The sequence below is a fragment of the Ramlibacter tataouinensis genome (assembly GCF_027941915.1).
Taxonomy (GTDB): Bacteria; Pseudomonadota; Gammaproteobacteria; order Burkholderiales; family Burkholderiaceae_C; genus Ramlibacter; species Ramlibacter tataouinensis_C.
Window position 1 is genome coordinate 3073865 of the sequence record NZ_CP116009.1, and the last position, 226289, is coordinate 3300153.

A 226289-nucleotide genomic window follows, 5' to 3' on the forward strand; every position below is an offset into this window, starting at 1 on the left:
GGCCAGAACGTCTACGTCGGCAACGACGTCACCATCGGCGACAACGTCAAGATCCAGAACAACGTGTCGGTCTATGACGCGGTCACGCTGGAAGACGACGTGTTCTGCGGCCCCAGCATGGTGTTCACCAACGTGTACAACCCGCGCTCGGCGGTCACGCGCAAGGACGAGTATCGCCGCACGCTGGTGAAGCGGGGCGCCACCCTGGGCGCCAACTGCACCATCGTCTGCGGCACCACGATCGGCGAGTACGCCTTCGTCGGCGCCGGCGCCGTGGTCAACCGCGACGTGCCGGCGTTCGCGCTGATGGTCGGCGTGCCGGCCCGCCAGGCGGGCTGGATGAGCCGTTTCGGTGAGCGGCTGGACCTGCCGCTCACGGGCGACGCCGAGACGGTCTGCCCGCATACCGGCGAGCGCTATGTCCTGCGTGCCGGCGTCTGCAGCCTGCAAGCCTGAGGGGAATCGAAAGAATGAATGCCGTGCTGAAACCATCCGCACCCGACAAGATCCAGTTCATCGACCTGAAGGCGCAGTACCAGGCGCTCAAGACCAGCATCGACGCGCGCATCCACAAGGTGCTGGACCACGGCCAGTACATCCTGGGCCCGGAAGTGGCGGAGATGGAAGCCCAGCTTGCCGCCTATACCGGCTCCAAGCACTGCATCAGCTGCGCGTCGGGCACCGAGGCGCTGCTGATGTCGCTGATGGCGCTGGGCATCGGCCCGGGCGACGAGGTGATCACCACCCCGTTCACCTTTGCCGCCACCGCCGAGATGATCGTGCTGGCCGGCGCCACGCCGGTGTACGTCGACATCGAGCCCGACACCTGCCTGATCGACGCCAGCAAGATCGAAGCGAAGATCACCTCGCGCACCAAGGCCATCATGCCGGTGTCGCTGTACGGTCAGGTGGCCGACATGGACGCGATCAACGCCATTGCGGCGAAGCACGGCAACCTGGCCGTGATCGAGGACGCGGCCCAGAGCTTCGGCGCCACCTACAAGGGCCGCAAGAGCTGCAACGTCTCGACCCTCGGCTGCACCAGCTTCTTCCCGAGCAAGCCGCTGGGCTGCTATGGCGACGGCGGCGCCATCTTCACCAACGACGACGCGCTGGCCAAAACCCTGCGCGAGATCCGCACCCACGGTCAGGAGCGGCGCTACTACCACACCCGCATCGGCGTGGGCGGGCGCATGGACACCATCCAGTGCGCCGTCATCCTGGGCAAGCTCGAGCGCTTCGAGTGGGAGATCGAGCGGCGGCTGGCGCTGGGCGAGCAGTACCGGCAGAAGCTGGAGCAAGCCGGCGCCAAGGTCAAGCTGCTGACCGTGCGCCCCGACCGCGACTGCGTCTGGGCCCAGTACACCGTGTTCGTCGAGGACCGCGAGTCGGTGCAGAAGGCGCTGGCCGAGCAGGGCATTCCGACGGCGGTGCACTACCCGCTGTCGCTCAACCGCCAGCCGGCCTACCGCGACGACGCATCGGCGGCGGAAACCGTGCACAGCCATCGGGCCGCGGAGCAGGTGATCAGCCTGCCGATGAGTGCGGATCTGACGGAAGAGCAGATGGACCGCGTGGTGGTGGCGGTCGCTGCAATCTGAGCGACGCCTCGGATGGAAACAAACAATACGGCGCGAAGCTTCCGGGACAAGTGGCACCGGAACACGGATCTGGTCTTCGCTGAAACCCTCCGGGAGGATTCGAGCATCCTGCGTTGGATTCTTGAGCGCAATGGATGGGGCAGCCTGGACGCGTTGCGGCATTCACTGCGTGGCCGAGGGCGAATTCTGGACGCAGGCTGCGGGAATGGGCGGGTGACGGCTCTTCTGCGCCGATGCACTGACCCGCAAAGCACGCAAGTGGTCGGAGTCGACCTCGTCTCACATGAAGTAGCCAGAGGCAATCTCGCCGATGCGCCCAATATGCAGTTCGGTCAGGCCGACCTTACGACTGACCTGACCCGACTCGGCCGTTTCGACTACATCTACTGCCAGGAAGTCCTGCACCACACCAGTGACCCGGCTAAGTCGTTCGGCAACCTGTGTGCCCTGCTGCAGCCGGGCGGCGAGATTGCGATCTACGTCTACAAAGTGAAGGCGCCGGTACGCGAATTGACCGACGACTACGTGCGCAGCAAGATCGCTGCCCTTCCATACGAAGAGGCGATGCGCCTGTGCGCGCAGGTCACGCAACTCGGAAAGGCACTCTCGGACCTGAACGCCAAGATCAGGGTTCCCGATGTCGAAGTCTTGGGGATCGAAGCCGGCGAGTACGACGTGCAACGCCTGATCTATAACGCCTTTGCCAAGTGCTTCTGGAATCCCGAACTCAGCACCGAGGCAAATGACTTGGTGAACTACGACTGGTACCACCCCCAGACAGCCACGCGTCACACGCTGGCCGAGGTGCGCGAGTGGTTCGCGCGCGAGGGCGTGGACATCATCCATGAACACGTGGACCCCTACGGCATCACAGTCCGGGGTGTCCGCGCCAACACCTAACACCATGGACCTGAACGGAAAGAAGCTTCTTGTCATCGGCGGTGCCGGGCTGATCGGCTCGCACACGGTCGACCAGTTGATCAAGGAAGACGTCGCAGAAATCCGCATCTTCGACAACTTCACGCGCGGCCGACTTGAAAACTTGGCGCAGGCAATGAAGGACCCTCGCGTGAAGGTGTTCCCGCTGGGGGGGGACATCCTGCACCGCGACATCCTGGATGCCGCAATGGAAGGCATGGACGGGGTGTTCCACTTTGCGGCACTCTGGCTGCTCCACTGCCACGACTACCCGCGCTCTGCCTTCGAGGTGAACGTGGGTGGCACGTTCAACGTGCTGGAAGCGTGCGTCAAGCACAAGGTCAAGCGCCTGGTCTACTCCTCCTCGGCTTCCGTTTACGGTGATGCCGTCCAGGAGCCCATGGACGAGGATCATCCGTTCAACAACAAGAACTTCTACGGAGCGACCAAGATCTGCGGCGAGGCGATGGCGCGGGCTCTGCACCATCGCTATGGGCTGCCGTACGTCGGCCTTCGGTACATGAATGTGTACGGTCCGCGTGCCGATTACAGGGGTGCCTACATCGCGGTCATCATGAAGATGCTCGACGCGATCGACGCCGGCAAGGGCCCCACCATCCTGGGTGACGGCACCGAGGCGTTCGACTTCGTTGCGGTGCAAGATTGCGGGCGGGCTAACGTGGCGGCGATGAAGGCCGACGTGGTTGACCGCTGCTACAACGTGGGCACGGGCATCCGCACCTCGTTGAAGGAACTCGCCGAGATGCTGGTGGAACTCACCGGCTGCAAGTACGGGATCAACTACGCACCTCGGAGCCAAGCCACTCTGGTGCGCAACCGTATCGGGGATCCGAGGCGCGCCAAGGCGGAGATCGACTTTGAAGCTGGGATGGACCTGAGAACCGGGTTGGAAGAATTGATTGCCTGGCGCAAGGCGCATATTGCCGAAGTGGAAGTGCGGCGTGCGCTTGCCTAGTGGCGCCGAACGGCTGGCTAGCAGCCTCGATGGGTGTGGCAGACACACTGGATTGATATGTGCGGCATTGCGGGTCTACTGAAGCTGGATGGCTCGACGGTTGACCCTATGGCTGTCGACCGGATGGGGCGCGCGTTGGCGCACCGCGGGCCCGATGGTGAGGGCAGATATGTCGAAGGCCCGATCGGGTTTGCCCATCGTCGACTCGCAATCATTGACCTCACCCCGGCAGCCGCGCAGCCGTTCTCGGATCCCAGCGGTCGATTCACGGTCGTCTACAACGGCGAGTTGTACAACTACCGTGAGCTGCGACGGGAACTGATTTCGCTAGGCCGCGTGTTCCGGACAGCGAGTGATACGGAGGTCCTGCTCGAGGCATTCAAGCAATGGGGTCCTGGAGCCGTCCAGCGATTCAACGGGATGTTCGCGTTCGCAATTTGGGACCGCGCGCAACGACGTCTCTTCCTGGCACGGGACAGGTACGGAGTGAAGCCGCTGTACACCTTCCACAAAGGAGGCGAATTCTTGTTTGCCTCCGAGCCCGTGGCGATCACGCAGCATGCCAATGCTGGCTCGGGTTTGGCTGTGGACGGCCTGGTTGAGTATCTGACATTCCAAAATTTCTTTTCGGACAGGACGATCTATAGAGACGTCCGGATGTTCCCTGCCGGCTGCTGGGGAAGCATTTCGCCGGAGCAAGGCGAACTTGTTGTCAACCGGTACTGGGACTTCAACTTTGTTGAGCAACACGAAGTGGGCAGCGAAGCTGAAACGTGCGAGCGTCTGCGCCTACTGCTCAACCAAGCAGTCAGCCGGCAACTGGTCAGTGACGTGGAGGTCGGCGCGTATCTGAGCGGGGGCATCGACTCCGGTTGTGTGACTGCGCTTGCGGCACGGCAACTTCCCTACCTGAAAAGCTTCACGTGTGGATTTGACCTGCACTCGGCAAACGGCATCGAGGTGGCGTTCGATGAGCGAGAGCGCGCGGAGCACATGTCGTACCTTTACAAGACCGAGCACTATGAAATGGTGCTGAAGTCGGGCGACATGGAGCGAGTCATGCCCAAGCTGATGCGTCACATGGGTGAGCCCCGGGTCGGCCAGTCCTATCCAAACTATTACGTGGCAGGCCTCGCGAGCAAGTTCGTGAAGGTCGTGCTGACGGGAACGGGCGGCGACGAGTTGTTCGGAGGCTATCCGTGGCGCTACTACACGCCTGAATCGGACGCCGACTTCGACTCCTACGTCGATGGCTACTATGGATATTGGCAGCGCCTGGTGCCGCCGGAGCTGATGCCGGAACTTCTGGCTCCAGTATGGTCGGAAGCCAAGCACGTCGACACCCGTGACTTGTTCAAGAGCGTCTTCGGTTCGCACCCGGCGCGCCTGCGCACGCGAGCAGACTATGTGAACAGCGCTCTGTACTTCGAGGCCAAGACGTTCCTTCACGGATTGCTGGTGGTCGAGGATAAATTGAGCATGGCGCACGGCCTGGAGTCGCGAGTTCCCTTCCTTGACAACGATCTTGTCGACTACGCCATGACGCTACCGGTTTCCATGAAGCTCGCTGCGCGTCACAACGAGAGAATCGATGAGAACATGGCGGGTCCGAAGACGGAGCAGTTCTTCCAGCAGACTCACGACGGCAAGCTGATCCTGCGTCAGGCGGTGGAAGAGTGGATGCCTAAGGTTGTCACGCAAGCGGCCAAGCAAGGCTTCTCCGCGCCGGATGCCAGTTGGTTCCGCGGCGAGAGCCTTGAGTACGTCAAGCGTTGTCTTCTTCGACCAGCCGCAAAGATCAACGAGGTTCTCAATCCCGCCGTTGTCGCAAGGCTGTTGGATGAACACATGACCGGCCAGCGCAACCGGCGCCTTTTGATCTGGTCGTTGCTCTGCCTGGAGCACAGCGACTTCGAGGCAGCGACCTGATGGCCAAGCTGCTGGTCGTTGGAGGAACCGGACTGATCGGCTCCGAGGTTGTCCGCCAGGCAAGGACACTGGGACATGTGGTCACGATGTTGTCCCGCGACGCAAAGGGCATTGATGGTCGCGTCATCGTCGGTGACTTGAGGCAACCGCATAGCCTAGAGGGTCTGTTGCGTGGAGAGCACTTCGACGCGATCGTGTACCTTGCGCAGGCCGCAAGTCACAACGCTTTTCCAGGCAATGCCACGGATGCGGTGGCAGTCAACATCTCTGCGCCCGTTGCGCTGTGCCAGTGGGCGGTGAACAGCGGTTGCGACCGATTCATCCTCGGCTCATCCGGGGGAATCTGCGGACCCGCGCACGGGCTCGAGCGAATCACCGAGAGTTCGGGCCGGCAGCCGCCAGAGAGGCTGAATTTCTATCTCTCGACCAAGGCGCGCTGTGAGGAGTTGCTCGTGGCGTTCGGTGGCCTGCTGAAAATAGATGTACTGAGGTACTTCTTCGTGTATGGCCGGACACAGAGGCCAGACTTCCTCTTTCCCAGGCTGATCGAAAAGATGAAGTCGGGACAAGCCATAGAACTCGCGGGGGGCGAAGGGCCTTGGCTGAATCCGATCCATGCCAGAGATGCCGCCTCGCTGACCATTCGCGCCCTTGAGTCTTCTGTGGGAGGGGTGACCAACGTGGCCGGCCTGGAGGACATGACGTTGCGTGCGTTGGTCGGCGCGCTCGAGCAAGCTGTCGGGACTCGTGCGAAGGTCGTCCCCACCGATGAGCGGCCTCCTCGCTTCCTTGCGGACACAAGCCTAATGCTGAAGAAGCTGGGTACGCCCGAAATCACGCTGGACAAAGGGATCGCCATGTCATTCGCTCAGGAGCCAAGAGAGTGAGATTTTGTGGACGCGAGCTGACAATTCAGGATAGCTCGGAATCGCTGGCGGTCGAGCAGGTCCGGGAGCGCGGCAGGTGCGGGCAGTTCATGCCTTTTGACGAGCTGCTCCACCTTCTGCGCGATCCAATTACAAAAGGGCCGCTTGTTAGTGGAGGCGACCACCTGACGGCCAATGGTCGCGTGTACCCCATTGTGCGAGGCAATCCGCACTTGTTCCCATGTGAGATGGACCGAGTGAGGGCGGCCCTGTCCCAGCCAGGGTTGCTCGACCGATTCCCAGATCTGCTGCCCATTGAGCAGTACTGTGCCTTCGGCCTCCTGAAATCGTCGGGCGCAACTAACCTCGACTACGCGGACCTGTGGTACGGACGGCATCTCCATCGTGCGAGCAAACTCCTGAGCAACGCGCGCGGGACATTTCTGGATGTGGGCTGCGACGACGCTTTCCTCAGCCGGGGCATGCTTGCAGACCAGGTTCAGTACGTCGGCCTGGAGCCTTCAGCCGGCTCTTCCGAGGGGCTGCGGGTTTGCGGGCTGGGTGAATTCCTGCCCTTCGCGGACCAAAGCTTTGATGGCGTCGGCTTCCAGACGTCGTTAGACCATGTATTCGACTACCAGTTGGCGCTAGCGGAGGCGCGCAGGGTGCTCCGCCCAGGTGGGCGCCTGTATCTCGCTACCTTGTTGTGGACCGACAAGGCGCAACTGTATACGGACACTGCACATTTCCATCATTTCAGGGGCGCGCAAGTCGAGGCAGTCCTGGCCGACGGATTCGAAGTTGAGCAAGTCGATGCGTACGTCTGGAAGGGAAATACCCATCGATTCGGCGTCTACATGACTGCGATTAAGAAGTGAGTAGATGGAAACGCAGAACTTCACGGAAGAGGAATATCGGCGGCTGCTGGAGCTTACCCAGCGGCAATATGCCTTCGCCTCGTACTTGACTGCTCCGGAGCAGCCGCACGTCATACTGCGCCATGACCTCGATACCTCCTTGCAGCGCGCTCTGGCGCTCGCCAAGATCGAAGCTTCTCTCGGCATTCGGGCAACGTATTTCCTGTTTCCAAGAAGCCTTTACTACAACCTGCTCCATCCCGAAAGCAAGGCGGTTGTTCGCCAAATCCTTGATTTTGGCCATGCAATCGGCCTGCATTTCGATGTTTCCATGGAGTACGAGCCAGAAGAGCTGGCGCCGCTTCTCCAGCATGAGAAACGGCTACTGGAGATCGAGTTCGGAAGGTCCGTCGAAGCCGTCAGCTTCCATTTGGCGGGAGACTTTCAGTCCCGACTTCCGTCCGAGCACGTGGTATGTGGGATGGTAAACGCCTACTCCGAGCAGATGCGGCTTGGCTACAAGTACCTTTCGGACTCAAATGGTGTCTGGAGATTCGAGAACTGGGAAGAGATTCTTGATTCGTCGAAGTACCCACGGCTGCAAATCCTCGTGCACCCGGAATGGTGGACCCCGCAATCGCTGACGCCAAAGCAACGCTTGCAACGCGCCATCGATGGGTACGCAAGGCGGATGGGAGGTTGGTACGACGAGGTGACAAGGGCCTATGGACGTCCCAACTATTGAAGAAGGTTCGGTGGTTCTTCGGCCGCTGACCGACGCGGATTCCGATGCGCTTTTCCGTTGGATCAACGACCATGACACCGTCGTTTTCAATGCGCCATTCGCGCCGGTGGAGCGTGAAGCTCACGAACGCTGGTTCGAGCGCGTCCGCGCTTCAACGAGCATTGCGATATTCGGGATCATGGAGCGACACACCAGAGCGCTTGTGGGCAGTTGCCAGCTCCTGAACATCTCGCCTCTGCACCGGAGTGCGGACCTGCAGATCCGGCTTGGCGAGCCGGCGGCACGAGGCCGAGGTCTGGGAACGGACGCAGTACGTGGACTTGTTCACTTCGGCATGACCCAGCTGAAATTGCACCGTATCGCACTCACGGTTCGAGCAGACAACGAGCGAGCGATCCGGGCTTATGTGAAATGTGGCTTCCAGAGAGAAGGGCTGTTGCGAGAAGCCGCCTTTATCGAAGGCCGTTTCGTGGATCTGATCGGCATGGCAGTGCTCGCGTCATGAGCCGCGTCACAGCCATTCACCAGCCGAACTTCTTCCCCTGGCTTGGCTACTTCGACAAGATCGCGCAATGCGATGTCTTTGTCGTGCTGGACGACGTCCAGTACCAGAAAACCGGCAGCAACTGGTCGAATCGGGTGAAGCTGCTTTTGGCGGGCGAGCCGCGCTGGGTCACGGCGCCCGTCCGCAGGCCGGCGCACGGCACGGCGAAGATCGATGAACTCTCCTGGGCGCAGGAGCCCTGGCGCGAGAAGTTGATGCGAAGCCTGACCATGAACTATGGCAGTGCCCGCTTCTTTCGGGAGACCATGGAGCTGATCGAGCCACTGGTGCGCAACGAAGAGCCGATGCTTGCGGCGTACAACCTGCGTGCTATCCGGGCCATCTGCGAAGCGCTCGGCCTGCAGCGGAGTTTCGTGCTTTCCTCCAGCTTCCATGTTGAGACCGCATCGAATGAGCGCCTGATATCGCTGTGTCGGCACGTGGGGTGCGACATTTACCTCACCGGTGGCGGCGCGCAGGACTACCAACAGGACGAGCTGTTCGTGAACGCGGGCATCCAGGTCCGCCACCAGGATTTCCAGCATCCGCGCTATCCGCAGGCAGGCTGCGGCGACTTCGTCCCTGGTCTGTCGGTCATCGACGCGCTCATGAATTGCGGAATCGACGGCACAAGAAAGGTGATGGGAGTTGCATGACGACTGCTGCACGCTCCCGCACGGCGCGAAGGACGCCACTCCAGTCATGAAGCAATGGGCACGCTGGTGCAGCGCAAAGCTGAAGAAGGCCGCTGCTGCGCTGCAAGGCTTGGCGGCCCCGGTGCTGAAATCGGTGGCACAGCCGGCCGTCCGTGTCGTCGAGGCGTCGGCTAGGCGTGCTCTGCGGCGGCTCGAGGCCATGCAGGCCGACCAGATGAAGGCCTTGGAAGGACACGCGGAAGTCCTGATGGACAAGCTGCACCGTACCGTAAGCGGCCAGGTGGCCTTTACGACGGGCCATGCGCACCTGCTGGGCGAACTGCAGCGCGCCAAGGCGCAGAAGGATTCTCGCCTGCTGCCCAATCTTGATCTCTCCGAGCGCGTCCGATCCATCGTGCGCAAGCACGCCGGTTTGCCCCCCGTTGTGACAGGTGACGAGGGCAAGAACGATCTGACGACGGAGTTGCGGTTCCTGTGGGACAACAGCGCCTTGGTCCGCCAGATGCTCGAGCTCTGTGCCGGACGACGCGTGCTGTACTCGGGGCAGTGCTACTACAACCATTGGTATCTCTCGCGCGAATTGCGCAAGCTTGGCTGGAGGGCGGATGTGCTGAACTGGGACCCGAATCCGGCCTCCCAGATCTATTACCACGGGGAGGACTTCCGCTATGTCGGGGTCCCCGAAGAAGATTTGCAGATGCTGCGATTCTTCGTCCAGGCACTCTACGGCTACGACGTTTTCCACTTCAGCAATGCCCACGGAATCAGCTTCGGGTCGGCACTTGCATCCATCGTGACACCGCTGTTTGGCGAGCGCGGCGAGATCTACCTGTTGAAGGAACTCGGGAAGAAGGTCGCCTACACGAACAACGGCTGTCTCGACGGCGTGTCGCAGACTGCGTTCTCGCGGTGGGGGCCGGATTCCGTGTGTGCGATTTGCCGCTGGCGAAATGAACCTGCGGTGTGCAGCGATGAGCTCAATCTGCGATGGGGCCGATTTCGCAACTCAGTGAGCGACTACCAGTGCCTGCTGGGAGGCAATCGGGTCGACTTCAACGACGATCCGCGGGTCCACGAATCGCCCTGGGTGTACTGCCTCGATCCGGATATGTGGAAGCCGGGCCTCGACATCCCCGAACCGTTCCGGATCGAGCGGCGCTCCGAAAAGACCCTGCTGCTCTACCACGCGATCGGGAACAAGCAGGACCGCACCACCGACGAAGGCGTGAACATCAAGTCCTCCCACGTGTACCTTCCGTTGCTACAGAAGCTCAGGGACGAGGGTTGGGACCTGGAGCTGCTGGAGCCGACCGGCGTCCCCAACAAGGACGTTCGTTTCATCCAGGCGCAGGCGGATATCTTCCTGGAGATGTTGACCTTCGGCTGGTTCGGCGCGAATGCGCGTGAAGCCATGATGCTGGGCAAGCCCGTCGTCTGCTTCATCCGGCCTGAATGGCTGGACAGTCTGCGGGAGGAACTGCCCGATTACGCGGATGAGTTGCCAATCGTGAGCGCGACTCCGGAGACCGTCGAGAGCGTGCTGGTCGATCTGATGGGCGACGAAGGCAAGCGCCGCGAGATCGGCCGCCGGAGCCGCGAATTCATGCTGCGCTGGCACTCCGCGCCGGTCGCGGCAGCCAAGTTCGAGGAGATCTACGGCCGGCTGATTGCCGGCGAGCCGCTGCTGCGCAAGACGGCGCATGGGGCTGGGCGGACGGCTCGGCTGGGTGACTAGAATCCGGCTCTTCTTTGCGGTGACGGGAAAGGGGCACCCAGTGCGGTGCGTGCCCGAGCATGCCTTGTACCTGCCTGCATTCACCCCTGACCTCTGACACACGCCCCAGCCGATGCCGCAACTGGCCGTTTCTGTAGAAGGCATTACGAAGCACTTTCCGAAGGCAGGTCGGCTACGGGTCCGGGAACTGCTCACAGGCTTGCCGCCCGAGAGGCGCTTCACCGCCATCGATGGCATCAGCCTGGACGTGCCGAAGGGCGAGGTCGTCGGCGTGCTGGGGCGCAACGGCGCCGGCAAGAGCACGCTGCTGCGGCTGGTCGGCGGGATCTATTCGCCGGATTCAGGCGCGATCGCGCTGAACGGCCATGTCGCGGGCTTGTTCGAGATGGGTGGATTCGGCAACACCCAGTTGACCGGCCGGGAGTTCGCCAACCGCTATCTGCAACTCTTCGGTGTTTCCCGGGCCCAGCGCGAGGCCGTCGTGGCCGAGGTCCGGGAGTTTGCCGAGCTGGGCGACTACTTTGATCAGCTGATTCGGACCTACTCGGCCGGCATGGCGGCCCGGCTGTACTTTGCGACAGCAACGGCGATCCCCCATGAGATATACCTGATCGACGAAATCCTGTCCGTGGGCGACGAGCATTTCCAGGCCAAGTCCTGGGCCCGCATGCGCGAGCGGCTGGCCAGCGGTGCGTCGGGCCTGCTCGTCACCCACGACTGGTCGGCCGTGATCCGGCTGTGTCGCGAGTCGAAGGTGCTCGAGCGCGGCCGGATCCTGCTTCAGGGGCGATCGGACCGCGTGGTCGCCGACTACCTGCAGCTGCCTCGGCCCGCCGCCGACCGCGCACGGCTGGCTGCCGCGCCGGGTGAGCGGCTGCAGGCGTCGAGCGGTCGCGCGTGCGCCCTCGATCTCGAACTCGAGATCCTGGCGCCGGGCCCGGTCGAGCTCGCTGTGTCCATCGAGGCCCTGCAGCTCGGAACGGGTTGGGAGCCCGTCATCCTGACCGAGTTCCAGCCCGTGGCCAGCTCTCCCGGACGCTACCGGGCGACCGTGCGCATCGAGGCACTGCCACTTCGCGCCGGCGAGTACACCCTGAACGTATTCCTGGCGACACCGCCGGATTCGTCCGGCGTGCGAGAGACCCTGGATGTGCGTGGTTGGACCTACGGCAACGCGATGACGTTGGCGGTGGACGGCGAGCCCGGAGGCGGCATTGCGCCTTTCGCGGTGCGCTGGACGGAAGTGGCCCGATGATGGCGCTGCACATCCAGGCTGAGCGGCTTGCCAAGGCCTACGACCTCGGACAGGGCGTTGCCCCCAAGATGGCGCTTGATGGCGTCAGCCTGAACATTGCCGAGGGCGAGCGAGTGGGCCTCATCGGTCGCAATGGAGCGGGCAAGACGACTCTGCTCCAGCTGGTGAGCGGCATCGCGCAGCCCACCGGTGGGCGGCTGGACGTTCAAGGCCAGGTCACCGCCATCTTCACGCTGGGCATGGGGCTGCGCGACGACCTGACGGGCAGGCAGAACATCGAGGTCGAAGGCGAGCTGCTGGGGCGTACCCGTGAGCAGACCGCGGCGCTCGCCGACGACATCATCAACTTCGCTGAGTTGGGTGAGTTCATCGACCGGCCGGTGCGCACCTATTCGACCGGCATGAAGGCCCGCCTGGCGTTCTCGACGATCGTCCACATCGAGCCGGAGATCCTGATCGTGGATGAGGCCTTGTCCGTGGGCGACGCTCGCTTCTCGGAGAAGGCAACCGCCAAGATGCGCGAACTGGCCGCGCGTGGTCGGATCCTGATTCTGGTGTCCCATTCGATGCGCGCCATCCAGGAGATGTGCACGCGCTGCATCTGGATGGACGAGGGCCGGGTGCGGATGGACGGTCCGCCCGCCCAGGTGACGCAGGCCTACCTTGACGAAGTCCATCGAGCCGACGAGGCGCTGCTTCTCGAACGCTTCCGGCGCGAAGTGACCGACGTTTCAGTGCGCGAGGGATTCCGTGTGGAGTCCCTCGACATGCTGGGCCACGAAGGCATTGCCGCGCTGTCACTGCAGACCGGAGAGCCGGCTGCCGTGGCCGTGCGCCTAACCGCCCCTGCAGGATTGCCGGTGCATGTGAGGCTACGGGTGGAGCGCCTGGACGCGCTGGATGTCCTCGACTCGGGCATGGATCTGGAGCCTGGTGCGGCCGGGCAGCGGGAGCTCCGGGTCGACTTAGGGTACCTGCCGCTCAATGCCGGCGTGTTCAAGCTGCGGATCGACCTCGAGTGCGACGGGAGGCCCGCGGCGACCCGCTCGACAGTGTTCGAAGTGCTCAATCCAAACCCGCTGAAGGGAGGCCGACCCATTCTGGTTGTCCCTGCGCGCTGCGACATCACCCCCCTGGCTCCATGACCCTGTTCGGATTCGATCGCCGCGACGCGGCCACCGTCTGGAATTTCTTTCGGATGTTCCTGCGCGACCGCTTCCTCGGCTCGCGCCTGGGCACCGTATGGGCTGTGCTCAACCCGGTGCTGATGCTGACCACTTACACCTTTGTGTTCGGTTTCGTCTTCAAGGCGAAGCTGCCGGGTGCGGACACCACGCTGGCCTATGCCACCTGGCTGATCGCCGGTTACGGTCCCTGGCTGGCTATCAGCGAGTCGCTCAACTCAGCGGCGCAGTCTGTCACCGGCAACAGCGGACTGGTGAAGAACATGGCGTTCAAGACCGAATGCCTGCCGCTGGCATCCAGCATGCTGGGCCTTGTGCCGCTCTCCATCAGCATCGTGTTCGCACTTGTGCTGCTGACGGTTGACGGCAACGCCCCCACCTGGCACGCACTGGCTGCCATACCGGGTGTGCTGCTGAGCTTCGCGTTCCTGGCGGCGCTCGGGGTGGGCCTTGCCGTGTTCACCGTGTTCGTCCGCGACTTCGCGCTGATCCTTCCCAACCTGCTGTTGATCCTGCTGTTTGCCTCACCCATCTTCTACCCGGTCGAGGCAATGCCGAGTTTGCTGAAAAACGTGGCGCAGTGGAATCCATTCTTCTTGATGGCCGAGTTCGTCCGGCAACCGCTGATGTTCCATGTCGTCCCGCACTGGAGCCAGTGGACGTACGTCGCCGCACTGACGGCGCTCATCGGCAGCTTCAACCTCATCCTGTTCCGCCGCCTCAAGGGCAGCCTTTCCTCCTTGCTCTGACACATGAAACAAGCTGAGATCGACGCACAGAACGCCGAGTTCTGGGACACACTGTGTGGAACAAGCCTTGCGCGGATGCTGAACATCGAAGACGGCTCACCGCAGTCGCTGCGCAAGTTCGATGATTGGTACCTGGACTATTACCCCTACTTGCTGAGTCACGTGCCGGTCCACGGGATGGGTGGCAAGGACGTGCTTGAGATCGGCCTTGGCTACGGGACGCTGTCGCAGAAGATCGCCGAGGCCGGCGCCAGGTACAGCGGCCTGGACATTGCGAGCGGCCCGGTCGAGATGGTCAACTCGCGGCTGACACAGAACGCACTGCCGGGGCGGGCCGTCCAGGGCAGCATGCTTCAGTGCCCGTTTCCGGACGAGAGCTTCGATTGCGTGGTCTCGATCGGCTGCTTTCATCACACCGGAGACACGCAGCGCTGCCTGGACGAAACCTACCGGGTGCTGCGCCCAGGCGGCCATGCATACCTGATGCTCTATAACCGGTTCTCCTGGCGCCAGTGGAACGATTACCCGGCCAAGACTCTTTCGGCAATGACTCGTGAGCTACTCGGCATCCGCGAGAACCCCAGCAGCACCGAAGCTCAGCGCGCCGCCTACGACACCGACACCAGCGGCAAGGCCGCACCCGAGACGCAGTTCTATTCCGTGCGGCAGATTCACCGGATGATGTCGCGCTACCAAAGCGTGAGCTGCACCAAGGAGAACTGCGACGACGAGGTGCGCAATGGCGTCGTGGTGCGCAAGCGCTCCGAAATGCTCGCCACTCGCGGCCGCAGGTATGGGTTGGACATCTATATCCACGCTGTGAAGTGAGAGGCCGGATGAACGTCCTTGTCCTGTACCACTCCACGCAGACGTTCACCAACACGGTCTTCGAGCATCTGAACTCGCTCGAGCGATTCTCGAGACATCGCTACTTCTTCTGCCACCACGACGCGGCGACCGCGTTCCACGTCGACTTGACGCGGTTCGACGCGATTGTTGTGCACTACAGCCTGCGGCTGCCGTACGACCAGATCTCCGATTCCCTCGCCAGCGCCATGGCGGGCTATGTGGGCTTGAAAGCCCTGTTCATCCAGGACGAGTACGACAACACCCACCGCACCTGGAACTGGATCCGTCGGCTGGGCTTTCAACTGGTATTCACCGTCGTTCCCCAAGCTCACATCGCCACGGTCTATCCGCCGGCGGAATTTCCCGGCGTGCGCTTCGTGAGCAATCTCACGGGGTACGTGCCCGAGTCCCTGAGCGCGGCCCGGAACGTGCCGCCCCCCTCGACTCGCTCCATCCTGATTGGCTACCGCGGTCGGCCACTGCCACTGCGCTACGGACAACTCGGCTTCGAGAAGGTGAGCATAGGGCGTATGGTGCGCGCGTGGTGCCAGCAACATGCGGTTCCTTGCGACATCGCATGGGATGAGGAGTCCCGCATCTACGGGCCGGCCTGGTACGACTTCATGGTCTCGTGCCGGGCAATGCTCGGCTCCGAAAGCGGCTCCAACGTGTTCGATTGGGAAGGGGACCTGGAGGGCCGGATCGCCGCCTACCGCGACGCTCATCCCGGAGTTGGGGACGAGCAGGTCTACCGCACCGTAGTGGAGCCGCGCGAACTGCCTGGCCTGATGAACCAGGTATCGCCTCGCGTGTTCGAGGCGATCAGTTCGCGCACGGTGCTGGTCCTCTTCGAAGGGTCGTACTCAGGCGTGGTTGAGCCCGGCCGCCACTACATCGCGCTGCGCAAGGACGGGAGCAACCTCGCCGAGGTGGTTGCGCTGCTTCGCGACGACGCCTACGTCGATGCGATGGCCGAGCGTGCGTGGCAGGACGTCATCGGCTCTGGCCGCTATGGATTCCCGCAATGGGTAAGTTGGGTCGACAGCGAGATGGAGTCGGCGCTGCGTTCTCTGCCACCGTCCACCGCTGATGGTGTGATCGTTACGAAACCCGACCATCCCGATGGATGGTTCGACCGGCCGGCACCCATGACCACCCATCCCCTACGTTTCAGGGTCGTCACAGCGCCAGTTCGCTCGCAGAGATGGCGGGGCATGGCCGTAGCCGGCTGGGCCTTCGTGCCGCTGCCGCTGCGTCCGGTTCTGCGGCCGATCGTGCGGGGCGTCCTGCTACCCGGTCTTCGAATGATGCAGCGGATCATGTGGCGGCGCCGACGGCGCACCTGACAGCCTGTCGTACAGCGCGCGCAAGCGGCTCTGCTGCGCGGGCCAGCCGTAGTCGCGCCGGATTGTTGCCAGCACCTCCGGCCCAGGCCGGTACTGTCCCGGGTCCTGCAGCAGCGTGCGGATGGCTTGCGCGATCGAGGCGGGCTCACGCTCGTCCATCAGCACGCCGACTGGGAATCGGTCGAGGAAGCGTTCCAACTCCGCCAGCCGCGCGGCAGCCACCGGCAGCCCGCTCATGACGCTTTCCAGCAGCTTGTTCGGGAAGCAGTAGTAGTAGCTCAGGCAAACGTTCTGAATCGCGATCAAGCTGCAGTCGGCACTGGCCACGTAGCCCGCGACTTCGCTTGAGGGCACCGGGTCGACCAGATGGACGCGGTCCTCGATCGCCAGCAGCCGCGCCAGCGCGCGGAGTTCCTCGGCCACGGTGGCATCCCTTGGCCCCACCAGGGCCAAGTGCAGGCCCGGCACCTGCGCAGCGGCCTGCACGCACTGCGGCAAGCCGCGGTCAATGCTTACCGCGCCCACGTAGACGGCCAACGGTACCGTGGGCGCCAGCCCCAGGTCCGAGCGCACCGAGCGGAAGGGGCTGGCTGCCGCGCCCTGCAAGTCGGGCGAATTGAGCACCACCACCGGACGCTCGATTCCGTAATGCGCGGCCAGCCAGTCGGCGATGCTGTCGCACACCGTCACCACGGCGTCGCACCGGCGGATGAGTGAGCTCTCGTACGTGGCGATCCAGCGATGCGTGGCCGCCGCCAGGCTCCAGTAGTTGGTGTGGGTCTCCAACTCGTGGGCGTCGTAGACCAAGCGGCAGCCGCTCGCCACCGCCGCCGCCCTACCGGTTGACAGCGTCACGAGGTCATGTGCGTGAACCACGTCCGGCGACAGGTCCAGGACACGGCCGAGGCCGTCGACCCCGAATCCGTTCAGGTAGCGAACGTGCTCAGGCAGGATGACACCCAAAGTGCCAGCCATCAGCGCGCGCACGGTGCCCAGTGCCCTGCGCACCAGCATGGCCCGCAACCCGCTCTGCGCTTGCGTGGCCGGCTCACGCCAGCGCGAGCGCCGGTAGCGCCGCCGTGCCAGGAGCAGCAGCGCAGCTGGCGGGGCCAGGAGAGGTAACAGCACCAGCACCAGCAGTGCGATGCCGGCAGCCACGGCTGCCGATGCCCACGCTGCCAGAAATGCGCGTGAACCGTTCGGGTTACGCCGGGCAGCGCCGGCGACCTGTAGATGCAGCCTCCACAACGCCAGTACACCGGCGGGGTGACGCCGAATGGACGCCGCCTGCGCGATCTCGTGCACCTGCACTTCCCCATGCCTCAGTGGTGCGCCGGGGGCTGTTACGCGTGACACGACATGCACCTCGTGGCCGGCGGCCGCCAGCGTCGCGGCCTCCCGCATCACGCGCGAGTCGATGCGCCAGTCGTTGTTGACCAGCATCGCCACGCGCGTGCGGTTGCTCATGCCCCGTGCCTCCAGCTGCCGTCCGCGTGCAGGCCTAGCCATTCGGACAGGCTGATCCAACGCCAGATCGCCCAGGAGCTGTCGGATTCGCTGGCCTGATGCGCGTTCCAGGTGGCCTCCAGTGCGGCACGGTCATAACCCGGCACGCCGGACAGGCGGGTGTCGAACAGGCGATCGCGCCCCCATTCCTTCAGGGGTCCGCGCAACCAAACGTCCAAAGGGGCCGCATAGCCGACCTTGTCGGCCCGCCACTGCACCGCCGGCGGCAGCAAACCTTCCCCCGCGCTGCGCATCACGTACTTCTGCCAGCCGTCGTGGATCCAGGCCCGGTCCGGCAGCCGGATGCACCAGTCGACCAAGTCGTAGTCGAGGAAGGGCAGCCGCCCCTCGCGCCCGAAAGCCATCGCATTACGATCCGCATAGCGCAGCAGCTGCGGCAGCGAGTTGTATTGCAATGCCTCAGCCAGTTGGCGGCGCAGGCGCTGGCCGCGCCGCGGCGGTGGCACCCCCACCTCATACGGGCCAGCGTACAGGCCCGACGGTCGCACAATGGACCGCAGCAACTGCGGCACCGACATGGCGATCTGGTGATTGAAGCGGCGGCGACTATTGGCGTAGCGGTCACTGGCCACGCGCAGGCGGCTGTTGAACAGCTGCGTGGTGCGCAGCAGCTCCCGCAGTTGCAGCCGGTCCGCCAAGTCCAGTTGGTGGGTGCGAAAGTAGTACTGATAGCCGGCCAAGACCTCGTCGGCGCCCTGGCCGTCAAGCAGCACGGTAGTGCGGTGCTCGCGTGCCAGTCGGGCCACGCACCACTGTAGGTAGATCGAGGCGGAAAGGAACGGCTCTTCCTGATGCCAGTGCAGCAGGCGCGATTCGGCCATCAAGGTGGCCGGGTCGGGCGAAACCGCATGGGGATGCACGCCTGTGCGCTCGACCACCATGTCGATGTACTCGCCTTCGGAGAGAGTCGGGTCCTGGTCGAAGCGGGCGGAGAAAGTGTGCTGCTCGAAGGCCGCGCCCTTTGTACGCATGTCGGCCAGCGTGCAGACGATCATCGACGAGTCGAGGCCGCCCGAAAGACTGCTGCCCACCGGCACGTCGGCGCGCAGGCGCTTGCGGATGCTCTCCTGAAGCAGCTCGAGGAAGCGGTCGGAGGCGCTCTCGAGGCCCAGCCCGTCGTCGACCTGAGTGTAGTCGGGCGTCCAGTACCTCCACTGGCGCAACAGGCGCGAGTCGGTGTCCAGCAGCAGGGCAGTGGCAGGGGGTACGCGCCGCACGCCATCGAACAGCGTCGCCTCGCCGTCCTCGTGGTACTGACCGGCGGCATAGCGCTCGAGAGTGCCCGTATCCACTCCCAAGGCAATGCCCGGGTGCGCCAAAAGGGCCTTTATCTCGGAGGCGAACGCGATCCCACCGCCGGCGGGGCGTGCGAAGAACAGCGGCTTCTCGCCAAAGCGGTCCCGCGCGATAAAGACCTGCTGGCGCACCTCGTCCCAGACGGCGAACGCGAACATGCCGTTCAGCCTTTGCAGGCAGTCGGGACCCCAGCGCCGGTAGGCGGCCAGCAATACCTCGGTGTCGCTGCGGGAGCGGAAGGTCTCGCCCTGCGCCTCCAGTTCCTTGCGCAGCTCGACGAAGTTGTAGATCTCGCCGTTGAATGCGATCAGCTGGCGCCCATCAGCGCTGGCCATGGGCTGCGAGGCGGCCTCACTGAGGTCCACGATGGACAGCCGCCGGTGCGCCAGCGCCACGCTCATGGCGGACGTGTGTCGGATCTCGAGGCCATGGCCATCCGGGCCGCGGTGCGCCAGCCGGTCGCGCATGGCAATGACGACGTGATCGGGCAGGTCTGCCCTGGGGGCGATCATGCATACAAATCCGCACATACCGGCGAACGACCTTTCCTTGACTCAATGGCCAGTAATGCGCCGCACGAACTGCCGCGCCCGGCGGGCCGCGATGCGCACCAAGGGATCATCCAGACGCTCGCGCAGCTCGGCGAACTCCTGGCGCAATTGCCGGGCCTGCGCCTGCATCGGGGCGAGCGCGCGTGCGGCGACCTCGTGGTCGTGCGCCATGGCATCGAATTCCTGCGCCGTTGCATGGCCGCAGGGGCGCCCGTCGATATGCAGGCGCTCGGCGTGTCCAAGCACGTCCTGCACTCTACGTGCATATCTGTACGCAGGGCTGGCGATCAGGACCGAATGGCAAGCGTCGGCCACGGCCTGCGCCGTCGCCGTGTCGTGCAAGGCATCGAGCACCACGTCGATGTTCGACCAATCCTTGCGGATCTCGAGGTAGTGGACGCCCGCCTCCATGTCCGGCAGGTACTCGCCCTCCAGCAGGATCTGGCAGGAGCCGAGCGCGGCCGCTTCGAACAGGCGCGGCGAGATCGCGCTGAAGACATGCCGGCCGTCCTGGCCCGGGAACACTGCGGCCTCGACCTCGTCGAATGAAGCGTCTGGGTGCTGGCGCAAGTACGCTTCGGCTGCCTCCCGTAGACCGCCATCGGCGTCAAGCAGACTGCTGCCGCTCTCGCTCCCCAAGGTATAGCGCGAGTCCTGCAGAAACCGGGTCCAGGCCGAGCCGAGCAGGACGTCGCGCGGATCGGTTGACACGTCGATCCCGGCGAGGCCGCGGCCATGTGCAAGCTCGGCGAAGCAGTCTCCGAGCCGGGCCTTTGCCAGCCCCAGCCGGCCGAACCAGGGCGGCAGGTTTCGTGCGCGGTAGCCCACCAGTACCGACCGGTCGGCGATCGCAGGGCGCTCCATCCGAGCCAGCTCTTCGTCGACGTAGCCGGTAAGGGCCACGCTTAGGCGACCCGGCTGGCGCGACAGGCGGGGGTACAACGCCTCGTGGTGTCGCGAACAAACGGTGTAGACATGGTCAACGCGCAGCTCGTCGAGCCAGCGGTCCAGCACATGGGCATGGTCGTAATCGTCTTGAGGAAAGGCGAACTTCACGGCCAAGTGGTGCGCGAGCCAGGCATAGGCGTCCTGCAGCTCTTCCAACAGGGCGCGAGGCCGAACCCAGCGCCAGCAGAGGAAGGTCCCGTCGATCAGCACCAGGTCGAACGGAAACTCGCGCAGCGCCGGCGTGACCGGCGTTGACAGGTCCTGATACAGGTACCGGTGGCCGGGCGCATGGCGCTGGAAGCTTTGCAGGTGGGCAACGCTGGTCCCGCGGGCGAGGGACAGATCGGGGCCCAGCCCGTGCAGCACAAGAATGTTCATTGGAAAGACGGCGCTGCGGTACGCGCTGCGGCGGGAAGGCGTGCCGCAGGCTGGATTCTACCGATGGGCTGAGGGATAGGCTGTGCTGCGCCTCGCCTTTTCCCGGAGTCGCGCCTCGCGCTCCATAGCCTGCGGATCGCCCTTGTCCGGACGCAGTTACCTGCGCACGCGCTCACCTCGACCGGCCGACGGGCTGCTGGAAGTTCGGGTGAGCCGAGAGCCGCTGTTCAGCCGGCTTTCGGCGGAGGTGGGACGGCGTGTTAGGCTCAGCGCCCATCGGGCATTGCACCGGCTCGACGGGGAGATACGGGGTCTGGCTCTCCTGCTTCGATGTGGATGCCGGGGAGTGGATTAGCCCGTCGCCGCATAGGCTCAAACAGTACCGTGAAATCATCGCTAGCAGCTCTCTCCCGCTCTGTCGCGTCATATTGGACGAGCCACAATGTCACCGCGCACAAGACATTCGGTTCACGAGAAGAGTCGCTGGACTACTTCCACTGGCGCTGCGACCAATATCCAGGATATCTCGACCTCATGCCGGTTGCTGGCGTCGATGGAATGGATGTCCTCGATTACGGCTGCGGTCCTGGGCATGACTTGGTTGGGTTCCTCGAATACTCCAAGCCCCGGCGCCTCATCGGTGTCGATGTCTCCAGGTCCAGCCTGGCAGAAGCCAAGGGACGCTTGGAGCTTCATGGGGGCGAATCCACCGACCTGCGGTTGATTGATCCAAATGAATCTGAACTCCCGTTTCCGGACGCTTCGTTCGACTACGTGCATTCGTCCGGTGTCCTGCACCACGTTCCCGATTTGCAGGCCAGTCTGCGGGAGATCCGCCGGGTACTGAGGCCGAGCGGTCGTGCGCGAGTGATGGTCTACAACTTCAACAGCCTGTGGACTCACCTGTACGTAGCCTACACACTGCAGATCCGGAACAAGACCATCACTGCAGATCTGCCCGTCCGCGAGGCCTTCAAACGATCGACGGATGGCCCCGATTGCCCCATTGCTAATTGCTACACGGCCGAAGAATTCGGGCGCGAGGCGGCCGCAGCGGGCTTCGATTGCCGACCAGTGGGCGTGGCTGTCTCGTTGCATGAACTTCAACAGCTCCAGCAATTTCGCTTCGAGGCCTGCATGGACCCCGCGCTAAGGCGTGAGCATCGCGAATTTCTGCTCGCGCTGACGCTTGACGGGCGTGGTACCCCACATTTCGAGGGCGTGCCAGCCGGCATTGACCTTGTGCTCGAACTGCTGCCTCGCGAATGAATCTTCGCTGATCACTATGTGCGGAATATTTGGCGCGCTGGGTGCGGGCAATCGATCCGTCCAGTCCGTAACCAAGGACGTTCATTGCGGGCTGGATGCCATCCGTCATCGCGGGCCGGACGGTCGATCGATCTGGGTGTCCGATGACGGTCTGGTCGGCCTCGGCCATGCGCGTTTGGCAGTCATCGACCTCGCCACCGGCGACCAGCCCATGCACAGTGCCTGCGGACGCTGGAGCATCGTGTACAACGGCGAGGTCTACAACTACCTCGAGTTGCGGCAGGAGCTGGGCGGCGAAGGCTTCCGCACCACCAGCGACACCGAAGTGATCCTGCGCGCCTACATGCGCTGGGGTCCCGGCTGCGTCACGCGGCTTCGCGGAATGTTCGCCTTCGCCATCTGGGATTCGAAGGAGCGCAAGCTCTTCCTGGCACGCGACCGCTTCGGCATCAAGCCGCTGTACTGGGCCCGCACCCGCGCCGGCTTTTTCTTCGCCTCCGAGATGAAGGCGCTGCGGCCCTTCCTGGACGAAGGGCGCGTGAATAAGGCCGCACTCTCCGACTATTTCTCGTTCCAGTTCTGCCTGGGCGACAAGACGCTGCTCGATGGCGTCAGCCAGCTGCCGGCCGCGCACCACGCGCTGGTGGCGCCGGGCGAGGCGCCGCGCCCGCAGCGCTACTGGGAGGTGCAGTACGACATCGACTTCGACCACAGCGAGAAGTGGTTCACCGAGCGGCTGCGCGCGCTGTTGGACGATTCGATCCGGATGCACCTGCGAGCGGACGTCGAGGTGGGCAGCTATGTCAGCGGAGGCATCGACTCCAGCCTGGTGGCGGCACTGGCCCGCGAGCAGCACCCCGAAGGTCGTTTTCAGGGCTTCAACGGCCGTTTCACGGACGGCCCGGAGTTCGACGAGTCTCACTACGCGCGTGCCCTCGCGGACGAACGCGACCTGCAGCTGCACGTAGCCGACATCGGCGAGCAGGACTTCGTGGACAACATTCGCCAGGTGATCTGGCACCTGGACCAGCCCACCGCCGGCCCGGGTTCCTTTCCGCAGTACATGGTGTCGAAGAAGGTGCGCGAGCACGTCAAGGTCGTGCTCGGCGGGCAGGGCGGGGACGAGATCTTCGGCGGTTACGCGCGCTACCTGGTCGCGTACTTCGAGCAGTGCATCAAGGGCGCCATCGAGGGCACGCTGCACAACGGCAATTACGTCGTCACGTACGAATCGATCATCCCGAACCTCGAAAGCCTGCGGCAGTACAAGCCGATGATCAGGGAGTTCTGGGCCGAGGGGCTGTTCGAGGAGCGCGACCGCCGCTACTGGCGCCTGGTCAACCGCGCCAACACCTTTGGCGACGCACTGGCGCCCGGATCCATCGACCGTGATGCCACGTTCGCCGAGTTCCAGCAGATCTTCTGGGGCCAGAACGTGGGCAAGGAGTCGTACTTCGATGCCATGACGCACTTCGACTTCAAGACGCTGTTGCCGGCGCTGCTGCAGGTCGAGGACCGCATGGCGATGGCGCACGGCGTGGAGTCGCGCGTTCCGTTCCTGGATCATCCGCTGGTTGAATTCGCGGCAACGATCCCTGCCGACGTGAAGTTCCAGAACGGGGAGTTGAAGCGCTTGCTGAAGCACGTGTTCGCGGCCAAGCTGCCAGCCTCGATCAAGGAGCGAAAGGACAAGATGGGGTTCCCGGTGCCTCTGACGCTTTGGCTGCGGCGCAAGGGCCCGGCCGCGGAGTTCGTGCGCGATGTGTTCTCCAGCCGGGCGGCCCGTGAGCGCTCGTACCTGGCTCGCCCTGTCGACCTCGACCACATTCTGTCCGGCCAGAGCGTGTACAGCCGGAACCTGTGGGCTTTGCTGAGCCTGGAGCTTTGGCAACAGGCGTTCCTCGACGACCCGGTTGCCTGAAGGCAGCTGGGGCCTGACGCCTGTGCGGCGGCGGTTTGCCGTTGCCAGCCAGATAAAATTCCCCCGTTTACCGCCCCGCGCGGGTCCCAGGCAGTTTGCCTGCCAACTTCCCCTTCGGAAACCGCCCCATGAACATTCTCGTGACCGGTGGCCTCGGCCAGATCGGCTCCCACGTCTCCGAAATGCTGCTCGCCCGCGGCGACAAGGTGGTCGTGATCGACAACCTCGCCACCGGCCAGCGGCACCACCTGGGCGAGCACCCGAATCTGACGGTGGTGATCGATACGATCGCCAACCGCGACAAGGTGTTCGAGCTCTGCGGCGAGCACGGGTTCGGCGCCATCGTCCACACTGCGGCGTCCTACAAGGATCCGAACGACTGGTACAACGACACGCTGACCAACTGCGTGGGCGGCACCAACCTGATCCAGGCAGCGCAGCAGTTCAAGATCGGCCGCTTCGTCTACTTCCAGACCGCCCTGTGCTACGGCGTCAAGCCGCTGCAGCAGCCCATCCGGCTGGACCACCCGAAGTTCCCGGCCAACAGCAGCTACGCCATCTCCAAGACGGTGACCGAGGACTACCTCGAGATCTCCGGCGTCGACTACGTGTCGTTCCGCCTGGCCAACGTGATCGGGCCGCGCAACGTCAGCGGCCCGCTGCCCATCTTCTTCCAGCGCCTGTCGGAGGGGAAGAAGTGCTTCGTCACCAAGGCACGCCGCGACTTCGTCTTCAACCAGGACCTGGCCCGCGCCGTGCTCAAGGCGGTGGACGGGACGGGCAAGGGCGCCTACCACTTCTCCTCGGGCGCCGACGTGGCGATCAAGGAGCTCTACGATGCGGTGGTCAAGGCCATGGAACTGCCTGCCTACCCGGAGCCGGAAGTGCGGGAACTCGGTCCCGATGACGCGGCCAGCATCCTGCTCGATCCGTCGCGCACCTTCCAGGACTTCGGCAAGCCGGAGTTCACGCCGCTGGACGAGATCGCGCGCCAGTCGGTCGCCTACTTCCGCAAGCACGGCGCCAGCGGCGGGTACACGCACCTGAAGCACGAGGAAAAGAAGTGACCCGGATCCTGATCACCGGCGGCGCCGGTTGCCTGGGATCCAACCTCGTCGAGCACTGGCTGCCGCAGGGGCACCAGATCCTGGTACTGGACAACTTCGCGACCGGCAAGCGTGAAGTGGTGCCGGAAGTGCCCGGGTTGCAGGTGCGCGAGGGCCACGTCGCCGACGCCGCCTTCGTGGAGAAGGCGTTCGCCGAGTTCGGGCCCGAGCTGGTCATCCACTCGGCGGCTGCGTACAAGGACCTCGCGGATTGGCAGGAAGACGCGCGCACCAACGTGCTGGGGTCGATCGAGGTGGCGCGTGCGGCCGAGAGGCACGGCGCAAAGCGCCTGGTCAACTTCCAGAGCGCCCTGACCTACGGCCGAACCACGCTGTCGCCGATCCCGAACACGCACCCTTCGGCGCCCATCGCCAGCTATGGCATCTCCAAGACCGCCGGCGAGCAGTACATGCTGCTGTCCACCGTACCGACGGTGTCGCTGCGCATCGCCAACGTGACCGGCCCGCGCCTGGCCATCGGCCCGATCCCGACGTTCTACAAGCGCCTGAAGGCCGGCCAGAAGTGCTTCTGCTCGGACACCGCGCGCGATTTCCTGGACATGTCGGACTTCCTGGCGTTCATGGACCTGGCCATCCGTCCGGATGCGCCCACCGGCGTGTTCAACGTCAGCTCCGGCGAGGCGCACTACATCCGGGAAATCTATGACCTCGTCGCCGACTACCTGAAGGTGGACGGCGGCGACGTGCCGATCCAGCCTCCGGCCCCGGACGACGTGCCCGTGGTGGCGCTGGACCCGGCCGAGACGGTGAAGGCCTTCGGCTGGCGGCCGCAGGTCGGCTTCGCGGACACCATCCGCAAGCAACTGCAGTGGTACGACCGCCACGGCATCAGCGACATCTACAGCCACCTGAGCAGCAGCTCCGGCACCAAGGCATGAGCAACACCTTCAAGAACGCCTCGATCTGCGTGGTCGGCGGCGCCGGCTTCGTCGGCAGCAACCTGGTCAAGCTGCTCCTGGCCGAGCAGCCCCGCGAGATCGTGGTGGTGGACAACCTGCTGTCCTCCGACGTGGCCAACGTGCCGGCCGACGAGCGCGTGAATTTCTGCTTCGCCTCGATCACCAGCGACCAGGGCCTGGCCGCCATTCCGGCCGAAGTGGACTACGTGTTCCACCTGTCCTGCTACCACGGCAACCAGTCGTCCATCGCCGATCCGTTCGCCGATCACGACAACAACACCTTCACCTCGCTGCGGCTGTTCGACCACCTGAAGGACTTCCGCTCGCTCAAGAAGGTGGTCTATGCCGCGGCCGCCTGCGCGGTGGCCGAGAAGACCTACGACCAGCCCACGGCCACCACCGAGGAGCAGCCGGTCTCGCTGGTGCACGACAGCCCCTACTCGATCTCCAAGCTGATCGGCGAGCTGTACGGCAACTACTACCACCAGCGCTACCAGCTGCCCTTCGTGAAGGCGCGCTTTTCCAACGTGTTCGGGCCGGGCGAGATCCTGGGCGCCGGCCGCTGGCGCGGCACGGTGCATACCGTGTGGCGCAACGTCACCCCCACCTTCATCTGGAAAGCCTTGCACCACGAGGCGCTTCCGCTGGACAACGGCGGCAACGCCAGCCGCGACTTCATCTTCGTCGAGGACATGGCCCGCGGGCTGATGGCCTGCGCCCTGCGCGGCGAGCCGGGCGGCATCTACAACCTGGCCACCGGGCGCGAGACGAGCATCCTCGACCTGGCCACCTGGATCAACGAGTTCGCCGGCAACCCGACTGCGCCCGACCTGAAGCCGGCGCGCGACTGGGATCGCTCCGGCAAGCGCTTCGCATCGACCGAGAAGTCGCGGCGCGACCTGGGCTTCGAGGCCCAGGTCGAAGTGCGCGAAGGGCTGCGCCGCACGGTGGAATGGACGCGAGCGAACCGTGAGCTGATCGCCCGCACCATGGCCGCCCACGCCAAGCAGATGCAGCAAGCCGGTGCGCCGCTACGCACCGAGTACCTGCCGGCGGCCTGATGAAGGTCCTGACCGTCGTCGGCGCGCGGCCGCAGTTCGTCAAGGCTGCCACGGTGTCGCGGGCGTTCCGCTCGTGCCAGCCGCAGGTGGACGAGGTCATCGTCCACACCGGCCAGCACTTCGACGCGAACATGTCCGCCGTCTTCTTCGAGGAGATGCAGATCCCCCAGCCGCAGTACCAGCTCGAGCTGGGGGGGCTGGGGCACGGCGCGATGACCGGCCGCATGATGGAGAGCGTCGAGGCCATCCTGCAGAAGGAGCGGCCCGACTGGGTGCTGGTCTACGGCGACACCAACTCCACGATGGCCGGAGCCCTGGCGGCGGTCAAGCTGCACATTCCCGTGGCGCACGTGGAAGCGGGCCTGCGCTCGTTCAACCGCGCCATGCCGGAGGAGATCAACCGCGTCGTTGCCGATCACGTGTCCAGCCTGCTGTTCGCGCCCACCGAGGTGGCCGTGCGCAACCTCGCCAACGAGGGCATCGCGGGCGGCAAGGTGGTGCGCAGCGGCGACGTGATGTACGACGCGGCGCTGTTCTACAGCCAGCGTGCGTCGGGCACGGCCTTGCAGCAGATCGGCCTGGAGCCGCGCAAGTATTTCCTCGCCACCATCCACCGCGCCGAGAACGTCGACGATCCGGCGCGGCTGGAAGTCATCGTCCAGGCCCTGGCACGCTGCGCCGCGACCCTGCCCGTGCTGCTGCCGATCCATCCGCGCACGCGCAAGAAGCTGGCCGAGACCGGCCTGCTCAAGGGCCTCGACACGGGCAAGCTGCGCCTGGTCGACCCGGTCGGCTACCTGGACATGGTGCAGCTCGAACAGCACGCCGCCGTGGTGCTGACCGACTCGGGCGGGGTGCAGAAGGAGGCTTACTTCTTCGGCGTGCCCTGCGTCACGATCCGCGACGAGACCGAGTGGGTGGAACTGGTGGAATGCGGCGCCAACCGGCTGGCGCCGCCGACGTCCGTGCAGGCGGTGGTCGATGCGGCCCTGGCCGCTGCAGCGCAACGCCAGCCGGCACCGCCCGGCCTGTACGGTGATGGTCGATCGGCCCAGTCCATCGCCCATGCACTCGCATGTGCGGCATAGCCGGCACGTTCCGGCAGGGCCGGTTGGGCGATCCGCGGCCGATGGCCGCGGCGCTGGACGCCATGGCCCGGCGCGGCCCCAACGACCGCGGCACCGAGACGATCGCGACACCGGCCGGTGACCTGGTTTTCGGCCATACGCGGCTGTCGGTCATCGACCTGAGCGCGGGCGGGCACCAGCCCATGCATGGTGCCGACGGGCGACTCTCGCTCATCTTCAACGGCGAGATCTACAACTACCGCGAGCTGCGCCGTGAACTGCAGTTGGCCGGTGCCCAGTTCCGGACCGAGTCCGACACCGAGGTGCTGCTGCAGGCCTGGTCGCGCTGGGGCGAAGCCTGCCTGCCGCGGCTGGTCGGCATGTTCGCGTTTGCGCTGTTCGACCGCGCGGAGGGCGTGCTGACCTGCGTGCGCGACCCGTTCGGCATCAAGCCCTTCTTCTACAACTGGGACGCGCAGGGCTTCGCCTTCGCCTCCGAGCTGCCGGCCGTGAAGGCGCTGCTGGGTGGCAAGGTCTCGCTCGACCTGCAGCGCGCCTACGACTACCTGGTCCACGGCGACTACGACACCTCGGAGCGCAGCTTCCTGCAGGGCGTGCGCCACCTCATGCCGGGTCACCTGCTGCGGGTCAGGCTCGGCCAGCCCGCCTCTGCGCCGGTGAGCTGGTGGCAGCCCCGGGTGTCGCCCGTGCAGAAGCTCTCGTTCGAGCAGGCGGCCGAAGCCTTCCGCGAGAAGCTGCTGCACAGCGTGCGCCTGCACCTGCGCAGCGACGTGGCACTGGGCGCGGCGCTGTCGGGCGGACTCGATTCGTCCAGCATCGTCTGCGCGATGCGGCATGTGGAGCCGGGCCTGCCGATCCACACCTTCAGCTATGTGGCGCGGGGATCGGCCGTGTCCGAGGAAGCCTGGGTGGACCGGATCAACGCGCATGTCGGCGCCGTCGGTCACAAGGTGGAACTGGCGCCCGAGGAACTGGCGAACGACCTCGAGGACATGATCGTTGCCCAGGGCGAACCGTTCGGCAGCACCAGCATCTACGCCCAGTACCGGGTGTTCAAGCTCGCGCGCGAGCACGGTGTCACCGTCACCTTGGACGGACAAGGGGCGGACGAGTTGCTGGCCGGGTACAACGGCTATCCCGGCAAGCGGGCGCGCAGCCTGCTGGACGAACACCGCTACGGCGATGCCTGGCGCTTCCTGCAGGGTTGGGCCCAGTGGCCGGACCGGGTGCTGCGCGAAGGGGCGAAGGCGGCGGTCGCCGAGTGGGTGGACGGACCGGTGTACGACGTCCTCCGCAAGCTCAACGGCAACCGTACCCAGCCTGATTGGCTGGATGCCGAGGCCTTGCGGCAGCAGGGCGTTCACTTTCGCTTTCCGCGGCAACGATCGCCGTACGACCAGCCGGGCCGCCGCCTGGTGTCGGAGCTGGCGCACTCGATCACGCGGCGTGGCTTGTCTTCGTTGCTGCGGCACGGGGACCGCAATTCGATGCGGTTCTCGGTGGAAAGCCGCGTGCCGTTCCTGACCACCGAGCTGGCCGATTTCCTCTTGACCCTGCCGGAGGAGTACCTGATTTCCCCCGAGGGCGAGACCAAGCGCATCCTGCGCGCGGCCATGCGCGGCATCGTGCCGGACGAGGTGCTGGATCGCCGCGACAAGATCGGTTTCTCGACGCCCGAGCAGGCCTGGCTGCAGCAGATCGCGCCGCAGGTGCGGCAGTGGCTGGGCGACGACGTGGGCCTCGGCTTCCTGCGCCGGGACCGCATCCTGGCCGAGTTCGATGCCGTGATTGCCGGCCGCGCGCCGTTCAGTTGGCAGGTGTGGCGCTGGATCAACTTCACGCGCTGGTACGCGCGGTTCTTCGCACGATGAAGCGAGCGCTCGTCCTTTCGTTCTCGCCGATCAGGAGCGACCCGCGCGTGATGCGGCAGGTCGAAGCGTTGCGAGGCAGCTTCGAGCTGACCGTGGCCGGTTTCGGCGACAAGCCCGCCGGCGATTTCGCGTTCCACGACATCGGGGCGGCGCCCGCCCATCTGGCGGCCAAGGCATGCAAGGCGGCCTTGCTGTTCACGGGCTTGCACGAGGCCTACTACTGGCGCATGACCTACGTGCGCAACACGCTGGCGGCCTTGCGCGGCGAGCAGTTCGACCTGGTCGTGGCCAACGACGTCGTGGCATTGCCGGTGGCGCTCAAGGTGGCTGCCGGTGCGCCGGTGCTGCTGGATGCGCACGAGTACTCGCCCAAGGAGTTCGAGGACATGTGGCGCTGGCGGGTCTTCTTCGCCCGCTTCTACACCCATCTGTGCCGCCGCTACTTGCCACGTACCTCCGCCATGACCACGGTTTGCGAAGGTATTGCCCAGGAGTACGCGCAGTTCGGGGTCGCTCCGAGGGTCGTGCTGAACTGCCCTGCGCAGCAGGCCTTGCCGGTGCGGCCGGTGGACCCGGCGCGCATCCGGCTGGTCCACCACGGGGTGACGATCCGCTCGCGCAAGCTGGAGCTGATGATCGAGATGATGCAGCACCTGGATTCGCGCTACACGCTGGACCTGATGCTGGTGAACAGCAATGCCGCCTACATGCGGGAGCTGCGGCAGCTGGCGGCCGACGACGCGCGGATCACTTTCCGCGAGCCCGTGCCCATGCAGCAGATCGCGGCGACCATCAACGAGTACGACATCGGCGTCTTCCTGCTGCCGCCGGTGAACTTCAACTACAGGCTGGCCCTGCCGAACAAGTTCTTCGAGTTCGTCCAGGCCCGGCTCGCGGTGGCGATCGGCCCTTCGCCCGAGATGGCGCGGCTGGTCAAGCGTTACGGCTTCGGCATCGTGAGCGAAAGCTTCGACGCACGTGACCTGGCTGCGCGCATCGCCGCCTTGCAGCCGGCCGATATCGAGAGGCTGAAGGAGCGCTCGGACCTCGCCAGCGCCGAGCTGAACGCCGCGCGCGCCGGCGAGATTTTCAACGCGGAAGTCATGCGCCTGGCTGCGGCCTGAGCACCATGCGCATCCTGCTCGTCAGCTACTACTTCCCCCCCTTCAACAGCGTCGGCGCCATGCGCCCCGGCGCACTGGCAGGGTTCTTGGCGCAGCAAGGGCACGATGTGCACGTGCTCACGTGTTCCAACCAGCCGTTCCCGCAGGGGCTGCCGCAGCACTTGCCGGCAGCGCAGGTGACGGCCGTGCCCGGCTGGTCGGTCAACGCCCCCATCGAGTGGCTGCGCGGCGGCCGGGACAAGGTGGCGCGCCAGGGCTTCGGCGCCACCGCATCGGCAGCGACGCCGATGGGCCGCCTCGGTCGGCTGTACAAGACCCTGCTGCACTGGCCCGACGGCCAGCTGGGCTGGGTGCAGGCAGCCACTGCGGCGGGGCGCGCGCTGTTGCGCAGCAAGCCCTTCGACCTGGTCTATGCCAGCGCGCCGCCGTTCTCGGGCCTGCGCGTGGCTGCGAGCCTGTCGCGAGAGTCCGGCGTGCCCTGGGTGGCCGAGTTGCGCGACCTGTGGACGGACAACCATGCCTATGCCTACCCGGCGTGGCGGCGAACGATCGAGCGGCGCTGGGAACGGCGCCTGCTGTCTTCGGCCCGGGCCCTGGTGACCGTCTCGGCGCCCCTGGTGCGGCAGCTGGGCCGCTTCGGCCTGCCGGTGTGGGAGGTCCGCAACGGCTGCGACCCGGCCGACTTCGACGGGCTGGCGCGGCCCGAGGGGTTCGGCGAGGACCGGGCCAGACTCGACCTGGTGTTCACCGGCAATGTCTACGACGGCCACTACGACCTGGATGCGTTCTGCGCCGGCCTGTCGGCTTACCTGGCGCAGGGCGGCCGGGCGCGGGTGCACGTGGCCGGCCGCAACATCGCCGGCTTGCAGCACGCGGCGCTCCGGCATGGCGTTGCGCAGCACTTCACCTTCCGGCCCACGGTGCCGCGCCGGCAAGCCCTGGCCATGCAAGGCCATTCGGACGTGCTGCTGGCGTTTCTCTGGAGCGGCGGCGGCGAGGAGGGCGTGTATTCGGCCAAGCTGTTCGAGTACGCCGCCGCCGGGCGCCCGATCCTGGCCGTGGGCCGGCGCAACGACGTGGGCGCGTTGATCGAAGCGGCCCGCATCGGCTCGGTCCATCCGGATGCAGCGTCGGTGGCTGCGGCGCTGGCTTTGCTGCAGGCGCGCAAGCTGGCGACCGGCGTGCTGTCGGTGGCGCCCGCGCCGGGGCACGACTTCTCGCGGCGTTCGCAATTCCTGCTGCTGGAGCAGCGGCTGGCAGCGCTGATGGCGGGCCGGAGCTGAAGCGCCATGCGGGTCTGCTTCGTCACATCCAACACCTTCGCGCTCAATGCGTTTCTGGCCATGCCGATCCAGGCCCTGGCGCAGCGCGGCTGGGAAGTCCATGTCGTGGTGAATACGGCCGACGGCGCCGTCGCGCCGGCGATCTGCAGCTCGGCAAGAGTCCACCCGGTGGACCACGCCCGCGACATCTCGCCGCTGAAGGACCTCGTGTCCCTGTGGCGGCTCTGGCGGTTGTTCCGGCGGATCCGGCCCGATGTCGTGCACAGCGTCACGCCCAAGGCGGGCTTGCTGGCCATGACGGCGGCGCGCCTGGCCGGCGTTCCTTGCCGCATGCATACGTTCACCGGGCAGGTCTGGGCCACGCGCGAGGGCGCCATGCGCTGGCTGCTTCGCGGGGTGGACCGGTTCTTCGCTGCCTGCGCCACCCGGGTCCTGGCCGACAGCCCGTCGCAACGCGAGTTCATGGCCGGTGAAGGCGTGGCGGCGGCTGGCCGGATCGGCGTGCTGGGCGAGGGCTCGATCTGCGGCGTCGACACGCAGCGGTTCCGCCCGGATGCGCAGGCTCGCGGGCAGGTTCGTTCCCGGCTGGGCATCGGGCCGGACGCGCCGGTGCTGCTGTACGTGGGCCGGTTGCATCCGGACAAGGGGCTGGCCGAACTGGGCGCGGCCTTCGGCCAGCTCGCCAGCCGGCACCCGGACCTGCATCTGGTGCTGGCCGGGCCGGACGAGGGCGGGCTGGCCCTGGCGCAACGGGGCGCCGGCGCTGCTTCGTCCAGGTTGCACGCGGTGGGCATGACAAGAGAGCCCGAGCGCCATATGGCGGCCGCCGACGTGTTCTGCCTGCCCAGCTACCGGGAAGGCTTCGGCCTGTCGCTGCTGGAGGCCGCTTCGGCGGGGTTGCCCTGCGTGGCCAGCCGCATCTACGGAATCACCGATGCGGTGCAGGACGGCGCGACGGGGTTGCTGGTGCCGGTGCGGGATGCTCCGGCGCTGGCCGCCGCGATCGAGCGATTGCTTCAGGATGAGGCCTTGCGCTCGCGGTTGGCCGCGGCGGCGCGTGAGCGCGCCCTTGGCCGGTTCTCGCGCGAGGCGATGATGCAGCACTGGATGAGGTTGTACGAAGAGGTGCGCCAGTCGGTTTGAGGCCGGCACGAGGCCGGCTTTCCCGGCACCTGCAGAGGGGCCGGGTGTTTCGGGCCATGCGAGAATCGCGCCCGCCCAAGCGATCTCCCCCAAGGCATGCTGTTCCTGCTGATTCTCTGTGGAGTGGCCTCCACCTTGGCGTCCGGGGTGCTGGTTCGCTCCGGCCGCCGCAGCGCCGAGCGTTATGGCATGGACATGCCCCAGCGCTTCCATGCCGGCCACGTGCCGCGCCTCGGGGGCGTGGCCATGATGGCCGGCTGCTCCCTGGGCTGGCTCTGGATGGTGGTCGCGCAGCCCTGGTTCGGGGTTGCCAACGGCATCTGGCTCAGCCCCCGCGAGGGCGTTTCCTGGTGCCTGGCCGCCATGATCGCCGCCTGGGGCGGCACGGCGGAGGACGTCTGGCATCAGCTTCGCGCCCGCTGGCGACTGGTCTTCACCCTGGCCGCCGCCCTCGCCGGCGTGCTGCTGCTCGACCTGCGCATCGGCGGCTTCGACCTGCCCTGGATCGACCGCTACTGGAACCACTGGCCCTGGGTCGGCATCGCCTTCGCCGTGCTGGCCATCGCCGGCCTGCCGCACGCCTTCAACCTGATCGACGGCTACAACGGCCTGGCCGGCACGGTGGCCATGGTCTGCTGCCTGTCCATCGCCTACGTGGCGATGCAGGTGGGCGATCGGCAGATCGCCGCCCTGGTGCTGGTGCTGGCCGGCGCCACGGCCGGTTTCCTGCTGTGGAACTACCCGCGCGGGCTGATCTTCGCGGGCGATGGCGGGGCCTACCTGTGGGGGGCGGTGATCGCCATGGCCAGCATCCTGCTGGTGCAGCGGCACGCGCTGGTATCGCCCTGGTTCCCCATGCTGCTGCTCGCCTACCCGGTGCTGGAGACCGGGTTTTCGGTGTACCGAAAAGTGGTACGCGGCCAGTCGCCCAGCATGGCCGATGCGCTGCACCTGCACCAGCTGGTGTACCGGCGCATCGTGCGCGAGGTGTTCGACGACGACGAGGCCCGGCGCATGTTGATGCGCAACAACCGCACCTCACCCTACCTGTGGGCGTTCTGCCTGCTGACCGTGGTGCCCGCGACGCTGTTCTGGAAACAGACCGAGGTCCTGATGGCGCTGTGCATCGCCTTCGTGGTGCTGTACGTCTGGGCGTACACCAGCATCGTGCGTTTCCGCGTGCCCCGATGGATCCGCCGCGGCGCCCAGACGCGCTCCGGGTCGGGTCGCGACTGAATCTTCCTGCCCTCCAGACCCAAGCGGGACTGCAAATTCCTCCCGCAAGCACCCGGCGTCCGGTACGCTGTCGGCTCCATACGCAGCTGGGGCGCCGGATGCCGATGGGGTCGATCGTTTGCGTCACCGGAGGGACCGGATTCATCGGCCGGCGCCTGGTCTCGCGGCTGGTCGAGCAAGGGCACGTCGTTCGCGTGCTGTCGCGCGGCGGCAAGCCGGTGCCCGCTGGCGTCCACCGGGTCCAGGGCGACCTTCTGGCGCAAGTCCCGGAAGCCTTCCTGCACGATGCCGCCATCGTGTACCACTGCGCCGGCGAGCTGGCCGACAAGTCCGTGATGCATGAGCTGCACGTGGAGGGCACCCGGCGGCTGCTGGCGCGTGTCAGTGATGAGGTGGCTGCATCGGGACGCCCCTTGCGCTGGGTTCAGCTCAGCAGCGTGGGTGCCTATGGCCCGCTGGCGCAGTGCCGCGGCCGCGCCTGCTGCGTGACCGAGGACTGGCCGGACGATCCGGTCGGCGAGTACGAAGTCAGCAAGGCGATGGCCGATCGCCTCGTCCTGGATTGGAGCCGCAACGAGCAGCGGATCGGGGCCACGGTGCTGCGGCCCTCGACCGTCTTCGGCCCCGGGATGCCGAACCAGTCGCTGCGTGCGCTGCTCGACGCGATCGGGCGCGGCCGGTTCTTCCACATCGGCCGGCACCCGGCCGTGGCCACGTACGTCCACGTGGATGACGTGGCAAGGGCGTTGCTCCTGTGCGGCACGGACCCGCGCGTCCTGGCGAACACCTACATCCTTTCGAACGACTGCACGTTTGCCGAGATCGTGGCGGCGGTAGCGACCGCTGCCCACCGCCGCCCCCCGGCGCTGCGTGTTCCGGAGCGGCTGGCGCGTGCGCTTGCCCGCGCAGCAGCTGTCTTCGTTCGCCACCCGCTGACGCCCGAGCGGATCGACGCGCTCACGCGCCGGGTGCGCTATTCGAGCGACCGGCTGGCCGGCCTGGGCTTTTCCCCCGCCCGGCCTGTGCCGCAGGCGATGGTCGATTACTGGAGGGGCGCCAGCGCGAACCTGTCCTGACCCGCGCCACCCCCCGCTCTTACGCTTCTCGAAGTCAGCTCGCGGCCGCCTGGTGCCGGGCCCGCGCAATCACTTCCCGCGCCTGCTGCTCCGCCCGCACCGCCGCCTCCAGCGGCGACCGGCACAGCCCCGCCACTTCGTAATTCAGGTTTTCGTACAGCTCGGCCAGCTCCGGCACGGCGGCCAGCAGCGCCTCCAGGCCGGCGTCGCGCGGGTGGGCGCGCAGCTCGTCCTGGATGTGGGTGACCAGCGAGCGGTACTGCTCGGGGTCGGCCGGCACGCGGCTGCGCTCCAGCTTGCGGAGCACCTGCACCAGCGTGACCAGGTTGCGGTGGGCGGTCAGTGGCGTGTTCATGGAGAGGCAGTTCAGGCCGGCTGCCCATTTTTCAAGCAGCCCCGCTGCGACAATGGGCCCATGTCCGTCCCCGTTTTGCCGCCGTCCGCGCCATGAAGGCCCGATCGCTGCACGACCTGCAGGAGATCCAGCGCAAGCTCGCCGAGCAGCAGCAGCGCGCCGCCCAGGAGGCCGCGGCTCGCGAGGCGGCCGAGCGCAAGGCTGCCGCCGAGAAGAGCCTGTTCGTGCGGGCCGCCGGCCAGGTGCAGCCGCTGCGCCATGGGCCGCGGGTGCTGCTGGCGGGCGAGCCGCCGCCGCCGATTCCCGTGCAGCAGCAGCTGGACGAGCAGCGCGTGCTGGCCGAGTCCCTCAGCGACGATTTCGACGCCAGCACGCTGCTGGACGTGGACGACGCGCTGAGCTTCCGCCGGCCCGGCATCGGGCTGGATGTCACCCGCAAGCTGCGCAAGGGGCACTGGAGCATCCAGCGGGAGATCGACTTGCACGGCCTGCGCCGGGAGGACGCGCGCGAGGCGCTGTCGGCCTTCATCCGCGAGGCGCACCGCCACGGCGTGCGCTGCCTGCGCGTGGTGCACGGCAAGGGCCTGGGATCGCCCGGCAAGACGCCGGTGCTCAAGGCCAAGGTGCAGGGCTGGCTGGTGCAGAAGAAGGAAGTGCTGGCCTTCGTGCAGGCGCGCGGCGACGAGGGCGGCGCCGGGGCGCTGGTGGTGCTGCTCAAGCCGCTGGGGCCTGGGGTCTAGGCGCGGCGGTCGCTTCGCTCACAGCAGCCCGCGCTCCGCCATCGACAGCGCATCCCCCGGCGCCACGATCACGTGGTCGAGCACGCGCACGTCCACCAGCGCCAGTGCCGCCTTCAGGGTCTGGGTCAGGGCTTCGTCGGCGCGCGAGGGGTAGACGGTGCCGCTGGGGTGGTTGTGCGACAGCACCACGGAGGCGGCTTCGTGCGCCAGGGCGCGCACGACGATCTCGCGTGGGTAGACCGAGGTCTGCGTGAGCGTGCCGCGGAACATCACCTCCAGCTCGATCAGGCGGTTCTGGGCGTCCAGGAACATGACCGCGAATTCCTCGTGCGGCTGGCGCGCCAGGTGCAGCTGCAGGTAGTGCTTGACGGCGTCGGGTGAGCTGAACACCTCGCGCGCGCGCAACTGCTGGGCCATGGCGCGGCGCGCCAGCTCCAGCACCGCCACCAGCTCGGCCCGCTTGGCGGGCCCGCCCAGGCCCTTGATGCGCTTGAGGTCCTCGGGCCGCGCGTGCAGCAGGCCGGCGATGCCGCCGAAGTCGTCCACCAGTTCCTGCGCCAGCGCGAACACGCCTTTGCCCGCCAGGCCGGTGCGCAACAGCAGGGCCAGCAATTCGGTGTCGGACAGGGCGGCGGGGCCACGCGCCAGCAGCTTCTCGCGCGGGCGGGCGTCGGCGGGCAGGTGGTGGAGGGTCATTGGGCGTGGCGCCAAGCGCGGGTCTGCCCCGGCGCCGCAGGCGGAATCGCTCCCGACCGTAAAATCCACCCTGTCATGCCATCCCCTACGCCCCGCGTGCAGCCGGGCTCCTTCCTGACGCTGCACTACCGCCTGGCCGGGCCCGGCGGCGACGTCATCAACACCTTCCGCGACAAGCCCGCGACTTTGACACTGGGCACGGGCGAGCTGTCGCCGGCCATGGAGCAGCGCCTCATCGGCCTGGAGGAGGGCGCGCGCGCCACCTTCGAACTGGCCGCCGGCGAGGCCTTCGGCGAGCGCAACCCGGACATGGTGCAGTGGGTCGCGCGCAAGCTGTTGCGCGAAGTGGGCGACCCGCAGGACGAGTACCACGTCGGCGAGGTGGTGGAGTTCCCGGCGCCGGACGGCCAGGGCAGCTACGCCGGCGCCGTGCGGCAGGTCGGGCGCGAGGGCGCTCCCGACGCCGTGCTGTTCGACTTCAACCACCCGCTCGCGGGCCAGCCGGTGACCTTCGAGGTCCAGTTGATCGGGGTGCTGTGACCACCGCCGCGAAACAAGTCATCCTGGCCGAGCCGCGCGGCTTCTGCGCGGGGGTCGACCGCGCGATCGAGATCGTCGAGCGCGCACTTGCCAAGTTCGGCGCGCCGATCTACGTGCGCCACGAGATCGTGCACAACACCTACGTGGTCAACGACCTCAAGGCCAAGGGCGCGATCTTCATCGAGGACCTGGACCAGGTGCCCGCCGGCGCCACGCTGGTGTTCTCGGCCCACGGCGTCAGCAAGGCGGTACAGGACGAGGCGCGCCGGCGCGGCTTCGACATCTTCGATGCCACCTGCCCGCTGGTGAGCAAGGTGCACATGGAAGTGGCCAAGCTCGCGCGCGACGGCTACGAATTCATCATGATTGGCCACAAGGGCCACCCCGAGGTGGAAGGCACCATGGGCCAGCTCGACCACGGCATCCACCTGGTCGAGGATGTGGCCGACGTGGCCCGGGTCCAGCCGGCGCAGACCGAACGGCTGGCGCTGGTGACGCAGACCACGCTGTCGGTGGACGACGCGGCCGAGATCTCGGCGGCGGTGCGCCAGCGCTTCCCCCTCATTCGCGAGCCCAAGCAGCAGGACATTTGCTACGCCACCCAGAACCGGCAGGACGCGGTGAAGGTGATGTCGCGGCAGGTGGAGGTAGTGATCGTGGTCGGCAGCCCGACCAGCAGCAACAGCAACCGGCTGGCCGAACTGGCGCGCAAGCTGGGCGTGCCCAGCTACATGGTCGACAGCGCCGACGAAGTCCAGCCCGGGTGGCTGGAGGGGAAGTCGCGCATCGGCCTGACTGCCGGCGCATCGGCGCCGGAGCTGCTGGTCACCCAGGTGATCGATCGCATCCGCTCGCTGGGCGGCGTGGCCGTGCAGCGCATGGACGGCGTGCGCGAGACCGTGAAGTTCCCGCTGCCCAAGGGGCTGAAGATTTGACGATGGCCCGTCAACCCCGCGCAGTCGGGGAGCCAGCGCAACGCGCGTGCGGCGCTGGCGACAAGGGATGCCCCGGATGTCCACGGGAACGAGTGGCCCCATGAACCCCGCCGCCATCGGGCAAGCCGCCCGCATCTTCCGCGAGCGCTACCCGCATTTCATCCGCCGCACGCCGCTGATGAAGCTGCCCGGCAGCGCGCTGGGCGTGGAGGCCGCCGAGGTCTGGCTCAAGCTGGAGCAGCTGCAGACCTCCGGCAGCTTCAAGGCGCGCGGCATGCTGTACCGGCTGCTGTCCCACCCGATTCCGGCTGCCGGCGTGATCGTCGCTTCCGGCGGCAATGCCGGCATCGCCACCGCGGCGGCGGCGCGCGAGCTGGGCGTGCACTGCGAAGTGTTCGTGCCCACCGTCTGCAGCCCGGCCAAGCAGGCGCGGCTGCGCGAGCTGGGCGCGCAGGTGGTGGTGAGCGGCGCCGTCTATGCCGAGGCGCTGGAGGCCTGCCTGGCGCGCCAGCAAGCCACCGGCGCGCTGCTCACCCATGCCTACGACCAGCCGGAAGTGGTCGCCGGCGCCGGCACGCTGGCCTGCGAGATCGAAGAGCAGGGCGGCGGTGCGCCCGATTCGGTGCTGGTCAGCGTGGGTGGCGGCGGGCTGGTCGCCGGCATCGCCGCCTGGTTCGAGGATCGCAGCCGGGTGATTGCGCTGGAGCCCGAACTCGCGCCGACGCTGCACCGGGCCCGCCAGGCGGGCGAGCCGGTGGACGTGGCGGTCGGCGGGATTGCCGCCGATTCGCTGGGTGCCAAGCGCATCGGCCGGCTGGCCTGGGACATCGCGGAGCGCTGGGTGCCGCAATCGCTGCTGCTGCCGGATGCCGCGATCCGTTCGGCGCAGCTCTGGCTGTGGCAGCAGATGAAGCTGGCCGTGGAGCCGGCGGCGGCGCTGCCGCTGGCCGCGCTGCAGCAGGGCCTCTACCGGCCGCAGCCGGGCGAGGTGGTGGCGCTGGTCGTCTGCGGCGCCAACCTGGACCCGGCCAGCCTGGCCTGAGCGCGCCGCGCCATGACGCGCATCGGCCTGATTTCCGACACCCACGGCCTGCTGCGCCCGCAGGTGCTGGAGTTCCTGCGCGGCAGCGACCGGATCCTGCACGCGGGCGACGTCTGCGACGAAGCGGTGCTGCGGGAGCTGAAGCGAATCGCCCCGGTGAACGCCGTGCGTGGCAACAACGACAGCGGCGCCTGGGCCGACCGGCTGGCCGAAGGGGAGCGGGTCGCCGTCGAGCAGGTGGCGATCTTCATGGTGCATGACCTGGCCGACCTGCCCCGGCATCCGGGGGCCAGGGGCGCACGCGTGGTGGTGTCCGGCCATTCGCACAAGCCGCAGGTGCAGGAACGCGAAGGCGTGCTGTTCGTCAACCCCGGCAGCGCCGGCCCGCGCCGCTTCAAGCTGCCGATCGCGGCCGGGGAGCTGGTGGTGGACGGCGATTCCGTGGCGGCGCGGATCGTGGAATTCAGTCCCTGAGCGCCGCCGGCGCGTTGCGCTGGCTCCTGCGCCTGCCGGGGAGCGGCGGAACACAACAAGAGGGAGACAATAATCCGTCATGGAAACGAAATGGCTCGAGGACTTCGTCAGCCTGGCCGAGACACGCAGCTTCAGCCGGTCGGCGCAGCTTCGCCATGTGACGCAGCCGGCCTTCTCGCGCCGCATCCAGGCGCTGGAGGCCTGGGCCGGCACCGACCTGGTCGACCGCAGCTCCTACCCGACCCGCCTCACGCCCGCCGGCGAGACGCTCTACACCCAGTCGCTGGAGATGCTGCAGGCGCTACAGAGCACGCGTGCCATGCTGCGCGGCCACTCCACGGCCGGCCAGGACGTGATCGAGTTCGCCGTGCCGCACACCCTGGCCTTCACCTTCTTCCCGGCCTGGGTGTCCAGCCTGCGCGACAAGTTCGGGCCGATCAAGAGCCGCCTGATCGCGCTGAACGTGCATGACGCGGTGATGCGCCTGGTCGAAGGCGGCTGCGACGTGCTGATCGCCTACCACCACGCCTCGCAGCCGCTGCAGCTCGACCCCGACCGCTACCAGATGGTCACCCTGGGCGAGGAGGTGCTGGCGCCGTACTGCAAGCCGGGCCCGGACGGCGAGCCGCTGTTCCAGCTGCCCGGCCGCGCCGGCCATCCGCTGCCCTACCTGGGCTATGCGCCGGGCGCCTACCTCGGCCGGGTGACCGACCTGATCCTCAAGCAGTCGCCCACCGCCATCCACCTCGACCGGGTCTACGAGACCGACATGGCCGAGGGCCTGAAGGTGATGGCGCTGGAAGGCCATGGCGTCGCCTTCCTGCCGCACAGCGCGGTCAAGAAGGAGCTGCGCGCCCGCAAGCTGGTGCCGGCGGCGCCGCCCGGCGCTGCGCTGCAGATGGCGATGGACATCCGCGCTTACCGCGAGAAGCCATCGCCGCGCGAGGCGCCCAAGCGCACGGTGCAGGCCCTGTGGGCCTACCTGGCCGCGCAGGGCGCGGCCGAGGAAGGACCCAAGGTCCTCGCCGGCCGGCCATAATTTTTCCGCATAAAGCCGCAGCCCAATCAGCATTGGCTGCCCCGCGGCCCCGCCGCTACATTTCGACGCCTCCGGCGCCCCGTCCCCATGCCCAGCAACGACCACCGCATCGAACGCGATTTCCTCGGTGAAAAGCAGATCCCCTCGCACGCCTGGTGGGGCGTGCACACCGCCCGCGCCGTGGAGAACTTCCCGATCTCCGGCACGCCTGTCTCGGCCATGCCGGAGCTGGTGCGCGCCTTCGGCTTCGTCAAGAAGGCCGCCGCCCGCACCAACCTCGAGCTGGGCGTGCTGGACGAGGCGCGCACCCATGCCATCGTGGCCGCCTGCGAGCAGCTCATCGAGGGCGAGTTCCACGACCAGTTCGTGGTCGACGTGATCCAGGGCGGCGCCGGCACCTCGACCAACATGAACGCCAACGAGGTGATCGCCAACCTGGCGCTGCAGCACATGGGCTTCGAGAAGGGCCGCTACGACGTGCTGCATCCCAACGACCACGTCAACGCCTCGCAGAGCACCAACGACGTCTACCCGACGGCGGTGCGGGTGGCGCTGTGGTTCGGCATCGACCGCCTGCTCGACTCGATGGCCTTCCTGCGCGCCGGCTTCGAGGCCAAGGCCGAGGAGTTCAAGGACATCCTCAAGATCGGCCGCACCCAGCTGCAGGACGCGGTGCCGATGACGCTGGGACAGGAGTTCTCCACCTACGCCGTGATGATCGAGGAGGACGAGGCGCGGCTGCGCGAGGCGCGCGCCCTGATCCAGGAAGTGAACCTGGGCGCCACCGCCATCGGCACCGGCATCAACGCGCCGGCCGGCTACGCCGACCTGGCCTGCCGCCACCTGGCCGAGGTCAGCGGCGTGCCGGTGATCAAGTCGCCCAACCTGGTCGAGGCCACCCAGGACACCGGCGCCTTCGTGCAGCTGTCGGGCGTGCTCAAGCGGGTGGCGACCAAGCTGTCCAAGACCTGCAACGACCTGCGGCTGCTGTCGAGCGGGCCGCAGGCCGGCTTCGGCGACATCAAGCTGCCGCCGCGGCAGGCCGGCTCGTCCATCATGCCGGGCAAGGTCAACCCGGTGATCCCGGAAGTGATGAACCAGGTGGCCTACGAGGTGATCGGCAACGACGTCACCGTGACCATGGCGTCCGAAGCGGGGCAGCTGCAGCTGAACGCCTTCGAGCCGATCATGGGCTGGAGCCTCTACAAGAGCATCCAGCACCTGTCCAACGCCTGCCTGACGCTGCAGGCCCATTGCGTCTCGGGCATCGAGGCCAACCGCGACCTGCTGGCGCGCCGGGTGCGCGAATCGGTGACGCTGGTGACCGCGCTCAACCCGATCATCGGCTACGAGAAGGCGGCGCTGATCGCCAAGACCGCCATCGCCACCGGCGCGCCGATCGACGAAGTGGCTGAATCGCTGGGCATCCTGACCCGCGAACAGATGGAAGCCTTGCTGGTGCCCGAAAAGCTGACCCAGCCGATGCGGCTGGAGGGCGAGGGCGGCAAGGCCGCATGAACCTTCATGGCACGCAGTTCCCTCGCCATGGCAAGGTGGGATTCGGGTATTCCCGCAAGGCCGAGTCCCTAGAATTTCGTTGTCCGTTCACCCACCCATCCCCTTGAGGAGATTTCCATGAAGAAGGTTCTGCTGCTTGCCGCTTTGGCCGCCGGCGCCACCGGCACCGCATTCGCGCAGGCCAGCGACACCATCGCCAAGGCCAAGGCCACGGGCTCCGTCACCATGGGCGTGCGCGAGTCCTCGGGCGCCCTGTCGTACACCCTGGGCGATGGCAAGTACGCCGGCTTCCACGTGGAGATCTGCCAGCGCATCCTGGCCGAGCTGGAAAAGCAGGTCGGCCGCAAGCTCGACGTGAAGTACCAGGCGGTCACTTCGCAGAACCGCATCCCGCTGGTGCAGAACGGCACCGTGGACATCGAGTGCGGCTCCACCACCAACAACGCCGCCCGCGCCAAGGACGTTGGCTTCCTGAACACGACCTACGTCGAGGAAGTGCGCATCGCCGTCAAGGCCAACTCCGGCATCAACAGCATCGCCCAGCTCAACGGCAAGACGGTGGCCACCACCACCGGCACCACCTCCGTGCAGCACCTGCGCAAGCACGAGCGCGCCAACGGCGTCGACTTCAAGGAAGTCTTCGGCAAGGACCACGCCGACAGCTTCCTGATGCTGGAGTCGGGCCGCGCCGACGCCTTCGTCATGGACGGCTCCATCCTGGCCGGCAACATCGCCAACGCCAAGAACCCGGCCGACTTCAAGATCGTGGGCGAAGTGATCAACGTCGAGCCGATCGCCATCATGATCCGCAAGGACGACGCCGGCCTGAAGAAGCTGGGCAACGACGTCATCGCCGGCCTGATCAAGAGCGGCGAGATGAACAAGCTGTGGGACAAGTGGTTCCTGCAGCCGATCCCGCCCAAGAACATCAAGATCGGCCTGGCCCTGTCCGAGAGCACCAAGGCGGCCTGGGCCAACCCGAACGACAAGCCGATGGAAGACTACGCCAAGAAGTAACCCCGGGCTGAGCGAACCAAGGCCCCTGTCCGATGCCTTCGGCAGGGGTCTTGTCATTGGCGGGGGCGCCCGCGAAGATGGGCGATCAGAGGCGAAGAGGAGAAGCGCATGGCCTGGAAATGGCAGGTCTTCTGCAAGGAGACCACCACCGGCGAGACCGTCACCGGCTGCTTCGGCAGGGGCGGCGACGAAACCTACCTGAACTGGATCGTCTCGGCCTGGGGCTGGACGCTGACGGTGTCGCTGCTCGCGCTGGTCGTGGCGCTGGTCGCCGGGCTGGCGATCGGCACCATCCGCACCTTGCCCGACCGGCCCTGGGTGGTGCGCTTCGGCAACGCCTGGGTCGAGCTGTTCCGCAACATCCCGCTGCTGGTGCAGATCTTCCTGTGGTACTTCGTCATCCCGGGCATCTTCCCGGTGATGAGGGACGTGCCCTCGATCGTGCTGGTGGTCATGGCGCTGGGGATGTTCACCTCGGCGCGCATCGCCGAGCAGGTGCGCGCCGGGATCCAGGCGCTGCCGCGCGGGCAGCGCTACGCCGGGCTGGCGCTCGGGCTGAGCACCTGGCAGACGTACCGCTACGTGCTGCTGCCGATGGCGCTGCGCATCATCATCCCGCCCATGACCAGCGAGTCCATGAACATCATGAAGAACTCATCGGTCGCCTTCGCGGTGTCGATCACCGAGCTGACCTTCTTCGCCATGCAGTCGGGCGAGGAGACGGCGGCGCCGGTCGAGATGTACCTGGCGGTGACGGTGCTGTACGCGCTGTCGGCGTTCGTGATCAACCGCATCATGGCCTTCATCGAGTCGCGCACGCGGGTGCCGGGCTTCGTGGCCGCCGGCGGCATGGCGGGGGGCCACTAGATGCTGGGCAACCTCGACCTGACCTTCTTCAGCTGGGACCTGCTGGCGCCCTTCGTCTTCAAGGGCTTCGTCTTCAGCCTATGGCTGACGGTGGTGGCCACGGTAGGCGGCATCGCCTTGGGCACCGTGCTGGCGCTGATGCGGCTGTCGGGCGTGCAGGCGCTGGTGCTGCCGGCCGCCGCCTACGTCAACACCATGCGTTCCATCCCGCTGGTGATGGTGCTGCTGTGGTTCTTCCTGCTGATCCCGTTCGCCATCGGGCGCCAGATCGGGGCCGAGATGTCGGCGGTGATCACCTTCATCGCGTTCGAGGCGGCGTACTTCTCCGAGATCGTGCGCGCCGGCATCCAGTCGATCCCGCGCGGGCAGGTCAACGCCGGCTACGCCATGGGCATGACCTATGGCCAGAACATGCGGCTGATCGTGCTGCCGCAGGCCTTTCGCAACATGCTGCCGGTGTTCCTGACGCAGACCATCATCCTGTTCCAGGACACCTCGCTGGTCTATGCCATCGGCGCCTACGACATGCTCAAGGGCTTCGAGACCGCCGGCAAGAACCTGGGCCGCCCGATCGAGGCCTACCTGCTGGCCGCCGTGCTGTACTTCCTGATGTGCCTGGGGCTGTCGCGGCTGGTGCGCCGCGTGCAGCTCAAGGTGCAGATCATCCGCTGAAGAAAAGGCCGTCCCATGAGCGACAAACCCATGATCGAGATCAAGAACATTTCCAAGTGGTACGGGCCGGTGCGGGTGCTGGAAGACTGCTCGGTGCGCATCGAAAAGGGCGACGTGGTGGTCGTGTGCGGACCCTCGGGCTCGGGCAAGTCCACCCTGATCAAGGCCGTCAATGCGCTGGAGCCGATCCAGAAGGGTGACATCTTCGTCGACGGCATCCAGGTCAACGACCCGAAGACCGACCTGCCCAAGCTGCGCAGCCGCGTCGGCATGGTGTTCCAGCACTTCGAGCTGTTTCCGCACCTGTCGGTGACCGAGAACCTGACGCTCGCGCAGATCAAGGTGCTGGGCCGCAGCCCCGACGAAGCCAAGGTGCGCGGGCTGAAGATGCTCGACCGGGTGGGCCTGATGGCGCACAAGGACAAGTTCCCCGGCCAGCTCTCGGGCGGGCAGCAGCAGCGCGTGGCCATCGCCCGCGCGCTGTCGATGGACCCGGTCGTCATGCTGTTTGACGAACCCACTTCGGCGCTCGACCCCGAGATGGTCGGCGAGGTGCTGGACGTGATGGTCAACCTCGCCAAGGAGGGCATGACCATGATGGTGGTCACCCACGAGATGGGCTTCGCCCGCAAGGTGGCCAACCGCGTCATCTTCATCGACGTCGGCGGCCGCATCCTGGAGGACTGCAGCAAGGACGACTTCTTCGGCAACCCGGACGCGCGGCAGGCGCGGACCAAGGATTTCCTGAACAAGATCCTGGCGCACTAGACGCCGAGAAAACGCTGCGCGTTTTCTCGGTGCATCTGAACAGTTGGGCCAGGCCCGGCAACGCCGGCTCCTGGCCCAAAGTGTGTTCGCGCTGCATGTTATTCCGCGCGAACGGTTCGACCTTCGGTCGGAACCAGGGACGCGCCCCGGTTCCCGCCGAGGCTGCCGCAACCGTCAGAACGGATAGTGCCGCGGCGTCGTCTGCATGGTGATCCAGCGCAGCTCGGTGAACTCGGCCACCCCGGCGCGGCCGCCGAAGCGGCCCATGCCGCTGCCCTTGACGCCGCCGAAGGGCATCTGGGCCTCGTCGTGCACCGTGGGCGCATTGACGTGGCAGATGCCCGAGTCGATGCGCCGCGCCACGTTGAAGGCGCGCGCCAGGTCGCGCCCGAACACCGCCGCCGACAGCCCGTACTCGTTGTCGTTGGCGCAGGCCACGGCCTCCTCGACGCCGCGCACCCGCACGATCGGCTTGACCGGGCCGAAGCTCTCCTCGTGGTAGATGCGCATCTGCGGCGTCACGTGGTCCAGCACGGTGGCGGCCATCAGGGTGTTGTCGGCCTTGCCGCCGCACAGCAGCCTGGCGCCCTTGGCCAGCGCGTCGTCGATCAGCGCGTTGCAGTGCTCCACCGCCGCCATGCCGATCACGCTGCCCAGCACCACCGGGTCCGGCTTGCGCGGGTCGCCCACCGGCAGCGACTTCGCCTTGGCCGCGAACTTGCGCGCGAACTCGTCGGCGACCGCCTCGTCCACGACGATGCGCTCGGTGCTCATGCAGATCTGGCCGCTGTTGGCGAAGCAGCCGAAGGCGGCGGCGTTCACCGAGTCGTCGATGTCGGCATCGTCCAGGATCACCAGCGGCGCCTTGCCGCCCAGCTCCAGCACGGCCGGCTTGAGGTACTTGGCGCAGGTCTGCGCGATCAGCTTGCCCACGCGGGTGGATCCCGTGAAGTTGACGCGCCGCACCGCCGGGTGCGCCACGATCGCTTCCACCAGGGTGCCGGCGTCCTGCGGTGCGTTGGTGAGGTAGTTCACCACGCCGGCCGGCAGCCCGGCTTCCTGGAAGGACTCGACGATCAGCTGGTGGGTGCGCGGACAGTTCTCGCTGCCCTTGAGGATGACGGTGTTGCCGCAGGCCAGCGGGGTGGCGACCGCGCGCACGCCCAGGATCACGGGCGCGTTCCAGGGCGCGATGCCCAGCACCACGCCGGCCGGCTGGCGCACGCCCATCGCGAGCGAGCCGGGCACGTCCGACGGGATGACCTCGCCGGCGATCTGGGTGGTCAGCGAGGCCGCCTCGCGGATCATGTTGCCGCCCAGCATGACGTTGAAGCCGGCCCACATGGCGGTGGCGCCGGTCTCGGCCGCCATCGCCTCGACGAACTGCGGCAGCTTGGCCTCCAGCCGGTCGGCCGCCTTGAGCAGCAGGCCGCGGCGCTCGGTCGGGCCGGTCTCGCTCCAGGTCCTGAAGGCTTCGGCGGCGGCGTCGGCGGCCATCAGCGCGTCGGCCGGGGTGGCGGCCGGCGCACGGGTGGCGACGGAGCCGTCCAGCGGGTTGCGGCGCTCGAACGTGGCGCCCTTTTCGGCCGTGACTTTCAGGCCGTTGATCAACATGGACAGGTCGGACATGGGTACTCCTTTGCTCTGAGGCGCCTTCAGCGGGCAGGCGCCACCGCCCCGGGTTCGGTCTTGCTCTCGCCGGTGCCGAGGTAGGCCTCGCGCACCACGCTCGATCGCGCCAGCAGCTTCGCCGCGCCGCTGGCCACCAGCGCGCCGCGCTCCAGCACGTAGCCGCGGTCGGCCACGGCCAGCGCCTTCTTCACGTTCTGCTCCACCATCAGCACGGTGGTGCCGGCATCGGCGATGCGGCGGGCGATCGCCAGCAGCTCGTCGACCATGCGCGGCGCCAGGCCGAGCGAGGGTTCGTCCAGCATCAGCAGCCGCGGCGCGCTCATCAGGGCGCGCGCCACCGCCACCATCTGCTGCTCGCCGCCGCTCATGGTGCCGGCCAGCTGGCGCGAGCGCTCGCGCAGCTTGGGGAAATCGGCCAGCACCTGCTCCAGGCGCCGGGCCCGCTCGGCCTTGTTCGCAAGCCAGCCGCCCAGCTCGAGGTTCTCCTGCACTGTCAGTTGCGGGAACAGCTGCCGGCCTTCGGGCACCAGCGCGACGCCGGCGCGCACGATGGCATCGGTCTTGTGCGGCAGCGGCTGGCCGTCGAGCAGGACTTCGCCCTGGCGCGCCAGCAGGCCGTTGAGCGCGCGCAGCAGCGTGGTCTTGCCGGCGCCGTTGGGCCCCAGGATCACGGTGAGGCCCGGGCGCACCTCCAGCGACAGCTTGCGCAGCACCCGGAATGCGCCGTAGCCGGCGCCCAGGCCGCTCACGTGCAGCTGCGCGTGGCGCGTGCCGCCGCCGAGCTCGAACGGCGTCTCGCTCCAGTACATCATGCGGCCTCCCCGGCGTCGGCCATCTCGTCGCCCAGGTAGGCCTCGATCACCTCGGCGTTGCGCACCACCTCGGCCGGCGCGCCATCGGCGATCTTGCGGCCCTGGTGCAGCACGATGACCCGCTCGACGTGGCGCAGCAGGGTGCGCACGGCGTGCTCGATCCAGACCACCGACAGGTCGAGTTCGTCGCGCAGGCGGCGGATCAGGCCGGCCATCTCCTCGACTTCGGCCTCGGTCAGGCCGGCCGCCACTTCGTCCAGCAGCAGCAGGCGCGGCCGGGTCGCCAGCGCCATGCCGATTTCCAGCAGGCGTTGCTGCGAAGGCGTGATGGCGCCGGCCGGCAGCCCGGCCTGGCGCGACAGGCCGATCAGCTCCAGGATGCGTTCGGCGTCGCGCAGCGCCCAGGGTGCCGCGTCCGAACGCCGGCGGCCGGCGAACTGCAGGCCGAATTCGATGTTGGCCGCGACCGGCATCTCGGCGAACACGCGCGGGGTCTGGAAGGTGCGCGCCAGCCCTTGCGCGGCGAACTTGTGCGGGCCCTGGCCGGTGAGGTCGTGGCCGCGCACGGCCAGCCGGCCGGAGGTCGGCGCGAGCACGCCCGAGATGGCGTTGAAGAAGGTGGTCTTGCCGGCCCCGTTGGGGCCGATGATGCCGACCAGCTCGCCGGCGTGCAGGGTGGCGCTGACGGCATCGACGGCGACCAGGCCGCCGAAGCGCACGCTCAGCTCGCGCGCCTCCAGCAGCGGCGCCACGGTCTTGCTGTCCTCACGCATGGCGGCCTCCCGCAGTCGGCGCCTGCCCGCGCAGGCCGCGCCAGCGGTTGCGCAGCGCTTCGCGCCAGCCGGCGAAGGTGTGCCAGCGCAGCGAAGCCAGCCCGTCCGGCAGGTACAGCACCGACAGGATCAGCAGCAGGCCCAGCGTCATCATGTAGACCTGCGGCGCCTGCAGCCGCAGCGTCTCGGCCAGCACGCTGAACACGATGGCGGCGATCAGCGGCCCCCACAGGGTCAGCGCGCCGCCGATCAGCGCGATCAGCACGGTCTGGAAACCGATGAACGGGTTGAAGACGGTGTGCGGGTCGATGTAGGTCCAGCGCACCGACATCGCGGCGCCGACCGCCCCGGCAAAGGCCGCCGTCAGCGCGAAGCCCGCCAGCTTGACCCAGCGCGTGTTCACGCCCAGCGTCTGGGCGCGCTGCTCGTCGCTGCCGATGCCGGCCAGCGCCAGCCCGAAGCGGGTGCGGCGCACCCAGATCGAAACGGCCACCGACAGCACGGCCAGGCCGACCATGGTCACGTAGATGGTCTGCGGCTCCGGCACGACGGTGAGCACGCGCCCGACGGTGCCGGTCACGCTCTTCTCGAAGTAGGTGACGGCGTGGCGGATCAGCTCGGTCATGCCGAAGGTGAGCACGGCGAAGTAGGTGCCGCGCAGGTGCAGCACCGCCGCGCCCATCACCGCCGCCACGACCGCCGCCACCGCGGCGCCGACGGCGATGGTGCCCAGCCAGCCCAGGTCGGCCAGCACGATCGCCGAGGTGTAGGCGCCCAGGCCGAAGAAGGCCGAGGTCGCCAGCGAGAGGTAGCGGGTGGTGCCGCAGAACAGCGCCCAGCTCGAGGACAGGGTCACGTACATCAGGCAGCTGAGCGCCAGCGAGACGAGGAAGTCGCTGCCCCAGGCCGGCAGGGCCAGGGCCCAGCCGCAGAAGGCCAGCAGCACGAGCAGGTCGCGCACCAGGAGTTGGCGGGAAGTCATTTGGAGAACAGGCCGCGCGGGCGCAGCAGCAGGACGCCGATGAAGACGCCGTAGGACAGCAGGGCCTTGAGCGAAGGGTTGGTGAAGTGCATGCCGAGCGCCTCCACCACCCCCAGCAGCAGGCCGCCGGCCAGGGCGCCGCCCATGCTGCCGAAACCGCCCAGCGTGATGACGATCAGCGCGGTGACGGTGTAGGGCTCGCCCATCGACGGCGAGATGGTGTAGGCCATCGACAGCAGCGCGCCGGCGATGCCCGACAAACCCAGGCCGATGCCGAACATCAGCGGGTGCAGCAGGCCGGTGTTGATGCCCACCAGCTGGGCGCCGGTGGGCGACTGCATCAGCGCGCGCACCGCCTTGCCCAGCAGGGTCTGGCGCAGCAGCAGCATCAGCCCGCCGCTGAACACCAGCGCCAGCACGAACACCAGCAGCTTGTTGGCCGCGAACTGGGCGCCGCCGAAGGCCACCGGCTGGGCCAGGTAGTCGTAGCCGCGCAGGTCGCCGCCCCAGACCCAGGACACCAGGTTCTGCACCAGGAACATCAGGCCGAAGGCGACCATCAGGCCGCGCGCCTCGAAGACGTCGACGTTGGGCGAGGTCGCCGCCAGCCGGCGGAAGCACAGGCGGTGGATCACCAGCCCGAGCAGCAGCAGGGCGACGAACGACAGCGGGATCATCAGCAGCGGCGAGAAGCCGAGGCTGGCGTGCGCCATCCAGGTCAGGTAGGCGCCCAGCATCAGGAACTCGCCGTGGGCGATGTTCAGGATGCGCATCAGCCCGTACTGCAGGTTCAGCCCGAGCGCGACGAGCGCGTAGATGCCCCCGGTGATCAGGCCGGAGGCTATGAGTTCGGTCCAGGCGCCGAGGGACATGCGTGCTACTTCAGGCCCTCCCCGCGCTGGCGGGGACGGCGGATGGATGGGGAATGCAACCGGCCCGGCGCGGCGCGCCGGCGCGGTGTCGTCACTGCCAGGCCGGCTTGGCGGGGTTGAGCTTGGCGGTCGCCACGTTCTGCGGCCACACCACCTCGAACTCGCCCTTCTGCCACTGGCTCACCGTGCCCGGGGTGGCGGTGTTCTCGCTGCCGGTGAACTTGATGTCGCCCACGATGGTCTTGTGCGTGCCCTTGGCCACGTAGTCGCGGATCGCCTTGCGGTCCAGGCCGACGTCCTTGACGGCGGCGGTCAGGATCTCCAGCGCCGCCCAGGCATGGCCGCTGGCCCAGCGGTCCGGCTCCTTGTTGAACTTCGCGGTGTGGGCGTCGAAGTAGGCCTTGGCGCCGGCCGAGGTCTTGGCGTTCCACGAGCCCATGCCCAGCACGCCCTCGGCGCCGGCCGGCGTCATCACGTTCTTGTACAGCTGGAACGCGGTGCCCACCGAGGCGTAGAAGAACTTCGGGTTGAAGCCCACTTCCTTGGCCTGCTTGGACGCCAGGATGGTGTCGGGCGGGTAGGTGATGCCGATGAAGGCGTCGGGATTGAGCTCCTTCAGGCTGCGCAGCACCGGCGACAGGTCCTTCACGCCCAGCGGGTAGCTCTTGCGCTCGACCACCTGGATGGAGGTCTTCTTCAGCTCGTTGTTCAGGGCGGCGAAGTTCTCCAGCCCGAACAGGTCGTCCATGTAGACGATGGCCACCGATTTGACGTTGTTCGCCTTCAGCATGTCGACCAGCGCGCCCATCATGCGGTCCGGCTGCTGCAGCAGCGAGAAGAAGAACGGCAGGTTCATGTCGATCAGCTTGCGCGACAGGGCGGTGGGCGCCAGCATCGGGTAGCCGTGCCGGTTGGCCAGCGGCGCCAGCGCGAAGTTGGCGTTGCTGCCCCAGGGCGGCAGGATCAGGTCGACCTTGTCGCTGCCCATCAGCTTCTCGTAGGTGCGGATCACGGTCTCGATCTCGCTGCGGTCGTCGCTGCCGATCAACTCGATCCTGCGCCGGGCGCCCTTGACGTCCAGCCCGCCGGCGGCGTTCTGCTGCTCGGCCCACAGCAGGTAGTTGGGCTCCTGGCTGACCTGGGCACCGCCGGTCCAGGGGCCGGTGCGCGCCATGGCGTAGCCGACCCGCACCGGGGCCGACTGGGCCATCAGCGAGGGAGCGACGGCGGCGGCGCCGACGGCGGCGGCGCCCTGGAGGAAGTGGCGGCGGCTGGCGCCGACCTTGCGCTGGTCCATGGATGTCTCCTGGGAAGGTTTCGGGTACGCCGCATGGTAGGAAACGGCCCCGCGCGCCGCTGTGCTGTGCGCGCAGAAGCATTGCTCCGGCCGTGCAGAGTGATTAGGGTTATCCCTTAGATATCCCACCTGAGCCCGCGGCCGGCGCGCTCTCCAATAATCCGGGCCATGGCCGGGTCCACCCTCCTGAGCACTGACGACCTCGCTGCGCGCGAGCGGGCGCCGCAATGGTGCGAGTGGCTGTCGCAGCACTTCGGCGGCCTGCAGACCGACCTGTACGGCGACAGCGAGTTCGACGGCCACCTGAGTTCCTCGCACGCCGGCGACGTGATCCTCACCCGGCTGGAGGCCAATCGCCACCGGGTGCTGCGCACCGCCTCGATGGTGCGCGGCAGCGACGCCGGCTACCTGAAGATCGTCGCGCCCTGGCAGGGCAGCGCGATGGTGCAGCAGCAGGGCCGTGAGGCCTGCGCGCGCGACGGCGCCTGGGTGATCTACGACACCACCGGCACCTACCAGATCGGCAACCCGGAGCGCTCGGACCACCTGATCGTCATGGTGCCCAAGGAGGGCGTGGGCGAACGCGGCCAGCGCCTGGACGGCCAGATGGCGCGCCGGCTCGGCGCCAGCGGCATCTCGCGGGTGGCGCTGGAGACCATGCGCAACACCTACCTGGAATTGCCCAGCATGAGCGCCGCCGCGGCGCAGGGCGCGGGCGAGACCATCAAGCACCTGGTGCGGCTGTCGCTGCTCGAGCTGGCCGGCCAGGAAACGGCGCTGACCCAGCGCGAGGCGCTGCGCGACCGCATCCGCGCCCACGTGCAGCAGCACCTGCGCGACCCGGAGCTGTCGGCCGACAGCATCGCGCGCGCGCTCAACTGCAGCCGGCGCCACCTGTACAACGCCTTCAGCGGCGAGGGCGAGTCGATCGCCGGCTACATCCAGCGCCTGCGGCTGGAGGCCTGCATCCGCGAGCTGCAGAGCGATGGCCCGCACGCGCGGCCGATCACCGACATCGCACTGAGCTGGGGCTTCGGCAATCCCTCGCACTTCAGCCGCGTGTTCCGCGACCGCACGGGGATGACGCCGTCGGCCTTCCGGCTCGGACCCGGGCGCTGAGGGCCTCTGGGACAATCGGCGGATGTCCCAGACGATCAAGATCACCCGCCCCGACGACTGGCACCTGCACGTGCGCGACGGCGCTGCCATGGCGGCCGTGGTGCCGCATTCGGCGGCCCAGTTCGGGCGCGCGGTCATCATGCCCAACCTCAGGCCGCCGGTGACGACGGCCGCGCAGGCGGCGGCCTACCGCGCCCGCATCCTCGAGGCCGTGCCCGAGGGCGTCGCCTTCGAGCCGCTGATGACCCTGTACCTCACCGACAACCTGCCGCCGGACGAGATCCGCCGCGCGCGCGAGGCCGGCGTGGTCGCCCTCAAGCTGTACCCGGCCGGCGCCACCACCAACAGCGACGCCGGCGTCACCGACATCCGCAAGACCTACCCGACGCTCGAGGCGATGCAGCGCGAAGGACTGCCGCTGCTGGTGCATGGCGAAGTGACCTCGCCGGACGTCGACCTGTTCGACCGCGAGGCGGTGTTCATCGAGCAGCAGCTGATTCCGCTGCGGCGCGACTTCCCCGGGCTGAAGATCGTGCTGGAGCACATCACCACGCGCGAGGCCGCGCAGTACGTGCACGACGCCGGCGCGCTGACCGCCGCCACCATCACGGCGCACCACTTGCTGTACAACCGCAACGCCATCTTCACCGGCGGCATCCGGCCGCACTACTACTGCCTGCCGGTGCTCAAGCGCGAGACGCACCGGGTGGCGCTGGTCGAAGCGGCCACTTCCGGCAACCCGAAGTTCTTCCTCGGCACCGACAGCGCGCCCCACCCGGCGCACCTGAAGGAGCACGCCAGCGGCTGCGCCGGCTGCTACACCGCGCACGCGGCGATGGAGCTGTACGCGGAGGCCTTCGAGGCCGCCGGCGCGCTGGACAAGCTGGAGGGTTTCGCGAGTTTCCACGGCGCCGACTTCTACGGGCTGCCGCGCAACACGGGCACGCTGACGCTGCAGCGCACCGAATGGACGGTGCCCGACGCCTACGCCTTCGGCGAGGCGCAGCTCAAGCCGCTGCGCGCGGGCGAATCCCTGCGCTGGCAGGCCGTGGCGGGGGCGCGCGCATGACGCCGCGTGCGCGCGTGGCGCTGCTGATCGACGCCGACAACGCGCCGGCCTCGCAGATCGACGTCATCCTCAACGAGCTCTCGACCTTCGGCGAGACCAGCATCCGGCGCGCCTACGGCAACTGGAAGAAGTCCGAGCTGCGCGGCTGGGAGGAGATCCTGCACGAGCACGCGATCCGGCCGATGCAGCAGTTCGACTACTCCAAGGGCAAGAACGCCAGCGACATGGCGATGGTGATCGACGCGCTGGACCTGCTCTACTCGGATGCGCCGGACGCCTTCGGCATCGTGTCCTCGGACGCCGACTTCACGCCGCTGGTGATGCACCTGCGGGCCAAAGGCGCCGCGGTCTACGGGTTCGGCCTGCGCAAGACGCCCGAGCCCTTCGTCAACGCCTGCTCGCGCTTCCTGTTCCTGGACAAGCTGCCGCCGCCCGCGGCCGAAGCCGACGAGTCCGGCAGCGAAGCGCCCGCGGCCCGGCTGCGCGCCACCACCGCCCAGCTCAAGCAGGACGCCAAGCTGGTGATGCTGCTGCGCAATGCCGTGGAGGCGGCGGCCGACGACCAGGGCTGGGCCCGGGTCGGCGCGGTGGGCCAGCAGATCGCCAACCAGGCGTCGTTCGATTCGCGCAACTACGGCTATGCCACCCTGACCAAGCTGCTGGTCGCCACCCAGCTGTTCGAGGTGGCCGACGAGGGCAAGTCCAGCGTCATGGTGCGCGACAAGCGGGCGCGCGGCCGGTCGTAGGAACGGTGGAATCGGGTTCGATCGACTGGGACTTGCCCTGGTTCGCGCCCTGGCGCGGGATGGGAGCGCCGGCCTGGGCCCGCTGCGTTGCGGGCGCCTCCGTGCCCGAAGCGCTGAATGCCGGAGATGGCTCGCCGGTGCGCTTCGTCGCCCAGTCGCAGCTGCCCGCCGGCGAGCCCTACGAGCGCTTCATCTTCGAGCGCCGCGCCTGCCCGACCCGCGACAACCTGCATGACTTCCTCAACGGCCTGTGCTGGCTGCGCATGCCGCTGGCCAAGCGGCGGCTGAACGAGTTGCAGGCGCAGCAGATCGCCGTCCATGGCATCAGCGGCCGGCGCGGGCCGGTGCGCGACGCGATCACGCTGTTCGACGAGAACGGCGCGCTGCTGCAGGCGCCGCCGCCGCTGTGGGAAGCGCTGCTCACGCGCGACTGGCAGCGCCTGTTCGTGGGCCTGCGGCCGCTGTGGGCGCAGGCGCGCCTGCTGGTGTTCGGCCACGCGCTGCTGGAGCAGCTCGCGCGGCCGCGCAAGAACCTGACGGCCCATGTCTGGCGCGACCCCTGCCCGGATGCCGATCCGGCGGCGGCCGATGCCTGGCTGGCGCCGCGCTGCACCACCGAGCGGCTGGCCGCCAAGCCGTTCACGCCGCTGCCGGTGCTGGGCATCCCCGGCTGGTGGCCGGCCAGCGAGAACTTTTCCTTCTACGCCGACTCGACGGTTTTCCGGCCGCCCCGACGCTGAAGCAAGGCAGAATCGCGCGCTCGGAGCGTCTTGCCGGGGCTTGAATCCGGCGGCGCCCACCTCATCTTTTGCGGCAAAACCCATCCGACTCCGGAGCCTTCATGAAACGCATCGTCCTGTTCCTGGCCACCAACCTCGCGGTCGTGGTGGTGCTGGGCATCGTCGCCAGCCTGCTGGGCGTCAATCGCTACCTCACCGCCAATGGGCTGAACCTGGGCGCGCTGCTGGGCTTTGCCTTCATCATGGGCTTCGGCGGCGCCATCATCTCGCTGCTGATCTCCAAGCCGGTCGCCAAGTGGAGCTCGGGCGTGCAGGTGATCGACGGCACCGGCTCGGCCGACGAGGCCTGGATCGTCGAGACGGTCCGCCGCTTCGCCGACAAGGCCGGCATCGGCATGCCGGAAGTCGGCATCTTCCAGGGCGAGCCCAACGCCTTCGCCACGGGGGCCTTCAAGAACAACGCGCTGGTCGCCGTGTCCACCGGGCTGCTGCAAGGCATGACCCGCGAGGAGGTGGAAGCCGTCATCGGCCACGAGGTGGCCCACATCGCCAACGGCGACATGGTGACCATGACGCTGATCCAGGGCGTGATGAACACCTTCGTGGTTTTCCTGTCGCGGGTGATCGGCTACGTCGTGGACGGCTGGCTCAGCCGCGGCGAGCAGCGCTCGGGCCCCGGCATCGGCTACTACGTCACCACCATCGTGCTGGACATCCTGCTGGGCTTCCTGGCGGCGATCATCGTGGCCTGGTTCTCGCGCCAGCGCGAATTCCGCGCCGACCGCGGCTCGGCCCAGCTGATGGGCCGGCGCCAGCCCATGATCAACGCGCTGGCCCGGCTCGGCGGCATGGTGCCGGGCGAGCTGCCCCAGGGCCTGCAGACCGCCGGCATCACCTCGGGCGTGGGCAAGCTGTTCTCCACCCACCCGCCGATCGAGGAGCGGATCGCGGCGCTGCAGCAGGCGCAGGGCTGACCGCTCGCACACCGAACAGGAAGGCCGCCCTCGGGCGGCCTTCGTTCTTCCGGGACCGGGCGTTCAGCCCGCCAGCTGCCTCACCTCGCCCGCACTCAGGCCGTACATCTCGGCAAACTCCTGCGCCGTCTTGCCGCTGGCCTCGAACGCGCGGCGCAGGGCTTCGACTCGGGCGCTCTTCTGGCCCAGCGCCATCAGCGCTTCCTCCAGCAGCCCCCGGGCCGGCTCCGGCGCGGCGCCGAAGCGCTCCCGGTAGCCGTCGCGGCCCAGGCCGGATCGCTCGATGGCCTCGGCCAGCTGGGACACCGCGCGCTGGCGCGCCGCGGCTTCCTGCGGCGAGCTGCTCTTGCGCCGATAGAGCTCGACGATGGCGTGGTGTACGTGTTCCGGCGCGACCGGCTCCACCGGCTGGCCGCCCAGGTCGTGCCGCGGCAGGCCGCCGGCGACCGCTTCCAGGTAGCGGTTGGAGCGCGTGTGCAGCCCCAGCGCCACCTTCAGCTCGTCCGCCGGCAGCCGGTCGGGGTGGGCGGTGCGCAGGTCCTCGAACACGCCCAGCTTGAGCGGCAGGAAGCGCACGCCGAACAGGCCGGGGTACAGCTCGAACAGGGTGTGCAGCAGCGGGTGGATGCCGCGGACGGGCTTCTTGCCGCGCCGCCGGGATGGTTCCGATCCGGACTTCGTCGCGGCGGGAGCCGCAGCCGGCGCCGTGTCAACCGGGACCGAAGCAGGGGAGCCGTCGGGGACGGGGGCAGGGGTGTCGTTCTCGTTCATGGATTCAGTTCTGCAATGGCTCGGTTGCCCGCGATGCTGCGGGCCAGCGCCTCGCCGACCTTGACGCCGTCGACGCCTGCCGAGAGGATGCCGCCGGCGTAACCGGCGCCTTCGCCGGCCGGGTACAGGCCGCGCACGTTCAAACTCTGGAAATCGTCGCCGCGCGGGATGCGCACCGGCGACGACGTGCGGGTCTCGACGCCGGTCAGCACCGCGTCTGGCCGGTCGAAGCCGGGGATCTTGCGGCCGAAGGCCGGCAGCGCCTCGCGCAGCGCCTCGATCGCATAGGGCGGCAGGGCCGGGTGCAGGTCGCCCAGCTGCACGCCCGGCTTGTAGGAAGGCAGCACGTCGCCGAATTCGCTCGAGGCACGGCCGGCGATGAAATCGCCCACCAGCTGGCCCGGCGCGTCGTAGTTGCCGCCGCCCAGCTCGAAGGCGCGCGACTCCAGCTCGCGCTGCAGCGCCACGCCGGCCAGCGGCCCGCCGGGGTAGTCGCGCGCGTCGATGCTCACCACGATGCCGGCGTTGGCGTTGCGCTCGTTGCGCGAGTACTGGCTCATGCCGTTGGTGACCACGCGCTGCGGCTCCGAGGTGGCGGCCACCACGGTGCCGCCCGGGCACATGCAGAAGCTGTAGACGGCGCGGCCGTTGCTCGCGTGGTGCACCAGCTTGTAGTCGGCCGCGCCCAGCAGCGGGTGGCCGGCGTGCCGGCCCCAGCGGGCTCGGTCGATCATGCCCTGCGGGTGCTCGATGCGGAAGCCGATGGAAAAGGGCTTGGCCTCCAGCTGCACGCCGCTGGCCTGCAGTGCCTCGAAGGTGTCGCGCGCGCTGTGGCCCAGCGCCAGCACCACGTGGTCGGCGCGCAGCTCGGACGTCGCGCCGCTGTCCTGGTGCAGCACCTTCAGGCCGCGCAGGCGGCCGCCCTCGATCTCGAAGCCGGTCACGCGCTGCTGGAAGCGCACCTCGCCGCCCAGCGCGATGATCTGCTCGCGCAGGTGCTCCACCACCTTCACCAGCTTGAAGGTGCCGATGTGCGGGTGCGCCACGTACAGGATCTCTTCCGGCGCGCCGGCCTGGACGAACTCGCGCATCACCTTGCGGCCGAGGAAGCGCGGGTCCTTGATCTGGCTGTACAGCTTGCCGTCGGAGAAGGTGCCGGCGCCGCCTTCGCCGAACTGCACGTTGCTCTCGGGCTGCAACTCGCGCTTGCGCCACAGGCCCCAGGTGTCCTTCGTCCGTTCTCGCACCGGCTTGCCGCGTTCCAGCACGATCGGCCTCAGGCCCATCTGCGCCAGCACCAGCGCGGCGAAGATGCCGCAGGGGCCGAAGCCGATCACGACCGGGCGCGGCTCGGGGGGGCTGGAAGCGCTCACGGGCGGACGCCACGCCATGTCGGGCGTCGGGCCGACGTGCGGGTGTGCGGCGTGGCGCTGGAGCAGGTCCGCTTCCAGGCTTTCGTCGGCCAGCGCCAGGTCGACGATGAAGACCGCCAGCAGGTCGGCCTTGCGCGCATCGAAGCTGCGCTTGAAGACCTCCAGCCGCGCGATCGCGTCGGCCGGCACGCCCAGCAGGGCGGCCGCGGCGGCGCGCAGGGCGGGCTCAGGCTGTTCGGCCTGCGCCAGCGGCAGTTTGAGTTCGGCGATGCGGATCACGGCTTGTGTTCATCAAGCAGGCCGTCCGCGGGATGCGGTCGGGTCCGGGATAATACGCGGCGTGAAGCACGCCAGGCCGCCGCTGGTGCAATCGTGGAAACACGGCACTGGAGGAAGGTCCGGACTGCACAGGGCAGCGTAGCAGGCAACACCTGTCCACCGCGAGGTGAGGATCAGAGCAACAGAGACGAGTCGGCGTGTCCCGCAAGGGCGCGCCGGGTGAAACGGGCAATCTCTACGCGCAGCAATACCAAGTAGGCCGACGTTGACCTGGTCCCGGGGAGTCGGCGGGTAGGTAGCACCGAGCCGGTGGGGCGACCCCCGGCCCAGAGGAATGGCGGCCACGGCGCGGGCAACCGCGCCGCACAGAATCCGGCCTATCGGCGTGTCTTCACCTATTTCCAGCGGCGGATCAGGCCAGCCCCAGCGCCTGGATCCGCTGCACGTGCGCCAGCAGCGAGCGCTGCGCCAGCGGCCACACCTTGGGCGGGACGTCGTCGTAGGCCAGCGGCACCCAGTCCTGCAGCGAGCCGCCGGGGCGCGCGCGCATGGCGGCGATCACCTTGGCTTCGCGTTGCAGGCGGTGCGCCTTGAGCTGGGCGATGGCTTGCAGGGCCGATCCGAGCACATGGCCGTGCGCCGGCAGGATGAATTCGATACCGTGCTCGCCGCAGGCAGCCGCCAGCCGGTCCAGCGAATCGAGGTAGGCCGTCATTTCGCCATCCGGCGGGTCGACCACGGTGGTGCTGCCGTTGAGGATGTGGTCGCCGGAAAACAGCAGGCCGTCCTCCAGCAGCACCAGGCACAGGTGGTTGGCGGCGTGGCCCGGTGTGTGGATCACCATCAGCCGGTGGCCCTCGGCGCCGCCTTCCAGCGCCAGCACTTCGCCGTCGGCCAGCGCCCGGTCGGGCGTGAAGCTGCTGCCGGGCCGCGCCGTCGGCTGCGAGGGCAGGCCCAGGATCGGCGGCCGCCGATCGCACAGTGCCTGCAGCGGCCGGGCGCCCGGCGAGTGGTCGGGGTGCGAATGGGTGCACACGATCAGCCGGATGTCGCCGCCCGCGGCCTGCCACAGGCGCCGCAGGTGCTGCGGATCGTCCGGGCCGGGGTCGATCGCGAGGTAGCCGGTCGACGCGTCGCCCACCAGGTAGCTGTTGGTGCCCGGCCCGGTCATGAAGCCGGGGTTGGGCGCCGTCAGTCGCTGCACGTTCTTCAGCAGCGGCACCGCCTGGTCACTTCGCCAGTCGAGGTGGTGGACGATCTGGCCGTCGGGCGAGACCAACTGCAGCTCGCCATAGGGCATGTCCTGCTCCATGAAGCGCGCTTCCTGGCCGGCCAGCCAGCCGGCGCGCGGGCAGCTGCGCCACAGCGGTTCCTCGCTCGCGCAGGCGGCCAGCACGGCATCGACGCTGTCGAACCCGCGCAGCCGCTCGAGCGTGCGGATGGTCGGGAAGATCATGAAGAAGCTGCCGGCCTGGTGCCGCGCCAGCGCGTCGGCCGGGCGCACCCAGACCGGCTCGAACTGCTCGGATTCGTCGGCCTGCGGCTGCTGGCCCTCGGGCATGCGCGCGACCAGGAACGGCACATCGAAGCGCCGCGGCAGGTCGCGGTCGGTGATCCAGTGGGCCAGCAGGAACATCTGCTCGGCCGCCAGCGTCAGGCCGCGCGCGCGGCACTGCTCGGCAAAGGGGGCGCGGCGGTCGAGTGCGCCGATGTCGGCCGGGCCGGCGAAGCGGCCGTCGGAGTGGCGCGCCAGCAGCACGCCCAGCTCCTCGAAGCTTTCGCGGATGGCGGCGATCGCCTGGGTCAGGTGCAGGTCGGTCTGGGTCGGCCGGCGCGCGGCGATCGCGTGCGCATCGGCGTCGGCCGGGTCGATGCCGCCGCCCGGGAAGACATAGGCGCCCGGCGCGAATCCGGCCGAGGCCGAGCGGCGCGTCATCAGCAGCTCGGGGCCGGCGGGGGTGTCGCGCATCAACAGCACCGTGGCGGCGGCGCGGGTGGGGACGGGTTCGCGCTGCGCGTGCAGCAATTGCGTGGCTCGGACCATCGGCTCATTACAGCAGGAAAGCGCCGGCCCCCGCTGTCGCAGCCGCGATAATCCGGCTCATGCGGATCCGGTTCACCAAGATGCAGGGCGCGGGCAACGACTTCATCGTGCTCGACGAAACCCACCGCCGGCTGCAGCTCACGCCCGCGCAGTACCGCTTTCTGGCCGACCGGCACTTCGGCGTCGGCGCCGACCAGATCCTGTCGGTGCGGCCGTCGCCGGCCCCGGGCGTCGATTTCGAGTACGTGATCCACAACGCCGACGGCGGCGAGGTGGAGCAGTGCGGCAACGGCGCGCGCTGCTTCGTGCGCTACGTGCGCGACAAGGGCCTGTCCACCGCCGACACGCTGCGCGTGCAGACGCTGTCGGGCGTGATCGAGCCGCGCCTCAATACCGATGGCCGGGTCACGGTCGACATGGGCCCGCCGGTGTTCGAACCGGCGGCCATTCCCTTCGACGCGGCCGGCCTGCAGCCGCAGCCGGCCGGCGGCTGGCAGAAGTGGCCGCTGGCGCTGGGCCACGGGGCGGGCGCGCAGCAGGCCGCCGTCGCCGTGCTGTCGATGGGCAACCCGCACGCCGTGCAGGAAGTCGACGACGTCGAGGCCGCGCCCGTCACCAGCCAGGGTCCGCTGATCGAGACGCACCGGCGCTTCCCGCGCCGGGTGAACGCCGGCTACATGGAATACGTCGATCGCGGCCGCATCCGGCTGCGCGTGTGGGAGCGGGGCGCCGGCGAGACGCTGGCCTGCGGCACCGGCGCCTGCGCGGCCGTGGTGGCCGGTATCCGGCTGGGTCGCCTCGATGCGCGCGTCGATGTCGAGACGCGCGGCGGCAGGCTCACCATCGAGTGGGCCGGCGTCGGTGCTTCCGTATTCATGACCGGCCCCGCCGTCACCGTGTTCGAAGGCGAAATCGAGGTACCCGAATGAGCAGCAACCCCATCCCCAGCGTGCCTCCCATCACCGAGGACGACATCGCCAACTACCTGGTCAACTCGCCGGACTTCTTCGAGCGCCACGCCCAGCTGCTGGCCAGCGTGCAGCTCACCAGCCCGCACGGCAGCCGCGCGGTGAGCCTGCAGGAGCGGCAGGCCGAGATGCTGCGCGACAAGATCAAGGCGCTGGAGCACCGCATCATGGACATGGTGCGGCATGGCAACGAGAACGTGGTGATCGCCGACCGCCTGCACCGCTGGGCGCGCAACATCATGCTGGTGCGCTCCAAGCACGCGCTGCCGGCCACCATCGCCTCGGAGATCATGACCCAGTTCATGGTGCCGCAGGTGGCGATCAAGGTGTGGGGCGTGGCTGCGCATTTCGCCGGCGAGGAGTTCGCCGCCGGCGTCAGCGACGACGCCAGGAGTTTCGCCTCCTCCCTGACCCAGCCCTACTGCGGCGTGAACTCCGGCTTCGAGGCGGTCAACTGGCTGGAGGACAAGGCCATGGCGATGTCGGTGGCGCTGCTGCCGCTGCGCGTGGGCGGGCTGCACGACGCCTCGCGCGCGTTCGGCATGCTGGTGCTGGCCTCGCCCGATCCGCAGCGCTTTGCCGCCGGCATGGGCACCGACTTCCTGGAGCGCATCGCCGAGCTGGCGGCGGCGGCGCTCTCGCGCCTGCGCGACGAGTAGCGATGGCCCCCGACGACGACACGGCCCTGGTCGAGCAGTACCTGGAGCACGTGCGCGTCGGCAAGCGGCTGGCGCCCCGCACCGTCGAGCTCTATGCGCTGGACCTGATCAAGCTGCGGCAGCAGGCGGCGCAGGCCGGCGTCGGCCTGCTGCGCGTGCAGAATGCGCACGTGCGGCGCTGGGTCGCACAGATGCATGGGGCCGGCCGCAGCGGACGCGGCATCGCGCTGATCCTGTCCGGCTGGCGCGGCTTCTATGCCTGGCTGGGGCGCAAAGGCCGCATCGCCAGCAACCCGGTGCAGGACGTGCGCGCGCCCAAGTCGCCGCGGCCCTTGCCCAAGGCGCTGGGCGTGGACGACGCCATGCAGCTGGCCGAGCACCACGATGCGCAGTCCGATCCGGTGCTGGAAGCGCGCGACGCCGCCGTCGTCGAGCTGATGTACGGCTGCGGGCTGCGCGTCGGCGAACTGGTCGGCCTGGACGTGGCGGCCAGCGCCGCGGCGCGAGGCTGGATCGACTTGCAGGCGGCCGAGGCCCACGTGCTGGGCAAGGGCAGCAAGCGGCGCACGGTGCCGATCGGGCGCAAGGCCATCGCCGCGCTGGAGGCCTGGCTGGCGCTGCGGCCCGGGCTGGCCAGGCACGACCCGGGTCTGTTCGTCGGCCGCGGCGGCAAGCGCCTGTCGGCGCAGGCGATCTGGCTGCGGCTGCGCCGGCGCAGCCTGGCGGCCGGGCTGGCGACGCCGGTGCACCCGCACATGCTGCGGCACTCGTTCGCCAGCCACGTGCTGCAGTCCAGCGGCGACCTGCGTGCGGTGCAGGAACTGCTGGGCCACGCCAACATCGCCACCACGCAGGTCTACACCCGCCTCGATTTCCAGCACCTGGCCGCCGCCTACGACGCGGCGCATCCGCGGGCGCAGCGGAAGCAGAAGGGCTGACGGCTACCGGATCGTGAAGACGGCCCGCTTGCTCTCCAGCGGCACCGTCGCCAGCACCGCCGACAGCCGCTCGATCACCTGCCGGGCGTCGCTGCCATTGGGCACCACGGTCTGCGCCACGCGCACCTGCGCCACCCAGCCCAGGGGCTTGCCCTTGAACGGCATCAGGCAGCGCGCCACCACCCGGGCGCCGGTGCCGGCCGCCTCCTCGGGGGTGAGGGGGCCCTCGACGATCATCCCGAAGCGGTGTTCCGACAGCCGCGCGACGCTGTCGATGTCGCGTACCGCCGACAGCAGCCGGCCGGCCACCCACAGCGGCATCTCCTCGGCCTGGCGGCGATCGAAGTCGCGCCGGATCTGCTCGATGTTGGCGATGTCCACCAGCAGCACCACGCTTTGCAGGCGCAGCCGCTCGCTGCGTGCGATCAGCCGGGTCAGCCGCTCGGCGAACACCTGGGCGTTGATCAGGCCGGTGGCCGGGTCGGTGCGCACCAGCCCCTGGATGCGGCGGAAGTTCTCGCGCCGGTCCTGGCTGCGCCGCGCCAGCACCGCCAGCAGCACCGGCAGTTCGATGGCGATGCCGATCGGCATGCCGTAGGCGCTCCAGAACCCGAGCGGGATCAGCCCCCAGGTGCGCGCCAGCGGAAAGGCCGAGAGCACCAGCACCGGTGCCAGCCCCGCCAGCAGCCAGCCGGCGTTGCGGTCGCCGCGCCGGGCCGCCCAGGCATTGACGAACAGGCCGGCGGCGATGCTCAGGACGATGGCGGGCACCATCAGGCGCACGCGCCAGCCCGGCGGCACCAGCGGCAGCGCGGCCGCCGCCAGCAGGCACAACAGCGCCACCGCCACCAGCAGCCGGTGCAGCCGGCGCGAGCGTTGCGGCAGCGAGATCACCGCCGAGAAGAACCCGAGCAGCGCGGCCGACCCGACCACCGGCAGCGCCATCGCGGCGATGTCGTTCCACCAGCCCAGCGCGGGCCACAGGTGCAGGCCGGCGACACCGGTCAGGCAGGCCTGCGCCAGGCCCATCAGCAGGATGGTGGCCGCATACCAGCCGAACGCACGGTCGCGCAGCGCCGCCGCGGCGAGCACGGCCAGCAGCACCGACAGGCTGGCCAGCCCGAAATACAGGCCGAGCATGAAACCGGTGCGCTGCTCGCGCAGCAGCAGTTGCCGCTCGCTCGTGAACCGCAGGGGGGCGCCGAAGCTGTGGGGGTTCTCCACCCGCACGAAGAACTGCTGCGGCTCGCCGGGCACCAGCTGCAGCGGCAGCAGCGGGTGCCGGTGCGGCAGCGGCCAGTGCGCCACCGGCAGGGTGTCGCCGGCCGACATCGGCAGCCAGAGCCCCTGGCCATTGGGCGTGTACAGCGTCACCCGGTTGACAGCCGGGTAGGGGACTTCGAGGAACCAGCGCTCGCTCTCGTCGGTTTCTGCCAGCGTGAAGCGGAACCAGAGTGCATCGCCGTGGCGCAGCGGATAGACCGTGTCCGGCGCGGTGGCGCGCCAGCCCCGGTCCTGGCGCATCGCATCGGCCAGCGTGGCGCGGCCGCCGACGTCCAGCCAGGCGGAGCCGGCGCTGTCCAGGGTCGCCTGCCCCACGGCCGGGTCCAGCGCAATCACCCGGTCGGCGCGCGCCCCCGGCGCCCAGGCCAGCATCAGCAACAACATCACCCAGGCCGCGACGGCGCCCGCGGCCTTGTCCCTCCAGGTCCCCATGCCTTCGAATTCGAGTTGGTTTTGGGCCCGGATTGTCCGCGTTCGGACGGCAGGCCCCGCGCAGCCCCAAATCGAGGTCGCAGTCCACGGGTGGGCGGCCGCGCCGGCGGGCCTGCCGCCGAGCTTCCGACCCCTCGGGCTCGCAGGGGTCGGGGGGCCGCTACACTCGGCGCCTTCCGATTCCGGGCAGCCCGACCATGAGCCTCATTCCCGCCACCATCCTCACCGGCTTCCTCGGATCCGGCAAGACCACGCTGCTCAAGCGCGTGCTGGGCGAGGCGCACGGGCAGAAGATCGCCGTGATCGAGAACGAATTCGGCCAGGAGAACATCGACAGCGACATCCTGGTGAGCGACACCAACGAGCAGATCGTGCAGATGAGCAACGGCTGCATCTGCTGCACCATCCGCGAGGACCTGCGCGCGACGCTGCAGTTGCTGGCAGCCAAGAAGCGCCAGGGCCTGCTGGACTTCGACCGGGTGGTGATCGAGACCACCGGCCTGGCCGACCCCGGCCCGGTGGCGCAGACCTTCTTCATGGACGACGAGATCGCCGAGACCTACCTGCTCGATTCGATCCTGACGCTGGTCGATGCCAAGCACGCCGCCCAGCAGCTCAATGACCGCCAGGAAGCACGCCGCCAGGTGGGCTTTGCCGACCAGATCTTCATCAGCAAGACGGACCTGGTGGCCCAGGAGGAAACCGAGGCGCTGATGCACCGCCTCAAGCACATGAACCCGCGCGCGCCGCAGCGCGCGGTGCACTTCGGCGAGGTGCCGGTCGGCGAGGTGCTCGACCTGCGCGGCTTCAACCTGAACGCCAAGCTCGACATCGACCCCGACTTCCTGAAGGAAGACGAGCACGAGCACCACCACGACCACGAGCATGGCGAGCACTGCGACCACCCTTCGCATGCGCACGAGGGGCACGGGCATCACCACCACCATGACGACGACGTCAAGAGCTTCGTGTTCCGGTCCGACCGCCCGTTCGACCCGGCCCGGCTCGAGGACTTCCTGGGCGCCGTGGTCAACATCTACGGCCCGCGCATGCTGCGCTACAAGGGCGTGCTGAACATGAAGGGCACCGACCGCAAGGTGATCTTCCAGGGCGTGCACCAGCTCATGGGCAGCGACCTCGGCCCGGCCTGGACCGAGGCCGAGCCGCGCACCAGCAAGATGGTGTTCATCGGCATCGACCTGCCGCGCGAGATCTTCCTGCAGGGGCTCGAGCAATGCCTTGCCTGAGCCCGCCTTGCGGCCCTGCATGAGGCACGAAAGGCGATCGCGTGCGCGCGTCCTGCTTGCAAATGATGGGGTTTCCCCTTGGCCCGCCTCCGACCCTGTGGACGGGGCGCCGCAGGCGGCTGGGCAAAAGCCCGCGGCCGGTTCGGCGTGGCCCGACAATCAGGGTATAACTCGCTCCGATGAAGGCCACCCCCATGACAAGACGCAGGCCGGGAGCACGCCTCCCAGAGCCGGCGCTGCGAGGAGACAGGACGTGAAGCCCCAACCCAAGGCCCCGGCCAAATCCGCCAAGGCGGCTGCCGGGAAGACCCCGGCCAAGGCTGCCCCGAAAGTGGCGGCCAAGAAGGCGCCCGCCAAGAAGGTGCCTCCCGTGAAGAAGGCTTCCACGCCCAAGGCCGCACCGGCCAAGGCTCCGGCCAGGACGGTCGCCAAGGCACCGGCCAAGCCCAAGACACCGGCCAAGGCGCCGACGGCCCGCAAGGCCGCAGCGGCGCCGGCAGCCCGCAAGGCCGCCGCGCCGGCCCAGAAACCGACCGCCACTCCCCGCAAACCGGCGCCCGCGCCGGCCCGGGCGAGTGCCCGACCAACCCCCGTAGCGCCGGCGCCAACGCCCGCGATGCCACCGCGACCGGCGCCTGCCCAGGTGCAGGCGACACCCGCGCGCGCGACGCGGCCGTCCGCCCGGCTGGCGCAGATCACCGTGCCCTCGATGGCGCAGTCGGTCGCGTCCACCGCCGCCAAGGCCAGCTACATCCAGACCCCCAGTTCATCCGTGCTGACTCCACCGCCCCTCGTCAACGTCAAGAAAGACCCGAAGCTCGCCAACAACTGGAAGTCCAAGTCCGCCGAGGAGCTGACCGACGCCGAAGTGCTGGCGATGCCCGACTCGGAGTACATGAACGACAAGCAGATGGCGTTCTTCCGCTGGAAGCTCGTCCAGCTGAAGCAGGACATCCTGAACAACGCCGGCGAGACCACCGAGCACCTGCGCGAGGACACCGTCATCGTGCCCGACCCGGCCGATCGCGCCACCATCGAGGAAGAGCACGCGCTGGAGCTGCGCACGCGCGACCGCGAGCGCAAGCTGCTCAAGAAGATCGAGCAGTCGATCGCGCGCATCGACGCCGGCGACTACGGCTACTGCGACGAGACCGGCGAGCCGATCGGCGTCGGCCGCCTGCTGGCGCGCCCCACCGCCACGCTGTCGCTGGAGGCGCAGCAGCGCCGCGAGCTCAAGCAGAAGATGTTCGGCGACTGACGTCGCCGGCCCTCCTTCACACCTGCAGCAGTACCCGCGCACATGCCGAAGGACGAGAACACCGGCCTCTTCTCCAAGGTGGTGAAGTTCGTCCGCAACCCGGGCGCCAACTGGGCCGAAGGCGCCCCGGACAGCGAGCAGGAAAGCTCGTACTCCCGGCAGATGCTCAAGGAGATGATCGAGCGCAAGCGGCGCAACGACTTCGTGCGCAAGCGCGAGTTCGACATGCTCCGCAAGATGCGCCGCAGCGAGGTGATGGCCGGCCAGGACCCGGCGGGGCGTCCCTCGTTCTTCCAGAGCTCGATGCCGTCCAAGCCGGACGACCGCGCCAGCACGCTCAAGAAGATCGACGAGATCGAGGCGCAGATGTCCATGCAGTGGTGGAAGACCAAGCATGGCGAGCCCGCGCGCTCGACCCAGAGCACGCCGTTCCCCGGCGCCGGGATGCCGTCTGATCCCGCGCCGCGCGCCCTGGCGGGCGGCACGGTGCAGGGTGCCCTGCCGGCCGCGGGCGCCGCGGCCGCCCGGCCGGCGGCCGCTTCCGGGGCGCCGGCGCCGATCGGTGGGCCGGCACCGTCCGGCGCCTACGTGCGCACCGAGCCCCAGCCGCTGGCCCCCGCGGCCGAGCCCCAGGTGGCGACGGCGCCGACGCCGATGCTCGAGTCGGTCGACCCGAGCGGCTGGCGCAAGTCCGCTGCCGAGGCCGAGGCGCAGAAGGCGGCCGGCCCGCCTTCGCTCGGCGGCATGCGCCCTGCGCTGTACCACGGCCCCGAGTCGAACGGCGCCAGCGGCTTTTCCGCGTCCAAGGTGTTCGCCATCGACGTCGAGGAGTTCGCGCACGACCCCGAGCTGGAGGAGGCCTCGATCCGCTTCGCCAACGGCGATGATGCCGGCGCCGAAGCCGGCCTGATGGAGGTGCTGGCGCCCGGCGGGCCGCGCATCGACCACGATGAGACCTGGCTCGCGCTGTTCGACCTGTACCGCGCCACCGGCCAGCAGGAGCGCTTCGAGGGCGCCGCGATCGACTTCGCCGGCCGCTTCGGGCGTTCCGCGCCGCAGTGGATCTCGCTGCCCGAAGCGGTGGGCCAGATGGGCTCGGCGGCGGCCGCGCCGGCCGCGGGCGGCGCGATCGCCGACTGGACCTGTCCGTCCAGCCTGGGCACGCAGACACTGGCTGCGCTCAACGCCGCGCTGGGCCGCGCCGCCCAGCCCTGGCGCCTGTCGTGGTCCAAGCTGGCGACCATCGAGGAGGCGGCGGTCGAGGGGCTGGCCAAGCTGTTCACCCAGTGGGCCTCGCAGGCGGTGCAGATTCGGTTCATCGGCGCGGAACACCTCGAGCGCATCCTGCGCGACGCCACGCCGTCGGGCGACAAGGGTGTCGAGCCGGGCTGGTGGAAGCTGCGCATGGAAGTGTTGCGCGTGATGCACCGGCCCGATGAATTCGAGCTGGTGGCGCTCGACTACTGCGTCACCTACGAGGTCTCGCCGCCGTCGTGGGAGAGCGCGCGCTGCGACTACAAGCCGCTGCAGGCCGACGGCTCGGCGGTGGCCAGCAACACCATCGTCGGCGACGCCTTCCGCGACTCGATCGCGTCCGGCTTCACCGGCTTCGGCGAGTCGATGGGCGCGCCGCTGAGCTCGCAGATGGCCAGCGTCGCCAGCGTCGAGCTGGCCGGGCAGATCCTGGGCGACGCGAAGGAAGCGATCGAGCTGCTGGACAGCCGGCTGGCCGGCGCCGACTTCATGGTGATCTCCTGCGCGCGGCTGATCCGGATCGACTTCACCGCCGCCGGGACCCTGCTCAACTGGGTGAGCGCGCGCCAGGTCGAGGGCCGCCAGGTGCAGTTCATCGACGTGCACCGGCTGGTGGCGGCGTTCTTCAACGTCATCGGCATCGGCGAGTACGCCCGGGTGAGCGCGCGGCGCGACTGATCCGACTTGCCGATGCAGCCCGGCGCCAGCACGCCAGGCCGCGATGCCACAATGACCTGCGGGCCGTTCACCACGGCCCGTCGTCATTGCAATCGGGGGCGGCTGCCCCATCTACCCACGATGGAACCATTTCACGGCACGACCATCCTCAGCGTGCGGCGCAAGACCCCCGACGGCCGCTGGCAAGTGGCGCTGGGCGGTGACGGCCAGGTGACCCTGGGCAACGTCGTCGTCAAGGGCACGGCCCGCAAGGTGCGCAAGCTCTATCACGACAAGGTGCTGGCCGGCTTTGCCGGCGCCACCGCCGATGCCTTCACGCTGTTCGAGCGCTTCGAGGCCAAGCTGGAAAAGCACCAGGGCCACCTGGTGCGTGCCGCCATCGAGCTGACCAAGGACTGGCGCACCGACCGCGTGCTGCGCCGGCTGGAGGCCATGCTGGCGGTGGCCGACCGCGACGCCTCGCTGATCATCACCGGCAACGGCGACGTGCTCGAGCCCGAGCACGGCATCGTCGCCATCGGCTCGGGCGGCTCCTATGCCCAGGCCGCGGCGCGCGCCTTGCTGGAAAACAGCGAGCTCGGCGCAACCGACATCGTCAAGAAGTCGCTGGAGATCGCCGGAGAGCTGTGCATCTACACCAACATGAACCACACGATCGAGGTGCTCGAGTGAGCTCCATGACCCCCCAGGAGATCGTCTCCGAGCTCGACCGCCACATCGTCGGCCAGGCCGACGCCAAGCGCGCCGTGGCGATCGCGTTGCGCAACCGCTGGCGCCGCCAGCAGGTCGACGAGAAGCTGCGCCCGGAGATCACGCCCAAGAACATCCTGATGATCGGCCCCACCGGCGTCGGCAAGACGGAGATCGCCCGGCGGCTGGCCAAGCTGGCCGACGCGCCCTTCATCAAGGTCGAGGCGACCAAGTTCACCGAGGTCGGCTACGTCGGCAAGGACGTCGATTCGATCGTGCGCGACCTCGCCGAGATGGCCGTCAAGCAGACCCGGGTGGCCGAGATGCGCAAGGTCCGCACCCGTGCCGAGGACGCCGCCGAGGAGCGCGTGCTGGACGTGCTGATGCCCGGCGTGGGCGCCGACAGCGCGGCGCGCCAGTCGTTCCGCAAGAAGCTGCGCGAAGGGCAGCTGGACGACAAGGAGATCGAGATCGACGTCGCCGAGGCGCGCCCGCAGCTGGAGATCATGGGCCCGGCCGGCATGGAGGAGATGACCGAGCAGTTGCGCGGCATGTTCAGCCAGTTCGGCGGCCAGCGGCGCAAGACCCGCAAGCTCAAGATCGCCGAGGCCATGAAGCTGCTGACGGACGAGGAAGCGGCCAAGCTGGTCAACGAGGACGAGATCAAGGCCCAGGCCATCCACAACGCCGAGCAGAACGGCATCGTCTTCATCGACGAGATCGACAAGGTCGCCTCGCGCAGCGAGACCTCCGGCGCCGACGTCTCGCGCCAGGGCGTGCAGCGCGACCTGCTGCCGCTGGTGGAGGGCACGACGGTGTCGACCAAGTACGGGCCGGTGCGCACCGACCACATCCTGTTCATCGCCAGCGGCGCCTTTCACCTGGCCAAGCCGAGTGACCTGATCCCGGAGCTGCAGGGCCGGCTGCCGATCCGGGTGGAACTGCAGTCGCTGTCGGTGCAGGATTTCGAGGCGATCCTGACCAGCACCCATGCCTCGCTGGTCAAGCAGTACCAGGCGCTGCTGGCCACCGAGAACGTCAGCCTGGCGTTCACGCCCGAGGGCATCACGCGGCTGGCGCACATCGCCTACGAGGTCAACGAGCGCACCGAGAACATCGGGGCGCGGCGGCTGTCCACGGTGATGGAGCGGCTGCTGGACGAAGTCAGCTTCGAGGCGGCCCGGCTGGACGGCCAGACGGTCACGATCGATGCCGCCTATGTCGATGCCCGCCTGGCCGCGCTCAGCCGAAACGAGGATCTTTCGCGCTACATCCTTTGACAAATGGCGCCGAGCTTCATGTTCCACATGCAGAGGCTCAGCTAAGTCGTTCATTTAGAACGAGTTTGCCCTCGGTTGAGCTTGCACTTGCGACGCTAAGTCGTTGATTTACAAGCGAAATTCGCGCCACCGGCGCTTGCGGGCGGAGCTTTTCCTGCTACAGTGCAAAAATGTGCAATTAAGTGGTGAAAGGTGCCTTCGCACCCCACTTGGGCACTCCCACAGGCAGGCTCAGCGGTGTTCCAGGGCGCGTCGTCCGTCAGTCTCGATGCCAAGGGTCGGCTGTCCGTGCCGACCCGGCACCGCGACGTGCTGGCCGCCACCGCTGCCAACCATCTCACGATCACGCGGCATCCGCACGGCTGCCTGATGATCTTTCCCCGCCCCGAGTGGGAAAAATTTCGAGACCGTATCGCTGCGTTACCGATGGACGCGCAGTGGTGGAAGAGAATCTTTCTGGGCAACGCGATGGACGTCGAGCTCGACGCTACCGGGCGCGTCCTCGTCTCGCCGGAGCTGCGCGCCGCCGCCGGCATCACGCGCGACACCATGCTGCTGGGCATGGGCAACCACTTCGAGCTCTGGGACAAGGCCACCTACGAGGCCAAGGAGGCCGAGGCCATGCGCGGCCAGATGCCCGACGTGTTCAAGGATTTCTCTTTTTAGCGGCGCGGCGGTGGACACCCAATGGCAACACACCACCGTCCTGTTGAACGAAGCGGTCGACGCGCTCCTCACCAGGCCGGATGCGAGCTACGTCGACGCGACGTTCGGCCGTGGCGGGCATTCGCGCGCCATCCTGCAGCGGCTCGGCCCGCAAGGCCGGCTGGTCGCGTTCGACAAGGACCCGGAGGCGATCGACGCCGCCGCGCAGATCGCCGATGCGCGCTTTTCGATCCGCCACCAGGGTTTCCGCTCGCTCGGCGAGCTGGGCCCGGCCAGCGTGGCCGGCGTGCTGCTGGACCTGGGGATCAGCTCGCCCCAGATCGACAACCCCGCCCGGGGTTTTTCCTTTCGTGCCGACGGGCCGCTGGACATGCGCATGGACACCACGCGCGGCCAGAGCGTGGCGCAGTGGCTTGCAACGGCCGAGACCGGCCGCATCGCGGAGGTGATTCGTGATTACGGCGAAGAACGGTTTGCTGTTCCGATTGCAAAGGCGATTGCAGCTCGCCGACAGGAACGGGGCCCTGTTGCAACCACCGCCGAACTGGCCGAGCTCGTGGCTCGCACGGTCAAAACCCGCGAGCCGGGCCAGGACCCTGCAACGCGCACATTTCAGGCTCTTCGGATTTTCATCAACGCCGAGCTTGAAGAGCTGCAGGAAGCGCTAGGGGCCGCCTTGGACATCCTGCAACCCGGCGGCCGGCTCGTGGCGATCAGCTTCCACTCGCTGGAGGACCGGATCGTCAAGCAGTTCATCGCGCGCCATTCGCGCGAGGTGTTCGACCGCCGCGCCCCCTTCGCCGCGCCCCAGCCGACGAAGCTGCGGGCGCTTGCGCGCGTGAGGCCGTCGGCGGGGGAAGTGGCAGGCAACCCGCGCGCGCGCAGCGCCATCATGCGGGTGGCCGAGAGGACGGCGGCATGACCCGGCTCAACCTGGTCCTGCTGCTGGCCGTGCTGCTCAGCGCCATGTACCTGGTGCAGGTGCAGTACGAGTCGCGCCGCCTGTACGCCGAGATCGAGAAGGCGCAGGCCGAGGCGCGCAAGCTGGAGGTCGAGCACGAGCGCCTGAAGGTGGACAAGCGCGCGCAGGCCACCCCGCTGCGGGTCGAAAGGCTGGCCCGGGACCAGCTCCAGATGCGCCCGGCCGGCCCGGCCATCACGCAGTACGTCAGCGCCGCGGCGCATGCCCCCCTTCCGGTCTTCCCGCAAGCGGGCAGCGAGGAGCGGCCATGACGCGCAGCGTGCTCTACACCTCCAGCCCGCTGCTGGCCAGCAAGACCCCGGTCTGGCGCAGCAAGTTCATGGTCGCCGGGCTGGCGCTGGGCTTTGCCACGCTGGCCGGCCGCGCGGCCTGGGTCCAGGTGTTCGGCAACGACTTCTTCCAGCGCCAGGGCGAGGTGCGCTTCGCCCGCACGCTGGAGCTGCCGGCCAACCGCGGCCGCATCCTCGACCGCAACGGACTGCTACTGGCCACCAGCGTGCCGTCGCCCAGCATCTGGGCCATTCCCGAGGACGTGGAGGCCGACAAGGGCCAGCTGGCGCAACTGGCGCGGCTGCTGGAGATGAGCCCGGCCGAGCTGGCGCGCAAGCTGCAGGACGAGGACAAGACCTTCGTCTGGCTCAAGCGGCAGGTCGACGAGCCGGTGGCGCAGAAGATCGCCGGGCTGGGCCTCAAGGGCATCTACCAGCGCATGGAATACAAGCGCCGCTACCCGGAAGGGGAGGCGGCTGCGCACGTGGTGGGCTTCACCAACGTGGAGGACCACGGCCAGGAGGGCGTGGAGCTGGCCTTCAACCGCGAGCTGGCCGGCAAGCCCGGCTCGCGCCGCGTGATCAAGGACCGCCTGGGGCGCATCGTCGAGGACGTGGTGCAGCAGGTGCCGCCGGTGGACGGGCGCGACCTGCAGCTGTCGATCGACAGCAAGGTGCAGTTCTTCGCCTGGCAGAAGCTGCGCGACGCGGTGACCGAGCACAAGGCCAAGGCCGGCAGCGTGGTGGTGCTGGATGCGCAGAGCGGCGAGGTGCTGGCGCTGGCCAACTACCCGAGCTACTCGCCGGCCCGGCGCCAGAACCTCAGCGGCGCGCAGCTGCGCAACCGCGCGCTGACCGACACCTTCGAGCCCGGCTCCACCATGAAGCCCTTCATCGCGGCGCTGGCGCTGCAAAAGGGGCTGGTGCGGCCCGACACGGTGATCCAGATCGCACCCGGCCGCATGAACATCGGCGGCTCCACCATCCGCGACTCCCATCCTCACGCCGAGCTGACGGTGGAACAGGTGATCCAGAAGTCGAGCAACGTCGGCACGGTGAAGATGGCCATGCAGATGTCGCCGCGCGACATGTGGGAGCTCTACACCGAGGCCGGTTTCGGCCAGAAGCCGCAGGTGCCCTTTCCCGGCGCGGTGAGCGGCCGCCTGCGTCCGCCCAAGACCTGGCGGCCGATCGAGCAGGCCACCATGAGCTACGGCTACGGCCTGTCGGCCAGCCTGTTCCAGCTCGCCCGCGCCTACACCGTGTTCGCGCGCGACGGCGAGCTGGTCCCGGTGACGCTGCTCAAGGCCGATGCGCCCGCGGCCGGCGTGCGCGTGATCGAGGCGCGGCACGCGCGCGCCGTGCGCCACATGCTGCACATGACCACCGGGCCCGGCGGCACCGCGCAGAAGGCGCAGACGGTCGGCTATTCGGTGGGCGGCAAGACCGGCACCGCGCACAAGCAGGAAGGCCGCGGCTACGCCGACAAGAAGTACCGCGGCTTCTTCGTCGGCCTGGCGCCGATCGAGCAGCCGCGCATCGTGGTCGCGGTGATGATCGACGAGCCCAGCGCCGGCAAGTACTTCGGCGGCGAAGTGGCGGCGCCGGTGTTCAGCGCCACCGTGCAGCAGACGCTGCGCCTGCTGGGCGTTCAGCCCGACATGAACGTCAAGCCGCTGGTGGTGGTGGACGCCGTGGAGGAGTCGTTCTGATGCTGCAACTGCGCACTCCCGCCGAAGCGGCGCGCTGGCTGCGCGGCCGCGTGCGCGGCCAGCTGCACGGCGACAGCCGGCGGGTTGGGCCGGGTGACGGCTTCATCGCCTGGCCCGGCGCCGCCACCGATGGCCGCCGGCATGTGCCCGCCGCGCTGGCGCAGGGCGCCGTCGCCTGCCTGGTCGAGCGCGAGGGCGTGGAGCCGTTCGCCTTCCGCGACGAAGCCATCGCCGGCTACGCGCAGCTCAAGGCGGCGACCGGGCCGATCGCGGCCGAGTACTACGACCATCCGAGCGCGCAGCTGCAGGTGCTGGCGGTGACCGGAACCAACGGCAAGACCTCCACCACCTGGTGGCTGGCGCAGGCGCTGTCGCGCCTGGCCGGCGACCCCTGGCCCTGCGCCGTGATCGGCACGCTGGGCAGCGGCCGGCCGCCGCAGCTGGAGTCCAGCGGCTTGACCACGCCCGACCCGGTGCTGCTGCAGGCGGCCTTCCGGCGTTTCGCCGACCAGGGCCTCAAGGCCTGCGCGATCGAGGCGTCGTCCATCGGCCTGCAGGAACGCCGCCTCGACGGCACCCGGGTGGCGGTGGCGGTGTTCACCAACTTCAGCCAGGACCACCTCGACTACCACGGCAGCATGGCGGCCTACTGGACCGCCAAGGAGCAGCTGTTCCGCTGGCCGGGCCTGCGCGCCACCGTGGTCAACGTCGACGACGGCAAGGGGGCCGCGCTGGCCGACGAACTGCAGGGCAGCGGCCTGGACCTGTGGACGGTCTCGGCCGAGCGCGAAGCCCGCCTGCAGGCCGTGGACATCGGCTACTCCGCCGGCGGCCTGCATTTCGAGGTAACCGAGGGTGGCGAGCGGCACGCGCTCGCCACCGCACTGGTCGGGCAGTACAACGTCGCCAACCTGCTGGGCGTGATCGGCGCCATGCGCGCGCTGGGCGTGTCGCTGGCCGAAGCCGTGCGCGCCTGCGAAGGCCTGGCGCCGGTGCCGGGCCGCATGGAGCGCCTGCAGCAACCCGGCCAGCCGCTGGTGGCGGTGGACTATGCGCACACGCCCGACGCGCTGGACCAGGCGCTGCTGGCGCTGCGCCCGCTGGCCGTGCAGCGCGGCGGCCAGCTGTGGTGCGTGTTCGGCTGCGGCGGCGAGCGCGACGCCACCAAGCGGCCGCTGATGGCCGCGGTGGCCGAGAAGAACGCCGACCGGGTGGTGGTCACCAGCGACAACCCGCGCAGCGAGAAGCCCGAGGCCATCATCAGCCAGATCCTGCTGGGGCTGTCGCACCACGACAGCGTGGAGGTGCAGGCCGACCGCGGGCGGGCGATCGCCGAGACGATCGCGGCCGCCGCGCCGCAGGACGTGATCCTGCTGGCCGGCAAGGGCCACGAGGACTACCAGGAGGTCGCCGGCGTGCGGCACCCGTTCGACGACCGCGAGCACGCGAAGGCGGCCTTGCAGGGGAGGCCGGCATGACGATGGCCACGCTGCAGCAGGTCGCCCAATGGACCGGAGGTCGCCTCGAGGGCGATGGCGCGCTCGCGTTCGCGCGCGTGCATTCGGACACCCGCACGCTGCAGGCCGGCGACCTGTTCGTCGCGCTGCGCGGCGAGCGCTTCGATGCCAATGACCTGCTGGCGCAGGCCAGCGCCAGCGGTGCGGTGGCGGCGCTGGCGCACCCCGGCCGGCTGCCTACCGGCCTGCCGGGCGTGGAAGTCGAGGACACCCGCCTCGCCCTCGGCCGGCTGGCGCACGGCTGGCGGCTGCAGTACAAGCTGCCGCTGGTCGCAATCACCGGCAGCAACGGCAAGACCACGGTGACGCAGATGATCGCGTCGATCCTGCGTGCCTGGCAGCCGGACCACCATCTGGCCACCCAGGGCAACCTGAACAACGACATCGGCCTGCCGCTGACGCTGCTGCGCCTGCGGCCGGAGCACCGCGTCGGCGTGGTGGAGCTGGGCATGAACCACCCCGGCGAGATCGCCTACCTCGCCGACATCGCCCGCCCGACTGTGGCCCTGGTCAACAACGCCCAGCGCGAACACCAGGAGTTCATGGCCACGGTGGAGGCGGTGGCGCGCGAGAACGGCGCCGTGTTCGCCTCGCTCGACCGCAGCGGCGTGGCGGTGTTCCCGGCCGGCGACGCCTACACCCCGCTGTGGCAGGAACTGGCGCAGGGCCGCGCCTGCCTCACCTTCGGCGATGCCGGCAGCGGCGCCGACCTGGTGCTGGCCGACGCGCAATGGCAGCAGGGCCGCTGGTCCGCCCGGGCCGCCACCCCGGCCGGCGCGCTCGACTTCACGCTGGCGATCGCCGGCCGCCACAATCTGCGCAATGCGCTGGCGGCAGCGGCCTGCGCACTGGCCGCCGGCGCGCCGCCGGCCGCCATCGCCCAGGGGCTGGCCGCCTTCGAGCCGGTGAAGGGCCGGTCGCGCGCGTTCGCGGTGGTGCTGGGCGGCCGCACGCTCACGCTGATCGACGACAGCTACAACGCCAACCCGGATTCGGTGCGCGCCGCCATCGACGTGCTGGCCGAACTGCCCGGCCCGCGCCTGCTGGTGCTGGGCGACATGGGCGAGGTCGGCGACCAGGGGCCGCAGTTCCATGCCGAGGTCGGCCAGTACGCGCGCGAGCGCGGCATCGAGCGGCTGTTCACGCTGGGCGAGCAGGCGCGCGCCATGGCCGGCGAGCACTTCGACGGCATCGATGCGCTGAACGCCGCGGTGCTCGCGCAATTGCCCGCCACGGCCAGCCTGCTGGTCAAGGGTTCGCGCTTCATGAAGATGGAACGGGTCGTGCAGGCCGTCCAGCAACAAGAACAGGGAAAGGACGCCGATGCTGCTTAGCCTCGCCGTGTGGCTGCAGACGCTGGGACCGGAGTTCGGTTTCCTGCGCGTATTCCAGTACATCACCTTCCGCGCCGTGATGGCGGCGCTGACGGCGCTGCTGATCGGGCTGATCGCGGGGCCCTGGGTGATCCGGCGGCTGACCGAGCTGAAGATCGGCCAGCCGGTGCGCGACTACGCGATGCAGACCCACCTGTCCAAGCGCGGCACGCCGACCATGGGCGGCGTGCTGGTGCTGCTGTCGATCGCGCTGGCCACCCTGCTGTGGTTCGACCTGTCGAACCGCTTCGTCTGGATCGTGCTGGTGGTCACGCTCGGCTTCGGCATGATCGGCTGGGCCGACGACTGGCGCAAGGTCGTCAACAAGGACCCGGAGGGCATGCCCTCGCGCGAGAAGTATTTCTGGCAGTCGGTGATCGGCCTGATCGCCGCGCTGTACCTGGTGTTCAGCATCTCCGAGAGCAGCAACACCCGGGTGGTGGAACTGTTCTTCGCCTGGGTGCAGTCGGGCTTCGACCTCGACCTGCCGCCCAAGGCCGGCCTGCTGGTGCCCTTCTTCAAGGAGGTGAGCTACCCGCTGGGCGTGTTCGGCTTCGTGATCCTGACCTACGTGGTGATCGTCGGCGCCAGCAACGCCGTCAACCTGACCGACGGCCTGGACGGGCTGGCGATCATGCCGGTGGTGATGGTCGGCTCGGCGCTGGGCGTGTTCGCCTACGTCACCGGCAGTGCGGTGTACTCGAAGTACCTGCTGTTCCCGCACATTCCGGGCTCGGGCGAGCTGCTGATCTTCTGCGCCGCCATGGCCGGCGCCGGGCTGGCCTTCCTGTGGTTCAACACCCACCCGGCCCAGGTGTTCATGGGCGACGTCGGCGCGCTGGCGCTGGGCGGCGCGCTCGGCACCATCGCCGTGATCGTGCGCCAGGAGATCGTGCTGGCCATCATGGGCGGCGTGTTCGTCGCCGAGGCGATCTCGGTGATGGCGCAGGTGGCGTACTTCAAGTACACGCGCCGGCGCTACGGCGAAGGCCGCCGCATCCTCAAGATGGCGCCACTGCACCACCACTACGAAAAGAGCGGCTGGACCGAAACCCAGGTCGTGGTGCGCTTCTGGATCATCACCATGCTGCTGTGCCTGGTGGGCCTGTCCACGCTGAAGCTCAGGTGAAGGCGATGCACGACGGCTCCTCCCCGCGCAGCGTGCTCATCCTCGGCCTCGGCGAGTCCGGGCTGGCCATGGCGCGCTGGTGCGTGCGCGCCGGCGACCGGGTGACGGTGGCCGACACGCGCGCCCAGCCGCCGCGGCTGGCGGACCTGCGCGAAGAGCTGCCGCAGGCGCAATTCGTCGCGGGCGAGTTCGACGCCGGCCTGCTGGAGGGCGTGGTGCTGGTGTTCCGCAGCCCGGGTGTGACGCCGCAGCAGGCGGCGCCGCTGCTGCAGGCGGCCGCCGAGCGCGGCATCCCGGTGGGCGGCGAACTGGACCTGTTCACGCAGGGGCTGGCGCGCCTGCGCGAGGAGCAGGGCTACGCGCCGGCCGTGCTGGCAGTGACCGGCACCAACGGCAAGACCACCGTGACGGCGCTGACCGGCCAGCTGGTCGAGCGCAGCGGTCGCACGGTGGCGGTGGCCGGCAACATCGGCCCGACCCTGCTGGACACGCTGGCGGCCAAGGCCGACGCGCAGGCGCTGCCGCAGGTCTGGGTGCTGGAGCTGTCCAGCTTCCAGCTCGACGCCAGTGGCAGTTTCGAGCCGACCGCGGCCGCCGTGCTGAACCTGACGCAGGACCATCTGGACTGGCACGGCAGCATGGAAGCCTATGCCGCGGCCAAGGCGCGCATCTTCGGCGAACGCACGCTGATGATCCTCAACCGCGAGGACCCGCGCGTGATGCAGATGCTGCCGCCGCCGGTCAAGGTCCGCGGCGGCCGGCTGGCGCAGCGCGAGCACCTGACCTTCGGCGGCGACATGCCGCAGCGGCCGGGCGACTTCGGCATCGAGGTGGTCAACGGCATGGCCTGGCTGGTGCGCGCCTTCGAGGCCGACGAGACCCAGAAGCGGCGCAAGGACGAGGAAGTGGAGCTCCACATCCAGCGCCTGATGCCGGTTGAGGCGCTGCGCATCCGCGGCCGCCACAACGCGGCCAATGCGCTGGCGGCGCTGGCCTTGGCCAGCGCCGGCGGCGCGCAGCTGGCGCCCATGCTGTACGGCCTGCGCGAGTACCGCGGCGAGCCGCACCGCGTCGAACCCGTGGGCATCGTGGGCGAAGTCGAGTATTTCGACGACAGCAAGGGCACCAACGTGGGGGCCACGGTGGCCGCGCTGGCCGGCCTGGGCGCCGAGCGCAAGCTGGTGGTGATCCTGGGTGGCGACGGCAAGGGGCAGGACTTCGCACCGCTGGCCGAGCCGGTCGCGCGGTTCGCGCGGGCGGTGGTGCTGATCGGCCGCGATGGGCCGGTCATCCGCGCCGCGCTCGCAGGCGCCGGCGTGCCGCTGCTGGACGCCGCCACGATGGAAGAAGCGGTGCGCACCGCCGCGCAGCGCGCCCACGCCAGCGACGCCGTGCTGATGTCGCCGGCCTGCGCCAGCTTCGACATGTTCCGCAACTACCCGCACCGCGCCGAGGTGTTTCGCGCTGCGGTGCAGGCGCTGGCCGACGAAGCCGGCACGGGGCTGGAGGGCGCCGCATGAACGCGCTGGTGGCCCGCCTGGGTGGCCTGTTCGGCGGCGGCGGCCGTCCGTCCGCGCGCGGCTATCGAACCGCCGGCGCGCCGGCGCGCATCCAGGCCTTCGACCAGCCGCTCCTCTGGGTCACGGTGGCGCTACTGGCGTTCGGGCTGGTGATGGTGTATTCGGCCTCGATCGCGCTGCCGGACAACCCCAAGTTCGCGCGCTACGCCCACACCCATTTCCTGCTGCGGCACTTCCTGTCGCTGGGGCTGGGCTTCGTGGTGGCGCTGCTGGCCTTCCAGGTGCCGGTGGCCACCTGGGAGAAGGTCGCGCCCTGGCTGTTCATCGCCTCGCTGGGGCTGCTGGTGTTGGTGCTGATCCCGGGCATCGGCAAGGGCGTCAACGGCGCGCGCCGCTGGATCGGGCTGGGTGCGATGAGCTTCCAGCCGTCGGAACTCGCCAAGTTCGCGGTGCTCCTCTACGCGTCGGACTACATGGTGCGCCGGATGGGCGTGAAGGAACGCTTCTTCCGCGCCGTGCTGCCGATGGCCGCGGCGGTGGCCATCGTCGGCTCGCTGCTGCTGGCCGAGCCCGACATGGGCGCCTTCATGGTGATCGCCGTCATCGCCATGGGCATCCTGTTCCTGGGCGGGGTGAACGCGCGCATGTTCTTCCTCATCGCCACCGTGATCGTGGTGGCCTTCGCGCTGATGATCGCCTTCTCCGACTGGCGGCGCGAGCGCATCTTCGCCTACCTCGATCCCTGGAGCGAGAAGCACGCGCTGGGCAAGGGCTACCAGCTGTCGCACTCGCTGATCGCGATCGGCCGCGGCGAGATCTTCGGCGTCGGCCTGGGCGGCAGCGTCGAGAAGCTGCACTGGCTGCCGGAGGCGCACACCGACTTCCTGCTGGCCGTGATCGGCGAGGAGTTCGGGCTGCTCGGCCTGCTGGCCGTGATCGCCGCCTTCTTCTGGCTGACGCGCCGCATCGTCCACATCGGCCGCCAGGCGGTGGCGCTGGACCGCGTGTTCGCCGGCCTGGTGGCGCAGGGCGTGGGCCTGTGGATCGGGTTCCAGGCGTTCATCAACATGGGCGTCAACCTGGGCGCGCTGCCGACCAAGGGGCTGACCCTGCCGCTCATGAGCTACGGCGGCTCGGCGGTCCTGATGAACATCGTGGCAATCGCGGTGGTGCTGCGCATCGACTACGAGAACCGCGTCCTGATGCGGGGAGGGCGCAAATGACCCGGTGCGTCCTGGTCATGGCCGGCGGCACCGGCGGCCACATCTTCCCGGGCCTGGCGGTGGCCGAGGCGCTGCGCGAGCGCGCGTGGCGCGTGCACTGGCTGGGCGCGCCGGGCAGCATGGAAAGCCGGCTGGTGCCCCCGCGCGGTTTCGCCTTCGAACCGGTCGACTTCGGCGGTGTCCGCGGCAAGGGCCCGGTCACGCTGGCGCTGCTGCCGCTGCGGCTGCTGCGCGCGTTCTGGCAAAGCCTGCGGGTGGTGCGCCGCGTCAAGCCCGACGTCGTGGTCGGCCTGGGCGGCTACATCACCTTCCCGGGCGGGATGATGGGCGTGCTGCTCGGCAAGCCGCTGGTGCTGCACGAGCAGAACTCGGTGGCCGGCATGGCCAACAAGGTCCTGGCCGGCGTCGCCGACCGCGTCTTCACCGCCTTCCCCGATGTGCTGCCCAAGGCGCGCTGGATCGGCAACCCGCTGCGCGCGGCCTTCCTGCAGCAGCCGCCGCCGGCCGAGCGCCTGGCCGGCCGCAGCGGCCCGCTCAAGGTGCTGGTGGTCGGCGGCAGCCTGGGCGCGCGCGCGCTCAACGAGGTGGTGCCCAAGGCGCTGGCCCTGATCGCGCCCGAGCGCCGCCCGCAGGTGCTGCACCAGAGCGGCGCCAAGCAGATCGACGAGCTGCGCGCCAACTACGCCGCCGCCGGCGTGCAGGCCGAGCTCACCCCCTTCATCGACGAGACGGCGGGCGCCTTCGCCGAGGCCGACCTGGTGATCTGCCGGGCCGGCGCCAGCACCGTCACCGAGCTGGCGGCGGTCGGCGCCGCGGCGCTGTACGTGCCCTTCCCGCACGCCGTCGACGACCACCAGACCACCAACGCCCGCTTCATCGTCGACGCCGGCGGCGGCTGGCTGCAGCAGCAGGCGGAACTCACGCCCGAGTGGCTGGCCGCGCTGCTGCAGCAGGTCACCCGGGCCGAATTGATGCAGAAGGCGGCCGCCGCCCACGCGCTGGCCCGGACCAGCGCCACGGCCGAGGTGGTCAGCGCCTGCGAGGAACTCGCGAAAGCATGAAACACGCGATCAAGCACATCCATTTCGTCGGCGTCGGCGGCTCCGGCATGTCGGGCATCGCCGAGGTGCTGCTCAACCTGGGCTACAGCATCTCCGGCTCCGACCTGTCCGACAGCGCCACCCTGCGCCGCCTGCAGGACCTGGGCATCCGCACCTGCGTCGGCCACGCCGCCAGCCACATCGATGGCGCCGACGCGGTGGTCACGTCCACCGCGGTGCAGCCGGACAACCCCGAGGTGCTGGCGGCCCGCTTGCGCAAGATCCCGGTGGTGCCGCGCGCCATGATGCTGGCCGAGCTGATGCGCCTGAAGCAGGGCATCGCCATCGCAGGCACCCACGGCAAGACCACCACCACCAGCCTGGTGGCCAGCGTACTGGCCGAGGGCGGGCTGGACCCGACCTTCGTCATCGGCGGCCGCCTGAACAGCGCCGGCGCCAACGCCAAGCTGGGCGCCGGCGACTACATCGTGGTCGAGGCCGACGAGTCGGACGCCTCGTTCCTGAACCTGATGCCGGTGATGGCGGTGGTCACCAACATCGACGCCGACCACATGGAGACCTACGGCCACGACTTCGGCCGGCTCAAGGGCGCGTTCGTCGATTTCCTGCACCGCATGCCGTTCTACGGCACCGCCATCCTGTGCACCGACGATCCCGCGGTGCGGCAGATGGTGTCCGAGGTGCAGTGCCCGGTCACTACCTACGGCACCGGCGAGGATGCACAGGTGCGGGCGGTGGACATCCGCGCCGTCGGCACCCAGATGCATTTCACGGCGCAGCGCCGCAACGGCGTCACGCTGCCCGACCTGCCGGTCACGCTGAACCTGCCCGGCCACCACAACGTGCTCAACGCGCTGTCGGCGATCGCCGTGGCGGTGGAGCTGAACGTGCCGGACGCGGCGGTGCAGAAGGCCTTGGCCGAGTTCCACGGCGTCGGCCGGCGCTTCCAGCGCTACGGCGACGTGCAGGTGACGGCGGCCAACGGTGGCGGCCGTTTCAGCGTGATCGAGGACTATGGCCACCACCCGGTGGAAGTCGCCGCCACGCTGTCGGCGGCGCGCGGCGCCTTCCCCGGCCGGCGCCTGGTGCTGGCGTTCCAGCCGCACCGCTACACCCGCACGCGCGACTGCTTCGAGGACTTCGTCAAGGTGCTGGGCCAGGCCGACACGGTGCTGCTGGCCGAGGTCTATGCCGCCGGCGAGGCGCCGATCGTGGCCGCCGACGGCCGCTCGCTGGCGCGCGCGCTGCGCGTGGCCGGCAAGGTGGAGCCGGTGTTCGTCGACGAGATCGGCGCCATGCCGCAGGCCATCCTGGACATGGCGCGCGACGGCGACGTCGTCATGTGCATGGGCGCCGGCTCGATCGGCGCCGTGCCGGGCAAGCTGGTGGAGCTGGGGGGCGCGGCATGACGGCGATCGACGTCAAGGCCCTCGGCAAGGTCGCCGTCCTGATGGGCGGGCGCTCGGCCGAACGCGAGGTCTCGCTGATGTCGGGCAGCGGCGTGCTCAAGGCGCTGCAGTCGCGCGGCGTCAACGCGCATGCGTTCGATCCGGCGCAGCGCGAGCTGGCCGAGCTCAAGCGCAAGGGCTTCAAGCGCTGCTTCATCGCGCTGCACGGCCGCTTCGGCGAGGACGGCACGGTGCAGGGCGCGCTCGAGCTGCTGGGCATCCCCTATACCGGATCCGGCGTGATGGCCTCGGCGGTGTCGATCGACAAGGTGATGACCAAGCGCATCTGGCGCGCCGAAGGACTGCCGACGCCGGACTGGCGGCTGCTGCAGCGCGGCGCCTACACGCGCGAGCAGGTGCGCGAGATCCCCGATGCGCTCGGCCTGCCGCTGATCGTCAAGCCGGCGCGCGAGGGTTCGTCGATCGGCGTGGCCAAGGTGCAGGGCTACTCGGAGATCCAGGACGCCGTGGACGCCGCCGCCGCGCTCGATCCCGACGTGCTGTGCGAGCAGTTCATCGCCGGCGACGAAGTCACCTGCCCGGTGCTGGGCACCGGCGAGTCGGCACGCGCGCTGCCCGTGATCCGCATCGTCGCGCCCGAGGGCAACTACGACTACCAGAACAAGTACTTCACCGACGACACCAAGTACCTGGTGCCGTGCGGCCTGCCCGAGGGAGAGGAGGCTGCGATCCAGGAGCTGGTGCTCAAGGCCTATCGCGTGCTGGGCTGCCGCGGCTGGGGCCGCATCGACGTGATGATCGATGCCGCCACCCGCAAGCCATCGCTGCTGGAGATCAACACCTCGCCCGGCATGACCGGCCACTCGCTGGTGCCGATGTCGGCCCGCGCCACCGGCATCGAATACGCCGACCTGTGCCTGCAGCTGATCGCCTCGGCGGCGCTGGACCACGAACGCGGCGAGCGGCGCCGCAGCGGCAGCCCGAGCAACGGCAACAGCAACAGCAACGGCAACGGCAAGGAGGGCGCCACCGCATGAGCGCAGCCCTGCAGCAGCCCTTCGACGTGCGACTGATGAACGGCACCGCCACGGTGCTGTTCGCGCTCGCCGCCGGCCTGCTGCTGGCGGGGCTGGGCCTGTGGGCGCTGCGCCATCCGCTGTTCGCGCTGGGCGGCATCACGGTGCAGGGCGGCGTCACGCACAACAGCGTGGCCACGCTGCGCGCCAACGTGGCACCGCGGCTGGCGGGCAATTTCTTCACGGTGGACCTGGGAGCCACCCGGCGCGCCTTCGAGGCCGTGCCCTGGGTGCGGCAGGCGCAGGTGCGGCGCGAGTTCCCCAACCGGCTGCGGGTGGTGCTGCAGGAGCACCAGGCCGTGGCTTACTGGGGCGAGGAGGGCGGCTCGCGCCTGGTCAACAGCTTCGGCGAGGTGTTCGAGGCCAATGCCGGCGAGGTCGAGCCCGACGAACTGCCGCGACTGGCCGGGCCGGAAGGCCAGTCGCAACCGGTGCTGGCGATGTACCGGGCGATCGCGCCGCTGTTCGAGCGGCTGGAGCTGGCCGCTACGGGGCTGGAGCTGACCGGGCGCGGAAGCTGGCAGCTGGAGCTGGACACCGGCGCGCGGGTGGAACTGGGACGCGGCGACATCGCCGACGTGGTGCCGCGGGTGCAGCGGCTGGTCGACACGCTGACGCAGGTGGCCTCGCGCTACGGGCGGCTGCCGGAGGCGCTGCTGTCGGCCGACCTGCGCTACGGGGACGGTTATGCGATCCGGCTGCGCGGTGTGGGCACCGTGACGGCGGACGCGAAGGGCAAGGGGCAGGCGGCAGCCGCCGCCCGTTGAGGGACGAGGGGAACATGGCAAAGGAATACAAGGACCTGGTCGTCGGACTGGACATCGGCACCGCCAAGGTGATGGCGGTGGTGGCCGAGGTCCTGCCCGAGGGCGAACTCAAGCTCGCCGGGCTGGGGGTGGCCGCTTCGGGCGGGCTCAAGCGCGGCGTGGTGGTCAACATCGACGCCACCGTGCAGAGCATCCAGCAGGCGCTCAAGGAGGCCGAGCTGATGGCCGACTGCAAGATCTCGCGGGTCTACACCGGCATCACCGGCAGCCACATCCGCGGCATCAACTCCAGCGGCATGGTGGCCGTGAAGGACCGCGAGGTCACGCCGGCCGACGTGGCGCGGGTGGTGGAGACGGCGCGCGCCATCAACATCTCCACCGACCAGCGGCTGCTGCTGGTGGAGCCGCAGGAGTTCGTGATCGACGGCCAGGACGTGCGCGAGCCGATCGGCATGAGCGGCATCCGGCTGGAAGCCAAGATCCACATCGTGACCGGCGCCCAGAGCGCGGCCGAGAACATCATCAAGTGCGTGCGCCGCTGCGGGCTGGAGGTGGAGCAGCTGCTGCTCAACCCGCTGACCTCCAGCCACGCGGTGCTGACCGCCGACGAGAAGGAGCTGGGCGTGGCGCTGGTCGACATCGGCGCCGGCACCACCGACGTGGCCATCTTCACCGGCGGCGCCATCCGCCACACCTCGGTGATCCCGATCGCGGGCGACCTGGTCACCAGCGACATCGCGATGGCGCTGCGCACCCCGACCAAGGACGCCGAGGACATCAAGGTCGAGAGCGGCTGCGCCAAGCAGTTGCTGGCCGACCCGGAGCAGCAGGTCGAGGTGCCCGGCCTGGGCGACCGCGGCCCGCGCATGCTGTCGCGCCAGGCGCTGGCCGGCGTGATCGAGCCGCGGGTCGAGGAGATCTACCAGCTGGTGCAGCAGGTGATCCGCGAATCGGGCTACGAGGAAGTGCTGTCTTCCGGCGTGGTGATCACCGGCGGCAGCGCCGTGATGCCGGGCATGGTGGAGCTGGGCGAGGACATCTTCCTCAAGCCGGTGCGCCGCGGCATCCCGCAGTACACCGGCGCGCTGGCCGACATGGTGGCGCAGCCGCGCGCCGCCACGGTGATGGGGCAACTGGAGGAAGCGCGGCTGGCGCGCGTGCGCGGCCAGAAGGTGGCGCAGAAGAACGGCTCCATGAAGACCGCCTTCTCGCGCATGCGCGACTTCATCGTGGGGAACTTCTGATGGACGCCGACCTGCGCGCCGCACGGCGCCGACGACGATGGCGGTGCACCGATCCGCCCTCCTGAACGTTCAGGTTCTTTTCACATCCGACAACGACATCAAACGGCAACTGCAAGGAATAGGAGAAATCGAAATGCCCATCGAAATGATCGAGGAAGACGACGGCTTCCACCTGGGCACGCAGATCAAGGTGATCGGCGTGGGCGGCGGCGGCGGCAACGCCGTCGAGCACATGATCGCGCGCGCGGTCCAGGGCGTGGAGTTCATCACCGCCAACACCGACGCCCAGGCGCTGGTGCGCAGCGCCGCGCACAAGACCATCCAGCTGGGCAACAACGGCCTGGGCGCGGGCGGCAAGCCCGACCGCGGCCGCGACGCGGCCGAGGCGGCCGAGCACAGCATCCGCGAGGCGATCGACGGCGCCCACATGCTGTTCATCACGGCCGGCATGGGCGGCGGCACCGGCACCGGCGCCGCGCCGGTGATCGCCCGCGTGGCCAAGGAAATGGGGATCCTCACCGTCGGCGTGGTGACCAAGCCGTTCGACTGGGAGGGCGGCCGCCGCATGACCAACGCCGAGAGCGGGCTGGCCGAACTGGAGGCCAACGTCGATTCGCTGATCGTGGTGCTCAACGAGAAGCTGCAGGAAGTGCTGGGCGACGACGTCACGCAGGACGAAGCCTTCGCCCATGCCAACGACGTGCTCAAGAACGCGGTGGGCGGCATCGCCGAGATCATCAACGTCCCGGGCCACGTCAACGTCGACTTCGAAGACGTGCGCACGGTGATGGGCGAGCCGGGCAAGGCGATGATGGGCACGGCCATCGCCTCCGGGCCCGACCGCGCACGCATCGCCGCCGAGCAGGCGGTGGCCTGCCCGCTGCTGGACGGGATCGATTTGTCGGGCGCCAAGGGCGTGCTGGTGCTGATTACCGCCGCGCGCGAGAGCCTCAAGCTGGCCGAGTCGCGCGAGGCGATGAACACCATCCGCGCCTATGCCTCGCCCGACGCGCACGTGATCTTCGGCACCGCCTACGACCCCAGCCTGGGCGACGAGATGCGCGTGACCGTGGTGGCCACCGGCCTGTCGCGCCACGGCCAGCAGCGCCGCACGGCGCCGCCGCTGCAGGTGCTGCGCACCGGCACCGACAACCTGCCGGTGCAGGTGCCGACGATGCACCACATCGTGGGCAACACCGGCGTGGGGTCGGGCGCCCTGGCCGGCGCCGCGATGCCGGCCGCCGCGCCCGACCTGACGGTGCCCAGCGTCTGGCGCACCAACCGGGCCCAGGCCTCGTCCCGCGTCGAGGCGCTCAGCGCCGGCGGCATGGACGACTTCGAGATCCCGGCGTTCCTGCGTAGGCAAGCGGACTGAGCGCCACAGTCATCCCCCGCGAAGGCGGGGGATCCAGCGCAACGCGCCTGCGGCACCCGTGCGGCGCGTTGCGCTGGGTGACCGCCTGCGCGGGGACGACCGGTTCTGGGCTGGGATAGGCCATGGCACGCATGTCCCTGGGCGCACTGAGCTGGCCGCCAAAACCTAAAATTCACCCCATGCTGCCCCAAAGGACCCTCAAGACCCTGACCCGCGCCGTCGGCGTGGGGCTGCACGGCGGGCAGCGGGTGGAGCTGACGCTGCGGCCGGCGCAGCCGGACACCGGCATCGTGTTCCGGCGGGTGGACCTGCCCGAGCCGGTGGACATCCCGGTGTCGGCCGAGGCGGTGACCGACACCCGGCTGGCCTCGACCATTTCCACCGGCGCGGTCAAGGTGCATACGGTCGAACACCTGATGTCGGCCTGCGCCGGACTGGGCCTGGACAACCTGTACATCGACATCACCGCCGAAGAGGTGCCGATCCTGGACGGCTCCTCGTCGTCGTTCGTGTTCCTGCTGCAAAGCGCCGGCATCGTGGCGCAGAACGCGCCGCGCCGCTTCATCCGCGTGCTGCAGCCCATCGAGGTGCGCGAGGGCGAGGGCGACGCACTCAAGTGGGCGCGCCTGGCGCCCTACCACGGCTACAAGCTCAGCTTCGAGATCGACTTCGACCACCGCGTGGTCGACTCGACCGGCCAGCGGGTCGAGTTCGACCTCGGCCAGGGCAACTACCAGCGCGACATCGCGCGGGCCCGCACCTTCGGCTTCACCAAGGACGTGGAGATGATGCGGGCCAACGGCCTGGCGCTGGGCGGCGGCATGGACAACGCCATCGTGATGGACGACTACCGCGTCCTGAACACCGAAGGCCTGCGCTACGAGGACGAGTTCGTCAAGCACAAGATCCTGGACGCGATGGGCGACCTGTACCTGCTGGGCAAGCCGCTGCTGGCGGCCTACAACGCGTTCCGCTCGGGCCACGCCCTGAACAACAAGCTGCTGCGTGCCCTGCTGGCCCAGCGCGACGCCTGGGAGCTGGTGAGCTTCGAGGACGAGCGCCAGGCGCCCGCCGGGTTCACCCAGCTCGCCCGCGCCTGGTAGCGCGGCATGCTGGTCTTTCGCTGGGCCATCCTGCTGTTGCTGCTGGGCGCCGGCACCTGCTTTGCCTTCTATGCCGCCACCGCCCAGCCGCGCTACCGCCGCTGGGGCCTGGTCACGCTCAAGTGGACCTTGATCGCGGCCTTCGCCTTCTTTGCCGTGCTGGCGCTGGAACGGCTGGCCTGAGCCGGCAGGCGGCGCGAACTCAGTGCGCCCGGCCGGCCTTGTACATGCCGGTGGTGCGGCGCGTGGTCTGCGTGGCTTGCGCGATGCGCGCCATGGCCTGCCCGGCATGGGCGTGCGTGATCGCCAGCCCGAGCGCATCGGCCGCATCCTTGCCGGGTAGTCCGGGAAGTTTCAGCAGGCGTTTGACCATCTCCTGCACCTCGGCCTTGCCGGCCTTGCCGTAGCCGGCGATCGCCTGCTTCATCTGCAGGGCGGTGTACTCGGCCACAGTCAGCTCGCAGGCCACCAGGGCCGTCACGCAGGCGCCGCGCGCCTGCCCGAGCAGCAGCGTGGCCTGCGGGTTGGCGTTGACGAACACGATCTCGACGGCGGCGGCGTCCGGCTGGTAGCGCTCGCGCACCTCGGCGATGCCGCGGAACAGCACCTTCAGCCGGGCCGGCAGGTCGCCGCGCGGCAGGTGGGTGGTGCTGATGGTGCCGCTGGCGACGTACTGCAGCTCGTGGCCTTGCGCGTCGACCACGCCGAAGCCGGTGGTCTGCAGGCCGGGGTCGATGCCGAGGATTCGCATGGGCGCCGTCGAGTCTACCGCCCGCGCGCCCGCGGCTGAGGCGCCAAAGCGAATTCGGTCGCCGCCCCGCTGCGGCACGGTCCTACAGGCCGGCGGCCAGCCCGGCGGCAAATTGGGCTTCTCGCAATCGAAGGGATGTGCCCAATGAAAACCTTGCTCATCGCGTCCATGCTGGCGCTCGGACTCGCCGGCTGCGCCGGCTACGGCCAACCCGGGGCCGGCGGCACCCGCACCGCGGGCCAGGCGATCGACGACGCCACCATCGGTACCCGGCTGAAGGCCGCCTTTGCGGCCGACCCGCAGCTCAGCGCCCTGAAGATCAACGTCGATACGACGCAGGGCAACGTCAAGCTGCGCGGGTCGGTCAAGAACATGCAGGAGTGGCGCAAGGCCGGCGAAGTGGCGCGCGGCATCGAGGGCGTCAAGTCGGTCGACAACCAGCTCGTGATCGGCGGCTAGACCCCGAAGTACCAGCGCACCGAGTGGAAGAACACCGGTGCGCTGAAGCACAGCGCATCGACCCGGTCCAGCAGGCCGTTGGCGCCCGTGACCGAGGCGCGGTGGCCCCAGGCCGGCACGCCGCGGTCGCGCTTGATGGCCTTCATCACCAGGTGCCCCAGCGAGCCGGCGGCGCAGGCGATGAAGGCCATCGCCACCGCCTGGCCGGGGCCGAAGGGCGTGATGAACGACAGCGCGCCGCCCAGCAGGCTGCCGACGGCCATGCCCAGCGCCCAGGTCGCCCAGTTGAAGCTCTTGCTGACCTGCGGAATGGCCGCTGGCCGCGGGGAGCGGCGCGTGAGCAGGTGCTGCACCACCATGCAGGTCTGCACTACGAACACCAGGAAGAACACCAGGAACGCGCCCTTGCCGACGTAGCCGCGCTGCGGGAAGTCCAGCAGCAGCAGCGCGGGCAAGTGGCTCATGCCATAGACGCAGACCATGATGCCCCACTGCATCTTGGCATTGCGCTCCAGGAAGCGCTGGGTATCGCCGCCCAGCGCGCTGGCCAGCGGCAGCGCCAGGAACACATAGACGGGAATGAACACCGTCAGCAGGTCGAAGCGGCGGGCGGCGGCCAGCCAGAACTGGATCGGCAGCACCACGAAGAAGGCCGCCACCAGGCTGCGATGGTCGCCGCGGCGGGTGGGCGACAGCGTGATGAACTCGCGCAGTGCGAAGAAGGCGACCAGCCCGAACAGCAGCGTGGCGCCGGTGTGGCCGGCGGCCCAGCCGATCCAGAACACCACCACCATCGCCCACGACGACGACAGCAGCCTGCGCGCATCGGTGAGCCGTTCCTGCCAGGCTTCGTCATCGGTCGCTTGCGCCGGGTTGCGAAAGCCGAGCAGGAACACGGCCACGCTGGCCAGTGCCAGGATGCCGAACACCAGGAAGAACAGCGCGCCGACCTGCTGCTCGGGCGCCAGGCTGCGCAGGAAGTCGTAGCCCGCCGTCATAAGTCACGCAGCTCGATCACGGCCTGGCGCGCGCGGGCCAGGAAGGCATGGCGGTCCTCGCCGGGCTGCAGCGCGACGGGAGCGCCGAAGGTCACCGAACACAGGATCGGCACCGGCACCACCTCGCCCTTGGGCATGACCCGCTGCACGTTGGCGATCCAGGCCGGCACCAGCACCACCTCGGGAAAGCGCACCGCCAGGTTGTACAGGCCGGCCTTGAAGGGCTGCGGTTCCTCGGCGTGGCCGCGCGTGCCTTCCGGAAACAGGATGATGGAGTCGCCGTTCTCCAGGGCCTGGACCAGCGGCTCCAGCGGGTCCTGCTCGCCGGTGCGGGCCCGGTCCACGTACACGGCGTTGAAGACCGCCGTGGTGATCCACCGGCGCAAGCGGCCCCGGGTCCAGTAGTCGCGCGCGGCGATCGGCCGCGTGATGCTGCGCAGCTCGTGCGGCAGCGCCGCCCAGATCATCACCAGGTCGGCATGGCTCTGGTGGTTGGCGAAATAGATGCGCTGTTCGGCCTTGGGCGGACAGCCGTGCCAGCGCGCCTGTGCCCCGGTGAGCAGCCGCACCAGGCCCAGCAGGAAGATGCCCATCGCCTTGGCCAGCATCGGCCGATGATAAGCAGCTCGGCCATGGCCGTGGCAACGGCCCTCGGGGCCGGGGTGCGCGCCGACGGCCGGGTTGCTCGACTGCCGATATGCTGCGCCGATGCGCCTGGCTGCCTGTTGCATGATCCTCGCGGCGATCGCGCCCACCGTTGCAGCGGCGGACGACGCCTTGCTGCAGGCCCTGCAGCAGGCGCGCCGGCAATGCGGCGCAGCCGGGCCGGCGCTGCGGCCGCAGCCGCAGCTCGACCAGGCGGCCCGGCGCTTGGCAGGCGGCGCGCCGCTCGAAAGTGCCCTCCAGGCCAGCGGCTATCGCGCCCAGCGCAGCTTCCAGTGGACCTTGCGCGGCTACCGGTCGCCGCAGGCGGCGATGCAGGCGCTGGTGCCGCAGCATTGCCGTGCCCTGGCCGACCCCTCGCTGCGCGAGGTCGGCCTGCAGCGGTCGGGCAACGCGTGGTGGGTGATCGCCGCCGCGCCCTTCGATCCGCCGGCCGCCGGGCAATCCGGCGACGTGTCGGCGCGCGTGCTGGTCCTGGTCAACCGGGCCCGGGCGCAGCCGCGGCGCTGCGGCAGCCAACCGTTCGATGCGGCCGCCCCCGTGTCGCTCAATGCCTTGCTGGTGCGGGCGGCGGCGGCGCATGCGGATTCGATGGCGCGTTACGGCTACCTGGCGCACGAGGGCCGCGACGGCAGCACGCCGGCCGAACGGGTCGATCGCACCGGCTACCGCTGGCGCAAGGTCGGCGAGAACGTCGCCTCCGGCCAGACGAGCGCGGAGCAGGTGGTGCACGGCTGGCTGGCCAGTCCCGAGCACTGCGCCAACATCATGGAGCCGCGCTTCACCGAAATGGGCGTGGCGTTTGCCGTGAACACCGCCAGCGACGGCGGCATCTACTGGGCCCAGGTGTTCGCTCTGCCGCGCTGAGCGCGCGCCTTTTCAGCTGGAGGTTGTCCCTCTGGCCAGTTCGCTGTTTCCGAGAGCTAAGGGCTTCCGGGACGTTTGCCCTGTGCAGTCCGGGAGATTTCTCCCCTGCGACCCGTGCCCTGCGAGAGCCGAATCTCGTTCGCGCCAGATGCGGGGGCGACGACTTGTCGCTGGATGCGCCTGGCGTGGAGGAATGCTCCGAATGAATGATGCTCGTACGGTTCTCGTCACCGGTGGGGCTGGCTATATCGGTAGCCACGCGTGCGCCGAACTGGCTCGGGCAGGGTACGCCCCGGTCGCGTACGACAACCTGAGTACCGGACATCGCGAGAGTGTTCGCTGGGGGGCGCTGGAAGTCGGGGACATCTGCGACCACGGGCGGCTGGGCGCGGTGCTCCTGAAGTACAAGCCGGGGGCGATCATGCACTTCGCGGCAAAGGCCTACGTGGGTGAGTCCATGGAGCATCCGCGCAAGTACTACCGCAACAACGTGGCCGGCACCCTCACCCTGCTCGAGACGGCGCTCGAGCACGAAGTCAGGTTCTTCGTCTTTTCAAGCAGTTGCGCCACCTATGGCATCCCGCTCGCCTCCCGGGTTTCCGAGACGACGCCACAAGTGCCGATCAGCCCGTACGGAGCAACGAAGCTGATTTGCGAGCAGATGATTCTCGACTTCTGTCGCTCCTATGGGATGACCGCCGCCTTGTTGCGTTACTTCAACGCAGCAGGCGCACACCCGACGGCCCCGATCGGCGAGTCGCACGATCCCGAACCGCACCTCATTCCATGCGTTCTCGACGTGGCAAGCGGACGCGCCGCTGAAGTCAGGATCCATGGGGGAGATCACCCCACCGTCGATGGCAGCTGCGTTCGGGACTATGTTCACGTGTGTGACTTGGCTGACGCCCACGTTCTGGCCTTGAAGTATCTGGAGCAGGGCGGGATTCCGGATGCGTTCAACCTGGGAAATGGCAAGGGGTTTTCGGTGCTGCAGGTCGTTGAAGCGGCATCGCGTGTGACCGGTCGCGACATCCCGTACCGGATTTGCGAACGCCGTGCCGGCGACACCGCCGCGGTTTTCGCCGACGCCAGCAAGGCAGCCTCCAGATTGGGCTGGCGGCCCAACTTCGCCGACCTCGAGGTGATCATCCAGCACGCATGGCGCTGGCACCAGCACCGGGCTTATTGAGCGCCGCCGCCAGCACGCTCCCGACGAGCCACGGGAGCTCAAGGGTCGGTCGGTAGACGCGTTCACCCCCGCGTTCCGTTCGCTGATGCGTTGCCACCCGGGCGCGCGGCTGGCCGGACCTGCGCGCCCGGCAGCTCGCGGGGGGAGACGGTTGGGCGAACCGTTCGGTACAACAACAAGCTCCCGGGATGTTTGTCCCCTATCGACCGTGAGACTCCTCTCATGCCGTGCAAACGGTGTGAGCGCCAAATCCTTCGCTCACGAAAGGAGTGCTTCATGGCAGCCATCACCCCCCGGGGCGTGCAGCCGCAGTCGGCGAAGGCTTCCGAGGCCGCAGATCTCCAGGTCGTATTCCGGAGAACCTCCGTACGGGCACTCCGCGATGCGCGGCGAGTTGCGAAACTTGAATTGCCTGCAAGCGGCGTGAAGCCCGCCCTGAATAGGAAGGAAATAGCGGTGGTGGGCTTGGGGTTTGTCGGGCTCGCGAACTCGTGCCTCCTTGCAAGGAACAACCGGGTCGTCGGCGTCGACGTGTCCGTGCAAAGGACGGCTGCCATCAACGCGGGGCGCAGTCCGATCTGCGACCCCGACATCGAGGCATTCCTGTCTTCGTCCGGATCGCGGATCGAAGCAACCACCGACGCCGAAGCGGCGTTCACGGGCGCGGACTACGTCGTCATCGCGACCCCGACGAACTACGACCCGGCGACGAACCGCTTCGACACGCGAAGTGTCGAGACAGTCGCCAGGCAGGTCATCGCGGTCAATCCGGACGCGGTCATCGTCATCAAGTCAACCGTGCCGGTGGGCTTCACCGAGCGGCTGAAGGCGGAGACCGGCTCGCGCAACATTCTGTTCTCGCCGGAGTTCCTGCGAGAAGGACGCGCCCTGCACGACAACCTGCATCCATCCCGGATCATCGTGGGGGAGCAGTCCGAGCGGGGCCGCGCGTTCGCGGATGTGCTGCTCGAAGGAACCGCCGAGAAGAATGCTCCCGTGCTGCTGACCAGCTCAACCGAAGCGGAAGCGATCAAGCTGTTCTCGAACAGCTTCCTCGCCATGCGGGTGGCGTTCTTCAACGAGCTGGATTCGTACGCGTTCAGCCACGGCCTGGACACGCGCGCGATCATCAGCGGGGTTTGCCTCGATCCGCGCATCGGGGCGCACTACAACAACCCCTCGTTCGGCTACGGCGGGTATTGCCTGCCGAAGGACACCAAGCAACTGCTGGCGAGTTTCGGTGACGTTCCGCAGACGCTGATCGGGGCCATCGTCCGATCGAACGCCACCCGCAAGGATTTCATCGCTGGAGCAATCCTGCAGCGCAGGCCCCGGACCGTCGGCTTCCACCGCCTGGTCATGAAGAGCGGAGCGGACAACTACCGTACTTCAGCGATTCAGGGCGTCATGAAACGGATCAAGGCCCATGGCGTCGAGGCGTTGGTCTACGAGCCGCTGCTGCAGGAGAACTCTTTCCTCGAATCGCGCGTCGTCCGGGACCTCGAGGTCTTCAAGCGCGAATGCGATGTGATCGTGGCGAACCGGCTCACGGCTGATCTGCGCGATGTGCGCGAGAAGGTGTTCACCCGGGACGTGTTCGGCGCCGATTGACGGCGACCGGCTCCTGCGACCGCGCGCACGCGTGGCTCGCCGCAACGACGGCTCCAGACGAGCTGCCGGCCCGCAAGGCCTCACTCCCCACGGCGCTGCGCCGGTTGCAGAGGGCGCACCCGGCCGGCCGCGGCAACCTGGGGCCACTTGCGGGGCGGCGCATGCGAGTCGGAGATCCGAACGCCCACCGCGTCCTCGACGCACCGGCAATATGCGCTGCGGAACGCATCGACCGAGAACCGCTCAGCCTGGGCGCGGCAGGCGAGCGGGCTGAACTGTCCAGCCGACTCCTCGAACCGAGCCACGGCGGCGATGACCGACTCAGGCGTCTGCTTGTCGAAGAACAGGCCGGTGGGCGCGTCACTGCCCTCGATCGGCCGCACAGTCTCCCGCGCGCCTCCGCGGCCGTAGGCAATCACGGGTGTGCCGCACGCCTGGGCTTCGACGAGCGTGATCCCGAAATCCTCCTCGGCGGCGAACACGAACGCCTTGGCTCGCTGCATGTAGTCGCGCAGTGGCCCGGCGGGCTGGCGGCCGACCAGCTGGATGTTGGGGCTGCCGGCCGCCAGCTTGCGGCACCGGTCGAGATCGGGGCCCTCGCCCACCACCACGAGGCGCCGGGCGGGCATGCGCGCGAACGCCTCCACCAGGACGGGCATCTTCTTGTAGGGCACCATCCGTGCGGCGGCCAGGTAGAAGTCCTCCTTGGCGGTGCGCAGCGCGAAGGACTGCACGTCCACGGGAGGATGCACCACCACGCTGTCGCGCCCGTAGGCCTTGCGGATCCGGCGGCCGACGAAAGCGGAGTTGGCGATGAACAGGTCCACCCCCGCGGCCGTGCGGCAGTCCCACAGGCGCATGTAGTGCAGCATGAGCCTGGCCAGCAGGCCCTTCGCGCCGCGGGCCAGGCCCGAATCCTGGAGGTACTGGTGCTGCAGGTCCCAGGCGTACCGGATCGGGCTGTGCACGTAGCTCACGTGCACCTGGTCCGGCCCGGTGAGCACGCCTTTGGCGACCGCGTGGCTGCTCGAGAGCACGAGGTCGTAGTCGCTGAGGTCGAGCTGCTCAATCGCGACGGCCATGAGGGGCAGGTAGTGGCGGAACGCGCGGCGCGCGAAGGGCAGCCGCTGGATGAAGGTGGTGTGCACCGTCCTGCCGCCGAGGAAGGCACGGTCCGGCCCGGACAGGAAGTCGACCACCCCGAAGACGTCGGCCTGGGGGAAGAGCGCCAGCATCTGCTCGACCACCCGCTCCGAGCCGGCATAGCTGTCGAACCACTCGTGAACGATCGCGACTTTCACCCGGACACCTCCGCGCGGCTGGGCGCACCGAACGCCCATCCGCAGTGTCGCGCGGCAGCAAGTCTGCGGCCCATGACGGGTGTCCCGGGTCGGCTCGGTCAATCGTCCTGACCGGTGAAGAAAAAAGCCGCGGACGAAGTTCGTCCGCGGCTGCCATGCCGGTGGCGAGGGGGCGAGCCAGGGCTGTATCAAGCGCCCGGCTCGCTCGCGGCGCTCAAGGGGCCACGTAGCCCACCGTGCCGCCGCCATGCGGGACGACGGTCACGCCGGGGCCGTTGCCCGCGTAGGCCGGGCCGCTACCGGTGTAGCGGTTGTTCTCCAGGCGCACGTTCGTCTGCGGGCCCCACCAGTTGAAGCCGTTGCGGCCGTCCTGGATGATGTCGTTGGAGATCACCTTGATGTCGTCGTTCGGTGCGCCGCCGTTGTAGCTGCCGTCCGAGAAGATCAGCACCGCGCCGTGGCCGTTGCTCACGTTGCCGCAGTTCTGCAGCGTGTTGCGCTGGGCGGTGGCGCCGATCACGTTGAACGTGTTCCACGGCGTTTCCTGCGCGAAGTAGAGGCAGGCCCACTGCGAGTTGTTCTGCAGGAGGTTGTTCTCGTACAGGATGTTGCGGCCGCCGAGCACGCTCATGTTGCGGCCCCACTTGTTGCCGCGCACGATGTTGTTGCGCGCCGTGACGTTGCTCACCGGCGTGCCGTCACCCTGGTAGCTGACCACGGCGATGCCGTCGTCGCCGCTGCCGTCGATCACGTTGTTCTCCACCGTGATGTCGCTGGCGCCGTCGGTCAGGTGGATCGAGTCGGACAGCGAGTTGCGGATCGTGTTGTTGGTGATCAGCCCGCGGTTGGCCTTCCGAAGCGTCTGGATGCTGGCGGCCGGCGAGTTCTCGATGGTCACGCCGTCGATCACGAAGTTGGTGGCGCCCCAGATCATGATCTTGGTGGACTCCCAGTTGGGCACGCGACCGGGCGCCGGCGCCCCGGTGAGCTTCACCTTGGTCACGCTGGGCGCGTTGCCGCGCATGTAGATCGAGGCTTGCTGCCAGTTGGTGGCGTACAGGACGGAGGTCGGGCCGGCGCCGGCGATCTTGCCGCCGTCCAGCTGGATGACCGAGCTGAAGTTGCACTGGCCGGCCGGGATCAGCAGCGCCAGGCCCTTGGCCTTGGTGTCCGCGATGCCGCGCGAGATGGCCGCGTTGTTGTCGGTGCGGCCGTCGCACACGCCGCCGTAGTTGGTCAGGCTGATCCCCGCGGGCGCAGGGGCCGGAGCAGGAGACGACGGCGAGAGGCCCGAGGTGGCCACGTCGGCGCCGGTTGCCGAGCTGGCCACGTCGCCGCCACCGCCGCCGCCGCAGGCCGCCAGAACGGCGGACATCAGCGCGGCCAGGCAGAGTCGCTTGCGGGATGATGATTGGGCTTGGGGGGAGTACTGCAATGTCTTCACTGTTGAGATGAGGGCTGAGACGTAGGGGTCATGGTTGAGCCAGCCTGGCTTGGCGCGAATGGAGCTGTCTCCGACACCCTTGCGGAAGGGACCTCGGCTCAGGAAGGCCATGAGGGGCCGCTCGAATGCAGCCGGCAGGACCCTGCCGTCTGCATTCAGGGGAGTGGCGCCAGGCGCCACCGAGATCCGTCGTTCACCCTGACCCGCCGCAGTGGAGTCCGGCGGGTCGGGCTGCCGATCCGGACCGGACTCAGGGGGCGACGTAGCCCACCGGCCCGCTGGAGTACCGGACGACGGTCACGCCGGGGCCGTTGCCCGCGTAGGCCGGGCCGCTACCGGTGTAGCGGTTGTTCTCCAGGCGCACGTTCGTCTGCGGGCCCCACCAGTTGAAGCCGTTGCGGCCGTCCTGGATGATGTCGTTGGAGATCACCTTGATGTCGTCGTTCGGTGCGCCGCCGTTGTAGCTGCCGTCCGAGAAGATCAGCACCGCGCCGTGGCCGTTGCTCACGTTGCCGCAGTTCTGCAGCGTGTTGCGCTGGGCGGTGGCGCCGATCACGTTGAACGTGTTCCACGGCGTTTCCTGCGCGAAGTAGAGGCAGGCCCACTGCGAGTTGTTCTGCAGGAGGTTGTTCTCGTACAGGATGTTGCGGCCGCCGAGCACGCTCATGTTGCGGCCCCACTTGTTGCCGCGCACGATGTTGTTGCGCGCCGTGACGTTGCTCACCGGCGTGCCGTCACCCTGGTAGCTGACCACGGCGATGCCGTCGTCGCCGCTGCCGTCGATCACGTTGTTCTCCACCGTGATGTCGCTGGCGCCGTCGGTCAGGTGGATCGAGTCGGACAGCGAGTTGCGGATCGTGTTGTTGGTGATCAGCCCGCGGTTGGCCTTCCGAAGCGTCTGGATGCTGGCGGCCGGCGAGTTCTCGATGGTCACGCCGTCGATCACGAAGTTGGTGGCGCCCCAGATCATGATCTTGGTGGACTCCCAGTTGGGCACGCGACCGGGCGCCGGCGCCCCGGTGAGCTTCACCTTGGTCACGCTGGGCGCGTTGCCGCGCATGTAGATCGAGGCTTGCTGCCAGTTGGTGGCGTACAGGACGGAGGTCGGGCCGGCGCCGGCGATCTTGCCGCCGTCCAGCTGGATGACCGAGCTGAAGTTGCACTGGCCGGCCGGGATCAGCAGCGCCAGGCCCTTGGCCTTGGTGTCCGCGATGCCGCGCGAGATGGCCGCGTTGTTGTCGGTGCGGCCGTCGCACACGCCGCCGTAGTTGGTCAGGCTGATCCCCGCGGGCGCAGGGGCCGGGGCCGGAGCGGGTGCAGGGGCCGGCGCGGGCGCAGGGGCCGGAGCAGGCGCCGGAGCAGGCGCCGGGGCCGGTGCCGGGGCCGGTGCCGGGGCCGGTGCCGGGGCAGGTGGGTTCTTCTTCAGTTGGCCAGGCGCATTGGGGTTGGCGTTGGGGTTGGCGGCCAGCATCTGGGCGCTGAGGTCGCCGTCGGCGGCCGACGCATCGGCCACGAACTCGTCGCCGCCGCCGCCGCAGCCGGCCAGCACGGCGGCCATCAGCGCGGACAGGGCAAGGCGGTTGTGGAGGGAGGATTTCTGTTGGGATGGGTACTGCATGTCGTCACTGTTGAGATCGGAAGCGCGACGGTAACGGCCAGGGTTGAGCCACGTGTAAGCGACCTCCGGAAACTGTGTCCAAGGCTGCGGCGCCCTCCGGCGCGCGTTCCGCTCTTGAGCTAGGCAAATGGATGAGATGGGGCCGGGGCGAGGAGGTATGTACGTCACAAGTTCACACACACCTCAGCCTGCCCGTGCGAGGCCAGCCGGCGGGGCCGGGCAGCGGCCGGCGCCTGCGCCGACGCGCGCAAGCGCGCGCACCACCTTCACGCTGAGTGGCGCGCGCGCAGGAAACTGAGGGAAATGCCGGGCCTGGCGCGGCGAACGTGCGCGCGGCTCAGCGCGGCCGGGTCAACGAGCGGCGGGGCCGACGGGGCCGCCGGCGTAGGGGATCACGCGCACGGCCGGGTCGCGAACGTCGAGCGGCCACATCGCGTCGGTGACCCGGTTGGACTGCAGCAGCACGTCCGAACTGGGGCCGACTACACGGATGCCCACGCGTCGCGGATGCCGCACGTCGTTGTCGAGCAGCGAAATGCGGACGTTGGCCTCCTGCCCCGCGCTGAAGACCATCGCTGCACCGTGGCTTGTGAAGACGCCTCCGCATTGCTCGAGCGTGTTGCGGCGGGCCAGCACGTCGCGCGAACCCTTGGTGGCCAGGTCGCCGCCGTCCTGGGCGATGTAGAGGCAGGCCCAGCCGGCCAGGTTGTTCTGCAGCAGGTTGTCCTCATACAGCACATGTTCCCCGCCGACGACGCTCATGTTGCGGCCCCACCGGTTGTTCCGCACCACGTTGCGCCGTGCCGTGACATGGCTGACGCGAACCTGGTCGTCGCGGTAGCTGACCACGGCGATTCCGTCATCCCCCGCCGATTCGACCAGGTTGCCTTCCACCAGGATGTGGCTGGCCCCATCCGTCAAGTGGATGCCGTCGGAGAGCGTGTTGCGCACCACGTTGTTGGTGATCCGCCCGCGCGTGGCACCTCGGGCGGTCTGGATGCCCGCTGCGGCCGCGCCATCGATCGCGACGTGGTCGATGACGAAGTCGGTGGCGCCGAACACGGTGATGCGGGTCATCTCCCAATCGGCCCGGCGCGATGGCGCGGCCGCCCCCGTCAGCCGAAGGTGGGAGACGACCGGCGCCGCGCCCGACATGAAGATGGCCGAGCGCCGCCAGTCCAGCGCGTGCAGCACGGAGCCCGGTCCCGAGCCGGTCAGGGTGACGCCATCGACCCGAATGACGTCCGCGTATGCGCACGGCCCGTCCGGAACGAGCACGGGCAGGCGCAACTGCCGGGCGCGTGCCAGCGCCCGGGCCAGGGCGGCTGAGTTGTCCGACACGCCGTCGCAGACGCCGCCGTGGTCGACCAGGCGCACGGCCTTTGTCTCCACGGAGGGCGATGGCCCGTCAGCCGATGAAGGGCCGCCCGCGAGACTGGATGCCAGCGCGCCCGTGACCAGCCAACGGCGCAAGTCGTTCACGATGGGCGGGCCACTCAGGACGCAAAGCGCCGGGCCGCATCGTGGCTCGATCTCGTTGCGCCCAACGCGCCCCACGCCCAGAGCGCGGCCAGCACGACGACGGCCCCCAGGAGCCAGACGAATGCCCGCGACGTGCCCCAATAGCAGTAGCGGAAGCTTTCGAAGATCGCGACCAGAACGGACGGGTACAGCATCAACGCGAGGGTGTCGCCCCGTCTATAACGCGAGTACAGGATGCCGCCACAGAACGCCGACAGGGCGAAGTACAGGATGGCTCCGCCCACCCCCAGGTCCAGCGTGACCCCCAGGAAGCTGGAACCCGAGTTGAACTCCGGGTCGCCGTACCGCTGCAGGAAGAGATCGCCGGTCTCGGTCGTGGCCCCCACCGCCTCGGCAAACCAGGCCCCGATGCCGAGCGGGAACGCGTGCAGCCAGTTCAGCACGTTCTCGAACTTCCAGCTCGGCCACTCCGTGGTGGCCAGCATGCCGGCTCCGTTGTTGAGCGCCGTGTAGTAGTAGCTCACGAAGCGGCCCAGGGCGAACTCCCAGAAGGCCATGCGGTCCTGGTAGAAGGTCCAGCTGCGGAAGTACTCCGCCACCGCGAAGAACAGGAAGACGACCGGCAGCGCCGCATACGGACCCAGACCGTAGAGCAGCCGGCGCACGGGCTGCTCCGCCGTGGGCCTGGGCATGGCCAGGAGCAGCGCAAGCACCAGCGGAATGAGCGCTTCCGCCGTCGCCAGGCGCTCGGACCAGATGTAGGCGCGGAAGAACGTGAACAGCAGCAGCAGGACCACCAGCGCCTTCAGGACGCCGCCGCGCACCTTGCGCACGAAGACCAGGTAACCCGCCAGCGAGAAGAACGGCGCGGCACAGTTGACCAGCGAGGTGATGCCCACGACCCTGCCGATCTCGTCGCGTTCCGGCTTGAGCGCGCCCGTCAGGATGCGCAGCATCACGGACGGGTCCAGGATCAGTGACCGATACCAGAACACGTAGGCGGCGAGCACCACGACGCCCAGGCACACCGCGGCGCGAACCAGGTGCTCGTCGCAGCTCTGGAGAACCGTGCGCTGCTGCAGGCCTTCGCCCAGCGCGGCTCCCATTGCCGAGAAGACCACCAATCCGAGGCACAGGACCAGGTGCTGGGTCGACAAGTAGTTGCGCGTTCGCACGGCAAGCCCGCCAAGTTCGCTGCTCCCGGCCCAGTACACCACCAGCAGCATGGGCAGGACGAACAGCAGGCTCAGGGTGGACGGACGCGTCCACCAGGGCAGCGCGCGCGGGCCTGCCGGCGAAGCACTGGGAAACTCAGGCTTTCGCATCGGACAGGGCGAGCCTGCGAAGCACCAACCCGGCCGCCACGGCCGCCGACACATCGGCGGCGAGCAACGCCCAGCCGAACCCCGCGGGAGCGCCGCGGAATGCGATCAGCAGGCCGAAAAAGATGGCCGCAGCGGCCATCTCGATGAGGACGTACACACGTTCCTTGTGGAACAGGGTCAGGCACTGCACGCCGAACAGGGCTCCCGCCATGCAGACCGGCAGGCTCAGCGCGATCAGGCTCGTCAGCATGAAGGCGGCGACCGGCGCCTGCGAGGGGCCGTAGGCGAACGGGACGATGCTGCCAACGTGGCTGCTGATCACCAGCGCGATCACCACGCTGCAGGCCATCAGCTGGTAGAACAGGCTACGCCCGAAGCGCACGGCGGCGGCACGGTCGGCCATCAACGCGCTGAGGCGGACGTAGCCGAACTGCCCCAGCGGCACGAGAAGCGCGAGTCCTGCAGACCGGATCCGCAAGGCGATGTTGGCGGCCCCGGTCAACACCGGATCGGCAATCGCGCCGAGGGCAACCACCCCGCCGCTCGTGATCGAGGCGCCGCTGAGGTTGCCCAGCACGATCGCCGTGCCGCTCCTGAACAGGGAGCGCAGCTGCGGGACATCGATGCGCGGCCGCTTCAGCAAGCGGTACTTGTGCAACAGCAGCCACCCGACGATGGCGCTGGCCCACGCGACGAAGGCGTAGGCCCACATCGCCAGCGTGAGGTCTTCGGGCGCCGTCACCGTCTTCACCAGCACAGCGATGCCGACTCCGCGGGACACCAGGGCCACGAGCGCAGCCGACCACATCAGCTCCAGCGAGCGAAGGTACCAGCCCGGCTCGAGGGCGAAGGCGACCATGTAGACCACCATCGCGTAGGACATCGAAGTCTCGGCCGGGCTCCGGGTGGCGAGGAGGATCGGCAGGACCACGACACAGGTCGGCAGGCTGATCATGAGCTTGGCGAGCGTGACGTTCCACAAGATCTGCGCCGGACGGTCGCGCCAGTGGCTCGAATGGACCTCGCGCACGCCGATGGAGTCGAACCCGAACTCGACGAACATGCACAGGAAGGTCGTGAGCGCCGTGTAGAAGGCGACCACGCCATACTGGGCCGCGCCGAGGTTGCGCGCGCAAACCACCGCGAAGACCACCGGGAACGAGTAGATGGCGCCTTGCGCCGCGGCCAGCGCGGCCACCTTCGCGCCCGTGTCCGAGAAGCGATGCAACAGGGGTGCGCTGACGCGCAGGGGATTGCCCATGACCGTCCTGGCGGCCGTCGCTCAGTGCTCGTTCATCACGACACCTGCCAAGGCCGCCGGACCTTTCCCGACGGCGGCCACCAGGCGCTGCAACGCCGCCAGTCGCGCGGCATGGGGCCGAGCCACCACCAGGGCGGCCCCCGCCATGGCCGCGAGGATGCGCGCTTCGGTGCCCTGGCTGGCGGCCGAGGTATCGAGCACCACGTAATCGAACTTGGCCAGCAACTCCCGGATGAGCGCGGCAAAGGAGCCGCGATGCAGCAGTTCGGCCGGGTTGGGCGGAATGGGGCCGGCGGCCAGCAGCAACAGACCGGGCACGGGCGATGGCTGCACCACGTGCTCCGCCGCGATCCGCCCCGCGAGCAGCTGGCTCAGCCCGACCGAATCATCGACCCGGAACAGCGCGTGCTGGCGCGGCACCTGCAGGTCGGCATCGATCAGCAGCGTTCTTCCGCCAAGCTGGGCGAAGGCGATCGCCAGGTTCGCCGCTACGTAGCTGCGCCCGTCGCCGCGCTGCGGGCTGACCACCGCCAAGGCGCGCGGGACCGTCCGGTCCAGCACGCCGGTCACCAGCTCGGCGCGCAGTTCCCGAAAGCCGTGCGCGTCTTCGCCCAGCGGGTCGCTTGCGCACACCAGCTCGCTGTCGAACCCGGCTGCGTCCCGCAGGTAGGGGTACTCGAACTGTTCCGCCAGCGCCTCGAAGATGTCTTCCTCCGACGCCAGCCCCAGCGAAAGGGCCGTTTCGCCGAAGCGGCCGCCATGCTGGCGCTGGTGGCGCAGGACGCGTTCGATGCTGGCGGCATCCAGGCCCCGCAAGCTGGCCAGGACTTGCCCGATCCGGCGGTCGCGCTTGAAGGTCACGACCTGGTCGTCGTGCCGGCTGAGCGCCGTGTTGGGGGTCATGGGGCTGGTCTGCGGCATGGCTTACTCGCTGGTGAGGGCTGGGCGGGGCCGCACGAGCAGCGGACGCACGGCGGACAGCGCGCCGCGCGGCTTGCGCTGGCGCAGGACGGCCAGCACGGGCTGCCCGAACGCAGACAGCACGTCGTCGGCACTGCGCACCCGGCGGTCGCGCTTCTCGGCAAACACGATCGCGACCAGCGCGAGTAGCAGGCCGACCGCGGCACCGACCGCCGCCTTGCCGGCCACCGAGGCGGTATTCGCCAGCAGCGGTACGTTGGCCGCCTTGAGGACCGACACGGTGACTTGCGGCGCGCTCTTCTCGAGCGTGGTCTTGTTCAGGCGCTCGATCACGGCGTCGAACGCATGGCGCGCCACGTCCACTTCGTTCTGCAGCAGCCGGGCCTCGTCGCGCAGCGCCTTGCGCTGCAGCACCTTGGCGCGCTGCTGTTCCAGCGCCTGCGAGCGCTCGGCCAGCTGGCTGGCCAGCACCTTGCTGCCGCCCTCGAAGGCGTTCGCGACCCGGCGCTTGGCGAACTCCAGCCGCTGGGCGATGCTGGCCGTGATGGCCCGCGACTCGATCACCGTCGGGTGCCGCTCGCCCAGCCGCTCGAGCAGCTCGTTCTGCCGGGTTTCCTGGACCGCCAGCGCTTTCTCCAGCTCGGCCACGGTGGTGTCCTTGAGCACCTCCTCCATGCGGTCGGGGCCGTCGGCCGCCTCGCTGCGGCGGCGCTGCGCCTCGCCGGCCTTCGCCTGCAGGGCCACCACCTGCGCGCTGAGCTCCGTCAGGCGGGCGTCCTCGACGTCGAGCTTCTCGTCGAAGGTGGTGATGCCGTTGCGCCGCTGGAACTCGGAGGCGCGCCGTTGCGCTTCGTGCAACCGCTCACGCAGCTGCTTGGCGCGCTCGTCGAAGAAGACGTTGTACTGGCGCACCGGCTCGAGCCGCAGATCCACCGAAGTCTCGACGTACGCCTTGACGAGGGCATTGACGAAGGCGGCCGCCAGTTCGGGGTCGCGCGACGAATGGGACACCTTCAACACCCGGGAGTCGCGCGCGGGCCGGACCTCGGTTGTCCGCTGCATCTCTTCCACCGCCCAGGCCTGGAAGTCGCCGCGCCCGCCGGTCTTCATCTGCCAGCGCTCCCGAAGCTCCTGATCGACCGCGGGGCCAAGCGCCTGCAAGGCGCCGGACACCACGCGCGCGCTGCGCACCACGTCCGCCTCCGTCGTGATCCGGCTGGGCAGGTTGGACCCCGGCAAGGGTACGCCGGCGATCGGATCCAGGTTCTCTTCCTCGATCAGGATCTCGGACGTGGCTCGATAGCGGTTGGGCATCAGCAAGGACCCGAGCAGGAGGACGGCGAGCAAAGTGCCCACCCAGACGCCAAGCGCGACGCGCCAGCGGTATCGGAGGGCGAGGAAGAACTGCTGGATCGTCATCGGCGTCGTTCCGCTGGTCAGGTGGCCGCATCACCCTGCGGACTCGGCTGGCGGGCCGCGCGAGTCCCGGCGCACTTGCGCACCGCATCCAGGACGGCGCGGGCCGGGCCGTCCCACTTCATCTGCTCGGTCCGGCGTCGGCCGGCAGCGATCAGGCGGGTCCGTTCGGCCTCGTCCGCGGCCAGGCGGGCGATGGCCGATGCGAGTTGCCCCACATCGTCCGGGTCGAAGTAGACCGCCGCGTCCTCCCCGCAGGCTTCCGGGATGGATGCCGCATTCGACGCCAGCACCGGGCAGCCCGCGCGCATGGCTTCCAGCGGGGGCAGGCCGAACCCCTCGTAGCGCGACGGGAACACGAACAGGAGCGCACGCTGCAGCAAGCCCACCAGCTGTTCATCCGTCACGTAGCCGGTGTACTCCACATCCGGGGCGCCGCCATTCCCCGGGCCCGCACGAAAAACACGAGACGACCGCCCGCCGGCGACGACAAGCTTGAGGTGGGCCAGGCGCGGGTCCTGCATCGCGGCCTCCAGCGTGCCGATGTTCTTGTTGGGCTGCAGGCTGCCGATGGCGAGCACATACGGTTTGCCGTCCAGGCGGTCGGCCAGTGAGTGGTCGGGCTCGATGCGGTCGACATGGTCGGACCCCAAGCCGATGACCTCGATCTGGCCGGGCGTTACGTGCAAGGCCGGCGCCAAACGACCACGGGAGAATTCCGAATCCGTGATGAGGTGGGCGCCGCTGGCCGCCAGCGCGCGCAGCACGACGCGGTACCAGGCCGTGAAGAGCGGGCTGAAGCCCTCGGGCACGTCGAAGACGGCGGCGTCGTGGACCACGACCGCACGGTGCCTGCAGAAGATGGGCGCGAGGCAGCACAGGCACAGCAGGGGCCGGCCGGCGGCGAACCAGGGCAATTGCAACTGCTCCCAGGCTTGGCCGCGGCCCACGCCGCGAAAAGTCTGCCGGATGTGCGTCAGCGCCAGCCGTTCGGCACCGGGCGGGCAGATCAGCTCCAGGTCGACACCGGCAATCCCGGCGGCATCCAGCGCACGGACGATCTCTCTGGCATAACGTTGCACCCCGGTCGTTCTCTGGGTCAGGAACCGTCCATCGATGGCAATGCGTGCACTCAAGACTCGCCCCCCTGGTTCAGCTGCACGGCCGTGGCAGTGCTGATGGCGCGCAGCCGGTGCGGACACGACAGCTCGAAGTCGGTCCGTCCCGCACGATTGGATGCGGAACCACTCCCGGCCAGAAGGGAGCTTTGTCCCGATCCGCATAGGAGGTTGCTGTCACCGGCACCGTGCCCCGTGCGGGGCTCCGGGACTGCGGCTGAGCACGCGCACTGCCGCATGGGACAAATCACCCAGTTGAATTGGGAGGGGTCTCCCTTACGGTGGAGGGCGCCGGGTTTGTAGCCTTGCGCAGATGTGAGTGACGAATCGAAGAACCGTGGAGACAATGTCAGGAGACCGTCGCCGTGAATCCTCTTCCAGAGACTCCTCTCGTGTCGGTCGTGACACCTTCATACAACACGGGCGCTTTCATCGAGGAAACCTTGAGAAGCGTGGAACAGCAGGATTACCCGAGCGTCGAACACATCGTGCTCGATTCCGGCTCGACTGACGGCACCTTCGAGATCCTCGCGCGCCATCCGGGCGTGCGCCTCATCACGCCGGCACCACAGGGCCTGAGCGCGAAGATGAACCTCGGCTTTTCGAAGGCCCGGGGGGACATCGTCTGCTGGCTGAGCGCGGACGACTACCACCTGCCTGGAGCCATTGCAAAGGCCGTCGACGCGTTGAAGCGCAATCCGGGGGCCGGGATGGTGTACTGCAACTCCTTGCAGGTCGACGAGAAGGGTGTGGAGATCGGCAGGACGCGCAGCAAGCAGGCGAGCTTGCGCGAGATGCTGCGGCACAACTACGTGCCCCTGGAGAGCGTCTTCGTGCGGCGCGAGGTCCTGGAGCGCATCGGCCCCGTCGAGACCGGCTATCCGCTCGTGCAGGACTGGGAATGGTTGATCAGGATCTGCAAGCAGTTTCCGATCGTGTGGGTCGACGACTGGTGGAGCGCCAACCGGGTGCAGCCGCAACAACGGTCGCAGCTCTACAAGGCCGATGTCTGGCGGCAGATGCGGGCCATGACGCACGGGCACGGCGGAGCTTTCCTGCCCGTGTTCTGGTGCTATTGGGGGCCCAAGTTCCTGCGGGCCGGCCGCATGCTGCTCACCGGGCAATTCCCGCGGTTCAGGACCAAGCTGCGAACGCACCTCAAGAGCCTCGGCCGGCGCAAGGAGACCCGCAAGGGGCTCGAATACTGACGACGAAGGCTCGCGGTTCCTCGTGATCCAACCCCTCGCAGGTGACAGATGCCCAGCCCTCAGCAAAGTAGTTCTGGACCGCTCGTGTCCATCATCATCTGCAACTACAACTACGGGCGGTTCCTGCGCGCCGCCATCGATTCGGCACTCGCGCAGACGTACGGGAAGGTGGAGGTCATCGTTGTCGACGACGGCTCGACCGACACCTCCCGGGCAGTGATCGATGAATTCGCCGCGAAAGGCGCGGTGAAGGCCCTCTATCAGGACAACCAGGGGCAGTGCTCCGCCTACAACGCCGGCTTCGCCGCTTCGGCCGGCGACATCGTGCTGTTCCTCGATGCGGACGACCTGTACCTGCCCGAAATGGCCGAGCGCGTGGTGGCTGCCATCGATGCGAATGCGGCGAAGGCCCACTTCAAACTTTCCTTCATCGGGCCGCAAGGGGAGCTGCGGTCTGGACAGACTCCGAGGGTCCTGGCATTCGGGGCCGTGGGCGACCTGCTGGCGACGAAAGGCGTCCTGTATTCATCCGCACCAGGGTCCGGAAACGCCTATGCACGCCGGGCGCTCGCGAAGCTTTTTCCGCTGCCCATCACCGAAGACAGGTATTGCGCGGACTTCTTCACGGTCTATGGGAGCGCCTTGAACGGCACCGTCGTCGCGGTGAATGCCGTCCTGGGGCGCTATCGGCTGCACGGATCCGTCGACGACGAGGGGGCCTCGCTCGCCTTCGCCAACGCGGCCACGTACAACGCACCCGAGAGGCTCAAGGCGCGGATTGCGACATTTCGGTCGCACGTGAGGCGCCAACTCGGCGTTGACCTTCCGCCGCGGCTGGTGTCGTTCAGTACCCAAAAACAGGAGTTCGTCCGGGACGTCTTTCGTGACGGGCGGTACCTGCGGCGCCTCTGGACGGGGCAGCAACAGTTTGCCGATCTTTGGCATGCGCTGCGCAGCTCGCCGGACTTCTCGCTCTTGCTGAAGTCCTGCATCGCCATCTGGGCCGTGCTCGTGATCGTTCTGCCTCGGGCGGCCGCGCTGCCGCTGGCTCGATACGTGACCAATCCAGCGTCCCGGTAACGCCGCGGCGCGGGGCCGTGTCCGGGGAGTGTTTGAGCTAGTACCCCATCATGTCGCCGCGCACCAGCATGACCGCCGTGCGCAAGAGGATCCTCACATCCAGGCCGAGGCTCCAGGACTGCAGGTAGGCGATGTCGTACTCCGTGCGCTTGCGCATCGACGGCAGGTCGTTGCCGCCCCGCTGGCCATGCACCTGCGCCCAGCCGGTGATCCCCGGCTTGACCTTGTGGCGCAGCATGTAGCCAGCGATGAGTTTGCGGTATTGCTCGTTGACCGCAATCGGGTGCGGCCGCGGCCCGACCAGGCTCATGTCGCCCGCCAGCACGTTGAACACCTGCGGCAGCTCGTCAAGCGACGTCTTCCGCAGGAATCGGCCGATCGGGGTCACCCGGTCATCGTCCCGGGTGACCTGCGTGTAGGTCGTGTGGCCGTCCTCCATGACCTTCATGGTGCGGAACTTCAGGACGGTGATCTCGCGGCCGTCAAGGCCGAAGCGCCGCTGCCGGAAGATCGCGGGGCCCTCGGAGGTCGCCTTGATCATGAGGGCGATCGTCCCCAGCAAGGGCAGCAGCAGGGGCAGCGCTGCAACCGTGACGACCAGGTCCAGCGCCCGCTTCCTGGCCGCGGCCGCGCCCTGCAGCGGCGTGTCGCACACCGAGACCATCGGGAGCCCCGCCACGGTGGCCACCCGGCCCTGGACCAGGTCGGCGATGAACACATCGGGCACGAAGAACACGGAAGCCGTCGTGTCGCGCAACTGCTCGAGCAGCCCCAGCACGCGCGGCTGCTGCGCCATCGGGATGGCGAGGTAGATGACGCTCACCCCGTTGGCCCGCGTGAGCTCGCCCAGCTGCTCGAAGCCCCCGACCACGCGTTCGCCGGCCAGCCGCCGCAGCCTCTGCGGTGACCTGTCCTCGACGAAGCCGACCAGCTGCTGGCCATCGGCCTCGCCGCTGGCGATCAGGCGCGACAGCCGCAGGGCGACGTCGTTGATGCCGACGATCAGCACCCGGTCTTTCCTGTAGAGCCTGGAAACGTGCGGTGCGAAGAAAGGGGAAGCGGCATGCGCCGCCAGCAGCGTCAGCAACGACAGCGCGCTCCATGCGACCGCGACCTTGGGCTCCACCAGGGCCGGATCGGCCGGGAACAGCAGGCCGAGGACGCCGGCAATCAGCCCGAGCGAGAGGACCGTCAGCCCCCAATGGTTGACGAGCTGCCACGCGATCGCAGCGGACATCCGGCGAAACGGGACCCGCCCGGGCGCGCCCACCATCAGCACGATCAGGACCACGATCAGGTCGTTGCGCCGGAAGGGCATGCCGAACGCCACGACCGTGGCCAGGTACGCCAGCGCCATCAGCACCCGGTCGAGGATGGACTTGACGAACCACCACTGGCCCTGCTCGGCGGTGAGCCTGGGCGGAAGCTGATCCAGGTAGATCTTCATGCGACCCTGATCTCCTGGCGGCACGCCGCGCGGGAGTGATCCCTTTTCTGTTTCATTGGCCATTGGACGTGGCGGCGACCAAGCCGAGAAAGGGTGCTTTGTCATCGCGCAGGCAGGACAAACTTCCCGCGCTTGTCCGCCAGGGGGCGCCAGCGGGACAAATCGACTACGCGATCCGGGTGCTTCCTCACTCGCCCGGGCAGGGAGCCGTTCCTAGTCTTCGACCGACATCCCTGGGTCGGGACGACCTGCATTCTTGTCGAGGCACCGATGATTCAGCCCGTGGTTCTTTGCGGCGGTTCGGGGACTCGCCTGTGGCCGCTGTCGCGCAAGGCGTTTCCGAAGCAGTTCATCGAGCTGTTCGCCGGCAAGAGCTTGCTGGCGCTCACGCTGGAGCGCGTCGCGCCGCTGCTGGACGCCGACGGGGACATCGTCTGCGTCGGCGCCGAGGAGCACCGGTTCATGTTGGGCGATGCCGTGGCCGGGACGGGGGCCCGGGCGACCCTCGTCCTGGAGCCGTGCGCGCGCAACACGGCGGCGGCCATGCTGCTGGCAGCCTTGCAGGCGCCCGACCCCGACCGCCTGCAACTGTTCTGTCCCTCGGACCAGCACATTCCGGACGCTGCCGCGTTCGCCGCGATGGTCCGCAGCGGGGTGGCCGCGGCGCAGCAGGGCGCCATCGTCGTGTTCGGTGTCGTTCCGACGCATCCGAGCACCGCCTACGGCTATATCGAACGCGCCGGGCCCCACGCGCACGGCGGCCATCGCGTTGCCCGCTTCGTGGAGAAGCCGGACGCCCAGCGCGCGCAGGAACTGATGGGCAATGCCGACGTGCTCTGGAATGCCGGCATCTTCCTGTGCAAGCCCGGTGTGCTGCTGCAGGGCATGGAACGGCATGCGCCCGACATCCTGGCGAGCTGCCGCCAGGCGATGGCGGGGGCGGACCGGCGCGGGGGGCTGGTCAGGCCCGACGCCGCCGCACTGCGCGATTGCCGTGCCGAAAGCATCGACGTGGCGCTCATGGAGCGCCACGGCGGCCTGGTCGTGTGGCCGTTCCAGGGCGCCTGGAGCGACGTGGGCAGCTGGAATGCGGTGGCCGACCTGCGTGCGCCCGACGAGCATGGCAACCGCATCGAAGGCCAGGGCGTCCTCGCGGGGGCGGTCAACAGGAACTACATCCACGCGCCCTACCGCCGCGTCGTGGCGCTGGGAACGAACAATCTCATCATCATCGACACGCCGGACGCGCTGCTGGTGGCGGACCGGTCGGCCGCCGAGCAGGTCAAGGGGGTGGTGGACCAGCTCGAGCGCGGCGGCAGCCCCGAGGCCACCAGCCACCGCAAGGTGGTGCGGCCCTGGGGGTACTACGACAGCGTCGAGCGGGGCGAGCGGTTTCAGGTCAAGCGGCTGTTCGTCAACCCGCTCGGCGCACTCAGCCTGCAGATGCACCGCCACCGCTCGGAGCACTGGACCGTCGTGCGCGGAACCGCGGAAGTCACGCTCGGCACCAGAACCTTCCTGCTGGCCGAGAACCAGTCGGTCGACATTCCGGCGGGCACCCTGCACAGGCTCTGCAACCCGGGCATGACCCCCATCGAACTGATCGAGGTGCAGTCGGGCGACTACCTCGGGGAAGACGACATCGTGCGGTTCGAAGACGCCTACGGGCGATCGGTCGCGGCTCTGGCCCCGGTCTCCGAACCAGACGGCACCTTTCACGCGCCGGTGCCGAACGGGCACGCCAAGGACTTGGGCGCCGGCAGACCGCGGCCGGAGTAGGAGCGGTTGCCCGCGTCAGGGCAGTTCCGCGCCGCGCATCCGCCCCAGGATGGTCTGTGCGCGGCTGGCGAGATAGCCCGAGTTCGGCACCTTCTCGAAATACCGCGGCCGCGGCAGCATCACGGCCAACCGCGCGGACTCATAAGCGCTGAGCTGGCTGGCGCTCTTGCGCCAGTAGTGCTGGGCCGCCGCTTCCGCGCCGAACACGCCTTCGCCCCATTCCACGCTGTTGAGGTAGATCTCGAGGATGCGCTGCTTGGACAGCATGGCCTCGAGCGCGAAGGTCAGCACGATCTCCTGGCCCTTGCGCAGCAAGGTGCGCTCGCCCGACAGCAGCAGGTTCTTGGCCAGTTGCTGGGTGATGGTGGAGCCGCCCACGACCTTCGGCGCGCGCGCCTGGGGCCGCAGTTGCGCGCGGCGCGCGGCGCGCTCCTGGGCGCGGGCATTCTTCTCCCAGGCCTTCTCGATCGCCTCCCAGTCCACGCCCTCGTGGCTGGCGAAGCCGTCGTCCTCGGACGCGATCACGGCGCGCTTGAGGTGGTCGGAGATGCGCTCGTAGGGCACCCATTGCTGGCGCCAGCGCAAGCGCCCTTTCTCGGTGGCGATGCGCCACGCTTCGGAACGCTGGAAGGTGGTGGACTGCGGATCGACCGTGGCGGCCAGCGCGATGCGCAGCACGAAGAACAGCTGCAGCGCGATGCCGGCCAGCACCAGCAGCAGCAGCCAGCGCAGCAGCCCCTTCAAGGGTCAGCCTCCCGCGGCCAGCAAGGCGCGCAGGCCGGCCAGCACCGGAGCGGTATCGGGGCGCACCCCGCGCCAGACCAGGAAGGACTCCGCCGCCTGTTCCACCAGCATGCCCAGCCCGTCACGCGGTGCCGCGCCGTGCGCGCGTGCCCAGTCGAGGAAGGGCTGGGCGGCGGGGCCGTACATCATGTCGTAGGCCAGCGCGCCCGGGCGCAGCACACGGCCCGGCACCGGGACGGGGCCGCCGCCCAGGCTGCTGGCCGTGGCGTTGACCACCACGTCGAAGGCGCCGGCGATGGCGTCCAGGCCGCAGGCCACCAGCTGCGCGCCGTTGGCCTGCGCCACGGCGGCGTGGCTGTCCACCAGCAGCTGCGCCTTGCCCTGCGTGCGGTTGGCGATCACCAGCCGCCGCGGCCGCGCATCCAGCAGCGGTCCCAGCACGCCGGCCGCGGCGCCGCCGGCGCCGACCAGCAGCAGGTCGCGCCCGGCCAGCTCGACGCCGGCGGCCCGGATGTCGCCGGCCAGCCCGGCGCCGTCGGTGTTGTCGCCGAACACGCGCTCGCCGTCGAAAACAAGCGTGTTGCAAGCGCCGGCCAGTTGCGCGCGCGCACTGAGTGCACCGGCCAGCGCGGCGGCCTCGAACTTGAAGGGGACGGTGACGTTGCAGCCGCGGCCGCCTTCGGCGCGGAACTGCCGCACGGTGGCCGGAAAGCCGTCCACCGGCGCCAGCCGCTTGCCGTAGGCCACGCGCTCGCCGGTCTGCTCGGCAAAGCGCGCATGGATCCAGGGCGAGCGGCTGTGCTCGACCGGGTTGCCGATCACGCAGTAGCGGTCGTCGCTCATGGGCTGGTCAGCCTGGTTTCCAGAGTCTCGTCGCGGTTGAACTTGAAACGCGAGACCACCACGATCTGGTCGGCCCGCTGCCGCATGGCCGTGTTGAAGCGGCCGAACGGGCCGGCCTGCTTGGCGATGGCCTGGGCCCGGCGGTCCAGCGTGGCATTGCCGGAGCTCTCGACCACTTCCGTGCCGAGCACGCTGCCGTCGTGGTTGACCGTGACGATCATGGTCAGTTCGCCGTACAGCTTGCGGCCGCCCAGCTCGGGGAAATTGGTGGTGCCGCGCTCTTCGATCTTGCGCCGCAAGCCGTCGTAATAGACCGCATACACCTCCTCGCGCGTGGACGGGCTGATGTAGCGCTTCTTGGGGCGGGCGTTCTCTTCGTTGATGCGCCGCTCGATCTCGGCCAGCAGTTGCGACAGGCGCCGGCGCTTTTCCTCGCGTGCCTGCGCCTCGGCGCTGGTGCTTGCCTGCTTCGGGTCAGCCGGCGGCAGGGCGGCCAGCATGCGCTTGACCTGGGCCAGCATCAGCATCTGCTGGTCCTGCATGGCCTCGATGCGGCGGTGCGCGTCCTCGGCGGCGTCGCCGATCTCGGTCAACGCCGAGGGCGGCAGCGGCGAGGTGGCGCGGCCCCTGGCGGCTTCGCCGCCGCCGGCCAGCGTCCTTTGCGCGATGGCCTGCGCCTTCTCCGGCTTCTCGTGGCTGGCGGCGTTGACCAGCACCACTTCCAGCGGCGTGTCCTGGAACACGCGGTTGAAGCCTTCCGGGTCCACCAGCCGCACCGTGAGCAGGGCGGCGTGGACCGCCGCCGACACGCCCAGCGCGATCTGCAGGGTGCTGAAGGACTTCAGGTTCACGGGGCCGGATTATCGGCCGCATTGTCGGGTTCGCCGCCCTCGCTGACGTCGACGGCGATCGCGATCGGGCCGGCCACCGGCTCTTCATCCTCGCCGCTGTCGTCTTCCGCCGACACCGGCGACGACGCGGCGTCCAGCCGCTCGGCCACGGTGCCGGCCACGTCCAGCGCGATGTCGTCGATGGCGCCCAGCCGCACGCGCACCCGCGTGCCGCGCGGCAGCGTCTCGGTGCCCAGCACCGGCAGCACCAGCGGCAGTTCGTCGGCGCGCACCAAGCCCTCGCGGAACACGGTGCCGACCAGCTCGTGGATCTGCTGCTGGCGCAGGTACTGCAACGTCCAGAAGCGCTCCATCGCCGCCTGGTGCGCGTTGTAGGCGCTGTAGGCGGCATCGAACGCGGAGATCACGGAGAACAGCTCGGCGTCCTTGGGCTTGAAGGGCGCGGCCAGGGCGGCGGTGCGGCCATGGCGGGCCGCCGCGATGATCTGCCACTGGTTGACCAGGTCGGTGTAGCGCCGCAGCGGCGACGTGCTCCAGGCATACGACTTCACGCCCAGCCCGGCATGAGGCAGCGCCTTGGTGCCCATGCGCACCTTGATGCCGGGGGCCAGGCTGGCCTGGCTGCGGTAGATCGCCGGCACGCCCAGTTCGGCCAGCCACTGGCCCCAGGTGCTGTTGGCCAGGATCATGGCTTCGGAGACGATCAGGTCCAGCGGCGCGCCGCGGCGGCGCGTGGTGATCTGGACGCGTTCGTTGCCGGTCGGTTCGTCCTCGCCGGCGTCCAGCAGCCGGAAGCTGTAGTCCGGCCGGGTGAAGGTCTCGGGCTTGCCGCGCACCGCCTCGCGCAGGCCTTTCAGGTGCAGCGCCAGCCGCCACAGGAAGGACAGCGGCTCGCGCAATCGCTCGATGGGCTCCGGCAGGTCCGCCGGCGCTTGCGGATCTTCCAGCCAGGCTTGCGTGATCTGGTCGTCCAGCTGGTCGTGGCGCAGGTTGGTGGTGACCGGCACGCGCTCCAGCCGGGTCTCGCTGGCCTGCACGGCCAGGCTGGTTTCGTCCAGCCGCACGTACAGCGACACCGCCGGGCAGTCGCGCCCCTGCTCCAACGTGTACGCCTGCACCACCTCGTCGGGCAGCATGGTGATCTTGTGGCCGGGCATGTACACGGTGGACAGGCGCTGGCGCGCAACCCCGTCCAGCGGCGTGCCCGGCAGCAGCGCCAGCCCGGGTGCGGCGATGTGGATGCCCAGCGTGACGGTGCCGGTGCCCAGCCCCTGCACCGACATCGCGTCGTCGATCTCGGTGGTGCTGGAGTCGTCGACCGAGAAGGCCTGCACCGGCGCGAGCGGCAGGTCTTCGGTGATGGCCGGCGCGGCCAGCGGCGCAAAGCCGGTGCCCTTGGGGAACTGCTCGAACAGGAAGCGCTTCCAGTGGAACTGGTAGGCCGAATCGATGGCGCCGGCTTTCTGCAGCAGCGCCAGCGGCGCGGTCTGGGTGGCGCGCGAGGCGTCGACCACCGCCTTGTACTCCGGCGCGTTCTTGTCCGGCTTGAACAGGATGCGGAACAGTTGCTCGCGCACCGCCGGCGGGCAACTGCCGGCGGCCAGCTCCGCGGCCCAGGCCGCGATCTGCTGCTGCACCTGCTTTTTTTTCTCGATGGCGGCCAGGGCCTGCTGCACGATCTCGGCCGGCGCCTTGCGGAAGCGCCCCTTGCCGGCGCGGCGGAAGTAGTGCGGCGCCTCCTGCAGGCGGAACAGGGCGGCGGCCTGCTGCTCCGGCGAGGCCTTGTCGCTGAAGTACTCGCGCGCCAGGTCGGCGAAGCCGAACTCCTCTTCGGGCGCGAACTCCCAGGCCAGGTCCAGCTCGATGCCCTGGGCCAGCGACTGCGCCGCGGCCACCAGGTCGGCCGGCTGCGGCTTGTCGAATTTCAGCAGGAGGTTCTGCGCCTTGACCTTGACCCGTTTGCCGCTGTCCAGCTCGATCTGCGCCGAGGATTCGGCTTCGGAAAGGACCCGGCCGGCCTGGAGCTTGCCGGCCTCGTCGAACAATGCGTACATCGCCGCGATTGTCCCATGCGGGTTTCAGCCGTCGGCGTGGTCCAGGCCCAGGAAGGCCAGCACCCGGCCGAGGCGCTGGTCGAAATCGCTGATGGCGTGGTCGCCGCCTTCGATCAGCTCGATCGGCGAACCCGGGTAGCGGCCCGTCATCTCGCGCCAGTCCAGCACCTCGTCGCCCTTGGCGACGATGGCAAACACGCGCCCGGGGTGGGGCAGGGGGCCGTGCTCCAGCGCCCGCAGTTCGTCCACGTAGCGCGGCTCGAAATAGAAACGCTGGCTCGGGTCGTGCCAGGCGGTCTGCTCGCCGATGTAGCCGGCCAGGTCGCGCGCCGCATGGACGGCGGGGTTGAGCAGCACGGCGCGGCAACCGGTTACGGCGGCGAGATGGGTGGCGTAGAAGCCGCCCAGCGAGGAGCCGATCACGCCCATGCGCTCGCGCGGCCAGGCGGCGATGCCGTCCATCACCATCTCCATCGCCGCGCGCGGCGAGGGCGGCAGCTGGGGGCACCACCAGGTCACTTCGGGGTGGTCGCGGGCGATGCGCTCGGCCATCAGCACCGCCTTGGCGGATCGGGGCGAGGAGCGGAAGCCGTGGAGATAGAGCAAATGCGTCACGGAAACCGGGTCTGCGCTCATGCCGCGATGATGCCACCGGGGATAATCGCCGCCCATGTCCGTCGTGTTCGAAAAGCCGCCGATCTGGCAGCGCGCGGCCCCGATGTTCCGGGGCTTCGACGGACCGCTCGCCTTCGCGGTGTTCCTGCTCGCCTGCGCCGGGCTGCTGACGATGTATTCGTCCGGCTTCGACCACGGCACGCGGTTCTACGACCACGGCCGCAACATGCTGATCGCCGGCACCATCATGTTCGTGGTGGCGCAGGTGCCGCCGCAGCGGCTGATGAGCCTGGCGGTGCCGCTGTACACGCTCGGCGTGGCGCTGCTGATCGCGGTGGCGATCTTCGGCATCACCAAGAAGGGCGCCCGGCGCTGGATCAATGTGGGGGTGGTGATCCAGCCCAGCGAGATCATGAAGATCGCCATGCCGCTGATGCTGGCCTGGTGGTTCCAGAAGCGCGAGGGCCAGTTGCGCCCGCTGGACTACATGATGGCCGGGCTGATCCTGGTGGCCCCGGTCGGCCTGATCATGAAGCAGCCCGACCTGGGCACCTCGCTGCTGGTGCTGGCCGCCGGGATGTCGGTGATCTTCTTCGCCGGCCTGTCCTGGAAGCTGATCGTGCCGCCGGCCGCGGTGGGGCTGGTGGCGCTGGCGCTGCTGGTGGTGTTCGGGGATTCGCTGTGCGCCGAGGGCGTGCGCTGGGTGATGCTGCACGACTACCAGCAGCAGCGCATCTGCACCCTGCTGGACCCGACCAAGGATCCGCTGGGCAAGGGCTTCCACATCATCCAGGGGATGATCGCCATCGGCTCGGGCGGGCTGCTGGGCAAGGGGTTCATGCAGGGCACCCAGACCCACCTGGAGTTCATCCCCGAGCGCACCACCGACTTCATCTTCGCCGCCTTCTCCGAGGAATTCGGCCTGCTCGGCAACCTGTGCCTGATCGCCGGCTTCATCTTCCTGATCCTGCGCGGGCTGGCGATCGCGCTGGAGGCGTCGACCCTGTTCTCGCGCCTGCTGGCCGGGGCGATCACCATGATCTTCTTCACCTATGCCTTCGTGAACATGGGCATGGTCAGCGGCATCCTGCCGGTGGTGGGCGTGCCGCTGCCCTTCATCAGCTACGGCGGTACCGCCATGGTGACGCTGGGGCTGGCGCTGGGCATCCTGATGGCGATCGCCAAGGCCAAGCGGCTGGTGCAGACGTGAAGGCAAGGCGGCCGGGTTTGGCCGCCATCTTCCGGTCCGCGTGGCCTGGGTCCGCGTGACGCGGCGCCGGCAAGCTGATCGGGAGCAGCGGGCTCGACACACGGGGGCTCTCGAGGCCTCCTAGAATGCCCCGATGATTTCCCGCGAACCGACACTGGAGCGGCTGGCGACGGCCCAGCGCCTGCTCCTGGAGCCTTTTGGCCTGGACGAATCCCACCTGTCGCGCGCCCTGGCCGAAATCAAGGCGCACCGGGTGGACGACGCCGATCTCTACTTCCAGTACACGCGCAGCGAGGGCTGGAGCCTGGAGGAGGGCATCGTCAAGACCGGCAGCTTCAGCATCGACCAGGGCGTGGGCGTGCGCGCCGTCAGCGGCGAAAAGACCGCCTTCGCCTATTCCGACGACATCTCCGAGGCCTCGCTGCTGGATGCGGCGCGCACCGTGCGCTCGATCTCGTCGTCGGCGCGCTCCGGCCGGGCCAGGGTGAGCGCCAAGAAGGTGGCTGGCAGCCGCTCGCTGTACCCCGCGGTGGACCCGATCTCCACGCTGGACAGCACGGCCAAGGTGCGCCTGCTGGAGCGGGTGGAGCAGCTCGCCCGCGCCAAGGACCCGCGCATCGTCCAGGTGATGGCCGGGCTGGCCAGCGAATGGGACGTGGTGATGGTCGCGCGCGCCGACGGCACGCTGGCGGCCGACGTGCGGCCGCTGGTGCGGCTGTCGGTCACCGTCATCGCCGAGCAGGAGGGCCGCCGCGAGGTCGGCTCCGGCGGCGGTGGCGGCCGCTTCGGGCTGGCCTACTTCGACGAGGACCGCATCCGCGAGTACGTCGACGACGCCGCCAAGGCCGCGCTGACCAACCTGGAGTCGCGGCCCGCACCGGCCGGCGAGATGACCGTGGTACTGGGCCCCGGCTGGCCCGGCGTGCTGCTGCACGAGGCCGTCGGCCACGGCCTCGAGGGCGACTTCAACCGCAAGGGCTCCAGCGCGTTTTCCGGGCGCATCGGCCAGCGTGTGGCGGCCAAGGGCGTCACGGTGCTGGACGACGGCACCATCGCCGACCGCCGCGGCTCGCTCAACGTCGACGACGAGGGCAACCCGACCCAGCGCAACGTGCTGATCGAAGACGGCATCCTGCGCGCCTACATCCAGGACTCGCTCAATGCGCGCCTGATGGGCGTGGCGGCGACCGGCAATGGCCGGCGCGAGAGCTACGCCCACATCCCGATGCCGCGCATGACCAACACCTACATGCTGGGCGGCGACAAGCCGGCCGAGGAAATCGTCGCCAGCATCAAGAAGGGCCTGTACGCCACCAACTTCGGCGGCGGGCAGGTGGACATCACCTCCGGCAAGTTCGTGTTCTCGGCCAGCGAGGCGTTCTGGGTCGAGAACGGCAAGATCCTGTACCCCGTCAAGGGCGCCACCATCGTCGGCAACGGGCCGGACGCGCTGACCCGGGTCACGCTGATCGGCAACGACATGCGGCTCGACAGCGGGGTCGGCACCTGCGGCAAGGAAGGCCAGAGCGTGCCGGTGGGAGTCGGCCAGCCGACCATGCGCATCGATGGCCTCACGGTCGGCGGCACGGCTTGAGGCATCGGGGGCTCATGTGCTAAATTGGCAACCCATGCGCAAGCACAGCGTGTTCTTCTTTGGCTACTTTTGGTTCTCTGGCGCCCCCGGCGGTCGAGAGTCCTGAGCGTACCTGCAAGAAACGCAAGAACCCCCGAACAAACCGCCGGTCCCCCGGCGGTTTTTTTGTGCCTTTTCCAGACCGCGAAGGAGCCTCCCGATGAACGCAGCCCGATCCGCCCATGCCAGCGATGCGTGGCCGGTGCACCCCGTCGACAAGACCAGTGCCACCGACGACCAGCGCATCAAGGACATCACCGTGCTGCCCCCTCCCGAGCACCTGATCCGCTTCTTCCCGATCCGCGGGACCGAAGTGGAAAGGCTGATCAGCCAGACCCGCCGCCGCATCCACGACATCATGGCCGGCACCGACGACCGCCTGCTGGTGGTGATCGGCCCTTGTTCCATCCACAACCCGGACGCGGCGCTCGACTACGCGCGCCGCCTGAAGGAGGTGCGCCAGCAGCACGCCGGCACGCTGGAGATCGTGATGCGGGTGTACTTCGAGAAGCCCCGCACCACGGTGGGCTGGAAGGGGTTGATCAACGACCCCTACCTGGACGAGAGCTACCGCATCGACGAGGGGCTGCGCATCGCGCGCCAGCTGCTCATCGAGATCAACCGGCTGGGCGTGCCGGCCGGCAGCGAGTTCCTGGACGTGATCTCGCCGCAGTACATCGGCGACCTGATCTCCTGGGGCGCGATCGGCGCGCGCACCACCGAAAGCCAGGTGCACCGCGAGCTGGCCTCGGGCCTGTCGGCGCCGATCGGCTTCAAGAACGGCACCGACGGCAACATCCGCATCGCCACCGACGCCATCATGGCCGCCGGCCGCGGCCACCACTTCCTGTCGGTGCACAAGAACGGCCAGGTCGCCATCGTGCGCACCAACGGCAACAAGGACTGCCACGTCATCCTGCGCGGCGGCAAGGCGCCCAACTACGACGCCGACAGCGTGGCGGCGGCCTGCCGCGAACTGGAGGCCGCCAAGCTCCCGCCGCGGCTGATGGTCGACTGCAGCCATGCCAACAGCAGCAAGCAGCACGAAAAGCAACTCGACGTGGCCCGGGAGATCGGCCGCCAGATCGCCGGCGGCTCGCGCAGCGTGTTCGGGGTGATGGTGGAAAGCCACCTCAAGGCCGGCGCCCAGAAGTTCAGCCCCGGCAAGGACCGGGCGTCCGAGCTGGAGTACGGCAAGAGCATCACCGACGCCTGCCTGGGCTGGGACGATTCGGCCCGGCTGCTGGAGCTGCTCTCGCAGGCGGTGGCCGACCGCCGCAAGCAAGGTCAGTGACCCCGCCAGCGCCGGCCTTTTATTTACATCAAGTAACGATCGAACTACATTTGCTGCCGCCGCCGCGGATCGATCCGCGGCTGGCGTCCCATGTCGCTCGAGCTGCCCATTCTCCGGATCGGACTGGCGGGTTTCTCCTTGCAGCAGCAGGAGGAGCTGGCGCGGCTGCTGGAGCGCGCCTCGCCCGGTGGCATAGCCTGGGAATTCTCCCGGCTGGGCGAGGCCGACGCCCTCTGGATCCATGGCGGGCGAACCCAGATCTTGGCCGAGGGCACCGTGCGCGTCGGCTCGGCCGTGCCGGGCGGCCGCTCGGTGCACATCCACCTGCCGGACGTGGACCGCCCGGTGGCCTTCGCTTTGCCGGTGCCGCGCAACCTGGATGCGCCGTTGAGTTTCGATCCGCAGCAGCCGGCCACGGTGCGGGCGCTGCTGGGCCGGCTGGAGAACGGCCTGCGCCCGACCATTGCCCAGTTCTGCCTGGCCTCGCAGGTGCTGGAGCAGGAAAGCGCGCTGGGCTCCGGTGTCTATCACGTCAACGCCGCCAGCGGCCTGCTGGTGGCGGTGGTCGATTTGCGCGGCGACGTCGGCGTGCTGCCCTCGGCCACCCCGCTCGAGCTGGAGAACGCGATGTGGACGCCACATCTGCGCGCCGACGCCATGCCCGCGCATTTCTCCCGGGCCAGCCTGTCGCAACTGATGTGGCAATACGCCTTGCGCACGCGCCGTGACGTGCTGCCGCGCCGCTACCGGTCGGACCTGCTGTACTTCCGGCGGCCGCCGCGCCTGTCGCAGCGCACGCTCAGCGACGCGCACCTGCTGCTGCTGCGCGAGCTGGCATGCGCGCCGGGCCGATTCGCCGAACTGCAGCAGCGCACGGGCCTGGGTGAAGCCCGGCTGGCCCAGGACCTGGCGGCGCTGTACCTGGTCGGGGCGATCACCTCCAATCCGAAGCGGGCTTCGCCGGCGGCGCCGCGCCGCCCCGAGGCTGCCGATTCGATGCACAGCGGCCGCAGCATCGCGCCGTCGGGGCTGGGGCAGGAATCCGACCCGCAACCCCTGCGGCCGATGACCGACCTGACGGCGCCGGCGCCACTCCCGCTCGAGTGAGGCAGCGCCCGCCGGCGCATGCAGCGCGCGGAACCCGCTAGCGCGCGAGAGCGGCCAGCAGCCGCTCGTGGATACCGCCGAACCCGCCGTTGCTCATGCACAGCAGCTGGTCGCCCGGTCGGGCGGCGGCGACGGCCAGCGCAACCACCTCGTCCACCGTGTCGCCGACCCGGGCGCGCTCGCCCATGGGCGCCAGCGCCTCGCGCGGGTCCCAGCCGAGCCCGCCGCCATGACAGATCGCCAGGTCGGCCTGCTCCAGCGCCCAGGGCAGTTGCGCCTTCATGGTGCCGAGCTTCATGGTGTTGCTGCGTGGCTCGAACACGGCCAGGATCCGGCCCCCGTTGGGCCCCAGCTGGCGCCGCAGGCCATCCACCGTGGTGCGGATGGCGGTCGGGTGGTGCGCAAAATCGTCATAGACCCGGACGCCACCGGCCTCGCCGCGCAGCTCCATGCGCCGGCGCACGTTCTGGAAGGAAGCGAGCGCTCGCGCCGCCGTAGCCGGATCGACCCCGACATGCTCGGCCGCGGCAATGGCCGCCAGCGCATTGAGCTGGTTGTGCACGCCGCCCAGCTCCCAGTCCACCCGGCCTACTTGCTCGCCCCGGCGCAGCACGTCGAAGGCACCTGGGTCGCCGATGGCGGTGAAGTCATCGACTGCGGCGCCGAAGCTGCGCACCTCGCTCCAGCAGCCCTGGTGCAGCACGCGCTGCAGGCTTTCCTCCAACCCGTTGACCACCACCCGTCCGCTGCCCGGCACGGTTCGCACCAGGTGGTGGAACTGGCGCTCGATGGCGGCCAGGTCGTCGAAGATGTCGGCGTGGTCGAACTCGAGGTTGTTCAGCACCGCCGTGCGCGGCCGGTAGTGGACGAACTTGCTGCGCTTGTCGAAGAAGGCGGTGTCGTACTCGTCGGCCTCGATCACGAAGCAGGAGCCGGTGCCCGTCCGGGCCGAGACCCCGAAGTTCATCGGCACGCCGCCGACCAGGAAGCCCGGCGCCCGTCCGGCCTGCTCGAGGATCCAGGCCAGCATCGAGGTGGTGGTGGTCTTGCCATGGGTGCCGGCCACGGCCATGACGTGGCGGCCGTGCAGCACATGCTCGGCCAGCCACTGCGGTCCGCTGGTGTAGCGCGCACCCTGCTCCAGGATGGCTTCCATCAGCGGGTAGCGCGGCGCGCCATCGGCGTCGCGCGCCCGCGAAACCACGTTGCCGATCACCCAGACGTCCGGCGCCAGCGAGAGCTGGTCGGCGCCGAAGCCTTCGATCAGGTCGATGCCGAGCGCGCGCAACTGGTCGCTCATCGGCGGATAGACGCCGGCGTCGCAGCCGGTCACCTTGTGGCCTGCTTCGCGGGCCAGGGCCGCGACGCCGCCCATGAAGGTGCCGCAGATGCCCAGGATATGGATGTGCATTACGGAATTATCGGATGGCCCTGCGGACCGGCCACGTTCGCCGGCTCCCGACGGTGCCGGCTTGCGGTGCCGGGCACAATGCCGGCGTGATGGACAGTGTGCAATCGGAGATTGCGGCGGCCGCGGCCCGCATGGTGGTCGAGGAAGGACTGGAATACGGGCCGGCCAAGCGCCGGGCGGTGCGCCAGCTCGGGTTGCCCGCGCGTGCGGCCTTGCCCGACAACGATGCGGTGGAGGATTCCGTGCGCGAGTACATCGCGCTGTTCTGCGCCGACACCCAGCCGCAGGAGCTGGCCGCGCTGCGCCGCCATGCCCTGACCTGGATGGAACGGCTGGCGGATTTCCGGCCGTACCTGGCCGGCGCGGTGTGGAACGGAACCGCCACCCGGCTGTCAGACATCTACCTGCAACTGTTCTGCGACGACCCGAAATCGGCCGAGCTGGCCCTGATCGACCACGACGTGAATTACGAAGCCCGCACCGTGACCGGCTTCCAGGGCGGACCGGTGGAGGCGCTGAGCCTCTCCAGCGTCTGTCCGGGCCTGGGCGAGGCGGTCGGCGTGCACCTGCTGGTGCATGACCACGACGACATGCGCGGCGCGCTGAAGCCGGACGCCCGCGGCCGCGTGCCGCGCGGCGACGCGCAGGCGGTGCGGGCGCTGCTGGAGATGGAATGAACGAAGCTGTTGTCCCGCGACCGGCCGGTCGCCGGCGCATGTTGCTGACTGCCGGCGTCGGCGCCGCTGCGGCGCTGGCCGGCGGCGGCCTGGCCTGGTGGCGGCTGCGCCCGGGCGCCGTCGCTGAAGGGGCGCCCGCGGATTTCTGGGCGTCCACGTTCGAGACGCCGGACGGCGCATCGCTGGCCATGTCGCAGTTCCGCGGCCGCCACCTGCTGCTGAATTTCTGGGCCACCTGGTGTCCCCCGTGCATCGACGAGTTGCCCCTGCTGGACGCCTTCCAGCAGGAGCAGGCCGGGCGCTGGAACGTGGTCGGGCTGGCGATCGACCAGCCGAGCGCGGTGCGGCAATTCCTGGGCAAGATGCCGGTGCGCTTCCCGGTCGGCATGGCCGGGCTGGGCGGCACCGAGCTCGGCAAGTCGCTGGGCAACCAGGGCGGGGGGCTGCCGTTCACGGTCGTGTTCGATCCGGAGGGCGGCATTCGCCAGCGTAGAATGGGCAAGCTCTACCGCAGGGACCTCGACCAATGGGTGTCCGCCAGCGGCTGATCGCGTCCCGCCAGCCCGGAAAGCGCCTCAATGGATTGAAAAATCCGAAAATTTAGGCGAAGAAAAGTAAAAATCGAAGGTTTTGCGGTAAATTCGCCAACTTTCCACGAAGAACCGGCGAAGCCCATGGACCTGCGAAAACTGAAGACGCTGATCGACCTCGTGTCCGAATCCAACGTCTCGGAACTGGAGATCACCGAAGCGGAGGGCAAGGTCCGTATCGTCAAGGGGGCGCCGCCCGCGGCGCAGGTGTACGCACCGCCACCTGCCGTGACGGTGTCGGCTCCGGCCGCCGCGCAGGCGGCCCCGGCCCCGCTGGCCGCCGCGCCGGCGCCGCAGGTGCCGGCCGGCCATGCCGTCAAGTCGCCGATGGTGGGTACCTTCTACCGCTCGTCCAGCCCGGGCGCCAAGCCCTTCGTGGAGGTCGGCAGCCAGGTCAAGGAAGGCGACACGGTCTGCATCATCGAGGCCATGAAGATCCTCAACGAGATCGAGGCGGACAAGTCCGGGACCGTCACCCAGATCCTGTGCGAGAACGGCCAGGCCGTGGAATACGGGCAGCCGCTGTTCGTGATCGAGTGACCCGGTAACGACCGATGTTCAAGAAGATCCTGGTCGCCAACAGGGGCGAGATTGCGTTGCGGGTGCAGCGGGCCTGCCGCGAACTCGGCATTAAGGCGGTGATGGTCTATTCGGAAGCCGACCGCGAGGCCAAGTACGTCAAGCTGGCCGAGGAGGCGGTCTGCATCGGCCCCGCACCGTCGCCGCAGAGCTACCTCAACATGCCGGCCATCATCTCGGCGGCCGAAGTCACCGACGCCGAGGCCATCCACCCCGGCTACGGCTTCCTGGCGGAGAACGCCGATTTCGCCGAGCGGGTGGAAAAGAGCGGCTTCCAGTTCATCGGCCCGACGCCCGAGTCGATCCGGCTGATGGGCGACAAGGTCTCGGCCAAGCAGGCCATGATCAAGGCGGGCGTGCCCTGCGTGCCCGGCTCCGAGGGCGAGTTGCCGGACGACCCGGCCCAGATCCGCCGCATCGCGCGCGCCATCGGCTACCCGGTGATCATCAAGGCCGCTGGCGGCGGCGGCGGGCGCGGCATGCGGGTGGTGCACACCGAGGCCGCGCTGGTCAACGCGGTGCAGATGACCAAGGCCGAGGCCGCGGCCGCCTTCGGCAATCCGGCGGTCTACATGGAGAAGTTCCTGCAGGACCCCCGGCACATCGAGATCCAGGTGCTGGCCGACAAGCACCGCAACGCCGTGTACCTGGGCGAGCGCGACTGCTCCATGCAGCGGCGCCACCAGAAGATCATCGAGGAGGCGCCGGCGCCGGGCATTCCGCGCAAGCTGATCGACAAGATCGGCGAGCGCTGCGCCGCGGCCTGCAAGAAGATCGGCTACCGCGGCGCCGGCACCTTCGAGTTCCTGTACGAGAACGGCGAGTTCTACTTCATCGAGATGAACACCCGGGTGCAGGTGGAGCATCCGGTAACCGAACTGGTCACGGGCATCGACATCGTCAAGTCGCAGATCATGGTGGCGGCCGGCGAGAAGCTGCCGTTCGTCCAGCGCGACATCCAGTTGCGCGGCCACGCCATCGAGTGCCGCATCAACGCCGAGGATCCCTACAAGTTCACGCCCTCGCCCGGCCGCATCACGCTGTGGCACGCGCCCGGCGGCCCCGGCGTGCGGGTGGACTCGCACGTGTACAACAACTACTTCGTGCCGCCCAACTACGACTCGATGATCGGCAAGGTCATCGTGCACGGCGATACGCGCGAGCAGGCGCTGGCACGCATGCGCACCGCCCTGCTCGAGACGGTGGTCGAGGGCATCCACACCAACATTCCGCTGCACCGCGAGCTGCTGGTGGACGCCAAGTTCATGACCGGCGGCACCAACATCCATTACCTGGAGCAGTGGCTGTCGCATCACAAGAGGTAGGAATGGCCCCTTCCCGAAGCCGCCTTCGGCCGCCTCCCCACAAGGGGGGCGCCGCCAGCGGCCCGGCGGAGCCGGTGCCGCCGCGGCCGCTCGAATGCGAGGATTCGTTTGCCGTTCCCAAGTGGGTGCCTGGTCGGGCCTTTGGCGATGTTTGAACTGCGCCTGCTCTGCGGCGAAGGCCAGGTCGAGGCGGTCTGCGAGGCGCTGGAGGCGCTTGACGCGCTGAGCGTTTCGGTCGAGGACGCGGACGCCCAGACCGACGCCGAACAGGCCTTGTTCGGCGAACCGGGTTTGCCGCCGCCGCGCGAGGGCTGGCAGCGCTCGCGCGTGCTGGCGCTTTTCTCCGAGCAAGCCGCCGCCGAGGAAGCCGCGCGCCTGCTGCAGGCGCAGGACTTCTTCTCCGGTGGCCAGGTGCTCGGCATCGGGGAGGTCGCCGAGCAGGACTGGGTGCGCCTGACCCAATCCCAGTTCGCTCCGGTGGAGATCACGTCCGAATTCTGGATTGTGCCGACCTGGCACCAGCCCCCGGCCCAGGCCACGCGCGTGATCCGGCTCGATCCGGGGCTGGCGTTCGGCACCGGCACCCACCCGACCACGCGCATGTGCCTGCGCTGGATCGCGCACCGGTCCCTGCAGGGCTGCCGCGTGCTGGATTACGGCTGCGGCTCCGGCATCCTGGCCATCGGCGCGGCCCTGTATGGCGCGCCGGAAGTCGACGCCGTGGACATCGACCCGGCGGCCGTGCAGGCCACGCTGGACAACGCCAGCGCCAACGGTGTCGAGCTGCGCGCCGGGCTCCCGGACGCCGCCCAGGGCGGCTACGAGGTGGTGCTCGCCAACATCCTGGCTTCGCCGTTGAAGGTGCTGGCGCCGCTGCTGTGCGGGCACCTGGCCGCGGGCGGCCATCTGGTGCTGGCCGGCATCCTGGAGCGACAGGCGGCCGAACTGGCCGAGGCCTTTGCACCCTGGCTGCGGCTGGAAGTCGCCGACCGCGAGGATGGCTGGATCCTGATGACCGGACAGCGCTGAGCGGCTTCTACAATGCCCGGCTCATGAGCATGATCACCGGCTGCCCAGCCTGCGGGACGATGTTCAGGGTCGTGCCCGACCAGCTGAAGATCTCCGAAGGCTGGGTGCGCTGCGGCCGCTGCGGCGAAGTGTTCGATGCCACCGAGAGCCTGCAAGCGGAGGACCGCCGGGCGGCGCCGGCGCCCGAACCAGCTGCCGAGCCGGCGCCGGAGCCGGCCGCTGCGCCAGTGGCCGAAGAGGTGCCGGACATCGGCCCCGTCTCGGTGGCGACGCTGCTGGCGGCGCCAGTGTCTGAATCTCCCCTCCACGAACCCGACGACCCGGCACCACGGCCTCACGCTACGGAGGTCGACTTCGAGCCGGGGCCGGACGCCGAACCGGCGATCGATTCGCCCGGGCTGTCCGACGCACCCGCTGACATGGCCATGGCGGCGGAACTGCCCGGCAGCCCCTCGGCCCAAGCCTGGGACTCGCAGCCGGCCGCCATCGCCTCCGGCTTCGACGAGTGGCAGGCGATGCGCGAGCAGGCCGAGGACGACCGTTCTTTCGAGGCGCAGGACTCCACGCGCGGCGACAGCGGACTGGAGGAGGTGTCCTTCGTGCGGCAGGCGCAGCGCCGCGCCTTCTGGCGCCGGCCGCTGGTGCGCCTTGCGCTGCTGCTGGCCGTGCTGGCGCTGGCTGGCATGCTGGCCCTGCAGTTCGCCGTGCGCGAGCGCGACCGCCTCGCGCTGGCCCAGCCCCAGCTTCGTCCCTTGCTGGAGCGGGTCTGCGGCCAGCTGGGTTGCTCGATTGGCGCGCCGCGCCGGATCGAAGCCATCGTGATCGACAACAGCGGCTTCACGCGCCTGCGCCCCGATGTCTACCGCCTGAGCTTCACGCTGAAAAACCAGTCGGCGCTGCCGGTGGCGGTGCCGGCCCTTCAGCTCACGCTGACCGACGGCGGCGAGCAGGCGGTGGTGCAGCGCGTGCTGCTGCCGCGCGAGCTGGGCGCCGCGCCCGCCACGATCGGCGCTGCAGCCGAGTGGTCGGCCAGCGTGGCGCTGGGCGTGGACGCCGGCAACGGCGATGCCGCCCGCATTGCGGGCTATCGCCTGCTCGCCTTCTATCCCTGACCTTCACTTCCACTAGAGCAAGACCATGGCAGCCGTCATCTGCGGATCCCTCGCGTTCGACACCATCATGAATTTCGAGGGCCGCTTCGCGCAGCAGATCCTGCCGGACCAGCTCCACATCCTGAACGTGTCCTTCCTGGTGCCGGCGCTGCGGCGCGACTTCGGCGGCTGCGCCGGCAACATCGCCTACGCGCTCAAGCGCCTGGGCGGCCAGCCGCTGCCGATGGCGACGCTGGGCACCGACGGCGCCAGCTACGTGGAGCGGCTGCAGTCGCTGGGCATCAGCACCGAGTTCGTGCGCCAGCTGCCCGACACCTATACGGCACAGGCGATGATCATGACCGACCTGGACAACAACCAGATCACCGCCTTCCACCCGGGCGCCATGATGCAGGCCCACGTCACGCGGATCGAGGCGCGGCCCGACATCAAGCTGGGCATCATCTCGCCCGATGGCCGCGACGCCATGCTGCAGCATGCGCAGCAATTCCATGCCGCCGGCATTCCTTTCGTGTTCGACCCGGGACAGGGCCTGCCGATGTTCGATGGCCGCGAACTTGCCGCCTTCATCGAGCAGGCCACCTGGGTGACGGTCAACGACTACGAGGGCAAGATGCTGTGCGAGCGCACCGGCTGGTCGCCCGCCGAGATCTCGCGCCGGGTCCAGGGGCTGGTGGTCACGCTGGGCGCCGAAGGTTGCGAGATCTGGATCGGCGGCGACAAGTCGCTGGTGCCGGGCGTTCAGGCCGAGTCGGTGGTGGACCCCACGGGCTGCGGCGATGCCTGGCGTGGGGCGCTGCTGTACGGCCTGGAACAGGGCTGGCCGCTGGCGCGCTGCGCCGAACTGGGCAACCGGGTCGGCGCCGCCAAGGTCGCCAGCCGCGGGCCGCAGAACTGGACCTGGGCGAACTGAAACTGATCAGGCTCCGGGGCTGTGCCGGTCCGACCTGCCGGCCACCGCAAATGAAAAGGCCCGCCTGGCAAGGCGGGCCTTCTTGCATGGGTCCGATCAGGCCCGCGTGCGGCGGCGGTCCAGCCAGGCGAGCAACTCGCCCACGATGCCCTTGCGGAAGGCCAGCACGCACAGCACGAAGATCACGCCGATGATGACGGTGACCCATTCGCCCACCTTGTCGGCCAGCATGTTCTGCAGCGAAATGACGATGCCGGCCCCGAGCACCGGGCCCAGGAAGGTCCCGACGCCGCCCAGCAGGCTCATCAGGATCACTTCGCCGGACATCGTCCAGTGCACGTCGGTCAGGGTGGCGAACTTCATCACCAGGGTCTTGAGCGAGCCGGCCAGTCCGGCGAGCGAGGCCGACAGCACGAAGGCCAGCAGCTTGTAGCGATCGACGTTGTAGCCCAGCGAGACGGCCCGGGCCTCGTTCTCGCGGATCATCTTGAGCACCTGGCCGAACGGCGAGGTGACGATGCGCAGGATGCCGACGAAGCACGCCACGAAGATGGCCAGCACCACGTAGTACATGACGCGGTCGTCCACCAGGGACAGCACGCCGAACAGCTTGCCGCGCATCACGCCCTGCAGCCCGTCCTCGCCACCGGTGAACGGCGCCTGCAGGCACAGGAAAAAGACCATCTGCGACAGCGCCAGCGTGATCATCGCGAAGTAGATGCCCTGGCGGCGGATGGCGACGAAGCCGAACACCAGGCCCAGCAGGGCCGCCACCACCAATCCGGCCAGCAGGCCCAGCTCGGGTGTCCAGTTGTGCGCCTTCACCAGCCAGCCGGTGACGTAGGCGGAGAAGCCGAAGAAGGCGGCGTGGCCGAAAGAGAGCAGGCCGGTGAAGCCCAGCAGCAGGTTGAACGCACAGGCGAACAGGGCGAAGCACAGCAGCTTCATCATGAACACCGGGTACAGGCCGATCGCCGGCGCGACCAGCGCCAGCCCCAGCAAGGCCAGGTAGGTGATCAGCACGGCGCGCGGCAGGCCGGCGCGCGGTTCGGTGGCGGCCGGCTGCGGGTGCAGCGCGGCCTGGCCGGCGGCGGGCGAGGTGGGCAGGGACATCTCAGGTTTCCTTGCCGAACAGACCGGCCGGGCGCAACACGAGCACGATGGCCATGATGACGAAGACGACGATATTGGAGGCTTCAGGATAGAACACCCGGGTGAAGCCTTCCACCACGCCGAGACCCAGGCCAGTGACCACCGAGCCCAGGATGGAGCCCATGCCTCCGATCACGACGACCGCAAACACCACGATGATCAGGTTGGACCCCATCAGCGGCGTGACCTGGATCACCGGCGCGGCGAGCACGCCGGCCAGCCCCGCGAGGGCCGCGCCGGCCGCGAACGTCAGGGTCACCATCACCGGCACGTTGACGCCGAACGCCTGCACCAGCTTGGCGTTCTCGGTGCCGGCGCGCAGGTAGGCACCCAGCCGGGTGCGCTCGATGATGAACCAGGTGGCCAGGCACACGGCGATCGAGGCGACGACCACCCAGGCCCGGTAGTTCGGCAGGATCATGAAGCCGAGATTGGTGGCGCCGGACAGCAGTTCCGGCACGCTGTAGGACTGTCCGGAGACGCCGTACTGCTTGCGGAAGATGCCTTCCAGAATGAGCGAGACGCCGAAGGTCAGCAGCAGGCCGTAGAGAGGATCCAGCCCGTACAGCCGCTTGAGCAGCCCGCGCTCGATGATGACGCCCAGCACGCCGACGATCAGCGGTGCGAGCACCAGCGCGAACCAGTAGTTGATGCCCCAGGAGTCCATCATGATCCAGGCGGCGAAGGCCCCGACCATGTAGAGCGCACCGTGGGCGAAGTTCACGATGTCCAGCAAGCCGAAGATGACCGCCAGGCCCAGGCTGAGCATGGCGTAGAAGGCGCCGTTGACCAGGCCAAGCATCAGCTGGCCGAGGAACGCCTGGTGGGGGATTCCGAAGATTTCCAAGGGGGGACCTGGGCTGGGGACTGGGCTTTCGGCCAACGGCCGGGGAGCCAATGGCCAATGAGGGACGGGAATCGAGCTTAGGGGCCGGGGGCGGGGTACCCGGACTGGATTTTCCCTAGTCCGGGCGCCCAGCCCCCAGCGTTTTCCCTCGATTCAGCTTACTTCTTCAGCAGCGAGCACTTGGACTCGGCCGGCGTGGTGAAGGCCTGGTCGCCCGGCACCTTGGCCACCAGCTTGTAGTAGTCCCACGGCGTGGTGGACTCCTTCGGGCCCTTGACCTGGTACAGGTACATGTCGTGGATCATGCGACCGTCGCCGCGCACCGTGCCGTTCTTGTGATAGAAGTCGTTGTACTTCATCGAGCGCAGTTCGGCGTTCACCTTGTCGCCGTCGGTCGTTCCGACCTTCTGCACCGCCTTCAGGTAGTTCATGGCCGCCGAGTAGTCGGCCGCCTGCAGCGACGAGGGCATGCGCTTGTACTTGTCGAAGAAGCGCTTGGCGAACTTGCGCGAATCGTCGTCCTGGTTCCAGTACCAGCTGTCGGCGACCTGCAGGCCCTCGGCGTTGGCCAGGCCGATCGAGTGCACGTCGTTGATGAACACCAGCAGGCCGGCGACCTTCATGCTCTTGGTGATGCCGAATTCCTTGGCCGCCTTCATCGCATTGATGAAGTCGCCGCCGGCATTGGCCATGGCCAGGATGTCGGCCTTGGAGCTCTGGGCCTGCAGCAGGAAGGACGAGAAGTCCGAGGCGTTCAGCGGGTGGCGAACCGAGCCGACGACGGTGCCGCCGTTGGCCTTCACCACGGTGGAGGAGTCGGCTTCGAGCGAATGCCCGAAGGCGTAGTCAGCGGTCAGGAAGAACCACTTCTTGGCGCCGGCCTTGACCAGCGCGCTGCCGCCCACCTTGGCCAGGGCCACGGTGTCGTAGGCATAGTGGATGGTGTAGGGCGAGCAGTCCTCGTTGGTCAGGCGAGCCGAGCCGGCGCCGATCGAGATGAACGGGCGCTTCTTCTCCTTGGCGATGCCGGACATGGCCAGGTTGGTGCCGGAGCTGGTGCCGCCGATCAGCATGGCCAGGTTCTGGCTGTCGATCCACTCGCGCGCCTTGGAGGCGGCGACGTCGGCCTTGTTCTGGTGGTCGGCCGACAGCACCTCGACCGGGCGGTTGAGCACCTTGCCGCCGAAGTCCTGCACCGCCCACTTGATCATCTCGGCGCCCGCGGGGCCGTCGATGTCGGCGTAGAGGCTCGACATGTCGGTGATGAAGCCGATGCGCACCGGGCCGGACTGGTCCTGAGCCATGGCGCCGGCAGAGCCGAGGCAAACGGCCAGCGCGGCCACGAGGGTCTTCAGTTTCATTGCAAGCTCTCCTGTTGAAGAATGGATCAGACGCCCAGGTATTCCTGCAGCATGGCCGTGTTGGCCTGCAGCTCGTGCTGCGCGAACTCGCGCACGATCTTCCCGTGCTCCATGACGTAGAAGCGGTCGGCCAGCGGGGCGGCGAAGCGGAAGTTCTGCTCGACCAGCATGATGGTGTAGCCCTTGGCCTTGAGCGTGCGGATGGTCTCGGCCAGCTTCTGCACGATCACGGGGGCCAGCCCTTCCGAGATTTCGTCGAGCAGCAGCAGGCGCGCGCCGGTGCGCAGGATGCGCGCCACGGCCAGCATCTGCTGCTCGCCCCCGGACAGGCGGGTGCCCGGGCTGGAAGCGCGTTCCTTCAGGTTGGGGAACATGTCGTAGATCTCGGCCACGCCCATGCCGCCCGCGCTCACCTCGGGGGGCAGCAGCAGGTTTTCTTCCGCCGACAGGCTGGCGAAGATGCCGCGCTCTTCGGGGCAGTAGCCGACGCCCAGGCGGGCGACCTTGTGCGACGGCAGGCCGATCGCCTCACTGCCGCGGATGCGGATGGAGCCGGTTCGCTTGCCGGTCAGGCCGACGATGGCCCGCAGTGTGGTGGTGCGCCCGGCGCCATTGCGGCCGAGCAGCGAGACCACTTCGCCCTCGTTGACCGTCAGGTTCACCCCGTGCAGGACGTGCGACTCGCCGTACCAGGCGTTCAGGTTCTCGATGCGGAGCAGTTCCTGCGACATCTCAATGTGCCCCTTGCAGTTCGGCCTGCTCGGAGCCCATGTAGGCCTCGATCACCTGCGGGTTGCGGGAGACCTCCTCGTAGGGGCCGTCGGCGATCACCGCGCCGCGCTGCAGCACCGTGATGCGATCGGCGATGGACGACACCACGTTCATGTTGTGCTCGACCATGAGGATGGTGCGGCCGGCCGACACCTTCTTGATCAGTTGCGTCACGCGGCTCACGTCCTCGTGGCCCATGCCCTGGGTGGGCTCGTCCAGCAGCATCAGGTCGGGCTCCAGCGCCATGGTGGTGGCCAGCTCGAGCGCCCGCTTGCGGCCGTAGGGCAGGTTGACGGTGAGCTCGCTGGCGAAGTCCTGCAAATCCACTTCGGCCAGCAGCTGTCTGGCCCGATCGTGCAGGTGGTACAGCGATCTCTCGGGCTTCCAGAAATGGAACGAGGTGCCCAGGTTGCGCTGCAGGGCGGCCCGCACGTTCTCCAGCACGGTCATGTGCGGGAACACCGCCGAAATCTGGAACGAGCGCACGATGCCGCGGCGCGCGGTCTGGGCCGGCTTCTCGTTCGTGATGTCCTGGCCCTGGTAGGAGATCGTGCCGCGCGTGGGCGGCAGGAACTTGGTCAGCAGGTTGAAAAACGTGGTCTTGCCCGCGCCATTGGGGCCGATCAGGGCATGGATGTCGCCCCGCCGGACCTGCAGATCGACGTTGTCAACGGCCACGAAGCCCTTGAACTCCTTGGTCAGTCCCCTGGTCTCGAGAATGATCTCACCCGGCAAAACAAGCTCCTCCAGCGCCAGCCGGTTCCGCCGGTGACGAGACGCGAATGCTAGGGAGCCGGTCTCCCCCGGGATAGCGGGGAAAACCTTAAGTAGTTTTGCGTGAGGATGAGTTCGCTGGCACGGCCGGTGAGGGTGAGCGCCTGCCGGGCTGCCCCGGCCGCGCGCCCGGTCACATGTTGCGGCGGTACTGGCCCCCGACCTCGAACAGCGCGCCGGTGATCTGGCCGAGCGAGCACACCCGCACCGCATCCATCAGCACCTCGAACACGTTGCCGTTGGCGATCACCGCCTGCTGCAGCCGGCGCAGCAGGGCCGGTGCCTCGGTCCCGTTGCTGGCCTGGAACTCCCGAAGCCGCGCGAGCTGGCCGCGCTTTTCGGCCTCGGTCGAGCGGGCTAGCTCAAGCTTCTCGGGAATCGGGTCGCCGTGCGGGTTGCGGAAGGTGTTGACGCCGATGATGGGCAACTCGCCGGTGTGCTTGAGCATCTCGTAGTGCAGGCTCTCGTCCTGGATGCGGCCGCGCTGGTAGCCGGTCTCCATCGCGCCGAGCACGCCGCCGCGCTCGGCGATGCGCTCGAACTCGGCCAGCACCGCCTCTTCCACCAGCTCGGTGAGCTCCTCGACGATGAAGCTGCCCTGGTTGGGGTTCTCGTTCTTCGCCAGGCCCCACTCGCGGTTGATGATGAGCTGAATCGCCATTGCCCGGCGCACGCTGTCCTCGGTCGGGGTGGTGATCGCCTCGTCGAAGGCGTTGGTGTGCAGCGAGTTGCAGTTGTCGTAGATCGCGATCAGCGCCTGCAGCGTGGTGCGGATGTCGTTGAATTGGATTTCCTGCGCATGCAGGCTGCGGCCCGAGGTCTGGATGTGGTACTTGAGCTTCTGGCTGCGCTCGTTGGCGCCGTACTTCTCCTTCATCGCCACCGCCCAGATGCGGCGCGCCACCCGGCCCATCACCGTGTATTCCGGGTCCATGCCGTTGGAGAAGAAGAACGACAGGTTGGGCGCGAAGTCATCGATGTGCATGCCCCGCGCCAGGTAGGCCTCGACCAGGGTGAAGCCGTTCGACAGCGTGAAGGCGAGCTGGCTGATCGGGTTGGCGCCGGCCTCGGCGATGTGGTAGCCGGAGATCGACACCGAATAGAAGTTACGCACGTTGTGGTGCACGAAGTACTCGGCGATGTCGCCCATCACCTTGAGGCTGAACTCGGTGGAGAAGATGCAGGTGTTCTGCCCCTGGTCCTCCTTCAGGATGTCGGCCTGCACCGTGCCGCGCACGTTGGCCAGCACCCACTCGCGGATCTTGGCCGCTTCCGTGGGGGTAGGTTCGCGCCCGTTGTCGGCCTGGAACTTCTCGAGTTGCTGGTCGATGGCGGTGTTCATGAACATCGCCAGGATGGTCGGCGCCGGGCCGTTGATGGTCATCGACACCGAGGTGCTGGGGCTGCAAAGGTCGAAGCCCGAGTACAGCACCTTCATGTCGTCCAGCGTGGCGATCGACACGCCCGAGTTGCCCACCTTGCCGTAGATGTCGGGCCTCTCGTCCGGGTCGTTGCCGTACAGGGTGACCGAGTCGAATGCCGTGGACAGCCGCTTGGCCGGCATGCCCTCGGACAGCAGCTTGAAGCGGCGGTTGGTGCGGAACGCGTCGCCTTCGCCGGCGAACATGCGCGTGGGATCTTCGTTCTCGCGCTTGAACGCGAAGGTGCCGGCGGTGTAGGGGTAGCTGCCCGGCACGTTGTCCAGCATCAGCCACTGGAGGATCTCGCCATGGTCCTCGAAGGACGGCAGCGCCACCTTGCGGATCGTGGTGCCCGACAGCGACTTCGTGGTCAGCGCCGTGCGGATCTCCTTGTCCCGGATCTTCACCACGTACTCGTCGCCCGCGTAGGCCTGGCGCATCGCTGGCCACTGCTGCAGCAGCAGCTGGGCGTCGCGGTCCAGCCGCCCCTTGCGGCCGGCGGCCAAATCGAGCGCGGCCTCGGCGGCCTGAGCCCGGTCGGGCTTGTCCACCTGCAGCATGCGGGCGGCTTCCTCCAGTTGCTGGATCTCGCGTGCCAGCCGGGCCTGTTCGCGCGCCCGCTTCTTGTAGCCGCGCACCGTGTCGCTGATCTCGGCCAGGTAGCGCGTGCGCGCAGCCGGCACGATCGGGGTCTGGTTGGTGCTGTGGCGTACATCCACGGCCGGCAGTCGGCCTTCCTGTACGGGCAGCCCGAGCGCCTGCAGGCGCGGCCTGAGCGCCTGGTACAGCGCGGTGACGCCATCGTCGTTGAAGCGGGCGGCCATGGTGCCGAACACCGGCATTTCCTCCGGCCGCTTGCCGAACGCCTCGCGGTTGCGCTGCACCTGCTTGGCAACGTCGCGCAGCGCGTCCTGCGCGCCCTTGCGGTCGAACTTGTTGATGGCGACGAACTCGGCGAAGTCCAGCATGTCGATCTTCTCGAGCTGGCTGGCGGCACCGAACTCGGGCGTCATCACGTACATCGGCACGTCCACCAGCGGCACGATGGCGGCGTCGCCCTGGCCGATGCCGGAGGTCTCGACGATCACCAGATCGAAGCCGGCGGCCTTGCAGGCGGTCACCACGTCGGGCAGCGCGGCCGAGATCTCGCTGCCGAAGTCGCGCGTGGCCAGCGAACGCATGAACACGCGCGGGCCCTGGCCCCAGGGACCGATGGCGTTCATCCGGATGCGGTCGCCCAGCAGCGCCCCGCCGCTCTTGCGGCGCGACGGGTCGATCGAGATCACGGCCACCCGCACGCGGTCGTCCTGATCCAGCCGCAAGCGCCGGATCAGCTCGTCGGTCAGGGAGGACTTGCCGGCCCCGCCGGTGCCGGTGATGCCCAGCACGGGCACCTGTCGCTGCGCGGCCTGCCGGCGCAGCGCCTCCAGCAGGCCCGGATCGGCCGAGCCGTTCTCCAGCGTGGTGATCAATTGCGCCAGTGCGCGCCAGTTCGCATCCTGGTGGCCCTGGATGGCGGCTGCGTCCGTGGGAGCGTGCGAGGCGAGGTCGCGGTCGCAACGCATGACCATCTCGCCGATCATGCCCTGCAGCCCCATGCGCTGGCCGTCTTCCGGGCTGTAGATGCGGGTGACGCCGTAGTCGTGCAGCTCGCGGATCTCGGCCGGCACGATCACGCCGCCGCCGCCGCCGAACACCTGGATGTGGGAGCCGCCGCGCTGCCGCAGCAGGTCGACCATGTACTTGAAGTACTCGACGTGGCCGCCCTGGTAGGAGCTGACGGCGATGCCCTGCACGTCCTCCTGCAGCGCCGCGGTCACGACTTCGTCGACGCTGCGGTTGTGCCCGAGGTGGATCACTTCGGCGCCCATGCCCTGCAGGATGCGGCGCATGATGTTGATGGCGGCGTCGTGCCCGTCGAACAGGCTGGCCGCGGTGACGAAGCGGACCTTGTGGGCGGGGCGATAGCTGGCCAGCGCCTTGAACTCGGCGGACAGGTCGGTCATGGGGATCTCCAGGAATCCCCGAGCCTAATTGACGTTTACGTCAACGTCAATTCATTCACCGGGAAATCGCCTGCGCGATTTCCCGGTGTAGCGGTCATCGGGCGTAGAGCACCGACGGCAGCCACAGGCCGATCTGGGGCCAGATGTAGAGCAGCACGATCGCGATGATCTGGATGCCCATGAAAGGCATCATGCCCAGGAAGATCTGGTTGAGCGTGACGTGCGGCGGCGAGACGCCCTTCAGGTAGAAGGCCGACATCGCCACCGGCGGCGACAGGAACGCCGTCTGCAGGTTCAGCGCCACCAGCAGCCCGAAGAACAACGGATCGACGTTGAAGTTGTCCAGCAGCGGGATGAAGATGGGCATGAAGATCACGATGATCTCGGTCCACTCCAGCGGCCAGCCCAGGATGAAGATGATGACCTGGGTGAGCACCAGGAACTGGGTCGTGGTCAGGTCCATCGACAGCACCCAGCGCTCCACCAGCTCCTGTCCGCCCAGCAGCGCGAAGGCGGCCGAGAAGATCGCCGAGCCGACGAACAGCCAGCACACCATGGCCGAGGTCTTCGCGGTCAGGAACACGCTTTCCTTGAGCATCGGCATCGAGAACTGCCGGTACGCCACGGCCAGCACGAGGCCGCCCAGCGCCCCCACGGCTGCCGCTTCCGTCGGCGTGGCCAGGCCCAGCACGATGGAACCCAGCACGGCCAGGATCAGGATGACCAGCGGGAAGAAGCTGGTCAGCAGCATCTTGAAGACCTCCAGCCGCGCGAAGCTCAGCATCGCGTAGTACACGGCTAGCGCGGCCGCGCCGACACCCAGCCCGATCCAGTAGCCCAGCGGCACCTGCCCGGCCGGGGCCGCGCCGCCATTGCCGGGTTCCCTCACGCCATCGGCGGCCGGGGGTTCCTTGACACCGTCAGCCGACAGCTCCTGTCCGCCCTCGCCGGGAGCCTCGGCCCCGGGGGGCTCCTTCACGCCCTGGTCGTCGGCTTCCTGCGCGGACTCGGCCGCGGGCGGCTCCTGCAGCCCGCCGGACTCGGCACCGGGAGGCTCCTGCAGCCCCCCGGAATGGCGTTCCTCGGCGGGCGATTCACCCATGCGGGTCAGCTCGGTACTGCCTGCCTCCACGGCCACCGGCGCGCTCTGCAGACGGTAGGTCCCGATTGCAACCAGAGCGAACAGCAGCGCGGGCAGCAGCGCCATGAACAGCTGGCGCAGCAGGTAGCCGGTCGGCACATCGCGGTTGCGGCTGCCCTTGAGTGCGGCCAGCAGTCCCGCAAGGGCATGGCCGCGGCCGTCGGCCGGCGTGATCTTCTGCGTCAGCGGCGGCAAGTGGACGATCCGCTCTTCGGCCGAGAGGGGCGGCGCCAGGGAAGGCTTGACCTTGGCCAGGACCACCACGTAGAGCACATACAGGCCGGCCAGCATGATTCCGGGAAAGAACGCCCCGGCGTACAGCTGCACGACCGAAACCCCCGCGGTCGCGCCGTACACGATCAGCAGCACCGAGGGCGGGATCAGGATGCCCAGGCAGCCACCGGCCGTGATCGTTCCGGCGGTGAGCTGGATGCTGTAGCCGGCGCGCAGCATGGCCGGCATCGCCAGCAGGCCCATCAGCGTGACGACGGCGCCGACGATGCCGGTGGCCGTGGCGAAGATGGCGCAGGTCACGATCGTGGCCACACCCAGGGCACCGGGCACCCGCGCCAGCATCAGGTGGATGCTGCGAAACAGCTTCTCGATCAGGTTGGCCCGCTCGACCAGGTAACCCATGAAGACGAACAGCGGGATGGCAATCAGCACGTCGTTGGCCATCGTCTTGTAGGCGGCCTGCACCATCAGGTCCAGCGTGTGGGTGGTGTTGCGCCCGTACGCCAGCCAGGTGAAGATCATGCCCATGCCCATCAGCGTGAAGGCCGTCGGGAAGCCGAGCATGATGGCCACCACCACCAGCGACAGCATCAGCAGGCCGATGTGGCCCCGCTCGATCTGGTCCACGCTGACCAGCATGTAGAGCGCGCCGGCGACGATCAGCCCCATCAGGCTGAAGCCGAACCAGAGTTCCTTGCGAACCTTCACAGTGAGCCCCTTTCTGCGGGCGGCGCTGCCACGATGCCGCCGCGCTCATCGGGATTCACCGTCGCGTCGTCGGCATGGACCATGGCCTTGAGCTTCTCGACGTCGACCTCTTCCACGTCCTGGATACGCGAGGGCCATTCGCCGTCACGGATGCAGATCACGCAGCGCGCGATCTCGACGAAGCCCTGCAGCAGCAGGATCGCGCCGGCGAAGGAGATGAAGAACTTGAATGGATAGACCGGCAGTGGATCGGCATTGAACGTCTGCTCGCGAATGGCGAGCGATTCGCCGAAGTAGATCCAGCCCGCCCAGGTCAGCGCGACGACCCCGGGCAGGAAGAAGATGATGTAGAGGATCAGGTCCAGCGTGGCCTGCGTGCGCGGGCGGAAGAACCCGTAGAGCACGTCTCCGCGCACGTGGCCGTTCTTGGCCAGGGTGTACGCGCCGGCCATCATGAACATCACCCCGTACTGCATGATCTGCGCGTCGAGCATCCAGCCGTGCGGCTGCGCGAGCACATAGCGGGAGAAGACCTCCCAGGAGATCATCACGGTCAGCGAGACGATGAGCCAGGCGAACAGCTGTCCGAGCCAGGTGGACAGCCGGTCGATCGCCAGGAGGAGTTTCTGCATGTTTGTCCCTTGGACGTTTGTCGGAGGCCAGACGCGAAAAGGGCGGCTGTTTGCCGCAGCCGCCCTCTGGAGTGGCCCGCTTTGGGGGCGTCAGCTCTTCTTCGTGCCCTTGCCGAAATAGCGGTTGTAAGCCATGCGGAAATCGACCGTGTAGTCGTTCTGCCACTGGCCGGCGCGCGAGGCGAACTCCTTCTGCGAATCCAGCACCTTCTTGAAGTGCGGGTTCTCGGCGGCCTTCTTGGCCGTGACCTTGTCCCAGGCGTCGAGCTGGGCGCGCAGGATGGAATCGGGCGTCTTGTAGAAGTTGACCTTGTCCTTGGTCTTGAGATCGATGTAGTCCTTCGAGTTGCGGTCGATCGCCTTCCAGCTCATGTCGGCGCTCGCCGCCTGCACGCCGTAGTCGATGATCGACTTGAGTTCCTGCGGCAGTGCGTTGAACTTGGCCTTGTTGAACAGGATCTCGAACTGCTCGCCGGACTGGTGGAAGCTCTGCAGCATGCAGTTCTTGGCGACGTCGGGAAAGCCCAGCACGCGGTCGGACGAGGCGTTGTTGAACTCGGCCGCGTCGAGCAGGCCGCGGTCCAGGGCCGGCACGATTTCACCGCCCGGCAGCGGGTTCACGGCCACGCCCAGTTCATTGAACACGTCCACTGCCAGGCCGACGGTGCGGAACTTCAGCCCCTTGAGCTGGCTGACGTTGGATACCGGCTTGCGGAACCAGCCGAGCGGCTGCACCGGCATCGGGCCGTACAGGTAGGAGACCACGTCCATGTTGATGGACTTGTAGATGTCCTCCAGCAGCGCCTTGCCGCCGCCGTAGTAGTGCCAGGCCAGCACCATGTTCGGGTCCATGCCGAAGGCCGGGCCCGAGCCCCACAGCGCCAGCGCGGAGTTCTTGCCGTAGTGGTAGGCCACCACGCCATGGCCGCCGTCGAGCGTGCCCTTGTTGACGGCTTCGAGCAGCTGGAACGCCGGCACCACGGCGCCGGCGGGCAGCACTTCGATCTTGAGCTTGCCGCCGGCCATGTCGTTGACCTTCTTGGCGAAGTCCTGCGCGTACTCGTGGAAGATGTCCTTCGAGGGCCACGTGCTCTGAAAGCGGAACGACGCGGGGGCCGTCTGCGCCATGACCATCGGGGCGGTCACGGTGGCGCCGGCGGCAACCGCGGCGCCCTTGAGCAGGCTGCGGCGGCGCGGGGTGCTGGGAATCGTCATGCTGTCTCCTGTCAGTCTCTCTGGTTGTTGGCAGGCAATCTTTGAAGGCCGGGCTGCCTGCGTTGAAGAGGGTTTACACGGAGAGCGGCAACCGGTCCGGTGCGGCGCTTCATACTTAGGCGCTAAGCGCGTGCGGCTCGCGCGCGGGCGCGGCGCACGTCGTCAGGCTGTTGCCAGCTTCGGCCCTTGCCTGGGCCGTGCGTGACCGGCGGCAGGCGCTGGCAGAATCAAGGCGACACCATGGCAGAGTCGAAACAACCACCCCCGCCGGGCGGTGCCCTCGCGGCACCGGCCCGGGATGTGCCAGTGCCGCGGCCGGCCGAGGGTTATGCCGGCGACGTTTCCCCCGAGCTGGCCTGCGAGTGGTGGCGCCGCGGCGAGGCCGTGCTGGTGGACGTGCGCAGCGACGCCGAGCGCGAGTGGGTCGGCTTCATTCCGGGCGCCGTGGCGCTGGCCTGGAAGCAGTGGCCCGGCATGGCGCTCAATCCCGGCTTCGACGAAGGCTTGCGGGCGGCGGTGCCGGCCGGCCACAAGGCCGTGCTGCTGTGCCGCAGCGGCGTGCGATCCATCGCCGCCGCCCGCCGCGCCACCGAGCTGGGCCTGGAGGCCTACAACATCCTCGAAGGCTTCGAAGGCGACGCCGACGACGAAGGCCACCGCGGCCGCAAGGGCGGCTGGCGCCTGCGCGGCCTGCCCTGGCGGCAGAACTGAATCCCTTTTTCCTTGATGACGACATGGCAGTGAACCTTTCCGCCCCGAGCGCGGGCGACCTCCGCCCCGTGCCCGGGCTTTCCATTGGCGTGGCCGAAGCCGGCGTGCGCAAGGCCAACCGCAAGGACCTGACGGTCTTCCTGCTGGAGCCGGGGGCGGCGGTAGCCGGCGTCTTCACGCGCAACCGTTTTTGCGCCGCCCCGGTGCAGGTGTGCCGCGAGCACCTGGCCGGGGGCGACATCCGCGCGCTGGTGATCAACACCGGCAATGCCAACGCCGGCACCGGCGAGGAGGGGCTGGTGCGGGCGCGCGCCACCTGCGCGGCGCTGGCGCGCCAGCTCGGCATCGCACCGGGGCAGGTGCTGCCGTTTTCCACCGGCGTGATCATGGAGCCGCTGCCGCTGGACCGGATCGAAGCGGGTCTGCCGGCAGCCATCGCCGATGCCCGGCCGGACCATTGGCTGCGCGCGGCGGAGGGCATCATGACCACGGATACCGTGGCCAAGGCGGCCAGCGCCACGGTGCGCATCGCCGGGGCCGAGGTCTCGATCACCGGCATCAGCAAGGGCGCCGGCATGATCCGCCCCAACATGGCCACCATGCTGGGATTCCTGGCCACGGATGCGTGCATCGCGCAGCCCCTGCTGCGGCAACTGGCGCAGGAGCTTGCCGACGGTTCGTTCAACCGCGTGACGGTCGACGGCGACACCTCGACCAACGATTCCTTCATCGTCATGGCCACCGGCAAGGCCGGGCACGCGCCGATCACTTCGCTCGACAGCGCCGAGGGCAGGGTGCTGAAGGAGGCGATGCTGCAGGTCTCGCGCCAGCTCGCGCAGGCCATCGTGCGCGACGGGGAAGGCGCGACCAAGTTCATCACGGTGCGGGTCGAGGGCGGCCGCGACGCCGCCGAATGCCGGCAGGTCGGCTATGCGATCGCCCACTCGCCGCTGGTCAAGACGGCATTCTTCGCGAGCGACCCCAACCTGGGCCGGATCCTCGCCGCCGTCGGCTATGCCGGCATCGAAGACCTGGACCAGGCCGGCATCGACCTCTGGCTGGACGACGTCCACGTGGCGCACAAGGGCGGACGCCACCCGGCCTACCGCGAAGAGGATGGGCAGCGCGTGATGAAGCAGGCCGAGATCACGGTGCGCGTGGGGCTGGGCCGCGGCTCCGCGGCCGACACGCTCTGGACCTGCGATCTCAGCCACGACTACGTCAGCATCAACGCGGACTACCGCTCATGAGTGAACAGCTGGATCGCCTGGTCGAGCACGCGGCGCGTTTGCTCGACCGGCTGGAAGCCATCCTGCCGCAACCGCTGTCGGCACCCCGGTGGGATGTCGCCATCGCGTGGCGCTACCGCAAGCGCGCGTCCGGCCACGGGACGCTCGATCCGGTGCGCCATGTCGCCGGCATCCGCCTGTCCGACCTCAAGGAGATCGATGCGCAGAAGGAGCGCATCCAGCGCAACACGCAGCAGTTCGTCGCCGGCCAGCCGGCCAACAACGTGCTCCTGACCGGAGCGCGCGGCACCGGGAAGTCCTCGCTGATCAAGGCCTGCCTGAACGAGTACGCCGGCCAGGGCCTGCGGCTGATCGAGGTGGACAAGGCCGACATGACCGACCTGCCGGACATCGTCGACATCGTGGCCGGGCGGCCCGAGAAGTTCATCGTGTTCTGCGACGACCTCAGCTTCGAGGAAGGCGAGCCCGGCTACAAGGCGCTCAAGTCCATCCTCGACGGCTCGGTGGCGGCTGCCACGCCCAACCTGCTGGTCTACGCCACCAGCAACCGGCGCCACCTGCTGCCCGAGTACATGAAGGAGAACCTGAGCTACACCCACACCGACGATGGCGAGGTCCACCCCGGCGAGGTGGTCGAGGAGAAGATTTCGCTGTCCGAGCGCTTCGGCCTGTGGGTGAGTTTCTACCCGTTCACCCAGGACGAGTACCTGGCGATCACGGCGCAGTGGCTGGCCTCGTTCGGGGTGCCGCCGGCTGCCATCGAGGCGGCGCGGGCCGAGGCGCTGGTGTGGGCGCTCGAGCGCGGATCGCGCAGCGGCCGGGTGGCCTACCAGTTCGCGCGCGACTGGGCCGGCCGGCATCCGGCATGACCGGCGTGCTCGTTGCCGACGCCGACCGCCCGCGCGAGGGCGGCCCGGGCCGCAAGGAAGTGGAAGTCGCTGTCGGCGTGCTGGTGCGCCCGGACGGGCGCTTCCTGCTCACCAGCCGGCCCGAGGGCAAGGTCTATGCAGGCTACTGGGAGTTCCCCGGCGGCAAGGTGGAGCCCGGCGAGACGGTCGAAGTTGCGCTGCGTCGTGAGCTGCGGGAGGAGATCGGCGTCGTCATCGGCGCGGTGCACCCGTGGCGCGTCGAGCGCGTCGACTACCCGCATGCGCTGGTGCGGCTGAATTTCTGCAAGGTGTTCGACTGGTCCGGCGAGCTGCACATGCACGAGGGCCAGCGCTGCTCGTGGGAGTCGCTGCCAGTGCAGGTGCAGCCGGTGCTGCCCGGCACCGTGCCGGTGCTGCAATGGTTCGCGCAGGAGCGCGGCTTCGCCGGCGCCACCCACGCGGGCGCCTGAAGTTCACTGCAGCTTCGGGTCGCCGAAAGGCTGGTCGTCCGGGGGCGTTTCGTCCGGCACCCGGAAGCTCTCGCTGGCCCAGGCGCCCAGGTCCAGGCCCTTGCAGCGCGCGCTGCAGAACGGCCGGTAGGGGTTGCCGGGCGAGTAGATGCTGTCGCCGCCGCATTGCGGGCACTTGACCACCCGCTGCGGCGCGCGCTTGCCGCTGTCGCTTGCCATGCTCAGGAACACAGGGTCAGTTCGAAACCCGCATTCTCGTGGCTGGGCTGCAGGCGATCGCTGCCTTCCTGGCGCATCAGCCGCACCGACACCATCAGCCGGTTGCCGCTGATCTCCGGCACCAGCTGCAGGGCGGGGTCGATGCGCAGCCGCAGCAGCTGGAAGCTGCGGCCCTGCGGCAGCGTCTGCTGGAAGTGGCCATCGACGGCCATCACCTTCTGCGCCGTGCCCGAATCGCGCAGCAGCTTGAGCAGCAGGTGGACCGATTCGGCCAGCGGGCCCAGGCAGCGCGCCCAGCGGCCGAGATCGGCCTGTCGCGTGGCTGCATCGAGCTGCTGCCAGGCGTAGTAGCCGGGGAGGTCGAATTCGCAGGTGCCGCCCGGGATGCCGATGCGGCTGCGGATACTCATCAGCCACTCGTTCTCGGTGAGCGACTGGCCGGCCTTGCCGGGCTGGCCGTTGAGGGCCGCGAAGCAGGCGTCGAGCTGTCCCACTACCTCGTCGAGCACGCCCTCCGCGATGGCCGGGTTGCCGCGGTAGCCGTTGAGGACGGACTTCTGCTTTTCCAGGTCCTTCATCACGTCGGACTTGAGGTCGGCGCGCGCGGCCACGTCCATCACCTCGAACAGGGTGGCCAGCGCGTAGTGATGGTCGAGCGGGTGCTCGCGGGGGACCAGTTCACCGAGCCGGCGGAACAGGTGCTCCAGCCGCAGGTAGGTCCGGATTCGTTCGTTGAACGGGTACTCGTAGAGGATCACGCGGGCGGCAGGGTGGGGGGCATTCGCGGACGCGCCATCATAGCCCGAAGGACCTAGCCGCTTCGCGCACCTGCGCCTGCAGCGCCTGCAACGAGAGCCCGCCGTCGTTGAAGATCACCGTGTCCGCGGCGGCCAGGCGCAAAGCGCGCGGCGCCTGCGCCGCGATGATGGCTTCGACCTGCGCCGGCTGCAGCGCGCTGCGCGCCACCACCCGCGCCACCTGAGTGGCGGGCGTGCAATCGATGACCAGCACGCGATCGACCTGGTGGCGCCAGCGGCCCGACTCCACCAGCAGCGGGATGTCGAAGACGATGCAGGCCGCGCCGGCCGCCAGCGCGGCCTGCACCTGGCGGGCGGTCTCGGCGCCCACCAGCGGATGGACGATCGCTTCCAGCTCGCGCCGGGCCTGCGGTTCCTCGTACACGCGCTCGCGCATGCGCTCGCGGTCCAGCGCGCCCTCGGGGGTGATGAACGCCGGCCCGAAACGGGCAGCGATGGCGGCAATGGCGGCGCCGCCGGCGGCGGTGGTCGAACGCGAGATGGCGTCGGCGTCGATGACGGCCGCGCCCGCCGCCGCCAGCATCTGCAGCACCGTGCTCTTGCCGCTGCCGATGCCGCCGGTCAGGCCGATGCGCATCGCAGGCATGGCTACAGGCCGACCGCGCGCAGGATCGACGAGGGGCCGAACACCAGCGCCGTCAGGCCGGCGCCAGCCAGGAAGGGCCCGAACGGGATGGCGCCGCCTTCGCGCAGGTTGTCGGAGAGCTTCATTGCGATGCCGATGATCGCGCCGATCACCGAGGCCATCAGCACCATGGGGATCAACGCTTGCCAGCCGAACCAGGCGCCGAGCGCGGCGAACAGCTTGAAGTCGCCGTAGCCCATGCCTTCCTTGCCGGTCAGCAGCTTGAAACCCTGGTAGACCAGCCACAGCGACAGGTAGCCCGCCACCGCCCCCCACAGCGACTGCTGCAGCGTCAGGCCGTTCCAGCGCAGCGCGGCGGCGATCAGGCCGGCCCACACCAGCGGCAGCGTGATGTCGTCCGGCAGCAGCGTGGTGTCCCAGTCGATCAGGGCCAGGGCGAGCAGGGCCGCGGCGAAGCCGCACCAGGCCGCAGCCGTCCAGCTGATACCCCACTTCCAGCCGCAGAACGCAAAAAATCCGGCGGTGGCGATCTCCACCAGCGGATAACGCAAGCCGATCGGCGTGCCGCAGGAGGAGCACTTGCCGCGCAAGGCCAGGTAGCTCAGCACGGGGATGTTCTCGTACCAGCGGATCGCATGGCCGCAGTTGCGGCAGCGCGAGCGCGGCCGCACCAGGTTGAACGGCTCGGCCGGCGCCGGCGCCTGCCCGGCCAGCTCGGCGCATTCGGCCGCCCACTGCCGCTCCAGCATCCGGGGCAGCCGGTGGATGACGACGTTCAGGAAGCTGCCCACCAGCAACCCCAGGACGCCGGCCAGCACGGCGCCCGCTTCGACGGGAAACATCAGACGACTGCGCCGAGCTTGAAGATGGGCAGGTACATCGAGACCACGATGCCGCCGATCAGGCCGCCGAGGAACACGATGATGATCGGCTCCATCAGGCTGGACAGGCCGGCCACCATGTCATCGACCTCCGACTCGTAGAAGTCGGCCGCCTTGCCCAGCATGTGGTCGATCGAGCCGGACTCCTCGCCGATGGCGCACATCTGCAGCACCATGGTCGGGAACACGTTGGCATTGGTCATGGCCGCTGTCAGGCTGGTGCCGGTGGACACCTCCTGCTGGATCTTCTCGGTGGCCGTCTGGTAGACCGAATTGCCCGAAGCGCCGCCCACCGAGTCGAGGGCTTCCACCAGCGGCACGCCGGCGGCGAACATGGTGGCCAGGGTGCGGGTCCAGCGGGCGATCACCGATTTGTAGACCAGGTCGCCGAACACCGGCAGCTGGAGCATCACCCGGTCCATGAACATCTGCACCTTCTCGTTGCGCTTCCAGGCCTGCATGAAGAAGTACAGGCCGCCGCCGATGCCGCCGAAGATCAGCCACCAGTACTGAACGAAGTACTCGCTGACGGCCATGACGAACAGCGTGGGCGCGGGCAGGTCGGCGCCGAACGAGGTGAACACCTCCTTGAAGGCCGGAATCACGAAGATCATGATCACCGCCACCACCACGAACGCCACCACCACCACCGAGATCGGGTACATCAGCGCCGACTTGATCTTGGACTTGATGCCCTCGGTCTTTTCCATGTAGACCGCCAGGCGGTCGAGCAGCGTCTCCAGGATGCCGGCGGCCTCGCCGGCCTCGACCAGGTTGCAGTACAGGTTGTCGAAGTACAGCGGGAACTTGCGGAACGCGGCCGACAGCGAGGTGCCGGTCTCGACGTCGGTGCGGATGTCGTTGAGCAGCTTGGCCACGCTCGGGTTGGCATTGCCGCGGCCGACGATGTCGAACGCCTGCAGCAGCGGCACGCCCGCCTTCATCATGGTGGCGAGCTGCCGGGTGAAGATCGCGATGTCCTTGGGCTTGATCTTCTGGCCGGCGCGCATGCGGCGCTTCTTGATCTTGCTGGGCGTGATGCCCTGCCGGCGCAGGGTCGCCTGGACCTGGTTCTCGCCGGCCGCGCGGGTTTCGCCGCGAACCTGCTTGCCATTGCGGTCGCGGCCCTCCCATTCGAAGACGAACTCGGTGACCTTCGCTGCTGATGCCGTCGCCATGAAGGGATCCTCCTCTTGTACTGCCGGGTGGCTTATTCGTTGGTGCAGCCGAGCACTTCCTCGAGCGAAGTGACGCCCAGCCGGACCTTGTGCAGGCCCGATTGCCGCAGGCTCTTGACGCCTTCGCGGCGGGACTGCTCGGCGATCTCCATGGCGCTGCCGTCGCGCAGGATGATGCGCTGAATCTCCTCGCTGACGGGCATCACCTGGTAGATGCCGACCCGGCCCTTGTAGCCGTTGTTGCAGGCGCCGCAGCCGACCGGGCGGTACGGGGTCCAGGTGCCATCGACTTCCTCCTCGGTGAAGCCCGCTTCGATCAGCGTCTCGTGCGGGATGTCGGCCGGCTGCTTGCAGTTGGCGCACAGGCGCCGCGCCAGCCGCTGCGCGGTGATCAGGATCACGCTGGAGGCGATGTTGAACGGCGCGATGCCCATGTTGCGCATGCGCGTGAGCGTGGTGGGCGCGTCGTTGGTGTGCAGCGTGGACATCACCATGTGGCCGGTCTGCGCGGCCTTGATCGCGATGTCGGCGGTCTCCAGGTCGCGGATCTCGCCGACCATGATGACGTCGGGATCCTGGCGCAGGAACGACTTGAGCGCTGCGGCGAAGGTCAGCCCGGCCTTCTCGTTGACGTTGACCTGGTTGACGCCGGGCAGGTTGATTTCGGACGGGTCTTCGGCCGTCGAGATGTTCACCCCCGGCTTGTTCAGCAGGTTCAGGCAGGTGTAGAGGGACACGGTCTTGCCCGAACCGGTGGGGCCGGTGACCAGCACCATGCCGTAGGGCCGGCCGATGGCGTTGAGCAGGCGCTCCTTCTCCTCGGCTTCGTAGCCGAGAGCCTCAATGCCCAGCTTGGCGCTGCTCGGATCCAGGATCCGGATCACGATCTTCTCGCCGAACAGCGTGGGCAGCGTGCTGACGCGGAAGTCGATCACCCGGTCGGGTCCGACCTTGAGCTTCATGCGGCCGTCCTGCGGCACCCGCTTCTCGGAGATGTCCATCCGCGAGATGACCTTGACCCGCGAGGCCAGCTTGTCCTTGATGGCGATGGGCGGCGAGGCGATCTCGCGCAGTTCGCCGTCGATGCGGAAGCGGACCCGGTAGGTGTGCTCGTAGGGCTCGAAGTGCAGGTCGGACGCGCGCATGCTGAACGCGTCGAGCAGCATCTTGTGCAGGAACTTGACGACCGGCGCGTCGTCGACCTCCGAGCCGGCCGAGCCCTTGTCCTCGTCGTCGACCACCGAGTCGTCCATGGTCGACTCGTCGAACTCGAAATCGTCGCCGACGATGCTCTCCATCGCCTGGGTGGCGCTGGTGGCGTGGGCCTCGACCATCTTGGTCAGCTTGTCGTACTCGGCGATGACCCAGTCCACGCCCATCTGGGTGGCGAACTTGATCTTGTCGGCGGCCTGCTGGTCGGAGGGGTCGGCGGTGGCGACGGTCAGCCGGTTGTTGCGCTTGGACAGCACCACCACCCGGAACGCCTGGCACAGCTTGGGGTCCAGCAGGCTCTTCGGCAGCCACTGCACGTCGACTGCGTCCAGGTCGAGCAGCGGCGCGCCGTAGGAGAGCGACATGGTGTGCGCCAGGTCGGACGGCGACACCGCGCCGGAGCCGGTCAGCTCGGCAATGAAACTGCTGCGGTTGGACTGCGCCTTGCGATACAGCTCCTCGGCCGATTTCTGGCCGAGCTTGCCGGCCGCCACCAGGGCCCGCGCCAGCCCGGGCAGTGCCAGCGAGGGAGCGTCGGAGAGTGCAGGGTCGGCGGCCATCGTGGGTGGGAAGTCAGGTCCCCGCTCGGGCGAGGGACAGCCAGCTGATCATCGCCGAAAGCCCAACCGGTGTAAATCTTGCGTGTGGCGCCCGGCGCGAAGGCAGTCGCCGCAGCGCGGCGCTGTCGCGCAGGAAGTCACTTGGGAAGGGAAACCTGGTCGGGGTGAGAGGATTCGAACCTCCGGCCTCTACGTCCCGAACGTAGCGCTCTACCAGGCTAAGCTACACCCCGATTGCCGCTCGCGGGGCGCCGCAGTCAGATCCTTGCGAATCAGTTGCGACGCTCGAGCAGCTGAGCCGCCAATTGTACCAAACCCTCGGAGTAGTTATTGCGCGGCAGGCGTTGCGCGCACGCGACCGCGCGTCGCGCCTCGGACGCCGCGGCGGCGCGCGTGACCTCCAGCGCGCCGGTCTCGCGCACGATCGCCACGATGGCGTCGAGCTCGCGCGTGGCGCCGTTCTCGATGGCGTGCCGGATCAGATCGCGCTGCTGCGGCGTGCCGCGCGCCATGGCGGCGATCAGCGGCAGCGTGGCCTTGCCCTCGCGCAGATCGTCGCCCAGGTTCTTGCCCATCTCGTGGCTGTCGCCGTCGTAGTCGAGCACGTCGTCGATCACCTGAAACGCGGTGCCCAGCGCCTGGCCGTACTCGGCGCTGGCTTCTTCCAGCCCGGCGTCGGCACCGGCCAGCACCGCGCCCAGGCGCGCGCTGGCCTCGAACAGCTTGGCGGTCTTGGAGCGGATCACGCGCAGGTAGCCCGCTTCGTCGAGCGAGGCATCGTGCATGTTCATCAGCTGCAGCACCTCGCCCTCGGCGATCACGTTGGTGGCATCGGCGAGGATGGCCATCACGCGCATGTCCTGGGCGTCCAGCATCATCTGGAAGGCGCGCGAGTACAGGAAGTCGCCCACCAGCACGCTGGCCGGGTTGCCGAAGCTCTCGTTGGCGGTGGCGCGGCCGCGGCGCAGGGTCGATTCGTCGACCACGTCGTCGTGCAGCAGCGTGGCGGTGTGGATGAACTCCACCACGGCGGCCAGGTTGAAGCGCTGCGGTCCCGTGTGGCCCAGCGCGGCGCTCACCAGCAGCAGCAGGGCGGGGCGCAGGCGCTTGCCGCCGGCCGAGATGATGTAGCGGGAAACCTGGCCGACCAGGGGAACGCCGGAATCCAGGCGCCGGGCGATGACTGCATCGACTTCATGCATGTCATCGGAGATCAGGGAGAGCACCGAGGCGGTGCGGGCGGCGGGGTCAGTCAAGGCGGATACGGCAGTTGACCCGATTATAGGAAGCGCTCCGACGGGCTCCCGGGCTGTCGGGTTAGTGGCCGCCAACTATGCTATAGTGTCGGGCTCTCCGGGAAATCCGTCCCGGAGTTCCCGTTTTCATGAGGTCCATATGTACGCGGTCATAAAAACCGGCGGCAAGCAGTATCGCGTTGCTTCCGGCGAGAAGATCAAAGTAGAACAGATTGCTGCGGACGTAGGCCAGGAAATCGTGATCGACCAGGTGCTGGCTGTCGGCAACGGCAGCGACCTGAAGATCGGCACGCCCCTGGTGTCCGGCGCCACCGTCAAGGCCACGGTCGTCGCCCACGGCAAGCACGACAAGGTGCGCATCTTCAAGATGCGTCGCCGCAAGCACTACCAGAAGCGCCAGGGGCACCGCCAGCAGTTCACCGAGCTGCAGATCGGCGCCATCGCGGCCTAACGACTGACTGGAGTTTGAAATGGCACAGAAAAAAGGCGGCGGCTCTACGCGCAACGGGCGGGATTCCCAGCCCAAGATGCTCGGCGTCAAGGCGTTCGGCGGCGAGCTGATCAGCGCCGGATCCATCATCGTGCGCCAGCGCGGCACCAAGTTCCACCCGGGCTCCAACGTCGGCGTGGGCCGCGACCACACCCTGTTCGCGCTGGTCGACGGCCGGGTTCAGTTCGCCACCAAGGGCGCGCTGAGCAAGCACACGGTCAACGTGGTCCCGGCGTAAGCCGTCAGGCTTTCCGGCAGCGAAGGCCCTGCGTCGCAAGCGCAGGGCTTTTTTGTTGAACCCCATCCTGGAATCAAGCGCATGAAGTTCGTCGACGAAGCCTTCATCGACATCGCCGCCGGCGACGGGGGGAACGGCTGCGTCTCGTTCCGGCACGAGAAGTACAAGGAGTTCGGCGGCCCCAACGGCGGCGACGGCGGCCGCGGCGGGCACGTGTACGCGGTAGCGGACCCCAGCCTCAACACCCTGGTCGACTACCGCTTCTCGCGCCGGCACGAGGCCCAGCGCGGCGAGCACGGCATGGGTTCGGACATGTTCGGCGCCGCCGGCGCCGACATCACGCTGAAGATGCCGGTGGGCACCATCGTCACCGACGCCGACACCGGCGCCGTGCTGCACGAGCTGCTGGTGCCCGGCGAGCGCATCGTGCTGGCCAAGGGCGGTGACGGCGGCTTCGGCAACATGCGCTTCAAGAGCTCGATCAACCGGGCCCCGCGGCAGAAGACGCCCGGCTGGCCCGGCGAGAAGAAGAGCCTGAAGCTCGAGCTCAAGGTGCTGGCCGACGTCGGCCTGCTGGGCATGCCCAACGCCGGCAAGTCCACCCTGATCGCCGCTGTCTCCAATGCACGCCCCAAGATCGCCGACTATCCCTTCACCACGCTGCACCCCAACCTGGGCGTGGTGCGCGTCGGACCCGAGCAGAGCTTCGTGGTCGCCGACGTGCCGGGGCTGATCGAGGGCGCGTCCGAGGGCGCGGGCCTGGGCCACCAGTTCCTGCGCCACCTGCAGCGCACCCGGCTGCTGCTGCACCTGGTGGACATCGCGCCTTTCGACGAGACGGTCGACCCGGTGGCGCAAGCCAAGGCCATCGTCGCGGAACTGAAGAAGTACGACAAGGCGCTCTACGACAAGCCGCGCTGGCTGGTGCTCAACAAGATCGACATGGTGCCGGCCGACGAGCGCGAGGCACGGGTCAAGGATTTCGTGCGCCGCATGCGCTACAAGGGCCCGGTGTTCCGCATCTCGGCGCTCACGCGCGAGGGCTGCGACGAACTGGCAAAGGCCGTGTACCAGCACCTGCGCGCGCGCAACGAGCAGGAGCAGCCGGCCGTCGAGGCCGATCCGCGCTTCGCGCCCGCTCCGGACGGGAAGGATTCCCCATGATTGCAGACCAGGGCAGCCACGGCCCCGAGCACCTGCACCTGCTGCGCGGCGCCCGGCGCATCGTGGTGAAGGTCGGCTCCAGCCTGGTCACCAACGAGGGCCGCGGGCTGGACGAGGCCGCGATCGGCGAGTGGTGCCGGCAGCTGGCGGCGCTGGCGGGCGAGGGCCGTGAAGTCATCATGGTGTCCAGCGGCGCCATCGCCGAAGGCATGAAGCGCCTGGGCTGGAGCGTCCGGCCGCGCGAGCTCAATGAGCTGCAGGCCGCCGCCGCCGTCGGCCAGATGGGTCTGGCGCAGATGTACGAGACCAAGCTGCGCGAGAACGGGCTGCGCTCGGCGCAGGTGCTGCTCACGCACGCCGACCTGGCCGACCGCGAGCGCTACCTCAATGCCCGTTCCACGCTGTTGACGCTGCTGTCGCTGCGGGTGCTACCCGTGATCAACGAGAACGACACGGTCGTCAACGACGAGATCAAGTTCGGCGACAACGACACGCTCGGCGCGCTGGTGGCCAACCTGGTGGAAGCCGACCTGCTGGTGATCCTGACCGACCAGCGTGGCCTGTACACGGCCGATCCGCGCAAGGACCCGCAGGCGCGCTTCGTGCACGTCGGCGCCGCCGGCGACCCGGCGCTCGAGGCGATGGCCGGCGGCGCCGGCTCCGGCATCGGCAAGGGTGGCATGATCACCAAGATCCTGGCCGCGCGGCGGGCAGCCCGCTCGGGTGCTTCGACCGTGATCGCCTGGGGCCGCGAGCCCGATGCGCTGCTGCGCCTGGCGCGCGGCGAGGGCATCGGGACCCTGCTGGCGGCTCCCACGCAGAAGAGCCAGGCGCGCAAGCGCTGGATGGCCGACCACCTGCTGTTGCGCGGCGCAGTGCTGGTGGATGCCGGCGCGGTGGCCAAGCTGGTGCAGGAAGGCAAGAGCCTGCTGCCGATCGGGATGACCGCGGTGGAAGGGGAGTTCACGCGCGGCGAGGTGATCGCGGTGCGCGACCCGGCCGGCGCCGAGATCGCACGCGGGTTGGCCAACTACGCCAGTGCCGAGGCGCGGCTGCTGTGCCGCCGGCCTTCCGCCGATATCGAGAAGCTGCTTGGCTACATGGCCGAGCCGGAGATGATCCACCGCACCAACCTGGTCCTCACGCGCTGAGCGCGGGGGGTCAGCGCATCTCGGAACGGAAGCGGGTGTCGACCGGAGCCGCCAGGTCGCGGGCGATGCGGTCCGCCGATTGATTGGGCCCGTGGCCCATGCAGGCGCCGGTGCGGGCGATCGTCAGCGTGTGCAGGCGCGCACCGTTGCCGCTGCCCTGGATCGGCTTCCATTCCCGGTCCGCCACCGGGCTCCACTGGTCGCCCGAAGAGCGGGCGTAGACGGTCGATTCCGCCGTGTTGCAGCGCAAGCCCTCGTACAGCGCACTGACGGTGCCGCTGTCGCTGCGGGCCACCACCACGTAGCGCACCACGCCGTCCGCGCCCAGGCTGATCGAAGCCGGATCCACGCCCCAGCGCAGCACCGAGCTGCGCATCTCGATCGGAATCAGCCCGGTGGTGCGCACGGCGGGCGGGGGCGGCGGGGCGGCTTCCTTCCAGTCCGGATCCCGCTCCAGCCATTGCGCCTGCGCCAGCGATCCGCACAGGGCCAGGACCAGGGCAAGGTGAGCTGCGTTAGTTCGCACGGTTGCCTCCGGCTGTCCGCGCTTGCAGCGCCGACTGCGGATCGGGCTCGAAAGTGGCGCCCGGCGGCAGTTCGAAGGAGGGGCCCGGTGCCATGGCGTCCACGGCCGGCTCGTGCGGCGCCGGGTCGCGCGAGCGCATGCCGCTGCGCAGGTAGCGGTTGCGGTGGTCGTGGCGCGGCACGTAGCGGGCCAGCTCGGTCAGCGCCATCTCATAGACGCCGCGCTTGAATTCGACCACCACGTCCAGCGGCACCCAGTAGTCGTTCCAGCGCCAGGCGTCGAACTCGGGATGGTTGGTGGCCCGCAGGTTCAGGTTCCAGTCCTGGCCCGTCAGCTGCAGCAGATACCAGATCTGCTTCTGACCCTTGTAGTGGCCGCGGGCGTCGCGTCGGATGTAGCGGTCGGGCACCTCATAGCGTAACCAGTCGCGCGTGCGCGCGATGATGCGCACGTGCTCGGGCATGAGGCCAACCTCTTCGTGCAGCTCGCGGAACATCGCCTGTTCCGGCGTCTCGCCGCGATCGATCCCGCCTTGCGGAAACTGCCAGCTGTGGGTGCGGATTCGCTTGCCCCAGAACACCTGGTTTTTCTGGTTGAGCAGGATGATGCCGACGTTGGGCCTGAAGCCGTCCCGGTCAAGCATAATCAAACCCCAAACTTTTGAACTGAGTCCATTATGCACGCCACCTTGCGCGTGCGCCAAGGCGCTCAGCAGCTCCCGCGTCCCGCCTGTCTCCCCGAATGAAAGCCTCCCAGTTCCTGATCTCCACGCTCAAGGAAGCGCCTGCCGATGCCGAGGTGGTCAGCCACCAGCTGATGATGCGGGCGGGCATGGTCAGGAAGCTCGGCGCCGGCATCTACACCTGGATGCCCATGGGCCTGCGCGTGGTGCGCAAGATCGAGGCGATCGTGCGGGAGGAAATGAACCGCGCCGGCGCGGTGGAACTGCTCATGCCCGTGGTGCAGCCGGCGGAGTACTGGCAGGAGACTGGCCGCTGGTCGAAGATGGGCCCCGAGCTGATGCGGGTGAAGGACCGCCACGAGCGAGACTTCATCATCCAGCCCACCAGCGAGGAAGTGGTCACCGACATCGCGCGGCAGGAGCTGCGCAGCTACAAGCAGCTGCCGAAGAACCTGTACCACATCCAGACCAAGTTCCGTGACGAGCGGCGGCCGCGCTTCGGCGTGATGCGCAGCCGCGAGTTCATCATGAAGGACGCCTACAGCTTCGACCGCGACGTGGCGTCGGCCAAGGCCAGCTACCAGGCGATGGCGCAGGCCTACCGCGCCATCTTCGACCGCTTCGGCCTGCGCTACCGCGCCGTGGCGGCCGACAGCGGCGCCATCGGCGGCGACCTGTCGGAGGAGTTCCAGGTGATCGCCGCCACCGGCGAGGACGCGGTGGTCTATTGCCCGGACAGTGCCTACGCCGCCAACCTGGAGAAGGCCGAAGCGCTGGCGCCGGCCGGTCCGCGGCCCGCTGCAGCGCAGGCCCTGGAGAAGACGCCGACCCCGGGCAAGAGCACCTGCCCCGACGTCGCCCAACTGCTCGGGCTGCCGCTGCAGCGCACCGTCAAGTCGCTGGTGCTGGCCACCGATCAGCTCGACGATGCGGGCACGGTCGTCAAGTCGCAGGTGTGGCTGCTGCTGCTGCGCGGCGACCACGACATGAACGAGATCAAGGTCGGCAAGGTGCCCGGCCTCGACAAGGGCTTCCGCTTCGCCACCACGACAGAGATCCTCGAGCACTTCGGCACGCCGCCCGGCTACCTGGGGCCGATCGGGCTGAAGCAACCGGTGCGCATCGTCGCCGACCGCGAGGTCGCCGTCATGGCCGACTGGGTGTGCGGCGCCAACGAGGAAGACTTCCACCTGACCGGCGTGAACTGGGGCCGCGACCTGCCCGAGCCCGATGCCGTGGCCGACCTGCGCAACGTGGTCGAGGGCGACCCCTCGCCCGACGGCAAGGGCCGGCTGGCGATCGAGCGCGGCATCGAGGTCGGCCACGTGTTCTACCTCGGCACCAAGTACAGCGAGCCGATGCAGGCCACCTTCCTCGACGAGGCCGGCAAGCCGCAGCCGATGGAGATGGGCTGCTACGGCATCGGCGTCACCCGCCTGCCGGCCGCCGCCATCGAGCAGAACCACGATGCGCGCGGCATCATCTGGCCCGATGCGATTGCGCCCTTCACGGTGGTGATCTGCCCGATCGGCATGGACCGCAGCCCCGCGGTGCGCGAAGCCGCGCAGCAGCTGCACGACCAACTGGCAGCGGCCGGCGTCGACGTGATGCTGGACGACCGGGGCGAGCGCCCGGGTGCCATGTTCGCCGACTGGGAGCTGATCGGCGTGCCGCACCGGGTGGTGATCTCCGAGCGCGGCCTGAAGGAAGGCCAGCTCGAATACCAGCACCGGCGCGATTCCGCGGCCACGCAGGTGCCGGCCGCCCAGGTGGTGGAGTTCCTGCACGGCCGCCTGCAGGCGTGATCGGCCGGCGCGGGGCGCTCGCGCTGCTGGCGAGCGGCGCCGCACCCTGGTCGCTGGCCCCGGCCCATGCCGGCGCGCAGATCGAGGAGCCGCTGGCCGATTCGGTTCGCACCGCCCTCAGTTCCGCCATCGCCAACTCGGCGCCGCCGGTTCCTGAATTCCCCGACACCGAATCCCGCCTGGCCTACCTGCGCTGGCTCGGCGCCCTGAGCCCGCTGCTGGCGCGCCGCAAGGTCGACTGGCGCGAGCGCAAGGAGTTCCTGCAGACGGTCTGGTACGAGAGCAGGCGCGCCGGCCTCGACACCGGCCTGGTGCTCGGCCTGATCCAGGTCGAGAGCGCGTTCCGCAAGTTCGCGGTCAGCCGCGTGGGCGCGCGCGGCTACATGCAGGTGATGCCGTTCTGGAGCCGGCTGATCGGCGACGGCGACCCCGGCAAGCTGTTCCACATGCAGACCAACCTGCGCTTTGGCTGCGTGATCCTGCGGCACTACATCGAGCGCGAGCGCGGCGACCTGATCATGGCGCTGGGCCGCTACAACGGCAGCCGCGGCAAGCCGCAGTACCCGAACGCCGTGTTCGCGGCCAGCCGGCGCTGGCACTTCACCGACCCCGGCTTGCCCAAGGCGGCGCCGTCGCCCGCTGCCGGCGCCGGCAACTAGCGCCTACTGCAGGAAGCCGATCCGCCCCTTGCCCGAGCCGGGCCTGGGCAGGTCGCCGACGGCGATTTCGTCGCGCTGGTCCAGCCGGGCGTTGCCGAAGGCGGTCATGAGGGCGCGGCGCATCTCGCGCGGGGCCAGTTCCGCCAGCTGCTCGAGCACGGCATCGGCCGGTTCCGGCTGGAAGCGCGCGCCCCAGCCATGCTCGCCGCGGATGCTGCCATACAGGTTGCGCGCGATCCCGCGCGCGGCTTCCAGCGACGGCGGCTCGACCTCGAACACGTTCATGCGGTTGAGGATGGGCTCGGGAATGCTGCGCTCGTCGTTGGCGGTCAGGATCCAGATCACCTGGCTGGCGTCGATGGCGACCTCGGCGAATTCGTCGACGAAGGCTTGCGCGGTGTCGTGTTCCAGCAGCCCGTAGAGGGCGCCCAGCGGGTCGTACTGCGCATCGGCGGATGCCTTGTCGATCTCATCGACCACGATCACCGGGTTGGCGTACTGGCCCTCGACCAGCGCCTCGAACACCTTGCCCGGCCGGGCTCCCTTCCACTGCGAAGAGGCGCCCGAGAGCAGCCAGCCGGCGGTCATCGAGCTCATGGGCACCAGGTTCATGCCGGTGCCCAGCAGGTCCGCCAGCTTGCGCGCGAAATGGGTCTTGCCGATGCCCGGCGGCCCGAGCAGCAGCATCGGCGTCACTTCTAGGCCATCGCGGCTGTCCTGCGACAGGGCCACGTGCCGCCTCACGTCGTCGAGCGCTTCAGTGAAGTTGGGCAGCTGCGCATAGAGCGCCGCCATGTCGGGAACGCCACTGGGCTTGACCTGGAAGCGCTCCGGGCCGCGCTCGAGCATGCGCTCGTAGGTGCTGCGCAGGCCCTCGTGGTCCTTGCCGGGCAGCTTGGCGAGCTTGCGCTCGACCTCGTGCGGGCGGAACACGTCGCGCACGTGCGCGATCGGAAGCCTGAACGACGGGGATGGGTGGGGCACCAGACTTCGGTTGTCCATCGCGCTGACTCCTTGTTGCTCGGCTGCCGGTTCATTCCAGCATAGCCACGCCAGGAGTTCAATCGCGTGCGCCCGCAGCCGCGAAGTCTGTCGGGAAAATGCGAAGGTCCGCTGGCAGCCGGCGGCGACGGCTGCTGACGGACGGCGTCAGCCCTGCGTGCCGGAGGCCGCTGCGCCGCCGCCCAGCACCTGCTGCAGCTCGCCGCTCTGGTACATCTCCATCATGATGTCCGAGCCGCCGATGAACTCGCCGCGCACGTAGAGCTGCGGAATCGTCGGCCAGCTGCTGTAGTCCTTGATGCCCTGGCGGATCTCGTCGTCCTCCAGCACGTTGACGGTGGCCAGTGCCTGCGGGTCGACGCCGCAGGCCTTGAGGATCTGGATCGCGCGGCCCGAGAAGCCGCACATGGGGAAGCTGGCGCTGCCCTTCATGAACAGCAGCACCTGGTTGTTCTTGACCAGCTGGTCGATGCGTTGCTGGACGTCGCTCATCGTTTCGATCTCCTGGAGGTGGGGCGCAGCGCGCCCCGACGTGTCTGTGCGGATTATCCCCGTTCGGGCCGGCGCCCGCCGGAGCAGCGCCCGATGCCGGCGAGGTCTTGGCGGGTGCCGACCGCGACGAAACCGGCGTCCTGCAGCAGCGCGCGAACGGCCTCGGCCTGGTCCCAGCCGTGCTCCAGCAACAGCCAGCCGCCCGGCGCCAGCCGCGCAGGCGCGGTCGCCACGATCTGGCGCAGGTCGTCCAGCCCATCCGGCCCTGCCGCCAGCGCCGCCAGCGGCTCATGCACCAGCGCCGCCAGGTGCTCGTCGCCCTCGCGCACGTAGGGCGGGTTGCTGGCGATCAGGTCATACGGCCCGGTGCAGCCTTGCAGCCAGTGCCCCTGCCTGAATCCGACCTCGAGCCGGAGCCGCTGCGCGTTGGCGCGCGCGACCTCCAGTGCGCCGGCGCTGGCATCGACGGCTTCGACCCGCGCGTCCGGCCGCCGGCTGGCCAGCGCCAGCGCGATGGCGCCGCTGCCGGTGCCCAGGTCGATGAGGCGCGGCCGATCCGTGCCACCGAGCGTCTCCAGCGCCCATTCGACCAGGGTCTCGGTCTCGGGCCGCGGTACCAGCACGCGCGGATCGACCGCGAGCGGCAGGCCGAAGAACTCCTTGCACCCGGTGAGGTAGGCAACTGGCTCGCCGGCCGCCCGGCGCCGGCACAGGCCTTCGAACAACTCGGCTTGCTGCGCGGTCAGCTCGTGATCGTCGTGTGCCAGCAGCCAGGCCCGGTCGCTGCCGGGCCGCCTCAGGGCGTGCAGCATCAGCAGGTGCCCATCCAGCCGGCTGACCCCGCCGGCCAGGGCCTGCCGCAGCGCCTGGGCCAGGGTCATGCCGCGGGGGCCCCCAGCCCGGCCTCGAGCTGCTGCAACTGCTCGGCCTTCTGCGCCAGCAGCAGCGCCTCGATCAGTTCATCGAGCTCGCCTTCCATGACGAAGGTGAGCTTGTACAGCGTCAGGTTGATGCGGTGATCGGTGATCCGGCCCTGCGGAAAGTTGTAGGTGCGGATGCGGTCGCTGCGCTCGCCGCTGCCGATCAGGCCCTTGCGGGTGGCCGCCTCCCGGGCTTCGCGCTCGCTGCGCTCCTGCTCCTGGATGCGCGCGGCCAGCACCTGCAGCGCCTTGGCCCTGTTGCGGTGCTGCGAGCGGTCGTCCTGGCACTCGGCCACGATGCCGGTCGGGATGTGGGTGACACGCACTGCCGAGTCGGTCTTGTTGATGTGCTGGCCGCCGGCGCCGCTGGCCCGGAAGGTGTCGATGCGCAGATCGGCCGGGTTGATCTGCACGGCCTGCGCCTCGTCGGGCTCGGCCAGCGCCGCCACCGTGCAGGCGCTGGTGTGGATGCGGCCCTGGGTTTCGGTGGCGGGGACGCGCTGCACGCGGTGGCCGCCCGACTCGAACTTCAGCTTGCCGAAGGCGCCTTCGCCGACCACCCGCAGCACGACTTCCTTGAAGCCGCCGACTTCGCCGGGGCTTTCGCTCACGACTTCGCTGCGCCAGCCCTGCCGCTCGGCATAGCGGATGTACATGCGCAGCAGGTCACCGGCGAACAGGGCCGACTCGTCGCCGCCGGTGCCGGCGCGGATCTCCAGGAAGACGTTGCGCCCATCGTCCGGGTCGCGGGGCAGCAGCAGGATCTGCAGCTCCTCCTCCAGCGCCGGCAGCTCCGCCTCGATGGCGGCGATCTCCTCGCGCGCCATCTCGGCCATGTCGGGCTCGCCGAGCATCTCGCGCGCCTGTGCCAGATCGGATTCGCGCCGCCGGAAGCCCTGGTAGCGTCCGGCCACTTCGCTGACCTCGGCGTGCTCGCGCGTGAGCGCGCGAAAGCGCTCCAGGTCGGTGGCGGCGTCCGGCTGCTGCAGGAAGAAGTCCAGCTCCTGCAGGCGGACCGGGTAGCGCTCGAGTTGCTGGCGGAGGAAGGGCTTCATGGGATCGACGGGTGACGGAGGGCGGATGACCGCGGCCGCGCTTTCGTCATTTGTCGGCGAGGCGCAGCGAAGTCGGCGGGCGCCGTGAGGCGCGCGCGCAGCTAACGCTCTTTGCGCAGGAAGAAGTGCTCGATGGCGGTGCTGGCGCGCTCGCGCGTGGCGGCGTCGACGGCATGCAGCTCGGCCATCGCGCCGTGCAGCATCTTCTGGGTCAGCCCCCTGGACAGGGCTTCCAGCACGGCGTCGACGTCCTCGCCCCGGGCCAGCAGCTTGCGGGCGCGGGCGATTTCCAGCGCCCGCCACTCGTCAGCCTGGGCGTTGAGCTGGCGGATCAGCGGCACCGTGCCGCGCTGGTCCATCCAGTGCAGGAAGTTCTGCACACCGGCGTCGATGATGGCCTCGGCCTGGGCCACTGCGGCTTCGCGCTGGGCCTGGCCGGTCTGCACCACGTGGGCCAGGTCATCGACGGTGTACAGGTACACGTCCTCCAGCGCCTTGACCTCCGGTTCGATGTCGCGCGGAACCGCCAGATCGACCATGAAGATCGGCCGGTGCTTGCGCGCCTTGACCGCCCGCTCCACCGCGCCCAGCCCGATGATGGGCAACGTGCTGGCCGTGGAGCTGATCACCGCGTCGAACTCGTGCAGGCGCGCCGGCAGGTCGGCCAGCCGCATCACCTCGGCGCCGAAGCGCAAAGCCAGCTTCTCGCCGCGCTCCAGCGTGCGGTTGGCCACCGCGATGTGCGCCGGGTTCTTCGCGGCGAAGTGGGTGGCGGCCAGCTCTATCATCTCGCCGGCGCCGACGAACAGCACCCGGATCCGGCCCAGGTCCTCGAACAACTGGCCGGCCAGCCGCACCGCGGCGGCGGCCATGCTGATGGAGTGGGCGCCGATCTCGGTGGCGCTGCGCACTTCCTTGGCGACCGCGAAGGAGCGCTGGAACATCTGGTTCAGCGTGGTGCCCAGCGCGCCGGCCTCGTCGGCGACCCGCACGGCGTCCTTCAACTGGCCCAGGATCTGGGCCTCGCCCAGCACCATGGAGTCGAGCCCGCTGGCGACCCGGAAGGCGTGGCGCGCGGCCATGCCGCCCTGCAGCGCATAGGCATGCGAGCGCAGCAGGGCCGGCGGGACCCCGCCGGACTGCGCCAGCCATTCCAGCGTGGGCTCGATCCCGTAGTCGGGGCCGGCGCAGTAGATCTCGGTTCGGTTGCAGGTGGACAGGATGGCGGCTTCGGGCTGCCGGGCCAGCCGGCCCTGCAGGTTGTGCCGCAGCGCTTCCAGCGTCGGCGCGATCTGGTCGATGGCGAACGCGAAGCGGCCCCGCATATCCAGCGGGGCCGTCGTGTGGTTGATGCCGAGGGCCCAGACTGCCATGGCAGGGATTATAAAATTCCCCGCAATTCCAAGCACTTAGCCTGCATCAAAGCGCTGCGCCCGATGGGCCTGATCGATTTCCTGGTCCATTTGACGAGCTTTCTGGCCCCCGCCCTGTTCCTGGGCCTGGCCCTGCCGCTGGCGAGCCGGCTGCTGCTGCCGGGCCGTGGCCGTTTCTGGCTGCAGGCCGGGCTGGTGGCGCTGGCTGCGGCGGCGGTGCTGGCCGGCGGGCTGTGGTGGTTCGGCCGCGACGGCAAGATGGCCACCTATGCGGCGGCGGTGCTGGCCGCGGCTTCCACCCAGTGGCTGCTGTCGCGGGCCTGGAAGTAACAAGCCTTTCGACCCAAGCTGAATGCTGTTCCTGCTTTCGCCAGCCAAGACGCTGGACTATGAATCGCCCCTGCCCGAGCTGCCGCACACCCTGCCGCGGTTCGGTGATCGCTCCCAGCGGCTCATTGCGGCGTTGCGCCGCAAGCCGGCCGGCGCGCTTGGCGAGCTGATGTCCATCAGCCCCGCACTGGCCGAATTGAACGTGGCGCGCTACCGCGCCTGGGCGCCGGAGCCGACGGCGGACAACGCCCGGCCGGCGGTGCTGGCGTTCGCCGGCGACGTGTACGAGGGGCTGGATGCGGCCAGCCTGTCGAGCGCCGACCTGGACTGGGCCCAGCAGCACATCCGCATCCTCAGCGGGCTCTACGGCGTGCTGCGGCCCCTCGACCGGATGCAGCCCTACCGGCTGGAGATGGGCACGGCCCTGGCCGTGGGCCGCACGCGCAACCTGTACCAGTTCTGGGGTGGCGACATCGCTGCGCTGCTGGACGAAGAACTGGCGGCCGAGCCCGATCCGGTGGTGGTGAACCTGGCCTCGCAGGAGTACTTCCGCTCGGTCGACCGCCGGCAACTGAAGGCCCGGGTGGTCGAATGCGTGTTCGAGGATTGGAAGGGCGGCCAGTACAAGGTCATCAGCTTCTTCGCCAAGAAGGCGCGCGGGCTGATGGCGCGCTACGCCATCCGCCAGCGCATCCGCAAGCCCGACGGGCTGCAAGGCTTCGACCTGGACGGTTACGGGTTCGACCCAAAGGCCTCCAGCGCCGATCGGCTGGTTTTCCGGCGGAAAATGCAGCCATGACGACCAGGACCCAACAGCAGGTCACCCCCGAACTGCGGCGGTGGATCGTGGAGCAGGCCCAGGCCGGGCACAGCGCCGAGTCGGTGCTGCGCTCGATGCTGGCCAGCGGCTGGCAGGAAGAGGTGGCGATGCAGGCCATGGAAAGCACGCTGCGCAGCCACCTCGAAGCCAAGGCCGCGGCCGACGGCCTGCCGCCTTCGGTGCCGGTGCCCGATCCGCGGCTGGACGAGTCGCCGTTGTACGTGGATGCCGGCGACCGCCGGGTGCACGTGCTGCAGAACATGTACAACCCGCGCGTCGTGGTGTTCGGCAGCCTGCTGTCGGACGAGGAGTGCGACGCGCTGATCGCCCTGGCGCAACCGCGCATGGCGCGCTCGCTGACGGTGGCGACCAAGACCGGCGGCGAGGAAGTCAACGACGACCGGACCAGCAGCGGCATGTTCTTCCAGCGCGGCGAGAACGAGCTGGTCAGCCGCATCGAAGCGCGCATCGCCCGCCTGCTGAACTGGCCCGAGGAAAACGGCGAAGGCCTGCAGGTGCTGCACTACCGCCCCGGCGCCGAATACAAGCCCCACTACGATTACTTCGACCCGGCCGAGCCCGGCACGCCCACCATCCTCAAGCGCGGCGGCCAGCGCGTGGGCACGCTGGTGATCTACCTGGCCGAACCCGAAAAGGGCGGCGGCACCACCTTCCCCGACGTGCACCTGGAGGTGTTCCCCAAGCGCGGCCACGGCGTGTTCTTCAGCTACGAGCGCCCGCACCCGTCCACCCGCACGCTGCACGGCGGCGCGCCGGTGCTGGCCGGCGAGAAGTGGATCGCCACCAAGTGGCTGCGCGAGCGCCGCTTCGAGTAAAGGCGCTGCGCGCACCCGTCCATCCGGCGCAACGGGCCCCCGTTGCGCCACACCCGTTGCCATGCCCAATTCACCCGACCAGTCGCCGCTCGGCCAGCGAGCGCCGTGCCCCGAGGCCTACTCGCCCGAACTGCTCTACCCGATCCCGCGCGCGCCCAAGCGCCAGGACATCGGCATCGGCGGCCAGCCGCCGTTCTTCGGCGCCGACCTCTGGACCGCCTACGAGCTCAGCTGGCTCACGCCGCGCGGCAAGCCGGTGGTGGCGCTGGCGCACATCACGGTGCCGTGCGAGACGCCCAACATCGTCGAGAGCAAGTCCTTCAAGCTCTACGTCAACAGCTTCTCGGGCAGCCGATTCGCCTCGGCCGACGAGGTGCTCGCCCGCCTGCGCGCCGACATCGCCGAAGCGGCCTGGCGGGGCGGCGGCGCCAGCGGTTCGGTCGGCGTGCGGCTGACCGCCGCCGACGCCTTCGACCAGCAACAGGTGCACGAACTCGATGGCGTGCTGCTGGACCGGCTGGACATCGAGTGCACCCACTACACGCCCGAACCCTCGCTGCTCACGGCGGCGTTCGACGAGCAGCCGGTGGAGGAGGTGCTCACCAGCAACCTGCTCAAGAGCAACTGCCTGGTCACCGGCCAGCCCGACTGGGGCTCGGTGCAGATCCGCTATGCCGGCCCGCAGATCGACCAGGGCGGGCTGCTGCGCTACCTGGTGAGCTACCGGCAGCACGAAGAGTTCCACGAGCAGTGCGTGGAGCGCATCTTCATGGACATCCGCCGGCAGTGCCGGCCGACCCGGCTGGCGGTGTATGCGCGCTACACGCGCCGCGGCGGGCTCGACATCAACCCGTTCCGCACCAGCCACCCGCTGGCGTTGCCGCCCAACGTGCGCACCGCGCGCCAGTAGGCCGGGCCGGCCCTCGGCGCACGTTGTTCATGGCCGCGGCCGGCTCAGGCGGGTCCGAACAGGTCCGCCATGGACTCGGCCGCCTGCGGCGGGGCCCGGTTGGCAGGGGCGGCCGGCATCGCCTCGCCTTCGCGCGCCAGCTTGCCCACGCGCACGCCCAGCAGCCGCAGCGGCTGCTGCAGCGGCACCCGCTTGAGGCACTGCCCGGCGATCTTGCGGATGGTCCGGGCGTCGGCGGTGAAGTGCTCGATCGTCTGGTCGCGCGTGGCGATGCGGAAATCGTCGTAGCGCAGCTTGATGCCGATGGTCTTGCCGACGTAGCCCTTGCGCTGCAGGTCGCCCGCCACCTTCTCGCACAGCTCGGTGAAGATCGCGCCCAGCTCGGCCCGGTCGCGCACCGCATGCAGGTCGCGCTCGAAGGTGGTTTCCCGGCTCATGGACACCGGCTCGCTTTCGGTGACCACCGGCCGTTCGTCGCGGCCCCAGGCGGCCTCGTGCATCCAGGCGCCGGTGGAGCGGCCGAAGTGCTCCAGCAGCCGGTCGCGCTCCTGCGCCGCCAGCTCGCCGATGGTCCGGATGCCCAGGCCATGCAGCCTGGCTTCGGCCTTGGGGCCGATGCCGTTGATCTTGCGCACCGGCAGCGGCCAGATGCGGCCCTGCACGTCCGCCTCGTGCACCACGGAGATGCCGTTGGGCTTGTCGAACTCGCTGGCCATCTTGGCGATCAGCTTGTTGGGGGCCACCCCGATCGAGCAGGTCAGGCCGGTGGCATCGAGGATCGAGCGCTGGATCAGGCGGGCCAGCACCCGGCCGCCCTCGCGCTGGCCGCCGGGCACCTCGGTGAAGTCGATGTAGACCTCGTCGACGCCGCGGTCCTCCACCACCGGCGCGATCTCGCGGATCACCGACTTGAAGGTGCGCGAGTAGCGGCGCACCTCCTCGAAGTCCACCGGCAGCACCAGCGCCTGCGGGCACAGGCGGGCCGCCTTCATCATGCCCATGGCCGAGCCGACGCCGAACTGGCGCGCCGGGTAGGTGGCGGTGGTGATCACGCCGCGGCCGACATAGTCCTTCAGCAGCGGGAACGCCTCGGGCGGGATCTCGGACAGCGGCCGGCCGGCGAAGCGCTCGCGCAGCAGCTCGTCGACCTTGCGCCGGCCGCCGCCGATCACCACCGGCAAGCCCCTGAGCTGCGGGTAGCGCAGCAGCTCCACGGACGCGAAGAACGCGTCCATGTCCAGGTGGGCGATGCGGCGGCGCGGCGGGGTCACGGCGCGGGCATTGTCCCGCAGCGCGGGGCGGCTCAGTGGCCGGCGGGCGCTCCGGTCGGGTAGCTGCCGGGCAACAGGATGCTTCTGTCGACGGCCTTGATGTCGGTGCGGCCGCAGAAGGCCATGGAGAGGTCCAGTTCCTTGTGGATGATCTCCAGCGCGCGGGTCACGCCTTCCTCGCCCATCGCACCCAGGCCATACAGGAAGGCGCGGCCGATGTAGGTGCCTTTCGCGCCCAGCGCGACGGCCTTGAGCACGTGCTGGCCCGAGCGGATGCCGCCGTCCATGTGCACCTCGATGCGGCTGCCCACGGCGTCGGCGATCTCCGGCAGCGCCGAGATGGAGGAGGGCGCGCCATCGAGCTGGCGGCCGCCGTGGTTGGAGACGACCAGGGCGTCGGCGCCGGATTCCACCGCGAGGCGCGCGTCCTCCACGTCCTGGATGCCCTTGAGGATCAGCTTGCCGCCCCAGCGCTTCTTGATCCACTCGACGTCGGCCCAGGACAGGCGGGGGTCGAACTGCTTGGCCGTCCACTCGGACAGCGAGCCCATGTTCTCGACGCCCTTGACGTGCCCCACGATGTTGCCGAAATCGCGGCGCCGGGTGCCCAGCATGCCCAGGCACCAGCGCGGCTTGGTCATCATGTCCAGCAGATTGGACAGGGTCAGCCGGGGCGGCGCCGTCAGGCCGTTCTTCAGATCCTTGTGGCGCTGGCCGATGATCTGCAGGTCCAGCGTGAGCACCAGCGCCGAGCAGTGGGCCGCCTTGGCGCGGTCGATCAGGCGCTCGATGAAGTCGCGATCGCGCATCACGTACAGCTGGAACCAGAACGGGTGCTGGCCGGTCGCCGCGGCCACGTCCTCGATCGAGCAGATGCTCATGGTCGAGAGCGTGAAGGGGATGCCGAACTTCTTGGCCGCGCGCGCCGCCAGGATCTCGCCGTCGGCGTGCTGCATGCCGGTCAGGCCGGTGGGCGCGATCGCCACCGGCATGGCCACCGGCTGGCCGATCATGGCGGTGCGGGTGCTGCGCCCTTCCATGTTCACTGCCACCCGCTGGCGGAACAGGATGCGGCGGAAGTCGTCCTCGTTGGCGCGGTAGGTGCTCTCGGTCCACGAGCCCGAGTCCGCGTAGTCGTAGAACATGCGCGGCACGCGTTTTTGCGCCAGCAGACGCAGGTCTTCGATGTTGGTGATCACGGGCATGGCACTGTCTCCTCTGTAGGCGCGATGGTAGCCAGCCGCCGGTGCGGGGGCGCGATGGCCGTCATCCCGGGCAGGCCGACAGGCTGGTGGCACTTGGCACCGGCGGCGGCGCCGAGCCGGAAGGACTCGGCGCCGGTTGGCGGGCAGTGTAGGAACCGTCCGCGGCGCGCGGCAATGACGCCGGCCGCAGGCGGCTTTCGCGAATGGCGAAAGCCGCAGCCCCGGACGGTCGGCCCGCCGCGGCTCGGCGCGTCAGGGCCCGGAACAGGGTGGCCGCCGCCGGCGCCAGCGGCGCGTCGCTTTGGGTGGCGATGGGGTGCCTGCGATGGGCCCAGGGGGCGGACAGCGGAACGGCTGTCAGCGGCGACGCCTGCAGTGCGGTGATGCGCAAGCTAGCCGCAGCCACCGCGAGCTGCCGATGTTCGCCGGCCGCGCCGATCGATCCGAAGTCGGCGGCGGCGACCACCGCCCGCAGCGTGCCCAGGTCACTGGGCTGGCGCATCAGGCGTTCGTGGCGCAGGCGCTGCCGTGCCGGGCTCGCTCAGCCCAGCCGCGCCCTATGGCGGGCGATCTGGGCCCGCACCTGCGCGGGTGCGGTGCCGCCCAGCACCTGGCGGGCGTCGAGCGAGCCGCGCAGCGACAGGACCCCGTACACGTCCTCGCCGATCGAGGCGTGGAAGCCCTGCAGCGTGGCCAGCGGCAGCTCGGACAGGTCGCAGCCCTGCTGCTGCGCGGCCTTGACGGCGTGCGCCACGGTCTCGTGCGCGTCGCGGAACGGCAGGCCCTTCTTGACCAGGTAGTCGGCCAGGTCGGTGGCGGTGGCAAAGCCCCTGCGGGCCGCCTGCTCCATGGCTTCGCTGTTGACGGTGATGCCGCCCATCATGTCGGCGAAGATGCGCAGGGTGTCGCGCAGCGTGTCGACCGTGTCGAACAGCGGCTCCTTGTCTTCCTGGTTGTCCTTGTTGTAGGCCAGCGGCTGGCCCTTCATCAGGGTGACCAGGGCGACCAGGTGGCCGGCCACGCGCCCGGTCTTGCCGCGCGCCAGCTCGGGCACGTCCGGGTTCTTCTTCTGCGGCATGATCGACGAGCCGGTGGTGAAGCGGTCGGCGATGCGGATGAAGCCGAAGTTCTGGCTCATCCAGAGGATCAGTTCCTCCGACAGCCGGCTGACGTGCACCATGGCCAGCGTCGCGGCGGCGGTGAACTCGATGGCGAAGTCGCGGTCGCTCACCGCGTCCAGCGAGTTCTGGCACACGCCTTCCATGCCCAGCGTGCGGGCGACCGCCTCGCGATCCAGCGGGTAGCTGGTGCCGGCCAGCGCGGCCGCGCCCAGCGGCAGCCGGTTGACCCGCTTGCGCACGTCGGCCATGCGCTCGGCGTCGCGCGCGAACATCTCCACGTAGGCCAGCATGTGGTGGCCGAAGCTCACCGGCTGCGCGACCTGCAGGTGGGTGAAGCCCGGAAGGATCACGTCCACGTTCTGCTCGGCCAGCCCGAGCAAGGCCTTCTGCAGCTCGGACAGCAGGCCCGCGAGCAGGTCGATCTCGCCGCGCAGCCACAGGCGCACGTCGGTGGCGACCTGGTCGTTGCGGCTGCGGCCGGTGTGCAGGCGCTTGCCGGCGTCGCCCACCAGCTGCGTCAGGCGCGCCTCGATGTTCAGGTGCACATCCTCCAGTTCCAGCTTCCAGTCGAAGGCGCCGGACTCGATCTCCTGCGTGACCTGGGCCAGCCCGCGCTCGATGTCGGCCCGGTCCTGCGCGGAAATGATGCCCTGCGCGGCCAGCATCGCCGCGTGGGCCAGGGAGCCCTGGATGTCGGCGCGCCAGAGGCGCCGGTCGAAATCGACGCTGGCGGTGTAGCGCTGCACCAGCTCGCTCACCGGTTCGGTGAAGAGCGCGGACCAGGCCTGGGACTTGTGATCGAGTTGCGACATGGCGGGGGCGGGGGGCCGGGGGCGGCTAGGTGGTTGGCCCGACTCGGACGGACGGGGCGATTCACCAATAATGCGGCTGCGCCCGCCTCAGGATGAAAGACTCGCAAATTTTATCGGCCTTCCAGGACCTGCCCGATGGCGGTCGCCGGGCCGTGCCGCCGCCCGCGCCCCAGGTGCTGCTGTTCGACGCCTGCCAGGTCGGCGTGGTGCTGCGGGCCGTGCTGTTCGTCGAGGCGGTGCTGGCGGTAGGCGCCATGTTCGGGGCGGACAGCATGCGCGAATGGCTGGCGCGGCTGGCGCTCCTGAGCGGCGCCGCGCTGCCGGCCACCCTGGTGTGGCTGGTGGTCGGCTGCAGCCTCAAGCGCCTGCTGGCGCGCCTGCCGCAGGCTGCCCAGCACGTGGCCGGCACGGCACTGGGCGCCGTGTCGGGGCTGTACGGCTGCGGGTTGGCGATGCTGGTGGCCTGGCCGGCGCCGGCGCCCTGGGTGGCGTCGGCCTTCACCGGGGCGCTGCTGGCGGCGGCGCTGCTGGCGGCGCTGGCGCTGCGCGCCAAGGGCCGCCTGCCGGCCGAGGCCACCGCCCGCCTGTCCGAGCTGCAGGCCCGCATCCGGCCGCACTTCCTGTTCAACACGCTCAACACCGCCATCGCCCTGGTGCGCGAGGACCCGGCCCGGGCCGAGGCCGTGCTGGAGGACCTGAGCGACCTGTTCCGCCGTGCCCTGGCCGACCCCGGCGAAGCCGTGACGCTGGAGGAGGAAGTGGCGCTGGCGCGGCACTACCTGGCGATCGAGCAGGTGCGCTTCGGCGAGCGCCTGCAGGTCGAGTGGGCGATCGACCCCGACGCCGGCCGGGCGCGGGTGCCGCCGCTGTTCCTGCAGCCGCTGGTGGAGAACGCCGTCAAGCATGGCGTGGAGCCGAGCGCCGGCGGCGCCGAGGTGAAGGTCAGCACGCAGCGGCGCGGCGCCACCGTGGTGATCAAGGTGACCAACACGGTCCCGGCGGGGCAGGGCCGCCCCGGGCACGGTCTTGCGCAGGGCAACGTGCGCGACCGCCTGCGCCTGCTGCACGACGTCCAGGCGCAGTTCCGCACCGTCCTGAAGGACGGCGTCTATCAGGTCAGGATGGAGGTTCCGGCATGAGCGAATTCCTGCAGATGCTGCTGGTGGACGACGAAGTGTTGGCGCGATCGCGGCTGCGCACGCTGCTGGCCGACTGCCGCTCGCCGGCAGCGCGGGTCATCGGCGAGGCGGCCAACGCGACGGAGGCCATGGAGGCGCTGCGCCGCGGCAGCTTCGATGCGGTGCTGCTGGATGTGCGCATGCCGGGCGCCGATGGGCTGGCGCTGGCGCAGGCGCTGCGCGGCATGCCGCGCGAGCCGGCGGTGGTGTTCGTCACAGCGCACGCCGAGCACGCCGTGGAAGCGTTCGAGCTGGAGGCGGTGGACTACCTGACCAAGCCGGTGCGGCTGGAGCGGCTGCAGGTGGCGCTGCAGAAGGTGGAACGGGCGCTGGCCGCGCGGCGCGCGCCCGCGGGCGAGCCGCAGGAGATGCTGGTGATCCAGGACCGTGGCAGAACGGAGCGCGTTCCGCTGTCGGAGGTTCTCTATTTCAAGGCCGAACTCAAATACATCACCGTGCGCACCGCGGCCCGCAGCTATATTCTGGATGCGTCGCTCAGTGAACTGGAAGAGCGCCACGCGCCGCAGTTCCTGCGGGTCCACCGCAATGCGCTGGTGGCGCTGCGGGCGGTGCGGTCGCTGGAAAAGCACGACGACCCCGAAGAGGGCGAGGGCTGGGCGGTGCGCTTGAACGGCATCGATGAGCTGCTGGCGGTGTCGCGGCGGCAGCTCACGGCGGTGCGGGAAGCGCTGACGCGATAGATCGGAGGTCAGGGGACTCGTTCGGCAGCGAGGAAGGTCCCCATGAACCCGGAGCAACGAGTCGATCAGGTGCTGGAGGAAGTCCCTCCGCCGGACGACGTCGACCCCAAGGAGCCGCCGCAGGTCGTGCTGCACCCGCACGCCGATCCGCGCAGCCTGGCGCTGGCGGTGCTGGCCACGCTGGCGGTGCTGGCGGTGCTGCGCTGGGGCAGCGCCTTCTTCATCCCGCTGATGCTGGGCTTCGTCTTCTACTACGCGCTGGCGCCGGTGGTGGAGGCGATGGTGCGGGCCCGCATTCCGCGGGCCTTGGGCGCCGGCGTCCTGATCCTGGCCATCCTGTCCGGCGGCGGCTTTGCCCTGTGGTCGCTGGCCGACGACGCCAGCGATCTGATCGACTCGCTGCCGGCCGCCGCCGAGCGGGTGCGCGCCAAGGTACAGCAGCGCACCAGCAACAAGACGCCGCTGGACCCGGTGCAGAAGGCGGCGGCCGAACTCGAGAAGGCGGCCGAGGCGGCCAATGGCACCACCCAGTCGGCGAGCGCCAAGGGAAAGGGCGTGCAGCGCGTGGTGGTGGAAAAGCCCCGCTTCGACATCCGCGACCACCTGTGGAGCGGCACCGTCGGGCTGGTCAGCCTGGTGGGACAGGTGGTGCTGGTCACCTTCCTGACCTATTTCCTTTTGTTGTCGGGAGATACCTTCCGGCGCAAGCTGGTGAGGATCGCCGGTCCCGGCCTGTCGGAGAAGAAACTGACGGTGCAGGCGCTGGACGAGATCAACGTGCAGATCCAGCGCTACCTGCTGGTCCAGCTGCTGGCCAGCCTGGGCGTGGGCATCGCCACCGGCGTGGCATTCGCCCTGCTGGGGCTGGAGCACGCGGCGGTGTGGGGCGTGGCCGCGGGCATCCTCAACCTGGTGCCGTACATCGGCTCCATCCTGGTGACGCTCGCCGCCGCCGTGGTGGCTTTCATGCAGGCCGGCGAGGTGGAGCTGGCGCTGCTGGTGGGCGGCGCCTCGCTGCTGATCAACACGGTCGAGGGTTACCTGCTGGTGCCCTGGCTGACCAGCCGGGCCAGCCGCATGAACGCCGTAGCCGTGTTCATCGGCGTGCTGTTCTGGGGCTGGCTGTGGGGCGTGTGGGGCCTGCTGCTGGGCATCCCGATCATGATGGTGGTCAAGGCGGTGTGCGACCGGGTGGACCACCTCAAGCCGGTCGGCGAGCTGCTGGGCACCTGAATCCCGGGAGAATGCCGAATGGAACACCTCCTCGCCCTGCTGACCGATCCCCAGGCCTGGATCGCGCTGCTGACGCTGACCGCGCTCGAGCTGGTGCTGGGCATCGACAACATCGTCTTCATCTCGATCCTGGTCGACAAGCTGCCGCCGCAGCAGCGCGAGCGGGCCCGCCGGCTCGGGCTGTTCATGGCGATGTTCATGCGGCTGGGGCTGCTGGCGGTGCTGGCCTGGATCATCGGCCTGACCGCGCCGCTGTTCACGCTGCCGGTGATCCAGCAGGACGTCTCGGGGCGGGACCTCATCCTGATCGCCGGCGGCCTGTTCCTGATCTGGAAGAGCACCGGCGAGATCCACACCTCGCTGCAGGGGGAAGAGCACCACGAGGGATCGATGAAGATCAGGTCCACCTTCGGCGCCGTGATCGTGCAGATCATGCTGGTGGACATGGTGTTCTCGCTGGACTCCATCATCACCGCCGTCGGCATGGTCGACGAGCTGGCCGTGATGATGGCCGCGGTGGTGGCCTCGGTCGCGATGATGATGCTGTTCGCCGGACCCATCGGCCGCTTCGTCTCGGCGCACCCGACGGTGAAGATGCTGGCCCTGGCGTTCCTGATCATGATCGGCATGGTGCTGATCGCCGACGGCTTCGAATTCCACGTGCCCAAGGGCTACGTGTACTTCGCAATGGCGTTCTCGGTGGCAGTCGAGATGCTCAACCTGCGGCTGCGGCCGCGCGTGTCGGCCCGGCAGGCCACCGCCGGGCGCGACGGACAGGAGGGCCGCGCCGGCCCGCACTGAGGCCGAGCTGCTCAGCCGGTGTTGCGCAGGGCGGCGGCGATGCCGTTGATCGAGATGTGGATGCCGCGGCGCACCCGCTCGTCGGCCTGGCCGGCGCGCGAGCGGCGCACCAGTTCCACCTGCAGGTGGTGCAGCGGATCGATGTACGGGAAGCGGTGGCGGATCGAGCGCTGCAGCGCCGGGTTGCCGGCCAGCCGCTGGCGCTCGCCGGTGACCAGCGCCAGCGCGTCGGCGGTGCGATGCCACTCGGCCTCGATCGCCGAGAAGATCCGCTTGCGCAGCCGCGCATCGGCCACCAGGCCGGCATAGCGCGAGGCCAGGGCCAGGTCGCTCTTGGCCAGCACCATGTCCATGTTGGACAGCAGGGCGCGGAAGAACGGCCAGTGGCGGTACATCTTTTGCAGCAGCGCCTGCCGCTCCTTGCGCGAGGCGCCGGGCCCGGCCTGCAGGAAGTCCTCCACCGCCGCGCCGAAGCCATACCAGCCGGGCAGGGTCAGCCGGCACTGGCCCCAGCTGAAGCTCCAGGGGATGGCGCGCAGGTCCTCGATCCGATGGCCCGCCTTGCGCGCGGCCGGCCGCGAGCCGATGTTCAGCTCGGCGATCTCGCGGATCGGCGTGGCGGCGTAGAAGTAGTCCGCAAAGCCGGGCGTCTCGTAGACCAGCGAGCGGTAGGCGGCCATGGCGACGGCCGACAGCCGTTCGGCGGCCTGCAGGAATTCCGGCGGCGCCGGCTTGGCCGGCTGCAGCAGGGTGGCCTCCAGCGTCGCGGCCACCAGCGTCTCCAGGTTGCGCCGGCCGATCTCCGGGTTGGCGTACTTGGAGGCGATCACCTCGCCCTGCTCGGTCAGCCGGATCTGGCCGCGCACGGTGCCCGGCGGCTGCGCCAGCACCGCCTGGTAGCTGGGACCGCCGCCGCGCCCGACGGTGCCGCCGCGCCCGTGGAACATGCGCAGCCGGATCCGGTGCCGCGGCGCCAGCCGGTCGAACAGCTCCACCAGTGCAATGCCGGCTCGGTACAGCTCCCAGCTGCTGGTGAAGATGCCGCCGTCCTTGTTGCTGTCGCTGTAGCCCAGCATCACGTCCTGCTCGCCGCCGGAGCGCTCGACCATGGCGGCGATGCCCGGCAGGCCATAGAACGCCTCCAGGATCGGCGCGGCGTTGTGCAGGTCCTCGATGGTCTCGAACAGCGGCACCACGATCAGGTCGCAGGCCGCATCGCGGTCCAGCGTGCCGCGCAGCAGCCCGCATTCCTTCTGCAGCAGCAGCACCTCGAGCAGGTCGCTCACGGTCTCCGTGTGGCTGATGATGTAGTGGCGGATCGCCTCCGGGCCGTACTGCGCGCGCAAGCGCAGCGCGGCTTCGAAGATCGCCAGTTCGCCCCGGGCATGGTCCGAATAACGGCCGCCGATCACCCGCAACGGGCGGGCGTCGCACAGCAGCCGCAGCAGCAGCTCGCGCCGGGCCGCCTCCGGCAGGCGGGCGTAGTGGGGCTCGATGCGCGCCGTGGCCAGCAACTCGGCCACCACCTGCTCGTGCTGGTCGGAGCTCTGGCGCAGGTCCATGCTGGCCAGGTGGAAGCCGAACACCTCGACGGCGCGGATCAGCGGCTGCAGCCGGTGCGCCGCCAGCGCCTCCGAACGGTCGGCCCGCAGCGAGTCGCGGATGGTGCACAGGTCGGCGTGGAAGTCCTGCGCCGAGGCGTAGGGGTTCTGCGGCGGCAGCAGGTGGCGCGCCGCCTCGCCGCCGGTGAAGGCCTTGAGCGTGGCGGCCAGCCGCGCGTACATGCCGGCCAGCGCGCGCCGGTACGGCTCGTCCTGCCGGTGCTCGTCGTGGTCGGGCGAGCGCTCGGCCAGCTCGCGCATCGCGGGCGTGACATCCACCAGCATCGCCGACACCGACAGCTCGCGGCCCAGGAAGTGCACCTCGGTCAGGTAGTGGCGCAGCGCCACTTCGCACTGGCGGCGCAGCGCCTGCTCCAGCGTCTGCGCGCTGACGTTCGGATTGCCGTCGCGGTCGCCGCCGATCCACATGCCCATGCGCAGGAAGCTGGCGACCGGCTGCGTGCCGAGGTCGCGCTCCAGTTCGGCGTAGAGCTTGGGGATCTCGCGCAGGAAGGTGGCCTCGTAGTACGACAGCGCGTTCTCGATCTCGTCGGCCACGGTGAGCCGGGAAAACCGCAGCAGCCGGGTCTGCCACAGCTGCATCACGCGGGCCCGGATCTGCGCCTCGTTGGCGGCCAGCTCGCGCGGCGCCAGCGCATCGCGCGGCAGGGCGCGGGCCCTGATCTCGTCGCGCTCGGTCAGCAGCTGGGCGATCTCGCGCTCGGCGTCCAGGATGCTCTTGCGCTGCACCTCGGTCGGGTGGGCGGTGAGCACCGGCGACACGTAGCTGCCGGCCAGCGTCTGCGAGATCGCGCGCGGCGAGATGCCGGCCCAGCGCAGCCGCGCCAGCGCGACCTCGATGCTGCCTTCCTGGGTGTCGCCGGCGCGCTCGTGCACCGCGCGGCGGCGGATGTGGTGGCGGTCCTCGGCCAGGTTGGCCAGGTGGCTGAAATAAGTGAAGGCGCGGATCACGCTGACCGCCTGGTCGCCGCTCAGCGACTTCAGCAGGCTCTTGAGGGCGCGGTCGGCCTCCTGGTCGGCGTCGCGCCGGAAAGCGACCGACAGCTTGCGGATGCGCTCGACCAGCTCGAAGGCGGGCACGCCTTCCTGCTCGCGGATCACGTCGCCCAGGATGCGCCCGAGCAGCCGGATGTCCTCCACGAGGGGGCGCTCGTTGTCGCGCGCGCGCCGGGCCGGCGTGTCCGGCGGGGATAGGGCCATGGTCGTTCTCCGGCTGCTCAAATTTTTGGCAGCGCGGATGCTAGCATCGGCCTCCCTTCTTCCTTCGAGACAGGCTTTCCCTTGACCCGCTTCGTCATCGCCACCCGCGAAAGCCGGCTTGCGCTCTGGCAGGCCGAGCACGTGAAGGCCCTGCTGGCGCAGCAGGGCCACGAAGCCTCGCTGCTGGGCATGACCACGCGCGGCGACCAGATTTTGGACCGCAGCCTCAGCAAGGTCGGCGGCAAGGGCCTGTTCGTCAAGGAACTCGAAGTGGCGCTGGAGCAGGGCCAGGCCGACCTGGCGGTGCACTCGCTCAAGGACGTGCCGATGGACCTGCCCGACGGCTTCATGCTGGCCTGCGTGCTGGAGCGCGAAGACCCGCGCGATGCCTTCGTCTCGCCGAAGTACGAGTCGCTCGAGGCCTTGCCGGCCGGCGCCGTGGTCGGCACCTCCAGCCTGCGGCGGGTGGTGCTGCTGCGTGCGCTGCGGCCCGACCTGCGCATCGAGCCGCTGCGCGGCAACCTCGACACCCGGCTACGCAAGCTGGACGAGGGGGGCTACGACGCCATCGTGCTGGCCGCCGCCGGCCTCAAGCGCCTGGGGCTGGCCCATCGCATCCGCAAGGTGTTCGAGCCGGCGCAGATGCTGCCGGCCGCCGGGCAGGGCGCCCTCGGCATCGAGGCGCGCAGCGGGCGCGAGGACGTGCTGCGTGCGCTGGCGCCGCTGGCCCACCAGTCCACCGCGCTGGCGGTCGCCGCCGAGCGCGCTGTCAGCCGCGCCATGGGCGGCTCCTGCTCGATGCCGCTGGCAGCCCATGCCACGCTGGCCGGCGAAGTGCTGCGCATCGAGGCCGCCTGGGGCGACCCCGAGCGGCCGGGCGTGCTGGTGCGGGCCCAGGCCAGCGGCAGCGTCGGCAGTGCCGAGGAGGCCGCGGCGCTCGGCACGGAGGTGGCCGGCCGCCTGCGTGCCGGCGGCGCGCACTGAGCCGCGTCCCATGCGGGTGGTCCTGACCCGCCCCGCGCCGGAGGCGCAGCGCTGGGGCCGCGCACTGGCGGCGCGCGGCCACGAGGTCCTCGTCTTCCCCTTGATCGACATCGGTCCGGCGCCGGACGCGCAGGCGCTGCAGCAAGCCTGGTCGTCGCTGCCTGGATGCCAGGCCGCGATGTTCGTCAGTGGCAACGCCGTGCAGGGCCTCTTCGCCGCGGCGGCGGGGCAGGAATGGCCGGCCGCCGCGCGCGCCTGGTCCCCCGGGCCCGGCACGTCGCAGGCGCTGGCGGCGGCCGGCGTGCCCGCGCCGCAGATCGATGCGCCGCCGGCGGATGCCGCGCAGTTCGATTCGGAGGCGCTTTGGCCGGTGATTGCGCCGCAGGTGCGCGCGGGCATCCGCGTGCTGCTGGTGCGCGGCGCCGGCGCGGATGGCCGCCCGGCGGGGCGTGACTGGCTGGCGCAGCAACTGGAGCAGGCCGGCGCCCGGGTGGCGATGGTGGCCGCTTATGCGCGTCGCCGGCCCGATCCCGGCCCCGACGCCCTGGCGCAGGCGCAGCGGGCGGCCAGCGACGGCTCGGTGTGGCTGTTCAGCAGCTCCGAGGCGATTGCCAACCTGCGCCGCCTGCTGCCGCAGCAGGACTGGGCCCAGGCCCAGGCGATCGCCACGCACGAGCGCATCGCGCAGGCCGCGCGCGCGGCCGGCTTTGGCAGCGTGCGGTCATCCCGGCCGGCCGAAGCCGACGTGCTTGCCGCCCTAGAATCGCCGCGATGAGTGCCGAGACCGAGCCGCGGGACCCCTCGTCCGCACCGCCGCTCCCTACCCCCGAACCCGCTCCAGCCACCGCGCCCGCCGAGGAGGACGCCGTGCCGGTGCGCGCCGGCCGGCTGGCGATCGGCGTGCTGGGCATCGTGGCGGTTGCCGGCCTGGTCTCCAGCGGCATGCTGTGGCAGAAGCTCTCGACCATCCAGGAGCAGCTGGCGCGCCAGAGCGCCGACGCCGGCAGCCATGCCACCGAGGCGCGCGCGCTGGCGCGGCAGGCGCAGGAGCTGGCCCGCGACGTGGCCGCCCGCCAGGCGGTGCAGGACACGCGGCTGAACGAAGTCGCGCTGCAGCGCACGCAGCTCGAGGACCTGATGCAGAGCCTGTCGCGCTCGCGCGACGAGAACCTGGTGATCGACATCGAAGCGGGCCTGCGGCTCGCGCAGCAGCAGGCCCAGCTCACGCTCAGCGCCGAACCGCTGCTGGCGGCGCTGCGCACCGCCGACCAGCGGCTGGCGCGCGCGGGCGAACCGCGGCTGGCTCGCATCCGCGGCGCGATCGCGCGCGACATCGACCGCATCAAGTCGGCGGCCGTGGCCGACGTGCCCGGCATCCTGCTGCGGCTGGACGAGGTGGCGCGCCAGGCGGACGAACTGCCGCTGGCCAATGGCGTGGGAATGCCCCCGGCCGGCCGCTCCGCCCCGCGCACCGGCCAGCCGCCGGCGCCCGTTCCCAACTGGTGGCAGCAGGTGCTGGCGGCGGTGCGCGACGAGGCCCGTTCGCTGGTGCGCGTCAGCCGCATCGACGCGCCCGAGGCGATGCTGGTGGCGCCCGACCAGGGCTTCTTCCTGCGCGAGAACTTCAAGCTCAAGCTGATGAATGCGCGGCTGGCCCTGCTGGCGCGCCAGATCGATGCGGCCCGGGCCGACGTGGGCGGGGCTGCCGCCGCGCTCAACAAGTACTTCGACGGCTCGGCCCGCCGCACCCAGGCGGCGGCCCAGTCGCTGCAGCAGATGCAGCAGCAGCTGCGCGCGGTCGAGGTTCCGCGCATCGACGAGACGATGGCCACCCTGGCCACGGCCGCGGCGGGACGGTGATGCGCGCGGCGCTCTGGCTCCTGGTCCTGTTCGCCGTTGCCGTGGCGGTGGCGCTGTTCGCCGGCAACAACCAGGGCACGGTCACGGTGTTCTGGCCGCCCTGGCGGGTCGATCTCTCGCTCAACCTGATCCTGCTGCTGCTGCTGGCGGCGTTCCTGTTCCTGCATGCCGCGCTGCGCGCCCTGGCAGCGCTGTTCGACCTGCCGCGCCAGGCTCTGCGCTGGCGCATCCAGCAGAAGGAGCGCAGCATGCACGCCTACCTGCTCGACGCCCTGTCGCACCTGCTGGCGGGCCGCTTCATCCGGGCCCGCAAGTCGGCCGAAGGCGCGCTGGCGCAGGAGGCTTCGCTCGGCGCGGGCGGTGCCGGCCCGGCCAACGGCGCGCAGTTGCGGGCCCTGGCCCACCTGCTGGCGGCCGAGAGCGCGCACGCGCTGCAGGATCGCGGTGCGCGCGAGGAACACCTGAAGCGCGCGCTGGAGCAGGCCGGCGTCCGCGATGCCCAGGAGTCGCACGAGGGCGCCCTGATGCGCGCGGCCCGCTGGTCGCTGGAGGACCGCAATCCCCAGGGGGCCATCGGCTGGCTGCAGGAGCTGCCTTCCGGCGCCGGCCGGCGCACGCTGGCGCTGCGCATGAAGCTCAAGGCCGCGCGCCTGTCCGGGGCCACCGGCGAGGCGCTGGAGACGGCGCGCCTGTTGGCCAAGCACCGCGCCTTCTCGGCGCTGGCGGCCGAGACCCTGGTGCGCGGGCTGGCGACCGACCTGCTCAACGGCGCCCACGACCCGACCCAGCTGCAGCGCGCCTGGGCCGACCTGGAGGCGGCCGAGCGCGCCATGCCCGAGCTGGCCATCCATGCGGCCCAGCGCCTGCTGCTGCTGGGCGGCGAGGCGCAGCTGGCGCGCGAATGGCTGCTGCCAGTGTGGGAGCGCCAGGCCGGCCTGTCCGACCTGCAGAAGGCACGGCTGGTGGCGGTGCTGGAAGAAGGCCTGGAGGATGTGGATGCGGCCTGGCTGGCGCGCATCGAAACGGCCCAGCGGGCCGACCCGCGCGATGCCTCGCTGCAGTACCTGGCGGGCATGGCCTGCCTGCGGCGGCAGTTGTGGGGCAAGGCGCAGCAACTGCTGGCGCAGGCTGCCGCCAACCTGGAGGAGCCGCGGCTGCGCGGCAACGCCAGCCGCGCACTGGCCCTGCTGGCCGAGCAACGGGGCGACGAGCCGGCGGCTGCCGCGGCCTGGAAGCAGGCGGCCCAGGCCTGAGGGCGGCGGCCGCAGCAATCACCGCTCCGACGTGCCGCCCCGGCGCAGCGCCGGCAGAGCCCGGGCCCCGGTTCCCGCCGGCTGAACCTGCGAGTGGATGGGAGCGCGCGCCAGCGGCTCCCTGATCAGGCCCGGTCCGCAGAGGACGCCATGCCGGCTGCGCCGGCGGCAGACAAGAGAAAGGGAGCCGAAGCTCCCTTGTCCTGAAGTGGCGTCGCCGTTTACGGCGCCGGCGGCTGCGCTTGCTGCTCGAACGGCAGCGGCAGCTCGCGCAGATCGCGGCGGGTTTCGACCAGCACCAGCGGACCTTCGTCGATCACCACGGCCGGGGGACGCTCGCGCGGCACCCGGATCGGCTTGGGCTCGGCGGCAATGGCCGCCTGCACCGCGGCGATCTTGCCGGCATCCGAGTTGACCCACTGCAGACCGGAGCCGGCGGCGACCTGTGCCAGGTCATCGACCGGCAGCTCGAACGGCTGCACCTTGGGCAGGCCGGCGGGGGCGGCCGGTGCGGGTGCGGGTGCGGGTGCTGGCGCTGGCGCTGGCGCCGGGGCGACCGTGCCGGTGGCGGCGGAGGCAACCGGCTCGGGCGTCACGGGCTCGTCGGCGACGAAACCGGTCGCATAGCGCGGCCGCCGGTCGGCGAAACCACCGGCTGGCTCCTCTTGCGGCTCGATCGCCGGCTGGGCTGCCGGCTGGGCCGAGCCTTCGGCGGGGACGGCTTCGTCGCGGCCGTTGCGCTCACGGCGGTCACGGCCATAACGGTCGCGCGAACGGCGCGAATCGCGGCGACCCTCGCCTTGCCCTTCACCCTGGCCTTGCGGCTGGGCAGCCTGCTCCAGCAGCTCGGCGCCGTCGGGCTGGCCTTCGATCACCGAGGCTTCGCTGATGGACTGCGGCATCGGCTCGCGCGGCCGGCGCTCGCCGCGCTCGCCACGTTCCCCGCGCTCACCACGTTCACGCCGGCCTTCGCCCCGGTCGCCGCGCTCGCCGCGCGGCGGGCGGTCGCCCTGGGCCTGCTCCGGCGTCTCGCCGGCGCGCTGCTCATCGGCCTGCACTTCGTCGCGGCGATCCCGCGGGCCGTGCCGTTCACCGCGGGGCTCACGCGGCGCGCGCGGCTCGCGGTTTTCGCGCGGCTCACGGCCTTCGCGCGGTTCACGACCTTCACGAGGTTCACGCGCTTCGCGGGGTTCACGACCTTCACGGGATTCACGCGCTTCGCGGGGCTCGCGGCCTTCGCGCTGCTCTGGACGCTCGCCGCGTCCCTCGGCCCGCTCGCCGCGCTCCGGCCGTCCTTGCTGGCGTTCGCGCCGGGCTTCGCCCTCGCCGCGCCCTTCGGCGGCACGCGCGGCCTGGCTTTCGCCGCCCTCGCCATTGGGCCGCTCGCGGCGATGCTCGGCGTCACGGCCGCGGTTGCGGCCACCGCGGCCGCCGCGGCGGCCTTCGCCGCGCTCGCCACGGCCCTCGCGCCTGTCCTCGCTCCTGGCCGCCGGTGCGGCGGCCGGCGTGGCCGGCGCAACCGCCGGCGGCGGGCTGAACAGGCTCTTGAACCAGGCGAAGAAGCTGGGCTCCGCCGCCGGGGCCGGGGCCGGTGCCGGGCCGGGCGCCGGGGCAGGGGCCGGCGCGGCAGCCTGGCGCTGCGGCTCGGCCGCCTTCTCCGGGCGGGCCGGCGCGATCGGTGCCGGCGCATCCGGCAGCACGCCCTTGATCACCGGTTCCTGCCGGTTGGCGCGCTCCTGCGAGCGGCGCGTGACCTCGGTCTTCTCCTCGACCTCGGCCATGTGGTAGCTGGCCTTGAGGCTGTCCAGGCGCGGGTCGTCGTGCTTGAGGCGCTCGAGCTTGTAGTGCGGCGTGTCCAGGCCCTTGTTGGGCACCAGGATCACGTTGATGCGCTGCTTCAGCTCGATCTTGGTGATCTCGGTGCGCTTCTCGTTGAGCAGGAAGGAGGCAACTTCCACCGGCACCTGCACGTGCACGGCGGCCGTGCTGTCCTTCATGGACTCTTCCTGGATGATGCGCAGGATCTGCAGCGCCGAGCTCTCGGTGTCGCGGATGTGGCCATGGCCGCCGCAGCGCGGGCAGGGGATGGAGGCGCCCTCGGACAGCGCCGGGCGCAGCCGCTGGCGGCTCATCTCCATCAGGCCGAACTTGCTGATGGTGCCGAACTGCACCCGCGCGCGGTCCTGCCGCAGGGCATCGCGCAGGCGGTTCTCCACCTCGCGCCGGTTCTTCGACTCCTCCATGTCGATGAAGTCGATCACGATCAGGCCGCCCAGGTCGCGCAGGCGCATCTGGCGCGCCACTTCGTCGGCCGCTTCCAGGTTGGTGCGGGTGGCGGTCTCCTCGATGTCGCCGCCCTTGATGGCGCGCGCCGAGTTGACGTCGATCGACACCAGCGCCTCGGTGTGGTCGATCACGATCACGCCGCCCGAAGGCAGCTTGACCTCGCGCGCGTAGGCCGACTCGATCTGGTGCTCGATCTGGAAGCGCGAGAACAGGGGCGCGTCGTCGCGGTAGCGCTTGACCTTGCCGGCATGCTCGGGCATGACGTGCGACATGAACTGGTGCGCCTGCTCGTAGATCTCGTCGGTGTCGATCAGGATGTCGCCGACGTCGCTGTTGAAATAGTCGCGGATGCAGCGGATGACCAGCGACGACTCCTGGTAGATCAGGAACGCGCCCTTGCCGCCCTTGGCGGCGCCGTCGATGGCGTTCCACAGCTTGAGCAGGTAGTTCAGGTCCCACTGCAGCTCGGGTGCGCTGCGGCCGATGCCGGCGGTGCGGGCGATGATGGACATCCCGTTGGGGTACTCCAGCTGGTCCATCGCCTCCTTCAGCTCGGCCCGGTCGTCGCCCTCGATGCGCCGGCTGACGCCGCCGCCGCGCGGGTTGTTGGGCATCAGCACCACGTAGCGGCCGGCCAGCGAGATGAAGGTGGTCAGGGCGGCGCCCTTGTTGCCGCGCTCTTCCTTCTCCACCTGGACCAGCAGCTCCTGGCCTTCCTTGATCACCTCGTTGATCCGCGCCTGCGACACGGACACGCCGGGCGCGAAGTACTGCTTGGAGATCTCCTTGAACGGCAGGAAGCCGTGGCGGTCCTCGCCGTAGTCGACGAAGCAGGCCTCCAGCGACGGCTCGACGCGCGTCACCACGGCCTTGTAGATGTTGCCCTTGCGCTGTTCGCGCCCTTCGATCTCGATTTCGTAGTCGAGGAGCTTCTGTCCGTCGACGATGGCCAGCCGGCGCTCTTCGGCCTGCGTGGCATTGATCAGCATGCGCTTCATTGCGTCACCTTCTTGTTCTCATGAACAAACCGGCCCCATGCAGGGGCCCACGATGCCGGCCGGCGCAAGGCGGAACGGGAAGCGGAGAAGACGCGCGGGAACTGCGAACCGACGGCCCCGGGGGCTAGGTCAGCAATCGCAAGGGCGGCGCGTGGAGGGGAGCGAGACGGGGGGGAGGCCGCAGCGCCGCAGCAACTGCGAGCTGCGGCACCCGGGGGGTGCGCCGGGGCGGGCCGAAGCCAGCGGCAGGCGGCATCAGCCACCGCCAGCAGGCCAGGAAGAGCGCCATCAGCACGGGGAGTCTCGCTTGTCCGCCGCCAGCTTTCGGTGTCTGGCGGCCTTGTATTCCGGTTCGGAGTTTCGCTTGGGCGTCGGCGGCTCCGGCGCCTTGGCGGCGCTGCGGCACTTGAAAGGCCCGCAGCGGCGGCAAGGACGACGTCGGCATCGACCTGCCAGCGTCGCCGGGTGCCTCGGTGGACTAAACTCCAGCCGAATCAAGCACTTACGGCGAGACGCTAGTGGCAAGGATTATAGGGGGCGCGGGTGCCCCCGCCAGAGCCGGGGTGAAAACGATCGCGGTCGGCGAGGCATCCGCCGGCCAGCGCCTCGACAACTTCCTGTTGCGCGAGCTCAAGGGCGTTCCCAAGACCCATGTGTACCGGATCATCCGCAGCGGCGAGGTGCGGGTGAACAAGGGTCGCGCCGCCGCCGACACCCGGGTACAGGAAGGCGACCAGGTGCGGCTGCCGCCGGTGCGCCTGCCCGAGCGCTTGCAGGATCCGGCGGCCCGCCCGGTGCCGGCCCGCGAGTTCCCGGTCCTGCTGGAAGACGAGCACCTGCTGGCGATCGACAAGCCGTCCGGCGTGGCCGTGCACGGCGGCAGCGGGGTGAGCTTCGGCGTGATCGAGCAGCTGCGCCAGGCCCGGCCGCAGGCCAAGCTGCTCGAGCTGGTGCATCGGCTCGACCGCGAGACCTCGGGCGTGCTGCTGGTGGCCAAGCGGCGCTCGGCCCTCACCGGGCTGCAGGAGCAGTTCCGCGGCCGCGAGACCGGCAAGACCTACCTGGCGCTGGTGGCCGGCGCCTGGCCCGGCAACCGCAAGGTGATCGACCTGCCACTGCACAAGTACCTGCTGGCGGGCGACGATGGCGCCGCCGGCGAGCGGCGGGTCAAGGTGGTGGACAAGGACCACCCCGACGCCATGCGGTCCATCACGCTGGTCAAGGTGGCGCGCCGCCTGGCCGGCTTCACGCTGCTGGAAGTGACGATCAAGACCGGGCGCACCCACCAGATCCGCGTGCACCTGGCCTCGCAGGGGCACCCGATCGCGGGCGACGACAAGTACGGCGACTTCGAGCTGAATCGCGCGCTGCAGCGGCAAGGCCTGCGGCGCATGTTCCTGCACGCCTGGCGGCTGCAATTCCGCCATCCCGCCACCGGCGAGCCGGTCGCCCTCGAGGCGCCGCTGCCGGCCGACCTGCAACAGTTCACCGACCACCATGCCCAGCTCCCGGCCGCGCCAGTTTGACCTCATCGCCTTCGACTGGGACGGCACGCTGTACGACTCGACCCAGGTCATCGTTCGCTGCATCCAGCGGGCGGTGGTGGACGTGGGCGGCGCCCGGCCGAGCGAGCAGGCCGCGGCCTGGGTGATCGGCATGAGCCTGGGGCAGGCGCTGGCGCGCGCCGCGCCGGACGTGCCGCCGGAGCGCTACGCCGAACTGGGGCAGCGCTACCGCCATCACTACCACCAGCACCAGAACGACCTCAGCCTGTTCGAGGGCGCGCTGCCGCTGCTGCAGGAGCTGCGCTCGCGCCACCACTGGCTGGCGGTCGCCACCGGCAAGTCGCGCCGCGGCCTGGACGAGGTGCTGCAGGCGCAGGAGCTGCACGGCGTGTTCGACGGCTCCCGCACCGCCGACGAGACCGCCGGCAAGCCGCATCCGCGGATGCTGCAGGAGCTGATGCGCGAGTTCGGCACCGATCCCGAGCGCACGCTGATGGTTGGCGACACCACGCACGACCTGGAGATGGCCCGCAACGCCGGCTGCGCGGCCGTGGGCGTGAGCTACGGCGCGCACGAGCCGGACAGCTTCCACGAACTGGGTCCCCTGCACATCGCGCACTCGGTGGCCGACCTGCGCCACTGGCTGCTGGCCCATGCCTGAGAGCCAGCCCCAGCCCCTGTGCAACAGCGCCGACCTGGCCGACGGCGGGCTGGCGGTGGCGTTCGACGTGCTGTACGGCGGCCAGACGTGCCGGGCCTTCGCCATCCGCTGGCGCGGCCGGGTCCATGCCTACCTGAACCGCTGCGCCCACGTGGCGATGGAGATGGACTGGCAGCCCAACCGTTTCTTCGACGACAGCGGGCAGTGGCTGATGTGCTCGACCCACGGCGCGGTCTACCACCCCGACACCGGCGCCTGCGCCGGCGGCCCTTGCCGCGGCCCGCTGGTGCGCATCGAAGTGAGCGAGCAAGGCGGCGTGGTGCGCTGGCATACTGCCTGGAACCTCCAACCCCTGGCCTTCTGAGCTCCTCGCCATGACCGATCCGTTGATGCCCGGCACCGACCGGGACCCGCCCGGCGCGCCTGCGCCTGCGCCCGCCACCGGACTTCAGCCGGGCTGGGAGCGCCAGACCATGGAGCGCCTGATGTTCGCCACCCTGTCCGAGCAGCGCTCGGCGCGGCGCTGGCGGACCTTCACCCGGCTGGCCTGGCTGGCCTTCTTCGTGTTCATGGTTTGGGCCCTGCTGTACCGCGGCGGGCCGAGCAGCGTCGAGAAGTCGGCCCCGCACACCGCGGTGGTCGAGATCAAGGGCGAGATCGCCGCCGACAACGACAACAGCGCCGAGTTCATCGTCGCCGCCATGAAGGCCGCGTTCGAGGATGCCGGCGCGCAGGCGGTGGTGCTGCTGATCAACTCGCCCGGCGGCAGCCCGGTGCAGGCCGGCATCGTCAATGACGAGATGAAGCGGCTCAAGGCCAAGCACCACAAGCCGGTGTACGTGGTGGTGGGCGAGGCGTGCGCGTCGGCGGCCTACTACATCGCCGCCGGCGCCGACCGGATCTACGTGGACAAGGCCAGCATCGTCGGCAGCATCGGCGTGCTGATGGACGGCTTCGGCTTCGTCGGCCTGATGGACAAGCTGGGGGTCGAGCGCCGCCTGATGACGGCCGGCGAGAACAAGGGCTTCCTCGATCCGTTCAGTCCCCAGACCGAAACGCATCGCGCCCATGCGCAGCAGATGCTGGACCAGATCCACCGCCAGTTCATCGACGTGGTCAAGGCCGGCCGCGGCAAGCGCCTGAAGGATTCGCCGGAGTTGTTCACCGGCCTGTTCTGGACCGGCCAGCAGGCGGTCGAGATGGGCCTGGCGGACCAGATGGCCAACCTGGATTTCGTCGCCCGCGAAGTGGTCAAGGCCGAGGAGCTGGTGGACTACACCCGGCGCGAGAACGTGGCCGAGCGGCTGGCCAAGAAGTTCGGCGCCGCCGTCGGTGAAGGCGCGGTGCGCGCGGTGCGCGCGATCCCGGCGCTGCGCTAGACCCCGAGCAGGAACACCGCCGGCGCATCGCCCGGCGGGCTGCCGGCCTCGCGCCGCCATTGGGCCACGGTGCGGGTCGCGATGCGCGCATCGGGCAGGGTCAGCCCGCTGGCGACGCACAGGCGCGTGTCGCCGCGCAGCGCCTCCAGCAGCGCCGGCCAGAGCGCGGCGTTGCGGTACGGCGTCTCGATGAACAGCTGGGCCTGGGCGGTGCGCAGCGCCAGCGCCTCCAGCTCGCGGATGCGCTGGGTGCGCGGCCCCGGCTGCTGCGGCAGGTAGCCCACGAAGGCGAACGACTGGCCGTTCAGGCCGCTGGCCGCCAGCGCCAGCAGCAGCGAAGCGGGGCCCACCAGCGGCACCACGCGCAGCCCGAGCTCGTGCGCCGCCCGCACCACCGACGACCCCGGATCGGCCACCGCCGGCATGCCGGCTTCGCTCACCAGGCCGATGTCATGGCCGGCCAGCGCGGGGGCGAGCATCGGGCGCGCATCGAAGCTGCCCGCATGGTCGCCCTTCTTGTGCACCTCGCGCGGCAATTCGGTGATCGCCAGCGCCTGGATCGGCTGGGCCAGAGGCACGACCTCGCCCACACGCTTGAGGTAGGCGCGGGTGGTCTTCGCGTTCTCCGCCACCCAGTGCGTGATGCGGGCCGCCGCCTCCAGCGTGCGGATGGGCATCACCTGCTGCAGCGGCCCGGGCGTGGCGCAACCGAAATCGAGCGGGGCAGGGACCAGGTACAGCGTGCCGGGCGCGGGCATCTCAGGGAATCCGGATGCCGGCGGCGCGCAGCAGGCGGCAGGTGCGGATCAGCGGCAGGCCGACCAGAGCCGTCGGGTCGTCGCTGTGGATCGCCTCCAGCAGCGCGATGCCCAGGCCTTCGCTGCGGGCGCTGCCGGCGCAGTCGTAGGGCTGCTCGGCGCGCAGGTAGGTTTCGATCTCGGCATCGCCCAGGTCGCGGAACAGCACCCGCACCGGGGCCAGGTCCGCCTGCTCGAAGCGGCTCTCCAGGCACACCACCGCCAGCGCGGTCTGGAACACCACCGTGCGGCCGCGCATGCGGCGAAGCTGCGCGGTGGCGCGGTCGTGATCGCCCGGCTTGCCCAGCGGCTCGCCGTCGAGGTCGGCCACCTGGTCGGAGCCGATCACCACCGCTTGCGGGTGCCGCTGCGCCACGGCCCGGGCCTTGGCCAGGGCCAGCCGCGTCGCCAGCGCCGCCGGCGCCTCGCCGGGCAGCGGCGTCTCATCCACCTCGGGCGCGACTACCTCGAAGGGCAGGCCCAGCCGGCCCAGCAATTCGCGCCGGTAGCGCGAGGTCGAGCCGAGGATCAGGCGCCGTGGATGAGCGAGGGACATGCGGCGATTCTCTTACACTGGATTGCATGAAGAGGACCTTCAGCCCGCAGCGGCTCGACGTGCGGGCGTTCGCCGAAGACGGGGAACGGCTGTCGGGCGAGGCCCGGCTGGCCGACCTCCCCCGGTTGGCCGCCGAGGGCCGCCCCGATGGAGCCGATCCCCGGGTCGAATGGTCGGCGCGCGGCGAGTTGCGCCACCCGAACCACCTGCATCCGGAGGTCTGGCTGCACCTGGCCGCCGCCACCGAGTTGACCCTGACCTGCCAGCGTTGCCTGGAGGCAGTGGCTGTGCCGCTGTCGGTGGCCCGCGCTTTCCGCTTCGTCGCCGACGAGGACACGGCGGCGGCGCAGGACGAGCAGGCCGAGGAGGACGTGCTGGCGATCAGCCGCTCGTTCGACCTGCTGGAGCTGGTGGAGGACGAGTTGCTGATGGAGGTGCCGGTGGTGCCGCGGCACGAGGTCTGCCCGCGGCCGGTGCGCCTGTCGGCGGCCGACGCCGACTTCGATGAAGGCGAGCCGCGCGAGAACCCCTTCGCCCACCTCAAGCTGCTCAGGGACGGCAAGAAATAGGCGCCGCTCGACCAATGCCCTATAATGGCGGGCTTCGCGCGAAAAGCCACGCCTCGTGAGCGGCCTGCGCGCTTTCCGTCCATCATTCACCCGGCGCCTGCCTTCGAGCGAGGCGCCCCAGCATCCAGGAGCCCGGCATGGCCGTCCAGCAGAACAAGAAGTCGCCCTCCAAGCGGGGCATGCACCGTTCGCACAACGCGCTGACGGTGCCCGGCATCGCGGTGGAGCCCACCACCGGCGAGACCCACCTGCGCCACCACATCAGCCCGAACGGCTTCTACCGCGGCCGCAAGGTCCTCAAGACCAAGAACGACGCCTGATTCCGGCCACGGCAAGCAAAGGCCCGCCGCTGCCTGCGCAGCCCGGGCCTTTTTTGCGTCCGTGCCCCGGTTGCCGGAGCGTGGCATCCAGGTTTGCGCGAGGTCGGATGGCACGCTGCCCGGAAGCTCTACATTTGAGGACATGACGATTCTGGCCGTCGATTGCATGGGGGGCGACCACGGCCTGGCCGTAACCCTGCCCGCCTGCCGCAGCTTCCTCCAGGCGCATCCCGAAGCCCGCCTGCTGCTGGTGGGCAGCGGCGAGGCGCTGCAGCAGTTCCATCCGCGCGCCACCCACGTGCCCGCCTCCGAGGTCGTGGCGATGGATGATGCCGTCGAGGTCGCCCTGCGGCGCAAGAAGGATTCATCGATGCGCATCGCCATCCAGCAGGTGCGCGATGGCAAGGCCGACGCGGCGGTCTCGGCCGGCAACACCGGCGCGCTGATGGCCCTGGCCCGCTACCTGCTCAAGACGCTGGAGGGCATCGACCGGCCCGCCATCGCCTCGCCGCTGCCCAATGCCAAGGGCAGCGCCACCACCGTGCTGGACCTGGGCGCCAACGTCGATTGCACCGAGCAGCACCTGCTGCAGTTCGCGGTGATGGGCTCGGCCCTGGTGGCGGCGCTGAGCGGCCGTGACCAGCCCAGCGTCGGCCTGCTCAACATCGGCGAAGAGGTGATCAAGGGCAACGAGGTGATCAAGCGCGCCGGCGAGCTGCTGCGTTCGGCCGCGGCCGCCGGCGACCTCAATTTCCACGGCAACGTGGAAGGCAACGACATCTTCAAGGGCACCACCGACATCGTGGTGTGCGACGGCTTCGTCGGCAACGTGGCGCTCAAGACCAGCGAGGGCCTGGCCAGCATGATCGGCGGCTTCCTGCGCGAGGAGTTCTCGCGCAACCCGCTGACCAAGGTCTCCGCCCTGCTGGCCTATCCGGTGCTGTCCGCCTTCAAGAAGCGGGTGGACTACCGCCGCTACAACGGCGCGGCGCTGCTCGGCCTGCGCGGGCTGGTGTTCAAGAGCCATGGCTCGGCCGACGCGTTCGCCTTCGAGCACGCGCTGGCCCGGGCGTATGATGCGGCCCGAAACAAGCTGCTCGACCGGGTCGAGACCCGCATCGCGCATGCCCGGCCCCTGCTGGCCGGGTCCGCGGCCGACGCCGCTTCCATCGAGACCCTCGCTTCCGAATGAGCCGATATTCGCGCATTGCCGGCACCGGCAGCTACTTGCCGCCGCGCCGAGTGACCAATGACGACCTGACCGTCCAACTGGCGGCCCAGGGCATCGAAACGTCCGACCAGTGGATCGTGGAGCGCACCGGCATCCGGGCCCGCCACTTCGCCGCGCCCGACGTGACCGCCAGCGACCTCGGCGTGCCGGCCGCGCTTCAGGCGATCGAGGCGGCCGGCTGCAGCCCGGCCGACATCGACCTGATCATCGTCGCCACCTCGACGCCGGACATGGTGTTCCCGTCGGCGGCGTGCATCCTGCAGAACAAGCTGGGCATCGCCGGCTGCCCGGCGTTCGACGTGCAGGCGGTGTGCAGCGGCTTCGTCTATGCGCTGACGGTGGCCGACGCGATGATCCGCACCGGCGGCGCCAGCCGCGCGCTGGTGGTCGGCGCCGAGGTGTTCTCGCGCATCCTCGATTTCAAGGACCGCACCACCTGCGTGCTGTTCGGCGATGGCGCCGGGGCCGTAGTGCTGGAAGCCTCCGATACCCCCGGCATCCTGGCCAGCGACCTGCATGCGGACGGCAAGCACGTCGGCATCCTGTGCGTGCCCGGCACGGTCGCAGGCGGCCAGGTGCTGGGCGACCCGCTGCTCAAGATGGATGGCCAGGCGGTGTTCAAGCTGGCCGTCGGCGTGCTGGAAAGCGCGGCCCGCGCTACGCTGGCCAAGGCCGGCCGCACCGAAGCCGACATCGACTGGCTGATCCCGCACCAGGCCAACATCCGCATCATGCAGGGCACGGCCAGGAAGCTGAAGCTGCCCATGGACAAGCTGGTCGTCACCGTCGACCAGCATGGCAACACCTCGGCCGCCTCGATCCCTCTGGCGCTCGATGCCGCAGTTCGCGAAGGCAAGGTCCGCCGCGGCGACACCCTGATGCTGGAAGGCGTCGGTGGCGGCTTCACCTGGGGCGCGGTGCTGCTGGACTACTGAGTCCCGCCGGCGCCGCACGCCCCTGTTCGACCGACTTTCCAACGACGACATGAAACCGTTTGCATTCGTGTTCCCCGGCCAGGGCTCCCAGGCCGTCGGCATGCTCGACGCCTGGGGCGACCACCCGGCCGTGCAGCAGGCCATCGCCGAAGCCTCCGAGGCGCTGGGCGAGGACATCGGCCGCCTGATCCACGACGGCCCCAAGGAGGCGCTGGCGCTGACTACCAATACCCAGCCGGTGATGCTGGTGGCGGGCGTGGCGGCCTATCGCGCCTGGCTGGCCGAGGGCGGCGCCAAGCCCGCCGTGGTGGCCGGCCACTCGCTGGGCGAGTACTCGGCGCTGGTCGCCGCCGGCGCCCTGAGCCTGGCCGACGCCGCGCCGCTGGTGCGCTTTCGCGCCCAGGCCATGCAGGAAGCCGTGCCGGTGGGCGAGGGCGCCATGGCCGCCGTGCTGGGCATGGACGCCCAAAAGGTGGTGGAAGGCTGCGCCGAGGCCCAGCGTTCCTTCGGCACCAACTCGCTGGAGGCGGTCGAGGCGGTGAACTTCAACGACCCCGCGCAGACCGTCATCGCCGGCAGCAAGGCGGCGGTCGACAAGGCCTGCGAAGTGCTCAAGGCCCATGGCGCCAAGCGCGCCTTGCCGCTGCCGGTGTCGGCGCCGTTCCACTCCAGCCTGATGAAGCCGGCGGCCGACCGGCTGCGCGAGCGGCTGGCCCAGGTGGCCATCGCCGCCCCGCAGATTCCCGTGGTCAACAACATCGAGGCCAGGGTCGAGACCGACCCCGGCCGCATCCGCGCCGCCCTGTACGAGCAGGCCTTCGGGCCGGTGCGCTGGGTCGACTGCATCCGGGCGATCCAGGGCCGCGGCGTCGGCGTGGTGCTGGAGTGCGGCCCGGGCAAGGTGCTGCAGGGCCTGTGCAAGCGCATCGACCCGGCGCTGGCGGCCGGCGCCGTCTACGACCCGGCCAGCCTGGCCGAAGCGAAGGGGCTGCTGGCATGAATGCGGGTGCACTGAAGGGACAAGTGGCGCTGGTCACCGGCGCCTCGCGCGGCATCGGCGCGGCGATCGCGCTGGAGCTGGCGCAGCAGGGTGCCACGGTGATCGGCACCGCCACCACCGACGAGGGTGCGCAGAAGGTCGGCCAGGCGCTGGCGGCCTTTGGAGGCCGCGGCGAACGGCTGGACGTCAACGACGTCGCCCAGGCCGAGGCGCTGGTCGACGCCATCGTCAAGCAGCACGGCGGCCTGCAGGTGCTGGTCAACAACGCCGGCATCACCCGCGACATGCTGGCCATGCGGCTCAAGGACGAGGACTGGGACGCCGTGCTGGACACCAACCTCAAGGCGGTGTTCCGCCTCAGCCGGGCCGTGATGCGCACCATGATGAAGCAGCGCTACGGCCGCATCGTCAGCATCACGTCGGTGGTCGGCGCCTCGGGCAACCCCGGCCAGGCCAACTATGCGGCCGCCAAGGCCGGCGTCGCCGGGCTGACCCGGGCGCTGGCGCGCGAACTCGGCAGCCGCGGAATCACCGTCAACTGCGTGGCGCCCGGCTTCATCGAGACCGACATGACGGCCGTGCTGCCCGAGGAGCAGCGCAAGGCGCTGCTGGGCCAAATTCCGCTGGGCCAGCTCGGCAAGCCCGCCGACATCGCCCATGCGGTGGCCTACCTGGCCTCCCCGGCCGCCGGCTACGTCACCGGCCAGGAACTGCACGTCAACGGCGGCATGTACATGGCCTGAACCTGCCCTTGGCAGCCCCGGTCCGCTGCGGCCGGGTCTGCAGAGGGCGAGGCTAGAATCCGCGATTCAATCCACAACCCCCAGAGGGAACCCATGAGCGATATCGAAGCACGTGTCAAGAAGATCATCGCCGAGCAACTCGGCGTGGAGGAGTCCCAGGTGACCAACGAGAAGGCCTTCGTGGCCGATCTGGGCGCCGACTCCCTTGACACGGTGGAGCTGGTGATGGCGCTGGAGGACGAGTTCGGCATCGAGATCCCGGACGAGGACGCCGAGAAGATCACCACCGTGCAGAACGCCATCGACTACGCCAACGCCCACCAGAAGGCCTGATTGCGAATGACCCGCCGCCGAGTCGTCGTCACCGGTCTGGGCTGCGTCAGCCCCGTCGGCAACACCGTTGCCGAGTCCTGGGACAACCTGCTGGCCGGCCGCACGGGGATCGACTTCATCACCCAGTTCGATGCGGCCAACTTCGCCTGCCGCTTCGCCGGCGAGGTCAAGGGCTTCAACATCGCCGACTACATCCCCGAGAAGGAAGCCCGGCACATGGACCGGTTCATCCACCTCGGGCTGGCGGCAGCCTGCCAGGCGGTGGCCGACAGCGGGCTGCCCAGCGGTGACGCCCTTCCGGCCGAGCTGGCCGAGCGCATCGGCGTGAACATCGGCGCCGGCATCGGCGGCCTGCCGATGATCGAGCAGACCCATGCCGAGCTGGTTGCGCGCGGGCCGCGCCGCGTCTCCCCCTTCTTCGTGCCCGCCTCGATCATCAACATGATCTCGGGCCATGTGTCGATCAAGTACGGCTTCAAGGGCCCGAACATCGCGGTCGTCACCGCCTGCACCACCGGCCTGCATGCCATCGGGCTGTCGGCCCGCATGATCGAGAGCGGCGACGCCGACATCATGGTGTGCGGCGGCGCCGAGTCGTCGGTTTCGCCGCTGGGCATCGGTGGTTTCGCCGCCTCGCGCGCGCTGTCCACCCGCAACGACGACCCGAAGACGGCATCCCGCCCCTGGGACAAGGACCGCGACGGCTTCGTGCTGGGCGAGGGCGGCGGCGTGCTGGTGCTCGAGGAATACGAGCACGCCAGGTCGCGCGGCGCGAAGATCTATGCCGAGGTCGCCGGTTTCGGCATGTCGGCCGACGCCTTCCACATGACGGCGCCCGACGTGGACGGCCCGCGCCGGGCCATGGTCGGCGCCCTGCGCAACGCCGGCATCAATGCCGATGAAGTCGACTACCTCAACGCCCACGGTACCTCCACACCGCTGGGCGACCTGAACGAGACCAACGCGATCAAGGCCGCGCTGGGCGACCACGCGAAGCAACTGGTGGTCAGCTCCACCAAGTCCATGACCGGCCACCTGCTGGGCGGCGCCGGCGGCATCGAGTCGGTGTTCACCGTGCTGGCGGTGCACCGGCAAAAGGCCCCGCCGACCATCAACATCTTTAACCAGGATCCCGAGTGCGACCTGGACTACTGCGCCAACACGGCGCGGGACCTGAAGATCGACGTGGCCATGAAGAACAACTTCGGCTTCGGCGGCACCAACGGCACGCTGGTCTTCAAGCGGGTCTGACGCCCGCGGCTTCCCATGCACGGCGCCCCATCGGTGAGTTATCCGGTGGGGCGTTCTGCTTGGCTGGGGCGCCTGCTGGCGCTGGCCTGGGCGGCCGGAGCGCTGGCCTGCGCCGCCTGGGCCTGGCAGGGCGCCGCCCCCACCCGGGTTGCAGCCGGCGTGGCGGCCACGGTGGTCGCCGGCGCCTGGGTCGCGCGCTGGTGGTGGCGGCTGCCCGACCGGCAGCTGCACTGGGACGGGGGCGCCTGGCATCGGTCGGAGCCGCTGGCCGGGGAGGGCGCCGCCGGCCGGATCGAGCCGGCGCTGGACCTGCAGTCGGCCCTGCTGCTGCGCTGGCGCGGTCAGGACGGGGGCGGCGACTGGATCTGGGCCGAGCGCTCGCGGCTGCCGGCCCGCTGGGACGCGCTGCGGCGTGCTGTATATTCGCGCGCCGATGCCGACGTGCTGCCCGGGGCGAAGCCGCCGTCGCCGAGACCATGACCCAGAGCCCGCCCGCACCCGCCTCCCCGCCGCCCGACACCGACCAGATGCTGGTGGCTCGCGCCGTGGCGGGCGACCAGCGGGCCTACGAGCTGCTGGTGATCAAGTACCAGCGCCGCATCGAGCGGCTGATCGGCCGGATGGTGCGCGACGTCGACCTGGTGGAGGACATCGCCCAGGAAACCTTCATCCGGGCCTACCGGGCGCTCGGCCAGTTCCGCGGCGAGGCCCAGTTCTACACCTGGCTGTACCGGATTGCCGTCAACACCGCCAAGAAAGCCCTGTCCGACCTCAAGCGCGACCCGCTGGTGTCCGAGAGCGCCCTGCGCGGGGGCGACGACGAGGATGAAACTTCCCCGGTGGAGAACGAACTAACCAGCCCGGAAACGCCGGAGACGGTGCTCGCCGCCAAGGAAATCGCCGCCACGGTCAACTCGGCCATGGAGGCTCTCCCCGAGGAGTTGCGGCAGGCCGTCACGCTGCGCGAGATCGAAGGGCTGAGCTACGAAGAGATCGCGCAAGTCATGAACTGCCCGATCGGGACCGTCCGCTCGCGCATCTTCCGCGCGCGCGAGGCGATTTCGGCCAAGGTCAAGCCCCTGCTGGAGAACCAGTCGGGCAAGCGCTGGTAGCGGCAAGGTGAGAGCGATGGACGAACAGATGGACGACAGGGAACGGATATCCGCGCTGGCCGACGGCCAGTTGCAGGGCGAGGAATTCGCGCGGGCCATGCAGGCGGCCGGCGCCGACCGCGCCGTGCTCGAGGCCTGGCACAGCTACCACCTCATCGGCGATGCCTTGCGCTCGTCCGACCTGGCCTGCGGCACGCCCGGACCGGCCTTTCTCGACCGCCTGTCGGCCCGTCTGGCGCAGGAGCCGCTGCCGCGCCCCCAGCCGGCGCCCGCTGCCGCGCTGGCTGCGCGGCACGCGGCGCAGCCAGCGGCCAACGACGGCAGCTTCCGCTGGAAGATGGTGGCCGGCCTGGCCTCGGTGGCGGCGTTCGCGGCCGTGGGCTGGTCGGTCCTCGGCAGCGGTGGCCAGCCCGGTTCGGCCCAGCCGCAGCTGGCCTCGGCCCCGCAGCAGGCTCCGGGCGCGGCGCCCGGCAGCGTGCTGGCCCGCTCCGAGCCGGGGGTCATGATCCGCGATCCGCGGCTGGACGAGATGCTGGCGGCCCATCGCCAGCTGGGCGGCGCTTCGGCGCTGCAGTCGTCCGCGGGTTTCCTGCGCAACGCCACCTTCGAGTCCCCCGCGCGCTGACCCATGTCGATGACGTTGCTGCCGCTGCGCACCGCCGCCAGCCGCTGCCTGCTGGCACTGTGGGCCATCGGAACCCTGGGCGTCGCGGCAGCCCAGCAGCCCGTCGCAGCGGCCGGCCCGCAGGCGGAACGCGGCGTCAACGAATGGCTGATGCGCATGCAGGAGGCGTCGCGCGAGCGCAGCTACATCGGCACCTTCGTCGTGTCCTCCAGCGGCGGCGCGCTGTCGAGCGCGCGCATCTGGCACGCCGGCCACCCCACCCAGCAGGTGGAGAAGGTGGACGTGCTGACCGGCGTGCCCCGCTCCACCTACCGCCGCAACGAGGAGGTCCTCACCTTCCTGCCCGAGGACCGGCTGGTGCGCGCGGAAAAGCGCGAGGCCATGGGCCTGTTCCCCAACCTGCTGCGCTCGTCCGACACCTCGATTCCGGAGTTCTACACCGCGCGCCGCACCGGCTCGGACCGGGTCGCGGGGTTTGACGCCGACGTGGTGCAGCTGGCGCCCCGCGACCACCTGCGCTTCGGTTATCGCGTGTGGAGCGAAAAGCGCTCCGGGCTGGTCATCAAGCTGCAGACGCTGGATGACCAGGGCCGTGTGCTGGAGCAGGCCGCCTTCTCCGAGCTGCAGCTCGACGTCCCGGTGCGGGCCGACAAGATCGCCCGCATGATGCAGCCGCCGCCCGGCTGGCGGGTGGAGCGCACCCAGGCCGTGAAGACCGACGCGGCCAGCGAGGGCTGGGCGCTGAAGGCGGCGGTGCCGGGCTTCAAGCCCATGAATTGCTACAAGCGGCCTGCTGCCGGCGGCAGCCTGCAATGGATCTTTTCCGACGGCCTGGCCGCCGTCTCGCTCTTCATCGAGCCCTATGACCGCGAGCGCCACCAGCAGGAAGGCCTGATGGCCAGCGGCGCGACGCAGACCCTGACCCGGCACATGGAGCACTGGTGGGTGACGGTGGTGGGCGAGGTGCCGGCGCAGACCCTCAGGGCGTTCGCGCAGGGCATCGAGCGGCGCCGCTGAACGCGCGCGCCGCGGCCGGATCATCGGAAGGGAACCCGGGCTTGCTGCCCGGATCGGAATTTGCCTGTCGAGAAAAGAGGTTCACATGGTCCGCATCGATTGGAACAAGCTGCGCAGCCAGGCGCTGGCGTGCGCGCTGGCCCTGGTGGCCGCCGCCCTGCTGCTGCCGCCGCCGCCCGTGCTGGCGCAGTCGGCCCCGCAGCCGCGCACCGGGCTGCCCGACTTCACCGACCTGGTCGAGCAGGTCGGGCCGGCGGTGGTCAACATCCGCACCATCGAGCGGGTGCGCAATTCGCCCCAGGAGCAGGGCCAGATGGACGAGGAGATGCAGGAATTCTTCCGGCGCTTCTTCGGCACGCCGCTGCCCAACATCCCCAACGTTCCGCGCGGCCCGCGCGGCGGCGGCCCCGGCCAGGAACAGCCGCGCGGCGTCGGCTCCGGCTTCATCCTCAGCGCCGACGGCCTGGTGATGACCAATGCGCACGTGGTCGAAGGCGCCGACGAGGTGCTGGTCACGCTGGCCGACAAGCGGGAGTTCAAGGCAAAGATCGTCGGCACCGACAAGCGCACCGACGTCGCCGTGGTGAAGATCGAGGCCAGCGGCCTGCCCTTCGTGAAGGTGGGTGACGTCGGCCGGCTCAAGGTCGGCGAATGGGTGATGGCGATCGGCTCGCCGTTCGGGCTGGAAAACACCGTCACCGCCGGCATCGTCAGCGCCAAGGCGCGCGACACCGGCGACTACCTGCCGTTCATCCAGACCGACGTGGCGATCAACCCCGGCAACTCCGGCGGGCCGCTGGTCAACCTGCGCGGCGAGGTGGTGGGCATCAACAGCCAGATCTACTCGCGCTCGGGCGGCTTCATGGGCATCTCGTTCGCCATTCCGATGGACGAGGCCATGCGCGTGGCCGAGCAGTTGCGCACCAGCGGGCGCGTGACGCGCGGACGCATCGGCGTGCAGATCGACCAGGTCACCAAGGAAGTCGCCGAGTCCATCGGCCTGGGCAAGCCGCAGGGCGCGCTGGTGCGCAGCGTCGAGCCGGGCGGGCCGGCCGAGAAGGCCGGCCTCGAGGCGGGCGACATCATCACCCGCTTCGCCGGCCAGGCGATCGAGCGCGCCACCGACCTGCCGCGGCTGGTCGGCAACACCAAGCCCGGCACGCGCGCCAACATGACCGTGTTCCGCCGCGGCGGCTCGCGCGACCTGGCGGTGCAGGTCGCCGAGTTCGAGCCGGAGCGGCCGGCGCGGCGCGCCCAGGGCGCCGACGAGCGTCCGCGCGGCTCCGCTTCGCCGGCGGCCCAGTCGCTGGGGCTGGCGGTCAGCGACCTGAGCGACGCACAGAAGAAGGAGCTGAACGTCAAGGGCGGCGTGCGCGTGGAGCAGGCCGCCGAGGCGGCGGCGCGTGCCGGCATCCGCGAGGGCGACGTGATCCTGCAGATCGGCAATGCCGAAGTGGGCAACGTGCGGGAATTCGACGCCGCGCTGGCCAAGGCCGACCGCAACAAGCCGATCCCGGTGCTGCTGCGCCGCGGTGAGCTCGCCACCTACCTGCTGATCCGGCCGGCCCGCTGATCGGCCGGCTTTCCGGAAGAAACCCCAAACCCTCAGTCGGGATTGGGGTTTTTTCACGCCTTCGCGCGGGGTTGTTGCACCGCTTCCAAAGAAATTTGTGACCGGCATTTGCAAATAGATGTTTGCGCTCGCTAACTTATCAAAGGAGGTAGCGGCGATTTGGATAGAATCCACGCTGGCGGACGCGCCTTTCATGCATATGGAGCGGCGCTGAAACCACGATGCGGGATGTGCACCGGAGGTCCCCGGCTGATCCACAGGCCGCCCACAAGTTGTCCTGCCGAGCCTCCTCCCAAACTGTTGATAAGCTGTGGATGAATTGCATGTTGCTGGGCTGCAACGAGGCTGTGGTGGCCATGCCCGGGCTGTACGGCCGGGGCTTTTTGCCTACAATGAAGCTCCAACCATCGCAGTTGCCATAGATTGTTGGTTCAGGGCGCGTCGCCAGGCGGCGCGCCCTTTTTTCTTGCCTTCGCTCCAAGCGAATCAAGCACTTAAGCGCTTCCCTTGATGAATCACATCAGAAATTTCTCGATCATTGCGCACATCGATCATGGCAAATCGACGCTCGCCGACCGCCTGATCCAGCGTTGTGGCGGGCTGTCCGACCGGGAGATGGAAGAGCAGGTGCTGGACTCGATGGCGCTCGAGAGGGAGCGTGGGATAACCATCAAGGCGCAGACCGCCGCGCTGCGCTACACGGCCCGCGACGGGCGGGTCTACAACCTCAATCTGATCGACACGCCGGGCCACGTCGACTTCTCGTACGAGGTGAGCCGCTCGCTGTCGGCATGCGAAGGCGCACTGCTGGTGGTCGATGCCAGCCAGGGCGTCGAAGCGCAGACCGTGGCGAACTGCTACACCGCGCTGGACCTCGGCGTCGAGGTGCTGCCGGTGCTGAACAAGATGGACCTGCCGCAGGCCGATCCCGACCAGGCCAAGGCGGAAGTGGAGGACGTGATCGGCATCGACGCCTCCGAAGCCATTCCCTGCTCGGCCAAGACCGGCATGGGCATCGACGAGATCCTGGAGGCGATCGTCGCCAAGGTGCCGGCGCCGCGCGGCAACCCCGACGCGCCGCTGCGCGCCATGATCATCGACAGCTGGTTCGACAGCTACGTCGGCGTGGTGATGCTGGTGCGGGTGGTCGACGGCAGCCTGAAGAAGAACGAGCGCATCAAGCTGATGGCCACCGGCGCCGCCTACGAGGCCGGCAGCCTGGGCGTGTTCACGCCGGCCAACCAGCCGCGCGACACCCTGGAGGCCGGTGAGGTCGGCTACATCATCGCCGGCATCAAGGAGTTGCAGGCGGCCAAGGTCGGCGACACCGTCACCCTGGAAAAGAAGCTGCCCAACAACGCCGGCAGCGCCACCGAGCCGCTGCCCGGCTTCAAGGAGATCCAGCCGCAGGTGTTCGCCGGCCTGTACCCGACCGAGGCGAGCGAGTACGACAGCCTGCGCGACGCGCTGGAAAAGCTCAAGCTCAACGACGCCTCGCTGCAGTACGAGCCGGAGGTCAGCCAGGCGCTGGGGTTTGGTTTCCGCTGCGGCTTCCTCGGCCTGCTGCACATGGAGATCGTGCAGGAGCGGCTGGAGCGCGAGTTCGACCAGGACCTGATCACCACGGCGCCCAGCGTCGTCTACGAGGTGGTCAAGGGCGATGGCGAGGTCATCATGGTGGAGAACCCGTCCCGGATGCCGGACCAGGCCCGCATCCAGGAGATCCGCGAGCCCATCGTCACCGTGCACCTGTACATGCCACAGGAGTACGTCGGCCCGGTGATGACGCTGGCCAACCAGAAGCGCGGCGTGCAGATCAACATGGCCTACCACGGCCGCCAGGTCATGCTCACCTACGAGATGCCGCTCGGCGAGATCGTGCTGGACTTCTTCGACAAGCTCAAGTCGGTCAGCCGCGGCTACGCCAGCATGGACTACGAGTTCAAGGAGTACCGGCCGTCCGACGTGGTGAAGGTGGACATCCTGCTCAACGGCGACCGCATCGATGCGTTGTCCATCATCGTCCACCGCACCCAGGCCCAGTTCCGCGGGCGGGCGGTGGTGGCCAAGATGCGCGAGATCATCAGCCGGCAGATGTTCGACGTGGCGATCCAGGCCGCCATCGGCGCCAACATCATCGCCCGCGAGACGGTCAAGGCGCTGCGCAAGAACGTGCTGGCAAAATGCTACGGCGGCGACATCAGCCGCAAGCGCAAGCTCCTCGAAAAACAGAAGGCAGGCAAGAAGAGAATGAAGCAGATCGGCTCGGTCGAAGTCCCCCAGGAAGCCTTCCTCGCCATCCTGCAGGTCGAGGAATGAGCCCGGCACGCCGACAACGCTTCGCGGCCTGCGCGTGGGCGGCCCGCAGGAAGGCCTGACCCGATGCCGCTCCTGACCGCCGCGGTCCTCGCGGGATTCGCCGGCTACGCACTGGCCTGGTACCTGGGCATCGTCGAGGGCAACTTCGCGCTGCTGCTGTTCCTGGCCACCGTGGTCACCGGTCTGTACTGGGTCGCCGAGCGCCTGGTGTTCCTGCCGCGCCGCCGCCGCGCCGCCGAAACGATGGCGCAACAAGCCGGCGAACGCCGCGCCCAGTTGGCCGCCCAGGGCATCAGCCAGGTCGACGGCCCCGACATCGCCCAGGCCCGCCAGAAGCTGCTGATGCAGCCCTGGTGGCTGGACTGGACGGCCGGCCTGTTCCCGGTGATCCTGGCCGTTTTCGTACTGCGGTCCTTCCTGTTCGAGCCGTTCAAGATTCCCTCCGGCTCGATGATCCCCACCCTGCTGGTGGGCGACCTGATCCTGGTGAACAAGTTCACCTACGGGCTGCGCCTGCCGGTGCTGAACACCCGGATCACCGAGGGCACGGCGCCGGCGCGCGGCGACGTGATGGTGTTCCGCTACCCGCCCAAGCCGAGCCTGGACTACATCAAGCGCGTGATCGGCGTGCCGGGCGACGAGGTGGCCTACCTGAACAAGCGGCTGACCGTCAACGGCCAGCCGGTGCCCCGGCAGGCGCTGGCGGACTTCTTCGAGGAAGACGCCATGCGCTACTCGCGCCAGTTCGCCGAGACGATGGACGGGCGGACCTACCGGATCCTGAACGACGACGACCGCCCGGCGTTCGTGCCGGGTGCGGAGGACTATCCGCACCGCGAAAATTGCCGCTACAGTGTCGAGGGCGTCGTCTGCAAGGTGCCGCCCGGCCACTATTTCATGATGGGGGACAACCGGGATAATTCGCTCGATTCGCGCTACTGGGGCTTCGTGCCCGAGCGCAACATCGTCGGCAAGGCATTCTTCATCTGGATGAATTTCGGCGACATCAAGCGGATCGGGTCCTTCGAATAAGAGCGTTTCGCGAGGGGGTACACATGAAGAACAGTTCCATGGCCCGCCAGGCCGGCATCTCGTTCATCGGCCTGGTCGTCGTCATCGCCGTGCTGGCCGGGGCCGGCGTGCTGGTGGCACAGGCGGTGCCGACCATGATCGAGTTCCAGGCGGTGGTCAAGGCGATCGAGAAATCCAAGGACGCCGGCAGCCCGGCCGAGGTGCGCGTGGCGTTCGAGAAGGCCGCGCAGATCGACGACATCAAGTCGGTGGGCCCCAAGGACCTGGAGATCACCCGCGCCAACGACCGCAATGTGGTGAAGGTCGCCTACAACAAGGAAATCCACATGTTCGGCCCCGCGTACCTGATGCTCAAGTACGCGCACACGACCAAGTAGGAACGGCGTGGATGGTGATGCAGCCGGCTTCGGTGCCCTGCAGTCGCGGCTGCAGCACCGGTTCGCGCAGCCGCGGCTGCTGCAGCGGGCGCTGACGCACCGCAGCTTCTCTTCCGAGCACAACGAGCGGCTCGAATTCCTCGGCGACGCGGTCCTCGGTCTGGCGGTCTCGTCGATGCTGTTCGAGCAGCTCGGCAGCCTGGCCGAGGGTGACCTCTCCCGCGTGCGCGCCAACCTCGTCAAGCAGGACACGCTGCACCAGCTCGCGGTCGAGCTGGGCCTGCCGGACCTGCTGCGCCTGGGCGAGGGCGAAGCCCGCTCGGGCGGGCACCGCCGGCCGTCGATCCTCGCCGATGCGCTGGAGGCGGTGATCGGCGCCGTCCACCTGGATGCCGGCTACGCCGTCGCCGAAACCGTGGTGCAGCGGCTGTTCCGCGACGTGAAGATCACCCCCGGCATGCAGGCCGCGGCCAAGGACCCCAAGACCGAGTTGCAGGAGTGGCTGCAGGCCCGCAAGATGAAGCTACCGGTGTACCGTGTGGCCGGCGTGCTAGGCGCCGCCCACAAGCAGACCTTCGACATCGAGTGCGACGTTCCGGAGCTGGGCGTGAGCGAGCGCGGCATCGGCAGCTCGCGCCGTGCCGGCGAGCAGGCGGCGGCGGCGGCCATGCTGCTGGCGCTCAAGGCCAGAATGAAATGAACCCTAATTCCGACCCTCAAGAGCCGGCACCGGCGCCGGACGCCGCGGGCCAGCGCTGCGGCCTGGTCGCCATCGTCGGCAAGCCCAACGTGGGCAAGTCCACCCTGCTCAATGCGCTGGTGGGGCAGAAGATCAGCATCACCTCGCGCAAGGCCCAGACCACGCGCCACCGCATCACCGGCATCCGCACGCGCGGCGACAGCCAGTTCGTCTTCGTCGATACCCCCGGCTTCCAGACCCGGCACGCCACGGCGCTCAACCGCTCGCTGAACAAGACCGTGCTGGGGGCGATTGGCGACGTCGACCTCGTGCTGTTCGTGGTCGAGGCCGGGCGCTTCACCCTGGCCGATGCCAAGGTGCTGTCGCTGCTCAAGCCCGGGGTGCCGGCCGTGCTGGTGGCCAACAAGCTCGATACGGTGCACCGGCGCGGCGAGCTGGCGCCCTGGCTGCGCGACATGCAAGAGCGCCATCCGTTCGCCGAGTTCGTCCCGATGTCGGCCAAGAACCCGAAGGACATCGAGCGTCTGTTCACCATCTGCGGCAAGTACCTGCCGCAGCAGCCCTGGTGGCATGCCGAGGACGAGCTCACCGACCGCAGCGAGCGCTTCCTGGCCGGCGAGACCGTGCGCGAGAAGTTGTTCCGGCTGACCGGCGACGAACTGCCCTACACCTCCACCGTGGTGGTCGAGAAGTTCGAGGAGGAGCCCAGCCCGCAGCATGGCCGCTTCGTGCGCATCGCCGCCACCATCGTCGTCGAGCGCGACAGCCACAAGGCCATGGTGATCGGCGACAAGGGCGAGCGGCTCAAGCGCATCGGCACGGAGACGCGGCAGGAGCTGGAGAAGCTGCTGGGCGCCAAGGTCTTCATCGAGCTGTGGGTGAAGGTGCGCACCGGCTGGGCCGACGACGAGGCACGGGTGCGCAGCTTTGGCTACGAGTAGCCACCGCATCTCGGACGAACCCGCCTTCGTCCTGCACCGCTACGACTGGAGCGAGTCCAGCCTGATCCTGGAGGTGTTCACGCGCCGGCTCGGCCGGCTGGCGCTGGTCGCCAAGGGCGCCAAGCGGCCCAGTTCCAGCTTCCGCCCGGTGCTGCTGCCGCTGCAGCCGCTGCGGCTGGCGTTCGGCGGCGACGCCGAGATCCGCACCCTCCGGTCGGCCGAATGGGTGGGCGGGCAAGTGATGCCCACCGGCGATGCCCTGCTGTCCGGCTATTACCTCAACGAACTGCTGCTGCGCCTGCTGGCCCGCGATGACCCGCATCCCCGGCTGTTCGATGCCTATGCCGCGGCGGTGCGGGTGCTGGCCTCCGGGCACGCCGAGGCACTGGAGCCGGCCCTGCGCGCGTTCGAACTGCTGCTGCTGCGCGAGGCCGGACTGCTGCCGGCCCTGCGCCTGCAGACGCTGACGCTGGAGCCGCTGCAGCCGCAGGCGCGTTATGGCTTGCAGCCCGAGGGCGGGCTGGTGGCGGCGCCCGAAGGCGAGCGCGCCAGCCTGGCCGGCGAGCAGTGGCAGGCGCTGCAGGCGGCGCTGGACGACCCGGCGCCGTTCACCGCCACGCTGCAGGCGGCCGCGGACCTGCCCGGACTCAAGCCTCAGTTGCGCCAGTTGCTGCACTACCATTGCGGCGTCGCCACGCTGCGCACGCGCCAGCTGCTGATCGACCTCCAATCGCTATGAATTCGAACCGCACGGCCCTGTCCGTCAACCTGAACAAGGTCGCGCTGGTGCGCAACACCCGCCACCTGGGCATTCCCAGCGTCACCCGGGCCGCCTCGATCTGCCTGCAGGCCGGCGCGCACGGCATCACCGTGCACCCGCGCCCGGACGGCCGCCACATCCGCGGCGAGGACGTCACCGGCCTGAGCGAGCTGGTCGGCCACCATGCCGGCGCCGAGTTCAACATCGAGGGCAACCCGTTCCACAACCTGATGGAGCACGTGCGCCGGCTGCGCCCGCACCAGTGCACCTTCGTGCCCGACAGCGAGGGCCAGTTCACCAGCGACCACGGCTGGGACTTTCCGGCCGATGCGCAGCGGCTGCGGCCGCTGGTGCAGGAGGCGCGCGCGCTCGGGGTGCGCGTCAGCCTGTTCATGGATCCGCAGCCGCAGATGATGGCGGCGGCGCGCGCGGTCGGCGCCGACCGGGTCGAGCTCTACACCGAGAGCTACGCGCGGGCCTGGGGCACGGTGCGCCAGGACGACGTGCTGCGCGGCTTCGCCGAGGCGGCCCGCGCCGCGCACGAGGCCGGGCTGGGCGTCAATGCCGGCCACGACCTCAACCGCGAGAACCTCACCGACTTCCTGCGCGCCGTGCCCGGCGTGCAGGAGGTCTCGATCGGCCATGCCCTGATCGCCGATGCGCTGGAGCTGGGCTACGCGGCGACGGTGCGCGAATACCTGGCGTGCATCGAGCGGGCGTTTTCCTGAACGCCATGCCGCGCCCGACCTGCGGGGGTGCCGCGTGATCTACGGCATCGGCACCGACATCTGCGACGTGCGTCGCATCCGCGCTTCGCTCGAGCGCCACGGCGAGCGTTTCGCCCGCCGCATCCTGGCCGACGGCGAGCTGCAGGCCTTCCACGCGCGCAGCGCGCGCTGGCCCGAGCGCGGCGTGCGCTACCTCGCTACCCGCTTCTCGGCCAAGGAGGCGTTCAGCAAGGCCGTGGGGCTGGGCATGCGCATGCCCATGACCTGGCGCCACTGCGAGGTCGCCAAGCTGCCCAGCGGCCAGCCGGTGCTGGTGCTGCACGGGGCCCTCAAGCAGTGGTTCGACGCGCGTGGCCTGAAGGCGCACCTGAGCGTGACCGACGAGAGCGACTACGCCGCCAGCTTCGTGGTCGTGGAACAGCAAGCACAAGCATCAACCGCATGAACGAGCACGCCCCCGTCATCCTGGACATCGCCGGCACCGAACTCACGCCCACCGACCGCCGCCGCCTCGAACACCCGCTCACCGGCGGCCTGATCCTGTTCACCCGCAACTGGCAGGACCACCAGCAGCTCACCCAGCTCTGTGCCGATATCAAGGCGGTGCGCCCCGACGCCCTGATCTGCGTCGACCACGAGGGCGGGCGGGTGCAGCGCTTCCGCCACGGCGGCTTCACCCACCTGCCGCCGATGCGCGCCTTGGGCGAGCTGTGGATGCGCGACGCGCTGGCCGCCACCAATGCCGCCACGGCGGCGGGTTACGTGCTGGGGGCAGAACTGCGCGCCTGCGGCGTCGACTTCAGCTTCACGCCGGTGCTCGACCTCGACTGGGGTGGCAGTGCGGTCATCGGCGACCGCGCCTTCCACGGCGATGCCCGCGTGGTCGCGATGCTGGCCCAGAGCCTGATGCTGGGCCTGCTGCAGGCCGGCATGGCCAACTGCGGCAAGCACTTTCCCGGCCACGGCTTCGTCAAGGCCGATTCGCACACCGAGGTGCCGGTCGACCGGCGCAGCCTCAAGGCCATCCTGGCCGACGACGCCGCGCCGTATGGCTGGCTGAGCATGGCCCTGACCAGCCTGATGCCGGCCCACGTGATCTACCCGAAGGTGGACAGCCGGCCGGCCGGCTTCTCGCGCCGCTGGCTGCAGGAAATCCTGCGCGAGCGGCTCGGCTTCGCCGGCGCGGTCTTCAGCGACGACCTGAGCATGGAAGGGGCGCGCCGCATCGATGGCCGGCTGGTCAGCTACACCGAAGCGGCCGTGGCGGCGCTCGAAGCCGGCTGCGACCTGGTGCTGCTGTGCAACCAGTCGCTGGGCGACGGGCGGGCGGTGGACGAACTGCTGGACGGCCTGGGCCAGGCGCAGGCCCAAGGGCAGTGGCGATCCGAGGCGGCCAGTGAACAGCGCCGCCTGGCCCTACTGCCGGTCGGCCAGCCGCCGGGGTGGGACGAGCTGATGGTGCAGCCGCGCTACATGCAGGCGCTGCGCCTGCTGCCCTGACAACACCCGCCGTTTTCAGCGCTCCAGCGAGATCACGTCGATCGTCGGCGGTACGCCGAACCGCACCGGCAGCCCGACCAGCGCGGCCGCGGCGGGCGCGCCGTGCAGCGCGGTTTCGCGCACGCGCAGCAGCTCCGGCTCGACCAGCCGCGCCCAGCTGCCGGCTCCCAGCCCCAGGGCCAGCACCAGGCACAGCAAGCGGGCGCTCCAGGCGGTGCAGGAAAGGCCCAGGGCCGCCACCGAGGCCAGCGCCAGGGCCGCCGACAGCCAGAACAGCCACAGGTGCAGGAAATGCTGGGTCTCGCGGCCGGGTGTCACCCAGCGGTCCTGCCAGTCCCAGGCGGCCAGGCCCAGGCTGACCACGGTCCAGGCCAGCAGGGCCGCCGCCAGCCAGCGTGCCAGGCGCCGCGCGCAGGCGGGGCCGCCCGACCGCGGCAACTACGCGCCTTCGCGCCGCAGCGCCGGGAACAGGATCACGTCGCGGATGCTGGGGCTGTCGGTCAGCAGCATCATCAGGCGGTCGATGCCGATGCCGCAGCCGCCGGCGGGCGGCATGCCGTATTCCAGCGCGCGCACGAAGTCATGGTCGAAGAACATGGCCTCGTCGTCGCCGGCGTCCTTGGCATCGACCTGGGCGGCGAAGCGCGCGGCCTGGTCCTCGGCGTCGTTCAGCTCGGAGAAGCCGTTGGCCATTTCGCGGCCGGTGATGTACAGCTCGAAGCGCTCGGTGACCTCGGGCCGCTCGTCGTTGGCGCGCGCCAGGGGCGAGATCTCGGTCGGGTGTTCCATGATGAAGGTCGGCTGCCAGAGCTTGTCTTCCACCGCTTCCTCGAAGTACAGCACCTGCAGGCTGGCCAGCGAGCGGCCGGACAGGCGGTCCTTCTCCTCCGACAGGCCCAGCTTCTTCAGCGCCGCGATCAGCCACGCCCGGTCGTCCGCACCGGCGCCGGCTTCGGTGTGCCTGTCGATGGCCTCGCGGATGGTCAGGCGCTCGAACGGCGCGGCCAGGTCCACCGGGCGGCCGGCATAGGCCAGCTGCAGCGTGCCGACCGACTTCTGCGCCGCGTCGCGCACCAGCGCCTCGGTGAAGTCCATCAGGTCGCGGTAGTTCCAGTAGGCCGCGTAGAACTCCATCATCGTGAACTCGGGGTTGTGGCGCACCGAGATGCCTTCGTTGCGGAAGTTGCGGTTGATCTCGAACACCCTCTCGAAGCCGCCGACGACCAGTCGCTTGAGGAACAGCTCGGGCGCGATGCGCAGGAACATCTGCTGGTCCAGCGCGTTGTGGTGCGTCACGAACGGCCGCGCGTTGGCGCCGCCGGGAATCGGGTGGAGCATGGGCGTTTCCACCTCCAGGAAGCCGTGCTGCACCATGAAATCGCGGATGCCCGAGATCGCCTTGCTGCGCGCGACGAAGCGCTGGCGGGCCTGCTCGTCGGTCATCAGGTCCACGTAGCGCTGGCGGTACTTGACCTCCTGGTCGGCGATGCCGTGGAACTTGTCCGGCATCGGCCGCAGGCTCTTGGTCAACAGGCGGACCGAGGTGGCGTGCAGCGAGAGCTCGCCGGTGCGCGTCTTGAACACCTTGCCCTCGGCGCCCAGGATGTCGCCCAAATCCCAGTGCTTGAAGGCGGCGTAGGCCTCCTCGCCGACCGCGTCGCGCGTGACATAGACCTGGATTCGGCCGCTGGCGTCCTGCAACGTCGCGAAGCTGGCCTTGCCCATGACCCGCTTGAGCATCATGCGCCCGGCCACCCGGGCGACGCTGCCTTCGGCCTCTAGCTGCTCGGCCGGCTTGTCGCCGTGCGCCGCGTGCAGGGCGGCCGCGTGGTCGGACGGCTTGAAGTCGTTGGGGAAGGCGACGCCCCCGCCGGCACGCTGCGCCTCGCGCAGGGCCTTGAGTTTCTCGCGCCGCTCGGCGATCAGCTGGTTGTCGTCGAGAGGGGGCGCTGCGGGGGTTTGGGATTCGGACATGGGGGATTCGGGGTTGGCGGCTGCCGCTGGGGGCAAACCGCTGATTTTAGTTTTGCCGGGCTGCCGCCATGGCTGCGCTACGGATAATCCGCAGCCATGTTCCTCCGCGCCGGCGCCCTGTCCCTGGCTTTGCTGCTGGCCAGCCGGCTGCTGGGGGTGGTGCGCGAGTCGGCGCTGGCGGCGGCCTTCGGCAGCAGCGGGCTGGCCGACCTGGCCGTGCTGGCGCTGACGCTGCCGGACTGGATCGCCTCGGTGCTGGCCAGCGGCGCGCTGGCCTACGTGCTGCTGCCGGCCTGGGCCGGGCAGGCGCCGGGCCACGTGGCCGCCCTGCAGCGGCGCGTGGCGATCGGGCTGCTGGCCGGCGCCCTGGCCCTGACGCTGGCCCTGGGCCTGCTGCGGCATCCGCTGGCCGCATGGCTGGCCGGTGGCGTGCCGGCGGCGCTGCAGCCGCTGGCCGCGCAGGCCCTGTGGTGGAGCGCGCTGGCGGTACCGGCGGCGCTGCTGTCGGCGCTGTGGGTCACGCGCCTGCAGCACGAGCGCGATTTCGCCGGCATGTACGGGGCCAACCTGGTGGTGAACGCGGCACTGATCGGGGCCATTGCCGCCGCCGGCCTCAGCGGCTCGGCGGCGTCGGCCGTGACCGCCCTGGGGTTGGGCCTGCTGGCCGCCATGGGGCTGCGGCTGCTCTGGCTGCGCTGGCGGCATCCGGCCGCGGCGCCCGCCGCCCCGATGGCGACTCCGGCCGCACCGCTGTGGCTCTGGGCCATGCTGGCCGCCGGCCTGCCGCTGGCGCTGCCCTTCGCCGCCCGCTCGATCGCCTCGCAGGCGGGCGAAGGCGCGCTGGCCACCTTCAACTACGCCTGGAAGCTGGTGGAGTTGCCGCTGGTGCTGGCCATCCAGCTGGTGGCGTCGCTGGCCTTTCCGTCCATCGCCCAGGCGTTCGCTGACGGCCGCTTGCGGGATGCGGCCCCCTTGCGCCAGGGCTTTGCGCTGGCGTGGACGCTGGCGTGCGCCGCCGTGGCCGCCCTGGTGATCGGCGGGCCGGCTCTGGCCCAGCTGCTGTTCGGCTGGGGCCGGATGCAGCCGCAGGCGCTGGCCCAGGTGGCGCACTGGGGCGTGTCCGGCAGCTGGGGCTTGCTGCCGCAGGCCCTGGCGGCGGTGGCGCTGACGGCGCTGGCGGCGCAGCGGCGCATGCGGCCGGCCGTCGCCGCCTACGCCGCGGCCTTGCTGCTGTTGCTGGCAGCGGCCGCGATGGGGGTGGCCGACGGCTTCGTGCTGATGCAGGTGCTCAATGCCGGCCATGCGCTGGTGGCGCTCGCCTGCCTGCTGGCGATCGGGCCGCAGGCGCGGCGCGCGTTGCCCTGGGCGCTATTCGCCCGCTCGGGTGCGATGCTGCTGGCGGTGCTGCTGCTCGATCGCTGGCTGGGTTTCGGTGGCGCGGCGGCGGCGCTGCAGCTGCTGGCCGCGGCGCTGGCCGCCTTGGCGATCGTGCTGCTCACCCTTTGGCGCAGCGCCGAGCTGAGGCAGGCGCTGCGCCGATAATTCCGGCTCGCCATGCTCGACCTGATCCAGATCACCAACGACCCGGCCATGGCGCGGCGCTGCGATGCGCTGGAGGGCATGCGGCTGTTCGTCGACCTCGAGCGGCTGGGCAAGGCCGAGCGCCAGGCCGGCCGCGACACCTTCATCAGCCGGCACACCCTGGATGACGTCGCGCGCATGCGCGAGGCCGTCCGGCGCAGCCGGCTGATGGTGCGCGTCAACCCGTTGCACGCCGGCTCGGCGCAGGAAATTGAAGCGGTGCTGGCGCAGCGGCCGGACCTGCTGATGCTGCCCATGTTCGAAGGGGCTGGCGCGCTGCAGGACTTCGCGGCGCTGGTCGCCGGCCGCGTGCCCATCGTCGCCTTGCTGGAGACGCGCGGCGCGCTGGACACCCTGCCGCAGTGGATCGCCACGCCGGGATTGCACGAGATCTACGTGGGCCTGAACGACCTGCACATGTCGCTCGGGCTGCGCTTCATGTTCGAGCCGCTCGCACTGGGGCTGGTCGACCGGGTCGCCGCGGCCGCACGGGTGCAGGGCCTGCGTTTCGGCTTCGGCGGCATCGCCCGCCTGGGCGAAGGCCTGCTGCCGGGGCGCGACGTGCTGGCCGAGCACCTGCGGCTGGGGTCGCAGGCGATGATCCTCTCGCGCACCTTCCACCGCGATGGCGACGGCGTGTCGTTCGAGCAGGCGGTGGCGGCGCTGCGCGAGGCCGAGTCGCAACTGGCCCATCGCACGGCCGAGGCGGTGCAGGCGGATGCGCTCCGGATCGCCGCACAGGTGCGCCAGCTCGCCGCATCCTTGCCGCCGAAGCCATGAAGCGGGCGCTGGACATCGTGCTGTCGCTGCTAGCGCTGGCGCTGCTGTGGCCGGTGCTGCTGCTGGCGGCGCTGGCGGTGGCGCTGGACAGCGGCCGGCCGGTGCTGTTCCGCCAGCAGCGCGTCGGCCTGCAGGGGCGGCTGTTCACGATGCTGAAGTTCCGCAGCATGGTGCCGGACGCGCCGGCGCGCGGCCCGGCATTCACGCTCAGCGGCGACCCGCGCATCACGCGCGTGGGCCGCTTCCTGCGCCGCACCAGCATCGACGAACTGCCGCAACTGCTCAACGTGCTGCGCGGCGACATGAGCCTGGTCGGCCCGCGTCCGGACCTGCCCTCGCAGGCGCAGGATTACCGCCCGGAGGATTGGGCGCTGCGCTGCCGGGTGCGCCCCGGCATCACCGGCCTGGCGCAGGCCACGCTGCGCTCGCAGGCGACCCCGGCGCAGCGGCTGGCGGCCGACCTGGCCTATGCGCGCGCGCCTTCGCTGGCGGCGGACCTGCGCATCGTGCTGATGACGCTGCGCCGGCTGGGCGGCGCGGGAGCCAACTGATGTGCGGCATCTTCGGCCACTGGAGCCGTGACCGTCGCGACCTGCCGCCGGCGCAGGTCGCCGCCATGGCGCAGTCGCTGCGCCATCGCGGGCCGGACGACGAGGGCGTGTGGCAGCCGGCCGGACGTGGCGTGGCGCTGGGCAACCGGCGCCTGTCCATCATCGACCTGGCCGGCGGCCACCAGCCCTTCGTGTCGGACGACGGCCGCATCGCGCTGGTGCAGAACGGCGAGATCTTCAACTACGTGGAGCTGGCGGCGCAGCTGCGCGAGCAGGGCGTCGCGCTGCGCACGGCATCCGACACCGAGGTGCTGCTGCGCCTGTACGAGCGCGAGGGCATCGCTTTCCTGCGGCGCCTGAACGGCATGTTCGCGATCGCCATCGACGACGCGCGCGAGGATGCGGTCTACCTGGCGCGCGACCGCATCGGCGTCAAGCCGCTGTACTGGTGCGACGACGGGCGCGAGGTGCTGTTCGCCTCGGAGCCCAAGGCCCTGCTGCCGGTGCTGCGCGCGCGCGGGGCTGCGCCGCAGCTGGACCTGGAGGCGCTGCACCATTACCTGAGCTTCAACTACGTGCCGCCACCCTGGACCATCTGGCAGGGCCTGCGGCACGTGCTGCCCGGCACCTGGATGCGCCTGACCCGCAGTGGGGTGCAGACGCAGCGCTGGTGGAGCCTGGCCGACCAGCGCGAGCAGGACTACGCCTTCGAGCCCTGGGCCGAGGAGTTCCTGGCGCTGCTGGACGATGCGACGCGCATCCGCCTGCGGGCCGACGTGCCCTGGGGCGCCTTCCTGTCGGGCGGGGTGGACTCCAGCACCATCGTCGGCCTGATGGCGCGCCATGTGGCCCGGCCGGTGCGGACCTTCTGCATCGGCTTTGCCGACCCGCGCTTCGACGAATCCGGCTACGCCGCCGACGCGGCGCGCCGCTTCGGCTGCGATCACACCAGCGAGGTGGCCGAGCTGAACATGCTGGATCGCTGGCCGCTGGTGCTGCACCACCTGGACCAGCCGCACGGCGACGCCTCCTTCATGCCCACGCTGCGGGTGAGCGAACTGGCGGCCCGCCACGTCAAGGTGGTGCTGACCGGCGATGGCGGCGACGAGCTCTTTGCCGGCTACGACAAGTACGCGGCCTTCTTCGGCGAGCCTGCCGCCGAGGCGCTGCCCACGGCCGACTTCCAGCGTGCCTACTTCGATTCGATTTCGCTGTTCGGGCCGCAGGCCAAGCTCGCGCTGTACCGTCCCGAGGTCGCGCGGGAGCTGCAGGGCATCGACAGCTTCGCGGCGGCCGCGCAGCCCTGGCTGGACGAGGCCGGGCACTTCGACCGCATCAACCAGGCGCTGTACCTCGACATGCAACTGCTGCTGTCCGGCAACAACCTGATCAAGCCGGATCGCATGGGCATGGCGGTGTCGATCGAAGCGCGCACGCCCTTCCTCGACTGGCAGCTGATGGAGTTCGCGTTCCGCTCGCGCGGCCGCACCAAGCTGTCGGCCCAGGGAGACAAGAAGCACTGGTACAAGCGGGCCGTCGTGCCGCTGATCGGCGAGGAGCTGGCGTACCGCAAGAAGCAGATGTTCACGGTGCCGGTGGGGGAGTGGTTCCGGGGCGAGCTGCACTCGTGGCTGACGAACTTGTTGCGCGACAGCGAGTTGCTGCAGCGACTGTTCCGGCCCGAGCAGATGGCTCGCCTGCTGGACGAGCACCGCAGCGGCGCGGGCAATCACACGCGCGAACTGCGAGCGCTGGCCGCTGTGGCGCTTTGGCACCGTGCGCACGCCGGATGACATGCGCGCACCTGACGCATTGCAGGCACCTGGAGGTTCATGAAGAAGGCTCTGCTGGTCGGCTACGGAGGTGGCCACATCACCATGATCGAACCCGTGGCCCGGCAGCTGGAAAGCCGCGGCGTGGGCTGCGTCGTCATGGCCCTCACCACCGGCTTCCTGAAAGCACGGCAGCTCGGGCTGCATCCCCTCGGATACCGGGATTTCGCGCATCTCGTCGACGCGCCCGAGCAAGTGCTCGACTGGGGGCGAAAACTCGCCGGCGAGAACACCCATCCCAACGTGTCCCTCGAGGAGAGTCAGTGGTACCTGGGCGTGAACTACGCGCAGTGGGTGCGCGATCTCGGGGAGGAAGCGGCAGCCCGACAGTACCGCAAGCTCGGCCGGCGCGGTTTCCATCCCCTTGACTTCATGACGGCAGTCGTTCGCGAGGTGCGCCCCGACGTGGTGGTAACCACAAACTCGCCGCGCACTGAGGCAGCAGCGGTCGAGGCCGCGCGCCGACTGGGCATTCCCACGCTATCCATGACCGATCTGCCACTGGACGCGTCGGATCCGTACTGCCGGCGCGCAGTTCACGCTGACCGCATTACCGTTCTGTCCGATCGCGTCAAGCAAGCCCTGACGACTGCGGGTATACCAGCGCATCGCCTCGCTGTTACCGGCAACCCTGCCTTCGATACGCTGTGTTCGCCTGACATTCGGCGGCAAGCAGACGAGCTGCGGGCTCGTCTGGGTTGGGCAAGCAAAAGGGTGATCTTGTTCGCTGGCCATGCCGAGGAAAGTCGGGCTGCGCCGCCCGTATGGCAAGCGCAGGGCTTCGGTTCTGTACTCCAGCGATGGTTGGCCCAATGGGTGTATGACCACCCGGGTGAGGCCGCCATGGTGCGGTATCACCCGAGCGAATCGCACCTGTACCCTGCGATGCCGGCAAGCGAGCGGCTGTACCGGAGCGAACCGTCCCATGAGGCCTTGCACCCTGTGTTGCTTGCCTCCGATATCGTGCTCGTACAAACCAGCACCGTGGGGCTGGAGGCTGCATTGGCCGGGCGGCGGGTGCTCTGTCTGAAGTTCGCGCCATCCGTAAGGGAGGCTTCGTACAACTTCGCGGACATGGGATTGGCCGAGGGGATAACCTCGATGCAGGACCTCGGCCGGGCACTATCCGAGAGCGGTTCGGGCTTCAGAGTGAATTCGGCCGATTTCCACGTCGGTGCGGCGGCAGCGAAGGTGACGGACGAGATCCTGGCGCTGCTCGCTCCCTAGGACGATTCGCGGGCTTGCAAGGCGCCTGCCTGCGTCCTGGTCTGCCGCCCCGCGTTCGATGGTGATCCTTACCCGACCAAGTCCCAGCTCAGCGGTGTGCCTTTGCGTGCATCGCGCGTCGCCTTGCGGCCAAGCACCAGATGCCAGTATTTCGGAGCAAGGCCCGCACCCGGCCGGATGATGCGCAGGTTTTCGGGCGAGAACGTCTCGCCTGCACGCACGTCGCGGGCGATGTAGACAGAGCGGCGATAGGCCAGCGACGCGGATTCTTGCTCGACCGGGCCATAGCGGATGGTCCCGAGCGCTTGCCAAGCGCGGCCGGTCTCTTCGACAAGCGCGCGGAATTCGGACGGTTCTAGTGAGAAGGTGCTGTCGACGCCCCCATCCGCGCGCGCAAGCGTGAAGTGCTTTTCGATCACGGTGGCACCAAGCGCAACGGACGCGACAGCCACGCCCGTGCCCATGGTGTGGTCGCTCAAGCCCACTTCACAGTCGAACAGGTCACGCAGATGCCCGATGGTGCGGATATTGCTGTCCTCTGGGCTTGCCGGGTACGTGCTGGTGCACTTGAGCAGCACAAGGTCGCGGCATCCGCAATCCCGTGCGGCAGCCACTGCCTCAGCCAGTTCAGCCGTCGACGCCATGCCGGTCGAGATGATCAGGGGCTTGCCTGTCGCCGCCGCCTTGGCGATCAACGGCAAGTGGATGTTCTCGAACGAAGCGATCTTGTAGGCCGGGACATCGAGATCCTCAAGGAACTCAACGCCCGCTTCATCGAAGGGTGTGCTGAAGCACAGCATGCCGCGCTCGCGGGCCCGCTTCATGATTGGCGCATGCCAGTCCCAAGGCGTTTGCGCCTGCTGGTACAAGGCGTGCAGGCTGCTGCCGCGCCACGGCGAAGCCGGGTCGCTGATGAAGAACTCCCCCTCGTTCAGGTCGAGTGTCATCGCGTCGGCGGTGAACGTTTGCAGCTTGATGGCGTGGGCCCCGGCGCCGGCAGCGGCATCGACGATCGACAGGGCGCGTTCGAGCGACTGATTGTGGTTGCCGGACATCTCGGCAATCACGAATGGCCGCGCATGGCGTCCAACCTCAAGGTGACCGATCTTCATGAGGGACTCCGGATGTAGCGCAGCGTCTGCTCGGTGCCGAGATGGGCCAGAACATCGATGATGGAAAGGTGGCTGACGAACGTCGGGGCGCCAAGCTGCCGATACGTCATGGGCGTGAATTGCTGCACACGCAGGCGCTTCCCGTACCGGGCGGCGAAAGCGTCCTGCTCCAGGTAAGCCATAGAGCCTGCCGGCGAGAGGTAGTCGTCGGTGCCCAGATGCTCGCAAATAAGGCTGAGGTGTTCGGAACGCGAGCCGGGGCACCTGAAGGCGCTTGCGCGATGGAGGTTGGCGGTGAGCCCCAGTAGTGCGCAAACGGCCTCGATGATGCGGATGTTGAGGTCCGCGAGACGTTGCAACTGGCGGTCCGCGATGCATTGCAGGACGACACTGAGCGCCACCTCGCCATATGGCGCCTTGCAGTAGGCGGATGCCAGCACGCGCTCGTGATGTATGCGCCAGTCGCTGCTCTCGTCCACGACGATGTCGGAGATGCAAGTCTCGCGTGGCGCCTTGACCACCGGCACGGTCAAGAGGTACTCGCGACCGTGCACAAGGATACGGTTGCGAGACTGCCAGGATCGCCGCTCGAACTGGACATCGTCGAGGAAGACGAAGTCGTCAACTGAATCGATCAGGTTGAAATAGCCGGACCATGGCAGGTAGGTCGGCTGCATGATCGCGCAGCTCAATTTGAGGGTTGCCGGTAGGCGTGGATGCAGAACTCGAATGGAATGCTGCCGTCCTTGACGAGGTAGTCGTGTATCAGGTTGACGTAGGGAGTCAACTCGCGCTTTACGAATGCAAAGGCGTGTTCCGGGCTCTCGTAGAACAACCCCCGATCGCGGTAGTCGACGTAGGTGCTCATCATGTTGAATGCCAGCCCGCGGTCGCATCGCACGAACAAGTCCCGAACCGAATCCTGCCAGAACTGACGGTTGTCGGGCCTGGCATTGTTGTACACACCGCTGACCAGGACGTAGTCAAACCGCTCGCCGGCGAATTCTTCTAGGAGGCCAAACCGGTGCTGAGGGTGCTTGGCACGACCCGCCTGCAACAGCTCGGGGACAATATCCACGCCCGTGTAGTCGACGGGGAAGCCCGATTGAGCCAGATAGGTGGCCAGGTGGCCCGAGCCGCACCCGAAGTCCAGGACTCGGGCGCCGCGCAGTTCGCCAATGCGGGCGAGCTGGCGGAACCGGCGCTCTTGGCTGTCGCGGCTCGAATACTGTGCAGCGGCTGCGGTGTCGCCGTGCTGTTTCAGCAGTTGCCTATAGTGCTCACGGATGTGATCGTTTGGCGAGGTCATCGGGTCAGGCAGACGTGGAAGTCAGTGTGCTCGGGCCAAGCCAATCAGGGCGCTGGCGATCCGCTGTGCGCCCAGGGCATCGAAAATCGCCCGGCCAGCGGCCGCCATGGCAGTGCGCCGTTCGCAGTCTTCGGACAGCGCTTCCAAGCTCCGCATGAGCCGGCGTGTCAGATCCGGCCCTGGTGCTTCTACGTATGCGGCGCCGAGGCGAGCGAGCTCTGCCGATACAGGCGCCTGGGCTGCGGTGGCCGGAACCAGCACGGCCGGGACACCGAGGTAGGCCAATTCATAGCTGGTCATGCCCCCGGCTGAGACAGCCAAGTCGCATTGGGCCATGGCGCTGGCGAGGGCGTCGGGTTCGCTTACCCACTCGATGCTGCGGGCCTTGCTGATCCAGGTGCGGGCGGGTAGCGCCCGCGGGCGTTTGCCTGCGACTACAACGGCACAGCTGCCTAGCACCGACACGACTGCGTCGAGCGCAAAGTCGAGCATTCCGCCGAAGTTGGACCCACCAAGGACGACCAAGACTCGCTGCGGTTGTGGACGCGCGGCTTGCAGGGGACGGCGTACGGTCCGCATCAACGGGCGTATCGGGGCGTAGGCTGGCCCGAGCAGCAACTGCGCCCTTGCAGCTTCGCGGTACAGCGCAGGGCTCGCGTAGTGCAGGTTGCCATTGGCGATCAGTCGTGCATGCCGGTGCGGCGCGTGGCCGAAGTCGTCCATTACCGCCACGTCGAGCCCGCATTCTGCATAGGTCGCTTCCTGCAGGTCTCCATATCCGTAACCATCAAGCACGATGGTTTGCGCGTTGATGGCTCTTGCATCCCGGACGGCATCGGTGCCGATGTCGAGCAGTCGATGCCGTCCGGCCAGCAAGGCCGCAGCTTGCCGTGCGTCGCCGTCAACCTGAAAACAGGTGGTGACGCCTAGCTCAAGAGCTTCGTCGGCAATTGCCACACAGCGCATGAGGTGACCCCATCCGTGCTGGCTACCGCATTCGACGCGCACCAGGATCATCCGTTCCGTTCCCGCGCAGCCAGCAACTGGAGGAGCAGCTCGGCACGGTCCCAGTCCTCCTGCTCATCGATGTCCTGCACCCTCCAGCCGGGAAGGATGATGGGAACCGCGCCTACATAGGGATTGTCACCGGCCAACCAAGCGCGGGTGGTACCCCAATAGAACTGGCCCGCGTCGTGGTAGGCGGGTTCCAGATCCTGCGAACGGGTCGCATAGGCTTCCTCGTCGATCATGGACAGGCGGCCATCCGGCTTGATGCGCAGGGCGCGCTCCACAGGAAAGCTGAAACGCACCACGGCAATCGCGAAGTCCGCATCGCCATTCGCGATTGCATCGTGACCTCGGCGCAGGTCGTCCGGCTTCAGCAGGGGCGCAGTTGCCTGGATGCAGCACACGAGTGAGGGTGGAGGTCCCGCGGCAGTGAGCCAGCGGATTGCATGCTGCAAGACCGGGACGATTGGTGTGTGGTCGTCAGCTAGCTCAGCGGGCCGAATGAAGGGAACTTCAGCGCCCAACCGGCGTGACTCCGACGCAATTTCCTCGTCGTCCGTCGACACGACTACGGCGTCAAACACACCGCTGTCGAGCGCTGCATTGATCGCATATCCGATCATCGGTTTGCCCGCGAACTCGCGGATGTTCTTGCGTGGAATGCGCTTGCTGCCGCCGCGCGCCGGGATCACGGCGAGCTTCATGCCGCCTCCAGGGCATTCCGCAGCGCGGCGATCACCTGGTCCTGCTGCGATTCGGACAGGGCCGGGAAGAGTGGCAGGCTGATGGCCTGCCGGTAGTAGCGCTCCGCAGCCGGGCAGTCGCCTGGCTTCGAGCCCTGGCGGCGCCAGAAGGGCTGAAGGTGGACCGGGATGTAATGCACGTTCACGCCGATCCCGGCGCTGCGCAATTGGGCGAACACCGCGCCACGGTCGGCCCCGGTGCGCGTCTCATCGATTTCGATGGCATAAAGGTGCCAGGACGAGCGGCGATCCGGCCGCCGGGCGGGCAGGCGCAGGGGCAGTGACTCGAATGCGCGGTCATAGCGGGCCGCAAGGCTTTCGCGTTGCACCTGCAGGACGTCCAGACGCGCCAGCTGGGACCGGCCGAGGGCGGCCTGCAGGTCGGTAAGCCGGTAGTTGTAGCCCAGGAACTGCTGCTCGTAGTACCAGGGGCCATCAGCCGGCTCCTCCATCTCGGCCGCGTCGCGAGTCATGCCGTGCGACCGCAGCAGCCGTAAGCGGCGTGCGAGCGCCGGGTCCTGGGTGCTCACGATGCCGCCTTCGGCCGTGGTGACGATCTTCACCGCATGGAAGCTGAAGACGCTCAAGTCGGCATATCGGCTGCCTACGGGCTGGCCCAGGTACTCGGCCCCGACGGCGTGGGAGGCATCTTGCAGGATGCGGAATCCGTACCGGTCAGCGAGCTCGCGCATCTCGCGCAGGTCCGCGGGCAAGCCGGCGAAGTCCACTGGTATCAGAACGTGCGGAAGGCTCCCCTCACGGCGGGCGCGCTCGAGCTTGGCGGCGAGGGCCGCCAAGCTCATGTTGCGAGTGGCGGGGTCAACGTCGACGAAATCGACCGAGGCGCCGCAGTAGCGAGCGCAGTTGGCCGAGGCCAGGAAAGTGTTCGGACTGGTCCAGACCCGTGATCCGGGACCGACGCCGAGCGCCAAGCAGCCGATGTGCAGGCCTGCCGTGGCGTTGGCTACGGCCACGGCATGGGCGACTCGGTGCCGCGTGGCGAATGCCTCTTCGAAGGCGGGAACCTCAGGGCCCTGAGTAAGGTACTCCGAGCGCAGCACCGCCACCACGGCGGCGATGTCGTCATCCGTGATCTGCTGGCAGCTGTAGGGGATGGCCACGGTGCTCAGGCCTGCACGCCGGTGCCTAGGTGTTCGATCAGCTCCCGCAGCTTGGTGACGCTCAGAAACTCGGGGTTGCTGCCGCTGTCATAGGCGAACCCCGGCGCAACCGGCTTGGCACCGCGCAGCCGGCAGTATTCGTCCACGTCGTAGTTGCCGCCCACCGGGAGCACTGCGTAATAGCGCCCCAGGTCCACCGTGTTGAAGCTGTCGCTGGCCGTGATCATCTCCTCATGGATCTTTTCGCCAGGCCGGATGCCCACGACTTCCTGCCGGCAGTCCGGCCCTACCGCAGTTGCGAGGTCCGTGATCCGGTATGAGGGAATCTTGGGTACGAAGACTTCGCCGCCCAAAGCGTTCTCGATGGCCCAGAGCACCATCTCCACCCCTTGTTGCAGGGAGATGTTGAAGCGCGTCATCCGCGGATCCGTGATCGGGAGCACGCCGCTCTTGCGCCGCTCCAGGAAGAACGGGATCACCGAGCCACGGCTCCCCATCACATTGCCGTAACGCACCACCGAGAAGCGGACGTCACGGCTGCCCTTGATGTTGTTCGCCGCGACGAACAGCTTGTCGGAACAGAGTTTGGTCGCACCGTAAAGATTGACCGGCGCGGCGGCCTTGTCGGTCGATAGGGCAACGAC

At 69.1% G+C, this 226289-nt stretch carries 213 protein-coding genes, 1 tRNA gene, 1 other RNA gene and 1 pseudogene (2 of these 216 running past the window's edge); 141 read left to right on the forward strand and 75 right to left on the reverse strand.

Going from position 1 to position 226289, the window contains the following annotated elements:
• The 16 genes from PE066_RS14685 to PE066_RS14760 all read left to right on the forward strand — a co-directional run.
• On the forward strand, nt 1-456 hold the 3' portion of the coding sequence (locus PE066_RS14685) for an acyltransferase (protein WP_271233273.1). Its footprint begins 123 nt before the window's first position; only the last 456 of its 579 coding nucleotides appear in the window; its start codon lies beyond the left edge, outside the window; its stop codon occupies nt 454-456.
• A 50-nt stretch (nt 457-506) separates the two neighbouring features.
• Nucleotides 507-1601 (forward strand): DegT/DnrJ/EryC1/StrS family aminotransferase, encoded by a 1095-nt coding sequence (locus PE066_RS14690; protein ID WP_271236587.1) that lies wholly within the window; start codon nt 507-509, stop codon nt 1599-1601.
• A gap of 12 nt (nt 1602-1613) precedes the next feature.
• A complete protein-coding gene (locus PE066_RS14695; protein WP_271233274.1) occupies nt 1614-2501 on the forward strand; it encodes a class I SAM-dependent methyltransferase in 888 nt (295 codons plus the stop codon).
• Between the two features lie 4 nt (nt 2502-2505).
• Nucleotides 2506-3495, forward strand: a complete 990-nt coding sequence (locus PE066_RS14700; protein WP_271233275.1) for an NAD-dependent epimerase/dehydratase family protein — start codon at nt 2506-2508, stop codon at nt 3493-3495.
• A gap of 57 nt (nt 3496-3552) precedes the next feature.
• Nucleotides 3553-5424 (forward strand): asparagine synthase (glutamine-hydrolyzing), encoded by a 1872-nt coding sequence (gene asnB / locus PE066_RS14705; RefSeq protein WP_271233276.1) that lies wholly within the window; start codon nt 3553-3555, stop codon nt 5422-5424.
• Nucleotides 5424-6311 carry an NAD-dependent epimerase/dehydratase family protein gene (locus tag PE066_RS14710; protein ID WP_271233277.1) on the forward strand — a complete coding sequence of 296 codons (888 nt, stop codon included), beginning with the start codon at nt 5424-5426 and terminating at the stop codon, nt 6309-6311. The genes asnB (PE066_RS14705) and PE066_RS14710 overlap by 1 nt, the downstream gene beginning before the upstream one ends.
• A 236-nt stretch (nt 6312-6547) precedes the next feature.
• Nucleotides 6548-7168, forward strand: a complete 621-nt coding sequence (locus tag PE066_RS14715; RefSeq protein WP_271233278.1) for a class I SAM-dependent methyltransferase — start codon at nt 6548-6550, stop codon at nt 7166-7168.
• A 4-nt stretch (nt 7169-7172) separates the two neighbouring features.
• The gene (locus PE066_RS14720; RefSeq protein ID WP_271233279.1) at nt 7173-7892 is read left to right on the forward strand and encodes a hypothetical protein; all 720 of its coding nucleotides are present in this window, start codon (nt 7173-7175) and stop codon (nt 7890-7892) included.
• Nucleotides 7873-8397, forward strand: a complete 525-nt coding sequence (locus PE066_RS14725; RefSeq protein ID WP_271233280.1) for a GNAT family N-acetyltransferase — start codon at nt 7873-7875, stop codon at nt 8395-8397. Before PE066_RS14720 ends, PE066_RS14725 begins: the two co-directional genes overlap by 20 nt.
• Nucleotides 8394-9092, forward strand: a complete 699-nt coding sequence (locus PE066_RS14730; RefSeq protein ID WP_271233281.1) for a WbqC family protein — start codon at nt 8394-8396, stop codon at nt 9090-9092. The genes PE066_RS14725 and PE066_RS14730 overlap by 4 nt, the downstream gene beginning before the upstream one ends.
• A gap of 46 nt (nt 9093-9138) precedes the next feature.
• Nucleotides 9139-10827 (forward strand): glycosyltransferase, encoded by a 1689-nt coding sequence (locus PE066_RS14735; RefSeq protein WP_271233282.1) that lies wholly within the window; start codon nt 9139-9141, stop codon nt 10825-10827.
• 112 nt (nt 10828-10939) lie between these two features.
• Nucleotides 10940-12082, forward strand: coding sequence for an ABC transporter ATP-binding protein (locus PE066_RS14740; RefSeq protein WP_271233283.1), 1143 nt, complete (start codon nt 10940-10942; stop codon nt 12080-12082).
• Complete coding sequence (locus tag PE066_RS14745) at nt 12079-13227, forward strand: ABC transporter ATP-binding protein (protein WP_271233284.1); 1149 nt, start codon at nt 12079-12081, stop codon at nt 13225-13227. The genes PE066_RS14740 and PE066_RS14745 overlap by 4 nt, the downstream gene beginning before the upstream one ends.
• Nucleotides 13224-14015 (forward strand): ABC transporter permease, encoded by a 792-nt coding sequence (locus PE066_RS14750; protein ID WP_271233285.1) that lies wholly within the window; start codon nt 13224-13226, stop codon nt 14013-14015. Before PE066_RS14745 ends, PE066_RS14750 begins: the two co-directional genes overlap by 4 nt.
• Nucleotides 14016-14018: 3 nt before the next feature.
• Nucleotides 14019-14843 carry a class I SAM-dependent methyltransferase gene (locus tag PE066_RS14755; protein ID WP_271233286.1) on the forward strand — a complete coding sequence of 275 codons (825 nt, stop codon included), beginning with the start codon at nt 14019-14021 and terminating at the stop codon, nt 14841-14843.
• Between the two features lie 8 nt (nt 14844-14851).
• The gene (locus tag PE066_RS14760; protein ID WP_271233287.1) at nt 14852-16210 is read left to right on the forward strand and encodes a hypothetical protein; all 1359 of its coding nucleotides are present in this window, start codon (nt 14852-14854) and stop codon (nt 16208-16210) included.
• Here PE066_RS14760 and PE066_RS14765 read toward each other — a convergent pair.
• Genes PE066_RS14765 through PE066_RS14775 form a run of 3 tightly spaced genes read right to left on the reverse strand, consistent with a single transcriptional unit; the run spans nt 16154 to nt 20910 of the window.
• Entirely contained in the window at nt 16154-17677 is a 1524-nt protein-coding gene (locus PE066_RS14765) for a glycosyltransferase family 4 protein (protein ID WP_271233288.1), read from the reverse strand. The genes PE066_RS14760 and PE066_RS14765 overlap by 57 nt on opposite strands.
• Nucleotides 17674-19545 carry an asparagine synthase (glutamine-hydrolyzing) gene (asnB, locus tag PE066_RS14770; protein WP_271233289.1) on the reverse strand — a complete coding sequence of 624 codons (1872 nt, stop codon included), beginning with the start codon at nt 19543-19545 and terminating at the stop codon, nt 17674-17676. Before asnB (PE066_RS14770) ends, PE066_RS14765 begins: the two co-directional genes overlap by 4 nt.
• 42 nt (nt 19546-19587) lie before the next feature.
• The gene (locus PE066_RS14775) at nt 19588-20910 is read right to left on the reverse strand and encodes a hypothetical protein (RefSeq protein WP_271233290.1); all 1323 of its coding nucleotides are present in this window, start codon (nt 20908-20910) and stop codon (nt 19588-19590) included.
• Nucleotides 20911-21294: 384 nt separating this feature from the next.
• Between PE066_RS14775 and PE066_RS14780 the strand changes: the two genes are divergently transcribed.
• The 12 genes from PE066_RS14780 to PE066_RS14835 all read left to right on the forward strand — a co-directional run bounded on the left by PE066_RS14780 (nt 21295) and on the right by PE066_RS14835 (nt 36008).
• Nucleotides 21295-22179 (forward strand): class I SAM-dependent methyltransferase, encoded by an 885-nt coding sequence (locus tag PE066_RS14780; RefSeq protein WP_271233291.1) that lies wholly within the window; start codon nt 21295-21297, stop codon nt 22177-22179.
• Nucleotides 22151-24100 (forward strand): asparagine synthase (glutamine-hydrolyzing), encoded by a 1950-nt coding sequence (gene asnB, locus PE066_RS14785; protein ID WP_271233292.1) that lies wholly within the window; start codon nt 22151-22153, stop codon nt 24098-24100. Before PE066_RS14780 ends, asnB (PE066_RS14785) begins: the two co-directional genes overlap by 29 nt.
• A 128-nt stretch (nt 24101-24228) precedes the next feature.
• Nucleotides 24229-25167: an NAD-dependent epimerase/dehydratase family protein gene (locus tag PE066_RS14790; protein ID WP_271233293.1), complete on the forward strand. Its 939-nt coding sequence runs from the start codon at nt 24229-24231 to the stop codon at nt 25165-25167.
• A complete protein-coding gene (locus PE066_RS14795; protein ID WP_271233294.1) occupies nt 25164-26105 on the forward strand; it encodes an NAD-dependent epimerase/dehydratase family protein in 942 nt (313 codons plus the stop codon). Before PE066_RS14790 ends, PE066_RS14795 begins: the two co-directional genes overlap by 4 nt.
• Nucleotides 26102-27187 (forward strand): NAD-dependent epimerase/dehydratase family protein, encoded by a 1086-nt coding sequence (locus PE066_RS14800; RefSeq protein ID WP_271233295.1) that lies wholly within the window; start codon nt 26102-26104, stop codon nt 27185-27187. Before PE066_RS14795 ends, PE066_RS14800 begins: the two co-directional genes overlap by 4 nt.
• On the forward strand, nt 27187-28275 hold the full coding sequence (wecB, locus tag PE066_RS14805) for a non-hydrolyzing UDP-N-acetylglucosamine 2-epimerase (protein WP_271233296.1): 1089 nt from the start codon (nt 27187-27189) through the stop codon (nt 28273-28275). Before PE066_RS14800 ends, wecB begins: the two co-directional genes overlap by 1 nt.
• Nucleotides 28263-30146: an asparagine synthase (glutamine-hydrolyzing) gene (asnB, locus tag PE066_RS14810; RefSeq protein WP_440480535.1), complete on the forward strand. Its 1884-nt coding sequence runs from the start codon at nt 28263-28265 to the stop codon at nt 30144-30146. The genes wecB and asnB (PE066_RS14810) overlap by 13 nt, the downstream gene beginning before the upstream one ends.
• Entirely contained in the window at nt 30143-31270 is a 1128-nt protein-coding gene (locus PE066_RS14815) for a glycosyltransferase (RefSeq protein WP_271233298.1), read from the forward strand. The genes asnB (PE066_RS14810) and PE066_RS14815 overlap by 4 nt, the downstream gene beginning before the upstream one ends.
• A 5-nt stretch (nt 31271-31275) precedes the next feature.
• Nucleotides 31276-32553 carry a glycosyltransferase gene (locus PE066_RS14820; protein WP_271233299.1) on the forward strand — a complete coding sequence of 426 codons (1278 nt, stop codon included), beginning with the start codon at nt 31276-31278 and terminating at the stop codon, nt 32551-32553.
• A 6-nt stretch (nt 32554-32559) separates the two neighbouring features.
• Nucleotides 32560-33696: a glycosyltransferase family 4 protein gene (locus tag PE066_RS14825; protein ID WP_271233300.1), complete on the forward strand. Its 1137-nt coding sequence runs from the start codon at nt 32560-32562 to the stop codon at nt 33694-33696.
• Nucleotides 33697-33792: 96 nt separating this feature from the next.
• A complete protein-coding gene (locus PE066_RS14830; RefSeq protein WP_271233301.1) occupies nt 33793-34932 on the forward strand; it encodes a glycosyltransferase family 4 protein in 1140 nt (379 codons plus the stop codon).
• Nucleotides 34933-35036: 104 nt separating this feature from the next.
• Nucleotides 35037-36008 (forward strand): NAD-dependent epimerase/dehydratase family protein, encoded by a 972-nt coding sequence (locus tag PE066_RS14835; protein ID WP_271233302.1) that lies wholly within the window; start codon nt 35037-35039, stop codon nt 36006-36008.
• A 34-nt stretch (nt 36009-36042) separates the two neighbouring features.
• Here PE066_RS14835 and PE066_RS14840 read toward each other — a convergent pair whose 3' ends face one another.
• The gene (locus PE066_RS14840) at nt 36043-36363 is read right to left on the reverse strand and encodes a hypothetical protein (protein WP_271233303.1); all 321 of its coding nucleotides are present in this window, start codon (nt 36361-36363) and stop codon (nt 36043-36045) included.
• 92 nt (nt 36364-36455) lie between these two features.
• On the opposite strand from PE066_RS14840, the gene PE066_RS14845 reads away from it, so the two are divergent.
• Entirely contained in the window at nt 36456-37103 is a 648-nt protein-coding gene (locus PE066_RS14845; protein ID WP_271233304.1) for a Smr/MutS family protein, read from the forward strand.
• Nucleotides 37104-37121: 18 nt separating this feature from the next.
• On the opposite strand, the gene radC is transcribed toward PE066_RS14845, so the two are convergent.
• Nucleotides 37122-37799: a RadC family protein gene (gene radC, locus PE066_RS14850; protein ID WP_271233305.1), complete on the reverse strand. Its 678-nt coding sequence runs from the start codon at nt 37797-37799 to the stop codon at nt 37122-37124.
• A 75-nt stretch (nt 37800-37874) separates the two neighbouring features.
• Between radC and PE066_RS14855 the strand changes: the two genes are divergently transcribed.
• The 10 genes from PE066_RS14855 (at nt 37875) to PE066_RS14900 (ending at nt 46671) form a co-directional block, all read left to right on the forward strand.
• Nucleotides 37875-38339, forward strand: coding sequence for an FKBP-type peptidyl-prolyl cis-trans isomerase (locus PE066_RS14855; RefSeq protein ID WP_271233306.1), 465 nt, complete (start codon nt 37875-37877; stop codon nt 38337-38339).
• Nucleotides 38336-39274 carry a 4-hydroxy-3-methylbut-2-enyl diphosphate reductase gene (ispH, locus tag PE066_RS14860; protein ID WP_271233307.1) on the forward strand — a complete coding sequence of 313 codons (939 nt, stop codon included), beginning with the start codon at nt 38336-38338 and terminating at the stop codon, nt 39272-39274. Before PE066_RS14855 ends, ispH begins: the two co-directional genes overlap by 4 nt.
• 100 nt (nt 39275-39374) lie before the next feature.
• The gene (locus PE066_RS14865; RefSeq protein ID WP_271233308.1) at nt 39375-40316 is read left to right on the forward strand and encodes a threonine/serine dehydratase; all 942 of its coding nucleotides are present in this window, start codon (nt 39375-39377) and stop codon (nt 40314-40316) included.
• A 12-nt stretch (nt 40317-40328) separates the two neighbouring features.
• Nucleotides 40329-40790, forward strand: coding sequence for a metallophosphoesterase family protein (locus PE066_RS14870; protein WP_271233309.1), 462 nt, complete (start codon nt 40329-40331; stop codon nt 40788-40790).
• Nucleotides 40791-40869: 79 nt separating this feature from the next.
• Nucleotides 40870-41829, forward strand: a complete 960-nt coding sequence (locus tag PE066_RS14875) for a LysR substrate-binding domain-containing protein (RefSeq protein ID WP_271233310.1) — start codon at nt 40870-40872, stop codon at nt 41827-41829.
• An 87-nt stretch (nt 41830-41916) separates the two neighbouring features.
• Nucleotides 41917-43347, forward strand: coding sequence for an aspartate ammonia-lyase (locus PE066_RS14880; RefSeq protein WP_271233311.1), 1431 nt, complete (start codon nt 41917-41919; stop codon nt 43345-43347).
• A 117-nt stretch (nt 43348-43464) separates the two neighbouring features.
• Nucleotides 43465-44364: an amino acid ABC transporter substrate-binding protein gene (locus PE066_RS14885; RefSeq protein ID WP_271233312.1), complete on the forward strand. Its 900-nt coding sequence runs from the start codon at nt 43465-43467 to the stop codon at nt 44362-44364.
• Between the two features lie 108 nt (nt 44365-44472).
• Nucleotides 44473-45231, forward strand: a complete 759-nt coding sequence (locus tag PE066_RS14890) for an amino acid ABC transporter permease (RefSeq protein WP_271233313.1) — start codon at nt 44473-44475, stop codon at nt 45229-45231.
• Nucleotides 45232-45903: an amino acid ABC transporter permease gene (locus tag PE066_RS14895; RefSeq protein WP_271233314.1), complete on the forward strand. Its 672-nt coding sequence runs from the start codon at nt 45232-45234 to the stop codon at nt 45901-45903. It begins immediately after the preceding gene.
• Nucleotides 45904-45933: 30 nt separating this feature from the next.
• The gene (locus PE066_RS14900) at nt 45934-46671 is read left to right on the forward strand and encodes an amino acid ABC transporter ATP-binding protein (protein WP_271236588.1); all 738 of its coding nucleotides are present in this window, start codon (nt 45934-45936) and stop codon (nt 46669-46671) included.
• Nucleotides 46672-46845: 174 nt separating this feature from the next.
• On the opposite strand, the gene PE066_RS14905 is transcribed toward PE066_RS14900, so the two are convergent.
• The 6 genes from PE066_RS14905 to PE066_RS14930 all read right to left on the reverse strand — a co-directional run bounded on the left by PE066_RS14905 (nt 46846) and on the right by PE066_RS14930 (nt 53039).
• Nucleotides 46846-48300 (reverse strand): aldehyde dehydrogenase, encoded by a 1455-nt coding sequence (locus tag PE066_RS14905; RefSeq protein WP_271233315.1) that lies wholly within the window; start codon nt 48298-48300, stop codon nt 46846-46848.
• Nucleotides 48301-48326: 26 nt separating this feature from the next.
• Nucleotides 48327-49115, reverse strand: a complete 789-nt coding sequence (locus PE066_RS14910; protein WP_271233316.1) for an ABC transporter ATP-binding protein — start codon at nt 49113-49115, stop codon at nt 48327-48329.
• Nucleotides 49112-49888 carry an ABC transporter ATP-binding protein gene (locus PE066_RS14915; protein ID WP_271233317.1) on the reverse strand — a complete coding sequence of 259 codons (777 nt, stop codon included), beginning with the start codon at nt 49886-49888 and terminating at the stop codon, nt 49112-49114. The genes PE066_RS14910 and PE066_RS14915 overlap by 4 nt, the downstream gene beginning before the upstream one ends.
• Nucleotides 49881-50870: a branched-chain amino acid ABC transporter permease gene (locus PE066_RS14920; RefSeq protein WP_271233318.1), complete on the reverse strand. Its 990-nt coding sequence runs from the start codon at nt 50868-50870 to the stop codon at nt 49881-49883. The genes PE066_RS14915 and PE066_RS14920 overlap by 8 nt, the downstream gene beginning before the upstream one ends.
• Nucleotides 50867-51742: a branched-chain amino acid ABC transporter permease gene (locus tag PE066_RS14925; protein WP_271233319.1), complete on the reverse strand. Its 876-nt coding sequence runs from the start codon at nt 51740-51742 to the stop codon at nt 50867-50869. Before PE066_RS14925 ends, PE066_RS14920 begins: the two co-directional genes overlap by 4 nt.
• A gap of 91 nt (nt 51743-51833) precedes the next feature.
• The gene (locus PE066_RS14930) at nt 51834-53039 is read right to left on the reverse strand and encodes an amino acid ABC transporter substrate-binding protein (protein WP_271233320.1); all 1206 of its coding nucleotides are present in this window, start codon (nt 53037-53039) and stop codon (nt 51834-51836) included.
• A 168-nt stretch (nt 53040-53207) separates the two neighbouring features.
• Here PE066_RS14930 and PE066_RS14935 point away from each other — a divergent pair, with 168 nt between their 5' ends.
• From PE066_RS14935 to htpX, 5 genes are all read left to right on the forward strand, one after another.
• Nucleotides 53208-54158, forward strand: a complete 951-nt coding sequence (locus PE066_RS14935; RefSeq protein ID WP_271233321.1) for a helix-turn-helix domain-containing protein — start codon at nt 53208-53210, stop codon at nt 54156-54158.
• A gap of 22 nt (nt 54159-54180) precedes the next feature.
• Nucleotides 54181-55227 (forward strand): dihydroorotase, encoded by a 1047-nt coding sequence (pyrC, locus tag PE066_RS14940; RefSeq protein WP_271233322.1) that lies wholly within the window; start codon nt 54181-54183, stop codon nt 55225-55227.
• Complete coding sequence (locus PE066_RS14945; RefSeq protein ID WP_271233323.1) at nt 55224-55973, forward strand: NYN domain-containing protein; 750 nt, start codon at nt 55224-55226, stop codon at nt 55971-55973. The genes pyrC and PE066_RS14945 overlap by 4 nt, the downstream gene beginning before the upstream one ends.
• 5 nt (nt 55974-55978) lie before the next feature.
• Nucleotides 55979-56713 carry a DUF3025 domain-containing protein gene (locus PE066_RS14950; RefSeq protein ID WP_336298429.1) on the forward strand — a complete coding sequence of 245 codons (735 nt, stop codon included), beginning with the start codon at nt 55979-55981 and terminating at the stop codon, nt 56711-56713.
• Between the two features lie 101 nt (nt 56714-56814).
• The gene (htpX, locus tag PE066_RS14955; protein ID WP_271233324.1) at nt 56815-57687 is read left to right on the forward strand and encodes a protease HtpX; all 873 of its coding nucleotides are present in this window, start codon (nt 56815-56817) and stop codon (nt 57685-57687) included.
• 63 nt (nt 57688-57750) lie between these two features.
• Here the strand turns inward: htpX and PE066_RS14960 are convergent, their stop codons facing one another.
• Nucleotides 57751-58458, reverse strand: coding sequence for a ProQ/FINO family protein (locus PE066_RS14960; RefSeq protein ID WP_271233325.1), 708 nt, complete (start codon nt 58456-58458; stop codon nt 57751-57753).
• A complete protein-coding gene (locus PE066_RS14965) occupies nt 58455-60110 on the reverse strand; it encodes an NAD(P)/FAD-dependent oxidoreductase (protein ID WP_271233326.1) in 1656 nt (551 codons plus the stop codon). The genes PE066_RS14960 and PE066_RS14965 overlap by 4 nt, the downstream gene beginning before the upstream one ends.
• Nucleotides 60111-60173: 63 nt before the next feature.
• Between PE066_RS14965 and rnpB the strand changes: the two genes are divergently transcribed.
• Nucleotides 60174-60507: RNase P RNA component class A (gene rnpB, locus PE066_RS14970), an RNA gene on the forward strand.
• A gap of 15 nt (nt 60508-60522) precedes the next feature.
• Here the strand turns inward: rnpB and PE066_RS14975 are convergent.
• A complete protein-coding gene (locus PE066_RS14975; protein ID WP_271233327.1) occupies nt 60523-62154 on the reverse strand; it encodes an MBL fold metallo-hydrolase in 1632 nt (543 codons plus the stop codon).
• A 59-nt stretch (nt 62155-62213) separates the two neighbouring features.
• Between PE066_RS14975 and dapF the strand changes: the two genes are divergently transcribed.
• Genes dapF through PE066_RS14990 form a run of 3 tightly spaced genes read left to right on the forward strand, consistent with a single transcriptional unit; the run spans nt 62214 to nt 64719 of the window.
• Complete coding sequence (gene dapF, locus PE066_RS14980) at nt 62214-63083, forward strand: diaminopimelate epimerase (protein WP_271233328.1); 870 nt, start codon at nt 62214-62216, stop codon at nt 63081-63083.
• Nucleotides 63080-63781: a DUF484 family protein gene (locus PE066_RS14985; RefSeq protein WP_271233329.1), complete on the forward strand. Its 702-nt coding sequence runs from the start codon at nt 63080-63082 to the stop codon at nt 63779-63781. Before dapF ends, PE066_RS14985 begins: the two co-directional genes overlap by 4 nt.
• A gap of 2 nt (nt 63782-63783) precedes the next feature.
• Nucleotides 63784-64719, forward strand: coding sequence for a tyrosine recombinase XerC (locus tag PE066_RS14990; protein WP_271233330.1), 936 nt, complete (start codon nt 63784-63786; stop codon nt 64717-64719).
• Between the two features lie 3 nt (nt 64720-64722).
• On the opposite strand, the gene PE066_RS14995 is transcribed toward PE066_RS14990, so the two are convergent.
• Nucleotides 64723-66435 (reverse strand): sensor domain-containing diguanylate cyclase, encoded by a 1713-nt coding sequence (locus PE066_RS14995; RefSeq protein ID WP_271233331.1) that lies wholly within the window; start codon nt 66433-66435, stop codon nt 64723-64725.
• Between the two features lie 197 nt (nt 66436-66632).
• On the opposite strand from PE066_RS14995, the gene PE066_RS15000 reads away from it, so the two are divergent.
• From PE066_RS15000 to PE066_RS15105, 22 genes are all read left to right on the forward strand, one after another.
• Nucleotides 66633-67682 (forward strand): CobW family GTP-binding protein, encoded by a 1050-nt coding sequence (locus PE066_RS15000; protein ID WP_271233332.1) that lies wholly within the window; start codon nt 66633-66635, stop codon nt 67680-67682.
• A gap of 253 nt (nt 67683-67935) precedes the next feature.
• Complete coding sequence (gene dksA / locus PE066_RS15005; RefSeq protein WP_271233333.1) at nt 67936-68940, forward strand: RNA polymerase-binding protein DksA; 1005 nt, start codon at nt 67936-67938, stop codon at nt 68938-68940.
• 42 nt (nt 68941-68982) lie between these two features.
• Entirely contained in the window at nt 68983-70872 is a 1890-nt protein-coding gene (locus PE066_RS15010) for an STAS domain-containing protein (protein WP_271233334.1), read from the forward strand.
• 120 nt (nt 70873-70992) lie between these two features.
• The gene (hslV, locus tag PE066_RS15015) at nt 70993-71544 is read left to right on the forward strand and encodes an ATP-dependent protease subunit HslV (RefSeq protein WP_271233335.1); all 552 of its coding nucleotides are present in this window, start codon (nt 70993-70995) and stop codon (nt 71542-71544) included.
• Entirely contained in the window at nt 71541-72842 is a 1302-nt protein-coding gene (gene hslU / locus PE066_RS15020) for an ATP-dependent protease ATPase subunit HslU (RefSeq protein WP_271233336.1), read from the forward strand. The genes hslV and hslU overlap by 4 nt, the downstream gene beginning before the upstream one ends.
• Before the next feature lie 237 nt (nt 72843-73079).
• A complete protein-coding gene (gene mraZ / locus PE066_RS15025; RefSeq protein WP_271233337.1) occupies nt 73080-73508 on the forward strand; it encodes a division/cell wall cluster transcriptional repressor MraZ in 429 nt (142 codons plus the stop codon).
• Nucleotides 73509-73518: 10 nt separating this feature from the next.
• The gene (gene rsmH / locus PE066_RS15030) at nt 73519-74430 is read left to right on the forward strand and encodes a 16S rRNA (cytosine(1402)-N(4))-methyltransferase RsmH (protein WP_271233338.1); all 912 of its coding nucleotides are present in this window, start codon (nt 73519-73521) and stop codon (nt 74428-74430) included.
• Entirely contained in the window at nt 74427-74741 is a 315-nt protein-coding gene (gene ftsL, locus PE066_RS15035; RefSeq protein WP_271233339.1) for a cell division protein FtsL, read from the forward strand. Before rsmH ends, ftsL begins: the two co-directional genes overlap by 4 nt.
• Entirely contained in the window at nt 74738-76471 is a 1734-nt protein-coding gene (locus tag PE066_RS15040; protein WP_271233340.1) for a peptidoglycan D,D-transpeptidase FtsI family protein, read from the forward strand. The genes ftsL and PE066_RS15040 overlap by 4 nt, the downstream gene beginning before the upstream one ends.
• Entirely contained in the window at nt 76471-77949 is a 1479-nt protein-coding gene (locus tag PE066_RS15045) for a UDP-N-acetylmuramoyl-L-alanyl-D-glutamate--2,6-diaminopimelate ligase (RefSeq protein WP_271233341.1), read from the forward strand. Before PE066_RS15040 ends, PE066_RS15045 begins: the two co-directional genes overlap by 1 nt.
• A gap of 2 nt (nt 77950-77951) precedes the next feature.
• Nucleotides 77952-79322 (forward strand): UDP-N-acetylmuramoyl-tripeptide--D-alanyl-D-alanine ligase, encoded by a 1371-nt coding sequence (locus PE066_RS15050; RefSeq protein WP_271236590.1) that lies wholly within the window; start codon nt 77952-77954, stop codon nt 79320-79322.
• Nucleotides 79312-80490, forward strand: a complete 1179-nt coding sequence (mraY, locus tag PE066_RS15055) for a phospho-N-acetylmuramoyl-pentapeptide-transferase (RefSeq protein ID WP_271233342.1) — start codon at nt 79312-79314, stop codon at nt 80488-80490. The genes PE066_RS15050 and mraY overlap by 11 nt, the downstream gene beginning before the upstream one ends.
• A gap of 5 nt (nt 80491-80495) precedes the next feature.
• On the forward strand, nt 80496-82010 hold the full coding sequence (murD, locus tag PE066_RS15060; protein WP_271236591.1) for a UDP-N-acetylmuramoyl-L-alanine--D-glutamate ligase: 1515 nt from the start codon (nt 80496-80498) through the stop codon (nt 82008-82010).
• Nucleotides 82007-83233: a putative lipid II flippase FtsW gene (ftsW, locus tag PE066_RS15065; protein WP_271233343.1), complete on the forward strand. Its 1227-nt coding sequence runs from the start codon at nt 82007-82009 to the stop codon at nt 83231-83233. Before murD ends, ftsW begins: the two co-directional genes overlap by 4 nt.
• Nucleotides 83230-84294: an undecaprenyldiphospho-muramoylpentapeptide beta-N-acetylglucosaminyltransferase gene (gene murG / locus PE066_RS15070; RefSeq protein WP_271233344.1), complete on the forward strand. Its 1065-nt coding sequence runs from the start codon at nt 83230-83232 to the stop codon at nt 84292-84294. Before ftsW ends, murG begins: the two co-directional genes overlap by 4 nt.
• The gene (murC, locus tag PE066_RS15075; protein ID WP_271233345.1) at nt 84291-85703 is read left to right on the forward strand and encodes a UDP-N-acetylmuramate--L-alanine ligase; all 1413 of its coding nucleotides are present in this window, start codon (nt 84291-84293) and stop codon (nt 85701-85703) included. The genes murG and murC overlap by 4 nt, the downstream gene beginning before the upstream one ends.
• A complete protein-coding gene (locus PE066_RS15080; protein WP_271233346.1) occupies nt 85700-86740 on the forward strand; it encodes a D-alanine--D-alanine ligase in 1041 nt (346 codons plus the stop codon). Before murC ends, PE066_RS15080 begins: the two co-directional genes overlap by 4 nt.
• Entirely contained in the window at nt 86737-87546 is an 810-nt protein-coding gene (locus tag PE066_RS15085) for a cell division protein FtsQ/DivIB (RefSeq protein ID WP_271233347.1), read from the forward strand. The genes PE066_RS15080 and PE066_RS15085 overlap by 4 nt, the downstream gene beginning before the upstream one ends.
• Nucleotides 87547-87560: 14 nt before the next feature.
• On the forward strand, nt 87561-88790 hold the full coding sequence (gene ftsA, locus PE066_RS15090) for a cell division protein FtsA (RefSeq protein ID WP_271233348.1): 1230 nt from the start codon (nt 87561-87563) through the stop codon (nt 88788-88790).
• Between the two features lie 133 nt (nt 88791-88923).
• The gene (gene ftsZ / locus PE066_RS15095; protein ID WP_271233349.1) at nt 88924-90165 is read left to right on the forward strand and encodes a cell division protein FtsZ; all 1242 of its coding nucleotides are present in this window, start codon (nt 88924-88926) and stop codon (nt 90163-90165) included.
• 179 nt (nt 90166-90344) lie between these two features.
• Entirely contained in the window at nt 90345-91268 is a 924-nt protein-coding gene (gene lpxC, locus PE066_RS15100) for a UDP-3-O-acyl-N-acetylglucosamine deacetylase (RefSeq protein WP_271233350.1), read from the forward strand.
• Nucleotides 91269-91274: 6 nt separating this feature from the next.
• Nucleotides 91275-91451: a hypothetical protein gene (locus PE066_RS15105; protein ID WP_271233351.1), complete on the forward strand. Its 177-nt coding sequence runs from the start codon at nt 91275-91277 to the stop codon at nt 91449-91451.
• 19 nt (nt 91452-91470) lie between these two features.
• On the opposite strand, the gene ruvC is transcribed toward PE066_RS15105, so the two are convergent.
• Nucleotides 91471-92019 (reverse strand): crossover junction endodeoxyribonuclease RuvC, encoded by a 549-nt coding sequence (ruvC, locus tag PE066_RS15110; protein ID WP_271233352.1) that lies wholly within the window; start codon nt 92017-92019, stop codon nt 91471-91473.
• A 144-nt stretch (nt 92020-92163) separates the two neighbouring features.
• On the opposite strand from ruvC, the gene PE066_RS15115 reads away from it, so the two are divergent.
• Complete coding sequence (locus tag PE066_RS15115) at nt 92164-92478, forward strand: BON domain-containing protein (protein ID WP_271233353.1); 315 nt, start codon at nt 92164-92166, stop codon at nt 92476-92478.
• Here the strand turns inward: PE066_RS15115 and PE066_RS15120 are convergent.
• Both PE066_RS15120 and PE066_RS15125 read right to left on the reverse strand, forming a co-directional pair.
• Nucleotides 92475-93476: a phosphatidate cytidylyltransferase gene (locus tag PE066_RS15120; protein WP_271233354.1), complete on the reverse strand. Its 1002-nt coding sequence runs from the start codon at nt 93474-93476 to the stop codon at nt 92475-92477. The two genes, PE066_RS15115 and PE066_RS15120, sit on opposite strands and share 4 nt — an antisense overlap.
• Complete coding sequence (locus tag PE066_RS15125) at nt 93473-94084, reverse strand: lysophospholipid acyltransferase family protein (protein ID WP_271233355.1); 612 nt, start codon at nt 94082-94084, stop codon at nt 93473-93475. Before PE066_RS15125 ends, PE066_RS15120 begins: the two co-directional genes overlap by 4 nt.
• A gap of 121 nt (nt 94085-94205) precedes the next feature.
• Between PE066_RS15125 and PE066_RS15130 the strand changes: the two genes are divergently transcribed.
• The 3 genes from PE066_RS15130 (at nt 94206) to PE066_RS15140 (ending at nt 97806) form a co-directional block, all read left to right on the forward strand.
• The gene (locus PE066_RS15130) at nt 94206-95006 is read left to right on the forward strand and encodes a CAP domain-containing protein (protein WP_271233356.1); all 801 of its coding nucleotides are present in this window, start codon (nt 94206-94208) and stop codon (nt 95004-95006) included.
• Between the two features lie 202 nt (nt 95007-95208).
• The gene (gene galE / locus PE066_RS15135) at nt 95209-96195 is read left to right on the forward strand and encodes a UDP-glucose 4-epimerase GalE (RefSeq protein WP_271233357.1); all 987 of its coding nucleotides are present in this window, start codon (nt 95209-95211) and stop codon (nt 96193-96195) included.
• 276 nt (nt 96196-96471) lie between these two features.
• Complete coding sequence (locus tag PE066_RS15140) at nt 96472-97806, forward strand: nucleotide sugar dehydrogenase (protein ID WP_271233358.1); 1335 nt, start codon at nt 96472-96474, stop codon at nt 97804-97806.
• 110 nt (nt 97807-97916) lie between these two features.
• Here the strand turns inward: PE066_RS15140 and PE066_RS15145 are convergent.
• The 9 genes and pseudogenes from PE066_RS15145 to PE066_RS15185 all read right to left on the reverse strand — a co-directional run.
• Nucleotides 97917-99146 (reverse strand): annotated as a pseudogene (locus tag PE066_RS15145) (glycosyltransferase family 4 protein); the annotation flags it as partial.
• Between the two features lie 175 nt (nt 99147-99321).
• Nucleotides 99322-100482: a right-handed parallel beta-helix repeat-containing protein gene (locus PE066_RS15150; protein ID WP_271233359.1), complete on the reverse strand. Its 1161-nt coding sequence runs from the start codon at nt 100480-100482 to the stop codon at nt 99322-99324.
• Nucleotides 100483-100801: 319 nt separating this feature from the next.
• Complete coding sequence (locus PE066_RS15155; protein WP_271233360.1) at nt 100802-102169, reverse strand: right-handed parallel beta-helix repeat-containing protein; 1368 nt, start codon at nt 102167-102169, stop codon at nt 100802-100804.
• A gap of 351 nt (nt 102170-102520) precedes the next feature.
• Nucleotides 102521-103546, reverse strand: a complete 1026-nt coding sequence (locus PE066_RS15160) for a right-handed parallel beta-helix repeat-containing protein (protein ID WP_271233361.1) — start codon at nt 103544-103546, stop codon at nt 102521-102523.
• 119 nt (nt 103547-103665) lie between these two features.
• On the reverse strand, nt 103666-104976 hold the full coding sequence (locus PE066_RS15165; protein WP_271233362.1) for an O-antigen polymerase: 1311 nt from the start codon (nt 104974-104976) through the stop codon (nt 103666-103668).
• Nucleotides 104963-106237 carry an oligosaccharide flippase family protein gene (locus PE066_RS15170; protein ID WP_271233363.1) on the reverse strand — a complete coding sequence of 425 codons (1275 nt, stop codon included), beginning with the start codon at nt 106235-106237 and terminating at the stop codon, nt 104963-104965. The genes PE066_RS15165 and PE066_RS15170 overlap by 14 nt, the downstream gene beginning before the upstream one ends.
• Before the next feature lie 21 nt (nt 106238-106258).
• On the reverse strand, nt 106259-107158 hold the full coding sequence (locus PE066_RS15175) for a polysaccharide biosynthesis tyrosine autokinase (protein WP_271233364.1): 900 nt from the start codon (nt 107156-107158) through the stop codon (nt 106259-106261).
• A gap of 3 nt (nt 107159-107161) precedes the next feature.
• Nucleotides 107162-108577 carry a hypothetical protein gene (locus PE066_RS15180; RefSeq protein ID WP_271233365.1) on the reverse strand — a complete coding sequence of 472 codons (1416 nt, stop codon included), beginning with the start codon at nt 108575-108577 and terminating at the stop codon, nt 107162-107164.
• A gap of 17 nt (nt 108578-108594) precedes the next feature.
• On the reverse strand, nt 108595-109710 hold the full coding sequence (locus PE066_RS15185) for a glycosyltransferase family 4 protein (protein ID WP_271233366.1): 1116 nt from the start codon (nt 109708-109710) through the stop codon (nt 108595-108597).
• Between the two features lie 374 nt (nt 109711-110084).
• Between PE066_RS15185 and PE066_RS15190 the strand changes: the two genes are divergently transcribed.
• Nucleotides 110085-110900, forward strand: a complete 816-nt coding sequence (locus PE066_RS15190; protein ID WP_271233367.1) for a glycosyltransferase family 2 protein — start codon at nt 110085-110087, stop codon at nt 110898-110900.
• A gap of 84 nt (nt 110901-110984) precedes the next feature.
• Nucleotides 110985-111980 carry a glycosyltransferase family 2 protein gene (locus PE066_RS15195; protein ID WP_271233368.1) on the forward strand — a complete coding sequence of 332 codons (996 nt, stop codon included), beginning with the start codon at nt 110985-110987 and terminating at the stop codon, nt 111978-111980.
• Nucleotides 111981-112017: 37 nt separating this feature from the next.
• Here PE066_RS15195 and PE066_RS15200 read toward each other — a convergent pair whose 3' ends face one another.
• A complete protein-coding gene (locus tag PE066_RS15200) occupies nt 112018-113427 on the reverse strand; it encodes an undecaprenyl-phosphate glucose phosphotransferase (protein WP_271233369.1) in 1410 nt (469 codons plus the stop codon).
• A gap of 270 nt (nt 113428-113697) precedes the next feature.
• Between PE066_RS15200 and PE066_RS15205 the strand changes: the two genes are divergently transcribed.
• Nucleotides 113698-115206 (forward strand): mannose-1-phosphate guanylyltransferase/mannose-6-phosphate isomerase, encoded by a 1509-nt coding sequence (locus PE066_RS15205; RefSeq protein WP_271233370.1) that lies wholly within the window; start codon nt 113698-113700, stop codon nt 115204-115206.
• A gap of 15 nt (nt 115207-115221) precedes the next feature.
• On the opposite strand, the gene mtgA is transcribed toward PE066_RS15205, so the two are convergent.
• Genes mtgA through PE066_RS15230 form a run of 5 tightly spaced genes read right to left on the reverse strand, consistent with a single transcriptional unit; the run spans nt 115222 to nt 120334 of the window.
• Nucleotides 115222-115950: a monofunctional biosynthetic peptidoglycan transglycosylase gene (gene mtgA, locus PE066_RS15210; protein WP_271233371.1), complete on the reverse strand. Its 729-nt coding sequence runs from the start codon at nt 115948-115950 to the stop codon at nt 115222-115224.
• A gap of 3 nt (nt 115951-115953) precedes the next feature.
• Nucleotides 115954-116793, reverse strand: a complete 840-nt coding sequence (gene aroE / locus PE066_RS15215; protein WP_271233372.1) for a shikimate dehydrogenase — start codon at nt 116791-116793, stop codon at nt 115954-115956.
• Nucleotides 116790-117638: a TonB family protein gene (locus PE066_RS15220; RefSeq protein ID WP_271236592.1), complete on the reverse strand. Its 849-nt coding sequence runs from the start codon at nt 117636-117638 to the stop codon at nt 116790-116792. The genes aroE and PE066_RS15220 overlap by 4 nt, the downstream gene beginning before the upstream one ends.
• Nucleotides 117639-117640: 2 nt before the next feature.
• Nucleotides 117641-119698: a ribonuclease catalytic domain-containing protein gene (locus PE066_RS15225; RefSeq protein WP_271233373.1), complete on the reverse strand. Its 2058-nt coding sequence runs from the start codon at nt 119696-119698 to the stop codon at nt 117641-117643.
• Between the two features lie 24 nt (nt 119699-119722).
• Entirely contained in the window at nt 119723-120334 is a 612-nt protein-coding gene (locus tag PE066_RS15230; RefSeq protein ID WP_271233374.1) for a YqiA/YcfP family alpha/beta fold hydrolase, read from the reverse strand.
• Between the two features lie 34 nt (nt 120335-120368).
• Here PE066_RS15230 and rodA point away from each other — a divergent pair, with 34 nt between their 5' ends.
• The 4 genes from rodA to PE066_RS15250 all read left to right on the forward strand — a co-directional run bounded on the left by rodA (nt 120369) and on the right by PE066_RS15250 (nt 125557).
• Nucleotides 120369-121523 carry a rod shape-determining protein RodA gene (gene rodA, locus PE066_RS15235; protein ID WP_271233375.1) on the forward strand — a complete coding sequence of 385 codons (1155 nt, stop codon included), beginning with the start codon at nt 120369-120371 and terminating at the stop codon, nt 121521-121523.
• A 133-nt stretch (nt 121524-121656) separates the two neighbouring features.
• Nucleotides 121657-123117 carry a metalloprotease TldD gene (gene tldD / locus PE066_RS15240; protein ID WP_271233376.1) on the forward strand — a complete coding sequence of 487 codons (1461 nt, stop codon included), beginning with the start codon at nt 121657-121659 and terminating at the stop codon, nt 123115-123117.
• A 199-nt stretch (nt 123118-123316) separates the two neighbouring features.
• Nucleotides 123317-124450 carry a 3-deoxy-7-phosphoheptulonate synthase gene (locus PE066_RS15245; protein WP_271233377.1) on the forward strand — a complete coding sequence of 378 codons (1134 nt, stop codon included), beginning with the start codon at nt 123317-123319 and terminating at the stop codon, nt 124448-124450.
• Nucleotides 124451-124540: 90 nt separating this feature from the next.
• Nucleotides 124541-125557 carry a hypothetical protein gene (locus tag PE066_RS15250; RefSeq protein ID WP_271233378.1) on the forward strand — a complete coding sequence of 339 codons (1017 nt, stop codon included), beginning with the start codon at nt 124541-124543 and terminating at the stop codon, nt 125555-125557.
• Between the two features lie 37 nt (nt 125558-125594).
• Here the strand turns inward: PE066_RS15250 and mpl are convergent, their stop codons facing one another.
• On the reverse strand, nt 125595-126968 hold the full coding sequence (mpl, locus tag PE066_RS15255) for a UDP-N-acetylmuramate:L-alanyl-gamma-D-glutamyl-meso-diaminopimelate ligase (RefSeq protein WP_271233379.1): 1374 nt from the start codon (nt 126966-126968) through the stop codon (nt 125595-125597).
• Between the two features lie 89 nt (nt 126969-127057).
• Here mpl and PE066_RS15260 point away from each other — a divergent pair, with 89 nt between their 5' ends.
• The 7 genes from PE066_RS15260 (at nt 127058) to PE066_RS15290 (ending at nt 133193) form a co-directional block, all read left to right on the forward strand.
• Complete coding sequence (locus PE066_RS15260; protein ID WP_271233380.1) at nt 127058-127645, forward strand: hypothetical protein; 588 nt, start codon at nt 127058-127060, stop codon at nt 127643-127645.
• 38 nt (nt 127646-127683) lie between these two features.
• Nucleotides 127684-128193, forward strand: coding sequence for a TlpA family protein disulfide reductase (locus tag PE066_RS15265; protein ID WP_271233381.1), 510 nt, complete (start codon nt 127684-127686; stop codon nt 128191-128193).
• 126 nt (nt 128194-128319) lie between these two features.
• Entirely contained in the window at nt 128320-128775 is a 456-nt protein-coding gene (gene accB, locus PE066_RS15270) for an acetyl-CoA carboxylase biotin carboxyl carrier protein (RefSeq protein WP_271233382.1), read from the forward strand.
• Nucleotides 128776-128789: 14 nt separating this feature from the next.
• Nucleotides 128790-130139: an acetyl-CoA carboxylase biotin carboxylase subunit gene (gene accC / locus PE066_RS15275; RefSeq protein WP_271233383.1), complete on the forward strand. Its 1350-nt coding sequence runs from the start codon at nt 128790-128792 to the stop codon at nt 130137-130139.
• Between the two features lie 147 nt (nt 130140-130286).
• Nucleotides 130287-131168: a 50S ribosomal protein L11 methyltransferase gene (gene prmA, locus PE066_RS15280; RefSeq protein WP_271233384.1), complete on the forward strand. Its 882-nt coding sequence runs from the start codon at nt 130287-130289 to the stop codon at nt 131166-131168.
• Nucleotides 131169-131191: 23 nt separating this feature from the next.
• Nucleotides 131192-132280, forward strand: coding sequence for a DUF3426 domain-containing protein (locus PE066_RS15285; RefSeq protein ID WP_271233385.1), 1089 nt, complete (start codon nt 131192-131194; stop codon nt 132278-132280).
• A 25-nt stretch (nt 132281-132305) separates the two neighbouring features.
• Entirely contained in the window at nt 132306-133193 is an 888-nt protein-coding gene (locus tag PE066_RS15290; protein ID WP_271233386.1) for a carbohydrate kinase family protein, read from the forward strand.
• 96 nt (nt 133194-133289) lie between these two features.
• On the opposite strand, the gene PE066_RS15295 is transcribed toward PE066_RS15290, so the two are convergent.
• The 9 genes from PE066_RS15295 to PE066_RS15335 form a co-directional block, all read right to left on the reverse strand.
• Nucleotides 133290-134306: a branched-chain amino acid ABC transporter permease gene (locus tag PE066_RS15295; RefSeq protein ID WP_271233387.1), complete on the reverse strand. Its 1017-nt coding sequence runs from the start codon at nt 134304-134306 to the stop codon at nt 133290-133292.
• Nucleotide 134307: 1 nt separating this feature from the next.
• Nucleotides 134308-135192 carry a branched-chain amino acid ABC transporter permease gene (locus PE066_RS15300; RefSeq protein ID WP_271233388.1) on the reverse strand — a complete coding sequence of 295 codons (885 nt, stop codon included), beginning with the start codon at nt 135190-135192 and terminating at the stop codon, nt 134308-134310.
• Nucleotides 135193-135350: 158 nt separating this feature from the next.
• Nucleotides 135351-136553 carry an ABC transporter substrate-binding protein gene (locus tag PE066_RS15305; RefSeq protein ID WP_271233389.1) on the reverse strand — a complete coding sequence of 401 codons (1203 nt, stop codon included), beginning with the start codon at nt 136551-136553 and terminating at the stop codon, nt 135351-135353.
• Nucleotides 136554-136579: 26 nt separating this feature from the next.
• Nucleotides 136580-137284 carry an ABC transporter ATP-binding protein gene (locus PE066_RS15310; protein WP_271233390.1) on the reverse strand — a complete coding sequence of 235 codons (705 nt, stop codon included), beginning with the start codon at nt 137282-137284 and terminating at the stop codon, nt 136580-136582.
• A 1-nt stretch (nt 137285) separates the two neighbouring features.
• Nucleotides 137286-138059 carry an ABC transporter ATP-binding protein gene (locus tag PE066_RS15315; protein ID WP_271233391.1) on the reverse strand — a complete coding sequence of 258 codons (774 nt, stop codon included), beginning with the start codon at nt 138057-138059 and terminating at the stop codon, nt 137286-137288.
• A 172-nt stretch (nt 138060-138231) separates the two neighbouring features.
• On the reverse strand, nt 138232-141525 hold the full coding sequence (icmF, locus tag PE066_RS15320) for a fused isobutyryl-CoA mutase/GTPase IcmF (RefSeq protein ID WP_271233392.1): 3294 nt from the start codon (nt 141523-141525) through the stop codon (nt 138232-138234).
• Between the two features lie 94 nt (nt 141526-141619).
• The gene (locus PE066_RS15325; protein ID WP_271233393.1) at nt 141620-143608 is read right to left on the reverse strand and encodes a TRAP transporter large permease subunit; all 1989 of its coding nucleotides are present in this window, start codon (nt 143606-143608) and stop codon (nt 141620-141622) included.
• Nucleotides 143605-144240 (reverse strand): TRAP transporter small permease subunit, encoded by a 636-nt coding sequence (locus PE066_RS15330; RefSeq protein ID WP_271233394.1) that lies wholly within the window; start codon nt 144238-144240, stop codon nt 143605-143607. Before PE066_RS15330 ends, PE066_RS15325 begins: the two co-directional genes overlap by 4 nt.
• Before the next feature lie 90 nt (nt 144241-144330).
• Entirely contained in the window at nt 144331-145455 is a 1125-nt protein-coding gene (locus PE066_RS15335) for a TRAP transporter substrate-binding protein (RefSeq protein ID WP_271233395.1), read from the reverse strand.
• A 240-nt stretch (nt 145456-145695) separates the two neighbouring features.
• Between PE066_RS15335 and PE066_RS15340 the strand changes: the two genes are divergently transcribed.
• Genes PE066_RS15340 through PE066_RS15355 form a run of 4 tightly spaced genes read left to right on the forward strand, consistent with a single transcriptional unit; the run spans nt 145696 to nt 148755 of the window.
• Nucleotides 145696-146166, forward strand: a complete 471-nt coding sequence (locus PE066_RS15340) for a rhodanese-like domain-containing protein (protein ID WP_271233396.1) — start codon at nt 145696-145698, stop codon at nt 146164-146166.
• A 23-nt stretch (nt 146167-146189) separates the two neighbouring features.
• Nucleotides 146190-147416, forward strand: coding sequence for a bifunctional glutamate N-acetyltransferase/amino-acid acetyltransferase ArgJ (gene argJ / locus PE066_RS15345; RefSeq protein ID WP_271233397.1), 1227 nt, complete (start codon nt 146190-146192; stop codon nt 147414-147416).
• The gene (locus tag PE066_RS15350; RefSeq protein ID WP_271233398.1) at nt 147413-148285 is read left to right on the forward strand and encodes an ATP-binding protein; all 873 of its coding nucleotides are present in this window, start codon (nt 147413-147415) and stop codon (nt 148283-148285) included. Before argJ ends, PE066_RS15350 begins: the two co-directional genes overlap by 4 nt.
• Nucleotides 148282-148755, forward strand: a complete 474-nt coding sequence (locus PE066_RS15355; RefSeq protein WP_271233399.1) for an NUDIX domain-containing protein — start codon at nt 148282-148284, stop codon at nt 148753-148755. The genes PE066_RS15350 and PE066_RS15355 overlap by 4 nt, the downstream gene beginning before the upstream one ends.
• A gap of 3 nt (nt 148756-148758) precedes the next feature.
• On the opposite strand, the gene PE066_RS15360 is transcribed toward PE066_RS15355, so the two are convergent.
• The 8 genes from PE066_RS15360 to PE066_RS15395 form a co-directional block, all read right to left on the reverse strand.
• Nucleotides 148759-148974, reverse strand: coding sequence for a DNA gyrase inhibitor YacG (locus tag PE066_RS15360; protein ID WP_271233400.1), 216 nt, complete (start codon nt 148972-148974; stop codon nt 148759-148761).
• 2 nt (nt 148975-148976) lie between these two features.
• Nucleotides 148977-149732, reverse strand: coding sequence for a cell division protein ZapD (zapD, locus tag PE066_RS15365; RefSeq protein WP_271233401.1), 756 nt, complete (start codon nt 149730-149732; stop codon nt 148977-148979).
• Nucleotides 149733-149769: 37 nt separating this feature from the next.
• Entirely contained in the window at nt 149770-150378 is a 609-nt protein-coding gene (gene coaE / locus PE066_RS15370) for a dephospho-CoA kinase (protein WP_271233402.1), read from the reverse strand.
• Between the two features lie 2 nt (nt 150379-150380).
• Nucleotides 150381-151220 carry a prepilin peptidase gene (locus PE066_RS15375; RefSeq protein WP_271233403.1) on the reverse strand — a complete coding sequence of 280 codons (840 nt, stop codon included), beginning with the start codon at nt 151218-151220 and terminating at the stop codon, nt 150381-150383.
• Nucleotides 151220-152437 (reverse strand): type II secretion system F family protein, encoded by a 1218-nt coding sequence (locus tag PE066_RS15380; protein ID WP_271233404.1) that lies wholly within the window; start codon nt 152435-152437, stop codon nt 151220-151222. Before PE066_RS15380 ends, PE066_RS15375 begins: the two co-directional genes overlap by 1 nt.
• A 32-nt stretch (nt 152438-152469) precedes the next feature.
• Entirely contained in the window at nt 152470-154209 is a 1740-nt protein-coding gene (gene pilB / locus PE066_RS15385; protein ID WP_271233405.1) for a type IV-A pilus assembly ATPase PilB, read from the reverse strand.
• 156 nt (nt 154210-154365) lie between these two features.
• Nucleotides 154366-154442: transfer RNA gene (locus tag PE066_RS15390), tRNA-Pro, on the reverse strand.
• 39 nt (nt 154443-154481) lie between these two features.
• Nucleotides 154482-155411, reverse strand: coding sequence for a polyprenyl synthetase family protein (locus PE066_RS15395; protein ID WP_271236593.1), 930 nt, complete (start codon nt 155409-155411; stop codon nt 154482-154484).
• 193 nt (nt 155412-155604) lie between these two features.
• Here PE066_RS15395 and rplU point away from each other — a divergent pair, with 193 nt between their 5' ends.
• The 4 genes from rplU (at nt 155605) to proB (ending at nt 158508) form a co-directional block, all read left to right on the forward strand.
• Nucleotides 155605-155916, forward strand: coding sequence for a 50S ribosomal protein L21 (gene rplU / locus PE066_RS15400; protein WP_271233406.1), 312 nt, complete (start codon nt 155605-155607; stop codon nt 155914-155916).
• A 19-nt stretch (nt 155917-155935) separates the two neighbouring features.
• Nucleotides 155936-156193: a 50S ribosomal protein L27 gene (gene rpmA, locus PE066_RS15405; RefSeq protein ID WP_271233407.1), complete on the forward strand. Its 258-nt coding sequence runs from the start codon at nt 155936-155938 to the stop codon at nt 156191-156193.
• Nucleotides 156194-156274: 81 nt separating this feature from the next.
• Nucleotides 156275-157357, forward strand: a complete 1083-nt coding sequence (gene cgtA, locus PE066_RS15410; protein ID WP_271233408.1) for an Obg family GTPase CgtA — start codon at nt 156275-156277, stop codon at nt 157355-157357.
• On the forward strand, nt 157354-158508 hold the full coding sequence (proB, locus tag PE066_RS15415) for a glutamate 5-kinase (protein ID WP_271233409.1): 1155 nt from the start codon (nt 157354-157356) through the stop codon (nt 158506-158508). The genes cgtA and proB overlap by 4 nt, the downstream gene beginning before the upstream one ends.
• Nucleotides 158509-158518: 10 nt before the next feature.
• Here the strand turns inward: proB and PE066_RS15420 are convergent, their stop codons facing one another.
• Together PE066_RS15420 and PE066_RS15425 are read right to left on the reverse strand one after the other, a co-directional pair.
• Nucleotides 158519-159034 (reverse strand): CNP1-like family protein, encoded by a 516-nt coding sequence (locus PE066_RS15420; RefSeq protein ID WP_271233410.1) that lies wholly within the window; start codon nt 159032-159034, stop codon nt 158519-158521.
• Nucleotides 159024-159677, reverse strand: coding sequence for an RNA pyrophosphohydrolase (locus tag PE066_RS15425; protein ID WP_271233411.1), 654 nt, complete (start codon nt 159675-159677; stop codon nt 159024-159026). Before PE066_RS15425 ends, PE066_RS15420 begins: the two co-directional genes overlap by 11 nt.
• A gap of 98 nt (nt 159678-159775) precedes the next feature.
• Here PE066_RS15425 and PE066_RS15430 point away from each other — a divergent pair, with 98 nt between their 5' ends.
• Together PE066_RS15430 and PE066_RS15435 are read left to right on the forward strand one after the other, a co-directional pair.
• Nucleotides 159776-161521 (forward strand): proline--tRNA ligase, encoded by a 1746-nt coding sequence (locus PE066_RS15430; RefSeq protein WP_271233412.1) that lies wholly within the window; start codon nt 159776-159778, stop codon nt 161519-161521.
• Nucleotides 161518-162180 (forward strand): lytic transglycosylase domain-containing protein, encoded by a 663-nt coding sequence (locus tag PE066_RS15435; RefSeq protein ID WP_271233413.1) that lies wholly within the window; start codon nt 161518-161520, stop codon nt 162178-162180. Before PE066_RS15430 ends, PE066_RS15435 begins: the two co-directional genes overlap by 4 nt.
• 3 nt (nt 162181-162183) lie before the next feature.
• Here the strand turns inward: PE066_RS15435 and PE066_RS15440 are convergent, their stop codons facing one another.
• The 5 genes from PE066_RS15440 to hemA all read right to left on the reverse strand — a co-directional run bounded on the left by PE066_RS15440 (nt 162184) and on the right by hemA (nt 167022).
• Complete coding sequence (locus tag PE066_RS15440; RefSeq protein WP_271233414.1) at nt 162184-163182, reverse strand: AAA family ATPase; 999 nt, start codon at nt 163180-163182, stop codon at nt 162184-162186.
• A 147-nt stretch (nt 163183-163329) separates the two neighbouring features.
• Nucleotides 163330-163674, reverse strand: coding sequence for a Grx4 family monothiol glutaredoxin (gene grxD / locus PE066_RS15445; RefSeq protein WP_271233415.1), 345 nt, complete (start codon nt 163672-163674; stop codon nt 163330-163332).
• A gap of 53 nt (nt 163675-163727) precedes the next feature.
• A complete protein-coding gene (prmC, locus tag PE066_RS15450; protein WP_271233416.1) occupies nt 163728-164555 on the reverse strand; it encodes a peptide chain release factor N(5)-glutamine methyltransferase in 828 nt (275 codons plus the stop codon).
• The gene (gene prfA, locus PE066_RS15455) at nt 164552-165649 is read right to left on the reverse strand and encodes a peptide chain release factor 1 (RefSeq protein ID WP_271233417.1); all 1098 of its coding nucleotides are present in this window, start codon (nt 165647-165649) and stop codon (nt 164552-164554) included. The genes prmC and prfA overlap by 4 nt, the downstream gene beginning before the upstream one ends.
• A gap of 101 nt (nt 165650-165750) precedes the next feature.
• Entirely contained in the window at nt 165751-167022 is a 1272-nt protein-coding gene (gene hemA / locus PE066_RS15460) for a glutamyl-tRNA reductase (protein WP_271233418.1), read from the reverse strand.
• Between the two features lie 63 nt (nt 167023-167085).
• On the opposite strand from hemA, the gene PE066_RS15465 reads away from it, so the two are divergent.
• The 4 genes from PE066_RS15465 to queF all read left to right on the forward strand — a co-directional run bounded on the left by PE066_RS15465 (nt 167086) and on the right by queF (nt 169918).
• On the forward strand, nt 167086-167352 hold the full coding sequence (locus PE066_RS15465; protein WP_271233419.1) for a hypothetical protein: 267 nt from the start codon (nt 167086-167088) through the stop codon (nt 167350-167352).
• A 22-nt stretch (nt 167353-167374) separates the two neighbouring features.
• Nucleotides 167375-168151 carry a peroxide stress protein YaaA gene (yaaA, locus tag PE066_RS15470; RefSeq protein WP_271233420.1) on the forward strand — a complete coding sequence of 259 codons (777 nt, stop codon included), beginning with the start codon at nt 167375-167377 and terminating at the stop codon, nt 168149-168151.
• Entirely contained in the window at nt 168148-169008 is an 861-nt protein-coding gene (locus PE066_RS15475) for a 2OG-Fe(II) oxygenase (protein ID WP_271233421.1), read from the forward strand. The genes yaaA and PE066_RS15475 overlap by 4 nt, the downstream gene beginning before the upstream one ends.
• A 61-nt stretch (nt 169009-169069) precedes the next feature.
• Entirely contained in the window at nt 169070-169918 is an 849-nt protein-coding gene (gene queF, locus PE066_RS15480) for an NADPH-dependent 7-cyano-7-deazaguanine reductase QueF (RefSeq protein WP_271233422.1), read from the forward strand.
• Between the two features lie 44 nt (nt 169919-169962).
• On the opposite strand, the gene dinB is transcribed toward queF, so the two are convergent.
• The 4 genes from dinB to argH form a co-directional block, all read right to left on the reverse strand.
• Nucleotides 169963-171153: a DNA polymerase IV gene (dinB, locus tag PE066_RS15485; protein WP_271236594.1), complete on the reverse strand. Its 1191-nt coding sequence runs from the start codon at nt 171151-171153 to the stop codon at nt 169963-169965.
• A 68-nt stretch (nt 171154-171221) separates the two neighbouring features.
• Entirely contained in the window at nt 171222-172394 is a 1173-nt protein-coding gene (locus tag PE066_RS15490) for an alpha-hydroxy acid oxidase (protein WP_271233423.1), read from the reverse strand.
• Nucleotides 172395-172455: 61 nt separating this feature from the next.
• Nucleotides 172456-172896, reverse strand: coding sequence for a hypothetical protein (locus PE066_RS15495; protein WP_271233424.1), 441 nt, complete (start codon nt 172894-172896; stop codon nt 172456-172458).
• A 39-nt stretch (nt 172897-172935) separates the two neighbouring features.
• Entirely contained in the window at nt 172936-174327 is a 1392-nt protein-coding gene (argH, locus tag PE066_RS15500) for an argininosuccinate lyase (protein ID WP_271233425.1), read from the reverse strand.
• A gap of 92 nt (nt 174328-174419) precedes the next feature.
• Here argH and PE066_RS15505 point away from each other — a divergent pair, with 92 nt between their 5' ends.
• Genes PE066_RS15505 through PE066_RS15520 form a run of 4 tightly spaced genes read left to right on the forward strand, consistent with a single transcriptional unit; the run spans nt 174420 to nt 178240 of the window.
• On the forward strand, nt 174420-175466 hold the full coding sequence (locus PE066_RS15505; protein ID WP_271233426.1) for a sensor histidine kinase: 1047 nt from the start codon (nt 174420-174422) through the stop codon (nt 175464-175466).
• A complete protein-coding gene (locus tag PE066_RS15510) occupies nt 175463-176206 on the forward strand; it encodes a LytR/AlgR family response regulator transcription factor (RefSeq protein ID WP_271233427.1) in 744 nt (247 codons plus the stop codon). The genes PE066_RS15505 and PE066_RS15510 overlap by 4 nt, the downstream gene beginning before the upstream one ends.
• Before the next feature lie 42 nt (nt 176207-176248).
• A complete protein-coding gene (locus PE066_RS15515; protein WP_271233428.1) occupies nt 176249-177439 on the forward strand; it encodes an AI-2E family transporter in 1191 nt (396 codons plus the stop codon).
• An 18-nt stretch (nt 177440-177457) separates the two neighbouring features.
• The gene (locus PE066_RS15520) at nt 177458-178240 is read left to right on the forward strand and encodes a TerC family protein (RefSeq protein WP_271233429.1); all 783 of its coding nucleotides are present in this window, start codon (nt 177458-177460) and stop codon (nt 178238-178240) included.
• An 11-nt stretch (nt 178241-178251) separates the two neighbouring features.
• On the opposite strand, the gene ppc is transcribed toward PE066_RS15520, so the two are convergent.
• Nucleotides 178252-181062, reverse strand: coding sequence for a phosphoenolpyruvate carboxylase (gene ppc / locus PE066_RS15525; protein ID WP_271233430.1), 2811 nt, complete (start codon nt 181060-181062; stop codon nt 178252-178254).
• Between the two features lie 81 nt (nt 181063-181143).
• On the opposite strand from ppc, the gene hemC reads away from it, so the two are divergent.
• Genes hemC through PE066_RS15545 form a run of 4 tightly spaced genes read left to right on the forward strand, consistent with a single transcriptional unit; the run spans nt 181144 to nt 185159 of the window.
• On the forward strand, nt 181144-182046 hold the full coding sequence (gene hemC, locus PE066_RS15530; protein WP_271233431.1) for a hydroxymethylbilane synthase: 903 nt from the start codon (nt 181144-181146) through the stop codon (nt 182044-182046).
• Between the two features lie 10 nt (nt 182047-182056).
• Nucleotides 182057-182821 carry a uroporphyrinogen-III synthase gene (locus PE066_RS15535; protein ID WP_271233432.1) on the forward strand — a complete coding sequence of 255 codons (765 nt, stop codon included), beginning with the start codon at nt 182057-182059 and terminating at the stop codon, nt 182819-182821.
• Entirely contained in the window at nt 182818-183906 is a 1089-nt protein-coding gene (locus PE066_RS15540) for a uroporphyrinogen-III C-methyltransferase (protein ID WP_271233433.1), read from the forward strand. The genes PE066_RS15535 and PE066_RS15540 overlap by 4 nt, the downstream gene beginning before the upstream one ends.
• The gene (locus PE066_RS15545) at nt 183906-185159 is read left to right on the forward strand and encodes a heme biosynthesis protein HemY (protein ID WP_271233434.1); all 1254 of its coding nucleotides are present in this window, start codon (nt 183906-183908) and stop codon (nt 185157-185159) included. Before PE066_RS15540 ends, PE066_RS15545 begins: the two co-directional genes overlap by 1 nt.
• Nucleotides 185160-185380: 221 nt before the next feature.
• Here the strand turns inward: PE066_RS15545 and PE066_RS15550 are convergent, their stop codons facing one another.
• A complete protein-coding gene (locus PE066_RS15550; RefSeq protein ID WP_271233435.1) occupies nt 185381-188443 on the reverse strand; it encodes an Rne/Rng family ribonuclease in 3063 nt (1020 codons plus the stop codon).
• Nucleotides 188444-188961: 518 nt separating this feature from the next.
• Here PE066_RS15550 and PE066_RS15555 point away from each other — a divergent pair.
• The 4 genes from PE066_RS15555 to PE066_RS15570 are packed head-to-tail and all read left to right on the forward strand — an operon-like array spanning nt 188962 to nt 191988.
• Nucleotides 188962-189969 (forward strand): RluA family pseudouridine synthase, encoded by a 1008-nt coding sequence (locus PE066_RS15555; protein ID WP_440480536.1) that lies wholly within the window; start codon nt 188962-188964, stop codon nt 189967-189969.
• The gene (locus tag PE066_RS15560) at nt 189941-190609 is read left to right on the forward strand and encodes an HAD family hydrolase (protein WP_271233436.1); all 669 of its coding nucleotides are present in this window, start codon (nt 189941-189943) and stop codon (nt 190607-190609) included. The genes PE066_RS15555 and PE066_RS15560 overlap by 29 nt, the downstream gene beginning before the upstream one ends.
• Entirely contained in the window at nt 190602-190973 is a 372-nt protein-coding gene (locus PE066_RS15565; protein WP_271233437.1) for a Rieske (2Fe-2S) protein, read from the forward strand. The genes PE066_RS15560 and PE066_RS15565 overlap by 8 nt, the downstream gene beginning before the upstream one ends.
• Before the next feature lie 10 nt (nt 190974-190983).
• Nucleotides 190984-191988 carry a S49 family peptidase gene (locus PE066_RS15570; RefSeq protein WP_440480537.1) on the forward strand — a complete coding sequence of 335 codons (1005 nt, stop codon included), beginning with the start codon at nt 190984-190986 and terminating at the stop codon, nt 191986-191988.
• On the opposite strand, the gene PE066_RS15575 is transcribed toward PE066_RS15570, so the two are convergent.
• Entirely contained in the window at nt 191985-192746 is a 762-nt protein-coding gene (locus PE066_RS15575; protein ID WP_271233438.1) for an SAM-dependent methyltransferase, read from the reverse strand. The two genes, PE066_RS15570 and PE066_RS15575, sit on opposite strands and share 4 nt — an antisense overlap.
• Nucleotide 192747: 1 nt before the next feature.
• On the reverse strand, nt 192748-193341 hold the full coding sequence (locus PE066_RS15580; RefSeq protein WP_271233439.1) for a Maf family nucleotide pyrophosphatase: 594 nt from the start codon (nt 193339-193341) through the stop codon (nt 192748-192750).
• 26 nt (nt 193342-193367) lie between these two features.
• Between PE066_RS15580 and PE066_RS15585 the strand changes: the two genes are divergently transcribed.
• From PE066_RS15585 to nagZ, 22 genes are all read left to right on the forward strand, one after another.
• Entirely contained in the window at nt 193368-193910 is a 543-nt protein-coding gene (locus PE066_RS15585; RefSeq protein WP_271233440.1) for a YceD family protein, read from the forward strand.
• A 137-nt stretch (nt 193911-194047) separates the two neighbouring features.
• Complete coding sequence (gene rpmF, locus PE066_RS15590) at nt 194048-194230, forward strand: 50S ribosomal protein L32 (RefSeq protein WP_135249669.1); 183 nt, start codon at nt 194048-194050, stop codon at nt 194228-194230.
• A gap of 142 nt (nt 194231-194372) precedes the next feature.
• Nucleotides 194373-195422 carry a phosphate acyltransferase PlsX gene (plsX, locus tag PE066_RS15595; protein ID WP_271233441.1) on the forward strand — a complete coding sequence of 350 codons (1050 nt, stop codon included), beginning with the start codon at nt 194373-194375 and terminating at the stop codon, nt 195420-195422.
• Nucleotides 195419-196396 carry a beta-ketoacyl-ACP synthase III gene (locus tag PE066_RS15600; RefSeq protein WP_271233442.1) on the forward strand — a complete coding sequence of 326 codons (978 nt, stop codon included), beginning with the start codon at nt 195419-195421 and terminating at the stop codon, nt 196394-196396. The genes plsX and PE066_RS15600 overlap by 4 nt, the downstream gene beginning before the upstream one ends.
• 49 nt (nt 196397-196445) lie before the next feature.
• Nucleotides 196446-197396: an ACP S-malonyltransferase gene (gene fabD, locus PE066_RS15605; RefSeq protein WP_271233443.1), complete on the forward strand. Its 951-nt coding sequence runs from the start codon at nt 196446-196448 to the stop codon at nt 197394-197396.
• Nucleotides 197393-198139 (forward strand): 3-oxoacyl-ACP reductase FabG, encoded by a 747-nt coding sequence (fabG, locus tag PE066_RS15610; protein WP_271233444.1) that lies wholly within the window; start codon nt 197393-197395, stop codon nt 198137-198139. The genes fabD and fabG overlap by 4 nt, the downstream gene beginning before the upstream one ends.
• 93 nt (nt 198140-198232) lie before the next feature.
• On the forward strand, nt 198233-198472 hold the full coding sequence (gene acpP, locus PE066_RS15615) for an acyl carrier protein (RefSeq protein ID WP_013902185.1): 240 nt from the start codon (nt 198233-198235) through the stop codon (nt 198470-198472).
• 6 nt (nt 198473-198478) lie between these two features.
• Nucleotides 198479-199723 carry a beta-ketoacyl-ACP synthase II gene (fabF, locus tag PE066_RS15620; RefSeq protein WP_271233445.1) on the forward strand — a complete coding sequence of 415 codons (1245 nt, stop codon included), beginning with the start codon at nt 198479-198481 and terminating at the stop codon, nt 199721-199723.
• A 45-nt stretch (nt 199724-199768) separates the two neighbouring features.
• A complete protein-coding gene (locus PE066_RS15625; protein ID WP_271233446.1) occupies nt 199769-200203 on the forward strand; it encodes a hypothetical protein in 435 nt (144 codons plus the stop codon).
• On the forward strand, nt 200200-200835 hold the full coding sequence (gene rpoE, locus PE066_RS15630; protein ID WP_271233447.1) for an RNA polymerase sigma factor RpoE: 636 nt from the start codon (nt 200200-200202) through the stop codon (nt 200833-200835). Before PE066_RS15625 ends, rpoE begins: the two co-directional genes overlap by 4 nt.
• A 16-nt stretch (nt 200836-200851) precedes the next feature.
• On the forward strand, nt 200852-201460 hold the full coding sequence (locus PE066_RS15635) for a sigma-E factor negative regulatory protein (protein ID WP_271233448.1): 609 nt from the start codon (nt 200852-200854) through the stop codon (nt 201458-201460).
• Between the two features lie 3 nt (nt 201461-201463).
• Nucleotides 201464-202477 (forward strand): MucB/RseB C-terminal domain-containing protein, encoded by a 1014-nt coding sequence (locus PE066_RS15640; protein WP_271233449.1) that lies wholly within the window; start codon nt 201464-201466, stop codon nt 202475-202477.
• An 85-nt stretch (nt 202478-202562) separates the two neighbouring features.
• Complete coding sequence (locus tag PE066_RS15645; RefSeq protein WP_271233450.1) at nt 202563-204050, forward strand: DegQ family serine endoprotease; 1488 nt, start codon at nt 202563-202565, stop codon at nt 204048-204050.
• A 510-nt stretch (nt 204051-204560) separates the two neighbouring features.
• Nucleotides 204561-206369 (forward strand): translation elongation factor 4, encoded by a 1809-nt coding sequence (gene lepA, locus PE066_RS15650; RefSeq protein WP_271233451.1) that lies wholly within the window; start codon nt 204561-204563, stop codon nt 206367-206369.
• Nucleotides 206370-206432: 63 nt separating this feature from the next.
• Entirely contained in the window at nt 206433-207401 is a 969-nt protein-coding gene (gene lepB, locus PE066_RS15655; RefSeq protein WP_271233452.1) for a signal peptidase I, read from the forward strand.
• A gap of 23 nt (nt 207402-207424) precedes the next feature.
• Nucleotides 207425-207778, forward strand: a complete 354-nt coding sequence (locus PE066_RS15660; protein ID WP_271233453.1) for a DUF4845 domain-containing protein — start codon at nt 207425-207427, stop codon at nt 207776-207778.
• Nucleotides 207779-207785: 7 nt separating this feature from the next.
• The gene (gene rnc / locus PE066_RS15665; protein WP_271233454.1) at nt 207786-208478 is read left to right on the forward strand and encodes a ribonuclease III; all 693 of its coding nucleotides are present in this window, start codon (nt 207786-207788) and stop codon (nt 208476-208478) included.
• Nucleotides 208475-209419 (forward strand): GTPase Era, encoded by a 945-nt coding sequence (era, locus tag PE066_RS15670; protein WP_271233455.1) that lies wholly within the window; start codon nt 208475-208477, stop codon nt 209417-209419. Before rnc ends, era begins: the two co-directional genes overlap by 4 nt.
• Nucleotides 209406-210158: a DNA repair protein RecO gene (recO, locus tag PE066_RS15675; protein WP_271233456.1), complete on the forward strand. Its 753-nt coding sequence runs from the start codon at nt 209406-209408 to the stop codon at nt 210156-210158. Before era ends, recO begins: the two co-directional genes overlap by 14 nt.
• Nucleotides 210155-210907, forward strand: a complete 753-nt coding sequence (locus PE066_RS15680; RefSeq protein WP_271233457.1) for a pyridoxine 5'-phosphate synthase — start codon at nt 210155-210157, stop codon at nt 210905-210907. Before recO ends, PE066_RS15680 begins: the two co-directional genes overlap by 4 nt.
• A 34-nt stretch (nt 210908-210941) precedes the next feature.
• Nucleotides 210942-211352, forward strand: coding sequence for a holo-ACP synthase (gene acpS, locus PE066_RS15685; protein WP_271233458.1), 411 nt, complete (start codon nt 210942-210944; stop codon nt 211350-211352).
• The gene (nagZ, locus tag PE066_RS15690) at nt 211349-212407 is read left to right on the forward strand and encodes a beta-N-acetylhexosaminidase (protein ID WP_271233459.1); all 1059 of its coding nucleotides are present in this window, start codon (nt 211349-211351) and stop codon (nt 212405-212407) included. Before acpS ends, nagZ begins: the two co-directional genes overlap by 4 nt.
• Before the next feature lie 15 nt (nt 212408-212422).
• Here nagZ and PE066_RS15695 read toward each other — a convergent pair whose 3' ends face one another.
• Nucleotides 212423-212845: a hypothetical protein gene (locus PE066_RS15695; protein ID WP_271233460.1), complete on the reverse strand. Its 423-nt coding sequence runs from the start codon at nt 212843-212845 to the stop codon at nt 212423-212425.
• Complete coding sequence (gene lysS / locus PE066_RS15700; protein WP_271233461.1) at nt 212846-214381, reverse strand: lysine--tRNA ligase; 1536 nt, start codon at nt 214379-214381, stop codon at nt 212846-212848. It abuts the gene before it with no gap.
• Between the two features lie 96 nt (nt 214382-214477).
• On the opposite strand from lysS, the gene PE066_RS15705 reads away from it, so the two are divergent.
• From PE066_RS15705 to PE066_RS15725, 5 genes are read left to right on the forward strand one after another with little or no spacing between them, the layout of a single operon-like run.
• Entirely contained in the window at nt 214478-215923 is a 1446-nt protein-coding gene (locus PE066_RS15705) for a lipid II flippase MurJ (RefSeq protein WP_271233462.1), read from the forward strand.
• Between the two features lie 12 nt (nt 215924-215935).
• Nucleotides 215936-216742, forward strand: a complete 807-nt coding sequence (locus PE066_RS15710; RefSeq protein WP_271233463.1) for an aldolase/citrate lyase family protein — start codon at nt 215936-215938, stop codon at nt 216740-216742.
• Nucleotides 216739-217293 (forward strand): sugar transferase, encoded by a 555-nt coding sequence (locus PE066_RS15715; RefSeq protein WP_271233464.1) that lies wholly within the window; start codon nt 216739-216741, stop codon nt 217291-217293. Before PE066_RS15710 ends, PE066_RS15715 begins: the two co-directional genes overlap by 4 nt.
• On the forward strand, nt 217293-219086 hold the full coding sequence (gene asnB, locus PE066_RS15720) for an asparagine synthase (glutamine-hydrolyzing) (protein ID WP_271233465.1): 1794 nt from the start codon (nt 217293-217295) through the stop codon (nt 219084-219086). Before PE066_RS15715 ends, asnB (PE066_RS15720) begins: the two co-directional genes overlap by 1 nt.
• A 39-nt stretch (nt 219087-219125) precedes the next feature.
• Nucleotides 219126-220352, forward strand: a complete 1227-nt coding sequence (locus tag PE066_RS15725) for a UDP-glycosyltransferase (RefSeq protein ID WP_271233466.1) — start codon at nt 219126-219128, stop codon at nt 220350-220352.
• 68 nt (nt 220353-220420) lie between these two features.
• Here PE066_RS15725 and pseI read toward each other — a convergent pair whose 3' ends face one another.
• The 7 genes in view from pseI to pseB are tightly spaced (at most 21 nt apart) and all read right to left on the reverse strand, a layout consistent with a single transcriptional unit that may run on beyond the window.
• Nucleotides 220421-221464, reverse strand: coding sequence for a pseudaminic acid synthase (gene pseI / locus PE066_RS15730; RefSeq protein ID WP_271233467.1), 1044 nt, complete (start codon nt 221462-221464; stop codon nt 220421-220423).
• Nucleotides 221461-222141: a WbqC family protein gene (locus tag PE066_RS15735; RefSeq protein ID WP_271233468.1), complete on the reverse strand. Its 681-nt coding sequence runs from the start codon at nt 222139-222141 to the stop codon at nt 221461-221463. Before PE066_RS15735 ends, pseI begins: the two co-directional genes overlap by 4 nt.
• A gap of 11 nt (nt 222142-222152) precedes the next feature.
• Complete coding sequence (locus PE066_RS15740; protein WP_271233469.1) at nt 222153-222773, reverse strand: class I SAM-dependent methyltransferase; 621 nt, start codon at nt 222771-222773, stop codon at nt 222153-222155.
• A gap of 21 nt (nt 222774-222794) precedes the next feature.
• The gene (locus tag PE066_RS15745; RefSeq protein WP_271233470.1) at nt 222795-223790 is read right to left on the reverse strand and encodes a PseG/SpsG family protein; all 996 of its coding nucleotides are present in this window, start codon (nt 223788-223790) and stop codon (nt 222795-222797) included.
• The gene (gene pseF, locus PE066_RS15750; RefSeq protein WP_271233471.1) at nt 223787-224485 is read right to left on the reverse strand and encodes a pseudaminic acid cytidylyltransferase; all 699 of its coding nucleotides are present in this window, start codon (nt 224483-224485) and stop codon (nt 223787-223789) included. Before pseF ends, PE066_RS15745 begins: the two co-directional genes overlap by 4 nt.
• The gene (gene pseC, locus PE066_RS15755; protein WP_271233472.1) at nt 224482-225645 is read right to left on the reverse strand and encodes a UDP-4-amino-4,6-dideoxy-N-acetyl-beta-L-altrosamine transaminase; all 1164 of its coding nucleotides are present in this window, start codon (nt 225643-225645) and stop codon (nt 224482-224484) included. The genes pseF and pseC overlap by 4 nt, the downstream gene beginning before the upstream one ends.
• A 5-nt stretch (nt 225646-225650) precedes the next feature.
• Nucleotides 225651-226289 carry the 3' portion of a UDP-N-acetylglucosamine 4,6-dehydratase (inverting) gene (gene pseB, locus PE066_RS15760; RefSeq protein ID WP_271233473.1) on the reverse strand. The gene runs 369 nt beyond the window's last position, so 639 of the gene's 1008 nt are visible here — the last part of the coding sequence; its start codon lies beyond the right edge, outside the window — the gene reads right to left on this strand; it ends in the stop codon at nt 225651-225653.

Coding starts and splice junctions, on each gene's coding strand:
- PE066_RS14960 (WP_271233325.1), bottom strand. CDS start 58,458: ATGAACGAGAACGACACCCCTGCCCCCGTCCCCGACGGCTCCCCTGCT.
- PE066_RS15540 (WP_271233433.1), top strand. CDS start 182,818: ATGAGTGCCGAGACCGAGCCGCGGGACCCCTCGTCCGCACCGCCGCTC.
- PE066_RS15170 (WP_271233363.1), bottom strand. CDS start 106,237: ATGGGCAATCCCCTGCGCGTCAGCGCACCCCTGTTGCATCGCTTCTCG.
- PE066_RS15050 (WP_271236590.1), top strand. CDS start 77,952: ATGGCCACGCTGCAGCAGGTCGCCCAATGGACCGGAGGTCGCCTCGAG.
- PE066_RS14890 (WP_271233313.1), top strand. CDS start 44,473: ATGGCCTGGAAATGGCAGGTCTTCTGCAAGGAGACCACCACCGGCGAG.
- PE066_RS14760 (WP_271233287.1), top strand. CDS start 14,852: ATGAACGTCCTTGTCCTGTACCACTCCACGCAGACGTTCACCAACACG.
- prfA (WP_271233417.1), bottom strand. CDS start 165,649: ATGAAGCCCTTCCTCCGCCAGCAACTCGAGCGCTACCCGGTCCGCCTG.
- PE066_RS15640 (WP_271233449.1), top strand. CDS start 201,464: ATGTCGATGACGTTGCTGCCGCTGCGCACCGCCGCCAGCCGCTGCCTG.
- PE066_RS15305 (WP_271233389.1), bottom strand. CDS start 136,553: ATGAAACTGAAGACCCTCGTGGCCGCGCTGGCCGTTTGCCTCGGCTCT.
- PE066_RS14975 (WP_271233327.1), bottom strand. CDS start 62,154: ATGGTCCGAGCCACGCAATTGCTGCACGCGCAGCGCGAACCCGTCCCC.
- PE066_RS15355 (WP_271233399.1), top strand. CDS start 148,282: ATGACCGGCGTGCTCGTTGCCGACGCCGACCGCCCGCGCGAGGGCGGC.
- PE066_RS15740 (WP_271233469.1), bottom strand. CDS start 222,773: ATGACCTCGCCAAACGATCACATCCGTGAGCACTATAGGCAACTGCTG.
- PE066_RS15080 (WP_271233346.1), top strand. CDS start 85,700: ATGACGGCGATCGACGTCAAGGCCCTCGGCAAGGTCGCCGTCCTGATG.
- PE066_RS15575 (WP_271233438.1), bottom strand. CDS start 192,746: ATGCCCGCGCCCGGCACGCTGTACCTGGTCCCTGCCCCGCTCGATTTC.
- PE066_RS15310 (WP_271233390.1), bottom strand. CDS start 137,284: ATGTCGCAGGAACTGCTCCGCATCGAGAACCTGAACGCCTGGTACGGC.
- PE066_RS15040 (WP_271233340.1), top strand. CDS start 74,738: ATGACGCGCAGCGTGCTCTACACCTCCAGCCCGCTGCTGGCCAGCAAG.
- PE066_RS15495 (WP_271233424.1), bottom strand. CDS start 172,896: ATGCGCCAGCCCAGTGACCTGGGCACGCTGCGGGCGGTGGTCGCCGCC.
- PE066_RS14835 (WP_271233302.1), top strand. CDS start 35,037: ATGGGGTCGATCGTTTGCGTCACCGGAGGGACCGGATTCATCGGCCGG.
- PE066_RS14700 (WP_271233275.1), top strand. CDS start 2,506: ATGGACCTGAACGGAAAGAAGCTTCTTGTCATCGGCGGTGCCGGGCTG.
- PE066_RS15545 (WP_271233434.1), top strand. CDS start 183,906: ATGCGCGCGGCGCTCTGGCTCCTGGTCCTGTTCGCCGTTGCCGTGGCG.
- PE066_RS15250 (WP_271233378.1), top strand. CDS start 124,541: ATGTCGCTCGAGCTGCCCATTCTCCGGATCGGACTGGCGGGTTTCTCC.
- PE066_RS14945 (WP_271233323.1), top strand. CDS start 55,224: ATGACGCCGCGTGCGCGCGTGGCGCTGCTGATCGACGCCGACAACGCG.
- lepA (WP_271233451.1), top strand. CDS start 204,561: ATGAATCACATCAGAAATTTCTCGATCATTGCGCACATCGATCATGGC.
- PE066_RS14820 (WP_271233299.1), top strand. CDS start 31,276: ATGCGCATCCTGCTCGTCAGCTACTACTTCCCCCCCTTCAACAGCGTC.
- PE066_RS14750 (WP_271233285.1), top strand. CDS start 13,224: ATGACCCTGTTCGGATTCGATCGCCGCGACGCGGCCACCGTCTGGAAT.
- nagZ (WP_271233459.1), top strand. CDS start 211,349: ATGAACGAGCACGCCCCCGTCATCCTGGACATCGCCGGCACCGAACTC.
- PE066_RS15645 (WP_271233450.1), top strand. CDS start 202,563: ATGGTCCGCATCGATTGGAACAAGCTGCGCAGCCAGGCGCTGGCGTGC.
- PE066_RS15105 (WP_271233351.1), top strand. CDS start 91,275: ATGCTGGTCTTTCGCTGGGCCATCCTGCTGTTGCTGCTGGGCGCCGGC.
- PE066_RS15680 (WP_271233457.1), top strand. CDS start 210,155: ATGAATTCGAACCGCACGGCCCTGTCCGTCAACCTGAACAAGGTCGCG.
- PE066_RS15565 (WP_271233437.1), top strand. CDS start 190,602: ATGCCTGAGAGCCAGCCCCAGCCCCTGTGCAACAGCGCCGACCTGGCC.
- PE066_RS15600 (WP_271233442.1), top strand. CDS start 195,419: ATGAGCCGATATTCGCGCATTGCCGGCACCGGCAGCTACTTGCCGCCG.
- mraY (WP_271233342.1), top strand. CDS start 79,312: ATGCTGCTTAGCCTCGCCGTGTGGCTGCAGACGCTGGGACCGGAGTTC.
- argJ (WP_271233397.1), top strand. CDS start 146,190: ATGGCAGTGAACCTTTCCGCCCCGAGCGCGGGCGACCTCCGCCCCGTG.
- PE066_RS15550 (WP_271233435.1), bottom strand. CDS start 188,443: ATGAAGCGCATGCTGATCAATGCCACGCAGGCCGAAGAGCGCCGGCTG.
- fabG (WP_271233444.1), top strand. CDS start 197,393: ATGAATGCGGGTGCACTGAAGGGACAAGTGGCGCTGGTCACCGGCGCC.
- PE066_RS14915 (WP_271233317.1), bottom strand. CDS start 49,888: ATGCGTGAGGACAGCAAGACCGTGGCGCCGCTGCTGGAGGCGCGCGAG.
- PE066_RS15115 (WP_271233353.1), top strand. CDS start 92,164: ATGAAAACCTTGCTCATCGCGTCCATGCTGGCGCTCGGACTCGCCGGC.
- PE066_RS15205 (WP_271233370.1), top strand. CDS start 113,698: ATGATTCAGCCCGTGGTTCTTTGCGGCGGTTCGGGGACTCGCCTGTGG.
- murD (WP_271236591.1), top strand. CDS start 80,496: ATGCACGACGGCTCCTCCCCGCGCAGCGTGCTCATCCTCGGCCTCGGC.
- PE066_RS14920 (WP_271233318.1), bottom strand. CDS start 50,870: ATGACTTCCCGCCAACTCCTGGTGCGCGACCTGCTCGTGCTGCTGGCC.
- galE (WP_271233357.1), top strand. CDS start 95,209: ATGAATGATGCTCGTACGGTTCTCGTCACCGGTGGGGCTGGCTATATC.
- PE066_RS14755 (WP_271233286.1), top strand. CDS start 14,019: ATGAAACAAGCTGAGATCGACGCACAGAACGCCGAGTTCTGGGACACA.
- PE066_RS14995 (WP_271233331.1), bottom strand. CDS start 66,435: ATGGGGACCTGGAGGGACAAGGCCGCGGGCGCCGTCGCGGCCTGGGTG.
- PE066_RS15660 (WP_271233453.1), top strand. CDS start 207,425: ATGAAGAACAGTTCCATGGCCCGCCAGGCCGGCATCTCGTTCATCGGC.
- PE066_RS14725 (WP_271233280.1), top strand. CDS start 7,873: ATGGACGTCCCAACTATTGAAGAAGGTTCGGTGGTTCTTCGGCCGCTG.
- PE066_RS14800 (WP_271233295.1), top strand. CDS start 26,102: ATGAGCAACACCTTCAAGAACGCCTCGATCTGCGTGGTCGGCGGCGCC.
- PE066_RS14840 (WP_271233303.1), bottom strand. CDS start 36,363: ATGAACACGCCACTGACCGCCCACCGCAACCTGGTCACGCTGGTGCAG.
- pilB (WP_271233405.1), bottom strand. CDS start 154,209: ATGGCCGCCGACCCTGCACTCTCCGACGCTCCCTCGCTGGCACTGCCC.
- ftsA (WP_271233348.1), top strand. CDS start 87,561: ATGGCAAAGGAATACAAGGACCTGGTCGTCGGACTGGACATCGGCACC.
- PE066_RS14765 (WP_271233288.1), bottom strand. CDS start 17,677: ATGAGCAACCGCACGCGCGTGGCGATGCTGGTCAACAACGACTGGCGC.
- PE066_RS14855 (WP_271233306.1), top strand. CDS start 37,875: ATGCCATCCCCTACGCCCCGCGTGCAGCCGGGCTCCTTCCTGACGCTG.
- hemA (WP_271233418.1), bottom strand. CDS start 167,022: ATGGCAGTCTGGGCCCTCGGCATCAACCACACGACGGCCCCGCTGGAT.
- PE066_RS15230 (WP_271233374.1), bottom strand. CDS start 120,334: ATGAGCGCAGACCCGGTTTCCGTGACGCATTTGCTCTATCTCCACGGC.
- PE066_RS14695 (WP_271233274.1), top strand. CDS start 1,614: ATGGAAACAAACAATACGGCGCGAAGCTTCCGGGACAAGTGGCACCGG.
- PE066_RS15140 (WP_271233358.1), top strand. CDS start 96,472: ATGGCAGCCATCACCCCCCGGGGCGTGCAGCCGCAGTCGGCGAAGGCT.
- PE066_RS15475 (WP_271233421.1), top strand. CDS start 168,148: ATGACGACCAGGACCCAACAGCAGGTCACCCCCGAACTGCGGCGGTGG.
- PE066_RS14895 (WP_271233314.1), top strand. CDS start 45,232: ATGCTGGGCAACCTCGACCTGACCTTCTTCAGCTGGGACCTGCTGGCG.
- dinB (WP_271236594.1), bottom strand. CDS start 171,153: ATGGACGCGTTCTTCGCGTCCGTGGAGCTGCTGCGCTACCCGCAGCTC.
- rpmA (WP_271233407.1), top strand. CDS start 155,936: ATGGCACAGAAAAAAGGCGGCGGCTCTACGCGCAACGGGCGGGATTCC.
- pseI (WP_271233467.1), bottom strand. CDS start 221,464: ATGAAGATCGGTCACCTTGAGGTTGGACGCCATGCGCGGCCATTCGTG.
- accB (WP_271233382.1), top strand. CDS start 128,320: ATGGACCTGCGAAAACTGAAGACGCTGATCGACCTCGTGTCCGAATCC.
- PE066_RS15085 (WP_271233347.1), top strand. CDS start 86,737: ATGAGCGCAGCCCTGCAGCAGCCCTTCGACGTGCGACTGATGAACGGC.
- PE066_RS15155 (WP_271233360.1), bottom strand. CDS start 102,169: ATGCAGTACCCATCCCAACAGAAATCCTCCCTCCACAACCGCCTTGCC.
- prmC (WP_271233416.1), bottom strand. CDS start 164,555: ATGACCCTGGCCCAGGCGCTGCGGCAGGCCCTGGCCGGCGGGGTCAGC.
- ftsL (WP_271233339.1), top strand. CDS start 74,427: ATGACCCGGCTCAACCTGGTCCTGCTGCTGGCCGTGCTGCTCAGCGCC.
- PE066_RS15725 (WP_271233466.1), top strand. CDS start 219,126: ATGAAGAAGGCTCTGCTGGTCGGCTACGGAGGTGGCCACATCACCATG.
- PE066_RS14740 (WP_271233283.1), top strand. CDS start 10,940: ATGCCGCAACTGGCCGTTTCTGTAGAAGGCATTACGAAGCACTTTCCG.
- PE066_RS15635 (WP_271233448.1), top strand. CDS start 200,852: ATGGACGAACAGATGGACGACAGGGAACGGATATCCGCGCTGGCCGAC.
- fabF (WP_271233445.1), top strand. CDS start 198,479: ATGACCCGCCGCCGAGTCGTCGTCACCGGTCTGGGCTGCGTCAGCCCC.
- PE066_RS14825 (WP_271233300.1), top strand. CDS start 32,560: ATGCGGGTCTGCTTCGTCACATCCAACACCTTCGCGCTCAATGCGTTT.
- argH (WP_271233425.1), bottom strand. CDS start 174,327: ATGTCGCAACTCGATCACAAGTCCCAGGCCTGGTCCGCGCTCTTCACC.
- PE066_RS15330 (WP_271233394.1), bottom strand. CDS start 144,240: ATGCAGAAACTCCTCCTGGCGATCGACCGGCTGTCCACCTGGCTCGGA.
- PE066_RS15560 (WP_271233436.1), top strand. CDS start 189,941: ATGCCCAGCTCCCGGCCGCGCCAGTTTGACCTCATCGCCTTCGACTGG.
- PE066_RS14735 (WP_271233282.1), top strand. CDS start 9,139: ATGAAGCAATGGGCACGCTGGTGCAGCGCAAAGCTGAAGAAGGCCGCT.
- PE066_RS15295 (WP_271233387.1), bottom strand. CDS start 134,306: ATGTCCCTGCCCACCTCGCCCGCCGCCGGCCAGGCCGCGCTGCACCCG.
- PE066_RS15535 (WP_271233432.1), top strand. CDS start 182,057: ATGCGGGTGGTCCTGACCCGCCCCGCGCCGGAGGCGCAGCGCTGGGGC.
- lysS (WP_271233461.1), bottom strand. CDS start 214,381: ATGTCCGAATCCCAAACCCCCGCAGCGCCCCCTCTCGACGACAACCAG.
- lepB (WP_271233452.1), top strand. CDS start 206,433: ATGCCGCTCCTGACCGCCGCGGTCCTCGCGGGATTCGCCGGCTACGCA.
- asnB (WP_271233276.1), top strand. CDS start 3,553: ATGTGCGGCATTGCGGGTCTACTGAAGCTGGATGGCTCGACGGTTGAC.
- coaE (WP_271233402.1), bottom strand. CDS start 150,378: ATGCCTGCGATGCGCATCGGCCTGACCGGCGGCATCGGCAGCGGCAAG.
- PE066_RS15245 (WP_271233377.1), top strand. CDS start 123,317: ATGAACGCAGCCCGATCCGCCCATGCCAGCGATGCGTGGCCGGTGCAC.
- PE066_RS15735 (WP_271233468.1), bottom strand. CDS start 222,141: ATGCAGCCGACCTACCTGCCATGGTCCGGCTATTTCAACCTGATCGAT.
- PE066_RS14870 (WP_271233309.1), top strand. CDS start 40,329: ATGACGCGCATCGGCCTGATTTCCGACACCCACGGCCTGCTGCGCCCG.
- PE066_RS15200 (WP_271233369.1), bottom strand. CDS start 113,427: ATGAAGATCTACCTGGATCAGCTTCCGCCCAGGCTCACCGCCGAGCAG.
- PE066_RS15395 (WP_271236593.1), bottom strand. CDS start 155,411: ATGCATGAAGTCGATGCAGTCATCGCCCGGCGCCTGGATTCCGGCGTT.
- PE066_RS14905 (WP_271233315.1), bottom strand. CDS start 48,300: ATGTCCGACCTGTCCATGTTGATCAACGGCCTGAAAGTCACGGCCGAA.
- PE066_RS14845 (WP_271233304.1), top strand. CDS start 36,456: ATGAAGGCCCGATCGCTGCACGACCTGCAGGAGATCCAGCGCAAGCTC.
- PE066_RS14925 (WP_271233319.1), bottom strand. CDS start 51,742: ATGTCCCTCGGCGCCTGGACCGAACTCATAGCCTCCGGCCTGATCACC.
- dapF (WP_271233328.1), top strand. CDS start 62,214: ATGCGGATCCGGTTCACCAAGATGCAGGGCGCGGGCAACGACTTCATC.
- fabD (WP_271233443.1), top strand. CDS start 196,446: ATGAAACCGTTTGCATTCGTGTTCCCCGGCCAGGGCTCCCAGGCCGTC.
- PE066_RS15505 (WP_271233426.1), top strand. CDS start 174,420: ATGAAAGACTCGCAAATTTTATCGGCCTTCCAGGACCTGCCCGATGGC.
- murC (WP_271233345.1), top strand. CDS start 84,291: ATGAAACACGCGATCAAGCACATCCATTTCGTCGGCGTCGGCGGCTCC.
- lpxC (WP_271233350.1), top strand. CDS start 90,345: ATGCTGCCCCAAAGGACCCTCAAGACCCTGACCCGCGCCGTCGGCGTG.
- ruvC (WP_271233352.1), bottom strand. CDS start 92,019: ATGCGAATCCTCGGCATCGACCCCGGCCTGCAGACCACCGGCTTCGGC.
- PE066_RS15490 (WP_271233423.1), bottom strand. CDS start 172,394: ATGCCCGTGATCACCAACATCGAAGACCTGCGTCTGCTGGCGCAAAAA.
- PE066_RS14745 (WP_271233284.1), top strand. CDS start 12,079: ATGATGGCGCTGCACATCCAGGCTGAGCGGCTTGCCAAGGCCTACGAC.
- PE066_RS15430 (WP_271233412.1), top strand. CDS start 159,776: ATGAAAGCCTCCCAGTTCCTGATCTCCACGCTCAAGGAAGCGCCTGCC.
- PE066_RS15120 (WP_271233354.1), bottom strand. CDS start 93,476: ATGACGGCGGGCTACGACTTCCTGCGCAGCCTGGCGCCCGAGCAGCAG.
- tldD (WP_271233376.1), top strand. CDS start 121,657: ATGATTTCCCGCGAACCGACACTGGAGCGGCTGGCGACGGCCCAGCGC.
- rpoE (WP_271233447.1), top strand. CDS start 200,200: ATGACCCAGAGCCCGCCCGCACCCGCCTCCCCGCCGCCCGACACCGAC.
- PE066_RS14790 (WP_271233293.1), top strand. CDS start 24,229: ATGAACATTCTCGTGACCGGTGGCCTCGGCCAGATCGGCTCCCACGTC.
- grxD (WP_271233415.1), bottom strand. CDS start 163,674: ATGAGCGACGTCCAGCAACGCATCGACCAGCTGGTCAAGAACAACCAG.
- PE066_RS14880 (WP_271233311.1), top strand. CDS start 41,917: ATGCCCAGCAACGACCACCGCATCGAACGCGATTTCCTCGGTGAAAAG.
- PE066_RS14775 (WP_271233290.1), bottom strand. CDS start 20,910: ATGAACATTCTTGTGCTGCACGGGCTGGGCCCCGATCTGTCCCTCGCC.
- PE066_RS15380 (WP_271233404.1), bottom strand. CDS start 152,437: ATGGCGACGGCATCAGCAGCGAAGGTCACCGAGTTCGTCTTCGAATGG.
- PE066_RS15260 (WP_271233380.1), top strand. CDS start 127,058: ATGGACAGTGTGCAATCGGAGATTGCGGCGGCCGCGGCCCGCATGGTG.
- PE066_RS15285 (WP_271233385.1), top strand. CDS start 131,192: ATGAGCATGATCACCGGCTGCCCAGCCTGCGGGACGATGTTCAGGGTC.
- acpP (WP_013902185.1), top strand. CDS start 198,233: ATGAGCGATATCGAAGCACGTGTCAAGAAGATCATCGCCGAGCAACTC.
- asnB (WP_271233465.1), top strand. CDS start 217,293: ATGTGCGGCATCTTCGGCCACTGGAGCCGTGACCGTCGCGACCTGCCG.
- PE066_RS15180 (WP_271233365.1), bottom strand. CDS start 108,577: ATGACGATCCAGCAGTTCTTCCTCGCCCTCCGATACCGCTGGCGCGTC.
- PE066_RS15290 (WP_271233386.1), top strand. CDS start 132,306: ATGGCAGCCGTCATCTGCGGATCCCTCGCGTTCGACACCATCATGAAT.
- PE066_RS15465 (WP_271233419.1), top strand. CDS start 167,086: ATGGGCCTGATCGATTTCCTGGTCCATTTGACGAGCTTTCTGGCCCCC.
- PE066_RS15335 (WP_271233395.1), bottom strand. CDS start 145,455: ATGACGATTCCCAGCACCCCGCGCCGCCGCAGCCTGCTCAAGGGCGCC.
- accC (WP_271233383.1), top strand. CDS start 128,790: ATGTTCAAGAAGATCCTGGTCGCCAACAGGGGCGAGATTGCGTTGCGG.
- yaaA (WP_271233420.1), top strand. CDS start 167,375: ATGCTGTTCCTGCTTTCGCCAGCCAAGACGCTGGACTATGAATCGCCC.
- PE066_RS14710 (WP_271233277.1), top strand. CDS start 5,424: ATGGCCAAGCTGCTGGTCGTTGGAGGAACCGGACTGATCGGCTCCGAG.
- prmA (WP_271233384.1), top strand. CDS start 130,287: ATGTTTGAACTGCGCCTGCTCTGCGGCGAAGGCCAGGTCGAGGCGGTC.
- PE066_RS15150 (WP_271233359.1), bottom strand. CDS start 100,482: ATGTCCGCCGTTCTGGCGGCCTGCGGCGGCGGCGGTGGCGGCGACGTG.
- PE066_RS15125 (WP_271233355.1), bottom strand. CDS start 94,084: ATGCTGGCCAAGGCGATGGGCATCTTCCTGCTGGGCCTGGTGCGGCTG.
- PE066_RS15580 (WP_271233439.1), bottom strand. CDS start 193,341: ATGTCCCTCGCTCATCCACGGCGCCTGATCCTCGGCTCGACCTCGCGC.
- PE066_RS15710 (WP_271233463.1), top strand. CDS start 215,936: ATGCTCGACCTGATCCAGATCACCAACGACCCGGCCATGGCGCGGCGC.
- icmF (WP_271233392.1), bottom strand. CDS start 141,525: ATGACCGACCTGTCCGCCGAGTTCAAGGCGCTGGCCAGCTATCGCCCC.
- PE066_RS15225 (WP_271233373.1), bottom strand. CDS start 119,698: ATGTACGCATTGTTCGACGAGGCCGGCAAGCTCCAGGCCGGCCGGGTC.
- proB (WP_271233409.1), top strand. CDS start 157,354: ATGATTGCAGACCAGGGCAGCCACGGCCCCGAGCACCTGCACCTGCTG.
- radC (WP_271233305.1), bottom strand. CDS start 37,799: ATGACCCTCCACCACCTGCCCGCCGACGCCCGCCCGCGCGAGAAGCTG.
- PE066_RS15350 (WP_271233398.1), top strand. CDS start 147,413: ATGAGTGAACAGCTGGATCGCCTGGTCGAGCACGCGGCGCGTTTGCTC.
- htpX (WP_271233324.1), top strand. CDS start 56,815: ATGAAACGCATCGTCCTGTTCCTGGCCACCAACCTCGCGGTCGTGGTG.
- ppc (WP_271233430.1), bottom strand. CDS start 181,062: ATGGCCCTATCCCCGCCGGACACGCCGGCCCGGCGCGCGCGCGACAAC.
- rpmF (WP_135249669.1), top strand. CDS start 194,048: ATGGCCGTCCAGCAGAACAAGAAGTCGCCCTCCAAGCGGGGCATGCAC.
- PE066_RS14885 (WP_271233312.1), top strand. CDS start 43,465: ATGAAGAAGGTTCTGCTGCTTGCCGCTTTGGCCGCCGGCGCCACCGGC.
- pseF (WP_271233471.1), bottom strand. CDS start 224,485: ATGAAGCTCGCCGTGATCCCGGCGCGCGGCGGCAGCAAGCGCATTCCA.
- cgtA (WP_271233408.1), top strand. CDS start 156,275: ATGAAGTTCGTCGACGAAGCCTTCATCGACATCGCCGCCGGCGACGGG.
- rplU (WP_271233406.1), top strand. CDS start 155,605: ATGTACGCGGTCATAAAAACCGGCGGCAAGCAGTATCGCGTTGCTTCC.
- PE066_RS14815 (WP_271233298.1), top strand. CDS start 30,143: ATGAAGCGAGCGCTCGTCCTTTCGTTCTCGCCGATCAGGAGCGACCCG.
- PE066_RS14990 (WP_271233330.1), top strand. CDS start 63,784: ATGGCCCCCGACGACGACACGGCCCTGGTCGAGCAGTACCTGGAGCAC.
- PE066_RS14910 (WP_271233316.1), bottom strand. CDS start 49,115: ATGATGTACTGGAGCGAGACGCCGTTCGAGCTCGGCGGCGGCACGCGC.
- plsX (WP_271233441.1), top strand. CDS start 194,373: ATGACGATTCTGGCCGTCGATTGCATGGGGGGCGACCACGGCCTGGCC.
- era (WP_271233455.1), top strand. CDS start 208,475: ATGAACCCTAATTCCGACCCTCAAGAGCCGGCACCGGCGCCGGACGCC.
- PE066_RS15705 (WP_271233462.1), top strand. CDS start 214,478: ATGTTCCTCCGCGCCGGCGCCCTGTCCCTGGCTTTGCTGCTGGCCAGC.
- queF (WP_271233422.1), top strand. CDS start 169,070: ATGCCCAATTCACCCGACCAGTCGCCGCTCGGCCAGCGAGCGCCGTGC.
- PE066_RS14830 (WP_271233301.1), top strand. CDS start 33,793: ATGCTGTTCCTGCTGATTCTCTGTGGAGTGGCCTCCACCTTGGCGTCC.
- PE066_RS15340 (WP_271233396.1), top strand. CDS start 145,696: ATGGCAGAGTCGAAACAACCACCCCCGCCGGGCGGTGCCCTCGCGGCA.
- PE066_RS14730 (WP_271233281.1), top strand. CDS start 8,394: ATGAGCCGCGTCACAGCCATTCACCAGCCGAACTTCTTCCCCTGGCTT.
- PE066_RS15585 (WP_271233440.1), top strand. CDS start 193,368: ATGAAGAGGACCTTCAGCCCGCAGCGGCTCGACGTGCGGGCGTTCGCC.
- PE066_RS15375 (WP_271233403.1), bottom strand. CDS start 151,220: ATGTTTCCCGTCGAAGCGGGCGCCGTGCTGGCCGGCGTCCTGGGGTTG.
- PE066_RS14720 (WP_271233279.1), top strand. CDS start 7,173: ATGGAAACGCAGAACTTCACGGAAGAGGAATATCGGCGGCTGCTGGAG.
- PE066_RS14900 (WP_271236588.1), top strand. CDS start 45,934: ATGATCGAGATCAAGAACATTTCCAAGTGGTACGGGCCGGTGCGGGTG.
- PE066_RS15010 (WP_271233334.1), top strand. CDS start 68,983: ATGCCGAAGGACGAGAACACCGGCCTCTTCTCCAAGGTGGTGAAGTTC.
- PE066_RS15440 (WP_271233414.1), bottom strand. CDS start 163,182: ATGGACAACCGAAGTCTGGTGCCCCACCCATCCCCGTCGTTCAGGCTT.
- PE066_RS15045 (WP_271233341.1), top strand. CDS start 76,471: ATGCTGCAACTGCGCACTCCCGCCGAAGCGGCGCGCTGGCTGCGCGGC.
- PE066_RS15360 (WP_271233400.1), bottom strand. CDS start 148,974: ATGGCAAGCGACAGCGGCAAGCGCGCGCCGCAGCGGGTGGTCAAGTGC.
- PE066_RS14875 (WP_271233310.1), top strand. CDS start 40,870: ATGGAAACGAAATGGCTCGAGGACTTCGTCAGCCTGGCCGAGACACGC.
- PE066_RS15175 (WP_271233364.1), bottom strand. CDS start 107,158: ATGCCGCAGACCAGCCCCATGACCCCCAACACGGCGCTCAGCCGGCAC.
- hslV (WP_271233335.1), top strand. CDS start 70,993: ATGGAACCATTTCACGGCACGACCATCCTCAGCGTGCGGCGCAAGACC.
- wecB (WP_271233296.1), top strand. CDS start 27,187: ATGAAGGTCCTGACCGTCGTCGGCGCGCGGCCGCAGTTCGTCAAGGCT.
- rodA (WP_271233375.1), top strand. CDS start 120,369: ATGTCCGTCGTGTTCGAAAAGCCGCCGATCTGGCAGCGCGCGGCCCCG.
- mpl (WP_271233379.1), bottom strand. CDS start 126,968: ATGCACATCCATATCCTGGGCATCTGCGGCACCTTCATGGGCGGCGTC.
- ftsZ (WP_271233349.1), top strand. CDS start 88,924: ATGCCCATCGAAATGATCGAGGAAGACGACGGCTTCCACCTGGGCACG.
- asnB (WP_440480535.1), top strand. CDS start 28,263: ATGTGCGGCATAGCCGGCACGTTCCGGCAGGGCCGGTTGGGCGATCCG.
- aroE (WP_271233372.1), bottom strand. CDS start 116,793: ATGAGCGACGACCGCTACTGCGTGATCGGCAACCCGGTCGAGCACAGC.
- PE066_RS15425 (WP_271233411.1), bottom strand. CDS start 159,677: ATGCTTGACCGGGACGGCTTCAGGCCCAACGTCGGCATCATCCTGCTC.
- pyrC (WP_271233322.1), top strand. CDS start 54,181: ATGTCCCAGACGATCAAGATCACCCGCCCCGACGACTGGCACCTGCAC.
- PE066_RS15510 (WP_271233427.1), top strand. CDS start 175,463: ATGAGCGAATTCCTGCAGATGCTGCTGGTGGACGACGAAGTGTTGGCG.
- PE066_RS15570 (WP_440480537.1), top strand. CDS start 190,984: ATGACCGATCCGTTGATGCCCGGCACCGACCGGGACCCGCCCGGCGCG.
- PE066_RS14865 (WP_271233308.1), top strand. CDS start 39,375: ATGAACCCCGCCGCCATCGGGCAAGCCGCCCGCATCTTCCGCGAGCGC.
- PE066_RS14930 (WP_271233320.1), bottom strand. CDS start 53,039: ATGGACCAGCGCAAGGTCGGCGCCAGCCGCCGCCACTTCCTCCAGGGC.
- ftsW (WP_271233343.1), top strand. CDS start 82,007: ATGAACGCGCTGGTGGCCCGCCTGGGTGGCCTGTTCGGCGGCGGCGGC.
- PE066_RS15515 (WP_271233428.1), top strand. CDS start 176,249: ATGAACCCGGAGCAACGAGTCGATCAGGTGCTGGAGGAAGTCCCTCCG.
- asnB (WP_271233289.1), bottom strand. CDS start 19,545: ATGATCGCCCCCAGGGCAGACCTGCCCGATCACGTCGTCATTGCCATG.
- PE066_RS15715 (WP_271233464.1), top strand. CDS start 216,739: ATGAAGCGGGCGCTGGACATCGTGCTGTCGCTGCTAGCGCTGGCGCTG.
- PE066_RS15745 (WP_271233470.1), bottom strand. CDS start 223,790: ATGATCCTGGTGCGCGTCGAATGCGGTAGCCAGCACGGATGGGGTCAC.
- PE066_RS15265 (WP_271233381.1), top strand. CDS start 127,684: ATGTTGCTGACTGCCGGCGTCGGCGCCGCTGCGGCGCTGGCCGGCGGC.
- PE066_RS15000 (WP_271233332.1), top strand. CDS start 66,633: ATGAGCCTCATTCCCGCCACCATCCTCACCGGCTTCCTCGGATCCGGC.
- murG (WP_271233344.1), top strand. CDS start 83,230: ATGACCCGGTGCGTCCTGGTCATGGCCGGCGGCACCGGCGGCCACATC.
- PE066_RS15130 (WP_271233356.1), top strand. CDS start 94,206: ATGATCCTCGCGGCGATCGCGCCCACCGTTGCAGCGGCGGACGACGCC.
- PE066_RS14935 (WP_271233321.1), top strand. CDS start 53,208: ATGGCCGGGTCCACCCTCCTGAGCACTGACGACCTCGCTGCGCGCGAG.
- PE066_RS15520 (WP_271233429.1), top strand. CDS start 177,458: ATGGAACACCTCCTCGCCCTGCTGACCGATCCCCAGGCCTGGATCGCG.
- PE066_RS15165 (WP_271233362.1), bottom strand. CDS start 104,976: ATGCGAAAGCCTGAGTTTCCCAGTGCTTCGCCGGCAGGCCCGCGCGCG.
- PE066_RS14985 (WP_271233329.1), top strand. CDS start 63,080: ATGAGCAGCAACCCCATCCCCAGCGTGCCTCCCATCACCGAGGACGAC.